This is a genomic window from Methylobacterium sp. Leaf469, from assembly GCF_001424745.1.
Taxonomy (GTDB): domain Bacteria; phylum Pseudomonadota; class Alphaproteobacteria; order Rhizobiales; family Beijerinckiaceae; genus Methylobacterium.
The window spans coordinates 109,957-292,987 of record NZ_LMRE01000042.1 but is presented as its reverse complement, the minus strand read 5'-3'; the positions used below and the strand labels follow the sequence as shown (position 1 = coordinate 292,987).

General features: G+C 69.8%; 162 protein-coding genes, 2 tRNA genes and 1 pseudogene (1 of these 165 cut by a window edge). 81 read left to right on the top strand and 84 right to left on the bottom strand.

What is annotated here, in order from left to right; genetic code table 11:
- A pseudogene (locus tag ASG60_RS18240) lies at nucleotides 1–547 on the top strand (sugar transporter); the annotation flags it as partial.
- 80 nt (nucleotides 548–627) lie between these two features.
- Here ASG60_RS18240 and ASG60_RS18235 read toward each other — a convergent pair.
- The 4 genes from ASG60_RS18235 to ASG60_RS18220 all read right to left on the bottom strand — a co-directional run bounded on the left by ASG60_RS18235 (nucleotide 628) and on the right by ASG60_RS18220 (nucleotide 13,312).
- Entirely contained in the window at nucleotides 628–2,004 is a 1,377-nt protein-coding gene (locus ASG60_RS18235; RefSeq protein ID WP_056175632.1) for an aminotransferase class I/II-fold pyridoxal phosphate-dependent enzyme, read from the bottom strand.
- Nucleotides 2,001–9,413, bottom strand: coding sequence for a type I polyketide synthase (locus ASG60_RS18230; protein WP_156398950.1), 7,413 nt, complete (start codon nucleotides 9,411–9,413; stop codon nucleotides 2,001–2,003). The genes ASG60_RS18235 and ASG60_RS18230 overlap by 4 nt, the downstream gene beginning before the upstream one ends.
- A 678-nt stretch (nucleotides 9,414–10,091) precedes the next feature.
- On the bottom strand, nucleotides 10,092–12,227 hold the full coding sequence (locus tag ASG60_RS18225) for a glycosyltransferase family 2 protein (RefSeq protein ID WP_056387019.1): 2,136 nt from the start codon (nucleotides 12,225–12,227) through the stop codon (nucleotides 10,092–10,094).
- Between the two features lie 38 nt (nucleotides 12,228–12,265).
- Entirely contained in the window at nucleotides 12,266–13,312 is a 1,047-nt protein-coding gene (locus ASG60_RS18220; protein WP_056303928.1) for a hypothetical protein, read from the bottom strand.
- A gap of 268 nt (nucleotides 13,313–13,580) precedes the next feature.
- Between ASG60_RS18220 and ASG60_RS18215 the strand changes: the two genes are divergently transcribed.
- From ASG60_RS18215 to ASG60_RS18205, 3 genes are all read left to right on the top strand, one after another.
- A tRNA-Val gene (locus ASG60_RS18215) sits at nucleotides 13,581–13,655 on the top strand.
- Nucleotides 13,656–14,008: 353 nt separating this feature from the next.
- Nucleotides 14,009–14,803 carry an ABC transporter permease gene (locus tag ASG60_RS18210; RefSeq protein WP_056175623.1) on the top strand — a complete coding sequence of 265 codons (795 nt, stop codon included), beginning with the start codon at nucleotides 14,009–14,011 and terminating at the stop codon, nucleotides 14,801–14,803.
- An 851-nt stretch (nucleotides 14,804–15,654) separates the two neighbouring features.
- Nucleotides 15,655–15,942, top strand: a complete 288-nt coding sequence (locus ASG60_RS18205; protein ID WP_056361583.1) for a hypothetical protein — start codon at nucleotides 15,655–15,657, stop codon at nucleotides 15,940–15,942.
- Nucleotides 15,943–16,201: 259 nt separating this feature from the next.
- Here ASG60_RS18205 and ASG60_RS18200 read toward each other — a convergent pair.
- Nucleotides 16,202–16,278, bottom strand: a tRNA-His gene (locus tag ASG60_RS18200).
- A 178-nt stretch (nucleotides 16,279–16,456) separates the two neighbouring features.
- On the opposite strand from ASG60_RS18200, the gene ASG60_RS18195 reads away from it, so the two are divergent.
- Complete coding sequence (locus ASG60_RS18195) at nucleotides 16,457–18,322, top strand: chloride channel protein (RefSeq protein ID WP_056387017.1); 1,866 nt, start codon at nucleotides 16,457–16,459, stop codon at nucleotides 18,320–18,322.
- Between the two features lie 28 nt (nucleotides 18,323–18,350).
- Here the strand turns inward: ASG60_RS18195 and ASG60_RS18190 are convergent, their stop codons facing one another.
- Nucleotides 18,351–19,709 carry an MFS family transporter gene (locus ASG60_RS18190; protein ID WP_056175617.1) on the bottom strand — a complete coding sequence of 453 codons (1,359 nt, stop codon included), beginning with the start codon at nucleotides 19,707–19,709 and terminating at the stop codon, nucleotides 18,351–18,353.
- Between the two features lie 321 nt (nucleotides 19,710–20,030).
- Here ASG60_RS18190 and ASG60_RS18185 point away from each other — a divergent pair, with 321 nt between their 5' ends.
- Complete coding sequence (locus ASG60_RS18185) at nucleotides 20,031–20,900, top strand: DUF1236 domain-containing protein (RefSeq protein WP_056387014.1); 870 nt, start codon at nucleotides 20,031–20,033, stop codon at nucleotides 20,898–20,900.
- A 75-nt stretch (nucleotides 20,901–20,975) separates the two neighbouring features.
- On the opposite strand, the gene hrcA is transcribed toward ASG60_RS18185, so the two are convergent.
- The gene (gene hrcA / locus ASG60_RS18180; RefSeq protein ID WP_200918873.1) at nucleotides 20,976–22,034 is read right to left on the bottom strand and encodes a heat-inducible transcriptional repressor HrcA; all 1,059 of its coding nucleotides are present in this window, start codon (nucleotides 22,032–22,034) and stop codon (nucleotides 20,976–20,978) included.
- A 290-nt stretch (nucleotides 22,035–22,324) separates the two neighbouring features.
- Between hrcA and ASG60_RS22955 the strand changes: the two genes are divergently transcribed.
- The 3 genes from ASG60_RS22955 to rdgB all read left to right on the top strand — a co-directional run bounded on the left by ASG60_RS22955 (nucleotide 22,325) and on the right by rdgB (nucleotide 24,144).
- Nucleotides 22,325–22,645 carry a hypothetical protein gene (locus ASG60_RS22955; protein WP_056175610.1) on the top strand — a complete coding sequence of 107 codons (321 nt, stop codon included), beginning with the start codon at nucleotides 22,325–22,327 and terminating at the stop codon, nucleotides 22,643–22,645.
- Nucleotides 22,646–22,753: 108 nt separating this feature from the next.
- Nucleotides 22,754–23,512 carry a ribonuclease PH gene (rph, locus tag ASG60_RS18170; protein WP_056175606.1) on the top strand — a complete coding sequence of 253 codons (759 nt, stop codon included), beginning with the start codon at nucleotides 22,754–22,756 and terminating at the stop codon, nucleotides 23,510–23,512.
- A complete protein-coding gene (gene rdgB, locus ASG60_RS18165; RefSeq protein ID WP_056175603.1) occupies nucleotides 23,509–24,144 on the top strand; it encodes an RdgB/HAM1 family non-canonical purine NTP pyrophosphatase in 636 nt (211 codons plus the stop codon). The genes rph and rdgB overlap by 4 nt, the downstream gene beginning before the upstream one ends.
- Nucleotides 24,145–24,295: 151 nt before the next feature.
- Here rdgB and ASG60_RS18160 read toward each other — a convergent pair whose 3' ends face one another.
- Nucleotides 24,296–25,483: a DUF2778 domain-containing protein gene (locus tag ASG60_RS18160; protein ID WP_056386980.1), complete on the bottom strand. Its 1,188-nt coding sequence runs from the start codon at nucleotides 25,481–25,483 to the stop codon at nucleotides 24,296–24,298.
- Between the two features lie 308 nt (nucleotides 25,484–25,791).
- On the opposite strand from ASG60_RS18160, the gene hemW reads away from it, so the two are divergent.
- The gene (gene hemW, locus ASG60_RS18155) at nucleotides 25,792–26,970 is read left to right on the top strand and encodes a radical SAM family heme chaperone HemW (RefSeq protein WP_056386977.1); all 1,179 of its coding nucleotides are present in this window, start codon (nucleotides 25,792–25,794) and stop codon (nucleotides 26,968–26,970) included.
- Between the two features lie 101 nt (nucleotides 26,971–27,071).
- Here the strand turns inward: hemW and ASG60_RS18150 are convergent, their stop codons facing one another.
- The gene (locus tag ASG60_RS18150; RefSeq protein ID WP_156398949.1) at nucleotides 27,072–28,340 is read right to left on the bottom strand and encodes a penicillin-binding protein activator; all 1,269 of its coding nucleotides are present in this window, start codon (nucleotides 28,338–28,340) and stop codon (nucleotides 27,072–27,074) included.
- 120 nt (nucleotides 28,341–28,460) lie between these two features.
- Here ASG60_RS18150 and rsmI point away from each other — a divergent pair, with 120 nt between their 5' ends.
- Both rsmI and ASG60_RS18140 read left to right on the top strand, forming a co-directional pair.
- Nucleotides 28,461–29,426, top strand: a complete 966-nt coding sequence (gene rsmI / locus ASG60_RS18145; protein ID WP_056387012.1) for a 16S rRNA (cytidine(1402)-2'-O)-methyltransferase — start codon at nucleotides 28,461–28,463, stop codon at nucleotides 29,424–29,426.
- Nucleotides 29,413–29,808 carry a YraN family protein gene (locus ASG60_RS18140; protein ID WP_056175710.1) on the top strand — a complete coding sequence of 132 codons (396 nt, stop codon included), beginning with the start codon at nucleotides 29,413–29,415 and terminating at the stop codon, nucleotides 29,806–29,808. The genes rsmI and ASG60_RS18140 overlap by 14 nt, the downstream gene beginning before the upstream one ends.
- A 3-nt stretch (nucleotides 29,809–29,811) precedes the next feature.
- Here ASG60_RS18140 and ASG60_RS18135 read toward each other — a convergent pair whose 3' ends face one another.
- The gene (locus ASG60_RS18135; RefSeq protein WP_056175593.1) at nucleotides 29,812–30,201 is read right to left on the bottom strand and encodes a response regulator; all 390 of its coding nucleotides are present in this window, start codon (nucleotides 30,199–30,201) and stop codon (nucleotides 29,812–29,814) included.
- A gap of 296 nt (nucleotides 30,202–30,497) precedes the next feature.
- Here ASG60_RS18135 and ASG60_RS18130 point away from each other — a divergent pair, with 296 nt between their 5' ends.
- The 3 genes from ASG60_RS18130 to ASG60_RS18120 are packed head-to-tail and all read left to right on the top strand — an operon-like array spanning nucleotide 30,498 to nucleotide 33,351.
- Nucleotides 30,498–31,442 (top strand): glycine betaine ABC transporter substrate-binding protein, encoded by a 945-nt coding sequence (locus ASG60_RS18130; RefSeq protein ID WP_056386975.1) that lies wholly within the window; start codon nucleotides 30,498–30,500, stop codon nucleotides 31,440–31,442.
- Complete coding sequence (locus ASG60_RS18125; protein WP_056386973.1) at nucleotides 31,439–32,626, top strand: ABC transporter permease subunit; 1,188 nt, start codon at nucleotides 31,439–31,441, stop codon at nucleotides 32,624–32,626. The genes ASG60_RS18130 and ASG60_RS18125 overlap by 4 nt, the downstream gene beginning before the upstream one ends.
- The gene (locus tag ASG60_RS18120; RefSeq protein ID WP_056386971.1) at nucleotides 32,623–33,351 is read left to right on the top strand and encodes an ABC transporter permease subunit; all 729 of its coding nucleotides are present in this window, start codon (nucleotides 32,623–32,625) and stop codon (nucleotides 33,349–33,351) included. Before ASG60_RS18125 ends, ASG60_RS18120 begins: the two co-directional genes overlap by 4 nt.
- On the opposite strand, the gene ASG60_RS18115 is transcribed toward ASG60_RS18120, so the two are convergent.
- Both ASG60_RS18115 and ASG60_RS18110 read right to left on the bottom strand, forming a co-directional pair.
- Nucleotides 33,338–34,588 (bottom strand): L,D-transpeptidase, encoded by a 1,251-nt coding sequence (locus tag ASG60_RS18115; RefSeq protein WP_056386968.1) that lies wholly within the window; start codon nucleotides 34,586–34,588, stop codon nucleotides 33,338–33,340. The genes ASG60_RS18120 and ASG60_RS18115 overlap by 14 nt on opposite strands.
- 87 nt (nucleotides 34,589–34,675) lie before the next feature.
- Entirely contained in the window at nucleotides 34,676–35,548 is an 873-nt protein-coding gene (locus ASG60_RS18110; RefSeq protein ID WP_056175707.1) for an extensin family protein, read from the bottom strand.
- A gap of 273 nt (nucleotides 35,549–35,821) precedes the next feature.
- Between ASG60_RS18110 and ASG60_RS18105 the strand changes: the two genes are divergently transcribed.
- Both ASG60_RS18105 and ASG60_RS18100 read left to right on the top strand, forming a co-directional pair.
- Nucleotides 35,822–37,894, top strand: a complete 2,073-nt coding sequence (locus ASG60_RS18105) for a M3 family metallopeptidase (protein WP_244473006.1) — start codon at nucleotides 35,822–35,824, stop codon at nucleotides 37,892–37,894.
- 81 nt (nucleotides 37,895–37,975) lie between these two features.
- Nucleotides 37,976–38,932 (top strand): hypothetical protein, encoded by a 957-nt coding sequence (locus tag ASG60_RS18100; RefSeq protein WP_056386967.1) that lies wholly within the window; start codon nucleotides 37,976–37,978, stop codon nucleotides 38,930–38,932.
- A 150-nt stretch (nucleotides 38,933–39,082) separates the two neighbouring features.
- Here ASG60_RS18100 and ASG60_RS18095 read toward each other — a convergent pair whose 3' ends face one another.
- From ASG60_RS18095 to recQ, 8 genes are all read right to left on the bottom strand, one after another.
- Nucleotides 39,083–39,298 (bottom strand): hypothetical protein, encoded by a 216-nt coding sequence (locus ASG60_RS18095; RefSeq protein ID WP_056175574.1) that lies wholly within the window; start codon nucleotides 39,296–39,298, stop codon nucleotides 39,083–39,085.
- 303 nt (nucleotides 39,299–39,601) lie between these two features.
- Nucleotides 39,602–40,501 (bottom strand): NAD(P)/FAD-dependent oxidoreductase, encoded by a 900-nt coding sequence (locus ASG60_RS18090; protein WP_056386965.1) that lies wholly within the window; start codon nucleotides 40,499–40,501, stop codon nucleotides 39,602–39,604.
- 121 nt (nucleotides 40,502–40,622) lie between these two features.
- Nucleotides 40,623–40,967, bottom strand: coding sequence for a Grx4 family monothiol glutaredoxin (gene grxD, locus ASG60_RS18085; protein WP_056175569.1), 345 nt, complete (start codon nucleotides 40,965–40,967; stop codon nucleotides 40,623–40,625).
- A 44-nt stretch (nucleotides 40,968–41,011) separates the two neighbouring features.
- Complete coding sequence (locus tag ASG60_RS18080) at nucleotides 41,012–41,521, bottom strand: DUF29 domain-containing protein (protein ID WP_056175566.1); 510 nt, start codon at nucleotides 41,519–41,521, stop codon at nucleotides 41,012–41,014.
- A 43-nt stretch (nucleotides 41,522–41,564) separates the two neighbouring features.
- A complete protein-coding gene (locus ASG60_RS18075) occupies nucleotides 41,565–41,801 on the bottom strand; it encodes a BolA family transcriptional regulator (protein ID WP_056095688.1) in 237 nt (78 codons plus the stop codon).
- Between the two features lie 26 nt (nucleotides 41,802–41,827).
- Nucleotides 41,828–44,053, bottom strand: coding sequence for a phosphoribosylformylglycinamidine synthase subunit PurL (gene purL, locus ASG60_RS18070; protein ID WP_056386964.1), 2,226 nt, complete (start codon nucleotides 44,051–44,053; stop codon nucleotides 41,828–41,830).
- Between the two features lie 131 nt (nucleotides 44,054–44,184).
- Nucleotides 44,185–45,345, bottom strand: a complete 1,161-nt coding sequence (locus tag ASG60_RS18065; protein ID WP_056386961.1) for a hypothetical protein — start codon at nucleotides 45,343–45,345, stop codon at nucleotides 44,185–44,187.
- Between the two features lie 160 nt (nucleotides 45,346–45,505).
- Nucleotides 45,506–47,359: a DNA helicase RecQ gene (gene recQ / locus ASG60_RS18060; RefSeq protein ID WP_056386959.1), complete on the bottom strand. Its 1,854-nt coding sequence runs from the start codon at nucleotides 47,357–47,359 to the stop codon at nucleotides 45,506–45,508.
- A 104-nt stretch (nucleotides 47,360–47,463) separates the two neighbouring features.
- On the opposite strand from recQ, the gene ASG60_RS18055 reads away from it, so the two are divergent.
- A complete protein-coding gene (locus ASG60_RS18055; RefSeq protein WP_056263159.1) occupies nucleotides 47,464–47,703 on the top strand; it encodes a type II toxin-antitoxin system VapB family antitoxin in 240 nt (79 codons plus the stop codon).
- Complete coding sequence (locus ASG60_RS18050; protein ID WP_056386957.1) at nucleotides 47,703–48,107, top strand: type II toxin-antitoxin system VapC family toxin; 405 nt, start codon at nucleotides 47,703–47,705, stop codon at nucleotides 48,105–48,107. The genes ASG60_RS18055 and ASG60_RS18050 overlap by 1 nt, the downstream gene beginning before the upstream one ends.
- A gap of 3 nt (nucleotides 48,108–48,110) precedes the next feature.
- On the opposite strand, the gene ASG60_RS18045 is transcribed toward ASG60_RS18050, so the two are convergent.
- The 5 genes from ASG60_RS18045 to rpsT form a co-directional block, all read right to left on the bottom strand.
- On the bottom strand, nucleotides 48,111–48,710 hold the full coding sequence (locus ASG60_RS18045; protein ID WP_056386955.1) for a LysE family translocator: 600 nt from the start codon (nucleotides 48,708–48,710) through the stop codon (nucleotides 48,111–48,113).
- Nucleotides 48,711–48,724: 14 nt separating this feature from the next.
- On the bottom strand, nucleotides 48,725–49,891 hold the full coding sequence (gene recF / locus ASG60_RS18040) for a DNA replication/repair protein RecF (RefSeq protein ID WP_056387009.1): 1,167 nt from the start codon (nucleotides 49,889–49,891) through the stop codon (nucleotides 48,725–48,727).
- A 23-nt stretch (nucleotides 49,892–49,914) separates the two neighbouring features.
- Nucleotides 49,915–51,036: a DNA polymerase III subunit beta gene (gene dnaN, locus ASG60_RS18035; protein WP_056175554.1), complete on the bottom strand. Its 1,122-nt coding sequence runs from the start codon at nucleotides 51,034–51,036 to the stop codon at nucleotides 49,915–49,917.
- Nucleotides 51,037–51,249: 213 nt separating this feature from the next.
- Nucleotides 51,250–52,752 (bottom strand): chromosomal replication initiator protein DnaA, encoded by a 1,503-nt coding sequence (gene dnaA / locus ASG60_RS18030; protein ID WP_056263189.1) that lies wholly within the window; start codon nucleotides 52,750–52,752, stop codon nucleotides 51,250–51,252.
- A gap of 530 nt (nucleotides 52,753–53,282) precedes the next feature.
- Complete coding sequence (gene rpsT, locus ASG60_RS18025) at nucleotides 53,283–53,549, bottom strand: 30S ribosomal protein S20 (RefSeq protein ID WP_056095665.1); 267 nt, start codon at nucleotides 53,547–53,549, stop codon at nucleotides 53,283–53,285.
- A 275-nt stretch (nucleotides 53,550–53,824) separates the two neighbouring features.
- On the opposite strand from rpsT, the gene speB reads away from it, so the two are divergent.
- The 3 genes from speB to ASG60_RS18010 all read left to right on the top strand — a co-directional run bounded on the left by speB (nucleotide 53,825) and on the right by ASG60_RS18010 (nucleotide 55,957).
- Nucleotides 53,825–54,814: an agmatinase gene (gene speB / locus ASG60_RS18020; RefSeq protein WP_056386953.1), complete on the top strand. Its 990-nt coding sequence runs from the start codon at nucleotides 53,825–53,827 to the stop codon at nucleotides 54,812–54,814.
- Nucleotides 54,815–54,883: 69 nt separating this feature from the next.
- Nucleotides 54,884–55,525: a glutathione S-transferase gene (locus ASG60_RS18015; RefSeq protein WP_056175549.1), complete on the top strand. Its 642-nt coding sequence runs from the start codon at nucleotides 54,884–54,886 to the stop codon at nucleotides 55,523–55,525.
- A gap of 30 nt (nucleotides 55,526–55,555) precedes the next feature.
- Nucleotides 55,556–55,957, top strand: coding sequence for a VOC family protein (locus tag ASG60_RS18010; protein WP_056386951.1), 402 nt, complete (start codon nucleotides 55,556–55,558; stop codon nucleotides 55,955–55,957).
- Between the two features lie 5 nt (nucleotides 55,958–55,962).
- Here the strand turns inward: ASG60_RS18010 and ASG60_RS18005 are convergent, their stop codons facing one another.
- From ASG60_RS18005 to ASG60_RS17990, 4 genes are all read right to left on the bottom strand, one after another.
- Nucleotides 55,963–56,262, bottom strand: coding sequence for a hypothetical protein (locus ASG60_RS18005; protein ID WP_056386949.1), 300 nt, complete (start codon nucleotides 56,260–56,262; stop codon nucleotides 55,963–55,965).
- A 263-nt stretch (nucleotides 56,263–56,525) separates the two neighbouring features.
- Entirely contained in the window at nucleotides 56,526–57,812 is a 1,287-nt protein-coding gene (gene coaBC / locus ASG60_RS18000; protein ID WP_056386947.1) for a bifunctional phosphopantothenoylcysteine decarboxylase/phosphopantothenate--cysteine ligase CoaBC, read from the bottom strand.
- 76 nt (nucleotides 57,813–57,888) lie between these two features.
- Nucleotides 57,889–58,422 (bottom strand): ankyrin repeat domain-containing protein, encoded by a 534-nt coding sequence (locus ASG60_RS17995; RefSeq protein WP_056263134.1) that lies wholly within the window; start codon nucleotides 58,420–58,422, stop codon nucleotides 57,889–57,891.
- A gap of 81 nt (nucleotides 58,423–58,503) precedes the next feature.
- Nucleotides 58,504–59,562: an SDR family oxidoreductase gene (locus ASG60_RS17990; RefSeq protein ID WP_056386945.1), complete on the bottom strand. Its 1,059-nt coding sequence runs from the start codon at nucleotides 59,560–59,562 to the stop codon at nucleotides 58,504–58,506.
- Nucleotides 59,563–59,755: 193 nt separating this feature from the next.
- On the opposite strand from ASG60_RS17990, the gene uvrB reads away from it, so the two are divergent.
- The 3 genes from uvrB (at nucleotide 59,756) to ASG60_RS17975 (ending at nucleotide 63,733) form a co-directional block, all read left to right on the top strand.
- A complete protein-coding gene (gene uvrB / locus ASG60_RS17985) occupies nucleotides 59,756–62,488 on the top strand; it encodes an excinuclease ABC subunit UvrB (protein ID WP_056386943.1) in 2,733 nt (910 codons plus the stop codon).
- 206 nt (nucleotides 62,489–62,694) lie between these two features.
- The gene (locus ASG60_RS17980) at nucleotides 62,695–62,946 is read left to right on the top strand and encodes a hypothetical protein (RefSeq protein ID WP_056175696.1); all 252 of its coding nucleotides are present in this window, start codon (nucleotides 62,695–62,697) and stop codon (nucleotides 62,944–62,946) included.
- 34 nt (nucleotides 62,947–62,980) lie between these two features.
- Nucleotides 62,981–63,733 (top strand): YidB family protein, encoded by a 753-nt coding sequence (locus tag ASG60_RS17975; protein ID WP_056386941.1) that lies wholly within the window; start codon nucleotides 62,981–62,983, stop codon nucleotides 63,731–63,733.
- A gap of 37 nt (nucleotides 63,734–63,770) precedes the next feature.
- Here ASG60_RS17975 and ASG60_RS17970 read toward each other — a convergent pair whose 3' ends face one another.
- Both ASG60_RS17970 and mutM read right to left on the bottom strand, forming a co-directional pair.
- Nucleotides 63,771–65,195, bottom strand: coding sequence for a sensor domain-containing diguanylate cyclase (locus tag ASG60_RS17970; protein WP_082515398.1), 1,425 nt, complete (start codon nucleotides 65,193–65,195; stop codon nucleotides 63,771–63,773).
- Between the two features lie 137 nt (nucleotides 65,196–65,332).
- Nucleotides 65,333–66,277, bottom strand: coding sequence for a bifunctional DNA-formamidopyrimidine glycosylase/DNA-(apurinic or apyrimidinic site) lyase (mutM, locus tag ASG60_RS17965; protein ID WP_056175524.1), 945 nt, complete (start codon nucleotides 66,275–66,277; stop codon nucleotides 65,333–65,335).
- A gap of 106 nt (nucleotides 66,278–66,383) precedes the next feature.
- Here mutM and ubiE point away from each other — a divergent pair, with 106 nt between their 5' ends.
- From ubiE to ASG60_RS17930, 7 genes are all read left to right on the top strand, one after another.
- On the top strand, nucleotides 66,384–67,157 hold the full coding sequence (gene ubiE / locus ASG60_RS17960) for a bifunctional demethylmenaquinone methyltransferase/2-methoxy-6-polyprenyl-1,4-benzoquinol methylase UbiE (protein WP_056175521.1): 774 nt from the start codon (nucleotides 66,384–66,386) through the stop codon (nucleotides 67,155–67,157).
- A 70-nt stretch (nucleotides 67,158–67,227) separates the two neighbouring features.
- Nucleotides 67,228–68,775, top strand: coding sequence for a 2-polyprenylphenol 6-hydroxylase (gene ubiB / locus ASG60_RS17955; RefSeq protein ID WP_056386940.1), 1,548 nt, complete (start codon nucleotides 67,228–67,230; stop codon nucleotides 68,773–68,775).
- Between the two features lie 85 nt (nucleotides 68,776–68,860).
- The gene (locus tag ASG60_RS17950) at nucleotides 68,861–69,805 is read left to right on the top strand and encodes an alpha/beta hydrolase (protein ID WP_244476710.1); all 945 of its coding nucleotides are present in this window, start codon (nucleotides 68,861–68,863) and stop codon (nucleotides 69,803–69,805) included.
- A 20-nt stretch (nucleotides 69,806–69,825) separates the two neighbouring features.
- Nucleotides 69,826–70,962, top strand: a complete 1,137-nt coding sequence (gene opgC, locus ASG60_RS17945) for an OpgC domain-containing protein (protein WP_056386937.1) — start codon at nucleotides 69,826–69,828, stop codon at nucleotides 70,960–70,962.
- Between the two features lie 77 nt (nucleotides 70,963–71,039).
- Nucleotides 71,040–72,824, top strand: a complete 1,785-nt coding sequence (locus ASG60_RS17940) for a PQQ-binding-like beta-propeller repeat protein (protein WP_056386935.1) — start codon at nucleotides 71,040–71,042, stop codon at nucleotides 72,822–72,824.
- A 61-nt stretch (nucleotides 72,825–72,885) separates the two neighbouring features.
- Nucleotides 72,886–73,305 carry an acyl-CoA thioesterase gene (locus tag ASG60_RS17935; RefSeq protein ID WP_056175509.1) on the top strand — a complete coding sequence of 140 codons (420 nt, stop codon included), beginning with the start codon at nucleotides 72,886–72,888 and terminating at the stop codon, nucleotides 73,303–73,305.
- On the top strand, nucleotides 73,305–74,432 hold the full coding sequence (locus ASG60_RS17930) for an endo-1,4-beta-xylanase (RefSeq protein WP_056386933.1): 1,128 nt from the start codon (nucleotides 73,305–73,307) through the stop codon (nucleotides 74,430–74,432). The genes ASG60_RS17935 and ASG60_RS17930 overlap by 1 nt, the downstream gene beginning before the upstream one ends.
- A gap of 16 nt (nucleotides 74,433–74,448) precedes the next feature.
- On the opposite strand, the gene ASG60_RS17925 is transcribed toward ASG60_RS17930, so the two are convergent.
- Together ASG60_RS17925 and ASG60_RS17920 are read right to left on the bottom strand one after the other, a co-directional pair.
- Entirely contained in the window at nucleotides 74,449–75,357 is a 909-nt protein-coding gene (locus ASG60_RS17925) for an alpha/beta hydrolase (protein ID WP_056305059.1), read from the bottom strand.
- A 95-nt stretch (nucleotides 75,358–75,452) separates the two neighbouring features.
- Entirely contained in the window at nucleotides 75,453–76,349 is an 897-nt protein-coding gene (locus ASG60_RS17920) for a lytic transglycosylase domain-containing protein (RefSeq protein WP_056386931.1), read from the bottom strand.
- A 170-nt stretch (nucleotides 76,350–76,519) separates the two neighbouring features.
- Here ASG60_RS17920 and ASG60_RS17915 point away from each other — a divergent pair, with 170 nt between their 5' ends.
- From ASG60_RS17915 to ASG60_RS17875, 10 genes are all read left to right on the top strand, one after another.
- Complete coding sequence (locus tag ASG60_RS17915) at nucleotides 76,520–78,148, top strand: ABC transporter ATP-binding protein (protein WP_056386929.1); 1,629 nt, start codon at nucleotides 76,520–76,522, stop codon at nucleotides 78,146–78,148.
- A gap of 8 nt (nucleotides 78,149–78,156) precedes the next feature.
- Complete coding sequence (locus ASG60_RS17910; protein WP_056386927.1) at nucleotides 78,157–79,377, top strand: phosphopentomutase; 1,221 nt, start codon at nucleotides 78,157–78,159, stop codon at nucleotides 79,375–79,377.
- Nucleotides 79,378–79,395: 18 nt separating this feature from the next.
- Complete coding sequence (locus ASG60_RS17905; RefSeq protein WP_056386925.1) at nucleotides 79,396–79,587, top strand: DUF1192 domain-containing protein; 192 nt, start codon at nucleotides 79,396–79,398, stop codon at nucleotides 79,585–79,587.
- Nucleotides 79,588–79,748: 161 nt separating this feature from the next.
- On the top strand, nucleotides 79,749–80,387 hold the full coding sequence (locus tag ASG60_RS17900; RefSeq protein ID WP_056386923.1) for a TetR/AcrR family transcriptional regulator: 639 nt from the start codon (nucleotides 79,749–79,751) through the stop codon (nucleotides 80,385–80,387).
- A 205-nt stretch (nucleotides 80,388–80,592) separates the two neighbouring features.
- Nucleotides 80,593–81,069: a DUF2852 domain-containing protein gene (locus ASG60_RS17895; RefSeq protein WP_056386922.1), complete on the top strand. Its 477-nt coding sequence runs from the start codon at nucleotides 80,593–80,595 to the stop codon at nucleotides 81,067–81,069.
- Nucleotides 81,070–81,223: 154 nt separating this feature from the next.
- Nucleotides 81,224–81,859: a uracil phosphoribosyltransferase gene (gene upp, locus ASG60_RS17890; protein ID WP_056386919.1), complete on the top strand. Its 636-nt coding sequence runs from the start codon at nucleotides 81,224–81,226 to the stop codon at nucleotides 81,857–81,859.
- 408 nt (nucleotides 81,860–82,267) lie between these two features.
- Nucleotides 82,268–85,096 (top strand): ATP-binding protein, encoded by a 2,829-nt coding sequence (locus tag ASG60_RS22235; protein ID WP_082531825.1) that lies wholly within the window; start codon nucleotides 82,268–82,270, stop codon nucleotides 85,094–85,096.
- A gap of 347 nt (nucleotides 85,097–85,443) precedes the next feature.
- Nucleotides 85,444–86,454: an NAD(P)H-quinone oxidoreductase gene (locus ASG60_RS17885; protein WP_056386917.1), complete on the top strand. Its 1,011-nt coding sequence runs from the start codon at nucleotides 85,444–85,446 to the stop codon at nucleotides 86,452–86,454.
- Nucleotides 86,455–86,546: 92 nt separating this feature from the next.
- Nucleotides 86,547–86,831 (top strand): hypothetical protein, encoded by a 285-nt coding sequence (locus ASG60_RS17880; protein WP_056175471.1) that lies wholly within the window; start codon nucleotides 86,547–86,549, stop codon nucleotides 86,829–86,831.
- Between the two features lie 85 nt (nucleotides 86,832–86,916).
- Complete coding sequence (locus ASG60_RS17875) at nucleotides 86,917–87,498, top strand: hypothetical protein (RefSeq protein ID WP_056386914.1); 582 nt, start codon at nucleotides 86,917–86,919, stop codon at nucleotides 87,496–87,498.
- A gap of 19 nt (nucleotides 87,499–87,517) precedes the next feature.
- Here the strand turns inward: ASG60_RS17875 and ASG60_RS17870 are convergent, their stop codons facing one another.
- The 8 genes from ASG60_RS17870 to ASG60_RS17835 form a co-directional block, all read right to left on the bottom strand.
- Nucleotides 87,518–87,898: a hypothetical protein gene (locus ASG60_RS17870; protein WP_056386912.1), complete on the bottom strand. Its 381-nt coding sequence runs from the start codon at nucleotides 87,896–87,898 to the stop codon at nucleotides 87,518–87,520.
- A gap of 25 nt (nucleotides 87,899–87,923) precedes the next feature.
- Nucleotides 87,924–88,805 carry a 3-hydroxybutyryl-CoA dehydrogenase gene (locus ASG60_RS17865; protein ID WP_056175461.1) on the bottom strand — a complete coding sequence of 294 codons (882 nt, stop codon included), beginning with the start codon at nucleotides 88,803–88,805 and terminating at the stop codon, nucleotides 87,924–87,926.
- A 198-nt stretch (nucleotides 88,806–89,003) separates the two neighbouring features.
- On the bottom strand, nucleotides 89,004–89,957 hold the full coding sequence (locus ASG60_RS17860; RefSeq protein WP_056386911.1) for an electron transfer flavoprotein subunit alpha/FixB family protein: 954 nt from the start codon (nucleotides 89,955–89,957) through the stop codon (nucleotides 89,004–89,006).
- Nucleotides 89,958–90,053: 96 nt separating this feature from the next.
- The gene (locus ASG60_RS17855; protein ID WP_056175455.1) at nucleotides 90,054–90,803 is read right to left on the bottom strand and encodes an electron transfer flavoprotein subunit beta/FixA family protein; all 750 of its coding nucleotides are present in this window, start codon (nucleotides 90,801–90,803) and stop codon (nucleotides 90,054–90,056) included.
- A gap of 546 nt (nucleotides 90,804–91,349) precedes the next feature.
- Nucleotides 91,350–91,922, bottom strand: coding sequence for a cob(I)yrinic acid a,c-diamide adenosyltransferase (locus ASG60_RS17850; protein ID WP_056175453.1), 573 nt, complete (start codon nucleotides 91,920–91,922; stop codon nucleotides 91,350–91,352).
- 128 nt (nucleotides 91,923–92,050) lie between these two features.
- A complete protein-coding gene (locus ASG60_RS17845; protein WP_056175450.1) occupies nucleotides 92,051–92,665 on the bottom strand; it encodes an acyloxyacyl hydrolase in 615 nt (204 codons plus the stop codon).
- 152 nt (nucleotides 92,666–92,817) lie between these two features.
- Nucleotides 92,818–93,003: a twin transmembrane helix small protein gene (locus tag ASG60_RS17840; protein WP_056175447.1), complete on the bottom strand. Its 186-nt coding sequence runs from the start codon at nucleotides 93,001–93,003 to the stop codon at nucleotides 92,818–92,820.
- A 291-nt stretch (nucleotides 93,004–93,294) separates the two neighbouring features.
- Complete coding sequence (locus ASG60_RS17835; RefSeq protein ID WP_056386909.1) at nucleotides 93,295–96,018, bottom strand: TIGR02302 family protein; 2,724 nt, start codon at nucleotides 96,016–96,018, stop codon at nucleotides 93,295–93,297.
- 178 nt (nucleotides 96,019–96,196) lie between these two features.
- Between ASG60_RS17835 and ASG60_RS17830 the strand changes: the two genes are divergently transcribed.
- Nucleotides 96,197–96,802 carry a DUF533 domain-containing protein gene (locus ASG60_RS17830; RefSeq protein WP_244476709.1) on the top strand — a complete coding sequence of 202 codons (606 nt, stop codon included), beginning with the start codon at nucleotides 96,197–96,199 and terminating at the stop codon, nucleotides 96,800–96,802.
- 137 nt (nucleotides 96,803–96,939) lie between these two features.
- Here ASG60_RS17830 and lysA read toward each other — a convergent pair whose 3' ends face one another.
- The 6 genes from lysA to ASG60_RS17800 form a co-directional block, all read right to left on the bottom strand.
- Nucleotides 96,940–98,217 carry a diaminopimelate decarboxylase gene (lysA, locus tag ASG60_RS17825; RefSeq protein ID WP_056386907.1) on the bottom strand — a complete coding sequence of 426 codons (1,278 nt, stop codon included), beginning with the start codon at nucleotides 98,215–98,217 and terminating at the stop codon, nucleotides 96,940–96,942.
- A 153-nt stretch (nucleotides 98,218–98,370) separates the two neighbouring features.
- The gene (locus ASG60_RS17820) at nucleotides 98,371–98,739 is read right to left on the bottom strand and encodes a lipoprotein (RefSeq protein WP_056175438.1); all 369 of its coding nucleotides are present in this window, start codon (nucleotides 98,737–98,739) and stop codon (nucleotides 98,371–98,373) included.
- A 226-nt stretch (nucleotides 98,740–98,965) separates the two neighbouring features.
- Nucleotides 98,966–99,238, bottom strand: a complete 273-nt coding sequence (locus ASG60_RS17815) for a hypothetical protein (RefSeq protein ID WP_056175436.1) — start codon at nucleotides 99,236–99,238, stop codon at nucleotides 98,966–98,968.
- 172 nt (nucleotides 99,239–99,410) lie between these two features.
- Nucleotides 99,411–100,145 (bottom strand): hypothetical protein, encoded by a 735-nt coding sequence (locus ASG60_RS17810; RefSeq protein ID WP_056386905.1) that lies wholly within the window; start codon nucleotides 100,143–100,145, stop codon nucleotides 99,411–99,413.
- Between the two features lie 194 nt (nucleotides 100,146–100,339).
- Nucleotides 100,340–100,978, bottom strand: a complete 639-nt coding sequence (locus ASG60_RS17805; protein WP_056175429.1) for a DUF1134 domain-containing protein — start codon at nucleotides 100,976–100,978, stop codon at nucleotides 100,340–100,342.
- Nucleotides 100,979–101,167: 189 nt separating this feature from the next.
- Nucleotides 101,168–102,028 (bottom strand): 3'(2'),5'-bisphosphate nucleotidase CysQ, encoded by an 861-nt coding sequence (locus ASG60_RS17800; RefSeq protein ID WP_082479211.1) that lies wholly within the window; start codon nucleotides 102,026–102,028, stop codon nucleotides 101,168–101,170.
- A gap of 268 nt (nucleotides 102,029–102,296) precedes the next feature.
- Between ASG60_RS17800 and ASG60_RS17795 the strand changes: the two genes are divergently transcribed.
- From ASG60_RS17795 to ASG60_RS17770, 6 genes are all read left to right on the top strand, one after another.
- Complete coding sequence (locus ASG60_RS17795) at nucleotides 102,297–103,022, top strand: histidine phosphotransferase family protein (protein ID WP_056261564.1); 726 nt, start codon at nucleotides 102,297–102,299, stop codon at nucleotides 103,020–103,022.
- A gap of 237 nt (nucleotides 103,023–103,259) precedes the next feature.
- Complete coding sequence (locus ASG60_RS17790; RefSeq protein ID WP_056386903.1) at nucleotides 103,260–106,052, top strand: hybrid sensor histidine kinase/response regulator; 2,793 nt, start codon at nucleotides 103,260–103,262, stop codon at nucleotides 106,050–106,052.
- Between the two features lie 37 nt (nucleotides 106,053–106,089).
- Entirely contained in the window at nucleotides 106,090–106,581 is a 492-nt protein-coding gene (locus ASG60_RS17785) for a chemotaxis protein CheW (RefSeq protein WP_056175682.1), read from the top strand.
- A gap of 48 nt (nucleotides 106,582–106,629) precedes the next feature.
- Complete coding sequence (locus tag ASG60_RS17780) at nucleotides 106,630–107,031, top strand: response regulator (protein WP_056175413.1); 402 nt, start codon at nucleotides 106,630–106,632, stop codon at nucleotides 107,029–107,031.
- 175 nt (nucleotides 107,032–107,206) lie between these two features.
- Nucleotides 107,207–108,301: a chemotaxis response regulator protein-glutamate methylesterase gene (locus tag ASG60_RS17775; RefSeq protein ID WP_056175680.1), complete on the top strand. Its 1,095-nt coding sequence runs from the start codon at nucleotides 107,207–107,209 to the stop codon at nucleotides 108,299–108,301.
- Complete coding sequence (locus ASG60_RS17770; protein ID WP_056175412.1) at nucleotides 108,298–109,197, top strand: protein-glutamate O-methyltransferase CheR; 900 nt, start codon at nucleotides 108,298–108,300, stop codon at nucleotides 109,195–109,197. Before ASG60_RS17775 ends, ASG60_RS17770 begins: the two co-directional genes overlap by 4 nt.
- Before the next feature lie 294 nt (nucleotides 109,198–109,491).
- Here ASG60_RS17770 and ASG60_RS17765 read toward each other — a convergent pair whose 3' ends face one another.
- Nucleotides 109,492–110,193, bottom strand: a complete 702-nt coding sequence (locus ASG60_RS17765; RefSeq protein ID WP_056175409.1) for a response regulator transcription factor CtrA — start codon at nucleotides 110,191–110,193, stop codon at nucleotides 109,492–109,494.
- 425 nt (nucleotides 110,194–110,618) lie between these two features.
- On the opposite strand from ASG60_RS17765, the gene fliI reads away from it, so the two are divergent.
- The 3 genes from fliI to ASG60_RS17750 all read left to right on the top strand — a co-directional run bounded on the left by fliI (nucleotide 110,619) and on the right by ASG60_RS17750 (nucleotide 113,677).
- Nucleotides 110,619–111,986, top strand: coding sequence for a flagellar protein export ATPase FliI (gene fliI, locus ASG60_RS17760; protein WP_056175406.1), 1,368 nt, complete (start codon nucleotides 110,619–110,621; stop codon nucleotides 111,984–111,986).
- An 82-nt stretch (nucleotides 111,987–112,068) separates the two neighbouring features.
- Nucleotides 112,069–112,476, top strand: a complete 408-nt coding sequence (fliJ, locus tag ASG60_RS17755; protein ID WP_056175403.1) for a flagellar export protein FliJ — start codon at nucleotides 112,069–112,071, stop codon at nucleotides 112,474–112,476.
- A gap of 154 nt (nucleotides 112,477–112,630) precedes the next feature.
- Complete coding sequence (locus tag ASG60_RS17750) at nucleotides 112,631–113,677, top strand: lysylphosphatidylglycerol synthase domain-containing protein (protein WP_056175400.1); 1,047 nt, start codon at nucleotides 112,631–112,633, stop codon at nucleotides 113,675–113,677.
- Nucleotides 113,678–113,841: 164 nt separating this feature from the next.
- Here the strand turns inward: ASG60_RS17750 and ASG60_RS17745 are convergent, their stop codons facing one another.
- Complete coding sequence (locus ASG60_RS17745) at nucleotides 113,842–114,138, bottom strand: hypothetical protein (RefSeq protein ID WP_056175398.1); 297 nt, start codon at nucleotides 114,136–114,138, stop codon at nucleotides 113,842–113,844.
- Between the two features lie 83 nt (nucleotides 114,139–114,221).
- Nucleotides 114,222–116,339, bottom strand: a complete 2,118-nt coding sequence (gene flhA / locus ASG60_RS17740) for a flagellar biosynthesis protein FlhA (RefSeq protein ID WP_156368976.1) — start codon at nucleotides 116,337–116,339, stop codon at nucleotides 114,222–114,224.
- A gap of 956 nt (nucleotides 116,340–117,295) precedes the next feature.
- On the opposite strand from flhA, the gene ASG60_RS17735 reads away from it, so the two are divergent.
- Nucleotides 117,296–117,829, top strand: a complete 534-nt coding sequence (locus ASG60_RS17735) for a MucR family transcriptional regulator (RefSeq protein ID WP_056175392.1) — start codon at nucleotides 117,296–117,298, stop codon at nucleotides 117,827–117,829.
- A 277-nt stretch (nucleotides 117,830–118,106) separates the two neighbouring features.
- A complete protein-coding gene (locus ASG60_RS17730) occupies nucleotides 118,107–119,291 on the top strand; it encodes an MFS transporter (RefSeq protein WP_056386901.1) in 1,185 nt (394 codons plus the stop codon).
- A gap of 84 nt (nucleotides 119,292–119,375) precedes the next feature.
- Here the strand turns inward: ASG60_RS17730 and ASG60_RS17725 are convergent, their stop codons facing one another.
- From ASG60_RS17725 to ASG60_RS17705, 5 genes are all read right to left on the bottom strand, one after another.
- Entirely contained in the window at nucleotides 119,376–120,731 is a 1,356-nt protein-coding gene (locus tag ASG60_RS17725; protein WP_056261550.1) for an HlyD family type I secretion periplasmic adaptor subunit, read from the bottom strand.
- 53 nt (nucleotides 120,732–120,784) lie between these two features.
- Complete coding sequence (locus ASG60_RS17720; protein WP_082531821.1) at nucleotides 120,785–122,938, bottom strand: type I secretion system permease/ATPase; 2,154 nt, start codon at nucleotides 122,936–122,938, stop codon at nucleotides 120,785–120,787.
- 120 nt (nucleotides 122,939–123,058) lie between these two features.
- Nucleotides 123,059–125,038, bottom strand: a complete 1,980-nt coding sequence (locus ASG60_RS17715; RefSeq protein WP_056386899.1) for a hypothetical protein — start codon at nucleotides 125,036–125,038, stop codon at nucleotides 123,059–123,061.
- Between the two features lie 112 nt (nucleotides 125,039–125,150).
- A complete protein-coding gene (locus ASG60_RS17710; protein ID WP_056386897.1) occupies nucleotides 125,151–126,002 on the bottom strand; it encodes a hypothetical protein in 852 nt (283 codons plus the stop codon).
- A gap of 339 nt (nucleotides 126,003–126,341) precedes the next feature.
- On the bottom strand, nucleotides 126,342–126,824 hold the full coding sequence (locus tag ASG60_RS17705) for a hypothetical protein (protein ID WP_156398948.1): 483 nt from the start codon (nucleotides 126,822–126,824) through the stop codon (nucleotides 126,342–126,344).
- A 270-nt stretch (nucleotides 126,825–127,094) separates the two neighbouring features.
- Between ASG60_RS17705 and ASG60_RS17700 the strand changes: the two genes are divergently transcribed.
- Nucleotides 127,095–127,697, top strand: coding sequence for a hypothetical protein (locus tag ASG60_RS17700; RefSeq protein WP_056305099.1), 603 nt, complete (start codon nucleotides 127,095–127,097; stop codon nucleotides 127,695–127,697).
- Here ASG60_RS17700 and ASG60_RS17695 read toward each other — a convergent pair.
- The 10 genes from ASG60_RS17695 to urtA all read right to left on the bottom strand — a co-directional run bounded on the left by ASG60_RS17695 (nucleotide 127,673) and on the right by urtA (nucleotide 137,763).
- A complete protein-coding gene (locus ASG60_RS17695) occupies nucleotides 127,673–128,368 on the bottom strand; it encodes a response regulator transcription factor (protein WP_056386893.1) in 696 nt (231 codons plus the stop codon). The two genes, ASG60_RS17700 and ASG60_RS17695, sit on opposite strands and share 25 nt — an antisense overlap.
- 7 nt (nucleotides 128,369–128,375) lie before the next feature.
- Nucleotides 128,376–129,254 (bottom strand): ATP-binding protein, encoded by an 879-nt coding sequence (locus ASG60_RS17690; protein WP_056305101.1) that lies wholly within the window; start codon nucleotides 129,252–129,254, stop codon nucleotides 128,376–128,378.
- A 508-nt stretch (nucleotides 129,255–129,762) separates the two neighbouring features.
- Nucleotides 129,763–130,815 carry an aliphatic amidase gene (locus ASG60_RS17685; RefSeq protein WP_056386891.1) on the bottom strand — a complete coding sequence of 351 codons (1,053 nt, stop codon included), beginning with the start codon at nucleotides 130,813–130,815 and terminating at the stop codon, nucleotides 129,763–129,765.
- Between the two features lie 187 nt (nucleotides 130,816–131,002).
- Nucleotides 131,003–131,320 carry a zinc ribbon domain-containing protein gene (locus ASG60_RS17680; RefSeq protein ID WP_056175365.1) on the bottom strand — a complete coding sequence of 106 codons (318 nt, stop codon included), beginning with the start codon at nucleotides 131,318–131,320 and terminating at the stop codon, nucleotides 131,003–131,005.
- A gap of 2 nt (nucleotides 131,321–131,322) precedes the next feature.
- On the bottom strand, nucleotides 131,323–132,552 hold the full coding sequence (gene fmdA / locus ASG60_RS17675; protein WP_056361459.1) for a formamidase: 1,230 nt from the start codon (nucleotides 132,550–132,552) through the stop codon (nucleotides 131,323–131,325).
- Nucleotides 132,553–132,689: 137 nt separating this feature from the next.
- A complete protein-coding gene (gene urtE / locus ASG60_RS17670; protein WP_056261650.1) occupies nucleotides 132,690–133,379 on the bottom strand; it encodes an urea ABC transporter ATP-binding subunit UrtE in 690 nt (229 codons plus the stop codon).
- A gap of 74 nt (nucleotides 133,380–133,453) precedes the next feature.
- Nucleotides 133,454–134,239, bottom strand: a complete 786-nt coding sequence (gene urtD / locus ASG60_RS17665; RefSeq protein WP_056386889.1) for an urea ABC transporter ATP-binding protein UrtD — start codon at nucleotides 134,237–134,239, stop codon at nucleotides 133,454–133,456.
- Between the two features lie 12 nt (nucleotides 134,240–134,251).
- On the bottom strand, nucleotides 134,252–135,400 hold the full coding sequence (gene urtC, locus ASG60_RS17660; protein WP_056261527.1) for an urea ABC transporter permease subunit UrtC: 1,149 nt from the start codon (nucleotides 135,398–135,400) through the stop codon (nucleotides 134,252–134,254).
- A gap of 14 nt (nucleotides 135,401–135,414) precedes the next feature.
- The gene (gene urtB / locus ASG60_RS17655; protein WP_056175352.1) at nucleotides 135,415–136,341 is read right to left on the bottom strand and encodes an urea ABC transporter permease subunit UrtB; all 927 of its coding nucleotides are present in this window, start codon (nucleotides 136,339–136,341) and stop codon (nucleotides 135,415–135,417) included.
- A gap of 162 nt (nucleotides 136,342–136,503) precedes the next feature.
- Nucleotides 136,504–137,763 carry an urea ABC transporter substrate-binding protein gene (urtA, locus tag ASG60_RS17650; RefSeq protein WP_056175348.1) on the bottom strand — a complete coding sequence of 420 codons (1,260 nt, stop codon included), beginning with the start codon at nucleotides 137,761–137,763 and terminating at the stop codon, nucleotides 136,504–136,506.
- A 242-nt stretch (nucleotides 137,764–138,005) separates the two neighbouring features.
- Here urtA and ASG60_RS17645 point away from each other — a divergent pair, with 242 nt between their 5' ends.
- A complete protein-coding gene (locus tag ASG60_RS17645) occupies nucleotides 138,006–141,491 on the top strand; it encodes an ATP-binding protein (RefSeq protein ID WP_082531820.1) in 3,486 nt (1,161 codons plus the stop codon).
- A complete protein-coding gene (locus ASG60_RS17640; protein WP_056175345.1) occupies nucleotides 141,484–142,389 on the top strand; it encodes a DNA-binding response regulator in 906 nt (301 codons plus the stop codon). Before ASG60_RS17645 ends, ASG60_RS17640 begins: the two co-directional genes overlap by 8 nt.
- Nucleotides 142,390–142,431: 42 nt before the next feature.
- On the opposite strand, the gene ASG60_RS17635 is transcribed toward ASG60_RS17640, so the two are convergent.
- A complete protein-coding gene (locus ASG60_RS17635) occupies nucleotides 142,432–143,901 on the bottom strand; it encodes a PAS domain-containing methyl-accepting chemotaxis protein (protein ID WP_056305110.1) in 1,470 nt (489 codons plus the stop codon).
- A gap of 570 nt (nucleotides 143,902–144,471) precedes the next feature.
- Here ASG60_RS17635 and ASG60_RS17630 point away from each other — a divergent pair.
- Genes ASG60_RS17630 through ASG60_RS17620 form a run of 3 tightly spaced genes read left to right on the top strand, consistent with a single transcriptional unit; the run spans nucleotide 144,472 to nucleotide 147,956 of the window.
- Nucleotides 144,472–145,692, top strand: coding sequence for an L-dopachrome tautomerase-related protein (locus tag ASG60_RS17630; RefSeq protein ID WP_056305112.1), 1,221 nt, complete (start codon nucleotides 144,472–144,474; stop codon nucleotides 145,690–145,692).
- Between the two features lie 59 nt (nucleotides 145,693–145,751).
- The gene (locus ASG60_RS17625) at nucleotides 145,752–146,729 is read left to right on the top strand and encodes an SMP-30/gluconolactonase/LRE family protein (protein WP_056386887.1); all 978 of its coding nucleotides are present in this window, start codon (nucleotides 145,752–145,754) and stop codon (nucleotides 146,727–146,729) included.
- 33 nt (nucleotides 146,730–146,762) lie between these two features.
- Entirely contained in the window at nucleotides 146,763–147,956 is a 1,194-nt protein-coding gene (locus ASG60_RS17620; protein WP_056386885.1) for an L-dopachrome tautomerase-related protein, read from the top strand.
- A 51-nt stretch (nucleotides 147,957–148,007) separates the two neighbouring features.
- Here ASG60_RS17620 and ASG60_RS17615 read toward each other — a convergent pair whose 3' ends face one another.
- The 4 genes from ASG60_RS17615 to ccmA form a co-directional block, all read right to left on the bottom strand.
- Entirely contained in the window at nucleotides 148,008–148,373 is a 366-nt protein-coding gene (locus ASG60_RS17615; protein WP_056175331.1) for a cytochrome c family protein, read from the bottom strand.
- 252 nt (nucleotides 148,374–148,625) lie between these two features.
- On the bottom strand, nucleotides 148,626–149,483 hold the full coding sequence (locus ASG60_RS17610; protein WP_056261514.1) for an SDR family oxidoreductase: 858 nt from the start codon (nucleotides 149,481–149,483) through the stop codon (nucleotides 148,626–148,628).
- Between the two features lie 128 nt (nucleotides 149,484–149,611).
- Nucleotides 149,612–150,277, bottom strand: a complete 666-nt coding sequence (gene ccmB / locus ASG60_RS17605; protein WP_200947689.1) for a heme exporter protein CcmB — start codon at nucleotides 150,275–150,277, stop codon at nucleotides 149,612–149,614.
- A complete protein-coding gene (gene ccmA, locus ASG60_RS17600) occupies nucleotides 150,277–150,960 on the bottom strand; it encodes a heme ABC exporter ATP-binding protein CcmA (RefSeq protein WP_056386883.1) in 684 nt (227 codons plus the stop codon). The genes ccmB and ccmA overlap by 1 nt, the downstream gene beginning before the upstream one ends.
- A gap of 332 nt (nucleotides 150,961–151,292) precedes the next feature.
- On the opposite strand from ccmA, the gene ASG60_RS22230 reads away from it, so the two are divergent.
- The 3 genes from ASG60_RS22230 (at nucleotide 151,293) to acnA (ending at nucleotide 154,694) form a co-directional block, all read left to right on the top strand.
- Nucleotides 151,293–151,556, top strand: coding sequence for a DUF4258 domain-containing protein (locus tag ASG60_RS22230; RefSeq protein ID WP_082531819.1), 264 nt, complete (start codon nucleotides 151,293–151,295; stop codon nucleotides 151,554–151,556).
- Nucleotides 151,540–151,737: a DUF2283 domain-containing protein gene (locus tag ASG60_RS17595; protein WP_056261508.1), complete on the top strand. Its 198-nt coding sequence runs from the start codon at nucleotides 151,540–151,542 to the stop codon at nucleotides 151,735–151,737. The genes ASG60_RS22230 and ASG60_RS17595 overlap by 17 nt, the downstream gene beginning before the upstream one ends.
- Nucleotides 151,738–151,988: 251 nt before the next feature.
- Nucleotides 151,989–154,694, top strand: a complete 2,706-nt coding sequence (gene acnA, locus ASG60_RS17590; RefSeq protein ID WP_056386999.1) for an aconitate hydratase AcnA — start codon at nucleotides 151,989–151,991, stop codon at nucleotides 154,692–154,694.
- Between the two features lie 67 nt (nucleotides 154,695–154,761).
- Here acnA and ASG60_RS17585 read toward each other — a convergent pair whose 3' ends face one another.
- On the bottom strand, nucleotides 154,762–155,868 hold the full coding sequence (locus ASG60_RS17585; protein WP_082479204.1) for an AI-2E family transporter: 1,107 nt from the start codon (nucleotides 155,866–155,868) through the stop codon (nucleotides 154,762–154,764).
- A 310-nt stretch (nucleotides 155,869–156,178) separates the two neighbouring features.
- On the opposite strand from ASG60_RS17585, the gene ASG60_RS17580 reads away from it, so the two are divergent.
- The 8 genes from ASG60_RS17580 to ASG60_RS23215 all read left to right on the top strand — a co-directional run bounded on the left by ASG60_RS17580 (nucleotide 156,179) and on the right by ASG60_RS23215 (nucleotide 163,932).
- A complete protein-coding gene (locus ASG60_RS17580; protein WP_056095482.1) occupies nucleotides 156,179–156,484 on the top strand; it encodes an acyl carrier protein in 306 nt (101 codons plus the stop codon).
- 19 nt (nucleotides 156,485–156,503) lie between these two features.
- Nucleotides 156,504–156,989: a 3-hydroxyacyl-ACP dehydratase FabZ family protein gene (locus ASG60_RS17575; protein WP_056261505.1), complete on the top strand. Its 486-nt coding sequence runs from the start codon at nucleotides 156,504–156,506 to the stop codon at nucleotides 156,987–156,989.
- On the top strand, nucleotides 156,986–158,116 hold the full coding sequence (locus ASG60_RS17570; protein WP_056261501.1) for a beta-ketoacyl-ACP synthase: 1,131 nt from the start codon (nucleotides 156,986–156,988) through the stop codon (nucleotides 158,114–158,116). Before ASG60_RS17575 ends, ASG60_RS17570 begins: the two co-directional genes overlap by 4 nt.
- A 320-nt stretch (nucleotides 158,117–158,436) precedes the next feature.
- Nucleotides 158,437–159,720 carry a beta-ketoacyl-ACP synthase gene (locus tag ASG60_RS17565; RefSeq protein WP_056386881.1) on the top strand — a complete coding sequence of 428 codons (1,284 nt, stop codon included), beginning with the start codon at nucleotides 158,437–158,439 and terminating at the stop codon, nucleotides 159,718–159,720.
- A complete protein-coding gene (locus tag ASG60_RS17560; protein WP_056386879.1) occupies nucleotides 159,717–160,469 on the top strand; it encodes an SDR family oxidoreductase in 753 nt (250 codons plus the stop codon). The genes ASG60_RS17565 and ASG60_RS17560 overlap by 4 nt, the downstream gene beginning before the upstream one ends.
- Before the next feature lie 8 nt (nucleotides 160,470–160,477).
- A complete protein-coding gene (locus tag ASG60_RS17555) occupies nucleotides 160,478–160,750 on the top strand; it encodes an SH3 domain-containing protein (protein ID WP_056261492.1) in 273 nt (90 codons plus the stop codon).
- 108 nt (nucleotides 160,751–160,858) lie between these two features.
- Nucleotides 160,859–162,019 carry a transglycosylase SLT domain-containing protein gene (locus tag ASG60_RS17550; protein ID WP_056386877.1) on the top strand — a complete coding sequence of 387 codons (1,161 nt, stop codon included), beginning with the start codon at nucleotides 160,859–160,861 and terminating at the stop codon, nucleotides 162,017–162,019.
- Nucleotides 162,016–163,932 carry a DUF2336 domain-containing protein gene (locus tag ASG60_RS23215; protein ID WP_056386875.1) on the top strand — a complete coding sequence of 639 codons (1,917 nt, stop codon included), beginning with the start codon at nucleotides 162,016–162,018 and terminating at the stop codon, nucleotides 163,930–163,932. Before ASG60_RS17550 ends, ASG60_RS23215 begins: the two co-directional genes overlap by 4 nt.
- A gap of 60 nt (nucleotides 163,933–163,992) precedes the next feature.
- Here ASG60_RS23215 and ASG60_RS17540 read toward each other — a convergent pair whose 3' ends face one another.
- Nucleotides 163,993–164,763: an NAD kinase gene (locus ASG60_RS17540; protein WP_056261485.1), complete on the bottom strand. Its 771-nt coding sequence runs from the start codon at nucleotides 164,761–164,763 to the stop codon at nucleotides 163,993–163,995.
- Between the two features lie 122 nt (nucleotides 164,764–164,885).
- Here ASG60_RS17540 and cutA point away from each other — a divergent pair, with 122 nt between their 5' ends.
- Nucleotides 164,886–165,221 (top strand): divalent-cation tolerance protein CutA, encoded by a 336-nt coding sequence (gene cutA, locus ASG60_RS17535; protein ID WP_056175303.1) that lies wholly within the window; start codon nucleotides 164,886–164,888, stop codon nucleotides 165,219–165,221.
- Here cutA and ASG60_RS17530 read toward each other — a convergent pair.
- From ASG60_RS17530 to croR, 11 genes are all read right to left on the bottom strand, one after another.
- The gene (locus tag ASG60_RS17530; protein ID WP_082531818.1) at nucleotides 165,200–166,306 is read right to left on the bottom strand and encodes a glycosyltransferase family 2 protein; all 1,107 of its coding nucleotides are present in this window, start codon (nucleotides 166,304–166,306) and stop codon (nucleotides 165,200–165,202) included. The genes cutA and ASG60_RS17530 overlap by 22 nt on opposite strands.
- Nucleotides 166,307–166,518: 212 nt before the next feature.
- A complete protein-coding gene (locus tag ASG60_RS17525; RefSeq protein ID WP_056386997.1) occupies nucleotides 166,519–167,289 on the bottom strand; it encodes a lysophospholipid acyltransferase family protein in 771 nt (256 codons plus the stop codon).
- 49 nt (nucleotides 167,290–167,338) lie between these two features.
- Nucleotides 167,339–168,880, bottom strand: coding sequence for a phytoene desaturase family protein (crtI, locus tag ASG60_RS17520; RefSeq protein ID WP_056386873.1), 1,542 nt, complete (start codon nucleotides 168,878–168,880; stop codon nucleotides 167,339–167,341).
- Between the two features lie 147 nt (nucleotides 168,881–169,027).
- Nucleotides 169,028–169,393, bottom strand: a complete 366-nt coding sequence (locus tag ASG60_RS17515) for a DUF5615 family PIN-like protein (protein WP_244473011.1) — start codon at nucleotides 169,391–169,393, stop codon at nucleotides 169,028–169,030.
- Entirely contained in the window at nucleotides 169,390–169,656 is a 267-nt protein-coding gene (locus ASG60_RS17510; RefSeq protein WP_056386871.1) for a DUF433 domain-containing protein, read from the bottom strand. The genes ASG60_RS17515 and ASG60_RS17510 overlap by 4 nt, the downstream gene beginning before the upstream one ends.
- A 64-nt stretch (nucleotides 169,657–169,720) precedes the next feature.
- Nucleotides 169,721–170,923, bottom strand: a complete 1,203-nt coding sequence (locus ASG60_RS17505) for an ABC transporter permease (RefSeq protein ID WP_056175297.1) — start codon at nucleotides 170,921–170,923, stop codon at nucleotides 169,721–169,723.
- Nucleotides 170,920–171,990, bottom strand: coding sequence for an ABC transporter ATP-binding protein (locus tag ASG60_RS17500; protein WP_056386869.1), 1,071 nt, complete (start codon nucleotides 171,988–171,990; stop codon nucleotides 170,920–170,922). The genes ASG60_RS17505 and ASG60_RS17500 overlap by 4 nt, the downstream gene beginning before the upstream one ends.
- An 8-nt stretch (nucleotides 171,991–171,998) precedes the next feature.
- On the bottom strand, nucleotides 171,999–172,421 hold the full coding sequence (locus ASG60_RS17495; protein ID WP_056386867.1) for a DUF2141 domain-containing protein: 423 nt from the start codon (nucleotides 172,419–172,421) through the stop codon (nucleotides 171,999–172,001).
- Nucleotides 172,418–174,010, bottom strand: coding sequence for a phytoene desaturase family protein (gene crtI / locus ASG60_RS17490; protein ID WP_056386866.1), 1,593 nt, complete (start codon nucleotides 174,008–174,010; stop codon nucleotides 172,418–172,420). The genes ASG60_RS17495 and crtI (ASG60_RS17490) overlap by 4 nt, the downstream gene beginning before the upstream one ends.
- Nucleotides 174,011–174,198: 188 nt before the next feature.
- Entirely contained in the window at nucleotides 174,199–174,936 is a 738-nt protein-coding gene (locus ASG60_RS17485; protein WP_056261630.1) for an RNA methyltransferase, read from the bottom strand.
- A gap of 82 nt (nucleotides 174,937–175,018) precedes the next feature.
- The gene (gene croR / locus ASG60_RS17480; protein ID WP_056175651.1) at nucleotides 175,019–175,498 is read right to left on the bottom strand and encodes a 3-hydroxybutyryl-CoA dehydratase; all 480 of its coding nucleotides are present in this window, start codon (nucleotides 175,496–175,498) and stop codon (nucleotides 175,019–175,021) included.
- Nucleotides 175,499–175,767: 269 nt separating this feature from the next.
- Here croR and ASG60_RS17475 point away from each other — a divergent pair, with 269 nt between their 5' ends.
- From ASG60_RS17475 to ASG60_RS17455, 5 genes are all read left to right on the top strand, one after another.
- Nucleotides 175,768–176,322, top strand: a complete 555-nt coding sequence (locus tag ASG60_RS17475; protein ID WP_056386863.1) for a hypothetical protein — start codon at nucleotides 175,768–175,770, stop codon at nucleotides 176,320–176,322.
- Between the two features lie 167 nt (nucleotides 176,323–176,489).
- Nucleotides 176,490–176,921, top strand: coding sequence for a hypothetical protein (locus tag ASG60_RS17470; RefSeq protein WP_056361405.1), 432 nt, complete (start codon nucleotides 176,490–176,492; stop codon nucleotides 176,919–176,921).
- Between the two features lie 282 nt (nucleotides 176,922–177,203).
- The gene (locus ASG60_RS17465; RefSeq protein WP_056175282.1) at nucleotides 177,204–177,806 is read left to right on the top strand and encodes a cation transporter; all 603 of its coding nucleotides are present in this window, start codon (nucleotides 177,204–177,206) and stop codon (nucleotides 177,804–177,806) included.
- Nucleotides 177,807–177,874: 68 nt separating this feature from the next.
- Nucleotides 177,875–178,720, top strand: a complete 846-nt coding sequence (locus ASG60_RS17460) for a metallophosphoesterase (RefSeq protein WP_056386861.1) — start codon at nucleotides 177,875–177,877, stop codon at nucleotides 178,718–178,720.
- A gap of 73 nt (nucleotides 178,721–178,793) precedes the next feature.
- On the top strand, nucleotides 178,794–179,015 hold the full coding sequence (locus tag ASG60_RS17455; protein WP_056175276.1) for a hypothetical protein: 222 nt from the start codon (nucleotides 178,794–178,796) through the stop codon (nucleotides 179,013–179,015).
- Nucleotides 179,016–179,025: 10 nt separating this feature from the next.
- Here ASG60_RS17455 and ASG60_RS17450 read toward each other — a convergent pair whose 3' ends face one another.
- The gene (locus ASG60_RS17450; protein ID WP_056175274.1) at nucleotides 179,026–179,403 is read right to left on the bottom strand and encodes a 4a-hydroxytetrahydrobiopterin dehydratase; all 378 of its coding nucleotides are present in this window, start codon (nucleotides 179,401–179,403) and stop codon (nucleotides 179,026–179,028) included.
- Nucleotides 179,404–179,622: 219 nt separating this feature from the next.
- On the opposite strand from ASG60_RS17450, the gene ASG60_RS17445 reads away from it, so the two are divergent.
- The 4 genes from ASG60_RS17445 to xoxF1 form a co-directional block, all read left to right on the top strand.
- Nucleotides 179,623–180,606 carry an ABC transporter substrate-binding protein gene (locus tag ASG60_RS17445; protein ID WP_056175271.1) on the top strand — a complete coding sequence of 328 codons (984 nt, stop codon included), beginning with the start codon at nucleotides 179,623–179,625 and terminating at the stop codon, nucleotides 180,604–180,606.
- 144 nt (nucleotides 180,607–180,750) lie between these two features.
- On the top strand, nucleotides 180,751–181,488 hold the full coding sequence (locus tag ASG60_RS17440) for an ABC transporter permease subunit (protein WP_056175267.1): 738 nt from the start codon (nucleotides 180,751–180,753) through the stop codon (nucleotides 181,486–181,488).
- Complete coding sequence (locus ASG60_RS17435; RefSeq protein ID WP_056361401.1) at nucleotides 181,469–182,239, top strand: ATP-binding cassette domain-containing protein; 771 nt, start codon at nucleotides 181,469–181,471, stop codon at nucleotides 182,237–182,239. Before ASG60_RS17440 ends, ASG60_RS17435 begins: the two co-directional genes overlap by 20 nt.
- Before the next feature lie 655 nt (nucleotides 182,240–182,894).
- Nucleotides 182,895–183,031, top strand: partial view of a lanthanide-dependent methanol dehydrogenase XoxF1 gene (gene xoxF1 / locus ASG60_RS17430; RefSeq protein ID WP_056175264.1) — the start only. It continues 1,666 nt past the right edge of the window; the window shows 137 of its 1,803 coding nt (coding positions 1–137); the start codon lies at nucleotides 182,895–182,897; its stop codon lies beyond the right edge, outside the window.

Here is a 183,031-nt window from a genome sequence, read left to right as displayed (position 1 = left end):
TGTGAAGGTGCCCGTCAACGAGACCTTCGTGCGGCTCTCGCGCGGCAACCTCACCGCCACGGTGCCGCTCACCACCGTGGTCTCCAACCCGCGCGAGAACATCTTCCTGCGCCCCAGCGACGTCCTGACCCTGGTGCGCGATCCCCAGACCTTCCTGGCGGTGGGCGCGCTCGGCAACTCCACCGAGATCCCGTTCCAGGCCGAAGGCATCACTCTCGCTCAGGCGCTGGCCAAGGCGCGCGGCCTGTCCGACTTCCAGGCGGACCCCGCCGGCACCTTCATCTTCCGGTTCGAGCCGGCCGCCGTGGTGCGCCGGCTCAAGCCCGGCAGCCCGCTGCTCGGCACGCCGCTGGTGCCCGTGGTCTACCGGATCAACATGCGCGACCCCAACAGCCTGTTCCTCACCCAGGCCTTCCGCATGCGCAACCGCGACCTCGTCTACGTCTCCAACGCCCCCTTCACCGAGGTTCAGAAGGTCCTGTCGGTGTTCTCAACCGTCACCGCGCCCGTCGCCGCAGGCGCCTCCCTCTACGCCACGGCCCGCTGAACGGCGGACCGTCGGGTACAAAAAAACGGACCCTCACGGGTCCGTTTCTCGTTCTGGTGTGACGGTTCGAGCGGCGAGGCCTACGGCTTGCCGCGCTTCGACATCAGCTGCTCGATGAGCGAGCCGCCCTTCTCGATCTCGTGCAGTTCCTCGGCCACGGCGTCCACGGTCTCGCGGATCTGCTCCGGGGTATGCTCGGAGGTGATGAAGAAGCGCAGGCGCGAGGCCCGCTCGGGCACGGCCGGGTGGATGATCGGCTGCACGTTGATGCCGCGCTTGAACAGGCGGTCCGACAGGGTCACGGATTTCAGCGAATCGCCGACGATGACGGGAATCACCGCGAGGCCCAGGCTCGTGCCGGTGTCGAGGCCGTGCTTCTTGGCGCAGGCGAGGAACAGGTTGCCGTTCTGACGCAGGCGCTCCACCCGGTGGGGCTCGGCATGCATGATCGCCAGCGCCGTCTCGGCGGCGGCGGCCAGCGGCGGGGACAGGCCGACGCTGTAGATGAAGCCGCCGGCCGTGCACTTGAGATATTCGATGAGTGCCGCCGGGCCGGCGATGTAGCCGCCGCAGGTGGAGAGCGTCTTCGACAGGGTTCCCATCCAGATGTCGACCCCATGCGGATCGACGTCGCAATGCTCGGCGAGGCCGATGCCGGTGCGGCCGAGGACCCCGAGGCCATGGGCGTCGTCGACCATCAGCCACGCATCGTAGCGCTGCTTCAGGGCGATGAGGGCGGCGAGATCCGGCGCGTCGCCGTCCATGCTGTAGAGACCCTCGACGACGATGAGCGCTCGGCGGTGCTCGTGCCGGGTGGCGCCCAGCAGGGTCTCGAGGGCGTCGAGGTCGTTGTGCGCGAACGAGCGGCGCTGCGCGCCCGAAAGCTGCGCCCCGGTGACGATGCTGTTGTGGCTCAGGGAATCGTGGAAGATCACGTCGCCCGGCTCCATCAGGGCGCCGAGGGTGGTGACGTTGGTGGCGTGCCCGCTCACCATCACCACACAGGCTTCCGTGTCGTAATGGTCGGCCAGCGCCTTCTCCAGGGAGAGGTGCCCCGGGCGCTCGCCCGCGACGATGCGGCTGGCCGAGGCCGACGTGCCGAAATCCTCGATCGCCTTGGCGGCGGCGGCGTTCACGTCCGGGTGCCCGTTGAGGCCGAGGTAGTCGTAGGACGAGAAGTTGATGAACGACTTGCCGGCGATGCGGGTGCTGGCACCGGCCCGGGTCTCGTGGACCCGGAAGAACGGATTGCCGAGCCCGATGAGGTCGGCGGCCGAGCGCTGCAGGCGCAGTTCCCGGTAACCCGGCAGGGTCTCGAAGTTCTGCACCGAGGGATCCCCCGCCGGGCGCGCGGGCGCCCGCACGGGAGCGGGCCGGTTGGCGTTGCGGCCGAGGCGGTTCGTCACGAAGCCCGCGAGCGCCGCGCGCCCACCGTCCGGTCTGGCGGGTTTGGTCACGGCAGGATTTCCTTGATGACGAGGCTGTTCTCTTCGACCAGCGCGTGGAAGGGTTCGAGGGTGCGGACGTCCACGCCCTCGCTGGCATGGCGCTGGGCGAGACTCATCACGGCGGCCGCCGCCTCGTCCACGGGGGCCGAGATCGACTGGATCAGGGTCTCGGTCAGCTCGTTGACCGTGAGCCCGGACGAGATGCCGGAGGGCGGCGCGTCGAGGGCGAAGCGCTCCTGCAGGCTGGCGCCGAGTTCGACGCCCATGAGCGAATCGAGGCCGATCTCCGAGAGGTGACGCACGCGGCTGATGTCGTCCTTCGGCAGGCGCAGGATGCGGGCGATGTCCTCGACGATGGCGTCGGCCACGGTCTTGCGCACCGTGTCGATGTCCTGGGTCTTGAGCAGCGTCCCGATGTTGATGGCCGCCACGGTGCCGGCTTCCATCTGCTGGTCCGAGCCGAGTTCGGCGTAGCTCGGGCTCTTCATGGTGGCGAGGCGCTCGCGCGCCTTGCCCCAATGCATGGAGGCGATGGCCACCACGGCGTCGTCGCTGCTGCGGCCCTGGCCCTGCAGCGCATCGGCCATGAGGTCGAGACAATGGCGAGCATCCATCGGCGTGACGCCGACGCGGCCCGCCAGGGTCTCCATCACCGCGCGGTTGCGGGCGAGCACGCCGACATCGCCGATGGCGCCCCAGGCGACGGCGAGCGCCGGCAGCCCGGCCTTCCGCCGGCGGCGGGCGAGGCCTTCCATGAAGCCGTTGGCGGCCACATAGGAGCCTTGGCCCGGATTGCCGATGAAGGTCGTGGCCGAAGAGAACAGCACGAAGTAGTCGAGCTTTCGCGCGCGCGTGGCCGCGTCGAGGTGCTCGGCCCCGATCACCTTCGGGCGGATGACCGCGTCGAGGGCCGCCGCGTCGATGTTGGCGATGAGCCCGTCCTGCAGCACCATGGCGCCGTGGATCACGCCGGCGAGTTTCCTGCCCCCGCGCTCCACGTCCGCCAGCAGGGCATCCACCGCCTTGCGGCTGGTGATGTCGCAGGCCTTGGCCTGGACCTCGACGCCGCGGGCGGTCAATTCGGCCACGAGGGCCTTGGCGTCCTCGCTCTCGGCGCCCTTGCGGCCGACCAGCACGATGCGCCTGGCGCCGCGGTCGGCGAGCCAGCGCGCGGCCTCCAGGCCGAAGCCGCCAAGGCCGCCGGTGACGAGGTGGACGCCGTCCGGCGCGATGGTGAAATCGGAGGTGGGGGCCATCATCACGCTGCCGGCCTTCGGCGGCGCGATGACGATCTTACCGACGTGCCCCGATTGCTGCATCAGCCGGAACGCGTCGGAGACCTCGTCGGAGGTGAAAGGCTGATACGGCAGCGGCTTGAGGCCGCCTTCGTTGAACAGGGCCATGACCTCGCGGAACAGCCGCGCGCCGTCCTCGCCCTGGTGCTGCAGCACCTGATCGAGGTCGACGCCGAAGTAGGACAGGTTCCGGCGGAACGGACGCAGGCCGATATGGGTGTTGGCGACGTAGTCGCGCTTGCCCAATTCGATGAAGCGGCCGAACGGCTTGAGGCAGTTGAGGCTGCGCTCCATGGCCTCGCCGAACAGGCTGTTGAGGACCACGCCGACGCCGTCGCCGGTGATGCGGCGGACATCGTCCACGAAGGCGAGCGAGCGCGAATCGAGGACATGCTCGGCGCCCAGGGCCTTCACCAGGGCGCGCTTCTCGCGCGATCCGGCGGTGGCGATGACGCGGGCGCCCTTGAGCTTGGCGATCTGCAGGGCCGCGAGGCCGACGCCACCGGCGCCGCCATGGACGAGGACCCACTCGCCGCGCCGCAGGCGGGCGCAGCTCACGAGGCCGTAATAGGCCGTCAGGAAGGCGACCGGCACCGTGGCGGCGGCCTGCGCGTCGAGTCCGGGAGGGCTCGGCGCCACCACGAGCTCGGGCACGACGATGTGGGTCGAGAAGCCCGACTGCGCGAAGGCGACGACGCGGTCGCCGACCTTGAAGGCGCTGACGCCGCTGCCGACGGACAGGACCCGGCCGGCGACTTCGAGGCCGAGGCGCGGACCCGCGAACCCATCCTCGAGGATCTCCTCGGGCAGCATCGACAGCGCCCAGAGCACATCGCGGAAGTTGAGGCCGGTGGCCTCGACGGCGATCTCGACCTCGCCGCGTCCGGGGGCCCGGCGCTCGGCCGGGCCCCAGGCCATTTCGTTGAGGCCGCCGGTGTTGCTGCGCTCCAGGCGGGCGGCGGGAGCCGGCACCGCGTCGGCGGCGGGCCGGCGCGCGATCTGGCCCGGCGCGAACCGGATCACCCGGGTCTGGTCGGCGTCGAGGATGATCTCGGTCTCGGTCGTTCCCGACAGGATGAGGTCACGCAGGCGTTCGGCCGCGAGCTTGGTCGAAAGGGCGTCGGTGACGTCGATGCGGCGCACGTCGAGGTTGGCGACCTCGTTGGCGAGGGTCCGGGTGAAGGCCCAGACGCCGGCCTCGACGGAGCCGTCGACATCGCCGTCGTCGCGTGTGGCACCGGGACAGACCACCCACAACCGGGTCTGGCGGCTGCCGAGATGCTCGACGCAACGCTTCAGGCTGAGGCAGCGGTCGCGCAGGCGGTCGGAGGCCGCTCCCTCGGTGTTGAAGGCACCGGCGAGGAACACCACCGTGTCGGGCGTTTCGCGCTCGAGTTCGAGGAGCGACTGCTCTGAATCGAGGATGATGGAGACGTGGACGCCGCCGGCCACCAGCAGGGTCGCCAGCGACGAGGCGGTTTCGGCCGCGTAGCCGTCGTGCGAGCCGATAACGAACGCGAAGGTCTGGCCGGCGGCCGGCCGGGCGCGCACGGGTGCCTCGGCGATGAACAGAAGGTCGTCGCCGTTGTCGGAGACCGCACGATCGACGGCGACCCGGACGAGGCCGGTGTCGCTGAGCGACCGCTGCCAGCCGGTGATGTCGTCGAGGCGCCCCATGGGCATGTCGCCGGCGACGTCGAACCAGTCCGGCGTCAGGCCGAACACGAGGTCGCGGAACAGGGACGCACCGGGCTCGACGGCGATGAGGAAGCCGCCGGTTGCCAGCGCATCGGCGACGAGCTGAAGGACGCCACGCTCGGCGCGGTGAAGCACGTCGCTCGCGAGGATCGCGTCGAACCCGCCGGGGGTGAGTTCGGCGGCGTCCTCGATGACCGTGACGCCGCGCGGCAGGGCGAGGCGGGCACGCTCGGCCAGGCGACGGTCTGCCTCGAACACCGAAAGCTGTGCCTCGATGCCGTCCGCGAAGGCCGCGGCCTGGGCCGACAGGGGGCCGAAGCCGACTTGGAGCACCCGCAGGGCACGGTCGCGCGGCAGGGTGGCGGCACCCTGCTCGACGATTCGCGCGATGACATCAGCCGAAGCGCGGGCGGTGGCGCTGCGCAGGATGAAGGCGTCGAGGGCGTTCTGCGACAGGGTCGGGGCGTGGACGAGGTCGCCGGCGAGAAGACGGCCGACGACGGCGCCGATATCGGCGGTCAGCACGAGTTCGGCCGAGAGGTCGGGGTGATCGGCGGCGATCCAGCGCATGATCTCGTCGGGCGCCGGCAGGGTCACGTCCTTGCGCAGGGTCCAACGCTCGCCGTCGAGGGTGGCGAGACCGCTGCTCTCCAGGGCGAACAGGGCGTTCAGCAGCCAGGGGCGCATGGCCTCGGGCACGCGCTCGTCGATGGCGACGGTGCCCGAACGCTGCAGGCCTTCCGCGAGGCGGTAGGCCATGGAGGTGGCCCAGCCTTCGAGTAGCAGGTGGCCGGGGGCGAGGGGCGCCTCGGGCGCGGCGAAGGCCGCCTTGGCCTGGGGCCGCACGGCATCGGCGATGCGCTGGCGCCGGTCGAGGGGGATCGCCGTCGGTTCGGTGGCGAGCTCCGGGCGCTGCGCGATGGCGTAGGCCGCGAGTTCGTTGGTGTTCTTGGTGCGCAGGGCCTGGAAGCGGCCCTCGCGCAAGGTGGCGATGACCTCGCCCGTCGCGTCCACCAGGGTGAAGTCGGCCAGGATGCTGCGCTCGTTGGCGCGGCGTGTCCGGATCATTGCCCGGGCGATGACGGCACCCGGCCGGACGAGGCGGATCTCGCCGAAGCGCACCGGCACGTAGGCCTTGGTCGAGCCCTCGCCCATGAGGCCGGCGAACAGCAGGATCAGGCCGTGGAAGCATGAATCGAGGCGCGCCGGCACGAGGCCGAAGCGGTCGTCGGCTTGCGCCGGCACGAGATCGGAGACGATGGTGGTCTCGTCGAGGCGCGCAGACAGGGCGACCTGACGGAAGCTCGGGCCGAAGCCGAGGCCGGAGGCGGCGGCGATGCGGTAGAGGGCCTCGCCGTCGACGGCCTGCTCGCCCGGCTCGGGGATGTCCTGGCGGGCGGGCGGCTGGAACGTGCCGTCGACGATCTTCGCCGCGGCGTGGAGTTGCCAGGCGGCCTGGGTCAGGCGCGGCCGGCTCAGGATCTGGATGCCGTTGCCCGAGCCCGCGACCCGGACCATGACCTCGCGCAGGGATTCCTCCCCGAACACCATCGGCGACTGGATCTCGAACTCGGCCAGCACGACGGTGTCGCTGCGCATGACCTCGCGGGCGACGCCGAGCGCCATTTCGATGAAGGCCGCACCGGGCAGGATCGCCTGTCCGTCGATGCGGTGATCGTCGAGTTCGGGCACCGTGGCGATGTCGACGTGGCCGTGCCATTCGAGGCCGTCGACGGTGACGCGCGAGCCATAGAGCGGGTGGTAGGCGCGCGGCGTGGTGGCACCGACGCCTTCGGTGGTCTCGGCGAGGCGGAAGGAGCGGCGCTGCCACGGATAGAGCGGCAAGGACACGTCGCCCTTCGGGTTCTGTCCGAACACCGTGGTCTCGTCCACGGCCGCACCCTGCACGAGGGCGGCGGCCACGGTCCGGGCGATGGGGTCGCCGCCGGCCTGCTTGCGGTGGAGGACGCCGATGGTGGCGTTCTCGATGCCGAGCGGCTCGATGGCGTCGCCGATATGCGACAGCAGGGTGGCGCGGGGGCCGACCTCGACGAAGACGCGCGCCCCCTGGCGGGTGGCTTCCTGTACGGCCTGGGCGAAGCGCACGGGCTCGCGGATGTTGCGCCACCAGTAGCCGGCCCCGAACTCGGAGCCCGCCAGCACCGTGCCGGTCACGGTGGAGACCATGGCGGTGGCGCCCGCATGGGGCTTGAGGCCGGCGAGATCGCGCAGGAGCGGCTTCTCGGTCGGATTCATCAGCCGGCCGTGGAAGGGATATTCGAGATCGAGCTTGCGCCCACGGCGGCGCTTGCGCGCGAGCGCCTTCATGGCGGCGTCGATGTCCGCCACCGGGCCCGCGACCGTGATGGCCTTGGGGCTGTTGTAGGCGGCGATGTCGAGGCTCGGGTAATCCTTCAGGAACAGCTCGATCTCGTCGGCGGGCGCGAGCAGCACCGCCATGGTGCCGAGGCCGCGCGTCGATTCCTGATGCTGGCTGCGGAAGAAGATCACCTTCACGGCCTGCTCGAGGGTGAGGATGCCGGCGGCTTCCGCCGCAGCGATCTCGCCGACGCTGTGGCCGAGCACGTATTTCGGGTTGAGGCCGCGCGCCCGCAGTGCCGTGGTCGAGGCGCTGGAGATGGCGAAGATCAGGGGCTGGGAGACGCGGGTGAGCACGAGGCGCGCGTCGAGGTCCTCGGCGAACAGGGCCTCCTTGAGGGACCAGTCCGAGAGCTTGAGGAACAGGGTGTCGATGCGGTCGAAGGCGGCGCGGAAGACCGCGTTCTCCTCGTAGGCCTCGCGGCCCATGCCGGCCCACTGGCTGCCGTTGCCGGAATAGACGAAGGCGACCTCGGCCGAGCGGTCGACGGCGGTGCCGATGAGGGCGGCGTCCGTATCCTCGGACTCGCCGACGGCACGCAGGACCGTCGGCAGGTCGGCGTCGAGGGCGATGGCGAGGCGCGACGACAGGCGCTCGCGGCGATGCGCGGCGGCGGCGGCGATGCGGGCGACCTCGGCCGGCGCGGCGCAGTCGAAGCGCTCGGCGTAGTCGAGGGCGAGCTCGTTGAGGGCCGCGCGGCTCTGGGCCGACAGCAGCAGCACCTCGGGCGCCCGGGTGGTCTCGGCCTTGGCGGCGACCCGCGCGCCGTCGGTGAGGACGATGTGCGCGTTGGTGCCGCCGAAGCCGAAGGAGTTGACGCCGGCGAAGCGCTCGGCCGTTCCGCGCGGGATCGCGAGCGGCTTGTTCAGGACCTGCAGGTTCAGGTCGGTGAACGGGATGTCGGGGTTGAGTTCGGCGGCGTGCAGAGAGGCCGGCACGAAGTCGTGCTCGAGGGCGAGACTGGCCTTGAGCAGGCCGGCGAGGCCCGAGACCGGCTCGGTGTGGCCGATGTTGCTCTTGATGGAGCCGATGGGCAGGGGCTCGCGCCGGGGCTTGCCGAGCTTACCGCCGATGGCGCCGGCCTCGATGGGGTCGCCCACGGGGGTGCCGGTGCCGTGCGCCTCGACGAAGACGACCTTGTCGAGGTCGATCTCGGCCTCGCGGTAGACCTGCTCCAGAAGCGCGCCCTGCGCATAGCCCGAGGGAAGCGAGATGCCGGTGGTGCGGCCGTCGGAATTGACGCCGCTCGCCGCGATGACGCCCCGCACGGTGTTGCCGTCGCGGGCCGCGGCTTTGGCCGATTGCAGCACGAGGACCACGCCCCCCTCGGAGCGGACGTAGCCGTCGGCCTGGGCCGAGAACGCGCTGCACAGGCCACGGCGCGACAGCATCTGGGCGTTGGAGAAGCAGATGAAGTTGAACGGGCTCGCCAGCAGGTTGACGCCGGCCACCACGGCCGTGTCGATCCGGCCGCTGGCGATGGCGGCCACCGCCGCGTCGAGGGCGACGAGGGACGACGAGCAGGCGGTGTCGACGGTGAAGCTCGGGCCCTTGAGGTCGTAGATGTACGAGATGCGGTTCGACAGGATCGAGAGGGTGTTGCCGGTGGCCGCGTAGGCGTCACCCGAGGCGGTGTCGAGGATGCGCAGGTTGCCGTAATCCAGCGACGAGGCGCCCACGAACACGCCGATGGGGGTGCCGGCCACGGCGGAGGGACGCAGGCCCGCATCCTCCAGGGCTTCCCAGGTCAGTTCGAGCAGGAGCCGCTGCTGCGGGTCCATCTGCTCGGCCTCGCGCGGCGAGATGCCGAACACGCCCGGATCGAACGACCAGATCTCGTCGAGGATGCCCGCCGACCAGGTGTAGCTCTTGCCGCGCTCCTGGGCGCGGGGATGGCCGAACCGGCTGAGCGACCAGCGATCCTCGGGGATCTGGCCCACGGCGCAGCGGGCTTCCGTCAGGAGCTGCCACAGACCCTCGACGTTCGAGGCTCCCGGGAGGCGGCAGGCACGACCGATGATCGCGATGTCTGTACGTTGAGTCACGTTCGATTCGCACACGCTCTTGAACGGGGAACGAGACCGGCCTCGAAAAGAGACCGGGCAATCCGTCCGATCCTTAGTATGGCACCAGGGCGGTGTCCAACACGGGGAAGAAGGGACGGGCGAGGCTTGGCGCGACGAAAAAACATCCTGTCGCGCATCATGATGCGTGGCCCGCCTGCTCCGAACGGAGACCGGTGGCGGGACCGGAAATCGAACGGATCAGGCGTCGCGGATCAGCGGTCGCGACCCTGGCGGCCCCGACAAGAGAGCTTCGCCCCCCCTCATCGCGGTGCCCTGCATGCGGTCCGGAATCGACTGACGAGGATGGGCCATGGGGTTCCCGGCTGCCTTCGTGGATCGGATCGGGGACGCGTGATCCTTATGCCCGTGATCCTCGATCCCGACGGGCGGGACACAGGACTTTCGGGCGGTGCCGCTTTCACGGTTGCGGGCGTGCTTATCATCCCGACTTCGAGCAATTCCAAGGCAATCGTGTCACCGGGAGGACACACACCAGCGGGATCACGGCCTCCGTCGGGGATCCGGGATGGTGCAGCGCGCCAGTTCGCGTCGAATTGTCACCGCAGCGCAACATCGCCCTTGGCGTGTGGCTTTGGCGCCTGACCTCGTGTGACCTGGCGCCGGGCGGCACCGGGGCCCGGACGCATCGGTCCGGTCTCACAGGCGGAAATGCGCCGCCGTGCGGGACAGGTTGGGATTGTAGTACGGGTCGGCTCGAAGCTGCGGCTCCCAGCGCGCCTGCATCACCCGCATCTCGGCCTCGAACCGGGTGCGCTTCTCCGGCGTGTCCTCGGGTCCCCGGCTCTTCGATTCGTGGTGGACGAGGCGGGCGTACGGCGTCCACAGGTTGCGGTAGCCGGCCTCGCGCAGGCGCAGGCACAGGTCGACGTCGTTGAAGGCGACGGCCAAGTGCGCGGCATCGAAGCCGCCGACCCGCGCGAACGCCTCGGCCCGCACGGCGAGGCACGCCCCGGTGACGGCGGAGACCTCCTGGGTCAGGACCATGCGGGCGAAGTAGCCCGGCTCCTCCCCCGGCAGGCCGGGATGGCTGTGCCCGGCGACCCCGCCGATGCCGAGCACGATGCCGCCGTGCTGCAGGGTGCCGTCCGGATAGAGCAGCTTGGCGCCGACCGCGCCGACGCTCGGATCGAGGGCGAGGGAGACCATCTCGGCGAGCCAGCCGGGCTCGACGATCTCGACGTCGTTGTTGAGGAACAGCAGCACCGCGCCGGTCGCGGCCGCGGCCCCCCGGTTCGACAGGTCGGAGAAGTTGAACGGGCCCGGCACGGGCAGGATTCGCAGGCGCGCCTCCTCCGCATAGGACGCGAACAGGGCATCCGTCGCCGGCTCGCGGCTGTCGTTGTCCACGACCACCACCTCGATGTCCGGGTAGTCGGTCGCACCGAACAGGCCGCGCAGAACCGTCCCCAGGAGCTCGGCCCGGTCGCGGGTGGGGATGATGACGGAGACGCGCGGAGCCGGGTGGGGCAGGGGCCGCACGAGCCGGTTGAAACCCAGCGGCCCGCGTTCGGCACGGGCGCCGAAGGGCGCGGCCACCTCCGCGAGCGCGCGCAGGCGGGCGGTCTCGGCCTGCGCCAGGGCCCGGTCGGAGAAGGTGCCGGAGCCCCCGGCAGCACGCCAGTGATAGAGCACGTTCGGGATGTGACGTACGCGCGCGGGCGCGAGCCCCTGCGTCAGGCGCAGGAGCAGGTCATGGTCCTGGCTGCCCTCGAAGCCCGGACGCAGGCCGCCGAGCGCCCGCACCGCGGCGGTGCGCACCACAGCGAGGTGATTGATGTAGTTCTGCCCGTAGAGCAATTCACGGTCGAAGCCGGACTTGAAGTGCGGCTCGAACCGGCGCCCGCGTCCGTCGATCTTGTCCTCGTCGCTGTAGATCAGCACGAGGTCGGGGTCGGCGCGGATGGCCGCACCCACATGGAACAGGGCGGTCTCGGCGAGCACGTCGTCGTGGTCGAGGAAGGCCACGTAGGCGCCGCGCGCCAGGGCGAGGGCCTCGTTGGTGGCCCGCGCGATATGGCCGTTCACGGCCCGCCGCGTCACGCGGATGCGGGAATCGGCGGCGGCGTGGGCCGCGAGGATCCGGACGATCGCCGGATCGGTGGAGGCATCGTCGGCGACGCAGAGTTCCCAATGGGGCGAGAGCTGTGCCCGGACCGAGCGCAGGGCCGCTTCCAGCACCGCGGGCGCGGGATTGTGGACCGGCATCAGGACGGAGATCAGGGGCGGGTCGACCCACGCGGCGGCCTCGGCGCGCAGGCGGGCCCGCTCGGGGGCGGTCAGGGTGTCGAAGCGGCGGATCCAGGCGGCGTACCCGGTGCCGCGGCGCTGTCCGAGGGCGGCGGAGAGCAGGCCGCGCCCGCGCACCTTGAGGCCGAGGGCGCGCCAATAGACGGCACGAACGGTGAGGCGGGGCGCCCGCAGCACGGCACGGGCCACGAGGGCGAGGCGCCCGCGCCGGTGGATCGCCACATCCACGAGGGCGAAGGGTCGGCCCGGCGCCAGGGGGGAGAGGACGAGGGCGCGGAGTGCCTCGGGCAGGCGTCCCGTCCAGGCGAACCGGTCGCCGCCCAAGGCCTCCTCCTGCAGGACCGCGCCGTGTCGGCCTTCGCACAGGACGGTCACGAGCAGGCGAGCGATCCCGCCGCTGCCGGCATCGCGGAACCGGATCGTCACCCAGGCGCCGTCGAGGCCCGCCCCGGTGAGGTCGAGGCGCGAGCCGCCGCCATCGGCCGTGAAGGCACGGATTCCGCCCGGCAGGCGGGCCGACGGCATCGCGCCCGGATGATCGCGCCCCGGGTCCCCGCCCATGCTCAGACGGTCCAGCCCTTGGCGACGGCGTCGCGCACGGCGTCCGCCATGGCGACGTCGAACACGAGCATGTCCTGGGCCGCCCGCAGGCCGCGCAGGCGTGCCGCCAGTGCCAGGACGGTCTCGGGGATCGGCTCGGGCTCGGGCACGACGGCCTCGACCCCGAGGCGATCGAACACCGTGGTGGCGAAGGCCTCGTAGAATTCGCGGTGGCCGACGACGTTGACGCGGGCCAGGATCTCGATGGCGACGATGGAATTGCCCGGGGTCATCCGATCGTTGGGCAGCTTGGTGCCGAACTGGCGAGCCAGGGGATTGTACAGCAGGTGATACGCCCCCTCGGGCATCATCTTGAAGAAGCGCTTGAGGCTCTTCGGGTCGTCGAAGTCGTAATCGCCGGTGAAATCCGCCGCCTCGGCGAGACCGCCGAGGCGCCAGGCCTGGGCCGGATCGGCCGCGACGGCGGCCCGCGCCTTCAGCCACAGCATCCGCGTCGCCATCTCAGTGTAGGGATCGTGGATCAGGGCGGTGGTGATGAAATCGTCGCTGGCGAAGAAGCCCTCGTAGCGCGGAACGATGATGGCGCCGGACACGAAGGACGAGGCCAGCCAGGGGCTCTCGAACAGCACCCGCAGCACTTCGTCGGACAGGCGCCCGACTCCGAGGTAGCTCTGCTGGAACCGGTCGAACAGAGCCGCGGGGATGCGGGTCTCCGGCACGATGCTGGTGTCGACGAGCAGGACCTTGCCCGTCCGGAGCCCATCCTGGCGGATGCGCCGGTAGATCAGGACGTTGGTGTCGGTGTCGTAGATCTCGACGCGCCGCGCCTCGGCCAGCCCCGGCACCTCCTCGGGGGTGAGCCGGAAGACGCAGTGCCCGGTGGAGTGCCAGCCGTTGGCCCGGATGCCGTCATCCGTGATCGTGGCCGGGATCTCGGCGACGCGCCGGCCCTCCACGGCGACGAAGACGCGGCTGATGGCCAGGGGGTTGTCCGGGACCACCCAGAACCTGATCTCGGCACCCAGGTCGTGATCGACGTAGAACCGCATTCCTCACCGTTGCTCGATGGCCTGGAGCCGTGCCCGATCCGCTCGGATCGCGCCTCCGGCTCCTTGTCCCTGCCGTGGCACTCGCCGCTCGCCCGACGCCGCCTCCCTCGGGGAGGCCGCCGCACGGGCCGGCCCCGGCCCTTAGCGTACTTTGAGGATCGGCGCAGGAAAATGGATCATGGTCCGTGATCGGAGCGCGCCTTTGCGCTTGCGCCCCCCAAAACCAGAAGCTATAGCCCCCCTCACCGGCGGCGAACGCAGCCGGTGAGGGCGCTTAGCTCAGCGGTAGAGCACTACCTTGACATGGTAGGGGTCACAGGTTCGAACCCTGTAGTGCCCACCATCTCACCTCCTGGCGACACGGGGATTTCCCTGGCCAAAGGCGAGTTGGTGACGAGGGATCGCAGGTTCAGCGAACCTGCCTGCGGGGAAGACCGGACCTAGACCGGTTTCTCACCTGAACCCATACCACGACGACATCGAAGTCTTTGGATTTGCGGCCGTATCGAGCCGGCCTGCGGCCGCGACTGCGTCGGCCATTGCCACGCCCGCCGTCTGGCAGAAGCACGAAACGCGCTGTTCCCTATGCACCTTCGCACACCGACCGCGCTGAAGCGTCGGGGGAGCGCGACTGCGTATTTTTGACCAGATCTCCCGCTAGGCGCGACGCACGCCACACCGCCCGAGACCCACCCCATGGTCACCTTCAAAGCAAAGACGCATGTCGCGCGAAGCGATTGGGAGGTCTACGCACACGTCATTCATGCACTGATGCTCCGCGACATGCGGACCCGGTTCGGCGCCTCGTATTGGGGCTACGTCGTCGTCATCCTGTGGCCCGTCGCGCACATCTTCCTGATCGTCGGCCTCATGGCCTTTCGCGGCATGCCGTCGCCTCTGGGCGACAGCGTGATCCTGTTCATCGCAACCGGTGCCGTTCCGGCCCTGGTGTTTCAATACACGTCCCGCGAGGCGATGAAGGCGATCGTCTCCAGCAAACCCCTGACCTATTATCCGCAGGTAAAGCTCTTCGATCTGATCGTCGCGCGATTCATCGTCGAGGCGGTCAAAGGATTCACCGGCCTCATCCTGATTTTCTTCATCCTGGTTTGCTTCGGCGTCGACCCGATCCCGGACGAACCGATCATGGCGGTCGGCGGATACTGTGCCGCCCTGCTCCTCGGTCTCGGCATCGGGGCGATCAATGTCGGAATCCTGTCGTTCTTTCCCGGATGGCAGATCGGATACATCCTCGTCACGATCACGTTCTACCTGACGTCCGGTGTTTATTTCCTGCCGCAATTCATGCCGCCACAGATCTACGAGATCATGAAATGGAACCCGATGGTGCAGATCATCGAGTGGGTCCGCCTCGGGTACTATACGCAACTCGGCGTGAACGTTGATTACCTCTACGTTCTGGGGATGGGATTCGGAACGTTGACCCTCGGACTCATCATGGAGCGAACGCTGGTTCGCCGCTTGGCGTAAGGCAACGGCCCTCCTCCCTTTCCGCGTGCGGGCAACGCAGCCCCCGGCGCCTTTCTGGCCCGGGGCCTTCTCGCAGGAGCGCCCCTTCACCTTTCCGCCGCTCCGGCTCGGCCCGACCGGGCGTCACTGTGGAGCGAGGGCGGGGCCGCTCCGCGACGCCGCGAGCAAGGGCCGGCCCTGATCCCGCGGCCATCCGACGACCACCGGCGTCGGGCCACAGGGAGGGAAGCCAGCGCAAGGCCCGGCCAACGCCGCGCCCACCGCCTGCTGCAGCCGAATCTCCGACGATGGGGGAGATCCCTTGCCCTGCGAAGCTCGATACGTCGAAGCCTGGTCCCGTCGCTTGGCCGGTGCCGTCCATCCCGAAGCCAGCGCCCACACGGGTTTATACTAACATAGATTAGCTCATCATTCGAATACGAAGGTTGCCTTTGCGCTATACAGTATCCGTTGACACGAAATCCAGCACATCAATGTAGTTCTCGTCAATCGAGATCGATTTCCGCAGCGATTTTCGCGCAAGGGCCCATGTCCTACAACTAAATCTGAAGCTGTTTGCCGAGTTTTTTGATAACCAAATATTCCTCTACCGCAATGAGAGAAAAATACCGCCACCAAGCCATAGGATCGATCCATTGAATTCAATTAAATTCTGACATCGAGAATTTCATCGTCGGATGCGCCACGGAACCAAGTAACCGATGGGAATTCGTAAAAAATTCCTTGCCAAATCATCCGCACGACGCTTACAAATCATTGCCAACCGCCAAGTCTCCATCCCTTTGGGCTGAAAGACATTCGCCAGCCCTCTCGGTCCAGGGGTGACAATGCTTGCGTCGCACGAACTGGGAATGCTTTCCAACGAGCCGAATGCCGGTCCTTCGCCGGACAGCAGATCGGACCAGGGCGTCGAGAGGCAGATCGAACAGCGCGGCTCCGTATCGCAGCCCCGCCCCTCGGCCGGGCGGGCCTACCGGGCCATCTTGCTGGCGGCCGATGGACGGATCGCGACGCTCTCCCGGCTCGACGCCCAGGACGATGCGGAAGCCCTCGTCCGGGCGGCCGGGATGGTCGATGGACATGCCGTCGAGTTGTGGGACGGCAGCCGCTTCATCGCGCATTTCCCGTCGGTGGATTAGCAGGCGCGCCGGCATACGAAGGCCGGCGCGTCGAAGGGCGGCTGCGCGAGTGGAAAGCCCTTTCGATCGCCCCAACGCTTGGCCCTGCGCGACATCGGCCGGGCGCCAAGCTCCGGAATTCGCTCCGGCCGCATCCGCACGGGGCTCGATCCGCCGGATCGGGCACGATGCGCGGCGCGCTCCGCTCGACCATGCCCGGCCCCAGCAACGAAGAAGGGGCTGGCCTGAGCCAACCCCTTGCAAACGTTAGGCAATTCTATGGTACCACCGCCCCGGCTCGAACGGGGGACCCCCAGATCCACAATCTGGTGCTCTAACCAACTGAGCTACGGCGGCACTGAGGGGGCTGTATCGCGAGCCGAAGCGCTTTTCAAGCGCCGGCTGCGCATCGGGGCGAGGAGAATGTGTGGAGAGGGCCGCCGAGGCACCGCGCGGGAAACCGATCGACGCCCGGGCGTGGCCCTCTTAAACCGGAGCCATTCCCCTCGATCGCCCCGTTCGGCCCCCCGCGATGATGACGCCACGCCCCATCCTCACCCGTGTGCCGGCCCGGGCTCGCCTGTTGGCCCGGGCTCGCCTGCTGGCGAAAGTCCCCGCACGCGCGCGTGCGGCGGTTCGGGGCAGCGAGATCGGTCTCGTCGCCCTGGCGGGCCTCGCCGGCTGCGTCGCGGGCGCGGCGGTGGCCGCCATGCAGGGGGCGACGCAGGTCCTGCGCGCGTGGCTCTACGGCCTGCCGCCCGGAATGCGTCTGAGCGCGAGCCACGACGTGCCGGCCCTGACCCTGCTCCTCGTCCCGGCGGCGGGCGGCCTCGTGCTCGGCCTCCTCGCCCATACCATTGCCCGGGCCATCGCCCGGCGGCACGGACGGCGCCCGCACGCAGTCGTCGATCCCATCGAGGCCAATGCGCTCCACGGCGGGCGGATGTCGGTACGCGGCTCGGGGCTCGTCGCCCTGCAGAACATGATCTCGAACGGGTCGGGGGCCTCCGTCGGCCTCGAAGCCGGCTATACCCAGATCTGCGCCAGCCTCGCGGCACGCTTCGGAGCGTCGTTCGAGCTGCGCCGGAGCGACCAGCGCACCCTCGTCGGCTGCGGGGCGGCCGCCGCCATCGCGGCAGCCTTCGGGGCGCCGCTCACGGGGGCGTTCTACGCCTTCGAACTCATCATCGGCACCTACGCCATCGCCACCCTGACGCCCGTGGTGGTGGCGGCCCTGTGCGGCAGCGTCGTCGCCCGCGCCCTGGTGGACCAACCGGCGCTGGTCACCGTCAACGGCCTCGACGCCCTCACCAGCACGGCGATCACCGGCGCCGACACCGTGCCGGTCCTGGGCCTCGGCCTCGTCTGCGCCGGCCTCGGCATCGTGATCATGCGCGGCGTCACCCTGGTGGAGGCCGGCATCCGTGCGAGCCGGATCCCCGCCCCGCTGGCCCCCGCCCTCGGTGGGCTCTGCGTCGGCGCCCTGGCGGTCGCGGTCTCGCCGCAGGTTCTCTCGGGCGGGCACGGGGCCCTGCACCTGCATCTCGGCACGCACGGGGCGGGCATGGGTCTCGGGGGCCTCGCGCTCCTGTTCGCCGCCAAGGCGACGGCGTCGGCCCTCTCCATCGGCGCGGGGTTTCGCGGCGGCCTGTTCTTCGCCTCGCTGTTCCTCGGGGCGCTCGTCGGGGAGATCTTTTCGGGGGCGATGCCCGGCTTGGCCGCCTTCGCGCCGACGCCGCTCGCCTACGCGGTGATCGGCATGAGCGCGCTCGCCGTCGCGGTCATCGGCGGCCCGCTCACCATGACGTTCCTGGCCCTGGAACTGACGGGCAGCTTCCCCATCACCGGCCTCGTCCTCGTGGCGGTGATCGCCTCCTCGCTCGCCGTGCGAAAAACCTTCGGCTACTCCTTCGCCACCTGGCGCTTCCACCTGCGCGGCGAGAGCATCCGCAGCGCCCACGACGTCGGCTGGATCCGCACCCTGACCGTGGACACCCTGATGCGCCGCGAGGTCGCCACCGTGCCGGTCTCCCTACCGCTGACGGTCTTTCTCGCGGACCATCCCCTCGGATCGCCCTCGCGGGTCGTGGCGGTGGACGGCGAAGGTCGCTACGCCGGCATCGTCCGGGTGCCGGAGGCCCACGCCGCCGCCCGGGACGCCGATGGCCCGCCCCCCGGCCTCGCCGACCTCCTGCGCCACGCCGACGACGTCCTGACGCCCGGCATGAACGCCAAGGCCGCGGCCGCCGCCTTCGACCGCACGGAGAGCGAGGCGCTCGCCGTCGTCGACGGGCCGGAGACCCGCCGCGTCGTCGGCCTCCTCACCGAAAGCCACACCCTCAAGCGCTACGCCGAGGAACTCGATCGGCAGCGCCGGGCGATGCTGGGCGAGACGGCGTGAGCGCCACGGCGCCCACGCCCGCCCGAGGTCAGGCGTGGACCACGCGCCCCTTCGCCCCCAAGGCCTCCTCGACGGTGCCGTCGCCGTCGAGATAACCGTGACGTTTGGGGTTCGGCATGATCAGCGAGGCCACGAAGGCGATCCCGAGCATCACGGTGACGTACCAGAAGAACGAACTCTCCGAGCCGATCTGCTTCAGGTAGAGCGCCACCATCTCGGCGGTGCCGCCGAACAGGGAATTGGCGATGGCGTAGGACAGGCCCACGCCCAGCGCCCGCACCTGGGTCGGAAACAGCTCCGCCTTCACGATACCGGAGATGCCCGTGTAGAAGCTGATCACGGTCAAGCCGATCATGATCAGGGCGAAGGACAGGACCGGGTTGGTGGTGCTGCCGATGGTGGTCATCAGGGGCACCACCATGAGGGTGCCGAGTCCGCTGTAGAGCAGCATGTTGGCCTTGCGGCCGATCTTGTCCGAGAGCCAGCCGAAGAACGGCTGGATGATCATGTAGACCAGCAGCGCGGCGGTGGAGATCTGCGAAGCGGTAATCTTGTCGATATGCGCCGTGTTGAACAGGTACTTCGGCATGTAGGTGGTAAAGGTGTAGAAGCTCAGGGAGCCGCCGGCCGTGTAGGCCAGCACCACGCAGAACGCGCGCCAATGCTTGAACAGGGCCGCGAAGGTGCCGGATTCCTTCGAGCTCATGTCCGCCTTGGTGGCGGTCTCGGTCAGCGACGAGCGCAGGTAAAGGGCGACCACGGCGGCGAGCGCCCCGATCACGAAGGGAATGCGCCAGCCCCAGGCGGTGAGCTGCTGGGCGGTGAGCACGCTCTGCAGGACGATCAGCACGAGGGAGGCCAGGAGCTGGCCGCCGATGAGGGTGACGTACTGGAACGAGGCGAAGAACCCGCGCCGGCCCTTGATGGCGATCTCGCTCATGTAGGTGGCGCTGGTGCCGTACTCGCCGCCCACCGACAGGCCCTGGATCATCCGGGCCAGGAGCAGCAGGGCCGGGGCGAGGTGGCCGACGCTCGCGTAGGTCGGCAGCACGGCGATCATCAGCGAACCGGCGCACATCATCAGCACCGAAATCATCATCGAGGTCTTGCGGCCGAGGCGGTCGGCGAGGCGCCCGAACAGCCACCCGCCGATGGGCCGCATGAAGAAGCCGACGGCGAAGACCGCGGCCGATTTCAGGAGCTGGCTGGTGTCGTCGCCCTCGGGGAAGAACACCGGCGCGAAGTACAGGGCGAAGAAGGCGTAGCAGTAGAAGTCGAACCACTCGACGAGGTTGCCCGACGAGGATGCGACGATGGCCTTGATCCGGCGGCGGTTGTCCGCCGCCTCATCGAGCCTCGGCGTCATGATTCCGGCACCGTCCGACATGCGCGTCTCCCCCTGTTTTATTTGGGATGTTGTTGAATTGGCTCATTATTTTTTTAGCATGGTCCCGCCCGGGCCTGCTGTGCGGCGACGTTAAGCTCCGCGGAAAAATTCGCAAGAGCACCGGCGGATGCCAAAATGACCGCAGGCAACGCGGCCGTGGAAGATCTGCGCTCAAGCTTTCATTCGGCCTCTCGCGCCCAAATGAAAGTCCCCGCGCAAGTCGATCCGGGGAAAATGCGGAACGGTTTCTGGGACGTCCTCGTTGCGGCTGCGCATCGGCGCCGAACGGCGCTGTCCATCGACGGGGCGGGAAACAAAACCATGAGCAAACTCTTTCGGAGCACGGTCGCGGCCGCGGCCCTGGTCATCGGCGCGACGGCGGCCTTCGGTCAGGGCGGCCCGGGTGGCGGCGCGGCCGGCGGTGCAGCCGGTGGTGGCGGCGCCGGCATCGGTGCGGGCGGCGGAGTCGGGGGTGGCGCAGGGGGCGGACGCGGCGGTGCCGGCGGCCCAGGCGCCGGTGCGGCGGGTGCCGAGCGTGGCGGCCCGGCCGGAGGAGGCGCAGGTGTGGGCGGCGGTGCCGGCGAGCGCGGTGGTGCTGCCGAGCGGGGCGGTGCTGCCGAGCGCGGCAGCCCGGCGGGCGGCCCGAACCGGGGCACGGAAGACGGCCGCGGCGGACGCGGCGAGGGCCGGACCGACCGCGACGGCCAGCCGGATCGCGGCGCTGCGACCGACCGCGGCGAGCGGGGTGACCGCGACGGTCGAGGCGACCGGGACGGCAAGGCGGACCGGGATAGTAGGACGGACCGGGACGGCAAGGCCGATCGCGGGGATCGCGATGGCCGGGGTGATCGCGGCGACCGGGGCGATCGCGGCGCACGAGGAGATCGCGGCGCACGAGGAGATCGCGGGGATCGGGGCGCGGTCCGGGGCGCCTATGGCCGCCTCGGCGCGCCGCAGCGCACGGAGTTCCGCCAGAGCGTGATCCGGCGCGGCATTCCGCGCCTCGCCGCCGGCGCCTTCGCGCTCACCGTCGGCACGGCCATCGCCCGCAGCTACACCCTCTACGACCTGCCGCCGGACATCGTCCGCATCGCGCCGGAATACGAGGATTACCGCTACGTGCTGGTGGACGACGACATCGTCATCGTCGATCCCGACACCTACGAGATCGTCGACGTGATCCGCGGCTGAGCGGCTTCATCTGGAAGACGGGGAGGGCGCGGCCGCGAGGCGGCGCCTTTTCTCGTTCAAGCGCTTGCTCTCGTCTCAGCGCTTGCTGCGGTCGAGCAGCCCCGAGACGACGCGGGCGGTGTAATCCACCATCGGGACGATCCGGGCGTAGTTGAGCCGCGTCGGCCCGATCACCCCCACGACGCCGACGATCTTCTGGGCCCCATCGCGAAAGGGTGCGGCGATCATCGAGGAGCCCGACAGGGAGAACAGCTTGTTCTCCGAGCCGATGAAGATGCGGACCCCCTCGCCGCCTTCGGCCCGGGACAGGAGTTCGATGACGTCCTTCTGGGTCTCGAGGTCGTTGAACAGCAGGCGGATGCGCTCGAGATCCTCGACGGCCCGCAGGTCGTCCAGGAGATTGGCCTGACCGCGCACGATGAGCTGGCGCGCGTCGGACGGGCCGACGGAGACGGCGAGGCCGGCATCGACGAGGCGCTCGGTGATGACGTCGAGTTCGCGCTTCATCGCCTGGCGGCCGGATTCGATCTCGGCCCGCAGGGTCCCGAGTGTGCGCCCCTGGAGGCGGGCGTTGAGGTAGTTCGAGGCCTCCTGCAGGGCGCTCGCGGGCAGGCCGGGCGGCAGGTCGAGGAGGCGGTTCTCCACCGAGCCGTCGTCGGAGACGAGGACCACCAGGGCACGGGCCGGGTCGAGGCGCACGAACTCGATGTGCTTCAGGTGCACGTTGGTCTTCGTGGTCAGCACCACGCCGGCACCGCGCGAGATGCCCGACAGCAGGGTCGAGGCCTCGGCCAGCGCGCTCTCGAAGGTGTGGCCGGAGGCCGCCGCCCGCATCTGCGCCTCGATCCGCGCCTGCTCGTCCTGGCCGACATCGCCGAGTTCGAGCATGGCATCGACGAAGAAACGCAGGCCCTGCTCCGTCGGCAGCCGTCCGGCGGAGGCATGGGGCGCGAAGATGAGCCCGGAATGCTCCAGATCCGCCATCACGTTGCGGATGGAGGCCGGCGACAGGGTCATGGGCAGGATGCGCGCGAGGTTGCGCGATCCCATCGGCTCGCCGGTGGTGAGGTAGCTCTCCACGATCTGCCGGAAGATCTCGCGCGCCCGCTCGTTGGGCGCGGCGAGGACATGCATCGGCTGGGATGCGGAGAAGGGGCGGGCGGGCTCGGTCACGACGGTTTTCCTGGGCCACGATTGTGTCCGCGCGGGGGCCCTCGCACAAGGCGGCGGCGCGCGTCCGCATCGGAACGCGGGCTGCGGCGGGGCAGGGCACGCTTCATCCGCCCTTCAGGAACGATGGGCCAAAAGAAAAACCGCGCTTCGATGAAGCCGTCCGGGCCCATCGTGCGTTCCACACCGCTCACCTGTCCGGCCAAGCTCGAAGTCCGTGCAAGGCCGGCCCCGCGTGGCGTCAGGAGTCCCATATGCGCAACACATCCCGTTCCGGTCTGATCCGGTCCCTGGCCATCGTGCTGGCCATGATCGGCGCCATGTTCGTCGCCGCGCCCCAAGGCGCCCAGGCGGCCCCCGCCATGGTCTCGACGGAGGTCGCCGGCCCGGCCGCCGCCCTCACGGAGGTCCAGTACGGCGGCTATGGCCGTCATCACCGTCATCACCACCGCCATTACGGCCACCGCCGCCACTTCGGCCATCATTTCGGCCATCACCGGGGTCGCCATTACGGCCGTCACTTCGGTCATCACCGCGGTCACCACCACGGCTACGGCCGTCGTCACTTCTACTGAGAGACGTTCGGAGGGGCGCCCGGTGGGCGCCCTTTTCGGTTGGGGCGTTGCCGCAGCCGCGCCCGGCGCCTAAGAGCCGCGTCCTGACACTCAACCGGGAGAGCGGCGATGCGGCCCTCGAAGCGCGCCAACGACGATCTGCGCACCGTCACCCTCGAGCGCGCCGTGGCCCGCTACGCCGAGGGGTCCTGCCTCGTCACCTTCGGCGAGACCAAGGTGCTGTGCACCGCCTCCCTGGAAGAGCGCGGGCCGCCCTGGCTGCGCGGCTCCGGCAAGGGCTGGATCACGGCCGAGTATTCCATGCTGCCGCGCGCCACCCACGAGCGCACCCGGCGCGAAGTGAATTCGGGGAAGCCATCGGGCCGCACCCAGGAGATCCAGCGCCTCATCGGCCGGAGTCTCAGGGCCGTCACCAACCTGCCGGCCATGGGTGAGCGCCAGATCACCGTCGATTGCGACGTGATCCAGGCCGATGGCGGCACCCGCACGGCCGCCATCACGGGCGCCTGGGTGGCGCTGCACGATTGTTTCGCCTGGATGCGCGCCCGCTCGATCATCTCCGTCGATCCCCTGCGCGATCACGTGGCGGCGGTGTCCTGTGGCATCGTCAAGGGCGTGCCCGTGCTCGACCTCGACTACGCCGAGGATTCGGGGGCGGAGACCGACGCCAACTTCGTGGTCACCGGCTCGGGCGGCCTCGTCGAGGTCCAGGGCACCGCCGAGGGCAAGCCGTTCTCGGAAGAGGAGCTCATGGCGCTCCTGCGCCTGGCCAAGGGCGGCACCGAGCGTCTCGTCGCCCTCCAGAAGGACACCATCGCGCGCGAACCCGCCGACAAGCGCGTCACGGACAAGAAGGCCTCCGCATGAGCCAGCACCGCATCCTCTCGGGCCGGGTCGTCGTCGCGACTCACAATGCCGGCAAGCTCGTGGAGATGCGCGAATTGCTGGCGCCCTTCGGGATCGCGGCGGTCTCGGCCGGCGAGCTCGGCCTGCCCGAACCGGACGAGACCGGCACCATGTTCTCGGAGAATGCCGCCATCAAGGCGCACGCGGCGGCCCAGGCCTCCGGCCTGCCGGCTTTCGCCGACGATTCCGGCCTGTGCGTGAACGCCCTCGACGGGGCGCCGGGCCTGTTCTCCGCCCGCTGGGCCGGGGAGTCGAAGGATTTTGGCGGCGCCATGGCGCGGGTCGCGGCCGAGATGGAGAAGCGTGGCGACACCACGCGGCGGGCGCACTTCGTCTCCGCCCTCGTCGTCGCCTGGCCCGACGGCCACACCGAGACCTTCGAGGGCCGGGTGTTCGGGCAGATCGTGTCCCCGCGCGGCACCAGCGGATTCGGTTACGATCCCCTGTTCCTGCCCGACGGCCACGACCGGACGTTCGGGGAGATTTCTTCGGAAGAAAAGCACGGCGTCGATTGGCAAACGGGCGACGCCCTTTCCCACCGGGCGCGGGCCTTCGTGCTCCTGGCCCGGGCCTGCCTGCGGCGGCCAATCTAAGCCTGCCTGCGGCGCCCGGCCTGAGGGGGCGGCCGGAGCCGCCGGCACCCTAGAGTATTTTCCATGATCCTCCGATCACGGAAAATTCTCTAAGTTATTGTTGGGTCGCATTTTCTTCACGCGAGCCGGTATCCACCTCGCTTGAAAATGCTCAGCGGCTCGCCAAGCCGTAGCGACGCCCGTTCAGGGGCGGTCCGTCCTGGCCGTTGCCGGCCACCACCACGAGGCGCTGGACCTCGCCGCGGAGATACGCCTGCAGGAAGCGGTTGTAATCGCGAAAGACCACGCAGCCGTTGGACGCGCCGCTCGGTCCGAGCATGTAGGTGTGGGCGAGCAGGCCGACGCGGCCGTGGATCGCGGCGGGGCCGCCCACGGGGTTGAGGCGGATCGCCCGTACCCCGTGGAACAGGGCCTCGCGCTCGCGCAGATCGTAGGTGCCGGGCGGCGTCGCGCCCCGCATGGTGAGGTGCACGTTGCGCGGGTTGTCCTGGCTCGGTCCGAGGCCTGAATGCGCCTCCAGCACCTCGCCGTTGGGCAGGGTCACCCGCCCGGCGGTGATGTCGTAGATCGCGATGCCGCCGCCCACCACCGGGGCGGGCCCCGGAACCAGGCGCTGGCGCGACGGGACCGCCTCCGACGCCCCGTCCACGGAGGCGTAGGCCGTGGGGGCCGGGGCATCGCCGAAGATGCGATCGAACAGGGAGGGCTCCTCGACGCCCGCCGCCCGGAACACGCTCTGGGTCGAGGGCAGGGCGGGACGCCGGGCGAGGCGCGCGGTGACGGCGACGGGCGCGCGCCGGAACTCGGTCGGGCGCGGGACCGGCAACGGTATCGGCAGCGGCACCGACAGGGCGACCTGCTCGGGGCGTGGCAGGGAAGCGGCGACGGGCGTGGAGCGCGCCGGGGTCGCGGCCATCTGCACCGCCGAAGGGGCGGCCTCGGAAGGGACGGCCTCGGGCGGGGCATCGGCGGCGGCAACCCGGACGTCGACGGCCGGCGCCGGCTCGGCCCGTTGGAAGCCCGAAGCCAGGGGCCCCAGGGAGAGGGGACCGGTGAGGAGGGTGGCGCCGATGGCGGGCGTGGGATCGAGCATCCAGGCGTAGTCGGCGGGCAGCGGCCGGGCGGCGGCCGTCTCGGACGCCGCTGCGACGCTCACCGGTACCGCTGCGACGCTCGCCGGTACCGCTGCGACGCTCATCGGCGCCGCGTCGCTCCCGCCGCCGAGGCGGGCTCCGGCGAGGCCGAGGGCCCCCACCGAGACGGCGAGCAGCATGCGGTTGCGGCGGCGGCGACGCTCCTGCCGGGGAGAGCGGTGCGAGCGGAGCGCGACATAGGTCATGGGGACTCGAACTCGATACGCATGTCCCGTTCGGGCAGCCCGCGCCGAGCCCTGTCCGCGCGGGTGCACCGCGCGGACCTGACACGAAATCGGGAGTCACCGTGAAGGGAACGATTTACCGTAAGTGTCCGTGAGTAAGCACGGGCTTGGTTAATCTCGCCTGAAGCGCATCAGCGTATTCGCGCAGAAAAACCGGCCGCGTTGGTTCAGTTCGACACAGGCGGGGGCATCCGGCGGCGGCACGCGGCGGCGCATCCGGAAGAAAGGTCGGGATTGCCAAACGCGCGGCGCGCGCGCACATCGCGGCCATGACCGAACCGACAGGCCCGGACCATCCGACCCGCGACGCGGGCTTCGGGGTCTACGTCCATTGGCCCTTCTGCGCCGCGAAGTGCCCGTACTGCGATTTCAACAGCCACGTGCGCCACGCGCCCGTGGATGAGGTCCGCTACCTCGCGGCCTTCCGGGCCGAGATCGCCCACATGGCCGCGCGGACGCCCGGCCGCACCGTCTCCAGCGTGTTCCTCGGCGGCGGCACGCCCTCCCTGATGCGGCCCGCCACCGTGGCGGGGCTGCTCGACGCCGTCGCGGGCGCGTGGGCCGTCGCGCCAGACGTCGAGATCACCCTGGAGGCCAACCCGACGAGCGTCGAGGCGGAGCGGTTTCGCGGCTACCGGGCAGCGGGCGTCAACCGGGTGTCGCTCGGCGTCCAGGCCATGGACGATGCCGCCCTGAAGGCCCTGGGCCGGCTCCACACCGCGCAGGAAGCCATGGCGGCGGTGCGGGTCGCGGCGACGCATTTCGAGCGCTACTCCTTCGACCTCATCTATGCCCGGCCCGACCAGGGCCTCGCAGCGTGGCGCGCGGAACTCGAGGGGGCCATCGCCCGGGCGGCCGAGCACCTCTCGCTCTACCAGCTCACCATCGAGCCCGGCACGCCGTTCTTCGGCCTCGCCGCCGCCGGCAAGCTGGTGCCGCCCGACGACGACCATGCCCGCGCCCTCTACGACGTGACCCAGGAGGTCTGCGACCGGGCGGGGCTCCCGGCCTACGAGATCTCGAACCACGCCCGCCCCGGCGCACAGTCGCGCCACAACCTCCTGTACTGGCGCTACGGCGAGTACGCCGGCATCGGCCCCGGTGCCCACGGGCGCCTCGTGGCCCCTGACGGGCGCCTCGGCACCGTCACCGAGCGGGCGCCCGAAGCGTGGCTCGCCCGGGTCGAGCGCGACGGGCACGGCATCGTCGAGACGGAGCGCCTGTTGCCGGCCGACCAGGGCGACGAATTCCTGATGATGGGCCTGCGCCTGTCCGAGGGCATCGACCCGGCCCGCTACGCCGCGCTCAAGGGCCGCGTCCTCGACGCCGCCCGGATCGAGACCCTGGTGGCCGACGGGCTCCTCGCCCGCAGCGCCGGCGGCCGCATCGCCGCGACCCCGCGCGGAGCCCCGGTGCTCAACGCCGTCGTGGCGGCGCTGGCCGCCTGAATCACCGGGCCGACCGGGATGTCCGGTTCGCCGGTTCAGGCTCCTCCGCCTGCATCGGCGTCACCGAGAACCGGTTCGCCCTTCGTTGGCCGAGGCTCCGATCACGTCCCCGAGGGCCCGAGCACCCGGGGCGCCGGGCTGACCACCGCGGGGGCGCCGCTGCGGATCTCGTAGACCGCGAGGGTCCGGTCGCTCGGGCCGTCGGGCCGGAACCGGAAGGTGCCGTCGACGCCGGAGAAGCCCGACGGGTTGGTGAGCGTGGTGTCGGCGAAGCGCTGCGAGCCGAATTGCCGGCTGAGCGCCGCCGTGAGCGATACGGCGTCGTACGCGAGGGTCGCCACCCGCGGTGGCACCGCCCCGAACCGTGCCTGATAGCGCTGGGAGAAGTTCGAAAAGCCCGCCGCGTCGGGGGCCGCGAACCAGCCGCCCTGGAGGGAGGGCAGGGCGAAGGCGCGGGGATCGTTCCACACGGCGGTGCCGAGGGGCCGGACCCGGGTCGGCGAGAACCCGGCCTTGGCGAGGACCGGGTCGAGGGCGGCGAGGCCGTCCGGCGTGTCGGGGAGGAACAGGGCGTCGGCCTGGGCGCCCCCGCCCGTGATCAGGCCGGAGAGCCGCCCCACCGCCGGACCGGGATTGCCCGGCGCATAGCGCTCGATGCCGACGAGACGGGCGCCTTTGCGCGCCACGGCCTCGCGGAACTGCGCTTCGACGGCGTTGCCGTAGCTGTTCTCCGGAATCAGGGCCGCAAAAGAGCGCCGGCCCTTGGCGACGGCCTCGTCGACGATGCGGTCGACCTCGGCCTGGGGCAGGAAGCTCAAGAGGTAGACGCCGCGCGCCGCCACCGCCGCATCAGTGGAGAACGCGATGACGGGCTTGCCCGCCGCGCGGGTGGCCACGGACGCCGCCTGGACGTTGGCGGCGAAGAGCGGACCGAGCACGAGTTCGGCCCCATCCGCCAGGGCCGCCTGGGCGGCCTCGCGGGCGCCATCCGCCGTCCCGCGATCGTCCTTCACCAGGATCTGGAGGTCGGGTTTCTGGAAATCCTCGACGGCGAGTTCGGCGGCGTTGCGGAGCGCCGCCCCCACGGCCGCGCCGGGGCCGGTCAGCGGCACCACGAGGGCGACCTTCACCGCGCCGGTGCCGATCCGGGTCCCGGAGGCGGCCGGTTCCGGGCCGGTCTCGCCCGGGGGCAGGTCAGTCGGGGGGAGATCGGCCGGCGGCGAAGCGGCGACCACGGGCGGCGCGGACCGGCGTCCGGCGCGCGGGCCGCCGTCGGGGCCGCCGATGCAGCCCGCCAGGGTCAGCGCCAAGGCCGACGCCAGGGTACCGACGCCCCAGACGCCCATCTGCCGCCACTTCGCGCGTATCATCGCGGCTCCCTTGTCGCCGAGCTTCCCATCACGTTGGGAGTGTCGTTCGCAAAAGTAAATGTGCGTGCCGGGGGATACACGCATTCCGCACGGAGGCGCCGGCATGGCATGGTCCCGCCCATGACACAGCGAAGCGACAAGCCGGGCCGACCGCGCCGGGACGCCCCGGCGGGGCCGGCAAAACCCATCTCCACCTTCACGGCCTTCGGTCTCGCGGCGGAAGCCGAACCCCTCGATCCGGGGCTGCACGTGGTGGCGACGCCCATCGGCAACCTCAGGGACGTCTCGTTCCGGACGCTCGCGACCCTGGCGGCGGCCGACACGGTGCTGGCCGAGGACACCCGCGTCACCCGCACCCTGCTGATGCATTACGGGATCACCACGCCGCTGGTGGCCTATCACGAGCATTCCAACGCCGCCGTGCGCGAGCGGATGATCGCCCGGATGCAGGCCGGCGAGGCCCTGGCCCTGGTCTCGGACGCGGGCACGCCCCTGGTCTCCGACCCCGGGTTCAAGCTCGTCCAGGCGACCATCGAGGCCGGCATCCGGATCACGCCGATCCCCGGCCCCTCGGCGGTGATGACCGCCATCGTCGCCGCCGGCCTGCCCACCGACCGGTTCTTCTTCGAGGGCTTCCTGCCGCAGAAAGCGGGCGCGCGCCGCAACCGCCTGGAGGCCCTGGCGCAGGTCCCCGGCACCCTGGTGTTGTTCGAATCCCCCCACCGCCTGCCCGAGATGCTCGTCGATGCCGCCGAGGTCCTGGGGGCCAATCGCCCGGCGGCAGTCGCCCGTGAACTGACCAAGCTCTACGAGACCATCCGGCGCGGCAGCCTCGGCAGCCTCGCGGCGACCTTCGCGGAGGAGGGGGCGCCGCGGGGCGAGATCGTGGTGATCATCGGCACCGGCACCGAGGAGCCCGATCAGGCCGAGACCGATGCGGGCCTCGATGCCGCCCTGACGGCGGCGCTCGCCCGCCACTCCATCAAGGACGCCGCCGCCCTGGTGGCCGACGAGACCGGCCAGCCGCGCCGGGTGGTCTATGCCCGCGCCCTGGCCCTGTCCCGGCGGACCGATGACGAGGCCTGAGCCCCGCACCAAGGATGCCGCCCGGCGGCGCGCCACCCACGGACGCGGCCTCACGGGCGAGACTCGCGCGCTGCTGGCGCTCCTGCTGAAGGGCTACTGGCCGCTGGCCCGGCGCTACGCGGCCGTGGGCGGCGAGATCGACCTCGTGGTCCGGCGCGGACGCACCATCGCGTTCGTCGAGGTGAAGGCACGGGCGGACCTGGAGACGGCCCTCGACGCCATCGACGGGCGAAAGCGGGCACGGTTCTCGCGCGCGGTGCGGGGCTGGATCACGGCGCACCCGGCCCATGCCGGGTTCACCCTGCGGGCGGATGCCGTGCTGGTCGCACCGGGGCGCTGGCCGGCCCACGTGGCCGACGCGTTTCCCCTGGACGGGCGGTGACGGTCAGGCCCGCGCGGCGGCGACGGCGGCGAGCAGGGTGCGCTTGAGGTCGGCCTGGCTGAACGGCTTCTGCACGACGGGACGATCGCGGAACGGCTCGCGGATGCCGGCACCGCCGTAGCCCGTGGAGAACACGATGGGGAGGTTGCGCTTCACGATGGCCTCGGCCACCGGATAGATCGGCTCGCCGGCGACGTTCACGTCGAGGATCGCCACTTCGAAGTTCTCGACCTGCGCCATCTCGAGGGCCGTCGAAAGGCGGGCGGCGGGGCCCACCACCGTGCAACCGAAATCGAGCAGCATGTCCTCGAGCAGCATCGAGATCGCCGCCTCGTCCTCGACGACAAGCACGCGAGCCCCGTTCAGAAGGTCTTCGTCCACTTGAGCACTCACGCCGGGGCTTCTTCCCTTCGATTCGTTCCGGGTTCGGGAACGTCGTCTACAAAGAGGAGTCTTGGATCGACCTCGGCTCAGGTGCTTCCACCCTCGACCGCGAGCGCGACAACATTGCCGAAGATCCGGTACGACGTGGGCCGTTCCGGGACGAAGCGAGCCGTCGCCCGTTCCGCCGAGCGTGTCAAGCGCTTCCCCGGCTCCGGACGACGCCGAAAGACGTTGATGTTACGAAGTGATACATTTGCGTCTCAGCCGGCCGAAATAGGATCCCCGCACCGGGGGTGAAGGGATTTATGTCGGAACGGTTTCCACCTCGCCCACACGTCCTCGACCGGCGCATCCTGCTCGCGGGCCTTGCGGGAGCGGCCGTTGCCCCATCACGACCGGCGCGGAGCGCTGCCCCCCTCGTCGTCGCCTCCAAAAGCGACACGGAGGGGGCGCTGATGGGGGCGATGATCGCCCTGGCGCTCGAAGCCCTCGGCCTGGCGGTGGTGACGAAGCTCGGCCTCGGCCCGACGTTGATCGTGCGCAACGCCTTGCTGTCGGGCGAGGTCGACCTCTATCCCGAATACACCGGCAACGGGGCGTTCTTCACCGATACGGTGTCCGACCCCGCCTGGAAGACGTCGGACGGCGCGTTCGCCGCCATCGCCCGCGCGGATGCGGGCCGCGGCCTCGTCTGGCTCGATCGGGCGCCGGCCAACAACACCTGGCTCATCGCCGTGAACGGTGCCCTCGCCCGGCGCGAAGGGCTCGCCACCATGGCGGATTTCGCCCGGGCCGTGGGGCGGGGCCTGATCCGGCTCGCCGCCTCGACGGAGTTCGTCGAGAGCCCCGCCGCCCTGCCGTCCTTCGAGGCCGCCTACGGGTTCCGGATGCCGCTGGATCGCATCGTCAGCCTGCCGGGCGGCGACACGGCGGTGACGGCCCGCGCGGCGGCGCAGGGGATCAGCGGCGTCGATGCCGGCATGGTCTACGGCACGGACGGGGCCCTCGATGCCCTGGACCTCGTGGTGATGGAGGACCCGAAGGGGGCGCAGATCGTCTACGAGGTCGCGCCGGTGATCCGGGCCGGGACCCTCTCCCGCCATCCCGAGATCCGCCCAGCCCTCGCCCGCATCTTCACCGGCCTCGACGCCCCGACCCTGCGCGGGCTAAACGCCCGCATCACCGTGGAGGGCGTCGTGGCCGAGACCGTAGCGCGCACCTACCTGACGGAGCGCGGGTTCCTGAGATGAGCGCCCCCGGACAGGCCCACGGACGGGCGGCCGGTGCCGCGCGCGGATTGCCGGCTGTGCTGGCGCTCGCCTGGTTCGTCGGCCTCGGGGCAGCCCTCGTCCACGGGCCGCTGCTCACCATCGCGGCCAATCGCCTGGTTCCCGGCGTTCCGGTGGCCGGCTGGGCCGGTCTCGGGCCCGCCCTGCCGGGCGTGCTCGTCCTGTCCGCCCCCGCGGCGGGCCTCCTGGCATCCGCATCCGGAGGCCGGGCCGGTGCCGTCGCCCTGGCCCTGCTCCTCGCCGCCGCCGGGCTTCTGGCCTGGGGAATCGGACACGGCGCCGCCCTGCGGATGGCGGCCGAGCCTCCGGCGGCGCGGGCCGGTCTCGGCGCCGGGGCGTGGCTCGCCGCCGCCCTGCTCGCCGCGGCCCTCGGGGTCGCAGTCCAACGCGGGCGCCGTCCCGGCCTCGGGCTCGGCATCGTGCTCCTCGTCGGGGTCGGACTGATCGTGGCCGGGCGGGCCGGGACCTTCGCGGCCCTGTCGCTCGCCGTCGAGTATGCGGGCCGGCGCGCGGCCCTGCACGCCGCCTTCGTCGAGCATCTCGCCCTGGCGGGCGGCGCCCTCGCGCTGGCGATCCCCGTGACGATCGGGCTCTCCCTGTGGCGGCGCGGCCAGGACCTCGTCGGGATCGTGGTCGGCGGGCTTCAGGTGGTGCCGGCGGTGGCCCTGCTCGGCGCCCTGGTGGCACTCACCGGCGGCCTCCTACGGGCGGTACCGGCGCTGCGCGAACTCGGCTTCTCCGCCCTCGGGCCGGGACCGGCCGTGGTCGGCATCGCCGCCTACCTGCTCCTGCCCCTGTGGCGCGGCCTCGCTTCGGCGTTGCGGGCGCCCGACCCCGACAGCCTCGACGCGGCGCGGGCCTTGGGTCTCACGGACGCACAGATCCTCGTACGCCTGCGCCTGCCGCTGGGTGCGCCGCAACTCGTCGGCGCCCTGCGGGTCGCTGCGGTCCAGGCCATCGGCCTCGCCACCCTCGGCGCCCTCATCGGGGCCGGCGGCCTCGGCCGCATCGTGTTCGACGGCATGGCGCAGTTCGCCCCCGATCTCATCCTCCTCGGCGCCGTGCCGGTGATCGCCCTGTCGCTGGTCGCCGAGCGGGCGTTGAGCGGGGTGGAAGATCGGATGCGCGTCGGAGCGCCCGCATGAGGCTGCGGCGCATGGTGCCCATCGGCCTCATCGGCCTCGTCCTGGCGGCCGTCAGCCATCCGGTGGTCGCGACCGAACTCGCGAAACTCCTCGGCGAGGCACCGCGCCGGGCGCTGGATTTCGACCGCCTCCTCGTCCTCGCCGTGCAGCACCTCGTGCTCGCGGGGACCGGCCTCGGGCTGGTGACGACCCTCGGGCTCGGCCTCGGCATCCTGGCGACCCGCCGGGCCGGCGCCGCCTTCCGTCCAGCCATCGACGGCCTCGCGGCCGGCGCGCAGGCGGTGCCGCCCGTGGTGGTGGTGGCCCTCGCTCTGCCGATCCTCGGGTTCGGCGGACCGCCGACCCTGCTGGCACTCGTGGCCTACGGGGTGATGCCGGCCCTGCGCGGCACCGTGGGCGCCCTGGAGGCGGTCTCGCGCGACGCCATGGCGGCTGCGGAGGCCATGGGGATGACCCGCCGGCAGATCCTGTTCTCCGTCGAACTCCCCCTCGCCGCGTCAGAGATCGTCGAGACCCTGCGCACGGCCCTGGTGCTGGCGGTGGCCACCGCCGCCGTGGGGGCGCTCGCGGGCGCCTCCACCCTCGGCACCCCCATCGTCGCCGGGTTGCAGAACCAGAACACCGTACCGATGCTCCAGGGGGCCGCCGCCACGGCGGCCCTGGCCTTCCTCGGCGACGCCGCCCTGCTCGGGCTGGCGGCGGCGTTCCGGATCAATCGTCCTTGAACGCCACCTCGGTGCCCGGGGCGACGCGCAGGGCGAGGCTGCGCGCGTCCCAGTTCGTGAGGCGGATGCAGCCGTGCGATTCGGTCTTGCCGACCTTCTCGGGCTCCGGCGTGCCGTGGATGCCGTAGGACGGGATCGCGAGATCGATCCAGACCACGCCCACGGGATTGTTGGGGCCAGGGGGAATCGTGAACTTCTCCTTCGTCTTCACGCCCTTGAACGCGTATTTCGGGTTGTAGGTGTAGGTCGGCGCGAAGGCGACGCCCTTCACCTTGGTGTTGCCCGACGGCGCCGGCTTCTCGGCGCTGCCGATGGAGGCCGGATAGAACGCCAGAAGCTTGCCGGCCTTGTCGAAGGCACGCACGTGCCGGGTGGTCTTGTCGACGGTGATGCGGGCGACGTCCTTCGTCGGCCTGTCCTCGGATTTCGACGTGTCGTCGGCCTTGGATTTATCGTCGGCCTTGGATTTTTCTTCCGGTCTGGATTTCTCGTCCGGTCTGGGCTTGCCCGTCTCCAGGGCCGGCACCGCCGCGACCGTGATCACCGTACCGGCCTTGTCGAGGGGCTTGTCGGGGTTGAGGGCCACGAGCAGGGCGCGGGCCATGTGGAACCGCTCGGCCAGCATCTCGCGCGGGTTGGTGTAAGACAGGGCCTCGAGGTCCGCTTGGCGCTCCATCTTGGGCGGGATCGTGGCCACGTAGGGCCCCGCCACGTCGGCCTCCGTCAGGGTGTACTCGGCCGTCACCGGCTCGGTGCTGGTCGCCGCGAGCTTCTCGAACACCTCCGCGTTCACCGCCTCGGTGGCCGGCAGGCCGTTGGCCGTGGCGAAGGCCGCGAGGGCGCCGCGCATGTTCTCGCCGTCGCGCCCGTCGATGGCGCCGGGGGAGAACCGTGCCCGGTCGAGGAGAACCTGCACCTTCACCAGAAGCGGATCGGGCCGCTTGTCGTCGGCCTTGGCGGTCTTCTTAGTCCGGACCTTTTCGTTACGGACTTTTTCGTTACGGACTTTTTCGCCGTCGGAGGGCTTTGTGTCGGAAGACTTGCTGGCGGATGCCGGGGCGGCGGCCTCGATGGCGTCGCGGGTGAGGGCCGACGAAGCCGCGTCGGCTTTGCCGGGAGCTTCCTTACCGAGGGCTTCCTGGCCGGCGGCTTGTTTGTCCGGAGCCGCCGCCACGCCGCCGGCGAGGCAGGCCAGGGCCAGCAGAGAGACGCCGCCCATCATCGAAAATCTACGCATCGTCCAGCGTCCGCATCCTGCCCGGGGCGCCGTCGCCCACGCGCCGGAACAAGCGTGACCGACCGCAAGCCGTTCCGCCGATGGGAATTATTGGCAGAGGCGGTGGCCGGCGGTACGTTCGCGTTCGTCGAGGTGGAAGTGGTTGGCGTGCGCCGCGTCCGTGCCCGGCCCCAGGACCGTGCGGAAGAAGCCGCACGCCTTGGCACGGGCATGGGCGAGGAAGGCCGCCTCCGGCGTGCCCTCGGGCAGGGGGGCTACGGCGATGACGGCGCGGTTCGCGAAGGTGAAGCCCATGACGTCGATGCCGTTGGCGAAGGCGTGCTCGCTCAGCTTGGCGTCGGGATCGTGGTTCTGGCCCCGGCAAAGGTAGGTGGTGCCGAGGCTCAGGCCCTTGAGCGGCTGCGACAGGTCGCGCTCGGCCAGGGTCTGCGCTTCCGTGGCCCAGCGCGCCAGGGCCTCGGCGGCGCCGCACACGAGGGTGGCGGGCGGGTTCAGGGCGAGGTCGCCCGCGAGCGCCGTGATCTTCAGGGGCCGTGCCGCGCCGCACTGCCCGTCCGAGAGGGCGGGCACGGGTTCGAAGCGGGCGCCGAGGCGCTCGAGGCGCTGGCGGCAGGCGGTGTCGTCGGCCGCCGCGACCGTCACGGCGAGGGCCGCCTCGCCGGAGAGTTCGGGCGGACGCGCCGGGGGCAGGGGCGTGGGCTCTGCCGGTTTGGTCTCGGCGGGTTTGGTCTCGGAAGCTTTGGTTTCCGCGGGCTTGGTGTCGTCCGGCTTGATCTCGGGCGCCTTCACGGCCGGGGTGGTCAGTTCCGGCGGGCGCTCGGGCGGACGCGGCGCGTCGAGGGACGGGCCGGGCTCGGGCGGACCGGTCACGAGCTCCGCCGGGCGGGCCGGCGGTGCCGGCGGTGGCACCGGGATCGCCGTCTCGGCTTGCGCGCGGGCGCCCCCGCAGAGCGCCAGCATCACGAGGCCGCAGCGGAACAGGGCCGGTGCGGCTTTGGGCGAGGGCGCGGGCATCCGGTTCCAATCCTGTCCGGACCTCGACCCTGCAAGGCGGTCGACGGTGCCCGCACGATCGGCGCATCGGCGCCCCGGGACAAGGGCAGGGCCGCAACAGCCGCGCACCATCGGCCTCGCGCACGCGACCGTCGGACCTCGCGCGCGCCGGACTTGCGCGCGCCGGACTTGGGCCTACCGTGCGGCCGACACGTCCGAGCCCATACACCCAGGATGACCATGACCGCCGGTACCCCCTCGACGTCCACCGCCTCCCTCGGCCCCTTCGCCGAGCGCGACTGGGCGACGCCCCACGGCCTGCCGCCGTTCGAGCGCATCGCGCCCGCCCATTACCTCCCGGCCTTCGAGGCGGCGCTCGCCGCCCACAATTCCGAGATCGACGCCATCGCCAAGAACCCCGAGGCGCCGCGCTTCGACAACACCGTCGGTGCCCTGGAGCGGGCCGGCCACGCCCTCGACCGGGTCGCGGGCGTGTTCTTCAACCTCAGCGGCAGCCACACCAACCCCGACCTCCAGGCGGTGGAGCGCGCCATCACCCCGCGCCTCGCCCGCCACGGCAGCGCCATCTACCTCAACCCGGATCTCTGGGCCCGCATCTCCGCCGTCGATGCCGACGCCGAGGATCTCGGGCCGGAGGAGCGCCGGGTGCTCGACCGCTACCGCACGCGCTTCCGCCGCTCCGGCGCCGACCTCGCCCCCGAGGCCAAGACCCGCATGGCCGAGATCGCCGGCCGCATGGCGGAGCTCGGCACCAGCTTCAGCCAGAACCTGCTCGCCGACGAGGGCGCCTTCGCCCTGCCCCTCGACGGCGCCGACGATCTCGCCGGCCTGCCCGACTTCCTGCGCGATGCCGCCGCCGCCGCCGCGAAGGAGCGCGGGGGCAAGCACGGCCACGTCATCACCCTGTCGCGCTCCCTCATCGAGCCCTTCCTGGTGTTCTCCACCCGCCGGGACCTGCGCGAGCGCGCCTACGAGGCGTGGTCGAAGCGCGGCGAGACCGGGGGCGAGACCGACAACCGCGGCATCATCGCGGAGATCGTGGCGCTCCGCGCCGAGCGCGCTCGCCTCCTCGGTTTCGACAGCTTCGCCCACTTCAAGCTCGCCGACACCATGGCGGGCACCCCCGACAACGCCATGGACCTCCTGCGCAACGTCTGGACGCCGGCCCACCAGCAGGCGGCGGCCGAGCGCGACCGGCTCCAGGGGCTGGTCCAGGCGGAGGGGCACAACTTCAGCCTCGCCCGCCACGATTGGCGCCACTACGCCGAGAAGCTGCGCCGGGCCGAGCACGATCTCGACGAGGGCGAGATCAAGCCTTACCTGCCCCTCGACGGGGTCATCGCGGCCGCCTTCGACACGGCGACGCGCCTGTTCGGGCTGCAGTTCGAGGAACTCGCGGACGTGCCGCGCTACCACCCGGACGTGCGCGCCTGGGCCGTGCGCGACGCCGACGGCTCGGACGTCGGCGTGTTCCTGGGCGACTACTTCGCCCGCGCGTCGAAGCGCAGCGGCGCCTGGATGAGCGCCTTCCGCTCGCAGGAGCGCCTCGCCGGCACGGTCCGGCCGATCATCGTCAACGTGATGAACTTCGCCAAAGCCCCCGAGGGCGAGGCGACGCTGCTGTCCTTCGACGACGCCCGCACCCTGTTCCACGAATTCGGCCACGCCCTGCACGGGCTCCTCTCCGACGTGACCTATCCGCTGCTGGCCGGCACGGCGGTGGCGGGTGATTTCGTCGAGCTGCCGTCGCAGCTCTACGAGCACTGGCTCGAACAGCCCGAGGTGCTGCGCCGGCACGCCCGCCACCACCGCACCGGCGAGCCGATGCCCGAAGACCTGCTGAAGCGCCTGCTCGCGGCCCGCACCTTCAACCAGGGTTTCGCCACCATCGAGTACACGTCGTCGGCCATCGTCGACATGACCCTGCACCTGTCGAATGCCGGCGAGGCCGGCCTCGACGTGCTGGCCTTCGAGGCGGATGCCCTCAAGCGCATCGCCATGCCGGCCGAGATCGCCATGCGGCACCGGACCCCGCACTTCGCCCACATCTTCTCCGGGGACGGCTACGCGGCGGGCTATTACAGCTACCTGTGGTCGGAGGTGCTCGACGCCGACGCCTTCGACGCGTTCCGCGAAGCCGGGGACATCTTCCATCCGGAGACGGCGGCGCGTCTGCGCAAGTTCGTCTACGGCGCCGGCAACCTGCGCGATCCGGGCGAGGCCTACACGGCCTTCCGCGGGCGGCTGCCCAGCATCGACCCGCTCCTGCGCAAGCGGGGGCTGGCCGCCTGATGGACGGGCCCACCTTGGTAACCCTTCCGTAAACAAGCATGCTTAACCAATGCTTCCTGACATCTTCGGGAAGCATTGGTCATGACGGACACGGTCGGAACGGCGTCGGACACCTCGCCGGAAGCCCTGCTCAAGCGGGCGGTGATGGGCGCCAGGACGAAGGCTGCGGCCAAGCCCGCCACGGGGGACGCCGCGCTCGGGAACACCTCGCGCTTGGGCGCAGCGGTGCCTGCCTTTCGCCGGATCGATCCGCGTCTCGCCGGCCTCGTCGGGGCGGCCCTGCTCCTCGGGGGGGTCGTCGGCGCCGGCGCGAGCCGCCTCGCGGCGACGGGCGACGACCGTGCGACGGGGGCGATGGCCGACATCCAGCGCCAGCTCGGCGCGGCGCAGGCCGAGACCGAACGGCTGACCACGGCCCTTGGGCAGGTCGGCAAGGCCGTCGCGCACACGCAGGAGACCGTCGACGCGGCCCGCACGGAGGCGCGGACCCGCAGCACCGCCGTGGTCGATCGCGTCGCCCGGACGGAACAGACCCTCGCCGCCAAGTTCGCGACCCTGAGCGAACGCTTCGAACAGACCGAGAAGGACCAGGCCGGGCGCCTCGCGACCCTGACCGCCCAGGTCGAGAAGCGAAGCGCCTCAACGGCACCGGCCGCCGTGAAGCCGGAGCCCACGGTCACCGGATCGCTTCCGGACGCCAAGGTCCAGACCGACAGATTCCAGGCCGACAAGGTCCTGGCCGAAGCCAAGATCCAGGCCGAAGCCAAGATCCAGGCCGAAGCCAAGGTGCAGGCAGATGCCAAGGTGCAGGCAGATGCCAAGGCGCAGGCGGCGTCGAAGCCGCCCGCCAGCGACAACTGGGCCGTGCGCGAGGTCTACGACGGCATCGCGGTTCTGGAGGATCGCAAGCGTCGCCTCGTCGAGGTCGGAATCGGCGATACGGTCCCGGGCGTCGGCCGCATCGAGACCATCGAGCGCCGGGGCCGGGCCTGGGCCGTCGTGACCCGCCAGGGCGTGATCACCCCGCAAGCTTGGTAGGCTGCGCCGGATTTGGTCAGCCGTACCGGCCTTCCGAGGCACGGTTCGCAATGAAAAAGCCGCCGTCCCGGTCTGGGGCAGGCGGCTCGAATTCCCCCGGTGGTCGGGCTCGATGGTCGAGGCAGTTCAGCGCCGGCCGAGGACCGAGCCTCAGGTCGCCTGCGCTTCGATCTCCACGTCGCAGGGGCACATGGGATAATGCGGCTCGATGGTCATCGGGTCGGCCATGATCGAGGCGCGCAGGGCACGGTTGCGTCCGTGCGTGAGTGCCCGTGTCTGCGCCTCCTGGGAGGGGTGCAGGATCGCGGCGAGGAAGGCGTGGCCCTCGAACTCCGCATCGAGATTCTTGGCTTCGAACACTGGCATGGCGTTCACCGACCCGGCGCCGTTGAGGTCTCCAAAGGGAGCCGCGACCCGGTCATTGGCAGAAAGCGTGGATAACGCCAATAAGTTCCCGGCGCACGTGTTGATTGATGATTAATTTACATTTGCGTAGTTCGAGCCGTTGATTGGGTGCGGCCGCGCACGCGAATACATCGGATCACTGATGATGCACCGCAGCGCCCTGCCGGCCCGACGGGCGCCGTCGATGGGCTTGCCGCCGTTGCGCCGCAAAGATGCCCGATTCGCTCGGGGGTGATTCGGGCCGCTGCGAATCACGAATGGTGGTCACGCCGCGTCGTCCTTCAGAAGTTCGGTGTTGATCGCGAAGGCCGCCATCGCGCCTTCGGCCGCCGCCACCACGGCGAATTGCACCCGACGGGACGCATCCCCCGCCACGTAGAGGCCGGGCACGTTGGTGCCCTCGTAATCCCCCGTCGGCACGATGCCCTTCGGCGTCAGGTCGCAGCCGAGTTGCGTGATGAGGTCGGACGGGCGGCATCCCCCGGGCGTGAGGAAGACGGCGTGGCACGGCCGCTCGGTCCCGTCCGCGAACACGAGCCGCTCCGCCCGCTCGCCGTTCCCCGCCAGGCGCGCCACGGCGCCGTCGGCGACCCCGATCCCGTGGCGGTCGAGGCGGGCGCGGTCCGCCTCCGACAGGCTGTCGGCCCGGTCGTCGGTGCACAGGGTCACGTCCCGGCTCCAGACGGTGAGTTCGAGGGCGAGGCCGACGCCGGCGTGACCGTGTCCGTAGGCGACCAGGGGCTGGTCGCGGCTCTCGTAGCCGTCGCAATACGGGCAGGTGTGGACGCCGCGCGTCCAGTAGGTGTCGAACCCCTCGACCGTGGGCAGGTCCTGATGCAGCCCCGTGGCGAGGACGAGGCGGCGTGCGGTTTCCGTTTGGCCGTCGGCCAGAACCACCGCGAAGGCATCACCCTCGCGGCGCGCCGCCGTCACCTCCGCGGTGCGGCATTCCACGGTGGGGTAGCGCGCGAGATCGGCCCGCCCCTGCGCCCGCAGGGCGGCGGGTGCCGTCCCGTCGCGGGTGAACAACCCCCAGGTCCGGGGCGTCGCGGCGTTGCGGGGGTCGCCGCAATCGATCAGCAGGACCGATCGGCGACAGCGGCCCAGGATGAGCGCCGCGTTGAGGCCGGCGGGTCCGCCACCGACGATGATGGCATCGTGCATCGGTCGATCGCTCCGGGATGGTGGTGCCGGTACACCAACGACCGGAGGCGCCAACCCGTTGCCGGACACGAAAAAGGGCGCCCGCGGCGCCCCTTTCCATTCCAGGGTTTCGGGTGCCCGTTCAGGCGGCCGTGGTCGCGGCCTTCACCGGGATGCCCTTCTCGGACAGGAACTGCTGCAATTCGCCCGACTGGAACATCTCGCGGGTGATGTCGCAACCGCCGACGAACTCGCCCTTCACGTAGATCTGCGGGATCGTCGGCCAATTGGAGAAGGCCTTGATGCCGTCGCGGATCGCCATGTCGTCGAGGACGTTCACGCCCTTGAACGGCACTTCGAGGTGGTTGAGGATCTGCACGACCTGGCCCGAGAAGCCGCACATGGGAAATTGCGGCGTGCCCTTCATGAACACGACCACGTCCTGGGATTCGATCTCGGTCTTGATGGCGGTGTTGGCGTCGGTCATGGGAATCCTCGTATGGTCGGGAACGGTGTGCGTCACCGTTGAGGTCAGGATTGATTCGTCGATTTCAAGGCCGTCGCGTCGGCGATGGCGCGGAGAGCGGCATCCAGGTCGAAGGGCGCGACGAGAAGGTCGTCCGGTCCCAGAGGGCATCGGGCGGGCAGATGGGGGAGCAGAGTATCCCCATAGGTGGTCAGGCCTAGTTTGGCCTGCGACTGAGCCACGGACCAGATCTTGTCCCAGTCCAGGCGCTGGCGCATCGACCGCTCGTAGCGGGTGAACGCAGCGACCTGGAACGTACCGGCTTCCTTCCGCCAATGCTCTACGGAAAGAGTATCCGGCGCGGACAAGCGTTTGAGCAAATGCGCCAGAGTCTGTGCCAGCAGGCTCTCCACGGCACCGATCTGCGAACGCCCCACGCTCTCGATCTCCTCGGCGACGTTCTCCCAATCGAGGATGTTCGACAGGTCCGGCCGGCGCGCGAGTTCGCGAAGGGTCGACGCCTGCTGCTCGGCCCAAGTCACGATGTCGTCGTCGTAGAGGCTCGGCTGGTCCATTCGGTCCGCCCCGTGAGGTCCCTCGCTTCGCGAAGGGCGCCCCTCAATCCTGGGGGACGCCCGTGGTGAGTGCAAGGGCATGGAGCACGCCCCCCATGCGCCCCTGAAGCGCGCCGTAGACCATCTGGTGCTGGGCCACCCGGGTCTTGCCCTTGAAGGCGGCGGACAGGACCGTGGCGGCGTAGTGATCGCCGTCCCCGGCCAGATCCTTGATCTCGATCCGGGCGTCGGGCAGCGCCTCGCGGATCATCGCCTCGATCTCACGCGCATCCATCGGCATGGGAAGTCCTCCTGAACAGCGGGGATTTATGCGGGAACGCCGGCGGGCTGGCTCGCCATATAGGCGGGCAACCAGCCCTCGTGGGCTTCGCGCAGGTCGGCGACGGCGATGGATTCGCCGCCCGGCAGGGTGATGCGATCGCCCCCCGTCACGCCGACCACGAGGGCGTCGATCCCCTGCGCCGTGGCGCTGTAGAGGAGGTCGGGCGCGGTCTCGGCATCGACGGCGAGGAGATAGCGGGCCTGATCCTCTCCGAAGAGGTAGGCGTGCGTCGCCATGCGGGCCGGCACCTCGGGAAGTGCCGCGCCGATGCCGCCCGCCATGGCCATCTCGGCCACGGCGACGGCGAGGCCGCCATCCGAGAGATCGTGCACGGTGTCGACCTGGCCGGAGACGATGAGGCCGCGCACGAAATCGCCGTTGCGGCGCTCGGCGGCGAGATCGACGGGCGGCGGCGCGCCCGCCTCGCGGCCGGCGATCACCGCGAGGTAGACGGACTGGCCGAGCCAGCCGGCGGTGTCGCCGACGAGCACTAGGAGGTCGCCTTCGCGCTTGAGCGCCAGGGTGGCGTGGCGGGTCACGTCGGCGAGGACGCCGACGCCGCCGATTGTCGGGGTCGGCAGGATGCCCACCCCGTTGGTCTCGTTGTAGAGCGAGACGTTGCCGGACACGACGGGGAAGTCGAGGGCGAGGCAGGCCTCGCCGATGCCCTTGAGGCAGCCGACGAGCTGGCCCATCACCTCGGGCTTCTCGGGGTTGCCGAAATTGAGGTTGTCGGTGATGGCGAGCGGCGTGCCGCCCACCGCCGTGATGTTGCGCCAAGCCTCCGCCACGGCCTGCCGGCCGCCCTCGACGGGATCGGCCTCGCAGTAGCGCGGCGTCACGTCGGCGGTCATGGCGAGGCCCTTGGGGCCGTCCTCGACGCGCACGATGGCCGCATCCCCGCCGGGCTTCTGCACGGTGTTGCCGCCGATGAAATGGTCGTACTGCTCGTAGACCCAGCGCTTCGAGGACAGGTCCGGCGACCCGACGAGGCGCTTCAGGGCCTCCGCGCTGCCCACGGTCTCGGGCACTTCGGACGCCAGGATCACCGGCTGGTGGGTGTTGGCGATATGAGGCCGGTCGTAGAGCGGGGCTTCGTCGCCGAGTTCCTTGATCGGCAGATCGGCCATCACCACGCCGTCGTGCTTGACCACGAAGCGCAGCGTGTCGGTGGTGTGCCCGATGATCGCGAAATCGAGGCCCCACTTCACGAAGATGGCCTGCGCCTCGGCCTCCATGCCGGGCTTGAGGACCATGAGCATGCGCTCCTGGCTCTCCGACAGCATCATCTCGTAGGCGGTCATGCCGGCCTCGCGGGCCGGGACCTTCTCGATGTGGAGCTCGACGCCGAGATCCCCCTTGGCGCCCATCTCGACGGCCGAGCAGGTGAGGCCGGCGGCCCCCATGTCCTGAATGGCGATGACGGCGCCCGACGCCATGAGTTCGAGGCAGGCCTCCAGCAGCAGCTTCTCGGCGAAGGGGTCGCCGACCTGCACGGTGGGGCGCTTCGATTCCGAGGCGTCGTCGAACTCGGCCGACGCCATGGTGGCGCCGTGGATGCCGTCGCGGCCGGTCTTCGAGCCGAGGTAGACGATGGGGTTACCCACGCCGGTGGCCGCCGCGTAGAAGATCGCGTCGGTCTTGGCCAAACCCACCGCCATGGCGTTGACGAGGATGTTGCCGTCGTAGCGCGAATGGAAGCCCATGAGGCCGCCCACCGTCGGCACGCCGAAGGAATTGCCGTAGCCGCCGATGCCCGCGACCACGCCCGAGACGAGGTGGCGGGTGCGCGGATGGTCCGGCGAGCCGAAGCGCAGGGCGTTGAGTGCCGCAATGGGGCGCGCCCCCATGGTGAACACGTCGCGAAGGATGCCGCCCACGCCCGTCGTCGCGCCCTGATAGGGCTCGATGAAGCTCGGGTGGTTGTGGCTCTCCATCTTGAAGACGCAGGCCAGGCCGTCGCCGATGTCGATGACGCCGGCATTCTCGCCCGGACCCTGAATCACCCACGGCGCCTTGGTCGGCAGGCCGCGCAGATGCTTGCGCGAGGACTTGTACGAACAGTGCTCGTTCCACATGGCCGAGACGATGCCGAGCTCGGTCAGAGTCGGGTCGCGCCCGATGAGGCCGCGGAAGCGGTCGTACTCGTCCGGCGTCAGGCCGTGCTGGCGCACCAGTTCGGGGGTGATCGGAACATCGTTGCGGAACATGCGGCCCCTCTCGACACGATCCAGTTCGGCCGTCTCGGTCGAGACGGCTCTAGAGCGTTAGGGCGCGCCCTGGCAACACGCGATCGTCGCGCGACCGTTCCATGCACCTCATGGAACGGCGGATTCCTCCGTCACACGGGCCCTTGCTCCGTCACACGGGCCTTGGGATGTTCCGCGCCGTCGCGCCAGCGCCGGATCGCGGCATGGACCGGCTCGGGCCCTGCGACGAAGGCGACGTAGTCGAACGCGTGCGGGTCGCGGCTCGACATGAGCAGCTGGAAGTGCATGCGGAACAGGTTCCACTTGCGCCGCTTGAGGATGCGCTTCTCGATGAGATCCTCGATGCGGACGTGGATTTCCACCGGCCGGTGCGCCGTCGGCGCCGGCACCCGCGAGGCGCTCAAGGGATTGCGCTTGTGGATGGAGAGCCAGTCCCATTTCGCCCGGACATCGAGCCAGCCGACGGCATCGCAGGCGGCGACCCGCGCCAGGGACGCCCGCATCGCCACGGCCCGGGGGTCGAGGGTGATCCAGGGAATCACGCTGCCGATGCTGACGAACGAGACCGGGGTACCGCGCCGGCCGAACTCGGGATCGCGGGCGAGCACCCGGTCGAGGACCTCGATGCCGAGGAAGCTCGAAGAGGAATGGCCGATGACCACGATCTCACCGGCCCGGCCGTCCGCCGCCCGGATGAGATCGGCGAAGGCGTCGAGGCGCGCATTCATCCGCGCCTCGCGCCCGTCGGCATGGTCGTGGGTGAAGGCGGTGTCGTCGACGAGATGCGCGACGTAGAACGGCTTTCCCCGCGTCACCGCCATGAGCCCGGCGAGGATCGCGTAGGCGAGCGCCGGCGCCGAGAGCCAGGACCAGGGGCGCGTCCAGTCAGGAAGCAGGCCGACGAGACCCAGCGCGGCCCCGAAGCTGAAGACCACGAGCGCCAGGTAGATGAGGTGGACGCCGACGATCACCCGGGAAAAGCGTCGCGCCTCGCGACGGAAGCGTCGAACGTAGCCCATGCGCCAGAGTCGCCACCACAGGGCCGGCACGGCGAGGAGGCGGCGCGCGTTCCCACGCGGAAACCGGGCGGCGACGATGTCGTCCCAGCGCAGCAGGGTGTAGCGGGTCTCGGTGCCGTCGGCCTCCACGCGCCAGTCGAGGCGCAGGCCGTCGGCAGAGCGCTCAGGATCGCCCACCGTGATCGCCATGCCGCGCCGGGCTGCGGTCAGACGACTCTCGCGACGGAACAGGCCCCAATAGGTCTCGGGCGCGCGCGGATCGAAGCCCGGCATGTAGAAGATGTGGCGCGGCCTGGTCTCGGCCGAGGGGGCGTCCTGAGCGATGGGGGCTGTCCGTCCGATGATGCGATGGAACGCGGGTCTCGGCGGTCGCAGCGGCGACCACGCCCGTCCCTACACGATCAAGATCCCGTCCGACGAGTGCGAAACCGCATCACGAAGACCCGGCTGGGGCGTGCGACAGGAACTCGGCGATGGCCTCGACGAAGCGTGCGCCATAGGCCTCGCGCTTGCGCTCGCCGACGCCGTGGACCGTGCGCAGGGCGTAGAGATCGACGGGTTTGGAGCGCGCCATCTCGATGAGGGTGCGGTCGGGGAACACCATGAAGGCGGCGATGCCCTCGGCGCGCGCGATGGTGGCGCGCAAGCCGCGCAGGTGCTGGAACAGGGCCTCGGTGGCCGGGTCGAGATCGAGGCTGGCATCGTCGCGCGAGACCGCGCGCTTGCGGTCGCGCGGCTCGGCGACCTTCGGCTCGGGGTCCGGCCGCATCTGGATGGTCTCGCGGCCGAACAGGATCGCCTCGCCCTTGTCGGTGAGTGAGAGCCCGCCGAAGCCGTCGCCGTTCTCGGACACGGCGCCCGCGGCGAAGAGCTGCCGCAGCATGGCGCGCCAAGCCGCGACAGGCTTGTCGGCGCCGACCCCGAAGGTCTTCAGGGCGGCGTGGCCGTTGCGGCGGATCGGGTCGGATTCCTTGCCGTGGACCACATCGCAGACATAGGCCGCCCCGAAGCGCTGGCCGGTGCGGACGATGGCCGAGAGCAGCTTCTGCGCCGGCACCGTGGCGTCGACGAGGGAGACGCCCGAGCGGCACAGGTCGCAGCGTCCGCACGGCTCGCTCGCCTCGCCGAAATAGCCGAGGAGCGACTGGCGGCGGCAGGTGGCGCCCTCGCACAGCGCGATCATCGCCTCGAGCTTGCGCCGCTCGACGCGGCGACGCTCGTCCGGCACCTCCTTCTCGTCGATCTGCCGTCGGCGGAGCGACATGTCGTCGAGGCCGTAGATGGTGAGGGTGTCGGCGGGCAGGCCGTCGCGGCCGGCGCGGCCGATCTCCTGGTAGTAGCCCTCGACGTTGGACGGCATGTCGGCGTGGCAGACGAAGCGCACGTCGGGCTTGTTGATGCCCATGCCGAAGGCGACGGTCGCCGTCATCACCACGCCGTCCTCCTGCAGGAACGTGTCCTGGTTCTTCATCCGCGTGCCTTGGTCGAGGCCGGCGTGATAAGGCAGGGCGTTGAAGCCGTCCTTGGCAAGGCTTTCGGCGAGCTGCTCCGTACGCTTTCGCGAGGAGCAGTAGATGATTCCACTCTCGGAGCGGCGGTGCTTGAGGAAACGCTCGATCTGCCGGGTGGGGTTGTCCTTCGGCACGAAGGTCAGGCGGATGTTCGGCCGGTCGAAGGAATGGACGAACGCCTTGAGCTCGCGGCCCGCGGGAAACAGCCGCTCGGTGATGTCGGCCCGCGTCGCCTTGTCGGCGGTGGCGGTGAGCGCCACGGTCTGGACGTTGCCGAGCGCCTCGCGCGCGCGCGACAGATCGCGGTATTCGGGTCGGAAATCGTGGCCCCATTGCGAGACGCAGTGGGCCTCGTCCACGGCGAGGCGCCGAACGCCGGCGCCCCGCAGGGCATCCATCAGCCCTTCCATCATCAGCCGCTCGGGTGAGACGAAGAGGAGGCGCAGATCGCCGGAGCGTATCTGGCGCCAGGTCTCGCGCGAAGTCGCCTCGGGCACGGAGGAGTTGAGGGTGGCGGCGGCGACACCGAAGCCGAGCATCTGCTGAACCTGATCGTGCATCAGGGCGATCAGGGGAGAGACCACCACGGTGAGCGAGGATTCCACCAGGGCGGGCAGCTGGTAGGTCATCGACTTGCCCGAGCCCGTCGGCATCACGGCGAACACGTCGGTCCCGTCGAGCACCGCGCCGATGACCTCGTCCTGGCCGGGGCGGAAATCGTCGTAGCCGAAGGTCGTTTTCAACGCGGCGCGGGCTTCATCGAGGCGAGTGTTCATCGCTACCTTCAGGATTTCAACTTTTGGTTGTTTTTGTGGAATGGGTAGCTTGCGCGAAAGTCGTGTAGGCACCATCGTAAACGCGTCTACACGAGGGGCGTACGATGGCGCTGAATATCCGTAGCGAGGAGGTTAACCAACTCGCTGAAACGCTGGCATCAGCGGCAAGGGTGAGCAAGACCGAGGCCGTGCGAATGGCGCTCGTCAACGAGTTGGCGAGACGGGAGGCGAAGCCGTCGCTTTTGGAACGCATCAAACCGATCCAGGATGCGATTGCCGCCTATCCCAGAACGGGCCTGAAGGCCGACAAAGCCTTTTACGACGATCTCAGCGGTGAGCCGTGATGTTCATCGACGCATCTGCGATCGTAGCGATTCTCCAGCGCGAACCCCATTTCGAGGCGCTCGTAGACCGGCTCGAAAAGACGAGTTCCGCGATGACATCGGCGATCGCGATCTTCGAATCGACATTGGCGATCAGTCGTCTCGGTACGATTCCAACCACCGAGGCGGAGGAAAAGGTCCGCAGCTTTCTGGCAGCATCCGAAATCGCCATCGTGCCGATCGATGGCCGAGACGCAAGTCATGCGATCTTCGCGCATCACCGCTACGGAAAGGGCAGGGGCCACCCCGCGCGCCTCAACCTCGGCGACTGCTTCGCCTATGCCTGCGCCCAAACTCGTGATGTCCCCCTCCTGTTCATCGGCAACGATTTTTCGCAGACCGACATTCCATCCGCCCTCGCGTGAGGCTCACCGCGCGGCGATGGCGACCGCCGCGCCCGCCATCACCGTGCCGGCGCTGCGGTCGATCGCACGCCGCGCGCGAATCGAGGTGAAGACCCGCCGGGCGCGGTCGGCGGCTCCGGCATAGGCGCACAAGACAGCGCTCAAGACGACGACGATCGTGGCGCCGATCTCGGCGAAGCCGAGGAGGGTCAGGCGATCGAGATCACCCACACCCGGCAGAAGCGCAAGGAAGAACAGGATCACCTTCGGGTTGCCGAGGGTGAAGACGAGGCCGCCGAAGAACAGGCGTATCCGGCCGTCTGCGTCCACGCGCTCGGTCTCGATGGGCTCCAAGGGCGCGGTCCAGGCTTTCCAGGCGAGAACCGCGAGATAGACGGCACCGGCGTACTTCAGGACGACGAACGCGACGGCCAGGGACCGTGCGAGGAGGGCCATACCGGCCGCCGCCACGCCGAACCAGACGAGGTCGCCCACGACGAAGCCGGCGATGAAGGCCCCGATGCCGACCGGCCCGCGCGCCAGCACTCGCGCCACCAGGGCGGCGATGCCAGGACCGAGAGAGGCCACCGCAACGGCGAAGAGGAGGAGATTCGCGATCGACATGGCCCACCGGCGCCTCAAGGCACGGCGACGCGCCCGTCGACGATTCTCACCAGATCCGCCCGTCCGTCGAGTTCGGCGAACAGGGCCGGATCGGCCCCCGTCATCCAGACCTGACCGGACAGGGCTTCGAGGGCGTCGAACAGGCCGGCGCGGCGGCGCGGGTCGAGATGGGCGGCGACCTCGTCCAGCAGGACCAGGGGGGCGATCCCGCACATGGCCTGGACCAGGCGAGCATGGGCCAGAACGAGCCCGATGAGCAGGGCCTTCTGCTCGCCCGTGGAGGCGGTGGCGGCGGGCACGTCCTTGGGACCGTGGCGCACCACGAGATCGCTGGTCTGCGGTCCGCTGAGCGTACGGCCGGCCGCGCGGTCGCGGGCGCGGCCCTGGCGCAGGGCCATGCGGAACCGGTCTTCGGCCTCCAGCGCCGGCCAGACGGCGACGAGATCGTCGAGGTCGCCTTCGAGGCGGAGCGCCGCCCAGGGGAAGGGCTGGGCATCGTCGCGCCCCTCGGCGATGAGCCGGTCGAGGCGCTCCGTGGTCTCGCGCCGGGCGAGCGCCACGGCAACCCCAAGTTCGGCGACCTCGCGCTCGATGGCGTCCAGCCATTGCCTGTCGTTGGGCCGCTCCTCCAAGAGGCGGTTGCGCGAGCGCAACGCCCGCTCCAAAGCGTTGACCCGGGCGCCGTGGGTGGCATCGACGGCAAGCACCAGCCGGTCGAGGAAGCGGCGGCGGTCACCCGCCGCCCCTCGGAACAATCCGTCGAAATCCGGGGTAAGCCAGACCACGCGCAGGAACTCGGAGAACGCCACGGGGGAAGGCGCCGTCGCGCCGTCGATCCGGCACAGGCGCGCGGCGCGCCCGTCGAGGCCGGGCGGTTCGTAGCCGGTGCCCACCCGGTGCTCGCCTTCGCCCGCCGCCAGGGTCATCGACACGGCGAAGCCGCCCGGTCCGCCGATGCGGGCCATGCCCGCGAGATCGGCCCGGCGCAGGCCGCGCCCCGGCGAGAACAGGGATACGGCTTCCAACAGGTTGGTCTTGCCGGCCCCGTTCTCGCCGACCAGCGCGACGAAGCGGCGGCTCACCTCGAGATCGACGTCGGCGTGATTGCGGAAGTCGCGGCAGATCAGGCGGGTCAGGCGAAGCCCGCGACCCGCCGAGGCATCCTCGGGTGCATGCGCGATGAGATTGGACGAAGCGGTCGCGATCACACCCGCATCGGCATCAGCACGTAAAGCGCGGACGCGCCCTCGCGGTCTTGGATCAGGGTCGGCGAGCCCGGGTCGGCGAGCTTGAACAGGGCGGTGTCGCCCTCGAGCTGAGCCGTGATGTCGAGGAGGTAGCGGGCGTTGAAGCCGATATCGAGGGCGGCGGCCTCGTAATCGACGTCGAGCTCCTCGGTGGCACTGCCGGAATCCGGATTGTTCACGGAAAGTGCGAGACGCCCTTCCTGCACGGCGAGCTTCACCGCGCGGCCGCGCTCCGACGAGATGGTCGAGACACGATCGACCGCCCGGGCGAACTGGTCACGCTCGACGGTAAGGCGCTTGTCGTTTCCGGAGGGGATGACGCGCTGGTAATCCGGGAATGTACCGTCGATGAGCTTGGAGATCAGCACCACGCCACTGGCGAACTTGAATCGGATCTTGGCCGATGACAGGTCGATCTCCACGCCCTCGCCCCCATCCTCCACGAGCTTGATGATCTCGGCGACCGCCTTGCGGGGCACGATGATGCCCGGCATGTCGCGGCTTCCGTCCGGCGCCTCGATCTCGACCCGAGCGAGTCGGTGTCCGTCGGTGGCGACGGCCCGCATCTTCAGCGAACCCTCGGACTCGATGGTGTGGAGGTAGATGCCGTTGAGATAGTACCGCGTCTCTTCCGTGGAGATGGCGAACTGCGTCTTCTCGATGAGGCGCTTGAGGTCGGCCGCCGCCAGGGTGAAGCGGTTCGGCAACTCGCCGGCGGCGAGGTCGGGGAAATCGCCTTCCGGCAGGGCGCCGAGCGAGAACCGCGAGCGGCCCGAGCGGATGGTCATCTGCCCCGTCTCGCCGCTGGTCTCCAGGGAGACCTGGGCGCCGTCGGGCAGCTTGCGTACGATGTCGTAGATGACGTGCGCCGGCACGGTGGTGGCGCCCGCATCGGCCACATCGGCCGGGATGGTCTCCGTGACCTCGATGTCGAGGTCCGTGGCGCGCAGCTCCAGGCCCGCAGGGCCGCCGCGCAGGAGCACGTTCGACAGGATCGGGATGGTGTTGCGGCGCTCGACCACGCGGTGCACGTGGCCGAGCGAACGAAGGAGGGCCGCGCGCTCGACAGTGACTCTCATCGACAAAACTCGTGGTCTGAAGGTGGACGTCGCTTGAGCCGGCGCGGCGGCGCGCCTCGGCATTCCGCGTGGAAAGGCACCGTGGAACGGCACCAAAACCCGGCACCGTGGCCGATGAACTTGGCGAAGCCCATCGGCGAACGCAAGTGCGAGAGGGCGGCTATCCCGGCTTCGATCCGCGGCGGAGCCGAAAGCTCCGCCGCGCGACGCGCCTCAATCCTGCAGCATGCGCTTCAGGAGTTCGACTTCGTCGTTGAGCACATTGTCCTCGCCGATGAGCTTGTCGATCTTGCGCACGGCGTGGAGCACGGTGGTGTGGTCGCGACCGCCGAAGCGCCGGCCGATCTCGGGGAGGGAGCGCAGGGTCAGCACCTTCGACAGATACATCGCGATCTGGCGCGGCTTGACCACGGCGGCCGTGCGTCGCTCGGACAGGATGTCGGAGCGCGAGACGTTGTAGCGCGAGGCCACGAGCTTCTGGATGTCCTCGATCTTGATGCGCTTGGGCTCGCGGTTCTTCACCAGATCGCGGATCGCGGCCTCGGCGGTCTCCATGGTCACCGCCGCCCCCGTGAGGGTGGCATGGGCGAGCAGCCGATTCACGGCGCCCTCGAGATCGCGCCCGTTGGCGGTGATCGCCCGGGCGACGTAGGTGGCGACCGTGGGCGAGACCTCGAAGCTCGGATGCGAGACCTGCACGGCGGCGAGCCGCGCCGAGAGGATCGAGGTGCGCAACTGCTCGTCGAGGGTGCCGATCTCGACCACGAGGCCGCCGGCGAGGCGCGAGCGGACCCGCTCTTCCAGGGCTTCGAGTTCGGTGGGCGGCCGGTCGGAGGCGACGACGACCTGGCGGCCGGCATCGATGAGTGCGTTGATGGTGTGTCCGAACTCGGCCTGGATCGACTTGCCCTGGATGAACTGCACGTCGTCGAGGATGAGGAGATCGATGGCGCGCAGGCGCTCCTTGAAGGCTAGGGCGTTCTGGGTCTTCAGGGCGTTGACGAAGCCGTACATGAAGCGGTCGGCGGTGAGGTAGATCACCCGGCGGCCGGAATCGCGGGCGGCGTGGCCGATGGCGTGCAGCAGGTGGGTCTTGCCCAGGCCGACCCCGGCATGGAGGTAGAGCGGGTTGTAGAGCGCGCCCTGGCCGTCGTGGCGGGCGACGCGCTCGCCGGCCGCATGGGCGAGGGCGTTGGAGCGGCCGACGACGAAGCTCGCGAAGGTCAGGCGGTTGTCGAGGGGCGCACCGTTGAGGTCGCCGGAGCCACCCTCGGCGCGGACCGGGGCGGAAACTTCCGAATCGGCTTCGCCCGGGGCGTGCATTCCGGAGCCGGCGGCCTGGAGACGAGCCAGGGGGCTTGGCGCCATCGCGGGCTTCGGAGCACTCGCGGCGGCGGCCGGACGGGCGGCGGGACCGCGCACCGAGACGTCGATGCGCGAGACCTCCTCGACCTCGCTGCGGAAGGTGTTCAGGACGCGGTCGATGTAGTGCGACTCGATCCAGCTCTTGAGGAAGCGGGTGGGCACCGTGAGGCGGGCCGTGGCGCCTGAGACTTCGAGCAGTTCGAGCCGGGCGAACCAGCTCGCGAACACGTCCTCGCCCAGTTCCGCCCGCAAGCGGCGCTTCACCCGAGCCCAGGCGGCCACCGGATCGGTCCCACCCACGCCGCTCATGCCCGTCTCGGGGTTGCCGGACACGCTACCGTCGACATGCATCATCGCTCTCCTCGCGCCGAGGACGGAGAGCCGCCGCCGGAACGTACGCACACTTGACTGACGTCGCGTCCCGCAAGCCATTCGCGGGACCCTGGTGTTCGCGCCGGTGTCAATGGACCCACGGCACCTTTTGTCGATGAAAACAGCCTATCAACAATAAGCTACGGTTCTCCTAACAACGGGACTAATGGGGATAGCCAAATTTGCGCGAATTGCGACGAGGGCTTGGCGGGGTGAGTCGAGCCGGAGCCCCGACCTTGTGAACGGTTCATCCTCGACTCGGAGATGCACGGCTTTTGTGGCGTCTTCTCAAGCGATCGTTAAGTTACACTTGGCCTGCGCACGCCACAACATGGGAGATTCGGCAATATCGTTAACGAGACACTGCAGGTGGACGCATGTCGCGGTGTCACGACGGGATGGCGCATGGTCCGGGCTCGCCACCGGCGGCGCGAGAAGGGCAGCCGAAAACGAAGAAAGCCCGGCATCGCTGCCGGGCTTTCTTCGCAATGGGTCCTGAGGACGGAGGGTTAGGCGGCGAGCGCCTTGACCCGTGCCGCGAGGCGCGAGACCTTCCGGGACGCGTTGTTCTTGTGCACGATGCCGTGCTGAGCGGCCCGCATGATCTCGGGCTCGGCTTCCCGCAGGGCGGTCAGCGCGCTGGTCTGGTCGCCACCGGCAATGGCCTCTTCGACCTTGCGGACGAAGGTGCGCATACGGCTGCGGCGCGAGCGGTTCACAGCGGTCCGCTTCGCGATCTTGCGGGTCATTTTCTTGGCCGACACGGTGTTGGCCATGGGGCATCCTCATCACGTTTGAGGCGATCCCGACGGGCCCGCAGGCCGGAGTGTCGTATGATCGCGTGCAGGTTGTTCGGGCAATGGCGAAGCCGACGGACGGGGAAGACCGCGACCGTCGGCAATCCGCGCTCTATAGCCACGCACCGCCGATCCGTCAACGCGACGGTTTTCGCAGCCACGGGGGCCGCGGGGCGATCATGCGCTTGATCGAAGCGCCATCCCGGCGAAAGGATGCCCTAACGATCGCTTTGGCAGACGCACGTGGAGGAACGATGACCGAAGACACGGATGCGGGACGGATCGCGCGCCATCGCCCGCCCTCGGGCATGGCGAGCCCGCGCTTCTCGGGCGTCGCGAGCTTCATGCGCCTTCCGATCCTCGCCCCCGCCGAGGCCCCGGGCCGCATCGATATCGGCCTCGTCGGCATCCCGTTCGACGGGGCCACCACCAACCGGCCGGGTGCACGCCTCGGGCCGCGCGGCATACGCGAGGCTTCCACCGGCACCCGTGCGCGCAATGCGGCCACCGGGATCGCGCCCTACGATCTCGCCGCCTGCGCCGATCTCGGCGACGTCTGCATCAACCCCATCGACGTCGCCGCGACCGCGGCTCGGATCGAGGCGTTCTACGCGCCGTTGGCGGCCGCCGGCATCGTTCCCCTGTCCGTCGGCGGCGACCATTTCGTGACCTATCCGGTCCTGCGGGCGCTCGGCCGCGACCGGCCCCTCGGCCTCGTCCATATCGATGCCCACAGCGACACCGACGACGGCCAGTACGACGGCAGCCGGCTCACCCACGGCACGCCGTTCCGCCGGGCCATCGAGGACGGCGTCCTCGATCCTGGGCGCATGATCCAGATCGGCCTGCGCGGCAGCGTCGACGCCGCCGACGAACTCGACTGGGCGCGGGCGCAGGGCGTGCGGATCGTCCCCATGGACGAGGTCGCGATGCGGGGCCTGCCCGCGGTGGCGGCGGAGGCCCGCGCCGTGATCGGTGCCGGGCCGGCCTATCTCAGCTTCGACATCGATGCCCTCGATCCGGCCTACGCCCCCGGCACCGGTACGCCGGAAATGGGGGGCTTCACCAGTCGGGAGGCGCTGTTCCTCGTGCGGGCCTTGAGCGGCCTCGACTTCGTCGGGGCCGATCTCGTCGAGGTCGCCCCGCCCCTCGACCCGTCCGGCATCACAGCGCTGGCCGGCGCCACCCTGGCCTTCGAGATCCTGTGCCTCCTGGCCCAGGCCGTCGCGGCGCGCCGCAACTAGCGCGCTCCGGTTGACGCTGGCCCGCCCGGCGCAGACCCTGCGGTCGACGATTCGCGAAAGGCATTCTGCTTGGCATCCGAGATCACGCTCTACCATGCGCCCAACACCCGCTCGACGGGGGTGCGGATTCTCCTGGAGGAGCTCGGCGCGCCGCATCGGCTTCAGGTGATGAACATGAAGGCTGGCGAGCACCGCGCGGCGGCGTACCTTGCCATCAACCCCATGGGGAAGGTCCCGGCCCTGACCCACGGCGACGCCCTCGTGACCGAGCAGGCGGCGATCTACCTCTACCTCGCCGACCTGTTCCCCGGGGTGGCCCTCGCCCCGGCTCCCGACGATCCCCTGCGCGGGCCGTACCTGCGCTGGATGGTCTATTACGGGTCGAGCTTCGAGCCGGCGGTCATCGACCGGGCGCTCCAGCGCGAAGCGGGTCCGCGCGCCATGTCGGCCTACGGCGACTTCGACACGGTGCTGGCGACCCTGCTGGGGGCTCTCTCCAGGGGACCCTACATCCTCGGCGAGCGCTTCACCGCCGCCGATGTCCTGTGGGGCACGGCGCTTGGCTGGACCACGAGTTTCAAGCTCGTTCCCGAGGAACCGGCGATCATGGCCTACATCGCCCGCGTCAACGGGCGGCCCGCCGCCGTCAAGATCGCGGCGGAGGAGGCCGATCTGGCGGCCCGGCACGAAGCCGCCCAGGCACAGGCCTGACGACAGCATTCAACCACGGGGAGACGAAACATGCGGATGATTTTCGTGAACCTCCCCGTGAAGGACCTCACGGTCTCACGGGCGTTCTTCGGCACCCTCGGGTTCGGCTTCGACCCGAACTTCTCCAACGACGAGGCCGCTTGCATGATCGTGGCGGAGAACATCTTTGTCATGCTGATGGTGGAGAGCCGGTTCCGGGATTTCATCACCGGGCCGATCAGCGACGCGAACACCGCCACGGAGGTGCTGACCTGCGTCTCGGCGGAGTCCCGCGAGGCGGTGGACACGATGCTGGCCCAGGCCCTGGCCGCCGGAGGCCGGCCGTGGAAGCCCGTGATGGATCACGGCTTCATGTATGCCTGTAGCTTCCAGGACCCGGACGGCCATGTCTGGGAGGCCGTCCACATGGACCCCGCCGCCTCGGACGGCTGAGGTCGTCAACTTGGGGGAAGGGCGGGCACGGTGCGCGACACGACCTCGGCGGCGGGCTTCTGCGTCCCAAGGTCGACCGGCCCAAAGGTGGCAAACAGGTGCATGCCGACCACGGGCGCGAAAACGAGGCTCATCATCACCGCCATGATGAGGGCGACGTTGGCATCGCGCTTTTTCTTCGGGGGCGATTTCGGCGCGGCCTTGCGGGTGGACCGCGATCGTACGGCGCGGAGGCGAACGTCGCTCAGGGGAAGGAGGTTCGTACGAAAAGCGGCCGGAAAGGCAGAAAGCTTCAAGACGGTCATGGGCTCACCTCGTTCGACCGGTCACCGGGGGTCGATCGCGGGCGAGCCCGATCAGCGATCAGGCGTGACGCACGCGGACGGCCGAAGGCGGCACGGTCCATCGACTACTGTCGCTGGGCATTGGGTCAGTCAGATCCTATGGAGCCGCACGACCGGCACGAGGCGGAATCGGAGGCGACGCCGAAATGATGCCGGGAGACGGGTTAGTCAAGCGTTAACGCGCCAATACGCGCACGGGGTCCGCAGGTTTTTGCCGCACCGCGTCACGCCGGCAGCAACGCGGCGAAGCGGGCCACGAGGCGGCGCCCGACCTCATCCTTGTCGAGGGTCGGCCAGGTCTCGACGGAGCCGTCGCGTCCAACGAGGTGGACGGTGTTGTTCAGCCCACCCATGACGCCCCCGGCGGCCGAAACGTCGTTGGCGACGAGTAGATCGCAGCCCTTGCGGGCGATCTTCCGCTGCGCGTTGGCGAGCACGTCGTCGGTCTCGGCGGCGAAGCCCACCACGAGAGCCGGGCGCCCGCTCGCCCGGCCCGCGATGGTGGCGAGAATGTCGGGGTTCTCCACGAGGAGGAGGGGGGGCGGCTCGCTCCCGTCCTTCTTGATCTTGCGCGTGCCGACCTCCGCCGGGCGCCAGTCGCCGACGGCGGCCGTGAACACCGCGATGTCCGCCGGCAAGGCCGCCTCCACGGCCGCCAGCATGGCCCGCGCGGTCTCGACGGGAACCACATGCACGCCATCCGGATCGGGAATCGCGACCGGGCCAGAGATCAGGGTGACGTCGGCTCCCGCCGCCGCAGCCGCGGCCGCAATGGCGTGTCCCTGGCGGCCGGACGAGCGGTTGGCGAGGTAGCGCACGGGATCGATGGGCTCGTGGGTCGGCCCCGAGGTCACGAGGACGCGCCGTCCCGCGAGAGGACCGGCCGGTGCGCGCCCGGACACGGTCCGTCCGGCAAGGAAACCGAACCCGCCGGGTCGCTCGCCCTCGGCCAGCATCGCCTCCACGGCGGCGGCGATCTCCGTCGGTTCGGCGAGGCGCCCGGGCCCGAACTCGGCCTCCGCCATGGCGCCGTCATTGGGCCCGACCACGCGCACGCCGTCGCCCATGAGCGTCGCAAGGTTGCGCCGTGTCGCCGGGTGCTGCCACATCCGCACGTTCATGGCCGGGGCTATGAGGATCGGCAGGGTGGTGGCGAGCAGCACCGTGGCGGCCAGATCCGAGGCTTCGCCCGTGGCCATCCTGGCCATCAGGCTCGCGGTGGCGGGCGCGACCACGATGGCGTCGGCGTCGCGGGCAAGCTTGATGTGGCCGATATCGGCCTCCTCCGCCCGGTCGAACAGGTCCGTATGCGCACGCTCGCCGGCCAGAGCAGCCGCCGCGAGGGGCGTCACGAATTCCTGCGCGCCCTTGGTGAGGAGGGGACGCACCTGGGCCCCACGCTCGCGCAGGCGGCGGATAAGGTCGAGGGACTTGTAGGCCGCGATGCCGCCGCCGATCACGAGGAGGATGCGGCGGTTCTCGAGCGAACGGGGCTTGGAGGCGGTGGTCATGGGACACTCATGGGCCGGGCGCGGGCCGGAGCCCGATGCGCTCCATACACCCGAACCGCCCCGGACGCAGGCTACCTCAGGCCGGGGGCCTCGACGCCTGCGCGAGACGGGCGGGGGCCTGGGTCGCCCCCATGGACTGGGCCATCTCGGCGGCGGTGAGCCCGGCCCCGTCGCGCCGGTCCGGGTCGGCGCCATGGGCTAAGAGCAGGTCGATGATCGCGACGCGGTCGAACATCGCGGCCGTCATCAGGGCCGTGCGGGTACCGTCGCCGGTGCCGTCCACGAGGGCACCGTGTGCGAGGAGCAGTTCGGTCATGGCGATATCGCCCTTGAACGCGGCCCCGGCCAGGGGCGTCTGGCCCCGGTCGTTGGCGAGTTCCGGGTCGCCGCCATGTTCGAGGATCGCCTGCGCAGCCTCGGCCTGGCCGTTATAGGCGGCGAGCATGAGCAGGCTGTCGCCCTTGTCGTTGCGCAGGTTCGCCGGCATGCCCTGACCGAACAACTCGGCGAGTTCCCGGGCATGGCCCAGACGGGCGAACTGAAACACCTTCCCGGCGAAGGCGAGGGTGGCGTCGTCGAGTTCGGGCTTTGCGGGGGTCTGAGGCTGCATCGGGGTCCGTCCGGTCTCGTGTCCAGCGTGATCTGGGTCCCGAGCCCCGGCCTGTCCAGCCGAGGACGGTGTTCCGGTCACCTACGGGATCACCCGCTCGGCCCGGAGCCGCGAGAACAGGTCGAAGAAGGCATCGTCGCTGGGCTGGTAGTCGAGGAAGCCGAGGCGGCGGCTGCGGCTCATGTCGGTGACGACCTCGATGGGCCGGCCAAGGTCGGCATCCGTGTGCCAGGGCGAGGCAAGGCGGTCGAGATCCGGCTCGACGAGCCCGTGCCGGGCAGCAAGTTCGCGCCACAGGGGGGCCGCACCCGACATCTGCTGCTCAAGGGGCATCGCCTCGCCGGAATAGGGCGCGGGCTGAACGCCGAACCACTCCGCGATGCGGCTCCACATCCACGACCACCGGAAGACATCGCCGTCGACGACGTTGAATGCCGTGTCGGCGGCAGCCCGGGTGGTCGAGGCCCAAGCGAGGTGGCGGGCAAGCAGGCGCGCATCGGTCACGTCGGTGAGCCCGTTCCATTGCTGGGCCGAGCCCGGAAACACGAACGGCCGTCCGGTCTCACGGCACAGGGTGGCGTAGCAGGCCAGCGTCACGCCCATGTTCATGGCGTTGCCCAGCGCATAGCCGATGATGGTGTGCGGCCGGTGCACGCTCCAGGTGAAGCCACGCCGGGCAGCGGCGGCAAAGACTTCGTCTTCCTGCACATAGTAGAAATTCTCGACGGGCAGGCGATCCTGATCCTCGCGGAACGGGGTCTGGGGCAGGGTGCCCTTTCCGTAGGCCTCGAACGGGCCGAGATAGTGCTTCAACCCCGTCACCAGGGCGACGTGGGCCAGAGGTGCGTGGTCGAGGGCGCCGAGAAGGTTGCGGACCATGGCGCCGTTGACCCGACAGTTCTCGGCTTCGGTCTCCTGCCGCATCCAGGTGGTGATGAAGACATGGGTCGGGCGTATCTCGGCCAGGGCCGCTCTCAAGGCGTCCGGATCGGTGAGGTCGGCCGCGACCGGGGTGACGCCTGGGCTCTGCACGGGCCGGCGGGCAAGGCCGTGAACGTCCCAGCCGGTTTCGACGAGGTGGCGGGCGAGGTTGTTGCCGACGATGCCGCTGACACCGGCGATGAGGGCCGTTCCGGTCATGAACTCACTGCTCCATGGCCGTGAAGGCGGCCCGCCGGATCAACGGTTTCGACGGCGGGCCGTTCGCCCGCGCACGTGAGCCATGTGCGCGTTGCAGGGGCGAAGTGCGCGTTGCAGGGGCGAACGCTGCGGTGGAGATGCCATCGGGGCGCGAACCCTTCCCGGCCCCCGTCGAAAGGCCCATATCTCATCCATGGCCGCCCCGAACAAACCGCGCTCCTCCACCGTCACGGGTTCCCCCCCCAAAAGCTCCAAATCCAGGGGCTCCCCGAAGGCGTCGAAACCCGAGCTTCAGCCCCTCGACGAGCATCTCGCCGCCCTGCTGAGCCCGGCCCTGAACCGTAATCGCCTGCCGGTTGTGGAGAACACCGCGCCGCCCGCCCCCGCCCGGCCTGGCCGCCCGAAGAAAGCGATTGCGAAACCCGCATCCGCGAAGGGGTTCGGCGAGGCGCCCCAGGCGGCCTTTACGCATGACGCGGCCGAGGTCGATTCCCGTCTCGCCCAGGCTCTGGGCCTGACCCCGCCGGAGGACGGCCCGGCTCCGGAGGGACTGGCCGACGATGGCGACACGTCGCTCGCCACCGACGGCGTCTCGGCCACGGTGGACGCTCTGTCGCGCCTCCTCACCGAGGGCAACCCCCTGTTCAAGGACGGCAAGAACTGGGCGCCGCACCGACCGGAACGGCCGAAAAAATCCGAGGGCGGCGTGCCGTTCCGCCTCCAGTCCGAGTTCGAGCCGGCGGGCGACCAGCCCCGGGCCATCGCCGAGCTCGTGGACGGGGTCAAGAAGGCGGAGCGCGATCAGGTGCTGCTCGGCGTCACCGGCTCGGGTAAGACCTTCACCATGGCCAAGGTCATCGAGGCGACGCAGCGTCCGGCCCTGATCCTCGCCCCGAACAAGACCCTGGCGGCGCAGCTCTACGGCGAGTTCAAGAGCTTTTTCCCCGACAACGCGGTGGAGTATTTCGTCTCGTACTACGACTACTACCAGCCCGAAGCCTACGTGCCGCGCTCGGACACCTTCATCGAGAAGGAATCGTCGATCAACGAGCAGATCGACCGCATGCGCCATGCCGCCACCCGCGCCCTGCTGGAGCGCGACGACGTGATCCTCGTGGCCTCCGTCTCGTGCATCTACGGTATCGGTTCGGTGGAGACCTACACCGCCATGTCGTTCACGGTGTCGCTGGATGAGAAGATCGAGCAGCGCCAGCTCGTAGCCGACCTCGTGGCGCTCCAATACAAGCGCATCCAGTCGGATTTCGCCCGCGGCACCTTCCGAGTGCGCGGCGACGTCATCGAACTCTGGCCCGCCCACCTGGACGATCGCGGCTGGCGCATCGGCCTGTTCGGCGACGAGGTCGAGTCGATCACCGAGTTCGACCCGCTCACGGGCAAGAAGATCAACGACCTCAAATTCGTGAAGGTCTACGCCAACTCCCACTACGTCACGCCGCGCCCGACCCTCCAGCAGGCGGTGAAGGGCATCAAGACCGAGCTGAAGCTGCGGGTGGACGAGTTGACGAAGATGGGCCGCCTCATCGAGGCCCAGCGCATCGAACAGCGCTGCACCTTCGACATCGAGATGATCGAGGCCACGGGCGCCTGCAACGGCATCGAGAACTATTCCCGCTACCTGACGGGACGCAAGCCCGGCGAGCCGCCCCCGACCCTGTTCGAGTACCTGCCCGACAACGCCCTCGTCTTCACCGACGAGAGTCACGTCACGGTTCCGCAGATCGGCGGCATGTACAAGGGCGACTTCCGCCGCAAGGCGACGCTGGCCGAATACGGCTTCCGCCTGCCGTCCTGTCTCGACAACCGCCCGCTGCGGTTCGAGGAATGGGACGCCATGCGGCCGCAATCGATCCACGTCTCGGCGACTCCGGCGAAGTGGGAGATGGAGCAGACCGGCGGCGTCTTCGCCGAGCAGGTCATCCGCCCCACCGGCCTGGTCGATCCGGTCATCGAGATCAGGCCCGCCCGCAGCCAAGTGGACGATCTGCTGGGCGAGGTCCGCGAAGTCGCACAGGCCGGCTACCGGACGCTCGTGACCACGCTGACCAAGCGCATGGCCGAGGATCTCACCGAATATCTGCACGAGAACTCCGTGCGCGTGCGCTACATGCACTCGGACATCGACACGCTGGAGCGTATCGAGATCATTCGCGACCTGCGCCTCGGCGCCTTCGATGTCCTCATCGGCATCAACCTCCTGCGCGAGGGCCTCGACATCCCCGAATGCGCCCTGGTCGCGATCCTCGACGCCGACAAGGAGGGCTTCCTGCGATCGGAGACCTCGCTCGTCCAGACCATCGGACGCGCGGCCCGCAACGCGGAGGCGCGCTGCATCCTCTACGCCGACAACATCACCGGCTCCATGGAGCGGGCGATGGCCGAGACCGAGCGGCGCCGGACGAAGCAGCTCGCCTACAACGTCGAGCACGGCATTACGCCCCAGAGCGTGAAGCGCGGCATCTCCGACATCCTCTCGAGCGTGTTCGAGGGCGACCATGTCCAGGTCGATACGGGGCTCGCCAAGAACGCCGCCACCATCGGCCACAACTTCAAGGCGGTGATGGCCGACCTCGAGAAGCGCATGCGCACGGCTGCCGCCGACCTCGACTTCGAGGAGGCCGCGCGCCTGCGCGACGAGCTCAAGCGCCTCCAGGCGACGGAGCTCCTCGTCTCCGACGATCCGATGGCGCGCCAGGGCGACGTCGAACGCGAGGCGGGACGCTACGGCGCGAAGCAGAGCCGCATCTCGAAGCCGACCCTCGACAACATGGGGCCAGGCACCGACCGCGAACTGCCCGTAGGCACCGCCCCGCCGCAATGGCAGGAGCGTCCCAAGGCTCGCTCGACGCAGGGGCTCGGTGGGCAGAAGCCGAAATACAAGGGTGGGGGCGGGCGCAAGAAGGGCTGAAGCGGGGGAGGGGAACCAGCCCGGCCCGGCCGGGCTTGGTGCAGCAGATGGCGCCCCCGCGCAGGCGCCGAGCCCGTCCTCCCACGGAGATCGTCTTGATCATGACCACCACCTCCGCCCGCCGGCGCCATGCCCTGCGGCCCCGCGCCGGCACCGCGGCGACCGGCCTGTTCGTTGCCGGCCTCGCCGTCTCGGCCGCCTTCGGCATGCTCATCACGCCCCTCGGCGGCCAGCCCGCCGTGGCACAGTCGGTCGCCAACCCCAACGATCAGCCCACTCCCGCTACGCTGCCGTCACGCGATGCCCGCGCGGCGGAGCGGCCCACCGGACAGGTCTCGCCGCCGAAGGCCATCGACCACTCGGCCGCGGTCGTCGGATCGAGCGGAAAGCGGACCAATCCCCTCGATCACTTGCCCGACCGGGACCGCGCCGCCACCGGCGGCAGCCAACAACGGTAGGTCGACACGTCCACGCAGCACGGGAGAAACGATCATGGGCCTCCTCGATCAAGTCATTGGCGGCGTTCTCGGACAGGTTCTGGGCGGCGGCAGACCCGAACAGGGCGGCGGGCAGGGCGGCGGAGCCGGTGGCGGCATGGGCAATCTCTCGCCCATCGTCCAGGCCCTCCTGATGCTCCTGATGTCCAAGGGCGCCGGGGGCCTCGGCGACATTCTGGGCGGCGGCGGCCGCCCCCACCGTGATGATTCCCAAGGCGGTTATGGGTCGGGCGGGCAGGCCCCCGGCGGCTACGACGAGGGTGATCTCGGCGGCTTCGGGCACGATCGCGGACGAGAGTATGACCGGGGGGGCGGTGCCGAGCCGCGCGGCCGCCAGGAGGGTGATTTCAGCGATCTCTCGGGGATGCTCGATGGACCGGGGGAGCGGGGTACGGCAGATGGCGGCGGTGGAACGACCGAGCGCGATCCGGGTGCCGGCCCCTACGCCCGGCTCGACCGCGAGCCTGGTGACGGTGAGACCGGCCTCGACGGACTGATCGACCGGTTCCAGCGCGGTGGTCTCGGCGACATGATCGAATCCTGGATTGGCCCTGGTGAGAACCGTCCGGTCCAGCCCCGACAACTCGCGGACGCCCTCGGTCCCGACACCGTCGATGCCCTCGAGCAGCGCACCGGCCTGCAACGCGACGATCTCCTGTCGCAGCTGGCGCAAGCTTTGCCGCAGGTGATCGATCGTCTGACGCCGCAGGGCCGGCGCCCAACGGGCGAGGATACCCGAGGGTGGTAGCGGCATCCGGCGCCCATCGGGCGCCGGCAAGACAACCCTATCCGGCCGCGCGGGTCCTGATCGCGCGGTCGAAACGCATCCCCGGCTCGTAGCACCGGAAGGTGTTCCGTCCGGCTGCCTTTGCACGATACAGGGCGAGATCGGCGTGCCGGCACAGGGTGTCGGCGTCTCCGCCATCCTGCGGAGCCCGGGCGATTCCGACGCTGGCCCCCACGATCACTCGTTCGCCGTCGAGGTCGATCGGTTGGCGAATGGCCTCGATGAGCCGCTGAGCGAGTTGCTGCGGATCCTCGGGCCTGTCCGTACCGGCCTGAATCACGGTGAACTCGTCACCGCCGACCCGCGCCACGGTATCCGACTGCCGGACGAGCCCCTTCAGACGATCGGCGACCCGGCACAGGAGCCGGTCCCCGGCTTGGTGGCCGAGACCATCGTTGACCGCCTTGAAGCGGTCGAGGTCCAGATACAGCACGGAAAACCCATCTTTCCCCCGTCGATTCGCTGTGAATGCCTCGATCAGGCGCTCCCGGAACAGGGTCCGATTGGCGAGATCCGTCAGGGCGTCGTGCCGGGCCATGTGACCGATACGGCGGGCCGCTTCCTCGCGTTCGGAGATATCACGTACGGCCGCGACGTATCCGGTCGGGTGCCCATCCGTGGCATCGCGGGTGAGATTGAAGGTCACCTCGACCCAGACCCAGGACCCGTCCTTGCGGCGGTAGCGCTGGCGGGTCACCGCACGGGCGGTCCGTCCCTCCCCGAGGGTGGTCAGGACGCGTGCGTAGCCCTCGGCATCGTCGGGATGGATCTGGTCCATTGGCATCGTTCCGACGAGTTCGTCGGGATCGTAGCCCAGCAGGGTCCGGGACGCCGGGGAGACGTAGTGGCGGCGGGTGTCGAGACCCGAGCGGACGATCATGTCGGACGTGTTCTCGGCAAGCAGCCGGTAATGCGCCTCGCTCTCGCGCAGTCGCGCTTCGGTCCGGTGCAGGGTCAGTTGCGCCGCGACCACAGCGGCGAGATCGGCTAGTTGCGCCTCCTCCACGGCGGAGAACCCGCGCGGAACGGTCCCGAGGACGCAGACGGTACCGATGCGGATGCCGGGCGCCAGAATGATCGGGGCCCCGGCATAGAAACGGATCTGCGGCCCACCGGTGACCAGGGGGCTGCCGGAAAAGCGTGGGTCCCTTGTCGCATCCTCGACCACCAGCACGTCGTCCGTCAGGATCGTGTAGGTGCAAAACGAATCCTGCCGGGGACTACCTTCCCCGCCGACGCCGCACTTCGCCTTGAACCATTGCCGATCCGCTTCGACGAGGGTGACGGTGGCCATCGGCAGGCCGAACAAGGCGCAGGCTGTGCGGCAGACGGCGTCGAAGCGCACCTCGGGCGGCGTGTCGAGAATGGCAAGTTCATGCAAAGCGGCGAGCCGCTCCGCTTCATTGCCGGGACGTGGGTACATGCGTGCTCCGAAGCCCTCGGTGTCTTAGGCGACTGGTCGGATCTGGGTCGACCTCTGATGATGATTAGACACCGGGCCTTAACAGAACCCTCGCCGTCCGCAGACTTGACGAACGAGGGCGGCTAAAAGCCAAGTTCTCAAAGCTCGACCTTGGATTTCACGGGTATTTTCGATGAACCGGACAACCCCTCCGGGTGACGCTGACAAGTCGCACAGTAGAATGTCGACCGGCCCGACTGGGTGATCCGTTCGATGCATCCGCCACATCCAATCGTGCGGCACGCTTCTCCAGCGCGATCATACACGCGAAACGCATGCTGGAACGCGCCGGAACTTCCGTCCGTCTGTGCATAGTCTCGCAAGGTGGATCCCCCGGCGGCCACCGCCTCCGTGAGAACCTGAGGGATGACCTTCGCCAGGAGACGCGCCTTCGAGGACGGGCGTCCATCGGGCCCGGCCAGCCGTCCGGCAGGCATTTCCGGGTGCAGTCCCGCCCGGTGCAAGGCTTCGCAGACGTAGATGTTCCCGAGACCCGCGATGAGGCGCTGATCGAGGAGGGCGGCCTTCAGGGGCGTGATCTTGTGGCGGAACAGCCGTGCCACGGCCTCCGGCGTCAGGGCGTCGCTCAAGGGTTCGAGACCCATGGCGGCGAAGTGCCGGCATGTCGCCAGGTCGGCGCTGGGCACGAGGTCCATGAAGCCGAAGCGGCGGGCGTCGTTGTAGGTCACGGTGGCGCCGTTCGACAGGGCCATGACCACATGGTCGTGCTTTGGGGCGCCCTGCGCCCCGTCGAGGTAGAAATCGCCCGGCGAGAGATTGCGGCCGTCCGGCATCGCCACGTCGAAGCGCCCGCTCATGCCGAGGTGAAGGATCAGCGACTCGCCGGAATCGAGGCCGGCCACGAGGTATTTGGCCCGCCGGTCGAGGGCCAGGACCGTCCGTCCCTCCAAACGCTCGACGAAGCTTTCGGGGAAGGGAAAGCGCAGGTTCGGCCGGCGCAGGGTGACGCGGGCGAACCGGGCACCCACCATGGCTGGGGCGAGACCGCGGCGCACGGTCTCGACTTCGGGCAGTTCGGGCATGGCTCTCCGGCGCGTGGCGTCCAAGACTTGGGCGGGATGCGGTGCTGGCGAACATGGCGATCCGCCCCGCCTTTCGCTATGACGCTCAACCCGAGAGGTGAGGTTCATGAGTCACGCCGAGCGTTCCCCCCCCGACGAGAGCACGCATTTCGGTTTCGAGCAGGTGGCGCTCGGCGAGAAGCAGGCGCGCGTCGACGATGTGTTCCGGTCCGTCGCGAAGCGCTACGACCTCATGAACGACCTCATGTCGGGCGGCCTGCACCGGGCCTGGAAGTCGCAGCTCATCTCGATGCTGCGCCCGCCGCGTAACCGCCCGTTCCATCACCTCGACGTGGCCGGCGGCACCGCCGACATCGCCTTCCGGGCCCTGGAGGCCGGCGGCCCTGCGACGCACGTCACCGTGCTCGACATCAACGAGGCCATGCTGCGCGTCGGGGCAGAGAGGGCGGGAAACCGCTTCACCGGGCGCATCGACTTCGTCACCGCCAATGCTGAAGCCCTGCCGCTGCCGTCGGAGCGGTTCGATGCCTACACCATCGCGTTCGGCATCCGGAACGTGCCGCGTATCGATGTCGCCCTGGCGGAAGCCCACCGGGTCCTCAAGCCCGGCGGGCGCTTCCTGTGCCTCGAATTCTCGAAGGTGGACCTGCCTGTCCTCGACCGGATCTACGACGCTTATTCGTTCCACGTCATCCCACGCCTCGGCTCGAAGGTGGCGGGCGATGCCGAATCCTACCGCTACCTCGTGGAATCCATCCGCAAGTTCCCGAGCCCGGGACGCTTTTCCGGCATGATCGAGGCCGCCGGTTTCCGCCATGTGAGCCACCGGCCCCTGTCGGGCGGCATCGTGGCGATCCATTCGGGCTGGAAGGTCTCGTGAGCGCAGCGGGCCGGGCGGCGTTCGGCCCCCAGGAAACGACGATGCGAGACAGAGATCGGCGGATGGCCTGATGCTCCGCTCCCTCGTCCGCGGCGCCCATGTGGGTTTCGTCCTCGCCCGCGAGGGCGGCCTGTCCCTCGTCGATTCCCGCGACCTGCCGCCTCACCTGCGCTTCGCCCTCCGGGTCGGACGGATGCTGGAGCGCCGCGGCCTCGGAACCGGGGCCGCCCCTCTGCAGCGGGCGCTGACCCGGCTCGGGCCGTCCTACGTCAAGTTCGGGCAGTTCCTCGCTACCCGGCCCGACATCGTCGGCATGCATGCCGCGCGCGATCTCGAGACCCTGCAGGACCGGGTGCCGCCCTTCCCGCAGGAAGTGGCTCTCCAGGTCGTCGAGGCGGCGTTCGGCAAGCCGGTTTCCTCCCTGTTCGTCTCGTTCAGCCCGCCCATCGCGGCGGCCTCCATCGCCCAGGTCCACAAAGCGCACGTCATCGACCCGGACGGCGCCGCGCGGGTGCTCGCCGTCAAGATCATGCGGCCGGGGGTGCGCGAGCGCTTCCAGCGCGATCTGGAAGTCATGCGGTTCCTCGCCCGCATCGTCCACGCCCTGTCGCCGGAAGCCGAGCGCCTGCGCCCGCGCGAGGTGGTGGAGATCCTGGCCCGCTCCGTCACCATGGAGATGGATTTCCGCCTCGAGGCGGCGGCCATGTCGGAGCTCGCCCACAACACGAAGGACGATGCCGATTTCCGGGTGCCTCGGCCCGATTGGGAACTCACCGCCCGCGACGTCCTGTCGAGCGAGTGGATCGAGGGCATCCGCCTCAACGACCGGGCCGCCATCGTGGCCGCCGGACACGACCCGCGGGCGCTCGGACGCGCGGTGATCCAGTCGTTCCTGCGCCACGCCATCCGGGACGGCTTCTTCCACGCCGACATGCATCCCGGGAACCTGTTCGTCGATCCGACCGGCACCCTGGTGGCGGTGGATTTCGGCATCATGGGCCGCCTCGGGCATCCTGAGCGGCGCTTCCTCGCCGAGATCCTGCTCGGCTTCATCCTGCGCGACTACAAGCGCGTGGCGCAGGTGCATTTCGAGGCCGGCTACGTGCCCGCGCACCATTCCGTGGACGATTTCGCCCAAGCCATCCGCGCCATCGGCGAGCCGATCCATCAGCGCCGGGCCGACGAGATCTCCATGGCCAAGGTGCTGACCCTGCTGTTCGACATCACCGCCCTGTTCGACATGCGGACCCGCACGGAGCTGGTGATGCTCCAGAAAACCATGGTGGTGGTGGAGGGCGTCGCCCGCTCGCTGGATCCTCAGCTCGACATGTGGACCGGGGCCGAGCCCGTGGTACGCAGCTGGATCGCCCGCAATCTCGGCCCACTGGGCCGCATCGAGGGTGTGGGGCGCGCAGCCCTGACGCTGACCGACGTCATCTCGGACCTGCCCGATCTGGCCCAGCGCCTGCGCCGCATCCTCGTACGCCTCGACGAATCGGGAACCGGGAACGCCGACCGCCTCGACGCCTTCGCGCGTGCCACAAGACGGCGCGCCATCTGGTCGACACTGGCCCTATGGGGCATCGCCGTCGGCGCACTGGTGATGGCCTTCCGCTGACGTGTCGGCCCGGTTCGCCGGGCCGATGGAACGGAATCCGGGCGCCACCCCTTTGCTTGTGCGCAAGGGCGTCCGGAGGGGCTGCGTGGCGAACGAACTGTCCCGGCCCGGCCGCCGTGCCGTGATGATGGGTCTTGGCGCGGCGGCGGCGCTGATTCCGCAGGCTCACGCGGCCGGAGGCCTTGCCCGCCTCACCCTCTGGCCGGATCTACCGCCGGGCGGCGGCGGACCGTCGGGGCCCCAGGTCGAGGATGGCAGCGGCGCGGTATCGAACGTTTCCACCCCGGTCCTCGAAGTCTTCCTTCCGCAGAAGCCCAGCGGCGCGGCGGTGCTCGTCGCGGGCGGCGGCGGGTACCGCCGCATCGGCCTCGTGAAGGAGGCCTATCCAGCGGCCTACCTTTTGGCGTCGCAGGGCATCACGGCCTTCGTGCTGACGTACCGGCTCCCGAGCGAGAACTGGGCCGACGGTCCCGTCGTCGCGATGCAGGACGGACAGCGCGCCCTGCGGATGATTCGCGCCAATGCCGAGCGGTTCGGCCTCGATCCCGGCCGCATCGGCGTGATGGGCTTCTCGGCCGGTGGCCACCTCTGCGGCATGGTCGCGGCCCGCTCCACCTTCCGCGCCTACGCACCCGTCGACGCCGTCGACGAACTCTCGGCGCGGCCTGATTTCGCGGCGCTGATCTATCCCGTCGTGAGCCTGCAGCCCCCTTTCGACACCACGAACACCCGCCGGTCCCTCGTCGGAGAGACGCCGACGCAGGAGGCGCGCGCGGCCTGGTCGCTTCACACCCATGTCGGCCCCGATTGCCCATCGATCTTTCTCGTGCAGGCAGACGACGATCGGGTGGTCAATCCCCAGCAAAGCCGTATCCTCGACGAGGCGTGCCGGGGGGCCAAGGTCATGGTGGAATATCATCGGTTCGCCGTCGGCGGGCACGGCTTCGGCATCGGCAGCGCCGAGGCGTCCGTCGCCCTCTGGCCCCGGCTCTACCGGCTCTGGCTCACGAGCCTGTCGGTGATGCGCTGACCGGTCTCGGTCCCGCTACGGTGGACGCTCCACCGCGCCGGGCCCCGAACGTCGTCCTCCCGCCCTCGCCGCCGCGAAGCCGCGACGCACGCATCGACGTGATCCGCGGCCTCGCCCTGCTGACGATCTTCATCGATCACATTCCGCGCAACGCGCCGGCCCTGCTCACCCTCCACAATTTCGGATTCTCCGATGCGGCCGAGATCTTCGTGCTGCTGGCTGGCTACTCCGCGATGGTGGCCTATGGCGGCCTGTTCCGGCGCGCGGGTACCAGAGCCACCCTCACGCGCATCGGGTGGCGCTGCCTGAAGATCTACCTGTTCCAGGCGGGGCTGCTCCTGGCGACGCTGCTCATCGTGCGGGTCTGGATGGACCTCACCGGCCTCGTCCCGCGCTTCGGGGTGCGGGCGCTCCTCGACATGGGCCTGCTGCCGGGGGCCGTGCGCGGGCTGATGCTCAACGCTCTGCCGAACTACCTCGACATCCTGCCGCTCTACATCCTGCTGCTGGGGTTGTTTCCGCTGATCTATGCGGGCCTGCGACGCACTCTGTGGGGCACCCTCGGCCTCTCGGGCCTGATCTGGCTCGCCGCGAACGTCGACCACACGCTCAACCTCCCCAACGCGGCTGCCGTGGACGACGGATGGTACTTCAACCCGTTCGCGTGGCAGTTCCTGTTCGTGATCGGCGCCGCCCTCAGCGTCGCGGTCCAGGCGCGCGACGGACTCCTGCCTCGGCATTCGCTTCTCACCGCCGCGGCTTGGATCTACCTGCTGTGCGCCCTGCTGCAGGCGTTTCCCTGGGGGGATTGGGGCCTGCCCGACCTGCGGCCCCTTACCATGAGCCCGCCGGACAAGAGCCGCGTCGCGCCCCTGCGCCTCCTCCACATCCTGGTCCTGACGAGCCTTGTCTTCGCCTCGCCGGCCGTCATGCGGCTCTCCGGGCTACGCTGGCTTCGACCGTTCGATGCCTGCGGCCGGAACTCCCTGGAAATCTTCGCGGCCGGCTGCATGGCGGCCCTCATCGGCCGGATCCTGTACCGGACCTTCGAACCGGTCTGGCCCCTCCAGATCGCAGTCAACGTCGGCGGTCTCGCGCTGATGCTCGGCCTCGGCCTTGCCCTCGACGCGAGGGCGCGCCGCCGTACATTGCGATAGGGATCGGACCGTTGCATCCGTGACGGGGCACGCGGGTGACGCAGTCGCCCCCAGGAATATGGGACGAGGAGAACGCCATGGTCCGCCGCACCACTCGCCGGCTGCTCGCCGTCCCGTTCGTCCTCGCGAGCCCCCTGATCGTCGCGGGCCTCGCCCCGTGTGTGGCCGAAGATTGGCCGATGTTCGGCGGCGACCACACCAACCGCCACTTCTCGGGCCTCACCGCCATCGACACCGGCAACGTCGGGCGCCTGCGCCCGGCCTGGATCTTCCAGACCGGCATCACCGGCTATTTCCAGGCCGAGCCCGTGATGGTGGACGGCACCCTCTACGTCTCGACGACGCAGAACCACGTCGCGGCCCTGGACGCGAAGACCGGCGCCGTGCGCTGGACCTACGTCCACAAGGCCCGCACGGAGAAGATTTTCGGGCCACCCTCGAACCGTGGGGTCGCGGTCGCGGACGGCCTCGTGTTCGAGGCCACCATGGACGGGCGCGTGATCGCGCTGGATGCCAAGACCGGCAAAGTGGTGTGGGACCACGAGGCCGTGCGCCCGGAGGAGGGCGAGTCCGAGACCGCATCGGCCCTGGCGGGCACCCTGGGGGCCGGCACCGTCCAGGGATCGAGCCGGCTCGGCTTCAAGATGCCGCCCCTGGTGGCGAACGGCCTCGTCATCGTCGGCGTGGCCGGGGCCGGCTACGGCCTCCATGTCGAGGACGAGAAGGGCGGCCTCGACGGCGGCGCCGTCGTGGGCATCGAGGGCGGCTACGGCCGGCGCGGATGGCTCGCCGCCTACGACGCGAAGACCGGGGCGGAGCGCTGGCGCTGGTACGTCACCAAGGCCGACGGCTGGGAGGGCGGGTTCGTCGACAGGACCCCCGACGGGGTGCCGCTTCACCGCGACATCGCTGCCGAGAAGGCCGCCGCCCCGGCCCACCGGGATGCCTGGAAGGTCGGCGGCGGATCGCTGTGGATGACCCCGGCCTACGATGCCGACCTCGGCCTGATCTACGTCGGCACCGGCAACCCGGCGCCACAGAATTTCGGCCTCTCGCGACCGGGCGACAACCTCTACACCATGAGCCTCGTCGCCCTCGACGCGGCCACCGGCCAGCTGCGCTGGTACTACCAGCAGGTGCCCCACGACGAGTGGGGCTACGATGTGGCGAGCCCGCCCTTCCTCCTCGACCACACCACCCCGACGGGCACGGTGAAGGCCGTGGCGCAGGCGAGCAAGACCGGCTGGCTCTACGTCCACGACCGCGCGGACGGAAAGCTGCTGACCCGCTCGGCGCCCCTCGTCACCCAGAAGAACCTCTACGCCCCACCGACGCCTGCCGGTACGGTGGTGAGCCCTGGGCCGCTGGGCGCCATCTCCTGGCACCCCGTCGCCTACGACCCCAAGGCCGCCACCGCCTACGCCCAGGTCCGGCACGGGGCGACGACCTACGTGGTCCGGACGGTGCCGGCCTCGGGGAACCGCCCGGCGATCCGCTACACCGAGACCACGGAGGCCAAGGGCGAGCCCTCGTTCAGCACCCTCACGGCCGTGGATCTCGCCCGCGAAGGTGCGATCAAATGGTCGGTGAAAGCGGGGAGCCGCCTCTCCGGGGGGACCCTGGCCACCGCCGGCGGCCTCGTCTTCTCCGGCGAGGAGGACGGCCACCTCGACGCTCACGATGCGAAGACGGGGGCGATCCTGTGGCGCTTCCAGTGCGGCGCCGGCATCGGCGGCCCGCCGATTACCTACGCGTTGGACGGCCGGCAATACGTTGCCGTGGCGGCGGGGGGCGCGTCGTTCACCAAGGGGTCGGGTTTCGGCACCGGCGACGCCCTGGTGGTGTTCACCCTGCCGGAGTGATCGTAGGGTCCGCGGCGCGCGGCTTGCGACGGGCTGCCTCCTTCGCCACCGGATCGACACCATGTCCCGCCGCGACCCCGCCCCCCATCCGACCCATCAGCCGACGGATCGGGGGCCACCGGTGATCCGAACCATCGCTATGCCGGCCGATACCAATCCGGCCGGCGACATCTTCGGCGGCTGGCTCATGGGCCAGATGGATCTCGCCGCCGGCAACGTCGCGGCCCGGCGCTCGCGGGGCCGTTGCGCCACCATCTCGGCCGAGGCGATGACCTTCCACAGCCCGGTCTTCGTCGGCGACGAAGTCAGCATCTACGCCTGGATTGTGAAGGTCGGGCGCACCTCCATGCGCATCCAGGCCGAGGTCTGGCGCCGTGAGCGCGAGGGCGAGGTGACCATGAAGGTCACCGAGGGGCTGTTCACCTTCGTGGCCATCGGACCAGACCGGCGCCCGCGCCCGATTCCACCGGAAGAGAACTGATGCCGAGCCGTCGCGATCTGCTGAGGGTCGGCGCCCTCGCTTTGGCGGCCGGGCCGGTCTCGGCGGCGGCCCGGGTGGCGTGGGCGGCCGATGGCCTCAACGCGGCGGCGGCACGCAAGGGCATCGCCTACGGTTCCGCCGTGAACATCACACCCCTGCGCCAGAATCCCGCCTACGGACGGGCGCTCGCCCGGGAATGCGGTGTCCTGGTGCCGGAGAACGCCATGAAGCTCGCCTATGCGTGGCGGGCGCCCGGCCCCATCGACTTCTCGTTCGCCGACGAGACCGTCGCGTTCGCACAGGGCAACGGTCAGCGCCTGCGCGGCCATACCCTCGTCTGGCACGAAGGCATCCCCGCCTGGGCGCAGGAGCGCATCGCCCGGGACGCGGAAGGCTTCCTGCGCGAGTGGATCGGCGCCATGGCGGGGCGCTATCGCGGCCGGATCGAGGCCTGGGACGTCGTCAACGAGATCTGCGGGCCGGATTCCGGCCGTGCCGACGGGCTGCGGGCGAGCCCCTGGCTCGCAGCCCTCGGCCCGGGCTATGTCGACCGCGCCTTCACGATCCTGCACGAGGCCGACCCCGGTGCGGCCGGGGTCTGGAACGAGAACGACCTCGAACTCGACGCCGATTGGATCGCACCGCGCCGCGCCATGGTGCTGAGGACCTTGGAAGGAATGGTTCGGCGCGGCGTGCCGATCCGGCGCCTCGGCCTGCAGGGCCACCTCTACGCCAGGCATCCCCTCGACCAGGACAAACTCCGCCGTTTCCTGCGCGACGTGGCCGGGCTCGGCCTCGCCATCGAGGTGACGGAGTTCGACGTCAACGACCGGGATTTCCCCGCTGATCTGCCGGCCCGGGACCGGGCCGTCTCGGACCTCGCCCGGCGCTTCCTCGACGTTGTGCTGGACGAGCCCGCGACCCTCAACGTACTGACCTGGGACATCACCAACGCCAACACTTGGCTCAACACCAACCCGCAGCGCCGCCGGGCCGACGGATTGACGCAGCGGGCCCTGCCCCTCGACGAGGCGTTCGCCCGTACGCCCCTGTGGTGGGCGATGCATCGGGCCTTCTCCGACGCGCCGGACCACAAGGCGGCGCGGGACAAACTGCGGCGGGGGTGATCCTCCGGCCGTGCCGTCAGCGGTTCACCGTCCGCGACGGGACGCGCTCGCCGCCGGCATGTTGGCGGAGGAAGGCGGCCATCTCGGCGAGCGCCGGGGCCTTGGAGCGGAACGTCACCGAGAGCGCCAGCAGGGTGTCGGAGTGATCGAGGCCGGCATAGACTCGCTCCTGCACGGGCACCCGGGCCTCGCGCAGGCGGGCAGCCAGGTTGCGGGTGTTGCTCGGGCGCACGGTGGTGTCGCCGTCACCGGTGGCGAGGTAGGCCGGGGGCGAGTGCGGCCCGGCGAAGGTCACCGGCTGGGTCGCCGCCTTGTCGCGGGCCTCGCCGAAGACCTCGGTGGCGGTGCCGGCATCGAGGGGAAGGAAATCGTAGGGACCGGACAGGCCGGCCACCGCCCGCACGATCTTCGGATCGACGCCGGCCCGACGCAGGTAGCGCGGATCGAGCCCCAGCATCACCGCGTTGTAGGCGCCCGCCGAATGGCCGGCCAGCACGATCCGGCGCGGATCGCCGCCATACTGGGCGATGTTGTCGCGCACCCAGGCGATGGCGGCGGCCCCGTCGTCGAGGAAATCGGGGAAGCGCACTTCCGGGTAGAGCCGATAGTCGGGCAGCACCGTCACGAAGCCCTGAGCCGCGAGCGCCTGACCGACGAAGGCGTAATCCTCCTTCGTGCCGTTCTTCCAGGAGCCGCCATAGAAGAACACCAGCACAGGGGCGCCGCCGGTGCCGGCCACGGGAGTGAACACATCGAGGCGCTGGCGCGGGTTGGGGCCGAAGGACGCGTTGCGGACGGTGAGGCGCCCGCCGTCGTCACGCGGGCCGATGGCGTCGAACAGCGCGAGGGGCGAACAGGCCGTCATCCCGAGGGAGAGCAGAGCGAGACCGATGAAGCCGGCAAGGACGGTGAATACCCGGGTCATGCATCTCTCTGAAGGCGGCGTTGCCTTCCTGTGACAGGGCGCACACGGCGGTTTCATGGCACCCATGCTGACAATCGGCATCGTGATCGCCGGAGTTACGTGCGCAGGACGAGGCAGGCGCCACCGACCCCACGAATCCGTCCGCATAATTTGTCTGCGGCCTCGCGGCTCTGGGCGGGAATTCGGATGCGGTAGAAGGCCCGGGTGCCGCGATTGCGCAGGCGTGTGCCGATGATCATCGGCCGAACCTCGCCGATCACACTTGTGTAGAGCTGGCGTGTCCGGGCGAAACTCTGGAGAGCCAAGGCCTTCGAGAAGTTGCCCGCGAGCTGGATGCCCCAGGGCGCCGCCGGCCCCTCGTTGCCGCCCAACGCGAAGCGATCGCCGCGCGACGGGACGCGCAGGGCCGCCGTCACCTGGAGGCAGCTCTTCTCGGCCTCGGGTTTCTTGGCCGCGTCGGCCTTCTCATCCTTGTTCTCGCTCGGCGGCATCTCGATGCCGGCGCCCGCGCGCCAATCCTCCGCCGGCGCCCCGGTGATCGCCAGAACGTAGTTGCGCGTCTCCGCAGGCAGGCCACCGGTGCCGGCGAGCCACGCCGAGACCCGGCCCGGGCCGCCGTTATAGGCCGCTGCCGCGAGGCCGAGATTGCCGAACTGCCGGTTGAGGTCGGCCAGCAGATGGGCCGCGTGCGGGATCGCCTGCTCGGGATCGAACGGATCGGCGAGGCCGCGCTCGCGCGCCGTGCCGGGCATGAACTGCGCGATGCCCTGCGCGCCGACGGGGCTGACAGCGCCCACGCGAAAAGCGCTCTCGCGCCAGATCAGGCGGGTCAGGAACGGGACGGGGAGGGCGCGCGTCTTCGCGGAGGATTCGATGAGGCGGCACAGGGCCTGCTCCACGGTCTCGCCTCCCTCCGATGGGGCCGCCGAGGCGGAGGCCGCGCCGGCGAGGTGGAGCGCGAGGGCGGGGAGGGCGGAGCGCAGGGAGATCACCGGTGGTGTTGTAGCGTGCGCGGCGGTCCGATCAATCACGCATCGGCGTTCGCCCATCGCCATCGTGCGCGCTATAACCGCTTCGAGACCTCCCCAGCCCGGCTCGCTCCCATGACCTTTCCCCGGATCACCTCCCGCTGGATCACCTCCCCCCGGATCACCTGCGCCCGATGACCGACACGCTGCTCGAGGTTCAGGACCTGTCCGTGGCCTTCCGCTCCCGCGAGCGCGAGACCCGGGCGGTGGACGGCGTGAGCTTCGCCATCGCGCCCGGCGAGACCCTGGCGCTGGTGGGCGAATCCGGCTCCGGCAAGTCGGTCACCGCCCTGTCGATCCTGCGCCTCCTCGACGGCAGCGCCCACCACCCGGGCGGACGCATCCTGTTCCGGGGGCGGGACCTCCTGACGTTGCCCGAGCGTGAGTTGCGCAAGGTGCGCGGCGCGGACATCACCATGGTGTTCCAAGAGCCGATGACTTCCCTCAACCCGCTCCACAGCATCGAGCGGCAGATCGGCGAGGTGCTGGAGGTGCATCGCGGGCTCTCGGGTCGGAAAGCGCGGGCGCGAATCCTCGAACTCCTCGACCTCGTCGGCCTGCGTGACGCCGAACGGCGCCTCGCCGCCTATCCGCACGAGCTCTCCGGCGGCCAGCGCCAGCGGGTGATGATCGCCATGGCGCTCGCTTGCGAGCCCGACCTGCTGGTGGCCGACGAGCCGACGACGGCTCTCGACGTCACCGTGCAGGCACAGATCCTCACGCTGCTGGCCGACCTGCAGAAGCGCCTCGGCATGGCGATGCTGTTCATCACCCACGATCTCGGCATCGTGCAGCGCATCGCCACCTCCGTCTGCGTGATGCTGGAAGGGCGCATCGTCGAGGCGGGGGAAACGGCCGAGATTTTCGCCCGGCCGCAGCACCCCTACACGCAGCGGCTGCTGGCCGCCGAGCCGACGGGCCGCGCCAACCCGGTCGCGGAGGGCGCATCCGAGCTCCTCGCCGCCGGGCCCTTGAAGGTGTGGTTCCCCATCCGCCAGGGGCTTCTCCGGCGCACCACGAGCCACGTGAAGGCCGTGGATGGCGTGTCCCTCCGGGTCCGGGCCGGCGAGACCGTGGGGGTGGTCGGCGAATCGGGTTCCGGCAAGACCACCCTGGGCCTCGCGCTCCTCAGGCTGACGGGCTGCGAGGGGCCCATCGTCTTCCTCGGCCAGTCCATCGCCGGCCTGTCCCCGGCGGCCATGCGCCCGTTCCGCCGCGACATGCAGGTGGTGTTCCAGGACCCCTACGGCTCCCTCTCCCCGCGCATGACCGTCGGCGACATCATCGCCGAGGGCCTGGTGGTGCAGGGCGCCGCGAAGAGCCGGGCCGAACGCCAGGCGGTGGTGGCGGGCGCGCTCACCGATGTCGGCCTCGATCCGGCGACCATGGACCGCTATCCGCACGAATTCTCCGGCGGTCAGCGCCAGCGCATCGCCATCGCGCGCGCCATCGTGTTGAAACCGAAATTCGTCGTCCTCGACGAGCCGACCTCGGCCCTCGACCGTTCGGTCCAGGCGCAGATCGTCACCCTCCTGCGCGACCTCCAGCGCGAGCGCGGCCTCGCCTACCTGTTCATCAGCCACGATCTCAAGGTGGTCCGCGCCTTGGCGAACCACGTTCTCGTCATGCAGAACGGCCGCGTGGTCGAAGAGGGGGCCGCCGAGGCGATCTTCTCCCATCCGCGCCACCCCTACACCCAGGCCCTGTTCGCCGCCGCCTTCGACCTGCGCAGCGAAATGGTCGCCGATCCGGTCCCGGCCTGAGACGCCCCATGCCGCGCGCCCTCCTCGTCGTCCTCGATTCCGTCGGCATCGGCGGCGGCCCCGATGCCGACGCCTATGGTGACGCCGGGTCGGACACCCTCGGCCACATCGCCGAGGCCTGCGCCGCCGGGCGCGGCGACCGCGCGGGCCTGCGCGCCGGCCCCGTGCGTCTGCCGAACCTGACGGCGCTGGGCCTCGGCCTCGCGGCGGAAGGCGCCACAGGGCGCGTCCCACCGAACCTCGCCCCCACCGACCCGGTCACGGGCGCCTACGGCCACGCCGCCGAGACGGCCGCCGGCAAGGACACGCCCTCGGGTCATTGGGAGATCGCGGGCGTGCCCGTGCTCGACCCGTGGGGGCACTTTCCCGACACGGTTCCGGCCTTTCCGCCGGCCCTCGTCGCGGCCCTCGTCGCGCGGGCGAATCTGCCCGGCATCCTCGGCGATTGCCACGCCGCCGGCACGGCGATCCTCGAGCGCTACGGCGCCGAGCACATCCGGACCGGCAAGCCGATCTGCTACACCTCGGCCGACAGCGTGTTCCAGATCGCCGCCCACGAGACTCATTTCGGCCTGGAGCGCCTCTACGCCACCTGCCGCATCGCCCGCGACCTGTGCGACGCGTACCGGGTCGCGCGCGTCATCGCCCGGCCCTTCGTGGGGTCGCCGGAAACGGGGTTCCGCCGGACGGCCAACCGCAAGGATTACGCCGTCGAGCCGCCGGGCGAGACCCTGCTCGACCGTCTGTCCGCGGCGGGTCGCAGCGTCGTCAGCGTCGGCAAGATCGGCGATATCTTCGCCCACCGCGCGACGGGCCGCGAGATCAAGCCCGCCGGCAACGCCGCCTGCCTGGATGCCGCCCTCCGGGCTTTTCGCGATCTGCAGGACGGCGGCTTCGTGTTCCTCAACCTCGTGGATTTCGACACGGAGCACGGCCACCGCCGCGACGTGCCGGGCTACGCCGCCGAGCTGGAGGCCTTCGACGCGCGGGTGCCGGAGATCCGCGCGGTCCTGGGCGCCGGGGATGTCTGCATCGTCACCGCCGACCACGGCAACGACCCGACCTGGGCCGGCACCGAGCACACCCGCGAGCAGGTGCCGATCCTCGCCTTCGGCCCCGGGATCGCGCCCGGCCCCCTCGGGGGACGCGCGACCTTCGCGGATATCGGCGCCACGGTGGCGCGCCACCTCGGTCTCGCGCCCCTCGGGGCAGGGCAGCCGTGGCGATGAAACAGGGAGGGACAGACCATGCGCGATGACGACGAGACCCGTCCGGGATCGGCTCCGGCCCACCGGGTGGGCGAGCCCCTCGACACCCTGTCGGTGGCCGATCTCGCCGATCGGATCGCCCTCCTGCGGCGCGAGATCGCGCGCCTCGAAGCCGCCCGCGACGCGAAGAATGCGGCGCGCGACGCGGCGGGGTCGATCTTCAAGCTCTGAAGCCTTCGGCCTGTTGCATCCCTGCGTCCCCGGGCGGCTTTGTCTACTAATCGACAGAGATGGCTTAAAAACTCACGGTCGCGTGCTACGGGAGGGGACCGGCCTGCAACCAGAAGGGCTCTCGCCCGTCATGATGGGGCGGACCCGATGAGGACAACAGCGTGCGACCCTGGCGCGAAGGCCCCGACGACCGGCGCAGCTACCACCACGGGAACCTCAAGGAGGCCCTGATCGAGGCGGCGCGCCGGTTCATCGCCGAGCGCGGCGTCGGGGGGTTCACCCTGGTGGACGCGGCCCGCCTGGTGGGGGTGACGCCGGCCGCCCTCTACCGCCATTTCCGCGGGCGCGAGGCCCTGCTGGAGGAGGTGGCGGGGCGCGGGTTCACCGACCTCGCAGAGCGCCTGGCGCGGTCCCTGGCGGCGAAGGGCACGCCGCTCGAGCGGTTCACCCGGATGGGGGAGGCGTACCTCGCCTTCGCCGAGGAGGAGCCGGGCTATTACGCGGCGATCTTCGAGACCCGGGGCCTGCCGGCGGGCGCGCCGAACCCGGAAGCCGGGCCCCGGCCGAGCCCGTTCGACCTGCTGGTGGACGCCCTGCAATCGACCTTCCCGGAGGGGTTCGGCGGGGTGGCGCCGCGCTTCGTCGCCCTCGAAGTGTGGGCGCTGTCCCATGGTCTGGCGACGCTCGCCGCCTCTGGGCACCTGCCGAAGGGACCGGGCGTGCCGGACAAGTACGAGCTCCTGCGCGCCGGCGTCCTCGCCCTCGTGCACGGCGCCGGAACCCCGCGCGCGCGCGACTGAAACCCCCGAACGCGCGCCGCACGACGCGCCGGCGCATGGCCCGAATGCGCCGGCGCATCGCCCGGATGCGACGGGCGCCCGGCGCGGCGCGGCACGAAATGCGCCGGACGAAATGCGCGGCACGAAATGCACGGGACGGCCCTTGAAAGCGCCGCGCCGCATCCGCAAGTAAATGTCGTTCACATTAACATCGGAGACGCGAGCCGTGAGTCAATCCTCGACCTCCCCCTGGGCCTCCGGCAAGACCTGCCGCAGCGGCCCGTTTCCCAAGAAGTCCTTCGAGATCGGCGCCATCGTGGTGGGCTTCATCTATTGGTGGCCGCTCGCCGCCGCCTACGTGGCCTGGAAGGTCGCGGGGTATCCGGCCTTGAGCGAGCTGCGGGGGCTCGCCAACCGGGGCAGCGCCTGGGGCTCGGCCTGGCAGTCGGGCGGCACGCCGGGGCGTTCGCGCTTCGCCGCCGCCTACGAGGCGGCCAACGGCGTCGGCACCACGGGCAATCGCGCCTTCGACGATTACCGCAAGGCCGAGCTCGACCGGCTCGACGCCCAGCGCAAGGCCCTGGCCGAAGAGAGCCGCGCTTTCTCCGAGTATGTCGAGGGCCTGAAGCGCGCCAAGGACCGCGAAGAATTCGACGCCTACATGGCCCAGAAGCGCGCCGCCGATTCGACCCGCTCGGTCTGAACGACCCGAGACCGTCCCATCCGACAAGGGGCTTCCGGCATCACGCCGGGAGCCCTTTTCGGTGCGGGGCCGGATGCGGACGCGGCGCCGATCCGCTAAGGCTCGTCGCCTGGGATCCGCGTTGCGCCGATCCGACCGGGGACGAGGGCGGGCGATGCCAAACGCGGCGGTTCGGGTGGTCGACCACCCCCTCGTCCAGCACAAGCTGACGCTCCTGCGCGACAAGGCGCGCTCCACCAAGGGGTTCCGCCAGATCCTCAACGAGATCGGCATGTTGCTGGCCTACGAGGTCACCCGCGACCTGCCGCTCGAAGCCGTCACCATCGAGACGCCGATCCAGACCATGCAGGCGCCGCAGATCGCCGGCAAGAAGCTCGTCCTCGCGCCGATCCTGCGGGCCGGCACCGGCTTCCTCGACGGGATGCTGTCGCTGATGCCCTCGGCACGGGTCGCCCATGTGGGGCTCTACCGCGATCCCGAGAGCCTGGAGGCGGTGGAATACTACTTCAAGGCCCCGTCGGACCTCGCCGACCGCACGGTCCTGGTCCTCGATCCGATGCTCGCCACGGGCAATTCGGCGGTGGCGGCCATCACCCTCCTGAAGGCGCGCGGCGCCCACGACCTCCGCTTCGTCTGCCTGCTGGCCGCCCCGGAAGGGATCGCCCATCTCCAGGCGGGCCACCCCGACGTCCCGATCTGGACCGCCGCCATCGACAGCCACCTCAACGACCACGGCTACATCGTGCCGGGGCTGGGGGATGCGGGGGATCGGATGTACGGGACGCGGTAGGGGTGGGGAGTTTGAGCTGCGGCCGACCCTCAGTATCCTTGCAAAGGATATTTCCAACCCGCAGGCTTTCTAGTTAAGCTGATCTCAAGCGAAATTGACTGAAACAATTTGGATTGCACCTGATCATTTTTTGAGTCATTGCTTCATAGTATAGATCCCGTTTATTCCTATACACATTACGAATTTTTCTTGTATTGAATTGTATTATTTACAAAACTGTTGCTGCAATAAAGGCGGACGTCGAGCAATACAATTTAGTGCAGGGGCTTAAGGGCGATTTAGAAGCCCAACGTATTGGACGCGAGCTAGCCAATACGTTCCATTATTCAAATGTAACTCAAATTTGGGTAATTCAACTAATCGCACTCGCATTGCGCACCCCAATACGCATTGCCGGACTATAAATGAATGATGCTTCTCCGCGAAATGCTGGAGGGGATGATTCCTGCTAAATTGTTTGAAACACTGGGATCAGTGAAAGACTTCAAAGTTGAATTAGCCAACGATTTCGAAGACACTGCGTGCGAACGATTTACGGTGAGAGATATGCGCTTGGATTTCCAAAACACCGGTTTATGGAAAAGAACCTTAGATATCCAAAAAAATGATGTTCACGAAGAACAACGGAATAAACTCAGGAATGCGTTCATTGGCATGCGAGCCAATGCGTCTGAGTTAGTAAAATTGATACCAATCGACTGCAAGGGCCTTACAGTACACGACATAACACACCTTGACGCTCTATGGGAAACCGCAGATGCCATAGCTGGAGAAGATTTCGATCTTAATCCAGCGGAAGCATTTGTATTTGGGTGCGCTGTTCTTACTCATGATGCTGGAATGAGTGTTGCCGCTTTTCCTGGCGGCATGCCAGAAGTTACCTCGACCGATGAGTGGTCAGACATCGTATATTCTATATTTAGGCGAACAGGAACAAGAAATCCTCGGAGAGAGACAATATTTAACCCACCAAGCGCAATTAGAGAGGAAGCAATATTTTCTACTATCAGATCTCTTCATGCAAAACAGGCCGAAAAGCTCTGTTCCATTCAATGGACAAGCCCGTCTACCGGCAACAAATTGTCCCTGCTCGAAGATCAATCGCTAGTACTAGCATACGGTCGAAGTATAGGCCAAATTGCGCACAGCCATAATTGGAGCATTGACCGCCTCTTGGTTGAATTACGGACCAACATTGGGGCCGCCAGCAACCTTCCGCCTGAATGGGGAGTGAATGAGGTCAAAATAGCATGCTTGCTGCGATGTGCAGACGCTGCACATATTGATCACCGTCGAGCACCGTCGATGCTTTATGCACTACAGCGCCCTGAGGGCTTCTCGGATTTGCATTGGCGATTTCAGAACAAGCTGAACAAAGTTACCTATGAGGGCGAATCGATCATATATTCGAGTAACAATGATTTTTTAGTTGATGAAGCTGCAGCATGGTGGCTATGCTTTGATACCATTCGAATGATCGATAAAGAAATACTTACATCCAATGCGATGCTGCAGGAAATTGGCGTCAAGCCATTCAAAGCGAAACGCGTTTACGGAGCTGAAAGCCCGAGGTTATTAGCGAGACAGATAAAGCCGGCAGGCTGGCGCCCGGTGGATGCAGAAGTAAAAGTATCTCATCCAGTGCATCTGGCAGAGACCCTTGGCGGTAAAAATCTATACGGAAAGGGATCATACGCACCCATTCGCGAGCTATTGCAGAATGCAGCCGATGCCGTGCGCGCGAGAAGACGCCTTGAAGAACGCAGAGCGGAATGGGGACAGATTCGCCTGACAATAAGCCAAGACGATGGCCCAAGCGGCAAGCGTATGTGGCTCCACGTTGATGACAACGGGGTAGGTATGTCAGAACGCGTCTTAACAGGTCCGTTAATTGATTTTGGGAAATCTCTGTGGAATTCAACATTGCTTCATGAAGAATTTCCGGGCTTAGATAGCAAAGGATACCAGCCAGTAGGTAAATTCGGTATCGGTTTCTTTTCTGTATTTCTTCTTGGAAAGAATGTAAAAGTTATATCAAAAAGTTATCTCGCGGGATACGGTGATATTAGAGTCTTGGAATTTAATTCATTGTCCAGCCGTCCGATATTGAGAGACGCGATACAAGGAGAACTTCCGGTCGATTTCTCAACAAGAGTTAGTATTCAGCTTGACCGCGACCTGGAGGAGGAATCTCGCGGCGAATTTGAGTATCGAGTGATGCGGTATGATCGGAGACAAAAACGTCGGACTATTCATGAGGTCGTTTCGAGTGACATTCGTCGGCTAGTTTCCTCCTTAGATATAAATGTTACGTTCGATGATGAAGTGTCCGGCTCACAAGCACAACATAGCTATAATTGGGAAAGTTCATCTCCGGAAGATTTTATCAGGTCTATATATCCGTCAGTGTCCCCTCCCGCCTCTGAACTTATAATCTCAATGCATAAAGATCTAATTGATACCGTTATTGGCGCCGATGGAACTATCTACGGGCGTGCCGCTCTATGGATGAAGCCAAGTCCGACGGTCAAAGACGAAAATTTATATGCAACATCCTTGGTTTCAGTGGGAGGTTTCGCTTACTCATCAAATCTAGAAGATTACTATCTTGGGGTATTTTCAGGTGAGACGGACGATGTATCTAGGGCCAAAGCAGTCACGACAATACCCGCAGAAGCGGTATCAAAGTGGGCAACTCGGCAAGCTGAGCTAATCGATCATTCTAAGTATTCATACACGAAGCTCATCAGCACTGCCTTGAGAATTAACAAACTTGGCGGAAATCCAGGCCAGCTACCAGTTTGCTTTCTATCAGGAAAACTCGTTTCCTTGTCTGAACTTGAAGCAGCAGCAGCAACCAAAGACGCATTTCACCTACTACTTTATCAATCAACTGATGATACACTATACTTGAGAACAATTGATGGACTAGAGTCAATTTTCTTTCTTACAAAACTTGTGCCGAATTTCATCTGCTTAACTGGTAACACTTACATAACAGTTGCTGGAAAAGAAATGGTTAGAAACTTCAAACGTTATCCAGTTGCAATCACAGAAACCGCGCTTGGACGCATATCGGACGAATTTACATTTCTTTGTGAAGTGCTCATGAGGATATGGTGTACCTCATTAAATTTCTCAATTGGTGCTACGACATTGATCAAAAGCGAGACGTATCAGCCCGCAGGTACTCGTTGGACGCTGAGCGTCACAAAAGGACAAGGAACAGACACATGAATTGGTATCCTAACCTTTTTACAGAAGTGGATTAGGAGCGATAGACCTATCGTATCCCGTCGCCGTCACTTGGTATCACCGGTTTCTCTTGCCCCAATTATTTTCGCAAAGGGCAGGGTGATACCGAACCCGGCGCGAACATGGGCGACTAATCGGCGCGAAGCGATCCACGTAAAAAGATAGGGACACGGTGCGTCAGGTGGGGCTGGGTCCCGTTATCAAGCTCCGATTGGCTACGCCCGTCCGGGTTATGGCCCGATTGAGACTAATCCACCGCTCCGACAGCAGCCCTTGTCAAAGAACCGTCCGGCCGCACATGACGGACACCCCCACACGGAGACTCCGTCATGACCGCCAGCCTGCCCAAATCCATGCGCCAGATCCGGTTCACCGCCGCCGGCGGGCCGGAGGTGTTGGCCGTCGAGACGGTGGCGCTGCCGACGGCCGGGCCGGGGCAGGTGCTCATCGAGGTGGTGGCCGCGGGGGTGAACCGGCCGGACATCCAGCAGCGTGAGGGCAAGTATCCGCCGCCGAAGGGCGCGACGGAGATTCCCGGCCTCGAAGTCGCCGGCCGGATCGTGGCCCTGGGGGAGGGCGTCACGGGGCTCGGCCTCGGGGACGAGGTCTGCGCGCTCACGATCAGCGGCGGCTACGCCGAGTTCGCCGTGGCGGAGGCCGGGCAGTGCCTGCCGCGCCCCGCGCCCCTGTCCCTGGTCGAGGCCGCGGGCATCCCCGAGACCTACTTCACCGTCTATTCCACCGTGATCGAGCGCGGCCGGCTCCAGCCCGGCGAGGCCTTCCTGGTCCATGGCGGATCGAGCGGCATCGGCTCCACGGCGATCCAGATCGCCCGGCACCACGGCGCGCGGGTGTTCGCCACGGCGGGCTCGGCGGAGAAATGCGCCTTCTGCGTCGATCTCGGCGCCGAGGCGGCCATCAATTATCGCGACGAGGATTTCGTCGAGCGGGTGAAGGCCCTCACGAACGGCAACGGCGTCGACGTGATCCTCGACATGGTGGGCGCGCCGTATCTGGCGAAGAACCTGTCGGCGCTCGCCATCGAGGGGCGCCTCGTCCAGATCGCCTTCATGCAGGGCTACAAGGTCGAGTCTTTCAGCATGACGCCCATCATGATGAAGCGCCTCACCGTCACGGGCGCCACCCTGCGGGCCCGGCCGAAGCCTGAGAAGGCCGCCATCGCGCGGGGGCTCGCCCGGGACGTGTGGCCGCTCCTCGACGCCGGGACGATCCGGCCGGTCATCCACGCGACCTTCCCCCTCGAAGACGCGGCCCGCGCCCACGAACTCATGGAATCCAGCGCGCATCTCGGCAAGATCCTGCTGGTGACGGGGCGCTGAGCGCAGGAACTCCCGATCCGACCCGGCGTTTGACCTCCGAACACAGTCACGCGTCCGGGCGATTCCCCTTGGGCGCCATCCACGAGGGTCACATGGCAGAGCAGCTTCACGGACAGGATTCCCGCCAGGGCAAGAAGGGCAAGCCGGTCCTCGCCGTCCTGCTCGGGAGCCTCGCGCTCCTGGCGGTGGCCATCGTCGGCCTGATGACCTGGCAGGGCTCGCAGTCCCCGCCGGACTACGCGTCGCAGACCCGGGCCGGCGCCCAGAACCCGGCCGCCCCCGGCCAGGCGAACAACGGCCTGAAGTCGGACATGCCCGCCAGCACCGGCAGCACCGTCCCGGCCAACACCCAGCCGTCCACGAACTCCGCGCGCTGATCGCTCGGACCGAACCAGAGGCCGGCCCCGCACCCGCGGGCCGGCCTTTTTCGTTGGGATCGACGGCAGGCGGGATGCGTCCGGCATGACCAACCACGTCACGACGCGCTGCACGGTCCGCGGCCCCGCGGAAGCGGTGGCGGCGTTCCGGGCGCTGGTGGTGGTGGCGGTGGATCCGCCCCGGCGTCCCGCCCTGGCCTCGCCCGTCCCGGGCTTGCTGGCGCGCCTGCGCGGCCTCGTCCGGGGGCGTGAACCGGGCGCGGCGCCGCCGTTGGAGCCGCCGCTCCTGGCGATGGACTTCAACCGCATCCTGCCGATGCCGGCCTCGCTCACCGCCTATCCCGAACAGACCGCCTGGCTCCTGGAACACTGGGGCACCCAGCGCAACGCGGAGGCCTACACGGAGACGGCGTGGCACCGGGACGGCACCGCCGTGCTGGAGTTCTGCATCGCCACGGCCTGGAGCTTTCCCGCACCGGTGTTCGCGGCGCTGCACGGCCGCTTCCCGACCCTGTCGTTCGACATCGTCGGGTTCGAGGAGGCCTGGCAGTTCGCCGTCGCGGGCATCTACGGCCCGGGGGAAACCGGCGCCGTCGAGATCGAGCCGACCGCCGACCTCTATGCGCGGGTGTACGGCGTGCCGCCCGAGCCGGGCGAGGAGGGCTGACGCCGAAGGCCCACCCGCATCACCCCTGCCGCCGCTCGAACCGGATCGGCCGGTGCCCGTCCGCGCCGACGCGCATGTCGACGGTCCAGAGGCCGCCCTCGTCACCCGCGAGAGTGAAGTGCAGGGCGTAGACGAGGGGGTCCGACGCCGGATGGTCGCGGAACTCGACTTCGTCCAGCCACCATGCCGCCGCGTCGTCGCCGCAGGCCTTGTGCCGGTCCACGAACAGATCGAGATAGGCCGCCGCCGTCGCGCGTAGCTCAGGCAGTGAACCCGCCATGGCGTCCGCCACGGCGGCCTGGGCGGGGTGCACCGCCCCGTTCCGGTCGTCGAGGTAGAGGCGGATCGGGCCGATCGCCGCGACCCAGCCCGACCCCGCGCGGGTGTAGCTCAGCGTCACCGCACCACCGACGCGAGGCGCCGCCTCAGCGGGTGGGGACCGGCGTCTCGCCGCGGTAATCGTAGAAGCCACGCTTCACCTTGCGGCCGAGCCAGCCGGCCTCGACGTACTTCACCAGAAGCGGGCAGGGGCGGTACTTCGAATCGGCCAGCCCCTCGTAGAGCACCTGCATCACCGACAGGCAGGTGTCGAGGCCGATGAAGTCGGCGAGCTGGAGCGGCCCCATGGGGTGGTTCGCCCCGAGCTTCATCGCCGTGTCGATGGATTCCACCGAGCCGACGCCCTCGTAGAGGGTGTAGATCGCCTCGTTGATCATCGGCAGCAGGATGCGGTTGACGATGAAGGCCGGGAAATCCTCCGACATGGTCGAGGTCTTGCCGAGCTTGGCGATGAACGCCTTGGCGGATTCGTAGGTCGGGTCTTCCGTGGCGATGCCGCGGATGAGCTCCACGAGCTGCATCACCGGCACGGGGTTCATGAAGTGGATGCCGATGAACCGCTCGGGCCGGTCCGTGGACGCGGCGAGCCGCGTGATCGAGATCGACGAGGTGTTGGTGGCGACCAGGGCCTCGGGGCGCAGGGAGGCGCACAGGGTGCTGAAGATCTGGCGCTTGGTGGTCTCGTCCTCCGTCGCCGCCTCGATGACGAGGTCGCACGGCGCGAGGTCGTCGAAGCTTTCCGCCCCGACGATGCGGCCGACGGCGCTGCGGCGCTGCTCCTCGGGGATCGTGCCCTTGGCGACCTGACGGGCGAGGTTGCCGTCGATGGTGGCCAGCCCGCTACGGATGCGGGCGGGATCGCGGTCGTTCAACCGGACGTCGAGACCCGCCATGGCGCAGACATGGGCGATGCCGCTGCCCATCTGCCCGGCGCCGACGATCCCGACGGTCCTGATATCGATGCCCATTGCGGTGAATCCAAACCCCCGAGGCGCTTCACGCCCACCGCCGGAGCGACCCGGCGGCAGGTAGGTCTGCGGCTATGAAAACGCGCGTCGCACCAGAATCTTAGACCATTTCCAACCCGAGGGCAGCCCGGCGGAGACCGTTATTCTCGCGCCGGACCCTTGCCGGACCCTTGGGCGCGGCCGCCCTCGTCGGCGGTCCTACTGCCCCTTGGCCTTGACCAGCTCGGCCTGGAAGTCGGGCACCACCTGGAACAGGTCGCCGACGAGCCCGTAATCCGCCACCTGGAAGATCGGCGCGTCCTCGTCCTTGTTGATGGCGACGATGACCTTCGAGTCCTTCATGCCGGCGAGGTGCTGGATCGCGCCCGAGATGCCCACCGCCACGTAGAGGTCGGGGGCCACCACCTTGCCGGTCTGACCGACCTGCCAGTCGTTGGGGGCGTAGCCCGCATCGACCGCCGCGCGCGAGGCGCCGACCGCCGCGCCCAGGGCGTCGGCCAGTGGCTCGATGAGCTCCTTGAACTTGTCGGCCGAGCCCAGCGACCGGCCGCCCGAGACGATGATGCGCGCGGCGGCGAGTTCCGGACGGTCGGATTTGGCGATCTCCTCGCCCTTGAAGGTCGAGGCGCCGGCGGCCGGTGCGGCCCCCGAGACGGCCTCGACGGGGGCGGCGGCCCCGCCCTCGACGGCGGCCTTGAACGCGGCCGTGCGGACGGTGATGACCTTCTTGGGCTCCTTGGCCTGCACGGTCTGGATGGCGTTGCCGGCGTAGATCGGCCGCTCGAACGTGTCTGGCGAGACCACCGTGATGATGTCGGAGATCTGGGCCACGTCGAGGAGGGCGGCGACGCGCGGCAGTACGTTCTTGCCCGTGGTCGAGGCGGCGGCGATCACCACGTCGTAGGTGGGCGCGAGTGCCGCGATCCCGGCGGCGGTGGGCTCGGCCAGCGCGTGGTCGTAGACGGCGTCTTCGGAGAGCAGCACCTTCTCGACGCCCTCCAGCTTGGCGGCGGCCTCGGCGGCGGTGCGGCCGCCGGAGCCCAGCACCAGGACGTGGACGGGCGCGCCGAGTTGGGCGGCGGCGGTGAGGGCCTTCAGGCTCGCATCGCGAACCGCACCGTTGTCGTGCTCGATGTAGAGGAGGGTGGCCATTCGGGGGACCTCGGGAAGTGACGGGGCCGGGGGCCCGTCGCCGTCGCGGCGCCGGGCCTCACACGGGGGAGGGCGAGGAGAGGTTAGGAGGCGGGGTCAGATCACCCCGGCTTCGACCTTGAGCTTTTCGACCAGGGCCTTGGCCGACTCGACCTTGACGCCCGCCTTGCGGCCAGCGGGCTCGACGGTCTTCAGCACCGTGATCCGGGGGGTGACGTCGATGCCCAGCGCATCGGGAGTCAGCTCCTCCAGGGGCTTCTTCTTCGCCTTCATGATGTTGGGCAAGCTCGCGTAGCGCGGCTCGTTGAGGCGCAGGTCCGTGGTGACGATGGCCGGCAGCTTGAGGCTCACGGTCTGCAGGCCGCCGTCGACCTCGCGGGTCACGTCGATGGCGCCGTCGCCGAACTCGACCCGGAAGGCGAAGGTACCCTGCGGCCAGTCGAGGAGGGCGGCCAGCATCTGACCGGTCTGGTTGGAATCGTCGTCGATGGCCTGCTTGCCGAGGATGACGAGCTCCGGGCCCTCCTTGTCCACCAGGGCCTTGAGGATCTTGGCGACGGCGAGGGGCTCCACGAGCCCGTCGGTCTTCACCAGGATGGCACGATCGGCGCCCATGGCGAGGGCCGTGCGCAGGGTCTCCTGCGCCTGCTGCGGGCCGATGGACACCGCCACGATCTCCGTGACCTTGCCCTTCTCCTTCAGCCGGATGGCCTCCTCGACGGCGATCTCGTCGAAGGGGTTCATGGACATCTTGACGTTGGCCAGATCCACGCCCGAGCCGTCCGCCTTGACCCGGATCTTCACGTTGTAATCGACGACCCGCTTGACGGGCACCAGAACCTTCATGGCGGTCACTATCCTCCGCGCGGATGTTTTTGGGGAGGGCCGGCGCGGCGCGCGGAGGACCCCCGGCACGTCCGGCGATCCAGAACCCTCTCATTTGAGGCGGCGGACCGTAACGACGAGGTTTCGGCCTTGTCAACGCACGTGCGGGGACGCACCCCGCGCCGGGGGACCCGATGAATTCACCGAGCCGCGCTTCCGGGGGCGGACCGCGTCGCCGTCCAGGCATCGCGAGACGGCCCTCCACCCGTGGCGACGGCCTTCGCACCTCCCGCGGGACGCGCCGGTCTCACCTCCCGAAAGGCGATGGCCTTCACGCATCGCGCGGGATGCGCGGGCCCCTCTCCTGGAAGGAGAAGGACAGGGTGAGGTGTGGGACCTATCCGGAGAGACCGCTCACCTCACCCCAACCCCTGCTTTCAGGAGAGCGGGCCTGTCGTGCTCCACGCCGGCTCAGTGCGGATTTCGAAAAGAGGCAATCAGCGGATGTGAGAATCCGGCACGGACCGGGACGGCGTGCCGCCCTCGATCGGATCAGCAATGCTCCGATCAGCGGTTCTTGCCCGGCACCCACAGCACGTCGTCGGCGCCGTTGGCGTTGGCCGTGCGGCTAGCCACGAACAGGAAGTCCGACAGGCGGTTGAGGTATTGCAGGGCCGGCGCCGAGACGACCTCGCCCTCCGTCGCCGCGAGGGCCACGGCCAGCCGCTCGGCCCGGCGGCAGACGGTGCGGGCGAGGTGCAGGGCGGCGGAGGCCGCCGAGCCGCCGGGCAGCACAAAGGATTTCAGGGGCGACAGGTGCGCGTTCAGGGTGTCGATGTCGGCTTCCAGGCGCTTCACCTGGGCGTCGACCATGCGCAGGGGCTCGTAGGGCAGCGGCGTGCCGGTCTCGGGCGTGGCGAGGTCGGCGCCGAGGTCGAACAGGTCGTTCTGGATCAGGCCCAGCATCGTATCCAAAGCCGGTTCGGCATGGAGCCGGACGAGGCCGATGCAGGCATTGGTCTCGTCCACCGTGCCGTAGGTCTCGATGCGCAGATCCGCCTTCGAGCGGCGCTCGCCGCTGGCCAGGGCCGTCGAGCCCTTGTCGCCCGTGCGGGTGTAGATGCGGTTGAGCGTGACCACGGGCTGTCCGATCGTCGGAGGGGCAGGCATGCCCCGGGGAACAGAGAGATCCCGGGAAACGCCCGAGCCCGGCCGGTCGATCCTTCGGGCACCGGAATCCGCCGGACGTGTCCCCGGATCCGCTCAGGTCAGAACGTGTAACCGATCTTGCCGCCGTAATTGGTCAGGCCGCGGTTGTTGCTGCACAGGCCTGCGTTCGACATGTGCTCGACGGTGGCCATGATGCTCCAACGCTCGCTGAGGCGGAAGCCGAGGGCGGCGGCCTCGCGGAACAGCGGACTGCAGCCGAGGGAATTGAAGCCGGGCGGCGTGGTGGCCTTCAGGCCGGTGTGGCCGTTATGGGCGGCGGCGCCGAAGAAGCCTTCGAGGAAGACGATGTTGTTGAAGGTCTGCGGGAACAGGTCCACGGTCCAGGTCGCGCCGAGATAGGCGTAGCTGGTGCGGCCGCCGAAATTGTAGCTGCCGCCCGCGGTGGGACGCGGCACGAAGGCTTGCCAGAAAGGATCGAGGCTCACCAGCGGCTTGGCGAACAGAATCTCGCCGTTGATGTTGTTGGTGTCGCGCTCGGCGCTGCCGGGGTCCTGCACGGCGCCGCCGATGCGGACCTCCGAGACGAAGCTCATGGGCTTGACCGGGGCCGCGTAGGCGGCCGGCATCGATCCGCCGCGCAGATCGGCGGCCTGGACCGGGACGGCGGCCAGGGCGAGGGCGCCGGCGAGCAGACGGGACGAGTTGGAAAGCATCGGGACCGATCCGGTTGTAGCGGGCCTGTCTAGCACGGGGCCACGGAGCCGCGTCAGGCCACGGACCGCTTAATCCGCCCCATCCTCCCCGATAGACCGGTGGTGAGACCTCCCCGCCACACCCCGGGGGGATCCCGCCGGGACCGGAACGATCAGGTCGAGCGCCACCACACCACGCCCATGATCAGGACGATGGCCACGAATTGCAGCAGGACGCGCAGGCGCATGAGCCTCTGCGAGACGTTGGCGCTGCCGCCCCGCATCATGTTGACGAGGCCGAGCAGCAGCACGACGGCCACCGCCGCGCAGGCGAGGAGAACGAGGGTGTTGGAGGACATCACGGGGTCAGGATCTCGCGGCTGGGGCGTCGGCGCGCCGATCGGAACAGGGGGCCGAGCGCCGACACGACGGCACGCTCCCCATATGGACTTCGGCTCCGTCGCCGCCCAGGGGCCGGGATTTCGGCATCGGTCGCGAGGGCGAAATTGCGCGGATCAATGTCCGACAACGCGTCGCGGTCGGCGTGGAGCGCGACGGGCCCCCTCTGCGAAACGGCGATCATTTCCTGACGAGGCGGCGTTGTCCGCGCCTCACCACACCGCGCTGGCCCGGAAAGAGCGGGGGACCGCTCAGTTCCGGCGCAGAAGGCGCTCGAAATAGTCGAGCTCCTCGCGCGGGCGGCTCGGGTCGCCGAGCTTGCGCCGCAGCTCCTCGAGGATCCGGCGGGTGCGCTGGACGGCGGATTCGTCGGCAGTGGGCACCCGGGCGTTGCCGCTCGTCATGTTGCGCCCCTTGTTGGGACGCCCAAGGGGGTCGTTCTCGCTGTTGCCCGCCTGGCCCTGCTGACTCGGGTTCTGCCCCCCCTCCTGCTGGCCGTCCCCCTCGCCTTCGCCCTCCGCCATCTCCTGCATCTGCTTCTGCATGCCCTCGGCGCCGCGCTTGAGCCCGTCGAGGGCACGCCCCTGTGCGTCGACGGCCTCGCCCTCTCGGCCCTGGCCCAGCGCCCCTTCGGCCTCGCGCATGGCCTCTTCGGCTTCGGACAGGCCGTCCTCGCCCTCCATGCCGAGGTCCTTCATCTTGCGCTGCAGATCCTGGAGGCGCTCCCGCAGGGCCTGCTGGCGCTCGCCCTGTCCTTGACCCTTCTGGCCCTTCTGACCCTGGCCCTGCTGGCCTTCGCCGTTCTGGCCCTGACCCGGCTGGCCCTGTCCCGGCTGGCCCTTCTGGCCGGGCTGCTGCTGACCGCGCGGCGGGCGCTGACCGGGCCGGGGCTGGCCGGACCCGCCTTCCTTGTCCTGGCCCTCCTTGAAGGTCTGGTCGCGCAGTTCCTGCTGCTCGCGGGAGAGCTTGTCGAGTTCGTCGGCCTGCTTCGCCATCTCGCGCGAACTCGGATCGGCCTTGCCGCCGGGCTCGGCGGTCTGGAGGTTCTCGAGGATCTCACGCAGCTGCTCAAGGAGCCGCTGGGCCTCCGCCGTGTCGCCGCGCTTCATCGCGTCGGCCATGTCCTTCAGCATCTTGTTGAGGTCGTCGGGGGTCACGGTCTTGCCCCCTTGGGCCGGCGGCTGGCCGTCGGCCTTGGGCTTCTGGCCCTTCTCCTTCTGGCGCTCGGCCATGTTCTTCATGAACGTGTCGAGGGCCTTCTTCAGATCCTCCGTGAGCTTCTGGATCTCCTCGTCGGGGGCGTTGCGCTCGATGGCCTGCTTGAGGTTGTCCTGGGCCGCGCGCAGGCTCTTCTCGGCGTCCGAGAGGTCGCCATCCTCGATCTTGAGGGCCATCTCCCACAGGAGGTCGGCGACCTCCATGAGGGCCGCGTCGTTGCGGGCGGCGCGCAGGCGGCGCGATGCGGTCTTGAGACCGAGGAACACGCTCGGCTGCGGGGTGAAGCGGTCGGGCGCGATGAGGAGGGCGTCGAGGGCGGTGAGGACCCGGCCCCGGCTCTCGTCGGGGGCGGTGATGAGGCGGCGGCGCTCCTCCGCCAGGGACCGCGCCAGGGGTTGGGTGAACACGCGGGCCGGCAGGGTGATCTCCGCCGTCTCCGTGCGGCCCTCCTGGCCGGCCTCGTCCTTCGCCACCAGGGTGAGGCGCACCCGGGCGCCCGACCACGGATTGTCGGTGAGATCGACCAGGGTCTTGGTGTCGGCCTCGCCGGCGGCGTCGGCCGGCAGCGCGAGCGCGATGCGCGGCGGCGGCACCAGGGCGCGGGTGCCGGCCAGGGGCTCGACGATCCCCTCGGCCGACGCGATGCCGTAATCGTCCTTGGCCCGGTAGGTCAGGTTGAAGGTGCCGCGGGTGTTGACCTCGATGGCGCCGATGCGGCGGATCTCGGGCGGCAGGTCGGGAATCGTCTCGACGACGAGGTGCTGGAGCGGCGCCCCGCCGGCCGCGATGGTGAGTTCGGCGGTGCCGCCCGTGAGCCGGAACCGGTCCTCGCGCAGGTCCGCCTGCGGCGGCTTGTTCGCCTGCGGGGCTTTGTCCCCCTGCGGGGCTTGGTTCGCCTGCGGGGCTTTGTCCCCCTGCGGGGCTTGGGCCGGCAACGCCGTCAGGCCGGATTTCGCGTCGAGGGTCGCCGCGCCGTGGCCGGCGATGCGGATGATCAGGGTGGAATTGACCGGCGCGCGCAGGCGCTGCTCGGTGCCGTTCATGGTCACCACCAGGGGCGGCAGGCGGGTGTAGAGGGGCGGGTCGATCCAGCCGTCGACCCGGAAGCTCGGGGCGGGCGGGGGCGGCAGGGTCCAGTCGAAGGCGCCCGCGAGGCGCTGGCGCCACTCGGCCCCGGCGACGAACAGGCTGGCGACGGCCGCCACTAGGAGGGCGGCACGCAGAGCGAAGGGATCGCGCCGGGGCATGTCGGGCCGGGGCGGGGCGGCCTTCAGGCGGGCCACCGCCTCGGCCGACCGGCGCTGGTGCAGGGCCCACAGGGCCCGGGTCGCGGGGTCCGCGGTGCCGAGCGCCAGGGTGTCCTCGATGGCCGAGGCCGGACCGTGGACGAGGGCGCCGTCGCGGCCGGCGGCCTCGCGGTCGATGCGGGCCAGGGCAGCGCGCCGGCTCGGGCGCCGCAGGGTCGCCAGCGGCAGGAGGGCGACCACGAGGGCGAGGCCGAAAGCGGCGAGCCCCACCATGCGCCACGTCGGCGAGAGGTCGAGCCACAGTCCGAGCCAGGACAGGGTGAGGAAGGCGAGGACGAGTCCGAGCCCGCGCCACAGGATCGGCCAGACGCCTTCCCACAGCGCGGCCGTCTGCGACCAGGAGACGAGGCGGTCGAGGCGCCCGCGAAGGGCGGCGCCGCCGGCGGTGGTGGCACCACCCGGGCTGGAAGCGCGTGTCGCGCCGGACGTCGCCGGGTCGGCCTCGGCCATCGTGTCGGGTTCCTCTGGCGCCGCAATCCTCTGACGCCGGACGCGCAAGCTAGCATGGTGGCCGCCGGGGGCGATCGGGTCAAATCAGCCCATGGCGCACCGGGGCGGAGCGTCGATCTGAACCGAGGCGCCCCGGCCGGGGTTGTGGATCGATTGCACATGACGAAGGGGGCATCCGATGTCCGAGGTACAGCAGGCCGGGCCGGGCGATTCGGCCGCACGCAGCATGGTCGATGCGCTGGTGCGCACCCGCCGCACGGGACTGGCGGCGACGGCGGCCCTCGGCGGCCTCGCCCTGGTGGCGGCCCTCGCCACGAAGGCCCTGCGGGGGGCGCCCGCCGCGCAGTCGGGCGATCCCAAGGCCTCCGATCCAAAGAGCACCGACACGAAAGCGCCCGCCCCCCCCGGCGCCACGCCGTTCGACCACATCGCGGTGGCCGAGGACGAGGCCCGGATCATGCTGCGCGCCATGGTGGCGGCGACCCTGGCGGACGGTCTGGTCGATGCGGGCGAGCGCAAGCGCCTCGACGACGCCCTGTCGGCGGCGAGCATCGAGGCCGACGGTCGGCGCTGGCTCGAGGCGGAACTCGCCGACCCGGCGGACGTGGACGCCATCGCCGAGCGGGCGACCAACCCCGAGCAGGCGGCCCGCATCTACGCGGCGGCGCGCCTCGCCATCGACCCCGACACCCTGCAGGAACGCAAGTTCCTCCAGGACCTGGCCGAGGCGCTGGATCTCCCGGTCGAGGCGACCGAGCGGCTGGAGGCGGAACTGGCGGCGTGAGTCCGGAATCGTTTCCCCGGCCGGGATCGACCGAACCACTCGAAGCGCATCCCCTCGCCCCGCTTGTGGGGAGAGGCGATGCACTCCGGCGTTCAGTAAACTTTTGACGATCTGCGCCGGGGGGTTACCCCAAACTCTCAAGCCGTCTCCGCCAGCCACTCCGGCACGCGGTCGAGCCCGATGAGTTCCTCGTAGGTCTGGCGCGGGCGGACCACGGCCCAGTCGGCGCCGCGCACCAGCACCTCGGGCACGAGGCGGCGGGTGTTGTAGGTGCCGGCCTGGACGGCGCCGTAGGCGCCGGCACTCATCACCGCCATGAGGTCGCCGGGGGCCACCTCGGGGATGTCGCGGGCGAGCGCGATGTAGTCGCCGCTCTCGCAGACGGGGCCGACCACGTCGGCGACGAGCCGGGGCGTCTCGGGACCGGCCTCGAGGACCGGACGCAGGCCGTGATAGGCGTCGTAGAGGGTCGGGCGGATGAGGTCGTTCATGGCCGCGTCGACGATGACGAAGGTCCGGCCTTCCGCGCGCTTCACGTAGAGCACGCGGGTGACGAGGATGCCGGCGTTCCCGGCGATCATCCGACCGATCTCGAACACCGGGCGCAGGCCCAGACTCGTGAAGTGCGGGCGCAGGATCGCCGCCAGGGCCGAGGGGTCCGGCGGCGGCGCGTTGTCGTCGCGGTAGGGAATGCCGAGGCCGCCGCCGAAATCGATGTGGTGCAGGGCGTGGCCATCGGCGAGAAGATCACGGGCGAGGCCGGCGAGCAGACGGGCGGCGTGGTCGAAAGGCGCCAGATCGGTGATCTGGCTGCCGATGTGCATGTCGACGCCGGAGACCGCGAGGCCCGGCAGGGTGGCGGCGTGGGCGTAGACCGCGCGTGCGCGCGCGATCGGAATGCCGAACTTGTTCTCGGATTTGCCCGTGGAGATCTTCGCGTGGGTTCCGGCGTCGACGTCGGGGTTCACCCGGATCGAGACGGGGGCCGTGAGGCCGAGGCCGGCGGCGACCCCCGACAGCACGGCGAGTTCGGGCTCGCTCTCGACGTTGAAGCAGTAGATGCCGGCCTTGAGGGCGGCGGCCATCTCGCCGGGGGTCTTGCCGACGCCGGAGAACACGATCCGCTGCGGATCGACTCCGGCGGCCAGAGCCCGGCGGAGTTCGCCTTCCGACACGATGTCCATGCCCGCCCCCTGGCGGGCGAGGGTCGTGAGCACCGCCTGGTTGGAATTCGCCTTCATGGCGTAGCACACCAGGGCGTCGTCGCCCGCGAACGCCTCGGCGAACACCCGGTAATGCCGCTCCAGGGTGGCGGTGGCGTAGCAGTAGAACGGCGTCCCGACCGCGTCGGCGAGGCCCGTCAGATCGACGTCCTCGGCCGCGAGGCGACCGTCGCGGTAATGGAAGTGATGCATCGCGTGGCCTTGGACGCAGGGCTTTTCGGAAGGGCTTTTGGACAACGGGCGTCCGGACAACGGGCTTCCGGACGACGGGCTTCCGGACGACGGGTCTTGGGCACCCAAGAGGACGAAGATCCCGGAGGGCGAAAACCCCGGAGGAGGCCGGCCCTAGAGGAGCGGGTCGAGGAAGAACGGCTGCTTCGGAACGACGTAGCCGCGCTTGGCGCCGCGCCCGGTCAGGATCGGCGCCTCGCTGCCCGACCCCGGCACCACGGCGGCGTCGAGCTCGTCGCCGGCCCGCACCGCATCGGGATCCAGCGTGGCGGCACCGCCGCCGAGGCCGACGCTTTGGGGGAGGGCGCGGGGGCTCGCGGGCGCCGTGCCGGAGAGGCGCGCGGTGGGCGGATTCGGCGCGGCGGAGCCCGGCGGCGGTTCGAGGCCGCCGCGCCGGCCGCAGCCGGCGGTCGCCAAGGCGACGAGGCCGAAGGCCGCGAGGATCGTGAGGGAGCGCGACGGGGCGCCGTGGGATCTGGGCATCGGGGCTTTGGGGGTCCGGCACGCGAATGGCCGCCACCATAGCGGCTGCAGGCCCGCGACGCGAGGGAAACGGCCGCGCTTATCCCGTGGCGCGCATGGGTCCACTGGAAAACCGGTCCACTGGAAAACCGGTCCCCTGGAAAACCGGTCCACTGGAAAACCGGTCCACTGGAAAACCGGGCCGCACCCTGCGGTGCGGCCCGGCCGAGACCACGGGGCGGTCCGGCTACTTCTTGTTGGCGGGGTTCTTCTCGTAGGCGTCGATGGCCCGGCGGCAATTCTCCGACAGTTTGGTCCAGTTGGTCTGGAAGCACTTGTCCATGGCCGGATCGTCGGGGGAGATGTTGCCGCAATAGGTCAGGTAGTCGCCGGTGCAGTACTTCTTCAGGGTCTCATTGCCGCGCTTGGTCTGCGGCGCCGGCTGCGCCAGGGCCGGAGCCGCGGCGAGGGACGCCGTGGCGGCCAGGGCGAGGACGATCGAAGCTAGTTTCTTGGCCATAGGGGGCGCAGTCCGTCTCGAAGTCAGGAGGGAATGGGCGACCGGATGCTGTGCTCGCGTGGTCGAAACAAGGCACATGCATGGTCGACGCATGGAAAGTTTGCTTATCTACGCCGCAGCCTGAACGAGACGCAACGGCGCGTCGGGAGCCCCGTTCAGCGGGGGAACCCGTTCAGGAGCGTGCCATCGGATAGGCATCGACGGCGGGCAGGCGGTCGCGGCGCATGAGACTGTCGGCCACGTCCGTGATCCGGGCCCGCAGGGCGGCGGTGTCGGCGTCCTGGGGCGCCGTGCGCGCCACGGAGCGCGCCAGGGCCTCCTCGGCGGCGGCGAGGCTCGCCCGCAGGGTCTCGCGTTCCGCCGTCAGGGTCGCACACCGGGCGGCGAGGTCGATCCGCGCCGGGCCGCCGTCCGCGACTGGCGCGGCATGATGGCGCCGCACGAGATCGTCGAGCAGATCGCGATGCGCGTCCTCGAGGACCCGCAGGGTGGCGAGCCCGACCGCGCCGTCGGCCCGCGCGACGGTGAGGTCGCGTTCCACGCCGTCGAGGGTGGCCCGGGTCTCGGCGATTTCCGCCTGCCGCTCGCGCAGGGCCGCCTCCCGCGCCTCGACGGCCCGAGAGAGGGCGGCGGCCTCGAGGGTGCGGGCGCCGATGGCGGCCATGTCGGCGTGGCGGGCGGCCTGCACGGTCTCGACCCGGCGCTCCAGGCGGCGGCGCGCCACGGCGAACTCGGCCCGCAGGTGATCCTTCTCGGCCGCGACCTCGGCCACGGACAGGGGCAGCCGGGCCTCGATCCGGCGGCGGGACAGGCGGATGGCGCGCGCGTTCACCGCCGGCAGCAGCAACAGGGCGCACAGGGCGGCGGCGAGGAAGCCGAGCGCGAAGATCATCACGGTTTCGATCACGCGGGCACCCTCATCCCTCACACCGGAACAAGCCGATCGCGGCCGTCGTCACGGCCGCGTCAGGTGCTTTAACCCGAGTCGATGAGGCAGGGCGAGGGTGGGCGTGCCACACCCCGCCCCGGAGTGGTGTGCGGAACGCCCCAGGCGCGGCCCATGCCCGCACCGGGCGGGGAGGGACTTCGGGCGAGCGTTCCTCAGAACGGGTTCCAGGTCGGCTTGTCGGTGAACTTGAGGTAGCCGATGTTGATGCCGAGACGCGCGCCGACGCCCGTGCGGATCGGCACCACCACGACATCGTCGGCGGTCACCGCCGTCATGCCGAAGCCGCCGATGAAGTAGGCCGAGCCGTCGACGCCGACGAAGCGGCGGTAGAGCCCCTGCACCGACGGCAGGTTGTAGACGAGCATCATCGTCCGGTCGCCGTCGCCGCCGACGTCGAACCCGATGGACGGGCCCTGCCAGTAGATGCGGCGCTTGCCGGCGTTGCGGGTGTAGAACGTGCCCTCGCCGTAGCGCACGCCGCCCACGATGGCGCCGGACGCTTCCTGGCCGAGGATGTAGCCGTTGGGCTCGCCCCAGCGTCGGGTCGCCTCCTCGACGGTGAGGGCGAGGCCGCGCGACATCGAGCCGAAGAAGCGGTGGCCGTTGTCGACGATCTCGGCGGGCCGGAAGGTGCCGGACCCGGCTTCGTCCGGGGCGGCCGGCGCCGTGCGGGCCGGACCGGCCAGGACGGGTGTGCCGTGGACGAACGCCGGGGCGAGCAGCGCGGCGGCCAGGGCGAGGCGGGCGCCGAACCGGGCCGGGGCGGGGCGGGGGGAGGGACAGTTCAGCATCGTGCCTCGTCGCGTGCGGTGCCGGATGGCGTCCCGGCGAAAGATCCCGAGCGAGAGGTCCCCAGCGGGAGACCCCCAGCAACAGACTCCGGGCCACGCTCCCGCGCCCGGATCACCCCGATCATGACGCGAGACAAGGTCAACATCGGGTTAACGCGAACGCATGCGGTCAACGCGAACGGATGGCGCTCAGACGTGATGCCCGGCGGTGGCGCCGACCGACCGGCGCGGCGCCGGGCTGGACGCCGGCAGGGCGAGACGGGTGGCATAGGTCCGGTCGCCCAGGGCCGCGAAGGGGCCGTTGCGGTAGTGGCGCCCGTAATGCCCGTAGGTGATGGCTTCGCCCGACGGCACCACGACGCAACCGCCCGCGCTGGTGAGCACGTGGTCGCCGGCCGCCGTGTCCCATTCCATGGTGGGTCCGCAGCGCACGTAGATGTCGGCCTCGCCCGAGGCGATGAGGCAGAACTTGAGGGCGGAGGCCGCGCCCCGCCGCCCGCCCACGGGCAGGTGGGAGAGACAGGCCTCCGTCTCGGCGTCGCCGTGCCGGCTGCTCACAAGGGCGACGAGGCCGTCGGCCGGCACCGGGCGCACGCCAATGGCCCGGTGCGGCCCCGGCCGGCCGGCGACGATGGTCGCCTCGAAGGCCGTGGCGCCAGCGCCCCAGACCCGGCCGAGACCGGGGGCGGCGAGCGCCGCCGCCACGGGGCGGTCACCCTGAACGAGGCCGATGTTGACGCTGTATTCCGTGTTGCCGGCGAGGAAGTCCTTCGTTCCGTCGAGGGGATCGACGAGGAAGAACAGGTCGGCCGGCGGACGGTCGTAGGAGGATTCTTCGGCCACCACCGGGATGTCCGGCCAGTGCCGCCCGAGGGCTTCGAGGATCAGAGCCTCGGAGGCCGTGTCGGCGAGGCTCGCGGGGGAGCCGTCGCCCTTCAGCACGTGCGGACAGTCGCCGCCGTGGTAGCCCCGGAGGATCTCGCCCGCCTCGCAGGCGATCTCCGTCAATGTTGCGGCGATCCGGTCGCGCGTCGGGGCGTCGAGATGCATGATCCCTAACCTCATGCCCCGGCGCGGACGGGTTGTCGAGCCGGGGCATGGCCGCGCGGGACGCTTTTCCGGTCCGGCAGCGGCGCTTTTCCGGTCTGCCGTCGGCGCTTTTCCGGTCTGCCGTCGGCGCTTTTCCGGTCTGCCGTCGGCGCTTCCCAAAGTATCCGGCGCCGTCTATCGGTGCCCTTGGCGATCGGCCGCGACGGTGCGCAGGACAGTCCGGCGATATCGCCGGCGGCCCCTTACAGTGCCTCGCGCGGAGCGCAAGATGACCCTCGTCCAACTCGATGCCCTCGACCTCTCTGCACTGCTGTGCTCCCGGGTCTGCCATGACGTGATCAGCCCGGTGGGCGCCATCGTGAACGGCCTCGAGGTGCTGGAGGACGAGTCCGACGCCTCCATGCGCGAATTCGCCCTCGAACTCATCGCCAAGAGCGCCCGCCAGGCCTCTGCCCGGCTCCAGTTCGCCCGCATCGCCTTCGGGGCGGCGGGCTCGGCCGGGGCCTCCATCGACCTCGCCGACGCCGAGAAGGTGTCGCGCGGCATGTTCACCGACGACAAGACCCAGCTCGCCTGGAGCGCCCCCCAGGCCCTGTACCCGAAGAACAAGGTCAAGCTGATCCTCAACCTCGTGGTGATCGCCCAGAGCGCGATCCCGCGCGGCGGCCTCATCGACGTGACCGTGAAGGGCGATGGCGAAGCGCCGACCATCGTCATCACCGCCAAGGGCTCGCACGCGCGCATTCCGCCTCATGTCGAGGCGCTCATGGCCGGCACCCCCGAGGGCGGCACCGTGGACGCCCACGCGATCCTGCCGTTCTATGCCGGCCTCGTGGCGCGCGCCGCGCAGATGGACGTGAGCTTCGCGATCACCGGCGACAGGGTGACCATCGGGGCGGTGCCGACGCCGGAGCCCGACGCGAGCCCGGCGCCCGAAGCGACCGCGGCGCCGCACCCGTCCGACGACGAGCCGCCGGAAACCGCCCTCGCCTGATCCGGCGGACCCGAGGATCGGGTGGGGTGCGGGGCCGGCCGGCATCGCGTCACCCGGGGACCGGGCTCGCAGACGCGCGGCGAACTCCATTAACCATAGTCCGACACGAAGCGGCGCAATAACAAATATTGCTCCGTTCCGTTCCATCGTCTCGTCAAAGGAAACCGTTCACTAACCCATGCCGGCACAATGTCCGTCTGCACAGACCGTAGTGCGTATCTGGACCGAGTGCCTCTCATGGACGACTTGTTGCGTGAGTTCCTGACCGAGAGCGCCGAGCATCTCGACACCGTCGATGCCGAGCTCGTGCGTTTCGAGCAGGACCCGAACAACCAGACGATCCTCCGGAACATCTTCCGCCTCGTCCACACCATCAAGGGCACCTGCGGGTTCCTCGGCCTGCCGCGCCTGGAAGCCCTGGCGCACGCCGCCGAGACCCTGATGGGCCAGTTCCGCGACGGGATGCCGGTGACCGGCCCCGCCGTGAGCCTGATCCTCGTCACCCTCGACCGCCTCAAGTCGATCCTGGGCGACCTCGAGAAGACCGGTACCGAGCCGACGGGCAGCGACGACGACCTCATCGACGCCCTCGACGTGATGTCGGCCGGGCCGATGGAAGCCGCGGCCCCGGTGGCCGCGCCGGTCCCGGCGCCGGAGATCAGGCTCCCCGAGCCGGTCTCGCGCGAACTGAAGCCCGGCGAGGTCACCCTCGACGATCTCGAGCGCGCCTTCCTCGAGGCGGAAGGCCCGGATCCGTTCGACGCCCCCCTGCCCGTGATCGCCGCGGCGCCCGCGCCGGTGGCCGCCCCCTCGGCAGCCCCCTCGGCCGCCAAGGCACCCGCCCCGGTCTCCGCGCTCGCCCCCGTGGCCGAGGCGCCCGCCCACGACGAGCCGGCCGCCAAGGCCCCGGCCAAGGACGGCCCCTCCGAGGGCGGCACCGAAGGCGGCATCGCCAAGGTCCAGACCATCCGGGTGAACGTCGACACCCTCGAACACCTCATGACGATGGTGTCCGAGCTGGTGCTGACCCGCAACCAGCTCCTCGAGATCGCCCGCCGCCACGACGATTCCACCTACAAGGTGCCCCTGCAGCGCCTCAGCCACGTGACGGCCGAGCTGCAGGAAGGCGTCATGAAGACGCGCATGCAGCCCATCGGCAACGCCTGGCAGAAGCTGCCCCGCGTGGTCCGCGACCTGTCGTCGGAACTCGGCAAGCACATCGAGCTCGTCATGAGCGGCGCCGAGACCGAACTCGACCGCCAGGTCTTGGAGGTGATCAAGGATCCCCTCACCCACATGGTGCGCAACTCCGCCGATCACGGCATCGAGTCGGCCGCCGACCGCAAGGCCGCCGGCAAGCCGGCGCGGGGCACCATCCGCCTGTCCGCCTATCACGAGGGCGGCACCATCACGATCGAGATCGCCGACGACGGCAAGGGCCTCGACCTCGCCGCCATCCGCCGCAAGGCCGTGGAACGCAAGGTCGCGTCCCAGGCCGAAGTCGAGCGCATGACCGACGCCCAGGTGGCGAAGTTCATCTTCCACCCCGGCTTCTCGACGGCCGCCGCCATCACCTCGGTCTCGGGCCGCGGCGTCGGCATGGACGTGGTCAAGACGAACATCGAGCTCATCGGCGGCGTCATCGACATCAACACCCAGCTCGGGCGCGGCACCACCTTCACCATCAAGATCCCCCTGACCCTGGCGATCATCGCCGCCCTCATCGTCAAGGCCGGCGCCCAGCGCTTCGCGGTGCCGCAGGTGGCGGTGCTGGAGCTCGTGCGCGTCGACAAGTCGACGGCCCAGCAGGTCGAGCGCATCAACGGCTCGCCGGTGCTGCGCCTGCGCGAGCGGCTCCTGCCCATCGTCACCCTGACGGGCGTGCTCGGCCAGGCGGCCTCCGCGGCGCCCATCGATTCCGGCTTCGTGGTGGTGGCCCAGGTCGGGCGCCAGCGCTTCGGCATCCTCGTGGACGAGGTCTTCCACACGGAGGAGATCGTCGTGAAGCCGATGTCCTCGAAGCTGCGCCACCTGCCGCTGTTCGCCGGCAACACCATCCTGGGCGACGGCGCCGTGGTGCTCATCGTCGATCCCAACGGCATCGCCCAGCAGGTCAGCCAGAGCGCCCAATCTGGCGCGATCCCCGTCGAGGCCGAGGCCGAGGAGACAGAGGCTGCCGACGCCAAGGCGACCCTCCTGGTCTTTAAGGGCGGGGCCGGCAGCTACAAGGCCGTCCCCCTCTCCCTCGTCACCCGCCTCGAGGAGATCGACGCGGCGAAGGTCGAGTGGGTCGGCGGGCGTCCGCTCATCCAGTATCGCGGTCGCCTGATGCCCCTGGTGCCGGCCGATTCCTCCATCACCATCCGGGATTCCGGCACCCAGGCCCTGGTGGTGTTCTCCGACGGCGAGCGGGCCATGGGCCTCGTGGTCGACGAGATCGTCGACATCGTCGAGGAGCGCCTCGACGTCGAGATCTCGGCCGACCGCTCCGACCTCATCGGCTCGGCGGTCCTGCGCGGCCGCGCCACGGAGATCATCAACATCGCCCACTTCCTGCCGCTCGCCTACGACGACTGGGCGCGCGGCCCGAAGAAGGCGGCCAAGCGCTCCTCGACCCTGCTGCTCGTCGACGACTCGGCCTTCTTCCGGGACATGCTGTCCCCGGTCCTCAAGGCGGCCGGCTACAACGTGATCACGGCGGCCAGCGCCGACGAAGCGGTGGCGACCCTGCTTTCCAACGGCCGCGTCGACGTGGTGGTCTGCGACCTCGAAATGCCGGGCCGCAACGGCTTCGACCTCGTCGGCGCCATGCGCAAGGTCGAGGGCCGCGTCGCCGGCCTGCCGGTGATCGGCCTCTCGGGCACCATCGGTCCCGACGCCATCGCGCGCGCCCGGACCCTCTCCATCCTCGACCTCGTCGCAAAGTTCGACCGCAGCGGTCTCATCGCGGCCCTCGCCGAGATCGATGTCGCCCCCGCCGCCCAAGCCAACGCTACCCAAGCCAACGCCACCCAAGCCAACGCCGCCTGATGCCGGCCCTCGTGCACGTTCGGAGCTCCAGTCCATGATGCAGGCCGCAAACAGCAACGCCGCGCGGGCGGATGCCGCCACCACCAACGACTTCGTCACGGTGTTCGTCGGCGAGACCATGTTCGGTCTCGCCATCGACCGGGTCCACGACGTCTTCATCCCCGCCGGCGTGACGCCGGTGCCGCTGTCGCCGCCGGAGATCGTCGGCCTGCTCAACCTGCGCGGCCGGGTGGTCACCGCCCTGTGCCTGCGGCGCCGGCTCAGCCTGCCCGACCGGGACGGCGAGGCCAACCGCATGGCCATCGGCCTGGAGCAGGGCGGCGAGACCTTCGCCCTCATCGTCGACGGCGTCGGCGAGGTCCTGAAGCTCGGGCCCGACACCCACGAGCCGGTGCCGATCAACCTCGACGCACGCTGGCGCGACCTGTCGCTCGGCGTCCACCGCCTCCAGGGCCACCTCCTCGTGATCCTCGACGTCGATGCGCTCCTGGCCTTCGGCACCCCCCGCCTCGCCGCTGGCGCGGCCTGATCCCATGCGCCGCCTGCCGATCCCGCCGCTTTCCACGGGGACACACCGATGAAGACCTGCCTCGTCGTCGACGATTCCGCCGTGATCCGGAAGGTGGCCCGCCGGATCTTCGAGACCATGAACTTCCAGGTCGGGGAGGCCGAGGACGGCCAGATGGCGCTCGCCGCCTGCGGCGAGGCCATGCCGGACGCGATCCTGCTCGACTGGAACATGCCGACCATGGACGGCTACGACTTCCTCAAGGCCCTGCGCCAGACGCCGGGCGGCGAGAAGCCGAAGGTGCTGTTCTGCACCACCGAGAACGATGTCGGCGCCATCGCCCGCGCCCTGCACGCGGGCGCCGACGAGTACATCATGAAGCCGTTCGATCGCGAGATCGTGACCGCCAAGCTCGCTCAGGTCGGTTTCGTCAACGAGACAGCCTTCGCCAGCGAGGCCGGCGCCCTCTGAGACCATCCGCCGGGCGTCCCGCCCGGCTGGACGCGACCCGCCCCCGTCCGCTCAGCCGAAGCGTCAAGGACCCATGCTGGCACTCAACCCACTCTCCGCCGCTCCCTACACGGGACCGGCCGCCTCGGGACTAGGCACGACGGGACCGGCCACGACGGGACCGCGCATCCGCGTCATGATCGCCGACGATTCGGCCGTGGTGCGTGGCCTCGTCGCCCGCTGGATCGCCGAGGCCGGCTACGACGTGGTCGCCACGGCCGCCAACGGTCGCATCGCCGTGGAGGCCATGGCCCGCCACGACCCCGACGTGATCCTCCTCGACATCGACATGCCGGAGCTCGACGGCACCCAGGCCCTGCCCCTGCTGCTCGCCAAGAGCCCGGGCGTGCAGATCGTGATGATGTCGACCCTGACGACGCGCAACGCCGACATCTCTCTGCGCTGCCTGGCGCTCGGGGCCGTGGACTACCTCGCCAAGCCCGAGAGCAACCGCGGCGTCACCACCTCGGACGCCTTCCGCACGGACCTCATCGAGCGGGTGCGCCTGTTCGGCTCGTCGCGGGCCCGCAAGCGCGGACCGGGCCTCAGCCTCGCCGGCTCGGCGACCCCGGCGCCCGTGCCGCCGCCGAAGCCCACCGCCCCCATCGTCCTGCGGCCCAAGGCCCGCTCGGGCGTCAGTCCGCGCGTCCTTCTCATCGGCGCCTCGACGGGCGGACCGCGGGCCGTCGGCGAGGTGCTGGAGAAGATCGGCAGCGCGACCCTGCGCCAGTTTCCCGTCCTCATCGTGCAGCACATGCCGCCGGTGTTCACGGCGGTGTTCGCCGAGCACCTCGGCGCCCGCACCGGCCTGCCGGCCGCCGAGGGCAAGGCCGACGAGCGGCTCCAGCCCGGCCGGATCTACGTCGCCCCGGGCGGGCGCCACATGGGCCTGACGGGGGCGGCCGGACGCTCGGATGTGTCGATCCGCCTCCATGACGGTCCCGTGGTCAATTTCTGCCGCCCGGCCGTCGACGTCCTGTTCCAGGACGCGGCCGCGATCTTCGGAGCCTCGGCGCTCGCCGTGGTTCTCACCGGCATGGGCTCGGACGGCACCGGCGGGGCGCGCGCGCTCACGGAAGCGGGGGCCGCGGTGCTGGCCCAGGACGAGGCCTCCAGCACGGTCTGGGGCATGCCCGGCAGCATCGCCAAGGCCGGTCTCGCCCAGGCGATCCTGCCGCTGTCCGAAATCGGCGGCGCGCTACGCAACCTCCTCACGGGGCAGGGCTCATGACCGACGTCGAGTTCGATTTCCTGCGCAGCTACCTCAAGACGCGCTCGGGCTTGGCGCTCAGCGGCGAGAAGCGCTACCTCGTCGAGAGCCGCCTCGGGCCGGTCTGCCGGCGTTTCAACCTCGCCACCCTCCACGACCTCGTGAATGCCCTCAAGGGCGGGCGCGAGGCCGCCATGGAGAAGGCGGTGGTGGAGGCGATGACCACCAACGAGACGTTCTTCTTCCGCGACCGGGCGCCCTTCGACCTGTTCCGCGACGTGCTGCTGCCCGAGGCCATGGCCCGGCGGGCGGCCCAGCGCCGCCTGCGGATCTGGTGCGCCGCCGCCTCCACCGGCCAGGAGCCGTACTCCCTGGCGATGATGCTCCAGGAGGCCGCGCCGCGGCTCGCCGGATGGACCGTCGACCTCGTCGCCACCGACCTGTCGACGGAGGTCCTGGAGAAAGCGCGCGCCGGGCTCTACAGCCATTTCGAGGTGCAGCGCGGCCTGCCGGTGCAGCTGCTCATCAAGCACTTCGAGCAGGTCGGCGAGCAGTGGCGCATCGCCGCCCCCTTACGTCAGATGGTCGATTTCCGGCCCCTCAACCTGCTCCACGCCTTCGACGGCCTAGGCACCTTCGACATCGTGTATTGCCGCAACGTGCTGATCTACTTCGACGCCGCCACGAAGGGCGACGTGCTCGCCCGAATCAGCGCCTGCCTGTCCCCGGACGGCGCGGTCCTGCTCGGCGCCGCCGAGACGGTGATCGGTCTCACCGACCGCCTCGCCCCCAACCCCCGGCATCGCGGCCTTTACAATCCGGCCCCGGCCCAAGCCCGGGCGCCGGCCGGCCTGCCCCCGGCCGCCATGGCCTCCACCCTGACCCCGCCGCCCCTGCGTCGGGCGGTCGGCCTCTAAGCGGGTTTCGCAAAAGCGGTCACCGGTTTTGCGTCGAAAACCCGCGGCGGATCAAGAAGCTAAGCAGGCTCCGTCGCGAGACGGCCGGGCGTCTCACCGCGTCCGTCGTTCCGGGTCGCGCGCTGAGCGAACCCGGAATCCAGAAACACAGGACTGGCCAAGTCGAGCGCGCGTCGTGGATCTGGATTCCGGGTTCCGCGACGCGGTCCCGGAACGACGACGAGGTGTCTTTCGCGACGGCAACAAAAAAGCCCCGCGCGAGCGGGGCCTTTTTCGTTGCGCGGTTCGGATCGCCTAGACGGCGATGCGCTCCTCGACCTCGTTCGGCTCGCGCAGGACGTAGCCGCGGCCCCACACCGTCTCGATGTAGTTCTTGCCCGAGGAGGCGTTGGCGAGCTTCTTGCGCAGCTTGCAGATGAACACGTCGATGATCTTCAGCTCGGGCTCGTCCATGCCGCCGTAGAGATGGTTGAGGAACATCTCCTTCGTGAGCGTCGTGCCCTTCCGGAGCGAGAGGAGTTCCAGCATCTGGTACTCCTTGCCGGTGAGGTGGACGCGGGAGCCCGAGACCTCGACGGTCTTCTGGTCGAGGTTCACGATGAGGTCGCCGGTGGTGATCACCGACTGGGCGTGGCCCTTCGAGCGGCGCACGATGGCGTGGATGCGGGCGACGAGCTCGTCCTTGTGGAAGGGCTTCGTCAGATAGTCGTCGGCGCCGAAGCCGAGGCCCTTCACCTTGTCCTCGATGCCGGCCATGCCGGAGAGGATGAGGATCGGGGTCTTCACCTTGGCGACGCGGAGGTTCCGCAGCACCTCGTAGCCCGACATGTCGGGCAGGTTCAGGTCGAGGAGGATGATGTCGTAGTCGTAGAGCTTGCCGAGATCGATCCCTTCCTCACCGAGATCGGTGGTGTAGGTGTTGAAGCTCTCGGACTTGAGCATCAATTCGATGCTCTGCGCGGTTGCGCTGTCGTCCTCGATCAGAAGTACCCGCATCGTCGGTCCCCAGCCCAGCCGGCCGTGTGCAAGCGTACGGGCACACCCCCGCCTTCGTCCGCCACCGGCCCGCGGCGGACGCTCCCTCGTCATTGACGTGAAACGCTATTGGTTAATCGTTAACAAAACCTGATTCACGGGCGCAAGCGGCGATTTGGGCAACGTGTCCGGTGACGCTTGCAACCGTTGGCGGTCTGTTCTCCACAGAACCGTCTTCCGCTTCATGCATCACCTGAAGAACCATCCCCAAGCACCGTACCGACCGTACCGGGCCGCAGCCTGTCTCCCGGGGGACACGTCTTCGCGAGGAAGCCGAGGCCCACCGGGAAAAACGGCGCCCCGGCTCCGAAGCCGGGGGCCTTGCTACCTGCCCGATGACCGCAGTGTTAAGGAGGGAGGTAAACGAATGGTTGAGAGAATCGCCGATGACCGAGCCGCACCCTAGCGCCGGGCGCTTGCGCCTGGCTGGCGCGCGCGCCGCCCTCGAGGGCATCGAGGCCCTGGAGGTCTACGGCCGGGTCGTGGCGATCCGCGGGCTCCTCGTCGAGGTGGCCGGTCCCGTCTCGGCCATGCGGCTCGGCGGGCGCCTCGACATCGCCGTGGAGAACGGGCCGAATACCCCACCGGGCGCGGTGCCGTGCGAGATCATCGGCTTCCAGGGCGACCGGGCGCTGGCCATGCCGTTCGGCTCCCTGGAAGGGGTGCGCCGGGGCTGCCCGGCCTATGTCCGCGACGCGGCCGCGGGCGCCATCCGCCCGTCGCCCGCCTGGCTCGGGCGCACCATCGACGCCCTCGGGCGGCCCATCGACGGCCTCGGCCCCCTGGAATCCGGACCGGTGATCTACCCCCTGCGGGCCGATCCGCCGCCGGCGCACGCCCGCCGCCGCGTCGGACCGCCGCTGGATCTCGGCATCCGCTGCATCAACACCTTCCTGACCATGTGCGCCGGCCAGCGCATGGGCATCTTCGCGGGCTCCGGCGTGGGCAAGTCGGTGCTGCTGTCGATGCTCGCCCGCTACACCGCCGCCGACGTCGCGGTGATCGGCCTCGTCGGCGAGCGCGGCCGCGAGGTGCAGGAGTTCCTGCAGGACGACCTCGGCCCGGCCGGCCTCGCCCGGTCCGTGGTGGTGGTGGCGACCTCCGACGAGCCGGCCCTCATGCGCCGCAACGCCGCCTACGTGACCCTGGCGGTGGCGGAGTACTTTCGCGATCAGGGCGCGCAGGTGCTGTGCATGATCGATTCGATCACCCGCTTCGCCATGGCCCAGCGCGACATCGGCCTCGCCGCCGGCGAACCGCCCACCGCCAAGGGCTACACCCCCACGGTGTTCTCCGAATTGCCGCGCCTGCTGGAGCGCGCCGGGCCCGGCACGGGGCAGGGGGCGATCTCGGGCCTGTTCACCGTGCTGGTGGAAGGCGACGACCACAACGAACCCGTGGCGGATGCCGTGCGGGGCATCCTCGACGGCCACATCGTCATGGAGCGCGGCATCGCCGAGCGCGGGCGCTACCCGGCCATCAACGTCCTGCGCTCGGTCTCGCGCACCATGCCCAAGGCCTGCGACCCGGCGCACCTGCCGACCGTCAGGCGGGCCCGGCGCCTGCTCTCGACCTACGCCGACATGGAGGAGCTCATCCGGCTCGGCGCCTACCGGGCCGGTGCGTCGCCGGAAGTGGACGAAGCGGTGGCTTTGATGCCCGATCTGGAGGCTTTTCTGGGTCAGGGTAAGGAAGAAGCAACTTCGATCGGCGAGGGTTACTCACGCCTCGCCGGGATCGTCGGCGGCCCCTGATCCGCAGCACGGCCCACGGGCCGACGCCGCGGGCGACCGCCGGCGGCAGCGATGCGTGCGTTGCGTGGAGTGGACCCATCAGATGAAATCGCGTGACACGCTGATCCGGCTGCGACGTTTCCAGGTCGACGAGAAGCGTCGGCGCGTGACGCAGATCGAGATGATGATGGCCGACTTCACCCGCATGGCCCTCGAGCTCGACCGCGAGGTCGCCCACGAGGAGGGCCGCGCCGGCATCACCGACACGGCGCACTTCGCCTATCCGACCTATGCCCGCGCGGCCGCCGCCCGCCGGGACAACATGCGCCAGTCCGCCGCCGCCCTTGAAGGCCAGCTCGCCGAGGCCAAGGCCGAGCTCGGCGAAGCCTTCGAGGACCTGAAGAAGATCGAGATCCTCGACGACCGCGAGCGCACCGCCGAGCGTGCGGCCGAAGCCGCCCGCGACCAGGCCGCCATGGACGGCATCGGCCTGTCGCGCGTCCGCGCCTGAGGCCTCCCCGCGGGGTACCGGCACGAAACCGTCATGATCGGGTGCCATCAGCCCAGCGTGCCGGCTTCCTCCCGGGCTAGCGCACGACCTTGCTTGCGATGACGGGCATGGTCGTGCAGGGAGAGCCCGCGTGAGGGGGCTCGACCTGTCGATCATGAAGAAGATCAGCGATTTCATCTGGCCGATCGTCGGCCTCGCCGCCGTCATCGTCTCCGGCTACCTGCTCTATCGCGAGCTCGCCGGCATCTCGGTGGCGGAGATCAAGAGCAGCTTTGCCGAGATCCCGGTCCACCGCTTCCTGCTCGCGGGCCTCGCCACCCTCGTGGCCTACGCGGCGCTCGCCTGGTACGACCGAATCGCCCTCCTGCATCTCGGGGTGCGCCACATCTCGTGGTTCTTCGTCTCGGTCTGCTCGTTCACCACCTACGCCTTGTCGCACAACATCGGCGCCTCGGTGTTCTCCGGCGCCGTAGTGCGCTACCGCGCCTACACCGCCAAGGGCCTGTCGGCGGCCCAGGTCGCCGTGCTCGTCGCCCTGTGCTCCTTCACCTTCGGCCTCGGCACGATCCTGCTCGGCGGCTTCGTCCTCGTGGCCCTGCCCGACACCCTGACCCGCCTCAACGGCTACCTGCCGTCGGTGCTCACCGATCCGGCCACCGCCCGCATCCTCGGCGCCGGCCTCCTCGGCTTCGTCGCCCTCTACGTCATCGGCTCGCTCATGCGGCTGAAGCCCATGACCATTCGGTCGTTCAAGCTCGAGTACCCGCGCCCGCAGATCATGGTCCGGCAGATCGTCGCCGCGCCCCTGGAGCTTCTTGGGGCCGCCGGGATCATCTATTTCGCCCTGCCGGAGGCCGGGAACCCGGGCTTCCTCGTGGTGCTCGCCGTGTTCCTCGCCTCGTTCTCGGCGGCCCTGGTGTCGAACGCGCCGGGAGGGCTCGGCGTGTTCGAGCTCGTCTTCGTTGTGGCGATGCCGGACGTGGCGCGGCCGTCGATCATCGCGGCGTTGCTGGTGTTCCGGCTGTTCTATTTCTGGCTGCCGTTCCTCATCTCCGTCGTCGTCGTGCTGCTCTACGAGCGCAACCGCCTCGCCAGCGCCATCAAGGGCGAACCCGCCGAGGTCGCCCCCGGCGCGCCGCTCACCGCCCCGGGCCTCGACCCGAAGGCCATCGACCGCCGCGTCCGCAAGAACCCGGCCTGACCGTTCCGGAGATCGACGCCCCGCGAAGGCTCTTGAAGAGTCCGCGCGACGGGGCGCCGCCGAGCGCATCGTCGAGTCCGGGATCGGCGACAGGATCGAACGGATGCCGGATGGTGGCCATCGGCCAGGCGGCCGGGGGAGAAACCTCGCCGGCCCCGATCGGCTCACACGCCGTCGACCCTCGCCCGTTGCCAGGGCTGCTCCGGGCTCCCGCGCCAGGCACACCACCCCTCCGGGAGATCGGCCAACGCGCGTAGGGATGCGTCCCGGAGCACCAGATCGCGCAGCGACGTCACGACGGCATCCGCCTCGTGCCGAGCGCCGGGTGTGCCGTCGTGGAACTGCCATCCACCATCGTCGGCATCATGGACGACGCGGGCGATCCATGCCGCATCCCGAACGATGCTCCGGGTCGTCAGCACCGCGACGTTCGGTGGGTCGCTGAAAGGCCAATCCGTCATGTCACGCTCCAGGCAAGGCGCCCCATCATCTTTCCCTGACGGCACGGGACCTGGCCGTCAGGCGGCGGCATCGCGAATCCGCCTCACACCGACCCCACCGTCCGCAGCCTTGCGCGGGGATGGATCTCCGCCTGGCTCATCACCGGGGTCTCGCGGCGGAAGCGCTCGATGATCGAGCGCACGAACGGCCGGGCCTGGACCGAGGTGACGAGCACCGGCATCTCGCCCATGCGGGCAGCGGTCTCGAAGCGGTCGCGCACGGTGCTGACGAATTCCGACAGCTTGGAGGGCTGCATGGCGAGGTAGCGCTCGTCGCGCTCGCCGGCGATGGATTCGAGGAAGGCCTGCTCCCAGGCCGGCGACAGGGTGATGATCGGCAGCATGCCGTCCGGCCCCTGGTACTGGGCGCAGATCTGGCGCCCGAGGCGGGCACGCACGTGCTCGACGATGTCGCGCGGGTTCTTCACGTGGCCGGCCACCTCCGCCACGCCCTCGATGATGGCGCCGAGATCGCGGATCGAGACCCGCTCGGCCAGGAGGAACTGCAGCACGCGCTGGATGCCCGTGGAGGCGATCTGGCTCGGCATCACCTCCTTGAGGAGGTCGGAATGGTCCTTTGAGGCCTCGCGCAGGAGTTTCTGCACCTCGACGTGGCTGAGAAGCTCCGAGACGTGCGCCTTGATGATCTCGGTGAGATGGGTCGAGACCACGGTCGCGGCGTCCACCACCGTGTAGCCCTTGAGCTGGGCCTGATCGCGCAGGGACGCGTCGATCCAGGTGGCGGGCAGGCCGAAGGTCGGCTCCAGCATGTGCTGGCCGGGAAGCTGCACCTGCCCGCCCATGGGGTCCATGGCCATGAACTGGCCGGGGAAGATCTGCCCCGTGCCGGCCTCGATCTCCTTGACCCGCACCACGTAGGCGTTGGCGTCGAGCTGGACGTTGTCGAGGATGCGGACCGACGGCATCACGAAGCCGAGTTCGGCGGCGAGCTGGCGGCGCAGGGCCTTGATCTGGTCGGTGAGCCGGTCCTGCCCGTCGGGGCCGTTGACGAGGGCGAGGAGTGCGTAGCCCATCTCGAGCTTGAGGTCGTCGAGCTTGAGGAGATCCGTGACCGTCTCCTCCTTGGCGGCCTGGGCGGCGGCCACCGCCGTGGCGTCCATGGGTGCGCCGTCGGAATCCAGCGGCGGGGCCTCGCGGGCGACCTTGGCGAAATGCCACGCGGCGTAGCCGGAGGCGCCGGCCAGCGCGAGGAAGGGCAGCATCGGCATGCCGGGCAGGAGCGAGATCAGCACCATGACGCCCGACGACATGCCGAGCGCCTTGGGGTAGTTGGCGAGCTGCTTGCCGAGCGCCTTGTCGGCCGAGCCCTTCACGCCCGCCTTCGAGACGAGGATGCCGGCCGCCGCCGAGACGATGAGGGCGGGCACCTGGGAGGCGAGACCGTCGCCGATGGTCAGCAGCGTGTAGGTCTTGGCCGCCGCGCCGAACGGCATGCCCTGCTGGGCGACGCCGATGATGATGCCGCCGATGACGTTGATGAAGGTGATGAGCAGCGCCGCGATGGCGTCGCCGCGCACGAACTTCGAGGCGCCGTCCATGGCGCCGAAGAACGAGGATTCCTCCTCCAGGGCGGCGCGGCGGGCTTTCGCCACCTTCTCGTCGATGAGGCCGGCCGAGAGGTCGGCGTCGATGGCCATCTGCTTGCCCGGCATGGCATCGAGGGTGAAGCGCGCCGCGACTTCGGCGATACGGCCCGAACCTTTCGTGATCACCACGAAGTTCACGATGATCAGGATCGCGAAGACGATGATCCCGATGACGAAGTTGCCGCCCATGACGAAGTTGCCGAACGCCTCGATGACGTGACCGGCCGCCGCCGTGCCCTCGTGGCCGTGGCCGAGGATGAGGCGGGTGGAGGCGAGGTTGAGGGCGAGCCTGAGCAGGGTCGCCACGAGGAGCAGCGTCGGAAAGACCGTGAATTCGAGCGGGTTGTCGATGAACAGACCCGTCATCATGATCAGCACCGAGATGATGATCGAGACGGCCAGAAGCAGGTCGAGGAGGAACGCCGGCAGCGGGAAGATGAGCACCGTGAGGATGCCCATCACGGCGGTGGCGAAGAACAGGTCCGTGCGCTTCGACAGGGCGTGGAGATTGGCCCGGTTGGGAATCGCATAGCTCGCGAACTGGCCGACACTCATGCCGGTCCCTTGTCCGGCCCCGTTTCCCCGTACCGGCGCGGCGGCCGTCTCGCTCATGGTCTTCCTCGCCGCCCCGAAGAGGGGACCCGGCAAGATTTGCCGCCCGCATGGTTAGCGGACCGTTAACGATTCGCCCGCGGCGGCGGAGCGGGGTCCGGCCGACCCCACAACCCCAACACCTCCGCCCGTGTCCGGTGTCGCGGCGTCGTCCTGGGCTTCGAGAACGCATGCTTGGTGTCGCGGACGCATGCTTGGTGTCGCGGACGCATGCTTGGTGTCGCGGACGCATGCTTGGTGTCGCGGACGTATGCTTGGTGTCGCGGACGCATGCTTGGCTTCGAGGAACGATGGATCGACCGCAATGGCCCGCGCAGGCAACGCGTGTGACGTCACAGCACAGACGCCGCGGCGATCTTCGGCTTCTCTGGGAATCGCATGGGTTCCGTCACGTGCGCACGACGATCAACGAATTTTTCCCGTCGATAATCTTCGACCCTGCGCAGCGTTTGCACCGGAACGGCATTGCCAATGCGTTTTCATCGTGGCAATGCCAGTATTGAAACTTTCGTGAGGCACGATCGTTCAAGGGTGGTGCTCGCAGCGAAGGGTTCGCGAACGATCACGGATCGAGACTGGGACGAGACAGTATCGCGTCCGTCCGGATCAGCACCCGTATCCGGCTCCATCATCGAATCCGTCGCGCGCGACGGTGATCGACAGGACCGCCCCCGTGGCAATACCCACCACGCCAGAGCAGGGCAGGTGCACATTGCCCGGTAGAGCAACCCCTACGGGATAAGGCCGCGAACTTCCTGCACCGCACGAGGAAATGACCGGTCAATCCACAACTAGACGTGAAAAACCCTCGGATCACCGCGACGGAACATTGCTTGCGGAAAGAACTGAGCTTACGCTCGAAACGACTTATGACTTAAATCAAGAATGGTGCCGACAACATGAATGAAACAGAATCCGATGCAGCCCGCCTGATCACGCTGGCCGCCGATATCGTCTCCGCCTATGTCAGCAACAACCATGTCCAGAGCGCCGAGCTGCCGAAACTGCTCAGTGATGTCCACGAGGCGATCCGTGGCGTGACGGCGAACGGCGCACCGGCCGTCGAGACTGGCCCGCCCAAGGCGACGCCGCAGGAGATCCGCCGCTCCATCACGGCGGATTACTTGATCAGCTTCGAGGACGGCAAGCAGTACAAGACCCTGCGCCGGCACCTCACCCTGCGCGGCCTGACCCCCGAGCAGTACCGCGCCAAGTGGGGCCTGGCGCCCGATTACCCGATGACCTCGGCCAGCTATTCCGAGCAGCGGTCCGAACTCGCCCGCGCCCTCGGCCTGGGCCAGCAGCGCCGCAAGGGTCTGGCCAAGGCCGCCCCGGAGGAGACCGTCAGCGCCGAGCCGGAGCCGCAGGAGGAGGAGGCCCCCGCCGCCCCCGAGAAGAAGCGCCGCGGTCCCCGCAAGAAGGTCGACGCCTGATCCGACCGGGCTCGCTCTCCCGGACCGCGAACCGATCACGATCCTGGTAGGGCCGACGCCCTCACGAGCCATCTCCGCGCCGCGGGGATGGCTTTTTGCTTGGACGGGCGATGGGCTGCCCCCGGCCGGCCGCGGTTCCATGTGCCACGCGCAGGCGACCCGCGAAGCCGGGGGCATCGGTGGCGGCGGGCACGCATGGTAGCGCACGGCCGATGCTGCAACGCAGCGTGACCGCCTTGCGCCGGATGGGCGTGGGCCCCCGAGCGTGAGCGACCCCATGCTGTCCCGTCCGATCCTGGCCCTGGCCGCCGCCTCCTTCGGCATCGGCACCACCGAATTCGTCATCATGGGCCTGCTGCCCGAGGTGGCCGAGAGCCTCCGGGTCAGCGTGCCCCGGGCAGGACTTCTGGTCTCGGGCTACGCCCTCGGCGTCGCCGTCGGCGCGCCCCTGGTGGCCATCGCCACGGCCCGGCTGCCGCGCAAGACGGCGCTCCTCGTGCTGATGGGGGTGTTCCTTCTCGGCAACCTCGGCTGCGCCCTCGCGCCGACCTACGGGTTTCTGATGCTGGCCCGCATCCTGACGGCCTTCGCCCATGGGGCGTTCTTCGGCATCGGCGCCGTGGTGGCGAGCGGCCTCGTCCCCCGCGCGCAGCGGGCGCAGGCGGTGGCGCTGATGTTCACCGGCCTCACCCTCGCCAACGTTCTCGGGGTTCCGTTCGGCACGGCGCTTGGCCAGGTCGCGGGCTGGCGCGCGACGTTCTGGGCGGTGCTCGGCCTCGGACTGGTCGCCGCCGCCGCCATCGCGGCCTTCGTGCCGAACGGCCTGCCGGGCTCGCGCGGCGGGCTCGCCGGGGAGTTCCGCTCCCTGCGGCGCTGGGCGGTGCTGCTGCCGATGCTGGTGAGCACCCTGTCCTCCGTCAGCCTGTTCACGGTTTTCACCTACATCGCGCCGCTCCTGACGGAGGTGAGCGGCCTGACCCCGCACGCGGTGACGGGCGCCCTGCTGCTGTTCGGCATCGGCCTCACCTTCGGCAACCTCGCGGGCGGGCGGCTGGCCGACCGGCGCCTGATGGCGACGGTGATCGGGAGTTTTTCCGCCCTCGTCGCCGTGCTGGTGCTGTTCGCCTTCACCAGCCGGTCGGCGATCCCCGCCGTGCTGACCCTGCCGGTCTGGGGCGCCCTCGTCTTCGCCCTGGTCTCGCCGCTCCAGGTCTGGGTGGTGGAGGCGGCGAGCGACGCGCCCAACCTCGCCTCCACCCTCAACCAGGGCGCGTTCAACCTCGGCAACGCCACGGGCGCGGCGCTGGGCGGCGGCGTGCTCACCCTGGGGATGGGCTACGGCAGTCTGCCCTGGTTCGGCGCCGGCATGGCCGCCCTGGCCCTGGGGCTCGTGCTGACCGCCCGCCGGACGGACGCCGCGCCGGCACCGATGCCGGGCCAGGCCGCGCCACGACTTGGATAGAGTCGCGCCACGACTTGGATAGAGTCGCGCCACGACTGGGATGAAGACGCGAACCGCCTCGGCTGAGCGCGGACGGACGCGGCGTCAGATCTCCCGGAACGCCCGCACCATGCTGTCCTTCAGGGGCTTGAAGACGTACTCGAAGAACGTCCGGTCCGTGGTCCGCATGTAGACCTCGGCCGGCATGCCGGGGGTCGGCGCGAAGTTGTGGACCTCCGCCAGACTCTTCGGATCGAGGCGGATGCGGGCGACGTAGAGGTCGCCGCCGCCGGCCTGGTTGCGGCGGTCGTCCGGCAGGGCGTCGGCCGAGAGGTAGATCACCTCGCCCGACACCATGGGCACGATGCGCTGGCTGAGCGCCGTGAGGCGGATCGCGGCCGACTGGCCCCGCCGCACGTGGTCGATGTCCTGCGGCTTGATCCGCGCCTCGATGACGAGTTCGTCGTGGAGCGGCACCAGTTCCATGATGCTTTTCCCCGGTTCCACCACGCCCCCGTCCGTGTGGTAGCGCAGCTTCACCACGATGCCGCGCACGGGGGCGGCGATGACGATGCGGTCGAGCAGACTGCGCGCCGCCCGCATGCGCTCGCGGACGTCGTTCTGGTCGGCCAGGGTCTCGTGCAGCTGCTCCACCGCCGTCTTGATCGCGGTGTTGCGCGCGCCCGTGATCTGCTCGCGGATGCGGGCGATGCGCTCGCGGGCGTCGCCGATATCGCCGTCGAGGCGGCCGATCTCACCCTGCGCGCTCGCCTGGGAGCGCTGCAGGGCGAGGATCTCGGAGATGCGGATCATGCCGCCCTTCAGCAGCACGGATTTCGACGCGATCTCCTGCTCGAACAGCTCGAGCTGGCGCCGCACCGCCTTGAGCTGGATCTGGCTGCCGCGGATCTTCTCCTCCAGGGCGTCGATCCCGTTGGTGAGGACGGACAGGTCGCTGGCCAGACTCGTCATCCGCGCCTTGAACGCCAGGAGCTGGTTGCCCACGATGGCGTCGATGTCGGGGTCGCCCGCCTTGGCGAGGAGGGGCGCCGGGAAGGTGACGGCGGGCGCCTGGCGCGCCTCGGCCTGGAGCCGCGCCTCGATGGCGGTGAGTCGGTCGTGCCGGAGCGCGAGGCGGCGAAGTTCCGCCTTGGGGCCGGTCTCGTCGAGCTGGAGCAGGGGCTGGCCGGGCTCGACGATGTCGCCTTCCTTGACCAGGATGGTACGGATCACCCCGCCTTCGAGATGCTGGATCGTCTTGTTCTGCCCCGTCGCCACGAACGCGCCCGTGGCCACGATGGCGCCCGCGATGAGGGCGGTGTTGGCCCAGATTCCGAAGCCCGCGATGATCCCGACGAGGAAGGCGAAGCCGAAGCCCGTGTGGTAGCGGGTGTCCTGCGGGATGTCGTCGTACCATTCGCGCCGAGGCGGGGTGGGCTTGATCGTGACGATCCGGGTCATGGCGCGGGGCTCCTGAAGGGGCTCGTTCGGGGCGGGGGCTCGTCAGGGGCGGATCAGGCGGTACCGGTCCCGCCCCGGCCCGTAAGGGGACGATCGTCGTTGGCGCTGCGGCCGACGATCATCGGGATCACCTCGTCGCGGGGCCCGAACACTTGGATGGCGCCGTCCTTGAGGATCATGATCTTGTCGACGCTCTTCAGCAGCGTCGGGCGCTGGGTGATGGCCACCACGGTGGTGCCGCGCGCCTTGGCCCGCAGGAGGGCGCGGGCCAGGGCGATCTCGCCGGGGGTGTCGAGGTTCGAGTTCGGCTCGTCCAGCACCACGAGGCGCGGGTCGCCGAAGAAGGCCCGGGCGAGGCCGATGCGCTGGCGCTGGCCGCCCGAGAGGGGGCTGCCGTCCATGCCCACCACGGTCTCGTAGCCTTGGGCGAACTGCGAGATGAGCTCGTGGACGTCGGCGATCTCGGCGGCGTCGAACACGTCGGCGTCGGAGGCGTCGTCCTGCATGCGGGCGATGTTGGCCTTGATGCTGGCGGGGAAGAGCTGGACCTCCTGGGGCAGGTAGCCGACGCTCTGGCCGAACTGGCGCGGGTCCCAGTTGCGCAGGTCCATCATGTCGAGGCGCACGGCCCCGGCGGTGGGCGAGATCGAGCCGACGAGCATGCGCGCGAGGGTGGATTTGCCCGTCCCCGAGGCGCCCACGATGGCGAGCGATTCGCCCGGTTCGAGCTGGAAGGTGAGGCCGTTGAGGATCACCTTCTTGTTCGGCGGCGGCACGTACAGAACCCGTTCCACCGTGAGGCGCCCGATCGGGCGGGGCAGGCGCAGGCGGTCGAAGTTCAGGGGCGAGTTCAGCAGCAGGGACTTGACCCGCGCGTAGGCGATGCGGGCGCCGACGAAGCTGCGCCAGCCGTCGATGACGCCCTCGATGGGGGCGAGCGCCCGGCCGCCGACGATGGAGGCGGCGATCATGGTGCCGCCCGTGAGCTTGCCGTCCAGCGCCAGGATCGCGCCCCAGCCGAGCATGCCGATCTGCGTCGAGAGCCGGATGCACTTCGACAGGCCGGCGATGACGATGTTGCGGTCCTGGGCGATCACCTGGGCTTTGAGGGATTCGGCGGTCTCGCGGCCCCAGATGGTGACGCATTCGGGCGTCATGCCCATGGCGTTGATCACCTGACTGTTGCGCGCCATGGCGTCGGCCTGGAGGTTGGCACGGGTCGAGTAGGCGCTGGCCTGGGCGAACGGCACCGCCGTCAGCTTCTGGTTGATGAGGGCGAGGCCGAGGAGCAGCACGCCCGTCGCCATGACGATCCAGCCGAGATCCGGATGGATGAGGAACACGGCCAGCAGGTAGATCGGCGCCACGGGGGCGTCGAACATGACGAGCAGCACCGGACCGGTGATGAAGTTGCGCAGTTGCTGCAGGTCGGCGAGCGTCTGGAACTCGCGGCTCGAGCCCGCCTGCGAGGCTTTCGCCGCCGCGGCCAGGACCGGCGCGCCGAGGCGCACCTCCACCTCCACGGCGATCCGCATGAGGATGAACCGCCGCACCACGTCGAGGACCACGTGGGCCACGATGGCGCCGACGATGACGAGGGTCAGCATGATCAGGGTGTCGAGGCTGCGGCTCGTCAGCACCCGGTCGGAGATGTTGAACAGGTAGATCGGGATGCCGAGGACGAGGAGGTTCACCCAGAACGAGAAGATGGCGACGACGACGAGCTTGCGCCGACAGCCGGCGAGCCCCTTGGTCAGCACCTCGCGAAAGTCGCGGTCGCCGGAGCGGCGCTGCAGCGGGGCGCCGGCGTCACCGCCGGCCCCGCCACCGCCGCCGCCGGAACCACTGCCCTTGCCCGAACCGCCCCCCTCGCCCGTCGCGCGCGGTGGCGCGGCCGAGGGGGTGGCCGCCACCGCCGCCGGAGCCGCTGCGACCGCCTCCGCCCGACTCTCGACCGGGGCCGCCTCGACCGGGGCCGTCTCGACCGGGGCCGTCCTGGCCGGCGATACGACTGGCGGAGCCCCCTGCGCCGGCACCGCGCCGGCCTCCTCCGTCGGGGCCGGCGCCGCGGTCGGGCCGATGTAGTGGCCACCGGCCGCCTCGCGGAACCGCGCCTCCAGGGCGGCGAGGCCGGGCCCGAGATCGGGTCCGGCCGCGCCGGCGGCATCGCGGCCCGCGGCCGTACCGCGGCGGCTGAGATCGTCCATGTCGCGTCCCCCTTGCCGGTCGGTATCCCGACCGAATCCGTCGGTCGGTATCCCGACCGAATCCGTTGGCCGGTATCCCGACCGGGTGCGTCGACCGGTGATCCCGGCCGTTTGTCCGGTTCAGGCCATCATTCCGTGGAGCAGGTCGTGGGTCAGGCTGGAGCCACCGCCGTGGAAGGCGGGTCCGAGCAGGTCCTGCGTGCCCGTTTCGGGAAGGGCGATGTCGTGCAGGCCGGTGAAGGCCGCGACCTCCGAGGCAAGGCTCTGGGTGTCGCCGATGGTGACGCGGGCGCTGTGGCTGACGTAGTTGGCCTGGACGAGGATCGCGTCGTCGTAATGCTCGCCGCCGACGAACTGCGCCGCCGTGGTCGTCCCCACGGTGGAGATGGCCGCGACGTTGGCGAGGTGATTGGCGCCCGTCGTCACCGTCTGAGTCGATTGGGTCGCGGCGCCCGTCGGCCCCGTCGCGGTGCCGGGATCGGGCAGGTGCTGGATCGCCGTGTCGACGTTCGCGACGATGTTGGTCTGGGTGATGGCGTTGATGTTGAAGAAGTCGCCCGCGACGTAGAGCACGTGCAGGGTCGATGATTCGGCCTGGGGCAGGAGCGCGGCCAGGGCCGGGTCGAGGTGATTCGCCTCCAGGCCGGAGAGCGCGGCGTGCTGGTCCGCCGACAGGGTCTTGAACGCGGTGCTGCCGTACTGATCGACGGAGGCGACGTTCTCGAGGACGTTGTCGCCGGTGACGATGGTCTGGCCGATCGTGTCCGCCCGCCCCGTATAGGCCTTCACGATGCTGTCGTTGAGCAGCACGTTGGTCTGATGGACCATGTTGACGGTGTGATAGTCGCCCCGCACCACGATGAGGTCGTAGCGTGAGCCGAGTTCCTCCAGGGAGAACAGGTTGACCTGCGTGTTGGCCCCGGCGACCGCGGTGTAGAAGGTGCTGAAGGTGCCCTGCACCACGACGTCGTTGTCGAAGAGCCGGTTGATCTGGGTGATGCTCTTCACGTCGTAGAAGTCGCCCGCGATCACGTCGACCTCGGTGCGCGCCCCGGCGGAGAGATGGGTGACCACCCCCGGATCGGTGTCGGCTTGCGTGAACCGCGCCGCGTTGCGGGTGAGGTCGCCGCCGGTGACGAGGTCCAGGATTCCGCTGCGGCCGCCCACGGTGATGTCGACATCGCTCGCGAGGACGTTGATCTGGACGATGGCCTGGGTGGTGAAGGCGTCGCCGCCGACGAAGAGGGCGTGGTGCTGGGTGTGGTTGTCGAGGATGCCGGCGACGTTGAAGCTCTGGTTGGCCCCCGTCGTCGCTGCGAGGCCCGGGTCGAGGAGGCCGTTGCGCGGAGCGGCCTCGGGCGTGGGGGCGGGGGAGGACACCGTCGGCAGCGCCGTGCCGGCGGGCTGGCGCACCCCGTCGACGGTGAGGCCCTGAAGGTCCGCCGATCCGTCGTCGACCCCGTCCCGCGGCATCCCGCCCGCGGCCAGGTGGGCATCGCGCCCTTGCACGAAGGCGATCCAGTCGCCGGTGCCGGTGCCGTGGGCGACGAGGTCGGCCGGCACGCCGCCGCGCGCCTCGGCCAGCATCCGGTCGAGGGCGACGATGGGATCGACGAAGCCCGGGTCGAGGCGGTGCAGGTGCTCGACGCCCGTGCCCTCCACCATCAGCAGGAGGTCGTTGTCGTGCAGTTCGTTGATCTGGAGGACCTGGATCAGCTCCTGGTCGGGCGTGACGTCGCGGTCGGCCTCGGCCCGGCCGGCGCTCCCGCCGCCGCCGCCGGCCGGGGCGGCGGTGCGCGGGACGCCGACGGGCACGGACCCAGGTGCGAGCTTGGCCGGCATCACCGGGCCGGCCGGCATGAGGACATCGTGGCCGAACCGGAGCGCGTCGGGGGGCGGAAGGGCCGCCGGGTAGGGCCGGCTCGGCATCTCGTCGAGGTCGAAATTCGGTGCCGCCTCGCGGTGCGGCGTCCCGGGCGCGGGGGCGGGCAGCCGCCCCGGCTCGCCGTCGTAGACCTCGCGGTGGAGCACCACCGTGTCGAGCAGGCGCATGTGCCCGGCGAAGTGGGCGATGATCTCGGTCGGGCCGCCAGCGATCATGACCGTCCCCATCAGGATGACCCGCGCGCGACGGCCGGAAGCGGCCGGCGCGCGGGGATCGGTGGGTGTGGAACGGCCCGCGCCGGGTGACGGCGCGGGCCGGGATCATGGTTCAGACGTTGTGGCTGCTATCGGCCGTGCCGCTGATCTCGCTGAAGGAATCGCCGCCGACGACGGAGACCGGCATGGAGTTGTACTGGATGTTGGCACCCTGCGTGATGTGCTGGGTGAAGGCTTCGCCCGAGACCGTGTTCGCCGACGAGACGTTGCCGTTGCTGGCGAAATCGCTCACGCCGCCGTCGCTGCTGGCGTTGCCGCCATTGCCCGAGACGTTCTGGGTGAAGTTGAAGTTCGGCAGCGTCCCTTCGGGACCGCAGTAGGAATCCAGACCGCCGATCCCGAGGCTGACGCTCGGGCTGGACAGGTAGTCGTTGTCGACCAGGCTGCTGATCTGATCGAGGTTGAAGATGTTCCCGTCCCCGTTGAGGGTCTGGGTCGAGAAGTCCGGCATCACGAACATGCCGCCTTCGAGACCCTCGATGGTCAGGCCTTCGAGGTTGATGAGGCTGGATTCCGATGGAGGCGCCATGACGCCGGTCATGTCGACATTGACGTCGACCGTGGTGGATACGGTGGTGGTGGTGGTGTTGATATTGTCGTTGATGTTGCCGTTCAGGTTCCCGTTGGCGCTGAGGTTCCCGTTCAGGTTGCCGTTGCCGTTACCGTTGAGGTTGCCGTTCCCGTTGAGCGACTCGCTGCTGGAGTACTGGCTCTGACCCTGATCCTGCCCTTGACCCTGGTCCTGGCCCTGGTCTTGCGCCTCGGCCTGGAGCTGTCCCTGGGCCTCGCCCTGCAGCTGACCCTGGGCTTCGCCCTGCAGCTGACCCTGGGCCTCGCCCTGGAACTGATCCTGGGCCTGGGTGCCGAACAGGGCTGCGAGCGCGTTCTGGTTGTTGGTCGACATGATCGTTCTCCCTTCGGTGGATGGGGCACGGGACCGGCAGCTCGCTGATCTTCTGCGTCGGCGAGACGGCGTGATCCATTTCGTGCGGGACAGTGTTCCCGGAGCTTGCGCCGTCTCCGGCGGGGCCGGTTCGGTGCGGTCCACTTGGGAACGGGCCGAACTTTGCAGAATGGCCGCGGTTCGTAAGTGTTAAAAAAACGTAAACTTTTCGTCAGGAAAACCGGAACGCGCTGAGAGTTGGATTCCTGCCCGGGGAATACTTGGACGATCCCTTCGCACTGCAATAGAACCGCTCGGCTCCTCGCGTTTGCACTGCAGGCGCCGACGCGTATCCAGGGCTTACGGAGCGGTCGCGCGGAGCGGCCCGGCCTCGATGCGGACGCCGATGAGGCTGTCCCACAGATCGAGGACCGTCTGCGCGCCGGTCTGCTCGGAGAGCCCGTCCGGCGTCCAGCCCTGATGGCTGCCCCGATGGGCTGAATGGAACAGGAGGGCGTCGCCCATCCCGAGGGTGAAGTCCGGATCCTGTGCCAGGCTGAGGGTGAGGACACACTCGCCGACGGGCCCCGCCGGCAGGCCGGTCAGCGCCGCCCACGCCTCGGCCTGGACGAGCCCCAGCACTTCGCCGGGCGCACCGCCCATGACCGGGCGGGCCACGAGGGTGACGAGGCAGGTGAGGAAGCCCAGCGCGTAGGGTTCCATCCACGCCTCGCCCGGATCGGAGCCGCGCCGCCAGCGCGTGCGCTCCACGTAGGGGCGGACGATCCGCAGGGCGGCCCGGCGCCCGCGCCGGGCGAGCCAAAGGTCGGTGAGATGCGCCATGTCGGGACTCTTCGAAGGCGGCGTCCGCCGACCGATCGAGGCCGGTCGCGCGATGGTCCGCCCGGCCACGCCGGAATTCAAGCCACCTCCTTCGCGCCGGACCATCGACGCCGGACGACGGGATTCGACGCATCATCCACCGATGAATTCTTGCGGATGACGGGCCGGGGCCCGCGCGAGCCTTGCGGGTTCGGCGTATCGTTGCGGCCGAAGACCGGTCTCGAAGAAGACTGGTCTCGAAGAAGACTGGCCCCGAACAGGAGCGGCCCCATGCGAACGGACCTCCCGGCCGCCCCGGACTTCGAGGCGCTCCAGGCTCCGAAGGGCGACGCCGCCCTGCGGCAGACGCAGATCCTCAGCCTCATCGGCAATCTCGGCCTGAGCTGGTCCAACACCGAGAGCGTGTTCGTCTACGTCCTGATGCTGCTCCTGCGCACGGACGAGATCACGGCGGCCATCGTCTTCACCACCCTCAACACCAGCCGGGCGCGCCTCGACCTGATCCGCCGGCTCGCCTCGGTGAAGCTCGCCGATCCGGCCACGGCGCAGACGCTGGAACGCCTGATCCGGCGCTTCAACGCCGCCACCAAGGTGCGCAACGACCTCACCCACGCCATGTCGGTGGTCAACGCGCACGGCGAGATCACCCACACCAACACCATGCGGATCGTCGAGCATGGCGGCCGCCTCAGCTTCGGCGCCCAGCGGGCCATGGACGACGCGCGGGTGCGCGAACTCACGGACGTCAACCGCCAGCTCGCCCGGCTCAACCGCGACCTCTGGCAGTTCCTGCCCGTGCTCGCCGCCAGCCTGGACGCGCCCGCCCCAGACGTCCCCGCCGATCCGCCTCAGGGCTCGGCGAGCCAGCCCTGAAGGCGGGCGTAGCGCACGATCTGCGCCCGGGTGCGGATGCCGAGCTTGTCGCAGGCGCGCATTTTGTAGGTCTCGATGGACTTGGTGGTGACGTTGATCTGGCCGGAGATCTCCTTGTTGGTGTGGCCGAGCGCCACGAGGCGGATCACCTCGCTCTCGCGCTGGGTCAGGGCGGGCTGGATGGCCCCGTCCTCCGTCGGCGCGCGGCGGCGCCCTTGCGCGGCGCGCGGATCGAACAGCTGCCCGGCGATGGTCGGATCGAGGTAGAAGCCCTCCGTCGTCACCGCCCGGATCGCGTGGAGCAGGTGGTCGATGGGGGAACCCTTGAGTACGTAGCCGCGCACGCCCGCCTCGAACGCGGTCTGCACCAGGGTGCGGTCGTTGTGGGCCGTGAGGGCGATGAGGCGCGTCGGCAGGGCCAGGGCGGCCACCTTGCGGGCCAGGACCACGCCGGTCATGTCCGGCATGGCGATGTCGATCACCGCCACGCTCGGCCCGAACTCCTGCATCAGGCGTAAGGCCTGAGACCCGGTGCTCGCCACCGCCACCACGCGCATGCCGTCGGTGCCGTCGATGACCGACCGCAGGCCGGCCAGGATGGCGGGGTGGTCGTCGGCGAGAAGGATCCGGATGCCGGTCTCCGCGCTCGTCCCGGATGCCGTCTCGTCCACCGCCGCGTCAGGCCGGGTGCGGCAGACGCAGGCGGGCCTGGATCCGCGTGCCCCGCCCACACCCCGTGTCGACCACGAGGCTTCCTCCGATCCGGGCCATCCGGGCGGCCATGCCGGGCAATCCCATCCCGGACGCCGCGGGATCGTCGGCACCGGACGCCCGGACGGGGACGGGATCGAACCCGCAGCCGTCGTCGCCGATGGTCAGGGTGAGGACGCCGCGCCGCACGGTCAGGTCCACGGAAACCCGGCTCGCCGTGCGGGCATGCTTCAGGATGTTGGTCAGGGATTCCTGGAGAATCCGCAGCAGGGGCTGCTCGAGGGCGATGGGCAGGCGCAGGCGGGGCCGGTTGCAGCGAAACGCCACCGGCAGGCCTGAGGCCAGGGACCACGCGTCCAGGGTCTCGGTGAGGAACGCGTCGAGGTCGCGACACTCCGCACCGGATCGGACATCGCCGCGCGGCGCGCGATCCGGTCGGCTCCGGGGGGCGGAGGGCTGCGCGGCCGCGATGGACCCGAGGTCGGCGGCGAAGCGCGCGAGCTGGGTCTTCGTGCGGTCGAGATGCGCCCGCGCCCGCCCTTCCGGAACGAACGCTTCGAGGAGCTTGAGGGAGATCTGGAGCAGGGCGAGGTGGTAACCGCCGCAATCGTGGAGATCCTGGGACAAACCGCCCGCGTCGTTCGCGCCGGCCGGGGACCGCGTTCCGCGCGCGATGGCCTTTCGGTGCTCCGCCAGGAGCGCGGCCATGTCGTCGGCCTTGTCGTCGGCTACGGTCTCGTTCCGCACACGCCCCTCGCGCCGGGCGGACGACACGAAACCCGGTCTGGGCCGACCGTCGATGTCCTCGGGGATTGCTTGTTCGGGGCGCACGAATATCTGCGTCATGGCAATACGTCCAATCCCTAGGTGATTTTTATCACGGTAAAAACCGCCCTTGTCTTCAACCTCGACCGTTGAACGCCTTGGGGTGAAAAACCGGAACCTTGCCGCAACTGCAATTGTTTTGCGGTCAGTGTATCACATCTTGGATCGATTACCTTTCCAACAGCGCCACCATTCCACCCAATGCCCTTTGAAAAGCTGAGCCGCGAACCGAGAAAAGCGTAATCCGATTATTTGAGAGCCGCCACAAAAATATCCTACGCCTTAAACGGTAACCTTCGTCGGGAAAAACCTTACGCGCGAAACCTTCCCCGCGGCGGGACGGAACCCGCTCAAGGGCAGAGGGACAACCGGGAACCGCTCCTCGCAACGGCCGAGCCGGAAAACACCGATGGCCGCGCTGTCGGGCGTGGCCATCGGGGACACCGTTCGAGGCCCGTGGCGCGCAGCCCCGGGGGCCTGGATCAGGCCCGTCCGCGCTCCGGTGCAGCGGGCGTTCCGGCCGTGACGCTCAGTGGGGATCCGGCGGGCCCTCGCCCTTGCCGACGAACGGAATGCCCTCGATGGGGCATTCCTCCGTCCCGACGCCCGGGCGGGTGATGGCCCGCACGGCGTCGCGGGTGCCGTCCGGGTCCTCGATCCAGCGGCGGTAGAAGTCGTAGGGGCAGTCCGACAGCCCGTGGCGGTTCTCCTTGGAGGCGATCATGCCCGTGTAGCCGCGGTGGAGCAGCTTGAAGAGGTGGTTCTCCGACTGCCCGTGGGCGCGGGCATCGCGGATGAGGAACTTCGACAGGGCGGCGTACTGGATGCCCATCTCCTCCTCGCCGCACTCGCCCAGCGTCCGCCCGTCGAAGCCGATGATCGCCGAGTGACCGAAATAGCTGTAGACCCCGTCGAAGCCGGCGGCGTTGGCCACGGCCACATAGGTGTTGTTGGCGAACGCCATCGCCTTCGACATCAGGACCTGCTGCTCTTTCGCCGGATACATGTAGCCCTGGCAGCGGACGATGAGCTCGGCCCCCCGCATGGCGCAGTCGCGCCAGATCTCCGGGTAATTGCCGTCGTCGCAGATGATGAGGCTGATCTTCAGGCCCTTGGGACCGTCGGAGACGTAGGTCCGGTCGCCCGGATACCAGCCCTCGATGGGCGTCCAGGGCATGATCTTGCGGTACTTCTGCACGATCTCGCCCTGATCGTTCATTAGGATGAGGGTGTTGTAGGGCGCCTTGTTCGGGTGCTCCTCGTGGCGCTCGCCGGTGAGCGAGAACACGCCCCAGACCTTCGCCTTCCGGCAGGCGGCGGCGAAGATCTCGGTCTCGGGCCCCGGGATGGAGGTCGCGGTCTCGTACATCTCGGCCGCGTCGTACATGATCCCGTGGGTCGAGTATTCGGGGAAGATCACGAGGTCCATGCCGGGCAGGCCGGACTTCATGCCCACCAGCATGTCGGCGATCTTGCTTGCGTTCTCCAGCACCTCCATCTTGGTGTGTAGGCGGGGCATCTTGTAGTTCACCACCGCGACGCCGACGCTGTCGGCGCTGGACGAGATGTCTCCGTGCATCATGGCGTGATGTGCTCCTCAGGGGGGACGAACCCTCCCCCCTCCGCGGGGAGGGTGCCTGCGGAGCAGGCGGGAGAGGGGTCGGCACAGGTGTTTCCGGAAGGGGCGGCGCTGCCCCTCTTGCGGGACTTCGTCCCGCCCCGTCGCTGCGCGACCACCCTCTCCCGCAGAGGGGAGAGGGTGCTTCGCGTCAGTGGCTGATCATCCAAGGCCGCGCGTTCGGAAAACTCTTGGCGGCCGTGGGGTTGGATGTTGGCTTGGCACTGCCGCAGCACCCGCAGCCGGGGCCGTGGCCGGAGGACTTGCGGGGCGCGTGCTGGCTCCGCTCGTTCGTGGCGAAGGCCTTGCGCCGGCCCGCATCCATGGAGGCGAGGTTCGGCGCGTTGAGGAAGGCGCGGCCGCATTCCGAGCCGCAATCCGGGCAATCGTGCGGATCCTGAAACTGCGCCATCGGGCGCAGCACAGTGAACGGACCGCAGGCGGCGCAACTGTAATCGTAGACCGGCATGCTCAAAGATCCGGCGAGAGCGGCATCTGGATCGAGCCGTCGAGGAACTTCGTCGGCCCGTCGGCGCCCGGATTGATGTCGAACTCGAAGATCTTCGTCGGAATCCACAGGGTCGCGCAGGCGTTGGGGATGTCGACGACGCCGGAGATATGGCCCTGGACCGGCGCCGTACCGAGGATCGAGTAGGCCTGGGCGCCCGAATAGCCGAACTTCTTCAGGTACTCGATGGCGTTGAGGCAGGCCTGGCGGTAGGCGACGGTTACGTCGAGGTAGTGCTGCTTGCCGTGCTCGTCGACGGAAATGCCCTCGAAGATCAGGTGATCGTCGAACTTCGGCGTGACCGGCGACGGCTTGAAGATCGGGTTCTTGATCCCGTACTTGGCCATCCCATCCTTGATCAGGCTCACCTTGAGATGGACCCAGCCGGCCATCTCGATGGCGCCGCAGAAGGTGATCTCGCCGTCGCCCTGGCTGAAATGCAAGTCGCCCATGGAGAGGCCGGCACCCGGCACGTAGACGGGGAAGTAGATCTTCGAGCCCCGCGACAGGTCCTTGATGTCGCAATTGCCGCCATGCTCGCGCCCCGGCACCGTGCGGGCGCCCTCGGCGGCTGCCTTGTCCTTCGCCTCGCCCTTCAGCCGGCCCATATGGGCGGTCGGCGCGAAGGGCAGGGTGGCCAAAGCCGGTACCCGGTTGGGGTCGGTGTCGAACAGGGCCTTCTCGCGAGTGTTCCAGGTCTCCAACATCTTGGGATCGGGCAGGCAGCCGATCAGGCCCGGATGGATCAGGCCGGGGAAGCGCACGCCGGGGATGTGGCGGGATTTCGTGAACATGCCCTCGAAGTCCCAGATCGATTTCTGGGCCTGGGGGAAGTGCTCGTCGAGGAACCCGCCGCCGTTCTTCTTGGAGAAGAACCCGTTGAAGCCCCACTGACTCTCGGGCTTGGCGCCGATGTCGAGGAGGTCGACCACCAGGAGGTCGCCGGGCTCCGCGCCCTCGACGCCGATGGGCCCGGACAGGAAGTGCACGATGGAGAGGTCGATGTCGCGCACGTCGTCGGCGGAATCGTTGTTCTTGATGAAGCCGCCGGTCCAGTCGTAGGTCTCGACGATGAAGTCGTCGCCGGGCTTGACCATCGCCACCATGGGGATGTCGGGGTGCCAGCGATTGTGCACCATGCTGTTGTCGTAGGCCGACTGCGTGAGATCGACCTTGATCAGGGTCTCTGCCATCGTCTCGTGCTCCCTTCCCTAACTTCGGGACTTGCCCTGGACGTGAGGACATGCGTCCCCGTTCGCGCGCGCCGGTCATCCGGCGCCGCGCAAGAGGTGATTTTGGAGTCGGAGGGCCCGGTGGGGCCCCGAAACACTCAGACCGAGAGGAAGCGGGCGACCTGGGCCTCGTCGATGTCGGCGCGCAGGGACTCGTGGACGATGTGGCCGTTCTCGATGACCAGGACCCGGTCGGCGACATCGAGGGCGAAGCTCAGCACCTGCTCGGAGACCACGATGGAGAGGCCGCGCGCGTCGCGGATCTTCTTCAGCGTCCGGCCCATCTCGCGGATGATGGAGGGCTGGATGCCTTCCGTCGGCTCGTCCAGCAGCAGGACCTTGGGGCGACTGGCCAATGCGCGCGCGATGGCGAGCTGCTGCTGCTGGCCGCCGGACAGGTTGCCGCCGCGCCGGCCCTTCATCTCCAGCAGCACCGGAAACATCTCGTAGAGTTCGCCAGGCACCCGGCGCTCGTTCGTCACCGTCAGGCCCGTCTCGATGTTCTCCTGCACGGTCATGGCGGAGAAGATCATGCGGCCCTGCGGCACGTAGGCAAGGCCCTTGGCGACGCGCTGGTGGCTCTTGAGGGCGCCGACCTCCGTGCCGTCGACCCGGATCGAGCCGGATTTGACCGGCACGATCCCCATCAGGGTCTTCATCAGCGTGGTCTTGCCCATGCCGTTGCGGCCCATCACGGCGACGATCTCGCCGGGCGCCACCTGGATGTCGAGGCCGTGCAGCACCTCGCTCTGGCCGTAGGCGGCGTGGAGATCGCCGATCGCCAGCATCGGCTGGACGCCCGCTTGGATAGAGGGCGCGGGGGAGGGGCCGGGCGTGGTCTGGAGCATGAACCCGTTCCCTCTCAGTGGCCGAGATAGACTTCGATGACCTTGGGGTCGTTCTTGACCCGGTCCATCGAGCCCTCCGACAGGACCTTGCCCTGGTGCAGAACGGTGACCCGGTGGGCGATGTCCTCGACGAACTTCATGTCGTGCTCGATGACGAGTACCGAGCGGCCGACGATGATCTGGTTCAGGAGTTCTGCGGTCTTGATGCGCTCGCCGACGCTCATGCCGGCGACGGGCTCGTCCAGCATGAGGAGTTCGGGGTCCTGGATCAGCAGCATGCCGATCTCGAGCCACTGCTTCTGGCCGTGACTGAGGAACTCGGCCCGCTCCAGCAGCTGGTCCTTGAGGAAGATCATGCCGGCGACCTCCTCGATGCGGTCGCGGACCTCGGCATCGCGCTTGAAGGTGAGCGCCCCGAACACCGAGCGGCCGCGGGGATAAGAGATCTCGAGGTTCTCGAACACGGTCAGGTCGTCGTAGATCGACGGCGTCTGGAACTTGCGCCCGACCCCGGCCTGCACGATGGCGCTCTCGGAGAGTTTGGTGAGCTCCGTGCCTTTGTACTTGATCGAGCCGGAACTGGCCCTGGTGCGGCCGCAGATGAGGTCGAGAACCGTGGTCTTGCCGGCGCCGTTGGGGCCGATGATCACCCGGATCTCGTTGGGGTCGACGTAGAACGACACGTCGTTGACCGCCTTGAACCCGTCGAAGGAGACGGTCAGGCTCTCCACCGCCAGGAGGAAGTTCTTCTCCGCCGGGGCGGCACCGATGATGTGCGAGGGGAGCAGCGCGGCGTTCATTCCGAAAAAATCCTACTCGGCCGCGTGGGGGAGGGCGACGGCGGGGGCGGGCTCCAGGGCCTTCACGCGCCGGGTCAGGCGGGGCTCGACATAGGTGCGGTAGATCCCCGCGAGACCGTTCGGGAAGGCGAGGACCACGAGGATGAACAGGCCGCCGAGGCCGAACAGCCAGAGTTCGGGAAAGCTCTCCGAGAAGGTGGTCTTGGCCCAGTTGACCAAGAGCGTGCCCCAGACGGCGCCGAACAGGGACAGGCGCCCGCCCACGGCCGCGTAGATCACCATCTCGATGGACGGCACGATGCCCACGAAGGACGGCGACATGAACCCGACCTGCAGGGTGAACATCGCGCCCCCGATGGCGGCGAACACGGCGGCGAGGCAGAACGCGAAGGTCTTGAAGCTCGCCACCGGGTAGCCGGAGAAGCGGACCCGGTCCTCCTTGTCGCGCATGGCGACGAGGATTCGCCCGAGCTTCGAGCGCTTCACGTATTGGGCGAACAGGATGCAGGCGACGAGCAGCCCGCCGTTGACGAAGTAGAGGATGTTGTGGGCGCGGTCCGTGCGGATGTCCCAGCCGTTCAGGGTGCGCAGGTCGGTGATGCCGTTGATGCCGCCGGTGTAGCCCTGCTGGCCGACGATGAGGATCGTCAGGATGGCGGCGATGGCCTGGGTGATGATGGCGAAGTAGGTGCCGCCGACGCGCCGGCGGAACATGGCCGAGCCGATGACGAAGGCGAAGAACGCCGGAACCACGATCACGGCGAGGATCGTGAAGGGCAGGCTGGTGAACGGCTTCCAGAACCAAGGCAGCTCGGTGATCTGGTTCCAGTCCATGAAGTCGGGGATGCCCGGCGTCGACTGGATCTTCGTGTTCTCGACGCTCGACGCTTCGAGCTTCAGGAACATGGCCATGAGGTAGCCGCCCAGACCGAAGAACACCCCCTGGCCGAGGGAGAGGATGCCGCCGAAGCCCCAGCAGATGACGAGGCCCAGCGCCACGAACGAGTAGGTGAGGTACTTGCCCACCAAGTTGAGCCGGAAGGCGTCGAGGAGCATCGGCAGCACGAGGAAGATCACGGCGGCCAGCAGCGCGAGGCTGATCCACTCCATGGGCTTCATGAACGGGTTGTCGTGGACGGTCGAAGCGGTGGCGCGGGTCATGACGGGGGGGCTCCTCAGCGCCGGACCTTGAGGGTGAAGAGACCTTGCGGCCGCAGCATCAGGATGCCGACGACGGCCAGCAGCGTGATCACCTTGGCGGTGGAGCCGGACAGGAAGAATTCGAGGGTCGACTGAGTCTGCGAGATCGAGAAGGCCGACGCGATGGTGCCGAGCAGCGAGGCGGCGCCGCCGAAGACCACGATGAGGAAGGTGTCGACGATGTAGAGCTGGCCCGAGGTCGGCCCCGTCGAGCCCACCATGGTGAAGGCCGAGCCGGCAACGCCGGCAATGCCGCAGCCGAGGCCGAAGGTGAGGCGGTCGACCTTTTCCGTGTCGATGCCGACCGCGCCCGCCATGGGCCGGTTCTGCACCACGGCGCGGACCTGGGCGCCGAAGCGCGAGCGGTACATGAGGAGCGCGACGCCTGCGGTGATGAGCAGGGTGATCGCCATCACGAACATGCCGTTGATGGGGATCTCGATGGTGTCGGTGACCTGCACCGAGCCGATGAGCCAGGCGGGGAGCTCGACGCCGACCTCGCGCGGCCCGAAGATCGTCCGATAGGCCTGCTGCAGGATGAGCGACAGGCCCCAGGTGGCGAGCAGGGTGTCCAGCGGGCGCTTGTAGAGGTGGCGGATCAGCGCCCATTCCACCAGCATCCCGAGGGCTCCCGACGCCACGAAGGCCAGCGCCATGGCGACGAAGAAGTACGCCGGGAACAGGGCCGGCAGGTGGGTCTGGAAGAACCCGGAGCACAGGTAGGTCATGTAGGCGCCGAGGATCATGAACTCCCCGTGCGCCATGTTGATCACGCCCATCTGGCCGAAGATGATCGCCAGGCCCAGCGCCATCAGGGTGTAGACCGAGAACAGGATCAGCCCGGCGAAGCCCTGCATCACGAAGATCGAGCTGAGGTCCGTGAGGGAATAGTCGCCGAGCATTCTTTTCGACCTTCCGAAGGATTCGGCCATCGCGTTGCAAGCATTGGGCCGTGGGAGGCTGCGGGCGCGGTCATCTCGAAAGAGACGCGACGCGCTCCCTCTCCTTCCAGGAGAGGGGACCCGCGCCCGCTGGACCTGATCCAGCGGGCGCGGAGGGCGGTCCTACTGGTAGCCCTTCGGGAAGGGGTTCGGCTCGATGAGGTCCTTGCTCTCGTAGACCACCTCGAACTGGCCGTTCGGCAGCGCCTTGGCGACGCGGGTCTTCGACCAGAGGTGATGGTTGGGGTGGATCTTGACGTAGCCCTCGGGGGCTTCCTTGAACTCGATGTCGGCGGAGGCGGCCGCCACCTTGTCGACGTCGAATGACCCGGCCTTCTCCACCGCCATCTTCCACAGGAACGGTCCGAGATAGGCGGCCTGGGTCACGTCGCCGATGACGGTCTTCTCGCCCCACATCTTGTGGAAAGCGGCGACGAACTTCTCGTTGTTGGGGTTCTTGAGCGACTGGAAGTACTTCATGCAGGAATAGGCCCCGGCGATGTTGTCACCACCGATGCCGTCGATCTCGTCCTCGGTCACCGAGATGGTCAGCAGGGTCTGCTTCGACAGGTCGATGCCTGCCGCCTTGAGCTGCTTGTAGAACGCCACGTTCGAGCCGCCGACGACGTCGGTGAATATCACGTCGGGCTTGGTGAGCTTCAGCTTGTTGATTACCGAGTTGAACTGCGTGTGGCCAAGCGGGAAATATTCCTCACCCACGACCTTAGTCTTCAACACGTTCTCGATGTGCTTGCGGGCGATCTTGTTCGAGGTGCGGGGCCAGATATAATCGGAGCCGATGAAGAAGTACGTCTTGGCGCCCTTCTCCTTGGCGACCCAGTTCAGCGATTCGAGGATCTGCTGCGTGGCCTCCTGGCCGGTGTAGATGACGTTCTTCGACTGCTCCAGGCCCTCGTAGAAGGTCGGGTAGTACAGCAGGCCGTTGTACTGCTCGAACACCGGCAGCGCCGCCTTGCGCGAGGCCGAGGTCCAGCAGCCCATCACGGCGGCGCAATGGTCGTTGACCAGCAGTTTCTTCGCCTTCTCCGCGAAGGTCGGCCAGTCGGAGGCGCCGTCCTCCTGGATGATCTTGATCTTGCGGCCGAGCACGCCGCCGGCCTCGTTGATCTGCGCGATGGCAAGCTTCTCGGCCTGGATCGAGCCGGTCTCGGAGATCGCCATGGTGCCGGTGGCGGAATGCAGGATGCCGACCGTGACCTCGGTGTCGGTCACCGCGAGGCCGGTGGTGTTCACGGTGGCCGTCGCCGGGCCCGCCGCGAACGCCATCCGGGGCATCAGCGCGATGGCCGGCACGCCGGCGAGACCCATGAGAAGCCTGCGCCGCAGCGCCGATTGCAGGCCGTTGCCCTTGCTCTCTGCCATCGTCCCCAAAATCCTTGATCGTCGTCGCCCGGCCCGTCGAAAGGGCCGTGGATCGATACGCAAAGGCTAGGCCGCATGGTGCGGTGCGGTCGATACGCAGTCTTGCGTATGGAGCGGGCTCGCGCGGAGGCCCATCGTGACGGCCTTTTCGCGCATCGAACGCACGCGCGAATCGAAACCAAGCGATGCGGCTCACCCCGCCTCGGGAACAGGGTCCGCGCGTGCTACCTTCGTGCCGACCCATGCCCCAGCACCAGCGCATCCTGCCGATCCGGCGCGACTACAACCGCTTCGTCGCCGACGAGACGCTGGAGGACTACGCCCTGCGCTTCACCGCCAAGGCGGCGCGGCGCTGGTCGGGCCTGCGGGTGGCGCAGACGGCGCTCGGCTCCGTGTCGTTCCTGGCGCTGGAGGCCATCGGCGGCACCCTGGTGCTCGCCCTGGGCTTAACCAACACCCTCGCGGCCCTCGTGGTGGTGGTGCTCATCATCTTCGCCACCGCCGTGCCGATCTGCGCCTACGCGGCCCGCTACGGCGTGGACATCGACCTCCTCACCCGGGGCGCGGGCTTCGGCTATATCGGCTCGACGGTGACCTCGCTGGTCTATGCGAGCTTCACGTTCCTGTTCTTCGCCATCGAGGCGGCGATCATGGCGATGGCCCTGCAACTGTGCTTCGGCCTGCCCCTGGCGCTGGGCTACCTCGTCAGCGCGGTGGCGGTGATTCCGCTGGTGATCTACGGCATCACCCTCATCAGCCGGTTCCAGATCTGGACCCAGCCCCTGTGGATCGTCCTCAACCTGCTGCCGCTCGCCTGCATCGCCTGGCAGGGCGGGGCGCCCGTGGGCGAGTGGCTCGGCCATGCCGGGGAAACCGGTGCCGGCGGGTTCGATCTCGCCCGATTCGGCCTCGCCACCGGCATCCTGCTCGCCCTCCTGGCGCAGGTCGGCGAGCAGGTCGACTTTTTGCGATTCGTCCCCGCGATGGAACCCGGCGGGGAGCGCCGCTGGTGGGCCGCCGTGCTCGGTGCGGGGGCGGGCTGGATCGTCCCGGGCTTCCTCAAGATCCTGCTCGGCTCGTTCCTCGCCATCCTGGCCCTGCGCCACGGTGTGCCAGCCGACCGGGCGGCGGAACCGACGCAGATGTACACGATCGCCTTCGGCTACGTGGTCGCGCCGGGCCCCTGGGCCATCGCCCTGATGACCGTGTTCGTCGTGGTCTCGCAGATCAAGATCAACGTCACCAACGCCTATGCGGGCTCCATCGCGTGGTCGAACTTCTTCTCCCGCCTCACCCACAGCCATCCGGGGCGCGTGGTCTGGCTGGTGTTCAACGTCGCCATCGCGCTCCTGCTCATGGAACTCGGCATCGACAAGACCCTGGCCAGCACCCTCAGCCTCTACGCGGTGGTGGTCTCGGCCTGGGTCGGGGCGCTCAGCGCCGATCTCGCGGTGAACAAGCCGCTGGGCCTGTCGCCCCCCGGCATCGAGTTCAAGCGGGCGCACCTCTACGCCATCAACCCCGTCGGCACGGGTGCCATGGCCCTGTCCATGGGCGCTGGCTTCGCCGCGCATCTCGGCTGGCTCGGCGTCACGCTCACGCCGTTCGGCCCGATGCTGGCCCTCGTCGTCGCCTTCGCCGCCGCCCCCGCCATCGCGTGGGGCACGGGCGGGCGCTACTACCTCGCGCGAACCCCGAAAACCGACTGGAACGGCGCGGCCGCCATCACCTGCCGGGTGTGCGAGCATCCGTTCGAGCCCGAGGACATGGCCGAGTGCCCGGCCTATGGCGGGGCGATCTGCTCCCTGTGCTGCTCGCTCGATGCCCGCTGCGGCGACCTGTGCAAGCCGCACGGTCGCCTCGATGCCCAGGCGCAGGGCGTCCTCGCACGCGTCCTGCCGGCCCGCACGGCGATCTGGATCGGCGCACCGCTCGGGCGCTACCTCGCCCTGATGCTCACACTGGTCAGCGCCGTGGCGCTGATCCTCGGCATCGTCCATGCGGGCGCGGTCTCGGAGCACCCCGAGCACCGGGACATGCTGGCCGCCGCGCTCACCTCCGTGTTCCTCATCCTCATCGTGATCCTCGGCATCGTCGCGTGGCTGTTCGTGCTCGCCCAGGAGAGCCGCCACGTCGCCCTGGAGGAGACCGCCCGCCAGACCGGGCTCTACCAAGCCGAGATCGCCGCCCATAAGATCACCGACCTGAAGCTCCAGCAGGCCAAGGAGGCGGCCGAGGCGGCGAACCTCGCGAAAAGCCGCTACGTGGTCGGCATCAGCCACGAATTGCGCACGCCGCTGAACGCGGTGCTGGGCTACGCGCAATTGCTGGAGGGCGATCCTTCCATCCCGGCGCCGCGCCAGAACGGCATCCGGGTGATCCGGCGCTCGGCCCAACACCTGTCGGGGCTCATCGACGGGCTCCTCGACATCTCCCGCATGGAGGCGGGTCGCCTGCAGATTCATCGCGATGAAATCAGGCTCTCGGATTTCCTCGATCAGATCGGCGACATGATCCGCCTCCAGGCCGAGGGCGCCGGCCTCGAGTTCCGCTTCACCCGGCCGGACACCCTGCCGGTGGTGGTGGCCACCGACGAGAAGCGCCTGCGCCAGATCCTGCTCAACCTCCTGTCGAACGCCGTGAAGTTCACGCCGAAGGGACACGTCGCCCTCGACCTCGCCTATCGCAGCCAGATCGCGGTGTTCACGATCCGCGACACCGGCCTCGGCATTCCGGCCGACGATCTGCAGCGGGTGTTCGAGCCGTTCGAGCGCGGCTCCATGGCGGCGGCGCTGACCACCCCGGGCACCGGCCTCGGGCTCACCATCGCGCACCTGCTGGCCCAGATCATGGGCGGGGAGATCACCGTGGAGAGCACGGTGGGGCAGGGCACCTGCTTTCGCCTGCGCCTCATGCTCGCCTCCGTGGCGCGGCCGAAACCCGTGCGGCTGGCGGCCCAGGCGTCCGCGGTGCCGCGGACCTACACGGGTGCGCGCCGCACCATCCTGGTCGCCGACGACGACGCCGCCCATCGCGGCCTCATGCGCGACATCCTCGAACCCCTCGGGCTCATCGTGATCGAGGCCGCAGACGGCCCCGCCTGCCTCGACCTCGCCGCCCGGCATCCGCCCGATCTGTTCCTCCTCGACATCGCCATGCCGGGCATGACCGGCTGGGTCCTGGCCAGGGCCTTGCGTGAGGCCGGCCAGACCGCCCGGATCGCCATGATGTCGGCCAACGTCCACGAGATCAGCCCGTCGCGGGGGCACGACGCGCCCCACGACGCCATCATCGCCAAGCCGTTCGACCTGCGCGATTTTCTGGAGATCGTCACCGGTCTGCTCGGCCTCGCCTGGAGCGCGCCGGACCCGGCGCCCGCGTCCGACACGCCGCCCGCCGCCGCGGACGAAGCGGGCCCGCCGCCCCGGCCGGACGCCGTGGCGGATCTCCTGCGCCTCGCCCGGATCGGCCACGTCCGCGGCCTGGAGGCCAAGCTCGCGCGGATGGCGGAGGAGCCTGATCCGCCGTCCGCGTTCCTGGCGCGGATGCGCGGCCTCGTGGCGGCCTACGATCTGCGCCGCGTCATGAGCGTGCTCGAAGCACTGCGGCAAGCGCCCGTGGCTCAGGAAGCGCCCGCGGCTCAGGAAGCGCCCGCGGCCCAGCACGGGTCAGTGAACGAAGACACGCCCGCGACGGCGGCCGAGCCGGAGCCCGCCGGCCATGCGTGAGCCCCAGCGCGACATCGTCCTGGTGGTCGACGATTCCCCCGACACCCTGAGCTTCCTCACCGACGCCATCGAGCGCTCGGGCGCCACGGTGCTCGTGGCGGTGGCGGGCGACCTCGCCCTGGCGCTGGTCGACGAGATCACCCCCGACATCATCCTTCTCGACGCGGTGATGCCCGGCATGGACGGGTTCGAGACCTGCCGCCACCTCAAGGCCAAGGGCCACCTCGCCCACGTGCCGGTGATCTTCATGACCGGCCTGTCGGAGACCGAGCACATCGTGAAGGGCCTGGAGGCGGGGGGCGTCGACTACGTGACGAAGCCCATCGCGCCGGACGAGATCCTGGCGCGCATCCGGGTGCACCTCGCGGGCGCCCGGGCGGCCCAGAGCGCACGCGCGGCCCTCGACACCACCGGCCGCACCCTGTTCGCGGTGGACGGGCAGGGGGCGGTGCTGTGGTCGACCCCCCAGGCGGCGCGCCTGCTCGCGGGCTTCGGCGACCCGGGCGCGGGCGGCCTGCCGCCGCAGGGGCGGGACTGGCTGCGGGGCTCCGTCGCCGGAACGGTCTCGGCGCCCCTGACCCTGACCGACCGCGACGGCGTCGCCCACACCCTGAGCTTCATCGGCGGCACGGGCGACGAGATCCTGCTGCGCCTCGCCCGCGACCCCGTGGAGGCCGGGATCGAGCGCCTGCGCGCGCGCCTGCCCGTGACCGGGCGGGAGGCGGAGGTGCTGCTGTGGCTGTCGCGCGGCAAGGCCAGCCGCGACATCGGCGAGATCCTGGGCCTGAGCCCCCGCACGGTGACGAAGCACCTCGAGGGGATCTACGCCAAGCTCGGCGTCGAGAACCGCACGGCGGCCTCGCTCATCGCCGCGCGCCACCTGCAGGATCTGGGGTGAGCGGAGCGGCGGCGCACCCGGAGGGGCTGCCGCTCCGGATCGTCACGCCAGGGCGCGCGCCGCGCCGCTGACCGCCTGGACGGAGGCGTCGACGTCGTGGGCCGCCCGGGCGATGCCGTCCATGGTCTGGCGGACGAGCTCGACGCTCTGGGCCGCGTTCTGCATGTTCACCGACATGTCGCGGGTGACCGCGGCCTGCTCCGTCACCGCCGACGAGACGCTGAGGGAGATCTCGCTGAGATGCCCGATGGTCCGGCCGATGGCCTCGATGGCGTGCACGGCCCGGTTCGTCGAGGCCTGCACCGCCGCGATCTGCGTGCCGATCTCCTCCGTGGCGCGGGACGACTGGTTGGCCAGCGCCTTCACCTCCGCGGCGACGACGGCGAAGCCCCGGCCCGCCTCGCCGGCCCGCGCCGCCTCGATGGTGGCGTTCAACGCCAGCAGGTTGGTCTGGTCGGCGATGGAGCGGATCACCGTGACGACCTCGCCGATCTTCTCGGCCGAGGCGGTGAGCCCGGAGATGATGGTCCCGGCCTCGCCCGCCCGGGCCACGGCCTCGTCGGCCGCGCCCTTGGCCTCGACGGCGTGCCGGCTCAGCTCCTCGATGGAGGACGAGAACTCCTCGGCGCCGGCCGCCACGGCCTGGACGTTGCCGGAGGTCTGGGCCGCGGCCTCGGCCGTGGATGCCGCCTGACGGCTCACGCCGGAGATCGCATCGGTGATGAGGGCGAGGTCGTTGTCGATGAGGCGCTGGCCGTCGCGGCGGCGGTTGCGATCGTTCACCTGGGCCGTGACGTCGTTGGCGAACTTCACCACCGCGTAAGGTTTGCCGTCGGCCCCCAGGATCGGATTGTAGGCCCCGTGGATCCAGACCTCGCGGCCGCCCTTGGCGAACCGGCGGAATTCGCCCGAATGGGCCTCGCCCCCGGCCAGGCTGCGCCAGAACCCGGCATAGGCCGGACCGTCGCGCTCCTCGGGGGAGACGAACAGGCTGTGGTGGCGCCCCTTGATTTCGTCGAGGCGGTAGCCGAGGGCGTCGAGGAAGTTCGCGTTGGCGTCGGTGACCACCCCGTCGGGGGTGAAGTGGATCACGGCCTGCGAGCGGTTGATCGCCGCGATCTGCCCCTCGTAGGAAGCGATGCGCTGCTTCTGGGCCGTGATGTCGGTGGCGATCTTGACCACCTTCACCACCTTGCCGGCCCGGTTCAGGACCGGATTGTAGGACGCCTGGATCCAGATCTCGCGACCGCTCTTCGTGGTCCGCATGAACTCGCGCGCCTGGAACTGACCGGCACGCAGGGCCGCCCAGAACGTCTCGTAGGCCGGGCTCTCCCGCTCCTGGGCCGAGACGAACAGGCTATGATGCCGGCCCCGGACCTCGGCGAGGGGATATTCGAGCAGGTCGAGGAAGAGCCCGTTCGCGTCCAGCACCGCCCCCTTCGGATCGAACTCGATCCGCGCCTGCGAACGATCGATCGCATCGAGCGTGGCGCGACTGCCGGAATCAAACATCTCGGTTTCTCCCTCTGGGCTGGAATACCCCCCAGCGCGTGCAGGACCCGTATGGCAAGTTGCGCTTAATAATCCCTCAATCGCCAAAGACATTTTCCAATGTCTGATCGTCGCAGACACTCGCCTGCCACGCGAATTATTGATCACGAGTACGTTATCCGATGATCCTCAAACAAGAGTTCGGGTTATCTTGAGATAAGATCAAATGATAGCGGAACATAGTCGATCAGGCCGGACGGCAGCGCATCCATTCCCACATACAGGTCGAAAGCACAGTAGATCCGCTCGGTCGGCCCGTGTCGCGGTCCGGACCGTTAGCCTCTTCGCCGAAGTGGTCCTTGGCTTCTGGCAAGGCCTCGCGGCGAAGGACCATCGACTACCAACGCCGACCCGGCGAGATCCGTCGCCGTCCTCGGCGATCCCTAGACACCGGACGGACGCGACATCCGGCGCCCGTTCGCCGCACCCCAGACGAGCGGACGGGACGAGGTTTCGGCCGGGATGAAGCTTGGCCGCGGGTGCGTGCGTTGTCGTCACGAATCCCGAGCCTTTCCGCCCCGTGAGATCGCAATGACCCGACACACGACCGCTACTTCCCTCCTGACCGCCCTCGCCGTCGGTACGGCTCTGGGCGGATCTCCCGCCCGCGCGCAACCGGCCCCCGGGGGCACGCCGACCGGCAACGTGCCGGCCGGAGATGCGCTGACGAAGGTCGCGAGCTTCGAGCATCAGGTCACCGGCGTCACCGTGTCGAAGGACGGCCGGATCTTCGTCAATTTTCCGCGATGGACCGAGGACACCGAGGTGTCCGTCGCCGAGGTGAAGGACGGCAAGGTGGTGCCGTTCCCCGATGCCGCCTGGAATTCCTGGCGCAACGCGAAGAAGGGCGAGGTCTCGGCCAAGGATCATTGGGTCTGCGTGCAGAGCGTGGTCGCGAGCCCGGACGGCAACCTCTGGGTCCTCGATCCCGCCGCCCCCGCCATGGGCGCCCTGGTGCCGGGCGGCGCGAAGCTCGTCGAGATCGACCTCCGGACGAACCAGCCTGCCCGCACCATCGCGTTCGACGAGACGGTGGCGCCGCAGGGCTCCTATCTCAACGACGTGCGCTTCTCGCCCGATGGCAGGACCGCCTACCTCACGGATTCGGGGGCCAAGGGCGCCCTCGTGGTGGTGGACCTCGCCAGCGGCAAGGCCCGCCGCGTCCTCGACGGCGATCCCTCGACGCAAGCGGACAAGGGCGTGACCGTGACCTACGACGGCAAGCCCCTGCGCCGGCCGGACGGGCGCGGCGTCGAGTTCGCGGCCGACGGCATCGCCCTCTCGCCCGACGGCCGGACCCTCTATTGGCAGGCGATCAAGGGCAAGACCCTCTACAGCCTGCCGACGGAAGCCCTGGCGGAGGGCGTCACCACGGCCCTGATGCCGACGGCGCTCGCCGACAAGAGCCTCTCGGGCAAGATCGAGACCGTGGGCGAGAACGGCCCGGCGGACGGGCTGATCATTTCCCGGACGAATGGGCGGATGTACATCACCTCGCCCCAGGACGATTCCATCAAGGTACGCGACCTTTCCGCCAAGGGCGGCGCGACCGCCACCCTGATCAAGGACGCGCGCCTGCGCTGGCCCGACACCTTCGCGGAGGGCCCGGACGGAACCCTCTACGTCACCACCTCGCGAATCCAGGATTCGGCCTTCTACAAGCCCGACGCGCCGGCGGCCTTGCCGACGGACCTCTGGAGCTTCAAGCCCGCCGCCCCGGACGCCACCGGCTCCACCCGGCCGGCGCGCTGACCCCGACGACCGGGCGGCCTCACGGGGCCGCCCGCCGCTTCCTCGAACCCAGGGCGACGATGCACCGACGTACCTTCCTCGGCCGGGCCGCCCTCGGCCTCGCCCTGACCGCGATCCCGAGGGCGGCCGCCGCCGCACCGGTCCTGCACGTCGACGATCCGGACTTCGCGGCCGTGGTCGATCGCGACGCGCGCCTCACGTCCCTGTATTCCGAGGGACGCTGGTGCGAGGGGCCATGCTACGCGCGTCACCTCGGCGGCCTGGTCTTCAGCGACGTGCGGTCCAACCGGATGTTGCTCATCGGCGACGACGGGAAGACCAGAACCTTCCGCGACCCGTCCGACAACGCCAACGGCAACACCCTCGACGCCAAGGGACGCCTGGTGACCTGCGAGCACCGGGGCCGGCGCGTGGTGCGGGCCGAGGCCGACGGGTCCCTCACGGTCCTGGCCGACCGTTACGGGGGGCAGCCCCTGAACTCGCCCAACGACGTGGCGTTGGCGCCCGACGGCGCACTCTGGTTCACCGATCCGATCTTCGGCATCTCCATGCCGGACGAGGGCATCGTGCGCGAACCGGCGCAGGCCGCGCGGCGGGTCTATCGCATCGACCCCGACGGCACGCTCACGGGCATGAGCGACGCCCTCGACCAGCCCAACGGCCTCGCCTTCAGTCCGGACGGGCGCCGCCTCTACGTCAGCGAGACCGGCGCCTCCCTCAACCCTGAAGGCGCCCGCGCCATCCTGGCGTTCCCCGTCGAGAACGGGCGCACGCTCGGGGCCCCGAGCACCTTCGCCACCCTGGACGCGGGCGTGCCCGATGGGCTCGCGGTGGATGCGGACGGGCGTGTCTACGCCGCGTGCGGCGACGGCGTCCGGGTCTACACGCCGGACGGACGGCGCCTCGGCCGCATCGCCACCGCCACGGATGCCGCCAACGTCACCTTCGGCGGCCCCGACGGCCGCCGCCTCTTCATCGCGTCCGGCCCCGCTATCCTGGCCATCGACCTTCGGGTCCGCGGCGCCGCCCACGGCTGAGCTCTCATCCCCTTCGAACACCCGAGACCCATCATGACCCTCGCCCGACGCGACCTCCTCGCCGCCGGCCTCACCGGGGCCGCTCTGCTGCCCGCCTCCGGTGCGACGGCGAAATCCGAATCCGGCGCTCACGAGTCAAAAACCGGTGCCGTGACGACGGACCGGACGCCAGCGGGCCTCGAACTCGCCTTCGTGGCCGATGCGCCCTCGACGCCGACGGGCCTCGCCATCGCGCGCGGCGGCCGCGCCTTCATCATGATGCCGCGCTTCGACGCCAAGGTGCCCTACACCGTGGGCGAGGTCCTGCCCGGCGGGGCCGTGCGGCCCTATCCCGATCTGGAAACCAACCAGCCCGATCCGGACAAGGCGCAGACACGCTTCTTCCACGTTCCCAACGGCGTGTTCGACCGGGACGACACCCTGTGGCTCCTCGATGCCGGACTGCCGGACGGCTCGGGGCCGCCGGTGAAGGGCGGCGCCAAGCTGGTGCAGATGGACATCGTCGGCAACCGCATCCTGCGGGTGGTGCCGCTGGAATCCGGCATCGCCCCGACCTCGTCCCTCAACGACCTGCGCATCGACATCCGGGACGGGTACGCCCGCGCCTACATCACCGACCAGGGCCAGGACGGGGAGGGCGCGCTCCTCGCCGTCGACCTCGCCACCGGGCGGGTGGTGCGGCGCCTGCACGGGCACGCCAGCACCAAGTCGCAGAAGGGGCTGACGAAGTTCGTCGAGGGGCGCGCCGTCGTCCAGCGCAAGGGCGATGCCCCGCCCCGTCCGGTCCAGGGCGGCGCCAACGGCATCGCGCTCTCCCCCGACGGGCGGCGCCTGTACTACGCCCCCCTCATCGGCCGGCACCTCTACGCCGTCGACACCGCCGCCCTGCTCGACCCGCAGGTCACCGATGCCGGGGTGGCGGCCGGGGTCGACGATCTCGGCGAGAAGGGCATGACCGGCGGCCTGACCACGGATTCGAAGGACCGGGTGTACCTCGCCCTGCAGGAATTCAACGCGGTGGGCCGGCGCAGCCCCGACGGCACCGTCGAGATCCTAGCCGCCGACCCGCGCCTGATCTGGGCCGACACATTCTGGATCACCCCCGACCGCTGGCTCCACATCTCGGCCGCCCAGGTGAACCGCCGGCCGGAATACAACAACGGGACCGATCGGCAGGCGCCGCCCTACGCGATCCTGAAGATCCGGATCGACGCCGACCCGGCGTGAGGGGAGACGCCGGCTCCTTCCCGGCCATCGGGGGTGGAGCCGGCAGGGTACCTATTTCAGGGTCTTGAGGTAGGCGACGACGTCGTTGATCTTCTTGTCGTCGGGATAGCCGGCGAAGACCATCTTCGTTCCAGGCACCTTGGCCTTGGGATTCTTCAGCCACTCGTGCAGATTGGCGTCGTCCCAGGTGATCCCCGAGCCCTTGAGGGCGGCGGAGTAGTTGTAGCCCTCGTAGGTTCCGGCGGCGCGGCCGACGACACCGACGAGATTGGGGCCGACCCCGTTCTTGCCGGCCTGATGGCAGGCCTTGCAGGGGGCGAACGCCTTCTCGCCCGCCGCGGCGTCACCCATGTCCTGCGCATGCGCGCCGAGCGAGAGCGCAAGTGTCAGGACCGTGCCGAGAACGATTGGCTTCATGGTTTCCCCCATCGCGATGGATAGGGACTCGTAACTATGGCGCGGGACGACCGGACGTAGGGCCGGCCATCGGCCTGCGACACCTTGTCGGTTCCCAGGCGGGATTAGACCAGGTGCCGGGATCGTGTCGCCTCTCCGATCATGGACGGCCCGGCCGTCCGGACGGCGCACCGGGCGATTTCCGCCTGCCCCGATGTCCGGACCGCCCGGCCACGACCGGCTCCGGAGCGATAGAGGCCTCGCAGAAAACCCTCAGAGGGTGACCATGCCGCCCGTCACGGCGATCATGGCGCCGCTCATGTAGCTACCCTCGTCGGAGGCGAGGAGCACGTAGGCGCCCGCGAGTTCCGCCGGCTGGCCGGGGCGTCCGGCGGGGGTCATCGAGCCGAACTTTTCCACCTGCTCGGTGTACATGGTCGAGGGGATCAGGGGCGTCCAGATCGGCCCCGGCAGCACCGCGTTGGCGCGGATGCCGCGCGCGCCCAGGATCCGGGCGAGGTTGGCGGTCATGTTGGTGATGGCCGCCTTGGTGGACGAGTAGGCGAGCTGCTGCTCCACGGGGGTCTTGGCGTTCACCGAAGCGGTGTTGATGATCGACGCCCCGGCCTTGAGGTGCGGCGAGGCGGCCTTGAGGATGTAGAACATCGCGTGGACGTTGACGGCGTAGTGCCGGTCCCAATCGGCGATCTCGATCTCCTCGAGGGTGTCGGCGAGTTTCTGGAACGCGGCGTTGTTCACCACGATGTCGAGGCGGCCGAGCTCGGAAACGGTCTTGTCGACCAGGGCCGCGCAATGTCGGTGGTCGGCGACATCGCCCGGCAGCAGAACCACGCGGCGGCCGGCACGCTCGACCCAGGCGGCGGTGTCCCGGGCGTCGTCGTGCTCGTCGAGGTAGCTGAGCGCGATGTCGGCGCCTTCGCGGGCATACGCGATGGCGACCGCCCGGCCGATGCCGCTGTCGCCCCCCGTGATGAGCGCGACCTTTCCGGTGAGCTTGCCCGACCCCCGGTAGCTCTCCTCGCCGTGATCCGGCTTGGGGGTCATCTCGGCGGACCGGCCCGGATAGGGAATCGGCGGCTGCGGGAAGGGGGGCTTGGGGTAATCGACCATGCGGGCTCTCGTCGCTCGGGGCCCCGGGGGGCCGTCCACGGGACAAGCGCCCTGCCCCGGCCTGGTTCGCGGGGCCGAAGGTCACACCAATCCACGTTACACGAGCGACGGCTGTCTCGGCGCTGCGCTCACTCGCTCCAGCGGAGCGCTGCGGCGGAGGCCAGGGTCCCGACGACGCCGGCGATGAGGCTGAGGGCGGCGAGGATGGCCAGCGGCGTCGTGAACGGCACCGTGCCGCCGAGCGCCGCCTCGCTCGCCGAGACGCCGAAGATCAGGGTCGGGATCATCAGGGGCAGCACCAGGACGGCGAGGATGAGGCCGCCGCGCCGGATCGAGGCCGTCAGGGCCGAGCCGACGGCGCCGATGAAGGTCAGGGCCGGGGTGCCGACCAGCAGCGTCAGGCTGGTGGCCGCCATGGCCGTGCCGTCGAGCGCCACGAGGAGGCCGAACAGGGGGACGGCGAGCGCGAGGGGCAGGCCGGTGGTGAGCCAGTGGGCCAGCACCTTGGCGAGCACCACGAGTTCCATGGGCACGGGCGCGCCGGTCATCAGGTCGAGGGAGCCGTCCTCCTCGTCGGCCTGGAACAGGCGGTCGAGGCCGATGAGGGTGGCGAGCACTGCGGCCAGCCACAGGATGGCCGGCCCGATCCGCGACAGCAGGTTGAGGTCGGGCCCCAGCGCGAACGGCACCACGGCGACGATCATGAGGAAGAACACGAGGGAGAGCGCCCCCGAGCCGCCGACCCGGGCGGCCAGCGCGAGGTCGCGGACGACGAGGGCCTTCAGGGCGCGCATCACCACCACACGTCTCCGGTCGCAGCGTCGGACGGCGTCGCCGCCGCCTCGCTCCTGGCCGCCTCGCTCTTGGCCGCCTCGCTCCTGGCCGCCTCGATGCGCAGTTCGCGCGCGCCCTCCAGGCCCAGCGCCTGGTGGGTCGCCGCGATGACGAGGCCGCCCGTCGCCCGGTGTCGCGCCATCATGCCGGCGAGCACGGCCTGCGAGGCGACGTCGAGGGCCGCCGTCGGCTCGTCGAGGAGCCACAGCGGCCGCCGGCAGACGAGGAGGCGGGCCAGCGCCACCCGGCGGCGCTGGCCCGCCGACAGGTAGGCCACCGGCAGCCGCAACGCGTGGCCGAGGCCGAGTTCCTCCAGGGCCGCGCGCGGGCTCGCGGTGGGCGCGCCCAGGAGATCGCGGGCGAAGGCGAGGTTCTCTTCCGCCGTCAGCGGGCTCTTCAGGCCGTCGCGGTGGCCGACCACGTGCAGGCACTCGGGCAGGGTCGCCTCGCCGACCTCGTGCACGGTGAGCGTCCCCGATTCGGGCTTGAGGCGACCGGCCAGCACGGCGAGCAGGGTCGACTTGCCCGCACCGTTGCGGCCGGTGACCATCAGGGCCTCGCCCGCGCCGAGCGTGAACGACACGTCCGAAAAGATGCGGCGGCCGGAGCGGCGGACGGCGAGGGTCTGGGCGGTCAGCCGCACGGGGGGTCCTGGATCATGAGCCTCGTCGAACCGGCCACGGAACGATGTCGCGCCAGTCGCCGATCCGGTCCATGCGACAAATTCAGAGCCTCGCACCGCTCGGCACCCCGCCCATCGCACGCGGATCGTTCAGTGGCGAGACCCCATGCGCGGAAAGGTCGTCAGACCCTCGCCGCCTGCGTCGGCCCTTCGTGTCTGCGATCCGCCTTCGCCCGCCCACCCACAACCGAAACGTGCTTTTGCCGAGAATCCGTTGTGGAGCGTGAACGAATGGGCTTTCCTCGACCGAGGCGCGCGATCGTTCACACACGGGTGTCAGGCCTGCTCCGACCATCACCTACGCCCAACACGCACGGGACCAGATCGCCCTGCGTACCCTGGATGAGGCTTGGGTGGAGCGGACGATCCTGACCCCGGATGCCGTGGAGCCCGATCCTTTGCATCCGGATCGACGGCGGGCCTTCCGCGCATTGCCCGAACGGGACGGCCGCGTGCTTCGCGTCGTTTATGTGATACGCTCGGCCTCAACCTTTCACGTGATCACAGCATTCCTCGATCGTGGGTGGGGGCCCGGCACGCATGAAATCCCGGTATGACCGTGAGGCGGACGCACTCTACGTGCAGCTCGCCGACGCCACGATCGTCGGGAGCGAGGAAGTGCGTCCGGGCATCATGCTCGATTTCGATGCCGCCGGACGTGTCGTCGGGATCGAGATCCTCGACGCTTCCGAACACGTGGCCGAAGGCGCGGATTTCGCGCACCTCGCCGCGGCGTAGCCCCCTCCCGCCGACGACAGACCCACCGCTCTGTCAGCCCACCGGTAGCGGCCAGTTTCGAAGTGTTCTATACGGGCGTCAGGCTGCGCCGCGCGAGTCTCAGGGCGTCCAAACCGTCCTTCGCGCAACAACCTGTCCGGGCACCCCCGGAGCGGCGCGCGCATTCCAGCGCACCCAGCCGAGCACAGCTTTCGTGGCGCAGGTTATGCCTGCGCGTGTTCGACCAACCGCTCGCGAGGATCATCAACGCCGTGGCATCGCTCGACAGCTTCCAGTCCCGCCAGACCCTCACCGTCGGGGACAAGTCCTACACCTACTACTCAATTCCCCATGCAGAGAAGGCGGGCCTGGCCGACGCCACCGCCCTGCCGTTCTCCATGAAGGTGATCCTCGAGAACCTGCTGCGGTTCGAGGACAACCGTTCGGTGAAGAAGGACGACATCTCCGCCACCGTCGCGTGGCTGGGCAACCTCGGCAAGACCGAGACCGAGATCGCCTTCCGGCCCGCCCGCGTGCTGATGCAGGACTTCACCGGCGTGCCCGCCGTGGTGGATCTCGCCGCCATGCGCGACGCCATGGTGGCGCTGGGCGGCGACCCCCAGAAGATCAACCCCCTGGTGCCCGTCGACCTCGTTATCGACCACTCGGTCATCGTCGACGAGTTCGGCACCCCCAAGGCGCTCGCCGACAACGTGGCGCTGGAATACTCGCGCAACGGCGAGCGCTACACCTTCCTGAAGTGGGGCCAGTCGGCCTTCGACAATTTTTCGGTGGTCCCGCCCGGCACCGGCATCTGCCACCAAGTGAACCTGGAATACCTGTCGCAGACGGTCTGGACGAAGCAGGGCGACGGCGATTCCTTCCCGGTCGCATACCCGGACAGCCTCGTGGGCACCGATTCGCACACCACCATGGTCAACGGCCTCGCGGTGCTGGGCTGGGGGGTCGGCGGCATCGAGGCCGAGGCCGCCATGCTGGGCCAGCCCCTATCGATGCTGATCCCCGAGGTCGTCGGCTTCAAGCTGTCGGGCAAGCTGCCCGAGGGCACCACCGCCACCGACCTCGTGCTCACGGTCACGCAGATGCTGCGCAAGAAGGGCGTGGTCGGCAAGTTCGTGGAGTTCTACGGCCCCGGCCTCGACGACATGGCGGTGGCCGACCGCGCCACCATCTCCAACATGGCCCCCGAATACGGCGCCACCTGCGGCTTCTTCCCCATCGACCGGAAGACCATCGACTTCCTCACCGTCACCAGCCGCACGGACGAGCGCATCGCCCTGGTCGAGGCCTACGCCAAGGCGCAGGGGATGTGGCGCGACGCCCAGACCCCGGACCCGGTGTTCACCGACACCCTGGAGCTCGACATGAGCGACGTGCGTCCGTCGCTGGCCGGCCCCAAGCGCCCGCAGGACCGGGTGCTCCTCGATGCGGCCAAACCCGGTTTCGCCGGCTCCATGGAGACGGAGTTCAAGCGCGCCGCCGACATCGCCACGCGCTACCCGGTGGAGGGCGCCAACTTCGACATCGGCCACGGCGACGTGGTCATCGCCGCCATCACGAGCTGCACCAACACCTCGAACCCGAGCGTGATGATCGGCGCGGGCCTCCTCGCCCGCAACGCCGTGGCCAAGGGCCTGCGCTCGAAGCCCTGGGTGAAGACCTCGCTGGCCCCCGGCTCCCAGGTGGTGGCCGAGTACCTGGAGAGCGCCGGGCTCCAGAAGCCCCTCGACGCCCTGGGCTTCAACCTCGTCGGCTTCGGCTGCACCACCTGCATCGGCAATTCCGGGCCGCTGCCGGCGCCGATCTCGAAGGCCATCAACGACAACGACGTGGTGGCCGCCGCCGTGCTCTCGGGCAACCGCAACTTCGAGGGCCGGGTGAACCCCGACGTCCGGGCGAACTACCTCGCCTCGCCGCCCCTCGTGGTCGCCTATGCGCTCGCCGGCTCCATGCAGATCGATCTCGCCACCGAGCCCCTGGGCAACGGGTCGGACGGCCAGCCCGTCTACCTCCGGGACATCTGGCCCTCGACGGCGGAGGTCGCGGAGTTCATCGAGGCCAACATCACCTCGGCCCTGTTCAAGTCGCGCTACGCCGACGTGTTCGGCGGCGACGATTACTGGAAGGCCGTCGAGGTCACCGAGGCCGAGACCTTCAAGTGGGATTCGACCTCCACCTACGTGCAGAACCCGCCCTACTTCGAGGGCATGACCAAGACCCCGGCCCCCGTCGAGGACGTGGTCGACGCCCGCATCCTGGGTCTCTTCCTCGATTCCATCACCACCGACCACATCTCGCCGGCGGGCAACATCCGGGCGAATTCCCCGGCGGGCGCCTACCTGCAGGAGCATCAGGTCCGGGTGCAGGACTTCAACCAGTACGGCACCCGGCGCGGAAACCACGAAGTCATGATGCGCGGCACCTTCGCCAACATCCGCATCAAGAACCAGATGGTCCGCGACGAGGCCGGCACCGTGGTCGAGGGCGGCTGGACCCTGTTCCAGCCCTCCGGCGAGCGGATGTTCATCTACGACGCGGCGCAGAAGTACCAGGCCGAGGGCACGCCCCTGGTGGTGTTCGCCGGCAAGGAATACGGCACCGGCTCGTCGCGCGACTGGGCGGCGAAGGGCACGAAGCTGCTGGGCGTCCGCGCCGTGGTGGCCGAGAGCTTCGAGCGCATCCACCGCTCGAACCTCGTCGGCATGGGCATCGTGCCCCTGGTGTTCCAGGGCGACACGAGCTGGGAGACCCTTGGCCTCAAGGGCGACGAGACCGTGACGATCCTCGGCCTGTCGGGCGACCTCAAGCCGCGCCAGACCCTGGTGGCCCAGATCACCGCCGCCGACGGCACCAAGCGCGACGTCCCGCTGACCTGCCGGATCGATACCCTCGACGAGCTCGAGTATTATCGGAATGGCGGGATTCTGCCGTACGTACTGCGCTCGCTCGCGGCGTAGGATCGGCAAGCCCTCCGATGAACGAAGGCCCCGCCCGCGAGGACGGGGCCTTTTTCGTCGGGGGCGCTCAGGCCGCCTGCGCGTCCCCGCCCGTGAACTCCCGCCACAGCAGGATTAGCGCCGCCATCACGGCCGGGCCGAGGAATAGCCCCAGCAGCCCGAAGGTCTCGACGCCGCCCAAGATTCCCAGCAGCACCCAGAGGAACGGCAGCTGCGTCGTGCCGCCGATGAGGGCGGGGCGGACGAAGTGGTCGGCCGCGAAGGTGACGACGAAGCCCGCCACCACCACCACCGCCGCCGGAACCACCGAGCCGGCGGCGAGGAGCACCAGGGCGGCGGCGCCGAAGACCAGGGGCGCGCCGAACGGGATCATGGCCGCCACCGCGGTCAGCGCGCCGAGCAGCACCGGGTGCGGCACGCCGGCGAAATAGTAGACGATCCCCAGAACCACGCCCACGCCGAGGCCGACGAGGACGAGGCCGTCCACGGTGCCGTGGACCGACGCCACCATCTGGCGGGCGACCCGCTCGCCGCGCGGGCCGAACAGGCGGGCGCTCGCCGTGAGCACCTGGGCGGTCACGAGCTTCCCGTCTCGGAACAGGAAGAACAGGGCCACGAGGCTGAAGCCGAACAGCACGCTGCGCCGGACGATCTGCGCCCCGAGGCTGCGCGACAGGCCCAGCGCGGTGGACTTGTCGAGGTGGTGCAGGAGGTCGGCGCCCGCCTGCGGATGGCTGAGGTTCGCCGCCCACCACGCACTCGCCTGTGCGCCGAAGGGAACGCGCGAAAGAACCTCCGGCACCGGCAGGCCGGTCTGTTCGGCCGAACGCGCCAGGGCGACGACGTCGTGCGCCTCGCGTGCCGCCTCGATGCCGAGCACCACCAGAGGCAGGAGGAACACCAGGGCGACCCCCAGGGTGAACAGGCTCGGCAGCAGCAGGTTGTGCCGTCCCGGCGGCCAGCGCCGCTCGGCCCGGGCGTAGAGGGGCCACAGGGCGATGGCGAGGATCACCGCCCAGGCCAGGGCCGGCAGGAACGGGTGCAGCACCCAGAGCCCGAGGGCGGCGAGGCCCACCACGAGGAGGATGCGGGCGACGCCCTGCGCCCGCGGCGTCAGGGCACCGGGCGGAGGGGGAGCCGGCGCCGGATCGGCGGTGCGAGGGGGAAGGGGCATGGATGGGAAAGCCTCGGAGGACGGCGGCGCCCGCGGCGGACGGCCGAGCCCTCATCTAGGCCGCCGACGCTGTGTGCGGAATGACCCCGCGCTCACGATCCGGAGGCCGCCCCGGGCAAGCGGCACGGTTGCCCGGTCTACCCCCCTCGTGTAAGGGACCGCCTTCATCTTTCGGGGACGGCGCGCGGCGTCGTCCGGCAGGGCATGCTGCGCGACCGGGGGCACCGGGCATCATGGGCCGGCCTCGAGGTCCGCCCCACGTCGGCGCGGAACGGGGCGGCGGGATATCCAGCAAACACGGCGAGAACGCATGTCCGACCTGACCCAGACCGCCACCTTCGACCGCGTCGCGGAAATCATCGCCGACACCGCCGACATCCCGCGCGACACCATCACGCCGGAGAGCCACGCCATCGACGATCTCGGCATCGACAGCCTCGCCTTCCTCGATATCGCCTTCGCGGTGGACAAGGCCTTCGGGATCAAGCTGCCCCTCGAGCGCTGGACCCAGGAGGTCAACGAGGGCAAGGTCCCGGCCGAGGAATACTTCGTCCTGAAGAACCTCTGCGCCCGCATCGACGCCCTCGTGGCCGAGAAGGCCGCCAAAGCCTCCTGAAGCCGCCGGAACCTCAGCCATGCGGCTCGAATATTTCGAGATGATCGACGCGGTCACGGTCCTCGACCGGGCCGCCGGCCGGATCGAGGCCATGGCTCGGGTGCCCCTGGAGAGCCCAGTCTTCGAGGGGCACTTCCCCGGCCACCCCCTGGTGCCGGGCGTGCTGCTCACCGAGACCATGGCGCAGGCCTCGGGCTACCTCATCCTGGCCCATCTCGACTTCCGCCAGATGCCGTTCCTCATGGGCGTGGACAAGGCGCGGTTCCGCGCCTTCGTCGGGCCCGGCGCCGAGCTCGCCGTGGAGGCGAGCCTGGAGCATGACGGCTCGGGCTACGCCGTGACCAAGGCGGCCATCCGGCACGACGGCAAGCCGCTCTGCAACGCCGAACTGCGCTTCCGCACCATGCCGTTCCCCGACGGCCTCGACGCGCCCATGCGGGCGCGGGCGCAGCGGATCGGCCTCCTGGCTCTCGCGGGGCTCACGACGGAACCGGAGCCAGCATGAACGACGTCGTCGTCACCGGCCTCGGTCTCGTCTCCTGCGCGGGCGAGGGCATCGCGGCCCATCTCGACGCCCTGGACGCCGGCGCCCCGGCCCGGACGGACACCGAGCGCTTCGCCCCCTACACGGTGCATCCCGTGGCGCCGCTGGCGCTGGACGGGCAGATCCCGAAAAAATCCGACCAGCGCCAGATGGAGCCGTGGCAGCGCCTCGGCGTCTACGCCGCCGGCCTCGCCCTCGATTCGGCGGGCCTGAAGGGCAACGCGGCCCTGAAGGGCGCCATGCACCTCGTCGTGGCCTGCGGTGGCGGCGAACGCGACACGGAGGTGGACGGGGCGATCCTGACGGGGCTTCGCGACGCCGCGGACCCGGGCGCCTACCTCAACGAGCGCCTGCTCAACGACCTGCGCCCGACCCTGTTCCTCGCCCAGCTCTCGAACCTGCTCGCCGGCAACATCGCCATCGTGCACGGGGTCACGGGCGCGTCCCGCACCTTCATGGGCGAGGAGGCCGCCGGCACCGATGCCCTGCGCATCGCCCAGGCCCGCATCGCCTCGGGCCAGGTCGACTGCATGCTCGTGGGCGGCTCCTACAGCGCCGAGCGGCCGGACGTGATGGTGGTCCACGAGATGGGCGGATACCTGCGCGCCAAACCCTTCCGCCCGGTGTTCTCCCGAGAGAGCGAAGGGGAGGGCGGGTTCATCCTCGGCAGCGGCGCCGCCTTCCTGGTCCTCGAATCGGCGGATCACGCTCGCGCCCGCGGCGCGAAGGCGCTCGCCCGGCTCATGCCGGTGCACAGCGACCGCACCCGCCGCGCCCCCGGCGCCACGGCGCGGAGCGTCGAGACCCTGTGGCGCGACGCCGGATTCGAGGCCCCCGACCACGTCCTCTCCGGCGCCACGGGCGTCGGCGGGATCACGGCGGAGGAGGGCGCGGCCCTCGGCCGCCTCGCGCCCGGCATCCCCGTGACGGCGCTCGGCGACGTCACCGGCCACACGCTCGAAGTGACGGCGCCCTTCGGCGCGGCCCTGGCGGCCGGGCTGGTGGCGCAGGGTCGGGCCCGCGAGGTCGCCGTCACCACCATCGGCCACCGCCGCGGCGAGGGCGTACTCCGCGTCTGTGCGGCCTGATGGACGGCACTGGGATTTCACCCGAGTGGCTGCCAGGGTTCAGAGTTCTCTCGGGCAGCGCAGGTCCCCTCTCCTGGAAGGAGAGGGACAGGGTGAGGTGTGTGACCCTTTCGGAGAGTTCGCACACCTCACCCCAACCCTCTCCTTTCAGGAGAGGGAGCCCCGTTGCGCATCGCCCCTTGAAGCCGGGTGCCGTCCGTAACCCGCTGCCCCGACGACGGCGAGAACGCGACATGCGTTCGGATTCGGTAGGTCACGTGGGGGAGAGCGGTACCCCGGCCCCAGGCCCCAAGATCCGTGAAACGGTGTAGAACGGCGCGATGACGAACGCTTCCTTTCGCGACAGCAAGGGCCGCCCCCTGGTGGCGGTCACGGGCCTCGGCATCGTGACGTCCCTCGGCCAGGGCCAGGCCGACAATTGGGCGGCCCTCACCGCCGGGCGCTCGGGCATCCACACCATCGCGCGCTTCCCCACGGAGGGCCTGCGCACCCGCATCGCCGGCACCGTCGATTTCCTCGACACCGATCCGCTCGTCGCCCCCGCCCTGTCGCAGCGCTTCGCCGAAGCCGCCGCCGAGGAGGCCGTCGCGCAATCCGGACTCGGTCCGAAAGGCGACTTTCCCGGTGCGCTGTTCATCGCCGTGCCGCCCGTCGAGATGGAATGGCCCCAGCGCCGGGCCATGGCGGTGGCGTCGGGCCAGGACGGGCCGATCACCTACGCCGACCTCCAGCGCGCTGCCGCCAGCCGCCGCTTCGACGCGTGGCACGACCTCTTCATCTTCGGCACCGTGGCGGAGAACATCGCCGACCGGTTCGGCAACCGGGGCTCGCCCATCTCGCTCTCCACCGCCTGCTCGTCGGGGGCCACCGCGATCCAGCTCGGCGTCGAGGCGATCCGCCGGGGCGAGGTGACGGCGGCCCTGTGCATCGGCACCGACGGCTCGGTGAACCCCGAATCCCTGATCCGCTTCTCCCTGCTCTCCGCCCTTTCCACCCAGAACGACCCGCCGGAGGGCGCCTCGAAGCCGTTCTCGAAGAACCGCGACGGCTTCGTCATGGGCGAGGGCGCCGGCGCCCTGGTGCTGGAGGACGCCGAATCCGCGCGGGCGCGGGGGGCAAAGATCCTCGGCTACGTCCTCGGCTGCGGCGAGAAGGGCGACGGCTTCCACCGCACCCGCTCCAGCCCCGACGGCGCGCCCGGCATCGCGGCGATCCGCGCGGCCCTCGACGATGCGGGCGTCGGCCCCGACGCCATCGACACCGTCAACGCCCACGGCACCTCGACGCCGGAGAACGACAAGATGGAGGCCATGGGCTGCGCCGCCGTGTTCGGGGCGCGCATCGGCCGCCTGCCGATCTCGTCAAACAAGTCGATGATCGGCCACACCCTGACGGCGGCCGGGGCCATCGAGGCCGTGGTCTCGCTCCTCACGATCACGCACGGCCGCATCCCGCCGACCATCAACTACCTGGTGCCGGACCCGGCGATCCCGCTGGACGTGGTCGCCACCGCCCGCGACGCGCGGGTGTCCCGCGTGCTCTCGAACTCCTTCGGCTTCGGCGGGCAGAACACCTGCCTCGTGCTCGGGGACGAGCCCGCATGAGCACCCGCATCCTCGTCACCGGCGGCGCGTCCGGCCTCGGCGCCGCCCTGGTGCGGGCGCTCGTCGGCGCCGGCCACGACGTCGCCTTCACCTACCGCTCGTCGGCGCCCGCCGCCGAGGCCCTGGTGGCCGAGCTGGCGGCCGCCCATCCCGACCGCGCGGTGACGGCCCACGCCCTCGACCTCGCCGACCGCGACGCCCTCGAGGCGTTCTGCGCGGACCACGAGGAGGCGGGCTTCTACGGCCTCGTCCACAATGCCGGGCAATCCTCCGACGCGCTGGCGGCCATGCTCGATCAGGACCGGGCGGAAGCCGCCATGCAGGTGAACTTCTGGTCCCTGACGCGGCTGGCCAAATCCCTGGTGCGCGGCATGATCCGGGCGCGCTCGGGCCGCATCGTCGCCATCGGCTCGGTGGCGGCGCTGCGGGCGAACCCCGGCAACGCCGCCTACGCGGCGAGCAAGGGCGCGCTCATCGCCTATTGCCGGACGCTCGCCATCGAATCGGCCAAGCGCGGCGTGACCGTGAACGTCATCGCGCCGGGCTTCATCGACACCGGCATGATGGCCCCCTACGCCGCCCACCGCGCCGGCATGGAGCGCCAGATCCCCGCCGGGCGCTTCGCCCGTCCGGAAGAGGTGGCGGCGCTCGCCGTCTTCCTCATGGGGGCGGGGGCCGCCTACGTCACCGGCGCGGTCCTGCCCGTCGATGGCGGTCTGACGGCGATGATGGGCGTGCACCGCTCCTGAAGCCCGCCATGCGCCTGCCCCTCATGCTGATCGCCCTGGTCCTGGCGGGACCCGCCCACGCCGTGGAGGCCTTCCGGGTCGACGGCCTGCCGCGGGGCGAGGGCCTGACGATCCGCGAGACGCCGGACGCCGCCGCCCCGTCCCTCGGGCAGGTGCCGGCCGGCGCGCGCCTGCGCGGCTTCGGTTGCACCAGCGACACCCCGAGCGGCCTGACCTGGTGCCGGGTCAAGGCCGGCCCACTCCTGGGCTGGGCGCGCCGACGCTACCTTGCGCCGGATTGAACAATGTCCCGGCCGCGACCCCTTTAAGCTTCCTTTACCATAGTTGAGCAAAGTCCGACCCGAAGGACAGGCCGCCACCACGGCGCCGTGCCTTCAGCCGGACGGCGCATGTTCCTGTTCACCACGCCCCCCGCCACCGCCCGCGACACCGGCTCCGCCCGGGATGCGGGCACGCGCGCGGCGTCGGGCACGGCCTCGGGCGCCGGTTCGGCCGTCGTCGAGGCGATCCGGGACGGGGCGCAGAGCTCCGGGGTGGGCTTCGACTACCTCCTGGCGACGGCCCAGCGCGAATCCGCCCTCAATCCCACGGCCAAGGCCGGGACCTCCTCGGCCACGGGCCTGTTCCAGTTCATCGAGCAGACCTGGCTCGGCACCATGAAGAACGCCGGGCCGAAGCTCGGCCTCCAAACCTACGCCGACGCCATCACGACGCGCCCCGACGGCACCTACACGGTGGCCGACCCGGACGCACGCCAGACCATCCTCGATCTGCGCCGCGACCCCAAGACCGCCGCGACCCTGGCGGGCGCCCTGACCCAGCGCAACGGCGAAGCCCTGACGGCGGCTTTGGGCCGCGAACCCACGGGGGGCGACCTCTACGCCGCCCACGTCCTCGGGGCCCGCGGGGCCGCCGCCCTCATCAACACCGCCCAGGCCAGCCCGGCCCGCGTCGCCGCCCTCGACATGCCGGAGGCGGCCGCCGCCAACCGCAACCTGTTCTACGACAAGACCGGTCGGGCACGGGGAGCCGCCGAACTCTACGCCCTCCTGTCGACGGCCCGCACCACGGCGGGTCCCGTGGGCGCGTCTCCGGCCCAGGCGGGCGGATCGGCGCCTGCGAGCCCCATCGTGCTGCCCGAGGCTCCCACCGCCTACGCCTCCCTCGACGGGGGCCTGCGCTCCCTGTTCCAGACCGACAAGCGCCAGGGCGCCATCTCGGAGGGGGTGGCCAAGCTCTGGCAAGGCAGAGCCGCGTCGGAGCAGGGCCGGGCCGTCACCGACGGCCGACCCGCGCCGACCTACTTCCCGCGCTCGGACGGCACGGCGGACACCGTCCTGCCCGCGACAGCACCGGCGCCGACGGCGGCGGCGGCCCCCACGGCCCCCCCCGTCACCCTGGCGGCGCAGACCTCGACGCTCGCATCCGGCCCCGCCCTCGTGGACGCGCCGCTGCCGCCGCGGCGGCCGGCCGAGTTCACCACCGCCTCGGTCGCCCGGACCGGCGCCCCCCTCGATTCCTCCCTCTTCACCGCCCGGAGCGGCCCATGATCATCCGCCAGTTCCTCGCCCTGACGCAGCACGCCTCGGCCGCGCGCCGGGCGGAGGCGGCCGGCGCCCTGGTGCGGGCCACCCTGCACGGCGGCCTCGCCCCCGATACGGCGGGCGAGACCGAGGCCACGATCCTCGCGCTCCTCGACGATCCCGCCCCCATGGTGCGCCGGGCGCTGGCCGAAGCCTGCGCGGCGAGCGCCACCGCGCCGCGCTCCCTCGTGGTGGCCCTGGCCGGGGACCTGCCGGACATAGCCGGCATCGTCCTCAGGCGCTCCCCCGTCCTCACGGATGCCGACCTCGTCGACGGCGTCGCCATCGGCTGCGAGGCCACGCGCCGGGCCATCGCCGAGCGGCGCGACCTGTCGCACGCGGTGGCGGGCGCCATGGCGGAGATCGCCGGCCCCGTCGCCCTCACGGCCCTGGTGGGCAACCACAGCGCCGGCGTCACCACCGGAAGCCTCCTGCGCCTCGTAGCCCGCCACGGCGACGACGCGGCCTTGCGCGAGGCGGTGCTGGCGCGGCCCCACCTTCCCCTCGAAGTCCGCCAGGCCTGCACGGACCGGGTCGCCGAATCCCTGGCGCGCCTCGCCGTGGCGTCGGGCTGGCTGACGCCCGCCCGGGGCGAGCGAGCCGGCCGCGAGGCGCGCGAGCGCGCGACCCTGGCCTTCAGCGTCGGTGCCCACCCCATCGATCTCGCCCGCCTCGTCGCCCACCTGCGCCGGCACGGCCAGCTCAACGCCGGCCTGATCCTGCGGGCGATCCTGTCGGGCCACATGCCGTTCGCCGAGACGGCCCTCGCCGACCTCGCCGGCCTCCCGGCGGGACGGGTCGCGGGCCTCATGCACGAGGGGGCCAACGCCGCCTACGCCGCCCTCCACCGCAAGGCCGGACTGCCCGAGCCCCTGCTGCCGGCCTTCACCGCCGCCCTCTCGGCCTGGCGCGAGGCCGGCCGGGGCGAGACCGCCGCCCACGGCGCCGCCCTGTCGCGCCTCATGATCGAGCGGGCCCTCACCGCCTGCGAGAGCATGCCCTTCGCCGAGGCCCAGGGCGTGATGGCGCTGCTCGCCCGCTTCGAGGCGGAAGCGGCCCGCGACGCCGCGCGTACGCGGACCCGGACGATGACCGAGCGCGCGGCCCTGGCGCCCCCGGCGGCGACGGATTTCCCCGAGGCGCGGATCTTCGGCATGCCGGCGTTCGACGGGCTCCTCTCCGGCCCGCAGGATTTCGACACGACGGACGTCGACGCGCAGCCCCTCGACCTGCGGGCGGTCGAGTCGGAGATCCTCGACGCCGAGTGGCGCGAGGCGCAGCAGCAGGTCCCGCCCGTTCCGCAGCACGCGGCCGCCATGAGCCGGATGCTTCGGGAGACCGCCGAGATCACCGGCCACCGGGAGCCCCCCGCGGCCGCGGTCGACCCTTCGGAGACCGCGCCGCGCCCGGAGACGCAACCCACCTGGGGGAGGCCGACGGCCTCGGAGCAGCACGCGCCCCTGGACCTCGGGGACATGGCCCTCGCGGATTCGAACGACGCGGACTCGGAGCTTGGGGACTCGGAGCTTGCGGATCTGCCGGAGGCGCCCGAAGCCCCGGAGAGCCGCGAAGCCCCGCCGGCCCTCGGGCCCATCGCCGACGGCGACGCCGCGTCCGCCTCGACCGACATCCCGGACGCCGTCGCGGCCGAGGACGCGCCCGTCGCGTCCCGGAGCGATCCCGTCGGCCTCATCCTCGAAGCCCTGCCGCGCGCGATCCTGGCGCAGTTCCAGGAGGACCGGGCGGAAAAGCAGCGGGCGGCCGAGCGTGCGGACGAGGCCGCCCGCGCCGCGACCGTCGCGGATATCCTCGACACGATCCCGAACGCCCTGGTGGCGAGCTACCGCGCCGACCGGGAGCGCGTCCGCCTCGCGGCCTGAGGCGTCGGCCGACGTACCGGGGAACCGGCGCCTCGGCCGAACGGCAGACCGTCCCAGGCGTCAGCCGAACTGCTCGCGCAGGATCCGCTCGTCGAGGCTGTGGCCGGGGTCGTGCAGGAGCACGAGGTTGGTGGCGTGGTCGAGCCAAGTCTCCACGGTGGCGACCCGGCGAAACTCCGTGTGGTCGGCCACCGCCGCCACGGGCCGGTGCTCGGCGTCGAGCACCTCGATGAAGATGCGGGCGTGATCGGGCAGGAGGGCCCCGTGCCAGCGGCGCGGGCGGAAGGACGAGATCGGCGTCAGCGCCAGCAGGCGGGCGTTGAGGGGCAGGATCGGGCCGCCCACGGACAGGTTGTAGGCGGTGGAGCCGGCCGGCGTCGCCGCCAGAACCCCGTCGGCGATGAGTTCGGGCAGGCGCACGTGGCCGTCGACGGAGATCCGCAGCTTCGCCGTCTGATGGGTCTGGCGCAGCATGTAGACTTCGTTGAGAGCCCGCGCCCGGTGTCGGCGCCCCTCCGTGTCCACGGCCTCCATCAGCAGCGGATGGATGCGGCTGCGCTTGGTGTTCTCCAGCCGTTCGAGGAGGTCCTCCTCGCGGTACTCGTTCATGAGGAAGCCGACGGTGCCGCGGTTCATGCCGTAGATCGGCGTGCCGGCATCCATGAAGCGGTGGAGCGCCTGGAGCATGAGGCCGTCGCCGCCCAGCGCCACCACCACGTCCGCCTCCTCGGGCGGCACGTGGTCGTAGCGGCGCATCAGGGCGTCGGCCGCCTGGCGCGCATCCGGCGTCGGGCTCGCGATGAACGCGATCGTGTTGAAACGCCGCGACATGAACCCTCGTCCGTCCTGTTGACCCAACCACGCTCGGCGTCGCATCGCGCCACGGGACGCGCCGGTGGCCGGCACACCCGCCGCTGCGCGATCACGAGACCCATCGCTGGAGGACCCATAGCATGGAGCGTCCACTCCTCGTCTACACCACCTTCCCGGATGCCGAGATGGCGCTCGCCGTCGGCGAGGCCCTGGTGCGCCTGCGTTTGGCGGCCTGCGTCAACGTGCTGCCGGGGATGCGCTCGGTCTATGCTTGGAAGGGCGCGGTGGAGCGGGCCGACGAGGTGGTGGCCCTGATCAAGAGCCGCGAGGCCCTGGCCGAGCCGCTCAGTGCCGCCCTCAAGGAACGCCACCCCTACGAGACGCCGATCATCCTACATCTTCCGGTGGTGGGCGCCGACCCGGACACGGCGGCGTGGATCGCCGAAGAGACGGATCAGGCCCCGTTCAGCGGGTAGCTCCGGCCCTTCCACACGGCGGCGCCGGCGGCCTTGCGGCGCAGGAGCACGTTCCACTGGATCGCCAGGGCGACGGCGACGGCGACGGGATGCAGCGGGATCGTCACGAGGGGCTCGCGCATGGCGCGCGTGATCGCGGCGCGCGTGCCGAGGGAGAACAGGAAGGCGACGAGCGCGAGGGCCGCCGCCCCGGGCGCGACGAGGCCGAAGCCGAACAGGACCAGCAGCAGCACCGGCAGGATGTGGGCGGTGAACAGCAGCCCGGTCCAGACGGGCAAGGCGCGCGGCGTCGCCATGCCCTCGTGGGCGTTCTTCGAGAAGCCGGCCCAGCACTCGCGCCAGGTCCGGTACATCCGGCAGGTGGCGAGCGCGTGCCCGGCCACGAGATCGGTGCGGTGGCCCGCCCCGCGCAAGGTGCGGGCCAGCAGCACGCCGTCGTGGAGGAAGCCCCGGATGGCGCCGTGCCCGCCGGTGGCGGCGTAGACCGACCGGTCGACGAGGACGAGCTGGCCGCAGGCAGCCCCGAGGGACGCGCGGAGGGAGGCGCGCATCATCGGCACCGGCAGGTAGCCCACGAGGAGGAAGCCGATCATCGGCACCGTGAGCCATTCGCCGAGCGTCCCCATGCGCTGACGCGGCACCGCGCTGACGAGGGCGGACTCCGTGCGGACGGCGTAGGCGGCCAGCGCCGCCGCCGCCGCCGGCGCTAGGGTCACGTCGGCGTCGATGAACAGCAGGTGCGCCCCGCGTGCCGCCCCGGCCAGCACGGCGCAGGCGTGATTCTTCCCCGTCCAGCCCTCGGCCAGGGGCGGGATCGCCACGAGCCGCAGGCGCGGGTCGGTGGCGGCGATGTCGCGCACGATGGCGGCGGTGGCGTCGGTGGAATGGTCGTCGCCCACCAGCACCTCGATGGCGACGCCCGTGCTGGCGAGCGCCGCCCGCACGGTGTGGGCGATGGTGGCGGCCTCGTCCCGGGCCGGGATGAGGATCGACACGCGGGGCGCTTCGTTGTCAGCGCCCGGCTGATGGGATTCAGACGTCGGCGATGGGGCGCCGTGAGCCGCGACCGCCCCCCTCTCCTGCAAGGAGAGGGCTGGGGTGAGGTGTGGGACATCTCCGGACAATCCACACACCTCACCCTGTCCCTCTCCTGGAAGGTGTGGGGACCCGTGACTCCCGCCCGACGCCGGAAGGCGAGCGGTGTCGGGCACCGGCGTGCGCAGGGCGAACAGGTTCACGGCGGTGAGAATAACCGGCAGGAGGGCAAGCAGCACCGAAGCGATCGCGAGGGCGAGGATCACAGTGTGCGGTCTTTCTCGCGCAACAGATCTTCCTCGACTCGGTGGGCGGGCTCGAAGCGGCGCCCCGTCAGGGCCGCGCGCAGGCGCCGTCCCCAATCGTACACGCCCCCGACCCCCTTGGCGCCCGAGACGAGGGCGGTGAAGCGGGCGGGGTCACGGGCGATGACGTCGGCGGCGAGGCGGTCGAGGGTCGCCGTCAGCGCCTCCTCCATGCGGGCGAGGCGCTCGGGCCGGGGGAGGGCCTGGAGGTCGCAAGCCCGGATCGGCGGGCCGAAGGCGGCGCAGGCCTCGGCGCCGCGCTCCTCCCAGAAGGCGTAATCGAGGGCGAGGGGCACGAACAGGGTGTCGGGTCCGAGTTCGGGCAGGCGGGCGACGCCGCCCCGGAGGTCCAGGGGCCGAGCGCGGACGTCGGCGAAGCGCCCCTGCGCGGTGATCCACATCATCGCATCCGGCTGCGCCAGGATGTTTCGCGATGAGCGGAGGAACTGGGCCGCGCCGCGCGCCGAGTCGAGGTCCACCGGGAAGGCACCGATGCGGGCGAAGATCGCGTAGCGCGCCAGCATCCGGGCATCGAACGGCGCGTAGCTCGCGCGCTTCGGAAACAGCCGCCCGGCGAGCAGGATCACCACGGCGGCATCCCACCAGGCCGGGTGGTTGCAATAGACCACGACGGGCCCGGGATGGCCGGCGCAATCCGGCACGCCCCAGCGCGCGAGGCGCAGGGCGTTCATGTGGCGGCGCAGGAACCGGTCGAAATAACCGACCATGAACCGCCATACGAACCGCGAGCGGGCCGGGGCCGACACCGTCCGGTCCCTAAGCGCTCGCCCGGTTCCCTTCGAGGGACGCGATCGTCTGGGAATCGGTATCGTGGGCGTCGGCCGCGATCCAGCCCGACATCATCACCATGGGCATGCCGGGGCCGGGATGAGCCGCGCCGCCGGCGAGGTAGAGCCCCCGCACCTGCCGCGATCGGTTGCCGGGCTTGAACGCGCCCATGAACTTGCCGTGGGAGGCGAGGCCGTAGATCGCCCCGTTCAAGACCTTGTAGCGCTCGTGGATGTCCTGCGGCGTGAGGTGGCGCTCGACGACGATGCGCTCCTCCAGGTCCGGCATGCCGGCCGTGCGCTTCAGCTTGTCCAAAATCACCTGCCGGTAGGCCGGGAACATCTTCGACCAGTCGTGATGCGGCCGCAGGTAGGGCGTGTGGACGAGGACGTAGAGGGCCTCGCCGCCCTCCGGCGCCACGCTCGGATCGGTGGAGGAGGGGGCGGCGAGGTAGGCCGTCGGATCCGGCGCCGGCTCGCCCTTGCGGTAGATGTAGTCGAACTCCTCCTCCGGGTTGCGGGAGAAGACGAAGTCGTGGTGGCTGAGGTGGTCGTAGCGCTTGTTGAGACCGAGGTAGAGCACCACGCCCGAGCAGGCCGGCTCGAAGGACTTCTTCTCGTAGGCCTTGCCGACGGCGCCGCCGACGAGCTCGCGGTAGGTCCGCACGCTGTCCATGTTGGAGATCACGGCGTCGAACGGGGTGGTGCCGGCGGCGGTCCGCACGCCCTTAACGGCGCCGTTCTCGATGGCGATGCCCGTGACCTCGTCGCCCGGCCGCAGGGTGGCGCCGAGCTCGCCGGCGAGCTTCGACAACGCCTCGGCCACCGCGCGGGTGCCGCCCATGGGGTACCACACGCCTTCGGCCGTCTGCATGTGGGCGATGGCGCAGAGCACCGCCGGCGCGCCGTAGGGCGACGAGCCGACATACTGCACGAAGTGGTCGAGCATCTGGGCGAGGCGCGCGTCCTTGACCTTGGACCGGATGGTGCCGGCCACCGAGGAGCCCATGCGCAGGGACAGCACGTCCCGCAGGGTCCCGGGGTTCATGTTGGCCCGGATGTCGATGGTGTCGAACAGGTCCTCCACCGCCTTCCAGAAGAAGAACTTGTTCGAGACGCCGTGCAGGTGCTCGGAGATCTCGATGAACTTCGTGTAGCCCTCCCCGGCGCCCGTGCCCGGGGCGAACCGGTCCATGGAGGCCGCCATGGTGGGCACATCGGCCATGAGGTCGATGCGGGTGTCGTCGTCGAAGAAGCAGCGCCATTGCGGATCGAGGCGGCGCAGGTCGAGGTAGTCGCGGATGTCGCGCCCGGCCTCCTGGAAGATGCGCTCCAGCACCTTCGGTACCGTGAGGATGGTCGGTCCCATGTCGAACCGGAACCCGCCCTCGTGCAGCACCGCCGCCTTGCCGCCGAGCCACTCGTTCTTGTCGTAGAGCGTGACCGTGTGGCCGCGCGCCGCACTCACGCAGGCCGCCGCGAGGCCACCCAACCCCGCGCCGACGACGGCGACCGAAGACCCAGCCCGCATGTTCACGTTACTCCCGGTGCGGACGAAAGCCGCTCTGTACGATTGAAGCTAGGCCGCCGGCGACGGGGGTCAACGCGTTACCCCGTCGCGGCGGCGTGGAGGCGCGACCGACGATCCGACGCTTGGCCCTGTCTTAGATTAGCCCTGTCACGGTAGAGGAGCGTAGGTGATGCGGCCGTCGGCCTCGATCTCCAGAACATGATTGATGAGATCGAGTCCATCGCTCAGGGCATCGAGCACGCGTCCGAAGAGTTCGATCTGTGCCCTGCGGTGGGTGTTCGGCACGATCACGATCAAGCCGTTGTGCAAGGATTGGCGCCCATAGAGACGCAGGAAATCCAAGCGGTTGTTGGTGACGAAGCAATAATCGCCCGCTTCGATCACGGGGATCAGGCTCCGATCCTGATACCCCGCGAGGCCCAGGTAGCTGACATGATCGACGGAGTAACCGCATTCGCGGGCGACGGCCACGAGGGCGGTCGAGAGACATTCGTCGATCAGCAGTCGGATCACGCGCGGGCGTTGACCACCGCGGACTTCCAATCGGACCCGTATTCGACGGCGGCCCAGGCCTCGACAGCCGCGATCCCATCGGCCGGCAGGGCGGGATAATCGGCCCGGATCTCCAGGGGCGTGTGGCCGACGCGAAGATAGGCGGCGATGGTCTCGGCCGAAATACGCGTGCCCGCCAGCACGGGTGTTCCCCCGAGGATACGTTCATCCCTGACGATGTCCGTCAGCGCGGACTCGATCGATCGGAAGCGGGAATCGGCCATCGAAGGCTCCATCATCGTCGCGCACGATGCCACGTGTGCGCCACAACTTCAACGGGAGCCCCACTCACGTCACCCGGCGCGAAACCAGCCCCACGGCCGCCACCAAACTCACCGCCGCGACCGCGATCATCACGCCCCAGGCGGGCAGGGCGGCGGAGACGCCTTCACCGAGCGCGGTCTGGTAGGCCTCGATGGCCCAGGCGTTGGGGGTGAACCAGCCCGCCTGCTGCAGCCAGGGCGGCATGAGGAAGCGCGGGACCATGCTGCCGCCCACGGCCGAGAGCAGGAGGACACCGAAGGTCGAGGCGAGGTGCGCCTGCTGGCGGGTGGCGGCGGCGGCGCAGGCGGCCAGCGCCAGTCCGGCCGCCATGGCGGCGACGAGGAACGTGGTGACGAGCCACGCCCCCCAGTGGGGCTTCAGGTCGACGCCGTGCAGGAGGCTCGCGGCGGCGAAGATCAGCCCGGCCTGGAGCATGCCCTGGACGACCAGGAAGGCGAACTTGCCGAGCACGATGACGGCGAGGCCGCCGGGCGCCGCGGTGAGGCGGTCGGCGAGGCCGCCCTGGCGCTCCTCCACCAGGGACATCGCCCCCTGCATGGCGGCGAACAGCAGGAACACCGCCGCGATGGCGCCCGCGTAGTAGCTCACCCGGTCGTTGCCGCCGCCCGTGGCCGTGGTGCGCAGCTCCACCAGGGACGCGAAGGAGAACGGCTCCTTGCGGGCGCGCTGCTCGGCGAAGGCCTGGGTCAGGAAGGCGCGCTCGTCGGCGCCGATCTTGCCCGTCCGCTCCACGTCGGCGACGATCCGGGCCAGCACCACGTCCGGCAGGGCCGCGTTCAGCACCCGCTGGAACTGGCCGAGCGCGATGGGGGTGGCCAGCGCCCGCGCGGGGTTCTCGACGAGCACCACGGGCTGGTCGGCCGGGGCGGCGCCGGCCGGGGCGGCATCGAGGTCGCCGCGCAGGACCAGGGCGACGTCGACCTCGCCCCGGCGCACGGCGGCGGTGGCCCCCGCGACGTCGCTGACGGACAGGCGGGCGATCCGAAGCGTCGGGTCGGCCTCCAGGGCGGTGACGAGGCGCTCCGTCGTCGCCGTCCGGGCGAGGTCGACGAGACCGAGATGGATGCGGATGCGCTCGCCGATCGCGCCGGAGAAGATCGCGGCGAAGATCACGAAGATCACGGTCGGCAGCACGAAGGCCATGACCAGGGCGGCGCGGTCGCGCACGAGGCCGAGCAGCATCACCCGGAAGGCGGCGGCGATCATGACGCGACGCTCTCCTGGCGGCGAAGGCGGACGGGGTCGGCCGGGTCCCACAGGCCGAGGGCGTCGCGGTAGACCGCCTCGAGGCCGGGCGCGCGGATGCGGATCTCCGCGACGGGCACGCCCTCGGCCCGCAGGGCGGTGAGCAGGCCGGCGGCGTCGAGGCGCGGGCCGGCGGCTTCGAGGCACTGGCCGGCGGCTTCGAGGCGCTGGCCGGCGGCTTCGAGGCGCTGGCCGGCGGCTTCGAGGCGCGAGCCGGCGCCCGGATGCGCCCGCCAGGTCAGGCCGGTGTCCACGGGGCCGAATCCGGCGCGCCGCAGGGCCGCTTCGGCGGGGCCCAGGGCGGGGCTGGACAACGCGATCTCGTGCTCGGGGGCGCCGTCGCGGAGGCGGGCCAGGAGGTCGGGCAGGGCGCCCTCGCGTACGATGCGGCCTTGCGCGAGGAAGGCCGCCCGGTCGGCGAGGCGCTCGGCCTCGGCGAAGTCGTGGGTGGCGACGAGGAGGGCGGCGCCCTCGCGGCGCAGGCGCTCCAGCACGGCGTGAATCGCCGCGCGGGCGTGGAGATCGACCCCCTGCGTCGGCTCGTCGAGGAGAACGAGGCGGGGCCGGGCCATGAGGCTCGCGGCGATGTTGACCCGGCGCTGGTAGCCCCCCGACAGCAGGCCGACGGGGCGCCCGGCGACGTCGGCGATGTCCGTGAGGTCGAGAGCCTCCGCCACGGCGGCGCGGCGCGCGTGCCGCGAGAGGCCGGCGAGGCGGGCGAACACGTCGAGGTTCTCCGCCACCGTGAGGCGGGGATAGAGGGCGATGTCCTGGGGCACCCAGCCGATGGCCCGGCGGGCGGCGTGGGTCGCGAACGGATCGCACCCGGCGATGCGCACGCTGCCGGCCTGCGGGGCGAGGCGCCCGGCGACGAGGCGCATGAGAGAGGTCTTGCCGGCCCCGTTGGGGCCGAGCAGCGCCACGGTGCGGCCGGCGCACAGGTCGAGGTCGACGCCGTCGAGGACGCGCCGGTCGCGGTAGTTCAGGGTGGCCCCCCGGACCACGACCAGGGGTGCGTCGGACGGCACGGGGGCGGTCAGCGGCGGGGCAGGGCGCGGACCAGGCGCACGCGCAGGGCCAGCCCGGGCTCGCGCACGGCGATCTGGGCACGGGCGAAATCCGGCCGGGCCGTGCGCTCGGGCGCCCCGGAGAAGCCGTAGGGCTCGGTGGGCAGGCCGAGGCCGGTGCGGTCGAGGCGGCGGTCGCCGTTCTGGTCCTGGAACGCCGCGACGGCGTAGGTGCCGGGCGCCACATCCTCGAACACCGCGCGCTGGCTCGTGCTTCGGACGGGCGCATTCTGCCCGATCCGGCACTCGGCCTCCGACAGGCCGTCCTGGCACAGGGCGACGTAGAGCGTCGAGGGCACCGGCTCGATCCCGTCCACGGTCACCTCGACGGTGGCCGCGAGGGCGGGACCGGCGACGAGACTGGCCGCGAGCGCAAAGAGAACGCGCCTCACGCGGCGTCGCCGGAGGTGGCGAGCGGCGCCGTAGTCGGCACGCCGGCCGCTTCTGCGCCGACGCGGCCGGCCGACAACTCCTCGATGAGCAGGCGGGCGGTGATGCGCGCGCCCTCGTAGATCACCGGCAGGCCCGAGCCCGGATGGGTGCCGCCGCCGACGAGGTAGAGGCCGGGCCCGAAGCGGTTGTGCGGGCGGAAGTAGAGCATTTGCATCAGGTCGTGGGCCAGGTTGAAGGTGGCGCCTTCGTGGACGAAGAAGTCGTCGCGCCACTCCGTCGGGTCGACGATGCGCTCGTAGCGGATGCGCTCCTCGATGTCGCCGAGGCCGAGGATCTTCAAGCGGTCGAGGACGAGGCGGCGATAGGTCTGCCGCGTGGTCGCCCAGTCGATGTCGGCCTTGAGGTTCGGCACCGGCACGAGGACGTAGAGACTGGTGTGGCCGGGGGGCGCCATGCCGCCGTCGGTGAAGCCGGCGTGCTGGACGTAGAGCGAGGGCTGCATCGGCAGGGTGCCACCGGTGATCTCGCGGATGTTGCGGGCGTAATCCTCCGACAACAGGATCGTGTGATGGCCGAGCGCCTCCGGCGCCGGGCCCTCGATCCCGAGATAGAGCATGAAGGTCGAGCACGAGAGGCGCGCCTTTTCGATCTTGGCGTCGCGCCAGCGCGGGCGGTGCGACTGGGGGACCAGATCCTGGATCACCTTGGCGAAATCGCCGTTGATCACCACCGCGTCGGCGTGGATCGTCTCCCCGCCACAGACGACGCCGCAGGCCTTCTTGCCTTCGAACAGCACCCGGTCGACGCTGGCGCCGAGGCGGATGTCGACGCCCATGCGGCGCGCCAGGCCCGCCATGGCCTCCGAGACGGCGCCGCAGCCGCCGACGGGGTGATAGACGCCGTGCTCGTATTCGAGGAACGACAGGATGGTGAACAGGCTCGGGCACCGGAACGGCGACATGCCGAGGTATTTGGTCTGGAACGCGAAGGCGAGGCGCACGCGCGGATCGGCGAAGTAGCGCTGCAGGTCCTTGTCGACGCTGCGCCCCGGATGGAGGTGGGGCAGGGCGGCGATCATCGCCGGGGAGGCCATGCTGCGCAGGGTGTGGAACGCCTGCTCAAGCACCGGCTTGAAGAACTTCAGCTTGACCCGGTTGTCGGAGAAGAACTTTCGGACGTTCTTGGCGTCGTCCGGCGCGATGCGAGCGACCTCGGCCTCCAGGCGCGCCATGTCGTTGGTGGCCTGGATCGTGCCCGAGATCCCGCCATTCTCCTCGAAGACGAGGTGGTATTGCGGATCGAGACGTTCGAGCTTGACGTGGTCCTCAAGCCGCTCACCGCAGGACTCGAAGATGTCGGCGAGAATCTGTGGATAGAGGAAGAAGGTCGGTCCGATGTCGAAGCGGTACCCGCCCGGTGCCTCGACGGTCTTGGTCCGGCCGCCTACCGCCGGGTCCTTTTCGAGGAGCGTGACGTGGACGCCCGCCCGCGCCAGCAGCAGGGCCGTGGCGAGGCCGCCGGGACCGGCGCCGACGATGATGACCCGGCGTCCGGACAAAGTCCGCAAGCCATCCCGTGACTGCAGCAACGCTCACAACTCCCCATCGATCGCCTGGATCACGCCCCCTGGCCCGATCCGGCTTTACCACGCACACCGACCGGCACACGGGTGCAATCTTGAGCGTAGCGACCGGCAGGGCAAGAGCCACGGATTGTCGCGTGCCGGTGCGGGGGGTGATTCGGGGCTGCGCCCGTGGAAAATCGAGCGGAATGCCATCATCCCAACCGGTGCGCGGCGAGGTGGTGCAGGGCGAGCGCCCCGGCGGTGGCGACGTTGAGGGAATCGAAGCCGGGCGCCATGGCGATGCGGATGGTCCGGGCGCGGGCCATGAGCGCCTCGGGCAGGCCGGGGCCTTCCGTGCCGAGGAGCAGGAGGGCGCGGGGCGGCGGCGTCAGGTCGGACAGGGTCTCGCCCCCGGCGGGGCTGAGCGCCAGGGGCACGAGGCCGTGATGGTGCGCGAAGGCCAGACAGGCGGCACCGTCGGGCAGGCGCCCGAACGGCACCGTGAGCGCCGCGCCGGCCGAGACCCGGATCGCCTTGCGGTAGAGGGGATCGCAGGTGTCGGCGTCGAGGAGCACCGCGTCGGCCCCGAAGGCGGCGGCGTTGCGGAACAGGCCGCCGACATTGTCGTGATTGGTCAATCCGACGAGGCCGACGACGAGGGCCGGCGCCGGGGCGGGCGGCACCGCGAGGGCGCCCTCCAGGCCGCGCAGCCCCACCGCCAGAACGCCGCGATGGATCGGAAACCCCGTGATGGCGCTCATCACGGCCTTGTCGGCCACGTAGACCGGGACGGCATCGGGCAGAATGTCGGCCAAGCCCGACACCCGCTCCGGAGACAGCAGGATCGATTCCAGCGAGAACCGCGCCTTCTGCGAAACCATCACCCGAAGGGTGACGTCGCCCTCGACGATAAAGCGGCCCGCGCGCCCGACGAGATCGCGCTCGCGCATGGCCGTGTAGGGGGCGAGGCGCGCGTCGGCCGGGCTGTCGATGGGGATCGGGGTCACGGGCCGGGTCGGGGGTGCGGCCGGGTCAGGCGCTCGGCGGGCGGCCGCCCATGCGGATGGCGAGGGGGTCGGCCTCGGCCTTGGTCGGCACCTTCACCAGGGCCTCGCCGTCCAGCACGATCTCGCCGGCGACGGAGCAGGTGCATTTGAGGCGGGCGCGGCGGCGCTCGGGCACGAGTTCGGCCACCTCGACGGTGACCTGAACCGTGTCGCCGATCCGAACGGGCGCGCGAAAGTTCAGGGTCTGGCTGATGTAGATGGCGCCGGGGCCGGGCAGGCGGGTGCCGAGCACCGCCGAGATCAGGCCGGCGGTGTAGAGGCCGTGGGCGATGCGGGTGCCGAACGGCGTACGGGCCGCGAAGTGCTCGGACAGGTGGATCGGGTTGCGGTCGCCGGTGATCTCGGCGAAGCCCACCACGTCGGAGGACGAGATCTCCTTGTTGAGGGTCTCGGACAGGCCGACTTCGAGGTCCTCGAAGTACAGGACGCGCAGTTCTGGCATCATGGGCAGTTCCCCCGTCTCGTTCCGTTTGTGGCACGCATGCGTCGGCGGCACGTCCGGGGACGCGCGGCAGGTCACGCTCGCCTCGCACAGGCGCGCGGCCAAATCCAGTCTCGGACCGCCGCGCGGCCCGTATTCACCCGAACCGGTCGAGCCTTCACGGACACCGCGGCACGTGACGGAGACGACCCTGGGTCTGCCACGATGGCGCCGCACGGGTGGCTCTTCGTGCGCAAACTCTGCCGGACAGCGAACCGATCGACGAGGCCAGCATGGCGAAGCAGTTCCCCGCGATGGAGGACACGCATCAGCACTTCATCGCATCGCAGAAGATCTTCTTCACCGGCTCCGGGGCATTGGGCGCGCGCACCAACATCTCGCCCCGGCCGACCGAACACCTTCATGTGCTCGACCCGAACCATGTCGCCTATCTGGACCTGACCGGCAGCGGCAGCGAAACGGCCGCCCATGTGAGGGCCTACGGCCCGGTGACCCTCATGTTCTGCGCGTTCGACGGCCCGCCGTCGATTCTTCGGCTCTATGGAAAAGGCCGCGTCGCGTTCCGGGGGTCATCGGATTACGCGGGGTTTCTCGACCGCTTCTACGGAGGCGTGGAACCGCTCGGGGCCCGTCAGGTCGTGTCCCTCGCGATCGACCTCGTGCAGACGAGCTGCGGCTACGGCGTCCCGCTCTTCGCGTACGCGGGCGAACGCCCGGTTCTCGCGCGTTGGGCCGAGGCCAAGGGAGAAGCCGGGCTTCGTGCCTATCGCGCCGAGAAGAATGCAGTGAGCCTCGACGGCTTGCCGACGGGGTTTCGCGAACCCTGAGGCCTCTTCTCCGGAGGAGGAGGACGCCTGCGGCCCACGGGACCAGACCGACGTGTGCGCAGGCGGGATGGATGGACGCGGTGCGCCAGGGTACCGGGGAAAGAGCCGGGACAATTCGAAGGATTGACTTCACGCTTTCGTGATCCCCAGGGCCGAGGGTGTCGGGCATGACCGATTTCGACCCCTTCGCACCCCGGCATATCGGGTCGGCGCTCTCGGTGACGGGGCTCGTCGGCCTGATGGTGAGCGAAACGCCGAGGCCGGACATCCTCGTCCTCGCCTGCGCCTGCCTCGCCGGCTCCCTCGTCGCCTTCACGGTCGCGGCGTGCCGTTCGCAGCAGCCGCGGCGCACCGGTCGAACGCGCAGGCCCGCTGCGCCGAGGCCCATCACGGTCGATTGGGAAGCCGCCCCGATGGGCTGGCCGGCGCCCGGGCGGCCGCAGGGCGCACCGGTCCATCCGGCCCTGTCGTCTCGCGTGCGGACCCTGACCCCCGTCCTGCCGAAGCCGGCCCCGCCGCCGACGCCGCCGGGGATCTCTCCAACCCATCGGCGCGCGCTGAAGGACGTGCGCAACCGGCGCATCGCGCGCGGCCCCTGATCGGTCGCGCCGATCTCCGGCCCGCCCCGGTCCCTTCCATGATTCGAGATCTCCCACGATTCGAGATCTCCCATGGTTGGAGGTCTCCCGTAGTTAGAAGTCTCCGGGGAAGGGCGGCCGCCCCCTCGACAGGGCGCGGCGCATCGGCGAAGAGGCGCAAGATGAGATGAGGCGCACGCCGGCTCGGCCTCGTCCTGTCCCGAACGCCGACCGACGCCTTCGGGGACGATGCTTCAGGGATGGCCCCGTGACCGAATCTCCCGTCCCGATCGATCCGGCCGCGTGATGAAGCCCGCGCCCACCCCCGCGCTCCGTCCCGTCGTCGCCCGGGTGGCGGCCCTGAATCTCGGGTTCTTCGGCATCGAGATCGCCGTGGCGCTCGCCATCGGCTCCATCGCCCTCATCGCCGACAGCCTCGATTTTCTCGAGGACGCGGCCATCAACCTGCTGATCTTCGCCGGGATCGGCTGGAGCGTCCGCAACCGGGCCCGCCTCGGCATGGTGCTGGCCGGCATCCTGGTGATTCCGGGCCTCGCCACGGCCTACGCGGCCTACGAGAAGTTTTCAGACCTGACCCCGCCGGCGCCTCTGGCGCTGACCCTGACGGGGCTCGCGGCTCTGGGCGTCAACCTCGTCTGCGCGGCGATGCTGGCGCGCCACCGCGACGGCGGCGGCAGCCTGACCCGGGCGGCCTACCTTTCGGCCCGCAACGACGCCTACGCCAACCTCGCCATCATCGCCGCCGGCCTCGTCACCGCCCTGACCCTGTCCCCCTGGCCCGACCTCGTCGCCGCCGCCGGCATCGCCGTCCTCAACGCGGATTCGGCCGGGGACATCCTCCGGGCGGCCCGCGCGGAATGGCGCGCGGCCAAAACGGTGGCTTGAGGCAGAACGGTCGCTCACGGGCGGTCGCGTGAAGACGGCTTCCTGAAAGTCCGAGGCTCCAGAACTCCATGCGCGTCTTTCCGATCTCGGATCTCCACCTCGAGCGTCGCCGCCTCGACGTGATCCCCCTGCCGCGCCCCGCCTTCGATGTCCTCGCCTGCGCCGGCGACCTGTGGGAGGGCCATCCCGAGCGGGGACTGGCGGCCGTGGTGGCCCTGGCCCAGGGCCGGCCCATCGTGCTGGTGCCCGGCAACCACGAGCGCTACGCCCCCACGGGCGACGGTCGCACGGCGCCCCAGCTCCTCGCCGCCCTGGAGGCCGAGGTCGCGCGCCTTAACGAGGCGGGGCACACCATCCACCTGCTCCAGGGGGGCGCGTCCGTGATCCTCGACGGGGTGCGCTTCACCGGCACCACCCTGTGGACCGACTGGCGCCTCGCCGGGCGCTGGCGCGACGCCGGGACGCCGGACCGGCCAGCCGACCCCGTCGCCTACGCCGCCGCGCGCATGACCGACCCCGTCACCGGGTCCCGCGAGTTCCGCGGCGCCATCCGCAACGGCGACGGCTCGGTGTGGTCGCCGCGGGACGCCATGGCGGCGCATGAGCGCGAGCGGGCGGGGCTCGTCGCGGCCCTGTCGGTGCCGCATGACGGGCCGAGCGTGTGCGTGACCCACCACCCGGCCGGCACGGCGGCGGTGGATGCGTTTCGCGGGGCGCCCGGCGTGCCGTGGTGGCTGCCGGCCTTCTACGCCACCACGGTGCTGGACGACCTGCCCGACGCCGCACGCCCGGATGTGTGGATCTCGGGTCATTTCCACGCAGGCCACGATCTCAGGGTCGGGCGCACCCGCTGGGTCGCCAACCCGGTCGAGGGCGCCACGTTCTCGCCCGACACGATCCTGGAAATCGGCTGACCCGGAGATCGGCTGAAACCGGGGCGCGGCGCCGCGCGTACCCGATGATGCGTCTGTCAGCCGGAGCCCGCCCGTGAACGCCTTCATCGCCGTCGTCCTCGTCTGCGCCAACGGCATCCCCATCGAGGGCTGCACCGACGACAGGGCGAGCGAGGTCCGCAAGGTCCGCGTCGCCAACGAGCTCGGCTGCACCAACGGCTGGCAGGAGATCATCGCCCGCACGGACCTTCGCGACGAAGTCGGGAAGACCGCCTACCTCAAGACCGAGTGCCGCCGGGTGAAGGCGGAGCGGTGAGACGCGCGCCCTACTTGTCGTGCTTGATGTAGGCGAAGCGCGGGTCCGTCGGGGTGCCCTCGAGGGCGCCGCCCTCCGTGCCGGGCTGCCAGCCGACCACCTCCTCGATCTTGCGCGCCAGGGCGAAGTCCTTCTCGGTCACGCCCTTGGCGGCGTGGTTGGTCAGGCGCACCTCGACCCAGGCGTAGGAGGCCGTGAGGTCGGGATGGTGCCAGGCGGCCTCGGCGAGGTGCCCCACGGTGTTGATGACCATGAGCGTGCTCTTCCAGCTCGCGGTCTTGTAGGTGCGCTTGATCCAGCCGTCCTCGAGGCGCCAGGCCGGCAGCTCGCCGGCGAGGCGGGCCTCGATGGTGGCGTCGTCGAGGACGGGTTCGCGCGGTTCGGCCATGGTGGATCCTCCCGTGGCCCGGCGTCGGCCGGGCGCCTGGCGGCGACCCTGCGACGGGCGGGGCGCGGGTGCAAGGACGTCCGCGCGAGGACACCTGCACAAGGACGCCCGCGCAAACGCGCGGGCCGTTTCGCCTCAGCGCCGGCGCGGGCGCGCCGGTGGACGGCCGAACCGGGACATCCTATTGAGACTCTCAACAGAATAAGGGAGGGACCGCCGATGCTGTCACGGCGCGGATTGCTCGCGACGGCGGCATTGCTGCCCCTGGCCGCTCGCCCGGCCCGGGCCGCGCCCCCCAGGGTTTCCGTGGGCAGCCTGCCCTTCGGCACGGTGTCGTGGGAGGCCGCCGTGATCAAGGCCCGCGGCCTGGACACGGCCAACGGCTTCACCCTCGACGTGGTCAAGCTCGCCGGCAACGATGCCGCCCGCATCGCCTTCCAGGGCGGTCAGGTCGACACCATCGTGGGCGACCTGCTGTGGGCGGCCCGCCTCGGCAACGAGGGCCGCGCCATGCGGTTCTTTCCCTATTCCACCACCGAGGGGTCCCTGATGGTGCCGGGCAAGAGTCCCATCGCCACCCTCAAGGACCTCAAGGGCAAGCGCATCGGCGTCGCCGGCGGGCCGCTCGACAAGAACTGGCTCCTCCTCAAGGCCCAGGCCCGCGACACCGCCGGCCTCGACCTCGAGACCGAGGCCACCATCGCGTTCGGCGCGCCGCCCCTCCTGGCGCTCAAGCTCGAGCAGGGCGAACTCGACGCCGGCCTGCTGTACTGGACCTATTGCGCGCGCCTGGAGCCGAAGGGCTTCCGGCGCATCATCGGCTCCGACGACATCATGCGGGCCTTCGGCGCCACGGGCTCCATGGCGCTGATCGGCTACCTCCTGGCGGGCGAGACCGTCTCGGCCAAGCCCGAGGCGGTGGCGGGCTTCACCCGCGCATCGAAGGCGGCCAAGGACATGCTCGCCCAGGACGCCTCGGCGTGGGACGTGGTCCGCCCCCTCATGGCGGCCGAGGACGAGGCGACCTTCGAGGCCCTGAAGCGCGACTTCCTCGCCGGCATCCCGCGCCGGGCGCTCACCGCCGAACGCGCCGACGGCGAGCGTCTCTACGGCGTCCTGGCCCGGCTCGGGGGCGAGCGCCTCGTCGGCGCCGGCACCGCCCTGCCGCCGGACCTGTACTACGACGGCACGGCGAATGGCTGACGCACGCGACCGCGCGCCGGAGCCGCTCTGCGCCTCTCTGAGCCGGTTCGCTTCGGCGCCCCGACGCGAACCGACTCGGGTTCTCGACGCAGAACCGGTGCCCACTCCCGCGAAGCCTGCCTAGCACGATGAGATTCTAGCGACATGGGGACCGCCACCCGCCTCGTCTCGGTCCTCGTCCTGCTGGCCGGGTGGCAGGCGGCCGCCGTCGCGGCCGGCTCGCGGCTGCTGCCGGCGCCCCTCGCGATCCTGAGCTTCATCCAGAGCGAATCCGCCTCGGGCGACCTGTGGTCCAACGTCGGCATCACCCTCGCGCGGGTCGGGATCTCCTTCGTGCTCGCCATGGTACTGGGCGTGCTGCTCGGCATCGCGCTGGGGCGGTCGCGGCGCCTCAACCTCGTCCTCGACACGCCGCTCCTCATCCTCCTCAACACCCCGGCGCTCGTCATCACCGTGCTGGCCTACATCTGGGTCGGCCTCAACGAGGGCGCGGCGGTGTTGGCCGTGGTGCTCAACAAGCTGCCGAACGTCGCCGTGATCCTGCGCGAGGGCGCGCGCGGCCTCGATCCGCAACTGGAGGAGATGGCCCGGACCTACCGGTTCGACCGGCGCACCTGGATCGCCCACGTGCTGGTGCCCCAACTCCAGCCCTTCGTGGTGGCGGCCGCCCGCTCCGGTCTGTCGCTGGCCTGGAAGATCGTCCTGGTGATCGAGCTGCTGGGACGGCCCAACGGGGTCGGCTTCGCCATCAACTACTACTTCGTCCAGAGCCTGAACGTGGCCGCCATCGTCGGCTACAGCATCGTGTTCATGAGCGTGATGATCGCCATCGACATTCTCGTCCTCCAGCGCCTCGAAGCCCATGTCCGACGCTGGCGCTGAGCCCATGTCCGCCGGCGGCGCCGGGCCCGCGGCCCTCACCGTCGACATCCGCTCCAAGATCTACGGCGCCGGCGGCCCCGAGCCCGTCGAGGCGGTGCGGGACTTGGGCTTCTCCCTTCACGCGCGCGAGATCACCTGCCTCATCGGCCCCTCGGGGGCGGGCAAGACCACGACCCTGCGCATCCTGCTCGGCCTCGACACCGCCTACGACGGCAGCGTGACGCCCGACCCGGAGACCGCCGGCATCGCCATGGTGTTCCAGGAGCCGCGCCTGCTGCCCTGGCGCACCGTCGAGCAGAACGTGCGCCTCGCCCTGCCGCGCACCGCGCGCGGCCGCGATCTCGATGCCCTGTTCGAGTCCCTCGGCCTGACCCCGTGGCGGCGTCGCTATCCCGGCGCCCTGTCCCTCGGCATGGCCCGGCGCGTCGCCCTGGCGCGGGCCTTGGCCCAGAGCCCGCGCATCCTCGTCCTCGACGAACCGTTCGTGTCCCTCGACGACGCCTCGGCGGCGGCCCTGCGCGGTCTGGTCGTCGACAGCGTCACCGGAACCGGCATGGGAGTCCTGATGGTGACCCACAACGTCGCCGAGGCCATCGCCATCGCCGACCGGCTCGTTCTGGTGTCGGCCCGACCGGCGCGCCGCGTCGCCACCGTGGCCCTGGACCGCCCGCGCGAAGCCCGCGACCGGCCCTGGGCGGACGCGACCCGGGCCGATCTGGCCGGCCGCTACCCCGGCATCATCGCCGTCTGAGCCGACAAGGGGCCCGCGGAGGCGTCGGCGTCCCCGGAAAAGCCGCCGCGCCTCCGATGCGGCGAGACAACGCATCGCCCGTGGACGTGACGGGTCGCGCGGGTTCCGCGGCTTTCCACCGATACGGCGATCGGAATACCCTCCTGCACTATCCTGCATGTCCCCGGGGCTACCGGCGGCGCCCGACCGAAGCCAAGGGCGCGTTCGGCCCAAATCCAGCCGGAATCGAGGACCACGCATGCATTCCGCATGTCCGCATGCGTTTCGCGCATAAGATCCCGTCCGCCCTATAAAAAGCTTTGGTAACAAGATCGCTGTTTTTGCACCGCAACATCGGTTGCGCCGCAGCATTAGGGGTCGATTCACTAAGGTCGGGGCCTTACGACCTTTGGCCTAGCCTCAGGAAACCCTCACAAAGCGAGTTGACGGCCCCGGAATTTTTCTTAGAGTTCATTCAAGCTTCGGTTTCGAGGGGCGCCGCAAAGGGATAGCGGGCCTCGGCCAGGAGGATCGACCCGGGACCTCATGGTTCGGTTCGGCCCTCCGCCCGCTACGGAAGCGTTATCTGTCCCTGTCGCAAACAGCAGGTCGCATCGAAAACTCGCGCATCTCCGGATCTGCGAACGCTCGGTGTCAAGACTTGTCGGAGGAATGCATGAGAGCGGTTCACCTTCTCGCCCTGGGCGCCGGCCTGGTGGCCTCTAGCCCGGTCCTCGCCAACGAAGACGTCCTGAAGCGCACGGCCAACCCGGCCGAGCAGGTCCTTCAGACCGTCGATTACGGCAACACCCG

Excerpts from the sequence above, each read along its gene's own strand:
- ASG60_RS17715 (WP_056386899.1), bottom strand. The coding sequence starts at position 125,038 with ATGATCGCTGGCGGCCCGACCGAGATCATCGCCCACTTCGCCGGGCAC.
- ASG60_RS18050 (WP_056386957.1), top strand. The coding sequence starts at position 47,703 with ATGTTCATCGACGCATCTGCGATCGTAGCGATTCTCCAGCGCGAACCC.
- ASG60_RS18080 (WP_056175566.1), bottom strand. The coding sequence starts at position 41,521 with ATGGACCAGCCGAGCCTCTACGACGACGACATCGTGACTTGGGCCGAG.
- ASG60_RS18150 (WP_156398949.1), bottom strand. The coding sequence starts at position 28,340 with ATGATACGCGCGAAGTGGCGGCAGATGGGCGTCTGGGGCGTCGGTACC.
- ASG60_RS17780 (WP_056175413.1), top strand. The coding sequence starts at position 106,630 with ATGAAGACCTGCCTCGTCGTCGACGATTCCGCCGTGATCCGGAAGGTG.
- croR (WP_056175651.1), bottom strand. The coding sequence starts at position 175,498 with ATGATGCCAGAACTGCGCGTCCTGTACTTCGAGGACCTCGAAGTCGGC.
- ASG60_RS17785 (WP_056175682.1), top strand. The coding sequence starts at position 106,090 with ATGCAGGCCGCAAACAGCAACGCCGCGCGGGCGGATGCCGCCACCACC.
- ASG60_RS17525 (WP_056386997.1), bottom strand. The coding sequence starts at position 167,289 with ATGGTCGGTTATTTCGACCGGTTCCTGCGCCGCCACATGAACGCCCTG.
- flhA (WP_156368976.1), bottom strand. The coding sequence starts at position 116,339 with ATGAGTGTCGGCCAGTTCGCGAGCTATGCGATTCCCAACCGGGCCAAT.
- ASG60_RS18090 (WP_056386965.1), bottom strand. The coding sequence starts at position 40,501 with ATGCACGATGCCATCATCGTCGGTGGCGGACCCGCCGGCCTCAACGCG.
- upp (WP_056386919.1), top strand. The coding sequence starts at position 81,224 with ATGCCAAACGCGGCGGTTCGGGTGGTCGACCACCCCCTCGTCCAGCAC.
- ASG60_RS17750 (WP_056175400.1), top strand. The coding sequence starts at position 112,631 with ATGAAGAAGATCAGCGATTTCATCTGGCCGATCGTCGGCCTCGCCGCC.
- ASG60_RS17595 (WP_056261508.1), top strand. The coding sequence starts at position 151,540 with ATGAAATCCCGGTATGACCGTGAGGCGGACGCACTCTACGTGCAGCTC.
- uvrB (WP_056386943.1), top strand. The coding sequence starts at position 59,756 with ATGGCCGCCCCGAACAAACCGCGCTCCTCCACCGTCACGGGTTCCCCC.
- fliI (WP_056175406.1), top strand. The coding sequence starts at position 110,619 with ATGACCGAGCCGCACCCTAGCGCCGGGCGCTTGCGCCTGGCTGGCGCG.
- grxD (WP_056175569.1), bottom strand. The coding sequence starts at position 40,967 with ATGACCGACGCCAACACCGCCATCAAGACCGAGATCGAATCCCAGGAC.
- speB (WP_056386953.1), top strand. The coding sequence starts at position 53,825 with ATGACCGAAGACACGGATGCGGGACGGATCGCGCGCCATCGCCCGCCC.
- ASG60_RS17700 (WP_056305099.1), top strand. The coding sequence starts at position 127,095 with ATGCGAACGGACCTCCCGGCCGCCCCGGACTTCGAGGCGCTCCAGGCT.
- ASG60_RS17630 (WP_056305112.1), top strand. The coding sequence starts at position 144,472 with ATGACCCGACACACGACCGCTACTTCCCTCCTGACCGCCCTCGCCGTC.
- ASG60_RS17620 (WP_056386885.1), top strand. The coding sequence starts at position 146,763 with ATGACCCTCGCCCGACGCGACCTCCTCGCCGCCGGCCTCACCGGGGCC.
- ASG60_RS17975 (WP_056386941.1), top strand. The coding sequence starts at position 62,981 with ATGGGCCTCCTCGATCAAGTCATTGGCGGCGTTCTCGGACAGGTTCTG.
- ASG60_RS17970 (WP_082515398.1), bottom strand. The coding sequence starts at position 65,195 with ATGTACCCACGTCCCGGCAATGAAGCGGAGCGGCTCGCCGCTTTGCAT.
- ASG60_RS17560 (WP_056386879.1), top strand. The coding sequence starts at position 159,717 with ATGAGCACCCGCATCCTCGTCACCGGCGGCGCGTCCGGCCTCGGCGCC.
- ASG60_RS17830 (WP_244476709.1), top strand. The coding sequence starts at position 96,197 with ATGTCCGAGGTACAGCAGGCCGGGCCGGGCGATTCGGCCGCACGCAGC.
- ASG60_RS17745 (WP_056175398.1), bottom strand. The coding sequence starts at position 114,138 with ATGACGGATTGGCCTTTCAGCGACCCACCGAACGTCGCGGTGCTGACG.
- ASG60_RS17915 (WP_056386929.1), top strand. The coding sequence starts at position 76,520 with ATGACCGACACGCTGCTCGAGGTTCAGGACCTGTCCGTGGCCTTCCGC.
- ASG60_RS17690 (WP_056305101.1), bottom strand. The coding sequence starts at position 129,254 with ATGACGCAGATATTCGTGCGCCCCGAACAAGCAATCCCCGAGGACATC.
- mutM (WP_056175524.1), bottom strand. The coding sequence starts at position 66,277 with ATGCCCGAACTGCCCGAAGTCGAGACCGTGCGCCGCGGTCTCGCCCCA.
- ASG60_RS17765 (WP_056175409.1), bottom strand. The coding sequence starts at position 110,193 with ATGCGGGTACTTCTGATCGAGGACGACAGCGCAACCGCGCAGAGCATC.
- ASG60_RS17550 (WP_056386877.1), top strand. The coding sequence starts at position 160,859 with ATGTTCCTGTTCACCACGCCCCCCGCCACCGCCCGCGACACCGGCTCC.
- ASG60_RS18160 (WP_056386980.1), bottom strand. The coding sequence starts at position 25,483 with ATGACCTATGTCGCGCTCCGCTCGCACCGCTCTCCCCGGCAGGAGCGT.
- ASG60_RS17570 (WP_056261501.1), top strand. The coding sequence starts at position 156,986 with ATGAACGACGTCGTCGTCACCGGCCTCGGTCTCGTCTCCTGCGCGGGC.
- ASG60_RS22955 (WP_056175610.1), top strand. The coding sequence starts at position 22,325 with ATGCGCAACACATCCCGTTCCGGTCTGATCCGGTCCCTGGCCATCGTG.
- ASG60_RS17885 (WP_056386917.1), top strand. The coding sequence starts at position 85,444 with ATGACCGCCAGCCTGCCCAAATCCATGCGCCAGATCCGGTTCACCGCC.
- ASG60_RS18010 (WP_056386951.1), top strand. The coding sequence starts at position 55,556 with ATGCGGATGATTTTCGTGAACCTCCCCGTGAAGGACCTCACGGTCTCA.
- ASG60_RS17940 (WP_056386935.1), top strand. The coding sequence starts at position 71,040 with ATGGTCCGCCGCACCACTCGCCGGCTGCTCGCCGTCCCGTTCGTCCTC.
- dnaA (WP_056263189.1), bottom strand. The coding sequence starts at position 52,752 with ATGCATGTCGACGGTAGCGTGTCCGGCAACCCCGAGACGGGCATGAGC.
- ASG60_RS17770 (WP_056175412.1), top strand. The coding sequence starts at position 108,298 with ATGACCGACGTCGAGTTCGATTTCCTGCGCAGCTACCTCAAGACGCGC.
- ASG60_RS17730 (WP_056386901.1), top strand. The coding sequence starts at position 118,107 with ATGCTGTCCCGTCCGATCCTGGCCCTGGCCGCCGCCTCCTTCGGCATC.
- rph (WP_056175606.1), top strand. The coding sequence starts at position 22,754 with ATGCGGCCCTCGAAGCGCGCCAACGACGATCTGCGCACCGTCACCCTC.
- cutA (WP_056175303.1), top strand. The coding sequence starts at position 164,886 with ATGGAGCGTCCACTCCTCGTCTACACCACCTTCCCGGATGCCGAGATG.
- ASG60_RS17990 (WP_056386945.1), bottom strand. The coding sequence starts at position 59,562 with ATGACCGGAACGGCCCTCATCGCCGGTGTCAGCGGCATCGTCGGCAAC.
- ASG60_RS18055 (WP_056263159.1), top strand. The coding sequence starts at position 47,464 with ATGGCGCTGAATATCCGTAGCGAGGAGGTTAACCAACTCGCTGAAACG.
- ASG60_RS18095 (WP_056175574.1), bottom strand. The coding sequence starts at position 39,298 with ATGCCAGTGTTCGAAGCCAAGAATCTCGATGCGGAGTTCGAGGGCCAC.
- ASG60_RS17775 (WP_056175680.1), top strand. The coding sequence starts at position 107,207 with ATGATCGCCGACGATTCGGCCGTGGTGCGTGGCCTCGTCGCCCGCTGG.
- ASG60_RS17815 (WP_056175436.1), bottom strand. The coding sequence starts at position 99,238 with ATGGCCAAGAAACTAGCTTCGATCGTCCTCGCCCTGGCCGCCACGGCG.
- dnaN (WP_056175554.1), bottom strand. The coding sequence starts at position 51,036 with ATGAGAGTCACTGTCGAGCGCGCGGCCCTCCTTCGTTCGCTCGGCCAC.
- ASG60_RS17795 (WP_056261564.1), top strand. The coding sequence starts at position 102,297 with ATGACCCTCGTCCAACTCGATGCCCTCGACCTCTCTGCACTGCTGTGC.
- ASG60_RS17685 (WP_056386891.1), bottom strand. The coding sequence starts at position 130,815 with ATGATGCACGGAGACATCTCGTCCAGCGCCGACAGCGTCGGCGTCGCG.
- ASG60_RS17445 (WP_056175271.1), top strand. The coding sequence starts at position 179,623 with ATGCTGTCACGGCGCGGATTGCTCGCGACGGCGGCATTGCTGCCCCTG.
- ASG60_RS17615 (WP_056175331.1), bottom strand. The coding sequence starts at position 148,373 with ATGAAGCCAATCGTTCTCGGCACGGTCCTGACACTTGCGCTCTCGCTC.
- ASG60_RS17855 (WP_056175455.1), bottom strand. The coding sequence starts at position 90,803 with ATGAAGGTTCTGGTGCCCGTCAAGCGGGTCGTCGATTACAACGTGAAG.
- ASG60_RS17875 (WP_056386914.1), top strand. The coding sequence starts at position 86,917 with ATGACCAACCACGTCACGACGCGCTGCACGGTCCGCGGCCCCGCGGAA.
- ASG60_RS17460 (WP_056386861.1), top strand. The coding sequence starts at position 177,875 with ATGCGCGTCTTTCCGATCTCGGATCTCCACCTCGAGCGTCGCCGCCTC.
- ASG60_RS17790 (WP_056386903.1), top strand. The coding sequence starts at position 103,260 with ATGGACGACTTGTTGCGTGAGTTCCTGACCGAGAGCGCCGAGCATCTC.
- ASG60_RS18185 (WP_056387014.1), top strand. The coding sequence starts at position 20,031 with ATGAGCAAACTCTTTCGGAGCACGGTCGCGGCCGCGGCCCTGGTCATC.
- ASG60_RS17705 (WP_156398948.1), bottom strand. The coding sequence starts at position 126,824 with ATGGCGCATCTCACCGACCTTTGGCTCGCCCGGCGCGGGCGCCGGGCC.
- rsmI (WP_056387012.1), top strand. The coding sequence starts at position 28,461 with ATGACACAGCGAAGCGACAAGCCGGGCCGACCGCGCCGGGACGCCCCG.
- urtB (WP_056175352.1), bottom strand. The coding sequence starts at position 136,341 with ATGCTCGGCGACTATTCCCTCACGGACCTCAGCTCGATCTTCGTGATG.
- ASG60_RS17925 (WP_056305059.1), bottom strand. The coding sequence starts at position 75,357 with ATGACCCGGGTATTCACCGTCCTTGCCGGCTTCATCGGTCTCGCTCTG.
- ASG60_RS17475 (WP_056386863.1), top strand. The coding sequence starts at position 175,768 with ATGGCGAAGCAGTTCCCCGCGATGGAGGACACGCATCAGCACTTCATC.
- ASG60_RS18130 (WP_056386975.1), top strand. The coding sequence starts at position 30,498 with ATGTCGGAACGGTTTCCACCTCGCCCACACGTCCTCGACCGGCGCATC.
- ASG60_RS17935 (WP_056175509.1), top strand. The coding sequence starts at position 72,886 with ATGTCCCGCCGCGACCCCGCCCCCCATCCGACCCATCAGCCGACGGAT.
- rdgB (WP_056175603.1), top strand. The coding sequence starts at position 23,509 with ATGAGCCAGCACCGCATCCTCTCGGGCCGGGTCGTCGTCGCGACTCAC.
- ASG60_RS17710 (WP_056386897.1), bottom strand. The coding sequence starts at position 126,002 with ATGTCGACCAACAACCAGAACGCGCTCGCAGCCCTGTTCGGCACCCAG.
- ASG60_RS18140 (WP_056175710.1), top strand. The coding sequence starts at position 29,413 with ATGACGAGGCCTGAGCCCCGCACCAAGGATGCCGCCCGGCGGCGCGCC.
- ASG60_RS18005 (WP_056386949.1), bottom strand. The coding sequence starts at position 56,262 with ATGACCGTCTTGAAGCTTTCTGCCTTTCCGGCCGCTTTTCGTACGAAC.
- ASG60_RS17725 (WP_056261550.1), bottom strand. The coding sequence starts at position 120,731 with ATGACCCGGATCGTCACGATCAAGCCCACCCCGCCTCGGCGCGAATGG.
- ASG60_RS17450 (WP_056175274.1), bottom strand. The coding sequence starts at position 179,403 with ATGGCCGAACCGCGCGAACCCGTCCTCGACGACGCCACCATCGAGGCC.
- ASG60_RS17905 (WP_056386925.1), top strand. The coding sequence starts at position 79,396 with ATGCGCGATGACGACGAGACCCGTCCGGGATCGGCTCCGGCCCACCGG.
- ASG60_RS18205 (WP_056361583.1), top strand. The coding sequence starts at position 15,655 with ATGCTTTCCAACGAGCCGAATGCCGGTCCTTCGCCGGACAGCAGATCG.
- ASG60_RS17845 (WP_056175450.1), bottom strand. The coding sequence starts at position 92,665 with ATGCTTTCCAACTCGTCCCGTCTGCTCGCCGGCGCCCTCGCCCTGGCC.
- ASG60_RS18110 (WP_056175707.1), bottom strand. The coding sequence starts at position 35,548 with ATGCTGGCGCTCTGCGGGGGCGCCCGCGCGCAAGCCGAGACGGCGATC.
- ubiB (WP_056386940.1), top strand. The coding sequence starts at position 67,228 with ATGCTCCGCTCCCTCGTCCGCGGCGCCCATGTGGGTTTCGTCCTCGCC.
- ASG60_RS17555 (WP_056261492.1), top strand. The coding sequence starts at position 160,478 with ATGCGCCTGCCCCTCATGCTGATCGCCCTGGTCCTGGCGGGACCCGCC.
- recQ (WP_056386959.1), bottom strand. The coding sequence starts at position 47,359 with ATGAACACTCGCCTCGATGAAGCCCGCGCCGCGTTGAAAACGACCTTC.
- ASG60_RS17735 (WP_056175392.1), top strand. The coding sequence starts at position 117,296 with ATGAATGAAACAGAATCCGATGCAGCCCGCCTGATCACGCTGGCCGCC.
- ASG60_RS18190 (WP_056175617.1), bottom strand. The coding sequence starts at position 19,709 with ATGTCGGACGGTGCCGGAATCATGACGCCGAGGCTCGATGAGGCGGCG.
- ASG60_RS17880 (WP_056175471.1), top strand. The coding sequence starts at position 86,547 with ATGGCAGAGCAGCTTCACGGACAGGATTCCCGCCAGGGCAAGAAGGGC.
- crtI (WP_056386873.1), bottom strand. The coding sequence starts at position 168,880 with ATGCGGGCTGGGTCTTCGGTCGCCGTCGTCGGCGCGGGGTTGGGTGGC.
- ASG60_RS18115 (WP_056386968.1), bottom strand. The coding sequence starts at position 34,588 with ATGCGTAGATTTTCGATGATGGGCGGCGTCTCTCTGCTGGCCCTGGCC.
- coaBC (WP_056386947.1), bottom strand. The coding sequence starts at position 57,812 with ATGACCACCGCCTCCAAGCCCCGTTCGCTCGAGAACCGCCGCATCCTC.
- ASG60_RS23215 (WP_056386875.1), top strand. The coding sequence starts at position 162,016 with ATGATCATCCGCCAGTTCCTCGCCCTGACGCAGCACGCCTCGGCCGCG.
- ASG60_RS17995 (WP_056263134.1), bottom strand. The coding sequence starts at position 58,422 with ATGCAGCCTCAGACCCCCGCAAAGCCCGAACTCGACGACGCCACCCTC.
- urtD (WP_056386889.1), bottom strand. The coding sequence starts at position 134,239 with ATGAACGCCGCGCTGCTCCCCTCGCACATCATCGGTGCCGCCCCGGCG.
- ASG60_RS17435 (WP_056361401.1), top strand. The coding sequence starts at position 181,469 with ATGTCCGACGCTGGCGCTGAGCCCATGTCCGCCGGCGGCGCCGGGCCC.
- ASG60_RS17585 (WP_082479204.1), bottom strand. The coding sequence starts at position 155,868 with ATGCCCCTTCCCCCTCGCACCGCCGATCCGGCGCCGGCTCCCCCTCCG.
- fliJ (WP_056175403.1), top strand. The coding sequence starts at position 112,069 with ATGAAATCGCGTGACACGCTGATCCGGCTGCGACGTTTCCAGGTCGAC.
- ASG60_RS17645 (WP_082531820.1), top strand. The coding sequence starts at position 138,006 with ATGCCCCAGCACCAGCGCATCCTGCCGATCCGGCGCGACTACAACCGC.
- ASG60_RS17575 (WP_056261505.1), top strand. The coding sequence starts at position 156,504 with ATGCGGCTCGAATATTTCGAGATGATCGACGCGGTCACGGTCCTCGAC.
- ASG60_RS22235 (WP_082531825.1), top strand. The coding sequence starts at position 82,268 with ATGATGCTTCTCCGCGAAATGCTGGAGGGGATGATTCCTGCTAAATTG.
- ASG60_RS18195 (WP_056387017.1), top strand. The coding sequence starts at position 16,457 with ATGACGCCACGCCCCATCCTCACCCGTGTGCCGGCCCGGGCTCGCCTG.
- ASG60_RS17610 (WP_056261514.1), bottom strand. The coding sequence starts at position 149,483 with ATGGTCGATTACCCCAAGCCCCCCTTCCCGCAGCCGCCGATTCCCTAT.
- ccmB (WP_200947689.1), bottom strand. The coding sequence starts at position 150,277 with ATGCGCGCCCTGAAGGCCCTCGTCGTCCGCGACCTCGCGCTGGCCGCC.
- ASG60_RS18100 (WP_056386967.1), top strand. The coding sequence starts at position 37,976 with ATGACGGACACGGTCGGAACGGCGTCGGACACCTCGCCGGAAGCCCTG.
- ASG60_RS17910 (WP_056386927.1), top strand. The coding sequence starts at position 78,157 with ATGCCGCGCGCCCTCCTCGTCGTCCTCGATTCCGTCGGCATCGGCGGC.
- lysA (WP_056386907.1), bottom strand. The coding sequence starts at position 98,217 with ATGCATCACTTCCATTACCGCGACGGTCGCCTCGCGGCCGAGGACGTC.
- hemW (WP_056386977.1), top strand. The coding sequence starts at position 25,792 with ATGACCGAACCGACAGGCCCGGACCATCCGACCCGCGACGCGGGCTTC.
- purL (WP_056386964.1), bottom strand. The coding sequence starts at position 44,053 with ATGTTCCGCAACGATGTTCCGATCACCCCCGAACTGGTGCGCCAGCAC.
- ASG60_RS18220 (WP_056303928.1), bottom strand. The coding sequence starts at position 13,312 with ATGCGGTTCTACGTCGATCACGACCTGGGTGCCGAGATCAGGTTCTGG.
- ASG60_RS17800 (WP_082479211.1), bottom strand. The coding sequence starts at position 102,028 with ATGCATCTCGACGCCCCGACGCGCGACCGGATCGCCGCAACATTGACG.
- ASG60_RS18075 (WP_056095688.1), bottom strand. The coding sequence starts at position 41,801 with ATGCCGATGGATGCGCGTGAGATCGAGGCGATGATCCGCGAGGCGCTG.
- ASG60_RS17840 (WP_056175447.1), bottom strand. The coding sequence starts at position 93,003 with ATGTCCTCCAACACCCTCGTTCTCCTCGCCTGCGCGGCGGTGGCCGTC.
- ASG60_RS17720 (WP_082531821.1), bottom strand. The coding sequence starts at position 122,938 with ATGGACGATCTCAGCCGCCGCGGTACGGCCGCGGGCCGCGATGCCGCC.
- fmdA (WP_056361459.1), bottom strand. The coding sequence starts at position 132,552 with ATGGCAGAGACCCTGATCAAGGTCGATCTCACGCAGTCGGCCTACGAC.
- hrcA (WP_200918873.1), bottom strand. The coding sequence starts at position 22,034 with ATGCATGTCCTCGCCGCGCCCAACGAGCGGGCGCGCGAGATCTTCCGG.
- ASG60_RS17680 (WP_056175365.1), bottom strand. The coding sequence starts at position 131,320 with ATGCCGGTCTACGATTACAGTTGCGCCGCCTGCGGTCCGTTCACTGTG.
- ASG60_RS17485 (WP_056261630.1), bottom strand. The coding sequence starts at position 174,936 with ATGCGCGAGCGCGATCTCGTCGGGCGCGCGGGCCGCTTTATCGTCGAG.
- ASG60_RS17980 (WP_056175696.1), top strand. The coding sequence starts at position 62,695 with ATGCTCATCACGCCCCTCGGCGGCCAGCCCGCCGTGGCACAGTCGGTC.
- ASG60_RS18120 (WP_056386971.1), top strand. The coding sequence starts at position 32,623 with ATGAGGCTGCGGCGCATGGTGCCCATCGGCCTCATCGGCCTCGTCCTG.
- urtC (WP_056261527.1), bottom strand. The coding sequence starts at position 135,400 with ATGACCCGCGCCACCGCTTCGACCGTCCACGACAACCCGTTCATGAAG.
- ASG60_RS18210 (WP_056175623.1), top strand. The coding sequence starts at position 14,009 with ATGGTCACCTTCAAAGCAAAGACGCATGTCGCGCGAAGCGATTGGGAG.
- ASG60_RS18225 (WP_056387019.1), bottom strand. The coding sequence starts at position 12,227 with ATGCCGTCGGCCCGCCTGCCGGGCGGAATCCGTGCCTTCACGGCCGAT.
- ASG60_RS17805 (WP_056175429.1), bottom strand. The coding sequence starts at position 100,978 with ATGCTGAACTGTCCCTCCCCCCGCCCCGCCCCGGCCCGGTTCGGCGCC.
- ASG60_RS17510 (WP_056386871.1), bottom strand. The coding sequence starts at position 169,656 with ATGGCCGATTCCCGCTTCCGATCGATCGAGTCCGCGCTGACGGACATC.
- ASG60_RS17540 (WP_056261485.1), bottom strand. The coding sequence starts at position 164,763 with ATGTCGCGGCGTTTCAACACGATCGCGTTCATCGCGAGCCCGACGCCG.
- ASG60_RS18105 (WP_244473006.1), top strand. The coding sequence starts at position 35,822 with ATGACCGCCGGTACCCCCTCGACGTCCACCGCCTCCCTCGGCCCCTTC.
- ASG60_RS17565 (WP_056386881.1), top strand. The coding sequence starts at position 158,437 with ATGACGAACGCTTCCTTTCGCGACAGCAAGGGCCGCCCCCTGGTGGCG.
- ubiE (WP_056175521.1), top strand. The coding sequence starts at position 66,384 with ATGAGTCACGCCGAGCGTTCCCCCCCCGACGAGAGCACGCATTTCGGT.
- ASG60_RS17820 (WP_056175438.1), bottom strand. The coding sequence starts at position 98,739 with ATGCCCAGATCCCACGGCGCCCCGTCGCGCTCCCTCACGATCCTCGCG.
- ASG60_RS17635 (WP_056305110.1), bottom strand. The coding sequence starts at position 143,901 with ATGTTTGATTCCGGCAGTCGCGCCACGCTCGATGCGATCGATCGTTCG.
- ASG60_RS18125 (WP_056386973.1), top strand. The coding sequence starts at position 31,439 with ATGAGCGCCCCCGGACAGGCCCACGGACGGGCGGCCGGTGCCGCGCGC.
- ASG60_RS17505 (WP_056175297.1), bottom strand. The coding sequence starts at position 170,923 with ATGATCGCCGCCGCCTTCCGGGTGATGCTGCTCGGCCTCGTGCGCGAC.
- urtA (WP_056175348.1), bottom strand. The coding sequence starts at position 137,763 with ATGGCAGAGAGCAAGGGCAACGGCCTGCAATCGGCGCTGCGGCGCAGG.
- ASG60_RS17640 (WP_056175345.1), top strand. The coding sequence starts at position 141,484 with ATGCGTGAGCCCCAGCGCGACATCGTCCTGGTGGTCGACGATTCCCCC.
- rpsT (WP_056095665.1), bottom strand. The coding sequence starts at position 53,549 with ATGGCCAACACCGTGTCGGCCAAGAAAATGACCCGCAAGATCGCGAAG.
- ASG60_RS17470 (WP_056361405.1), top strand. The coding sequence starts at position 176,490 with ATGACCGATTTCGACCCCTTCGCACCCCGGCATATCGGGTCGGCGCTC.
- ASG60_RS17835 (WP_056386909.1), bottom strand. The coding sequence starts at position 96,018 with ATGGCCGAGGCCGACCCGGCGACGTCCGGCGCGACACGCGCTTCCAGC.
- ASG60_RS17440 (WP_056175267.1), top strand. The coding sequence starts at position 180,751 with ATGGGGACCGCCACCCGCCTCGTCTCGGTCCTCGTCCTGCTGGCCGGG.
- ASG60_RS17930 (WP_056386933.1), top strand. The coding sequence starts at position 73,305 with ATGCCGAGCCGTCGCGATCTGCTGAGGGTCGGCGCCCTCGCTTTGGCG.
- ASG60_RS17860 (WP_056386911.1), bottom strand. The coding sequence starts at position 89,957 with ATGGCCACCCTCCTCTACATCGAGCACGACAACGGTGCGGTTCGCGAT.
- urtE (WP_056261650.1), bottom strand. The coding sequence starts at position 133,379 with ATGCTGGCGATCGGCGATCTCCACGCCGCCTACGGCCAGAGCGAGGTG.
- ASG60_RS18045 (WP_056386955.1), bottom strand. The coding sequence starts at position 48,710 with ATGTCGATCGCGAATCTCCTCCTCTTCGCCGTTGCGGTGGCCTCTCTC.
- ASG60_RS17625 (WP_056386887.1), top strand. The coding sequence starts at position 145,752 with ATGCACCGACGTACCTTCCTCGGCCGGGCCGCCCTCGGCCTCGCCCTG.
- ASG60_RS17865 (WP_056175461.1), bottom strand. The coding sequence starts at position 88,805 with ATGGGCATCGATATCAGGACCGTCGGGATCGTCGGCGCCGGGCAGATG.
- ASG60_RS17580 (WP_056095482.1), top strand. The coding sequence starts at position 156,179 with ATGTCCGACCTGACCCAGACCGCCACCTTCGACCGCGTCGCGGAAATC.
- ASG60_RS18065 (WP_056386961.1), bottom strand. The coding sequence starts at position 45,345 with ATGCCGGGCTTCGATCCGCGCGCGCCCGAGACCTATTGGGGCCTGTTC.